This is a genomic window from Pseudomonas graminis (assembly GCF_900111735.1).
In the GTDB taxonomy this organism is placed as follows: domain Bacteria; phylum Pseudomonadota; class Gammaproteobacteria; order Pseudomonadales; family Pseudomonadaceae; genus Aquipseudomonas; species Aquipseudomonas graminis.
This window is the reverse complement of sequence record NZ_FOHW01000009.1, coordinates 1-162286: the sequence shown is the minus strand read 5'-3', so window position 1 is coordinate 162286 and position 162286 is coordinate 1. Positions and strand designations below refer to the sequence as shown.

137 protein-coding genes, 1 tRNA gene and 3 pseudogenes are annotated in these 162286 nt (G+C 60.9%); 69 read left to right on the top strand and 72 right to left on the bottom strand.

Going from position 1 to position 162286, the window contains the following annotated elements; translation table 11 throughout:
• From BMY98_RS09615 to BMY98_RS09600, 4 genes are all read right to left on the bottom strand, one after another.
• The coding region (locus tag BMY98_RS09615) for a DUF6531 domain-containing protein (RefSeq protein WP_175514155.1) at positions 1 to 941 on the bottom strand (941 nt) is incomplete at its 3' end.
• 2 nt (positions 942 to 943) lie between these two features.
• Positions 944 to 1411, bottom strand: coding sequence for a DcrB-related protein (locus BMY98_RS09610; protein WP_074887915.1), 468 nt, complete (start codon positions 1409 to 1411; stop codon positions 944 to 946).
• A gap of 35 nt (positions 1412 to 1446) precedes the next feature.
• The gene (locus BMY98_RS09605) at positions 1447 to 2052 is read right to left on the bottom strand and encodes a hypothetical protein (protein WP_074887913.1); all 606 of its coding nucleotides are present in this window, start codon (positions 2050 to 2052) and stop codon (positions 1447 to 1449) included.
• Positions 2049 to 3902, bottom strand: coding sequence for a type VI secretion system Vgr family protein (locus BMY98_RS09600; RefSeq protein WP_074887910.1), 1854 nt, complete (start codon positions 3900 to 3902; stop codon positions 2049 to 2051). Before BMY98_RS09600 ends, BMY98_RS09605 begins: the two co-directional genes overlap by 4 nt.
• A 749-nt stretch (positions 3903 to 4651) precedes the next feature.
• On the opposite strand from BMY98_RS09600, the gene BMY98_RS09595 reads away from it, so the two are divergent.
• The 4 genes from BMY98_RS09595 (at position 4652) to BMY98_RS09580 (ending at position 8918) form a co-directional block, all read left to right on the top strand.
• Entirely contained in the window at positions 4652 to 5983 is a 1332-nt protein-coding gene (locus BMY98_RS09595; protein ID WP_074887907.1) for a DUF6861 domain-containing protein, read from the top strand.
• Positions 5980 to 6483 (top strand): SMI1/KNR4 family protein, encoded by a 504-nt coding sequence (locus BMY98_RS09590; RefSeq protein WP_074887904.1) that lies wholly within the window; start codon positions 5980 to 5982, stop codon positions 6481 to 6483. Before BMY98_RS09595 ends, BMY98_RS09590 begins: the two co-directional genes overlap by 4 nt.
• Before the next feature lie 1227 nt (positions 6484 to 7710).
• The gene (locus BMY98_RS09585; RefSeq protein ID WP_074887901.1) at positions 7711 to 8634 is read left to right on the top strand and encodes a hypothetical protein; all 924 of its coding nucleotides are present in this window, start codon (positions 7711 to 7713) and stop codon (positions 8632 to 8634) included.
• Positions 8631 to 8918: a hypothetical protein gene (locus BMY98_RS09580; protein ID WP_074887899.1), complete on the top strand. Its 288-nt coding sequence runs from the start codon at positions 8631 to 8633 to the stop codon at positions 8916 to 8918. The genes BMY98_RS09585 and BMY98_RS09580 overlap by 4 nt, the downstream gene beginning before the upstream one ends.
• A 2-nt stretch (positions 8919 to 8920) precedes the next feature.
• Here the strand turns inward: BMY98_RS09580 and BMY98_RS09575 are convergent, their stop codons facing one another.
• Both BMY98_RS09575 and BMY98_RS09570 read right to left on the bottom strand, forming a co-directional pair.
• Positions 8921 to 9391: a hypothetical protein gene (locus tag BMY98_RS09575; protein WP_074887896.1), complete on the bottom strand. Its 471-nt coding sequence runs from the start codon at positions 9389 to 9391 to the stop codon at positions 8921 to 8923.
• A gap of 18 nt (positions 9392 to 9409) precedes the next feature.
• Positions 9410 to 9952, bottom strand: a complete 543-nt coding sequence (locus tag BMY98_RS09570; RefSeq protein ID WP_074887892.1) for a CbrC family protein — start codon at positions 9950 to 9952, stop codon at positions 9410 to 9412.
• Between the two features lie 389 nt (positions 9953 to 10341).
• Between BMY98_RS09570 and BMY98_RS09565 the strand changes: the two genes are divergently transcribed.
• The 4 genes from BMY98_RS09565 to BMY98_RS09550 all read left to right on the top strand — a co-directional run bounded on the left by BMY98_RS09565 (position 10342) and on the right by BMY98_RS09550 (position 12203).
• Positions 10342 to 10875 (top strand): hypothetical protein, encoded by a 534-nt coding sequence (locus BMY98_RS09565; RefSeq protein ID WP_074887889.1) that lies wholly within the window; start codon positions 10342 to 10344, stop codon positions 10873 to 10875.
• 178 nt (positions 10876 to 11053) lie between these two features.
• Positions 11054 to 11317 (top strand): hypothetical protein, encoded by a 264-nt coding sequence (locus BMY98_RS09560; protein ID WP_074887886.1) that lies wholly within the window; start codon positions 11054 to 11056, stop codon positions 11315 to 11317.
• 141 nt (positions 11318 to 11458) lie between these two features.
• Entirely contained in the window at positions 11459 to 11758 is a 300-nt protein-coding gene (locus BMY98_RS09555) for a hypothetical protein (protein ID WP_074887883.1), read from the top strand.
• Positions 11759 to 11885: 127 nt separating this feature from the next.
• On the top strand, positions 11886 to 12203 hold the full coding sequence (locus BMY98_RS09550; RefSeq protein ID WP_074887880.1) for a hypothetical protein: 318 nt from the start codon (positions 11886 to 11888) through the stop codon (positions 12201 to 12203).
• Between the two features lie 279 nt (positions 12204 to 12482).
• Here BMY98_RS09550 and BMY98_RS09540 read toward each other — a convergent pair whose 3' ends face one another.
• Positions 12483 to 13223, bottom strand: a complete 741-nt coding sequence (locus BMY98_RS09540; RefSeq protein WP_074887873.1) for a hypothetical protein — start codon at positions 13221 to 13223, stop codon at positions 12483 to 12485.
• Positions 13224 to 13544: 321 nt separating this feature from the next.
• Here BMY98_RS09540 and BMY98_RS09535 point away from each other — a divergent pair, with 321 nt between their 5' ends.
• The 7 genes from BMY98_RS09535 to BMY98_RS09505 all read left to right on the top strand — a co-directional run bounded on the left by BMY98_RS09535 (position 13545) and on the right by BMY98_RS09505 (position 16790).
• Positions 13545 to 14078 (top strand): hypothetical protein, encoded by a 534-nt coding sequence (locus BMY98_RS09535; protein WP_074887870.1) that lies wholly within the window; start codon positions 13545 to 13547, stop codon positions 14076 to 14078.
• A 277-nt stretch (positions 14079 to 14355) separates the two neighbouring features.
• Positions 14356 to 14658 (top strand): hypothetical protein, encoded by a 303-nt coding sequence (locus tag BMY98_RS09530; protein ID WP_074887944.1) that lies wholly within the window; start codon positions 14356 to 14358, stop codon positions 14656 to 14658.
• A gap of 61 nt (positions 14659 to 14719) precedes the next feature.
• On the top strand, positions 14720 to 15028 hold the full coding sequence (locus tag BMY98_RS09525) for a hypothetical protein (RefSeq protein ID WP_074887867.1): 309 nt from the start codon (positions 14720 to 14722) through the stop codon (positions 15026 to 15028).
• Between the two features lie 22 nt (positions 15029 to 15050).
• Entirely contained in the window at positions 15051 to 15410 is a 360-nt protein-coding gene (locus tag BMY98_RS09520; RefSeq protein WP_139214461.1) for a hypothetical protein, read from the top strand.
• Between the two features lie 149 nt (positions 15411 to 15559).
• The gene (locus tag BMY98_RS09515; RefSeq protein ID WP_074887863.1) at positions 15560 to 16090 is read left to right on the top strand and encodes a hypothetical protein; all 531 of its coding nucleotides are present in this window, start codon (positions 15560 to 15562) and stop codon (positions 16088 to 16090) included.
• A 45-nt stretch (positions 16091 to 16135) separates the two neighbouring features.
• On the top strand, positions 16136 to 16321 hold the full coding sequence (locus BMY98_RS09510) for a hypothetical protein (protein WP_074887860.1): 186 nt from the start codon (positions 16136 to 16138) through the stop codon (positions 16319 to 16321).
• 205 nt (positions 16322 to 16526) lie between these two features.
• Positions 16527 to 16790: a hypothetical protein gene (locus BMY98_RS09505; RefSeq protein WP_074887859.1), complete on the top strand. Its 264-nt coding sequence runs from the start codon at positions 16527 to 16529 to the stop codon at positions 16788 to 16790.
• Positions 16791 to 17209: 419 nt separating this feature from the next.
• On the opposite strand, the gene BMY98_RS09500 is transcribed toward BMY98_RS09505, so the two are convergent.
• The 3 genes from BMY98_RS09500 to BMY98_RS09485 form a co-directional block, all read right to left on the bottom strand.
• Entirely contained in the window at positions 17210 to 17941 is a 732-nt protein-coding gene (locus BMY98_RS09500) for a hypothetical protein (protein ID WP_083398756.1), read from the bottom strand.
• A 307-nt stretch (positions 17942 to 18248) separates the two neighbouring features.
• Positions 18249 to 18917: a hypothetical protein gene (locus BMY98_RS09490; RefSeq protein ID WP_139214460.1), complete on the bottom strand. Its 669-nt coding sequence runs from the start codon at positions 18915 to 18917 to the stop codon at positions 18249 to 18251.
• Positions 18918 to 19536: 619 nt separating this feature from the next.
• Positions 19537 to 20265: a hypothetical protein gene (locus BMY98_RS09485; protein WP_074887851.1), complete on the bottom strand. Its 729-nt coding sequence runs from the start codon at positions 20263 to 20265 to the stop codon at positions 19537 to 19539.
• 199 nt (positions 20266 to 20464) lie between these two features.
• On the opposite strand from BMY98_RS09485, the gene BMY98_RS09480 reads away from it, so the two are divergent.
• The 3 genes from BMY98_RS09480 to BMY98_RS09470 are packed head-to-tail and all read left to right on the top strand — an operon-like array spanning position 20465 to position 21652.
• Positions 20465 to 20728 (top strand): hypothetical protein, encoded by a 264-nt coding sequence (locus tag BMY98_RS09480; protein WP_074887849.1) that lies wholly within the window; start codon positions 20465 to 20467, stop codon positions 20726 to 20728.
• A 13-nt stretch (positions 20729 to 20741) separates the two neighbouring features.
• Positions 20742 to 21098 (top strand): immunity protein Tsi6 family protein, encoded by a 357-nt coding sequence (locus BMY98_RS09475; protein WP_074887846.1) that lies wholly within the window; start codon positions 20742 to 20744, stop codon positions 21096 to 21098.
• Between the two features lie 5 nt (positions 21099 to 21103).
• Complete coding sequence (locus tag BMY98_RS09470; RefSeq protein ID WP_074887844.1) at positions 21104 to 21652, top strand: HD domain-containing protein; 549 nt, start codon at positions 21104 to 21106, stop codon at positions 21650 to 21652.
• A 561-nt stretch (positions 21653 to 22213) separates the two neighbouring features.
• Here BMY98_RS09470 and BMY98_RS09465 read toward each other — a convergent pair.
• Positions 22214 to 22726 (bottom strand): hypothetical protein, encoded by a 513-nt coding sequence (locus BMY98_RS09465; protein ID WP_139214459.1) that lies wholly within the window; start codon positions 22724 to 22726, stop codon positions 22214 to 22216.
• A gap of 668 nt (positions 22727 to 23394) precedes the next feature.
• On the opposite strand from BMY98_RS09465, the gene BMY98_RS09460 reads away from it, so the two are divergent.
• From BMY98_RS09460 to BMY98_RS09380, 17 genes are all read left to right on the top strand, one after another.
• Positions 23395 to 24144, top strand: a complete 750-nt coding sequence (locus tag BMY98_RS09460) for a hypothetical protein (protein ID WP_074887839.1) — start codon at positions 23395 to 23397, stop codon at positions 24142 to 24144.
• Between the two features lie 69 nt (positions 24145 to 24213).
• On the top strand, positions 24214 to 24747 hold the full coding sequence (tssB, locus tag BMY98_RS09455) for a type VI secretion system contractile sheath small subunit (protein WP_062387737.1): 534 nt from the start codon (positions 24214 to 24216) through the stop codon (positions 24745 to 24747).
• Between the two features lie 14 nt (positions 24748 to 24761).
• A complete protein-coding gene (gene tssC / locus BMY98_RS09450) occupies positions 24762 to 26264 on the top strand; it encodes a type VI secretion system contractile sheath large subunit (RefSeq protein ID WP_074887836.1) in 1503 nt (500 codons plus the stop codon).
• Positions 26265 to 26291: 27 nt separating this feature from the next.
• Complete coding sequence (gene tssE, locus BMY98_RS09445) at positions 26292 to 26774, top strand: type VI secretion system baseplate subunit TssE (protein WP_065988945.1); 483 nt, start codon at positions 26292 to 26294, stop codon at positions 26772 to 26774.
• Positions 26774 to 28606 carry a type VI secretion system baseplate subunit TssF gene (gene tssF, locus BMY98_RS09440; protein WP_074887833.1) on the top strand — a complete coding sequence of 611 codons (1833 nt, stop codon included), beginning with the start codon at positions 26774 to 26776 and terminating at the stop codon, positions 28604 to 28606. The genes tssE (BMY98_RS09445) and tssF (BMY98_RS09440) overlap by 1 nt, the downstream gene beginning before the upstream one ends.
• A complete protein-coding gene (gene tssG, locus BMY98_RS09435; RefSeq protein ID WP_074887831.1) occupies positions 28570 to 29640 on the top strand; it encodes a type VI secretion system baseplate subunit TssG in 1071 nt (356 codons plus the stop codon). The genes tssF (BMY98_RS09440) and tssG (BMY98_RS09435) overlap by 37 nt, the downstream gene beginning before the upstream one ends.
• Positions 29637 to 32234 carry a type VI secretion system ATPase TssH gene (gene tssH, locus BMY98_RS09430; protein WP_074887828.1) on the top strand — a complete coding sequence of 866 codons (2598 nt, stop codon included), beginning with the start codon at positions 29637 to 29639 and terminating at the stop codon, positions 32232 to 32234. Before tssG (BMY98_RS09435) ends, tssH (BMY98_RS09430) begins: the two co-directional genes overlap by 4 nt.
• 38 nt (positions 32235 to 32272) lie before the next feature.
• Positions 32273 to 33046 (top strand): type VI secretion system lipoprotein TssJ, encoded by a 774-nt coding sequence (tssJ, locus tag BMY98_RS09425; RefSeq protein ID WP_074887825.1) that lies wholly within the window; start codon positions 32273 to 32275, stop codon positions 33044 to 33046.
• Positions 33039 to 34382, top strand: coding sequence for a type VI secretion system baseplate subunit TssK (tssK, locus tag BMY98_RS09420; RefSeq protein ID WP_074887821.1), 1344 nt, complete (start codon positions 33039 to 33041; stop codon positions 34380 to 34382). The genes tssJ (BMY98_RS09425) and tssK (BMY98_RS09420) overlap by 8 nt, the downstream gene beginning before the upstream one ends.
• Complete coding sequence (gene icmH, locus BMY98_RS09415) at positions 34379 to 35176, top strand: type IVB secretion system protein IcmH/DotU (protein ID WP_074887818.1); 798 nt, start codon at positions 34379 to 34381, stop codon at positions 35174 to 35176. The genes tssK (BMY98_RS09420) and icmH (BMY98_RS09415) overlap by 4 nt, the downstream gene beginning before the upstream one ends.
• A 30-nt stretch (positions 35177 to 35206) precedes the next feature.
• Positions 35207 to 39145: a type VI secretion protein IcmF/TssM N-terminal domain-containing protein gene (locus tag BMY98_RS09410; protein WP_074887815.1), complete on the top strand. Its 3939-nt coding sequence runs from the start codon at positions 35207 to 35209 to the stop codon at positions 39143 to 39145.
• Between the two features lie 55 nt (positions 39146 to 39200).
• Positions 39201 to 40127: a type VI secretion system-associated protein TagF gene (gene tagF, locus BMY98_RS09405; protein WP_074887812.1), complete on the top strand. Its 927-nt coding sequence runs from the start codon at positions 39201 to 39203 to the stop codon at positions 40125 to 40127.
• Positions 40124 to 42619, top strand: a complete 2496-nt coding sequence (gene tssM / locus BMY98_RS09400) for a type VI secretion system membrane subunit TssM (protein ID WP_074887809.1) — start codon at positions 40124 to 40126, stop codon at positions 42617 to 42619. Before tagF ends, tssM (BMY98_RS09400) begins: the two co-directional genes overlap by 4 nt.
• Before the next feature lie 160 nt (positions 42620 to 42779).
• The gene (locus BMY98_RS09395; RefSeq protein WP_065988935.1) at positions 42780 to 43298 is read left to right on the top strand and encodes an Hcp family type VI secretion system effector; all 519 of its coding nucleotides are present in this window, start codon (positions 42780 to 42782) and stop codon (positions 43296 to 43298) included.
• Positions 43299 to 43399: 101 nt separating this feature from the next.
• Complete coding sequence (gene tssA / locus BMY98_RS09390) at positions 43400 to 44500, top strand: type VI secretion system protein TssA (protein WP_074887807.1); 1101 nt, start codon at positions 43400 to 43402, stop codon at positions 44498 to 44500.
• 667 nt (positions 44501 to 45167) lie between these two features.
• Entirely contained in the window at positions 45168 to 46826 is a 1659-nt protein-coding gene (locus tag BMY98_RS09385; protein WP_074887937.1) for a nitrite/sulfite reductase, read from the top strand.
• Positions 46810 to 47304, top strand: coding sequence for a DUF934 domain-containing protein (locus tag BMY98_RS09380; RefSeq protein ID WP_074887803.1), 495 nt, complete (start codon positions 46810 to 46812; stop codon positions 47302 to 47304). Before BMY98_RS09385 ends, BMY98_RS09380 begins: the two co-directional genes overlap by 17 nt.
• A gap of 250 nt (positions 47305 to 47554) precedes the next feature.
• Here the strand turns inward: BMY98_RS09380 and sohB are convergent, their stop codons facing one another.
• Positions 47555 to 48577, bottom strand: coding sequence for a protease SohB (gene sohB, locus BMY98_RS09375; RefSeq protein WP_074887800.1), 1023 nt, complete (start codon positions 48575 to 48577; stop codon positions 47555 to 47557).
• A 207-nt stretch (positions 48578 to 48784) separates the two neighbouring features.
• Here sohB and BMY98_RS09370 point away from each other — a divergent pair, with 207 nt between their 5' ends.
• The 6 genes from BMY98_RS09370 (at position 48785) to BMY98_RS09345 (ending at position 56294) form a co-directional block, all read left to right on the top strand.
• On the top strand, positions 48785 to 49495 hold the full coding sequence (locus BMY98_RS09370; RefSeq protein WP_074887798.1) for a histidine phosphatase family protein: 711 nt from the start codon (positions 48785 to 48787) through the stop codon (positions 49493 to 49495).
• Positions 49496 to 49552: 57 nt separating this feature from the next.
• Positions 49553 to 49867, top strand: coding sequence for an SCP2 sterol-binding domain-containing protein (locus BMY98_RS09365; RefSeq protein ID WP_074887795.1), 315 nt, complete (start codon positions 49553 to 49555; stop codon positions 49865 to 49867).
• Between the two features lie 300 nt (positions 49868 to 50167).
• The gene (locus BMY98_RS09360) at positions 50168 to 51235 is read left to right on the top strand and encodes a phosphotransferase family protein (protein WP_074887793.1); all 1068 of its coding nucleotides are present in this window, start codon (positions 50168 to 50170) and stop codon (positions 51233 to 51235) included.
• A gap of 24 nt (positions 51236 to 51259) precedes the next feature.
• Positions 51260 to 52027, top strand: coding sequence for an SDR family oxidoreductase (locus BMY98_RS09355; RefSeq protein WP_074887791.1), 768 nt, complete (start codon positions 51260 to 51262; stop codon positions 52025 to 52027).
• A gap of 126 nt (positions 52028 to 52153) precedes the next feature.
• Positions 52154 to 53293 (top strand): Gfo/Idh/MocA family protein, encoded by a 1140-nt coding sequence (locus tag BMY98_RS09350; protein ID WP_074887788.1) that lies wholly within the window; start codon positions 52154 to 52156, stop codon positions 53291 to 53293.
• A gap of 571 nt (positions 53294 to 53864) precedes the next feature.
• On the top strand, positions 53865 to 56294 hold the full coding sequence (locus BMY98_RS09345) for a DUF3772 domain-containing protein (protein ID WP_074887785.1): 2430 nt from the start codon (positions 53865 to 53867) through the stop codon (positions 56292 to 56294).
• Positions 56295 to 56377: 83 nt separating this feature from the next.
• On the opposite strand, the gene BMY98_RS09340 is transcribed toward BMY98_RS09345, so the two are convergent.
• The 17 genes from BMY98_RS09340 to tssA (BMY98_RS09260) all read right to left on the bottom strand — a co-directional run bounded on the left by BMY98_RS09340 (position 56378) and on the right by tssA (BMY98_RS09260) (position 78693).
• Positions 56378 to 57736 (bottom strand): MFS transporter, encoded by a 1359-nt coding sequence (locus tag BMY98_RS09340; RefSeq protein WP_108122404.1) that lies wholly within the window; start codon positions 57734 to 57736, stop codon positions 56378 to 56380.
• 462 nt (positions 57737 to 58198) lie between these two features.
• Positions 58199 to 59221: a serine/threonine-protein kinase gene (locus BMY98_RS09335; RefSeq protein ID WP_074887780.1), complete on the bottom strand. Its 1023-nt coding sequence runs from the start codon at positions 59219 to 59221 to the stop codon at positions 58199 to 58201.
• Positions 59218 to 59946 (bottom strand): PP2C family protein-serine/threonine phosphatase, encoded by a 729-nt coding sequence (locus tag BMY98_RS09330; protein ID WP_074887777.1) that lies wholly within the window; start codon positions 59944 to 59946, stop codon positions 59218 to 59220. The genes BMY98_RS09335 and BMY98_RS09330 overlap by 4 nt, the downstream gene beginning before the upstream one ends.
• Positions 59946 to 63473, bottom strand: a complete 3528-nt coding sequence (tssM, locus tag BMY98_RS09325) for a type VI secretion system membrane subunit TssM (RefSeq protein ID WP_074887935.1) — start codon at positions 63471 to 63473, stop codon at positions 59946 to 59948. Before tssM (BMY98_RS09325) ends, BMY98_RS09330 begins: the two co-directional genes overlap by 1 nt.
• A 13-nt stretch (positions 63474 to 63486) precedes the next feature.
• Positions 63487 to 64398: a type IVB secretion system protein IcmH/DotU gene (gene icmH, locus BMY98_RS09320; protein WP_074887774.1), complete on the bottom strand. Its 912-nt coding sequence runs from the start codon at positions 64396 to 64398 to the stop codon at positions 63487 to 63489.
• Positions 64399 to 64403: 5 nt separating this feature from the next.
• Positions 64404 to 65735 carry a type VI secretion system baseplate subunit TssK gene (tssK, locus tag BMY98_RS09315; RefSeq protein ID WP_074887771.1) on the bottom strand — a complete coding sequence of 444 codons (1332 nt, stop codon included), beginning with the start codon at positions 65733 to 65735 and terminating at the stop codon, positions 64404 to 64406.
• Positions 65732 to 66238, bottom strand: coding sequence for a type VI secretion system lipoprotein TssJ (tssJ, locus tag BMY98_RS09310; RefSeq protein ID WP_074887768.1), 507 nt, complete (start codon positions 66236 to 66238; stop codon positions 65732 to 65734). Before tssJ (BMY98_RS09310) ends, tssK (BMY98_RS09315) begins: the two co-directional genes overlap by 4 nt.
• A gap of 5 nt (positions 66239 to 66243) precedes the next feature.
• Positions 66244 to 67443 carry a type VI secretion system-associated FHA domain protein TagH gene (tagH, locus tag BMY98_RS09305; protein WP_074887765.1) on the bottom strand — a complete coding sequence of 400 codons (1200 nt, stop codon included), beginning with the start codon at positions 67441 to 67443 and terminating at the stop codon, positions 66244 to 66246.
• A gap of 17 nt (positions 67444 to 67460) precedes the next feature.
• Positions 67461 to 67601: a type VI secretion protein gene (locus tag BMY98_RS09300; RefSeq protein WP_074887762.1), complete on the bottom strand. Its 141-nt coding sequence runs from the start codon at positions 67599 to 67601 to the stop codon at positions 67461 to 67463.
• Positions 67602 to 67679: 78 nt separating this feature from the next.
• On the bottom strand, positions 67680 to 69197 hold the full coding sequence (locus BMY98_RS09295; protein WP_074887758.1) for a sigma-54 interaction domain-containing protein: 1518 nt from the start codon (positions 69195 to 69197) through the stop codon (positions 67680 to 67682).
• Between the two features lie 10 nt (positions 69198 to 69207).
• On the bottom strand, positions 69208 to 71787 hold the full coding sequence (tssH, locus tag BMY98_RS09290; RefSeq protein WP_074887755.1) for a type VI secretion system ATPase TssH: 2580 nt from the start codon (positions 71785 to 71787) through the stop codon (positions 69208 to 69210).
• Complete coding sequence (gene tssG, locus BMY98_RS09285; RefSeq protein ID WP_074887753.1) at positions 71784 to 72806, bottom strand: type VI secretion system baseplate subunit TssG; 1023 nt, start codon at positions 72804 to 72806, stop codon at positions 71784 to 71786. The genes tssH (BMY98_RS09290) and tssG (BMY98_RS09285) overlap by 4 nt, the downstream gene beginning before the upstream one ends.
• Positions 72770 to 74557, bottom strand: coding sequence for a type VI secretion system baseplate subunit TssF (gene tssF / locus BMY98_RS09280; RefSeq protein WP_074887750.1), 1788 nt, complete (start codon positions 74555 to 74557; stop codon positions 72770 to 72772). Before tssF (BMY98_RS09280) ends, tssG (BMY98_RS09285) begins: the two co-directional genes overlap by 37 nt.
• A gap of 109 nt (positions 74558 to 74666) precedes the next feature.
• Complete coding sequence (gene tssE / locus BMY98_RS09275) at positions 74667 to 75086, bottom strand: type VI secretion system baseplate subunit TssE (RefSeq protein ID WP_074887748.1); 420 nt, start codon at positions 75084 to 75086, stop codon at positions 74667 to 74669.
• 13 nt (positions 75087 to 75099) lie between these two features.
• On the bottom strand, positions 75100 to 76575 hold the full coding sequence (gene tssC, locus BMY98_RS09270) for a type VI secretion system contractile sheath large subunit (RefSeq protein ID WP_074887745.1): 1476 nt from the start codon (positions 76573 to 76575) through the stop codon (positions 75100 to 75102).
• Positions 76576 to 76600: 25 nt separating this feature from the next.
• The gene (tssB, locus tag BMY98_RS09265; protein ID WP_074887741.1) at positions 76601 to 77104 is read right to left on the bottom strand and encodes a type VI secretion system contractile sheath small subunit; all 504 of its coding nucleotides are present in this window, start codon (positions 77102 to 77104) and stop codon (positions 76601 to 76603) included.
• A 32-nt stretch (positions 77105 to 77136) separates the two neighbouring features.
• Entirely contained in the window at positions 77137 to 78693 is a 1557-nt protein-coding gene (gene tssA / locus BMY98_RS09260) for a type VI secretion system protein TssA (protein WP_074887738.1), read from the bottom strand.
• A gap of 671 nt (positions 78694 to 79364) precedes the next feature.
• On the opposite strand from tssA (BMY98_RS09260), the gene BMY98_RS09255 reads away from it, so the two are divergent.
• The 3 genes from BMY98_RS09255 (at position 79365) to BMY98_RS09240 (ending at position 82715) form a co-directional block, all read left to right on the top strand.
• A complete protein-coding gene (locus BMY98_RS09255) occupies positions 79365 to 79883 on the top strand; it encodes an Hcp family type VI secretion system effector (RefSeq protein ID WP_074887735.1) in 519 nt (172 codons plus the stop codon).
• A 329-nt stretch (positions 79884 to 80212) separates the two neighbouring features.
• On the top strand, positions 80213 to 82267 hold the full coding sequence (locus BMY98_RS09250; RefSeq protein WP_083398758.1) for a TonB-dependent siderophore receptor: 2055 nt from the start codon (positions 80213 to 80215) through the stop codon (positions 82265 to 82267).
• Positions 82268 to 82639: 372 nt separating this feature from the next.
• Positions 82640 to 82715: transfer RNA gene (locus tag BMY98_RS09240), tRNA-Asn, on the top strand.
• Between the two features lie 114 nt (positions 82716 to 82829).
• On the opposite strand, the gene BMY98_RS09235 is transcribed toward BMY98_RS09240, so the two are convergent.
• The 11 genes from BMY98_RS09235 to BMY98_RS09180 form a co-directional block, all read right to left on the bottom strand.
• Positions 82830 to 83516, bottom strand: coding sequence for a RibD family protein (locus BMY98_RS09235; protein WP_074887730.1), 687 nt, complete (start codon positions 83514 to 83516; stop codon positions 82830 to 82832).
• Positions 83517 to 83932: 416 nt separating this feature from the next.
• Positions 83933 to 84340, bottom strand: a complete 408-nt coding sequence (locus tag BMY98_RS09230; RefSeq protein ID WP_074887728.1) for an SRPBCC family protein — start codon at positions 84338 to 84340, stop codon at positions 83933 to 83935.
• Between the two features lie 159 nt (positions 84341 to 84499).
• A complete protein-coding gene (gene ycaC, locus BMY98_RS09225) occupies positions 84500 to 85123 on the bottom strand; it encodes an isochorismate family cysteine hydrolase YcaC (RefSeq protein WP_074887726.1) in 624 nt (207 codons plus the stop codon).
• A 126-nt stretch (positions 85124 to 85249) separates the two neighbouring features.
• Positions 85250 to 87088 carry an amidohydrolase gene (locus BMY98_RS09220; protein WP_074887930.1) on the bottom strand — a complete coding sequence of 613 codons (1839 nt, stop codon included), beginning with the start codon at positions 87086 to 87088 and terminating at the stop codon, positions 85250 to 85252.
• A gap of 145 nt (positions 87089 to 87233) precedes the next feature.
• Complete coding sequence (locus BMY98_RS09215) at positions 87234 to 87863, bottom strand: antibiotic biosynthesis monooxygenase (RefSeq protein ID WP_074887723.1); 630 nt, start codon at positions 87861 to 87863, stop codon at positions 87234 to 87236.
• The gene (locus BMY98_RS09210; RefSeq protein ID WP_074887721.1) at positions 87856 to 88272 is read right to left on the bottom strand and encodes a DoxX family protein; all 417 of its coding nucleotides are present in this window, start codon (positions 88270 to 88272) and stop codon (positions 87856 to 87858) included. Before BMY98_RS09210 ends, BMY98_RS09215 begins: the two co-directional genes overlap by 8 nt.
• Before the next feature lie 1030 nt (positions 88273 to 89302).
• Positions 89303 to 90223, bottom strand: coding sequence for a LysR family transcriptional regulator (locus BMY98_RS09200; protein ID WP_074887709.1), 921 nt, complete (start codon positions 90221 to 90223; stop codon positions 89303 to 89305).
• Positions 90224 to 90369: 146 nt separating this feature from the next.
• A complete protein-coding gene (locus tag BMY98_RS09195) occupies positions 90370 to 90792 on the bottom strand; it encodes a helix-turn-helix domain-containing protein (RefSeq protein WP_074887707.1) in 423 nt (140 codons plus the stop codon).
• Positions 90793 to 90972: 180 nt separating this feature from the next.
• A complete protein-coding gene (locus BMY98_RS09190; protein WP_074887704.1) occupies positions 90973 to 93258 on the bottom strand; it encodes an ATP-binding protein in 2286 nt (761 codons plus the stop codon).
• A 196-nt stretch (positions 93259 to 93454) separates the two neighbouring features.
• Entirely contained in the window at positions 93455 to 94072 is a 618-nt protein-coding gene (locus BMY98_RS09185) for a response regulator transcription factor (RefSeq protein WP_217648308.1), read from the bottom strand.
• A gap of 63 nt (positions 94073 to 94135) precedes the next feature.
• The gene (locus tag BMY98_RS09180) at positions 94136 to 95665 is read right to left on the bottom strand and encodes an ATP-binding protein (RefSeq protein WP_074887701.1); all 1530 of its coding nucleotides are present in this window, start codon (positions 95663 to 95665) and stop codon (positions 94136 to 94138) included.
• Positions 95666 to 96000: 335 nt separating this feature from the next.
• On the opposite strand from BMY98_RS09180, the gene BMY98_RS09175 reads away from it, so the two are divergent.
• Complete coding sequence (locus tag BMY98_RS09175) at positions 96001 to 97431, top strand: mechanosensitive ion channel family protein (protein ID WP_074887698.1); 1431 nt, start codon at positions 96001 to 96003, stop codon at positions 97429 to 97431.
• Between the two features lie 193 nt (positions 97432 to 97624).
• On the opposite strand, the gene BMY98_RS09170 is transcribed toward BMY98_RS09175, so the two are convergent.
• Positions 97625 to 98110 carry a Dps family protein gene (locus BMY98_RS09170; protein WP_074887695.1) on the bottom strand — a complete coding sequence of 162 codons (486 nt, stop codon included), beginning with the start codon at positions 98108 to 98110 and terminating at the stop codon, positions 97625 to 97627.
• 319 nt (positions 98111 to 98429) lie between these two features.
• Between BMY98_RS09170 and BMY98_RS09165 the strand changes: the two genes are divergently transcribed.
• The 5 genes from BMY98_RS09165 (at position 98430) to BMY98_RS09150 (ending at position 106857) form a co-directional block, all read left to right on the top strand.
• Positions 98430 to 99452: a hypothetical protein gene (locus BMY98_RS09165; protein ID WP_074887693.1), complete on the top strand. Its 1023-nt coding sequence runs from the start codon at positions 98430 to 98432 to the stop codon at positions 99450 to 99452.
• A gap of 46 nt (positions 99453 to 99498) precedes the next feature.
• Positions 99499 to 100347 carry a hypothetical protein gene (locus tag BMY98_RS09160; RefSeq protein WP_074887689.1) on the top strand — a complete coding sequence of 283 codons (849 nt, stop codon included), beginning with the start codon at positions 99499 to 99501 and terminating at the stop codon, positions 100345 to 100347.
• 58 nt (positions 100348 to 100405) lie between these two features.
• Entirely contained in the window at positions 100406 to 100591 is a 186-nt protein-coding gene (locus BMY98_RS26730) for a hypothetical protein (protein WP_139214456.1), read from the top strand.
• Between the two features lie 42 nt (positions 100592 to 100633).
• Positions 100634 to 105712, top strand: a complete 5079-nt coding sequence (locus tag BMY98_RS09155; protein WP_074887686.1) for an RHS repeat domain-containing protein — start codon at positions 100634 to 100636, stop codon at positions 105710 to 105712.
• 197 nt (positions 105713 to 105909) lie between these two features.
• Positions 105910 to 106857, top strand: a complete 948-nt coding sequence (locus tag BMY98_RS09150; protein ID WP_074887683.1) for a VTT domain-containing protein — start codon at positions 105910 to 105912, stop codon at positions 106855 to 106857.
• A 45-nt stretch (positions 106858 to 106902) separates the two neighbouring features.
• Here BMY98_RS09150 and hemB read toward each other — a convergent pair whose 3' ends face one another.
• Positions 106903 to 107877 (bottom strand): porphobilinogen synthase, encoded by a 975-nt coding sequence (hemB, locus tag BMY98_RS09145; protein WP_074887680.1) that lies wholly within the window; start codon positions 107875 to 107877, stop codon positions 106903 to 106905.
• Between the two features lie 247 nt (positions 107878 to 108124).
• On the opposite strand from hemB, the gene BMY98_RS09140 reads away from it, so the two are divergent.
• On the top strand, positions 108125 to 109369 hold the full coding sequence (locus BMY98_RS09140; protein ID WP_074887924.1) for an MFS transporter: 1245 nt from the start codon (positions 108125 to 108127) through the stop codon (positions 109367 to 109369).
• Positions 109370 to 109378: 9 nt separating this feature from the next.
• Here BMY98_RS09140 and BMY98_RS09135 read toward each other — a convergent pair whose 3' ends face one another.
• Entirely contained in the window at positions 109379 to 109912 is a 534-nt protein-coding gene (locus BMY98_RS09135; protein ID WP_074887677.1) for a GNAT family N-acetyltransferase, read from the bottom strand.
• Between the two features lie 183 nt (positions 109913 to 110095).
• Here BMY98_RS09135 and BMY98_RS09130 point away from each other — a divergent pair, with 183 nt between their 5' ends.
• Positions 110096 to 111034 carry a class I SAM-dependent methyltransferase gene (locus BMY98_RS09130; protein WP_074887674.1) on the top strand — a complete coding sequence of 313 codons (939 nt, stop codon included), beginning with the start codon at positions 110096 to 110098 and terminating at the stop codon, positions 111032 to 111034.
• 286 nt (positions 111035 to 111320) lie between these two features.
• On the opposite strand, the gene BMY98_RS09125 is transcribed toward BMY98_RS09130, so the two are convergent.
• Both BMY98_RS09125 and BMY98_RS09120 read right to left on the bottom strand, forming a co-directional pair.
• Positions 111321 to 112940 (bottom strand): methyl-accepting chemotaxis protein, encoded by a 1620-nt coding sequence (locus tag BMY98_RS09125; RefSeq protein ID WP_074887671.1) that lies wholly within the window; start codon positions 112938 to 112940, stop codon positions 111321 to 111323.
• 267 nt (positions 112941 to 113207) lie between these two features.
• Positions 113208 to 114044, bottom strand: coding sequence for an IclR family transcriptional regulator (locus tag BMY98_RS09120; RefSeq protein WP_074887669.1), 837 nt, complete (start codon positions 114042 to 114044; stop codon positions 113208 to 113210).
• A 246-nt stretch (positions 114045 to 114290) separates the two neighbouring features.
• Between BMY98_RS09120 and BMY98_RS09110 the strand changes: the two genes are divergently transcribed.
• From BMY98_RS09110 to moaA, 10 genes are all read left to right on the top strand, one after another.
• A complete protein-coding gene (locus BMY98_RS09110; RefSeq protein ID WP_074887663.1) occupies positions 114291 to 115319 on the top strand; it encodes an ABC transporter ATP-binding protein in 1029 nt (342 codons plus the stop codon).
• On the top strand, positions 115316 to 116179 hold the full coding sequence (locus BMY98_RS09105; RefSeq protein WP_074887661.1) for an ABC transporter permease: 864 nt from the start codon (positions 115316 to 115318) through the stop codon (positions 116177 to 116179). Before BMY98_RS09110 ends, BMY98_RS09105 begins: the two co-directional genes overlap by 4 nt.
• Positions 116180 to 116182: 3 nt before the next feature.
• Positions 116183 to 116977, top strand: coding sequence for an ABC transporter permease (locus BMY98_RS09100; protein ID WP_037010374.1), 795 nt, complete (start codon positions 116183 to 116185; stop codon positions 116975 to 116977).
• A 43-nt stretch (positions 116978 to 117020) separates the two neighbouring features.
• Positions 117021 to 117311, top strand: coding sequence for a (2Fe-2S)-binding protein (locus BMY98_RS09095; protein ID WP_074887659.1), 291 nt, complete (start codon positions 117021 to 117023; stop codon positions 117309 to 117311).
• On the top strand, positions 117308 to 118684 hold the full coding sequence (locus BMY98_RS09090) for an FAD/NAD(P)-dependent oxidoreductase (RefSeq protein ID WP_074887656.1): 1377 nt from the start codon (positions 117308 to 117310) through the stop codon (positions 118682 to 118684). Before BMY98_RS09095 ends, BMY98_RS09090 begins: the two co-directional genes overlap by 4 nt.
• The gene (locus BMY98_RS09085; protein ID WP_074887653.1) at positions 118681 to 119877 is read left to right on the top strand and encodes an NAD(P)/FAD-dependent oxidoreductase; all 1197 of its coding nucleotides are present in this window, start codon (positions 118681 to 118683) and stop codon (positions 119875 to 119877) included. Before BMY98_RS09090 ends, BMY98_RS09085 begins: the two co-directional genes overlap by 4 nt.
• Positions 119874 to 120926: an ABC transporter substrate-binding protein gene (locus BMY98_RS09080; protein WP_074887650.1), complete on the top strand. Its 1053-nt coding sequence runs from the start codon at positions 119874 to 119876 to the stop codon at positions 120924 to 120926. The genes BMY98_RS09085 and BMY98_RS09080 overlap by 4 nt, the downstream gene beginning before the upstream one ends.
• A 603-nt stretch (positions 120927 to 121529) precedes the next feature.
• Positions 121530 to 122873 (top strand): cation:proton antiporter, encoded by a 1344-nt coding sequence (locus BMY98_RS09070; protein WP_074887644.1) that lies wholly within the window; start codon positions 121530 to 121532, stop codon positions 122871 to 122873.
• Positions 122874 to 123220: 347 nt separating this feature from the next.
• Positions 123221 to 124048 carry a formate/nitrite transporter family protein gene (locus BMY98_RS09065; RefSeq protein ID WP_074887640.1) on the top strand — a complete coding sequence of 276 codons (828 nt, stop codon included), beginning with the start codon at positions 123221 to 123223 and terminating at the stop codon, positions 124046 to 124048.
• Between the two features lie 75 nt (positions 124049 to 124123).
• Positions 124124 to 125122 carry a GTP 3',8-cyclase MoaA gene (moaA, locus tag BMY98_RS09060; protein WP_074887637.1) on the top strand — a complete coding sequence of 333 codons (999 nt, stop codon included), beginning with the start codon at positions 124124 to 124126 and terminating at the stop codon, positions 125120 to 125122.
• Positions 125123 to 125212: 90 nt separating this feature from the next.
• Here moaA and BMY98_RS09055 read toward each other — a convergent pair whose 3' ends face one another.
• From BMY98_RS09055 to BMY98_RS08965, 20 genes and pseudogenes are all read right to left on the bottom strand, one after another.
• Complete coding sequence (locus BMY98_RS09055) at positions 125213 to 126034, bottom strand: alpha/beta fold hydrolase (RefSeq protein WP_074887634.1); 822 nt, start codon at positions 126032 to 126034, stop codon at positions 125213 to 125215.
• A gap of 711 nt (positions 126035 to 126745) precedes the next feature.
• Positions 126746 to 127348 (bottom strand): annotated as a pseudogene (locus BMY98_RS28055) (methyl-accepting chemotaxis protein); the annotation flags it as partial.
• Between the two features lie 522 nt (positions 127349 to 127870).
• Positions 127871 to 128494, bottom strand: a pseudogene (locus tag BMY98_RS28050) (PDC sensor domain-containing protein); the annotation flags it as partial.
• 396 nt (positions 128495 to 128890) lie between these two features.
• Positions 128891 to 129640 carry a phosphonate metabolism protein PhnP gene (gene phnP / locus BMY98_RS09045; RefSeq protein ID WP_074887628.1) on the bottom strand — a complete coding sequence of 250 codons (750 nt, stop codon included), beginning with the start codon at positions 129638 to 129640 and terminating at the stop codon, positions 128891 to 128893.
• Complete coding sequence (gene phnN, locus BMY98_RS09040; protein WP_074887625.1) at positions 129631 to 130197, bottom strand: phosphonate metabolism protein/1,5-bisphosphokinase (PRPP-forming) PhnN; 567 nt, start codon at positions 130195 to 130197, stop codon at positions 129631 to 129633. The genes phnP and phnN overlap by 10 nt, the downstream gene beginning before the upstream one ends.
• Positions 130197 to 131360 (bottom strand): alpha-D-ribose 1-methylphosphonate 5-triphosphate diphosphatase, encoded by a 1164-nt coding sequence (locus tag BMY98_RS09035; protein WP_074887622.1) that lies wholly within the window; start codon positions 131358 to 131360, stop codon positions 130197 to 130199. The genes phnN and BMY98_RS09035 overlap by 1 nt, the downstream gene beginning before the upstream one ends.
• Entirely contained in the window at positions 131354 to 132094 is a 741-nt protein-coding gene (gene phnL / locus BMY98_RS09030) for a phosphonate C-P lyase system protein PhnL (RefSeq protein WP_074887619.1), read from the bottom strand. Before phnL ends, BMY98_RS09035 begins: the two co-directional genes overlap by 7 nt.
• Positions 132095 to 132116: 22 nt before the next feature.
• A complete protein-coding gene (phnK, locus tag BMY98_RS09025; RefSeq protein ID WP_074887616.1) occupies positions 132117 to 132947 on the bottom strand; it encodes a phosphonate C-P lyase system protein PhnK in 831 nt (276 codons plus the stop codon).
• Positions 132944 to 133825 carry an alpha-D-ribose 1-methylphosphonate 5-phosphate C-P-lyase PhnJ gene (locus BMY98_RS09020; protein WP_074887613.1) on the bottom strand — a complete coding sequence of 294 codons (882 nt, stop codon included), beginning with the start codon at positions 133823 to 133825 and terminating at the stop codon, positions 132944 to 132946. Before BMY98_RS09020 ends, phnK begins: the two co-directional genes overlap by 4 nt.
• Positions 133822 to 134895 (bottom strand): carbon-phosphorus lyase complex subunit, encoded by a 1074-nt coding sequence (locus tag BMY98_RS09015; RefSeq protein ID WP_074887610.1) that lies wholly within the window; start codon positions 134893 to 134895, stop codon positions 133822 to 133824. The genes BMY98_RS09020 and BMY98_RS09015 overlap by 4 nt, the downstream gene beginning before the upstream one ends.
• On the bottom strand, positions 134895 to 135512 hold the full coding sequence (gene phnH, locus BMY98_RS09010) for a phosphonate C-P lyase system protein PhnH (protein WP_074887921.1): 618 nt from the start codon (positions 135510 to 135512) through the stop codon (positions 134895 to 134897). The genes BMY98_RS09015 and phnH overlap by 1 nt, the downstream gene beginning before the upstream one ends.
• A gap of 26 nt (positions 135513 to 135538) precedes the next feature.
• Complete coding sequence (gene phnG / locus BMY98_RS09005; protein WP_074887607.1) at positions 135539 to 136021, bottom strand: phosphonate C-P lyase system protein PhnG; 483 nt, start codon at positions 136019 to 136021, stop codon at positions 135539 to 135541.
• Between the two features lie 14 nt (positions 136022 to 136035).
• Positions 136036 to 136770: a phosphonate metabolism transcriptional regulator PhnF gene (gene phnF / locus BMY98_RS09000; RefSeq protein WP_074887604.1), complete on the bottom strand. Its 735-nt coding sequence runs from the start codon at positions 136768 to 136770 to the stop codon at positions 136036 to 136038.
• 39 nt (positions 136771 to 136809) lie between these two features.
• Positions 136810 to 137598, bottom strand: a complete 789-nt coding sequence (gene phnE / locus BMY98_RS08995) for a phosphonate ABC transporter, permease protein PhnE (RefSeq protein ID WP_074887601.1) — start codon at positions 137596 to 137598, stop codon at positions 136810 to 136812.
• Positions 137599 to 137688: 90 nt separating this feature from the next.
• Positions 137689 to 138693, bottom strand: coding sequence for a phosphonate ABC transporter substrate-binding protein (gene phnD, locus BMY98_RS08990; protein WP_074887600.1), 1005 nt, complete (start codon positions 138691 to 138693; stop codon positions 137689 to 137691).
• Positions 138694 to 138759: 66 nt separating this feature from the next.
• The gene (phnC, locus tag BMY98_RS08985) at positions 138760 to 139593 is read right to left on the bottom strand and encodes a phosphonate ABC transporter ATP-binding protein (RefSeq protein WP_074887597.1); all 834 of its coding nucleotides are present in this window, start codon (positions 139591 to 139593) and stop codon (positions 138760 to 138762) included.
• 1573 nt (positions 139594 to 141166) lie between these two features.
• The gene (locus BMY98_RS28045) at positions 141167 to 141931 is read right to left on the bottom strand and encodes a methyl-accepting chemotaxis protein (protein WP_420793071.1); all 765 of its coding nucleotides are present in this window, start codon (positions 141929 to 141931) and stop codon (positions 141167 to 141169) included.
• A 93-nt stretch (positions 141932 to 142024) separates the two neighbouring features.
• A pseudogene (locus BMY98_RS28040) lies at positions 142025 to 143059 on the bottom strand (HAMP domain-containing protein); the annotation flags it as partial.
• Between the two features lie 307 nt (positions 143060 to 143366).
• Complete coding sequence (locus BMY98_RS08970; RefSeq protein ID WP_074887586.1) at positions 143367 to 144038, bottom strand: response regulator; 672 nt, start codon at positions 144036 to 144038, stop codon at positions 143367 to 143369.
• Positions 144013 to 147414, bottom strand: a complete 3402-nt coding sequence (locus tag BMY98_RS08965) for an ATP-binding protein (RefSeq protein WP_074887584.1) — start codon at positions 147412 to 147414, stop codon at positions 144013 to 144015. The genes BMY98_RS08970 and BMY98_RS08965 overlap by 26 nt, the downstream gene beginning before the upstream one ends.
• A gap of 278 nt (positions 147415 to 147692) precedes the next feature.
• Here BMY98_RS08965 and urtA point away from each other — a divergent pair, with 278 nt between their 5' ends.
• The 7 genes from urtA (at position 147693) to BMY98_RS08930 (ending at position 154497) form a co-directional block, all read left to right on the top strand.
• Positions 147693 to 148937, top strand: coding sequence for an urea ABC transporter substrate-binding protein (gene urtA / locus BMY98_RS08960; RefSeq protein ID WP_074887581.1), 1245 nt, complete (start codon positions 147693 to 147695; stop codon positions 148935 to 148937).
• Between the two features lie 160 nt (positions 148938 to 149097).
• On the top strand, positions 149098 to 150015 hold the full coding sequence (urtB, locus tag BMY98_RS08955; RefSeq protein ID WP_074887578.1) for an urea ABC transporter permease subunit UrtB: 918 nt from the start codon (positions 149098 to 149100) through the stop codon (positions 150013 to 150015).
• A gap of 23 nt (positions 150016 to 150038) precedes the next feature.
• Positions 150039 to 151220 (top strand): urea ABC transporter permease subunit UrtC, encoded by a 1182-nt coding sequence (urtC, locus tag BMY98_RS08950; RefSeq protein ID WP_074887575.1) that lies wholly within the window; start codon positions 150039 to 150041, stop codon positions 151218 to 151220.
• Positions 151217 to 151978 (top strand): urea ABC transporter ATP-binding protein UrtD, encoded by a 762-nt coding sequence (urtD, locus tag BMY98_RS08945; protein ID WP_074887572.1) that lies wholly within the window; start codon positions 151217 to 151219, stop codon positions 151976 to 151978. The genes urtC and urtD overlap by 4 nt, the downstream gene beginning before the upstream one ends.
• Positions 151979 to 151988: 10 nt before the next feature.
• On the top strand, positions 151989 to 152678 hold the full coding sequence (urtE, locus tag BMY98_RS08940) for an urea ABC transporter ATP-binding subunit UrtE (RefSeq protein ID WP_074887569.1): 690 nt from the start codon (positions 151989 to 151991) through the stop codon (positions 152676 to 152678).
• Positions 152679 to 152842: 164 nt separating this feature from the next.
• A complete protein-coding gene (gene fmdA / locus BMY98_RS08935) occupies positions 152843 to 154072 on the top strand; it encodes a formamidase (RefSeq protein WP_074887566.1) in 1230 nt (409 codons plus the stop codon).
• 77 nt (positions 154073 to 154149) lie between these two features.
• A complete protein-coding gene (locus tag BMY98_RS08930) occupies positions 154150 to 154497 on the top strand; it encodes an FmdB family zinc ribbon protein (RefSeq protein ID WP_074887563.1) in 348 nt (115 codons plus the stop codon).
• A 192-nt stretch (positions 154498 to 154689) separates the two neighbouring features.
• Here the strand turns inward: BMY98_RS08930 and BMY98_RS08925 are convergent, their stop codons facing one another.
• The 7 genes from BMY98_RS08925 to BMY98_RS08895 all read right to left on the bottom strand — a co-directional run bounded on the left by BMY98_RS08925 (position 154690) and on the right by BMY98_RS08895 (position 162024).
• Entirely contained in the window at positions 154690 to 155667 is a 978-nt protein-coding gene (locus BMY98_RS08925; RefSeq protein WP_074887561.1) for an oligopeptide/dipeptide ABC transporter ATP-binding protein, read from the bottom strand.
• Positions 155664 to 156698 (bottom strand): ABC transporter ATP-binding protein, encoded by a 1035-nt coding sequence (locus tag BMY98_RS08920; RefSeq protein WP_425438856.1) that lies wholly within the window; start codon positions 156696 to 156698, stop codon positions 155664 to 155666. The genes BMY98_RS08925 and BMY98_RS08920 overlap by 4 nt, the downstream gene beginning before the upstream one ends.
• Positions 156699 to 156700: 2 nt before the next feature.
• Positions 156701 to 157600: a D,D-dipeptide ABC transporter permease gene (ddpC, locus tag BMY98_RS08915; RefSeq protein WP_074887557.1), complete on the bottom strand. Its 900-nt coding sequence runs from the start codon at positions 157598 to 157600 to the stop codon at positions 156701 to 156703.
• A gap of 1 nt (position 157601) precedes the next feature.
• Positions 157602 to 158618, bottom strand: coding sequence for an ABC transporter permease (locus BMY98_RS08910; RefSeq protein WP_074887554.1), 1017 nt, complete (start codon positions 158616 to 158618; stop codon positions 157602 to 157604).
• A 122-nt stretch (positions 158619 to 158740) separates the two neighbouring features.
• Entirely contained in the window at positions 158741 to 160297 is a 1557-nt protein-coding gene (locus BMY98_RS08905) for an ABC transporter substrate-binding protein (protein ID WP_074887551.1), read from the bottom strand.
• 195 nt (positions 160298 to 160492) lie between these two features.
• On the bottom strand, positions 160493 to 161047 hold the full coding sequence (ddpX, locus tag BMY98_RS08900) for a D-alanyl-D-alanine dipeptidase (protein ID WP_245760041.1): 555 nt from the start codon (positions 161045 to 161047) through the stop codon (positions 160493 to 160495).
• Positions 161048 to 161172: 125 nt separating this feature from the next.
• The gene (locus BMY98_RS08895; protein WP_074887546.1) at positions 161173 to 162024 is read right to left on the bottom strand and encodes a MurR/RpiR family transcriptional regulator; all 852 of its coding nucleotides are present in this window, start codon (positions 162022 to 162024) and stop codon (positions 161173 to 161175) included.
• Between the last annotated feature and the right edge of the window lie 262 nt (positions 162025 to 162286).

Genomic DNA, 162286 nt, shown 5'->3' with positions numbered 1-162286 from the left:
CCGGGCTCGATGTCGACAAAGGGCACGCTGCGGCCCTGGTTGTCGGTAAGGTAAACGAAGCTTCCGCTGCGGCGCAGGCTCTGCTCCCAGGGCAAGACCCAGCCCTGACCCAACACGCTGTCGACGGTCAGGTCGCTGGCATAGAAGCGGGACCATTCAATCGGCATCAGGCCCGGCAGCACGAAATCGGTTTCGCCTGAGTCCAGCAACAACTTGCGGCCAGTTGTGAGGTCGACGGGATTGCCAATCATCCCGCCCAAGACTTTCCCGACTGCCGGGCCAATGATGTAGGTGCCCGTGAGGTAGCTCGCGGCAACGGTAGCGCCGAAGCGCAGTGCGCACGGCCCTGCGGCCTTCAACCCTTGCGTCAGCCCCAGCTTGGCGACTGATACCAGCGCTTTACCCATCGACGCCACGATCATCAGCACGTCGACAACGACGCGAAGCCAACCCGGAATTTCGTCGTCGATGTGAAGGTATTGAACCGTGCCGCCCCCGATGAACACATCGTCCGAGCCGCCTGAAATCCTCGCACCACAGGTCAGCCTGTCATCCTTGCGCGCTGCAGCCACGCTGTTGATGAAGACGTTGGATGAACCCTCGGCGACCTGTACAGGCGCAGGATGCTTTTCGCACCGGCCGAGGCTGAGTTCCACGTGCGCGGCATTGCGGTTGTTGATGTACACATCGGTCGAGCAGCCGGGGAGCTGGATCTCCCCGGCCGGCGAGCTGAACATCTTGCCGAAATACTCCCCCAAAGCCGGCAGCGCGCTGGCGAGAAGCCCCAGAGCGATGGGCATCAGGAAAGCAGCGGTGCCTCCCGAGCACACCATGGTGGCGGCATAAGCGGCAATCGCCAAACCGACGACTGCGCCTGCCAGAAACCCGGCCAGTGCGCCGGTGTGTTCAATTTCGTCGTTCCATCGAGCGGCTTCGAACATGGTTATTCCTGCTCGGCGTTTTCAGCAGGGGAATCCTGGGTCTGGCGGGGTTGGAAACTGGCGAGCAGTTGCAGCCAGCTTTCAGTTTGTGCGGCGCTGAAGTCTGTCTGGCTCGTGGTGGAAAACACCAGAATGCGACCTGGCTGAATTTCAAATCCGGCCTGACGCTGGTAATAAGGTCGACCGGCATCCATGTAGTAGCCATCGATCTGGATACCGGCCAACGGCTGTTGTGCAGACAACGTGGCGGGCTTCTTTCCCAGAGAGGTGTAGCCGCGCAGTTTTGAAGCAATCAGTTTTATCTGACGATCGATGTAGGTATTCAGGTCTTCCGCAGGGAGCATGTTGTCACGGGAGACGGTGACGTTCAGCGGCGCGGGAATCGTAGTGCCAAGCACGAACATGTTGACCGTGCGGTCCTGAAAGCCTTCCGGCAGTACGATCGATCCTTCCTGAAGCTGATAGTCCATTGGAGGCGTGTTCCATAAGTAATAAGAAAAAGATTTCAGCAGGCGGCGATGCGGCCCAGCATTTCGTCGAACTCGATCAGCCAGTTGGCAAATGCGGGCTGGTCGGGATTGATCACCGTCGACACGCTGAACCACTGACGCTCGTTACCATTGGCCGGCGCAATGATTGCGCTGGTTGCTCGACCGTGCCGACGTTCCTGGCCTACCTTGAACGCGTAATCCAGTGACACTGCGGGGCTACCCGCCAACAGGCAATCATTCTGGCGGACGACAGTGACGTCGCTGTGGTGCTTACGCAGGTTGTCGACGTAGAGCTCGGTAGATCGCTCCAGCGTCAACCCTTCCGGCGCCGGGCGACGTTTCGCGCTGAACATGACCGGGTGGCCTTCCCGCTCAAGCGTCATGTCGAGATCCCGAAATGCCAGGAGTTGTGGCATCAACAGGGCCAGCCCGGCAATCTTCAGTTCATTGCGCGAGGGTTCCAGTGCCAAGACAGGCGCGGGCTCATGTGTGATCGCAATCGCCGCCACAGCGGCAGCCTGCTCGGCTTCCTCGCGAGCAAGCGCCTCTGCTGCGAGGCGCTTCTCCGAGATGCGGTCATACATACTGGTGCGGGTGCCTGGAATCGACGAGTTTCTCATTTGTTGATATCGACCCGTTTGCCGTGAACGAAGGTGTCGTTCTTTCCGAAAATATCGACCGAATCGCTGGTGATCTCGATACGTCCATCTGTGATCTTGATACTGCTGGATCCCACCTGAAGGATGATGTGCGTCTGCGCACTGATCTGAACGAATTGCTTATCGACCTGAATCGTCAACGAGCCTTCCTGAACGTTCAGTGCCGTGTCTTTCTTGATTACTTCTGTGTGAGTGCCAGTGACGGCGATCTGGCGATTGCCGCCCACCTTGTGCGTTTCATCCGCCTCGATCTCGGTGTCCATGTTGCGTTCGGCGTGCATGATGATCTGCTCGGCGCCGGACTTGTCCTCGAAACGGAAGAAGTTCGCCGTACCGCCGTGCCCCTTGGTCGAGCGCGTCAGAAAACCACTCTGCGTCTTATTCGCCGGCAACGACCACGGCGGGGTGTTCTTGCTGTTGTAGACACTGCCCATGATCAGCGGACGATCCGGATTGCCGTCCAGGAAAACCACGACAACCTCATCGCCCACGCGCGGAATCTGGATGCTGCCGAAACCGCCGCTGGCGCCCGACTGGGCGACGCGGACCCAGCAGGAACTGTGGTCGTTGTACTTACCGTTGCGGTCCCAGTGGAACTGGACTTTCACGCGGCCTAGTTCGTCGGTGAAGATTTCTTCGCCCGGCGGGCCGACGATGATGGCGGTCTGTGGCCCGGAGATCGTCGGGCGTGGCGTGGACAGTTGCGGGCGGAAGGGAATCTTTTTGCGCACGCAGGAGAAGGTGTTGTAGTAGCTCGCCTGATGGCCGTTCAAATAGTTGTTGTGGCCTTCGCTTTCGACGCCCATCAGCAGGAACTGACGATCGTCGGCGGAACCTTGATCGTGGTCGTAGTGCTGCACCAGCTCGAAGGTATAACCGGGCTTCATTGCGCGGCAGTTGCTCGCCCCTTCGAACTTTTTGCCGCGTATTTCCAAGGCTTCCATGCGCAGGCGCAACAGGGTTTCGCCCTCGTCGTAGGTGCCGTGGGTGTACTGGCCGGGGAAGTCGTAGATCTCGAACGTTTCGACGTCGCCCTGCTTGTTCAGGCTGTTCATGCCGACGGGCAGACGGTTGTTGGGCTGACGATAGTCGAAGGTCTGCACGGCCATCTTGCCCGCCTGCAACTGGCGGTTGCCGCTCCACTTGGTGATGGAGTCTGCGGTCTCGGTGACGGACGCGGTGTGGAAGCGGATCTGCGGTTGTTCTGGCAACGGCTGCAGCATGCTGGAGTCGTCGCAGATGATCATGGTGTGGCCTTCGGCGGTGTGCTCGAAGTAGTAAAACATCCCTTCTTCTTCAAGCAGACGCTGGACGAAGTTGAAGTCGGTTTCACGGTACTGGGTGATGTAGGTGTAGCGCTTTTGCGGCTTGGTGAGGCGAAATTCGTGGTGGGAGAACGCCGGGCACAGGGCGAACACTTGGGTCACCACTTCCTCGACGGTATTGCCCTGAAAGACCCGCGTGTCGAAGCGGTTTTTCAGCATCGAGAACCAGGGGTTGAGCGTCGCGGTGTAGCGGGCCATGCCGCCGTCGCTGCCGGTGCTGGCAAACCGCGTGAGGTAGCCGGCGATATAGCGCGGCGTGCTGTCGGCCAGTTCGATTTCGATAGTGACCAACTGCCCCATCATCGACTTGAGCTCGACGCCTGAGTCTTCGCAGATCAGCAGCAGCTCGAAGCTATACGCCTGGGACAGCGCTTCCCGACCTTTGAAGGATTCGAGCAGCAGTTGCTGGTCCGGACTGGCGAGGTTATTGAACTTGAACAGGCGCCGGTTCTGGGGCGAGAGCAACGCGGCAAGGTCCATCATCATGAAAATCTCCTGGATGGCACGGGGTAGAACGCTACCGCCATGCTCAGCAACAACAGGTTACGAGCCGACAAGGGGGCCGGAGCCCTTGTTGCATCGTCGCTTACGGGTAGATGACGCACCACGGGGCGGGTTCGCCATCGACCGTGGGCACATTCCTACAATCACGTAGGACCCGAGCTACAGACGCTTCTTTAAAACAACAGTCTCGGAATCGACGGTTAGGTCCGCGCGCATGTGCGCAATCGGCAGCACCGCCACCTGGTTCCGGGTAAAAATTCAATTGCTGGACACTGCGACCGCGCTGCAATGCGAAAGTGCCACCAGGCACTGGAATTCGCGAACGACATCACAGTCTCGAAATCGTTACAGATGTTTCACAGCGGCAAAGGAGACACTTATGCGCATCCCGCTGTCAACCCGGTGAATCGATTTTGCGGAGCGTCGCGCAACATGGTGGATCCCGTTTGAAATTTCTTAACCGGCGGGTGAATGTGTCGAAGTGCCCGTAATCACAGGCGCTTGCCGGGGGTTATAGGCATCAGTTGGTTGAGTGAAGGTGTTCTGCCATCATTGCCGAGTGTAAAAAACATGAGAAAAATGCACGGGGCTGGAAATTAAATCGTACTTTAGCGGTCGATAGCGGACTTGACGTCTCCTGCTGGCAACGTGCTAGCTATAACGCCCAGCCGCAACCGACACGCTCATTCAAAGCGCTCCATGGCGCCTCTCTCCAGGACTGTGATGTGTAAATGGACTTTTTAGCCAACATACCTAGCTGGGACGACATCGAGCGAAACCTCGACCATAAATTCGGCGCGCTTAATCAGAGCATCGATCAGGGTCTGCAGAGCGCCAACGACGGTTGGGACGGTATGAGCCGCCGAGTCAGCAATGGCGTGAGTCAGGCTTACGGCTACATCGGCGGAGCCCGTATCGATCACCTACAGCAGGCGATGGCCCTCTCCTACCCGATAGTGCTGGACGACCTCACGCGCAAGTTGGCGTCGATCAACATCACTGAAATCCTACCGGTGCTGCTCAAGCTGGTGCGGGAAGTGGTGATGATAATGGGTGGGAGCGTTGCAGTAGGCGCCGGGATTGGAGGCGCAGTCGGCTCCCTTGCTTTCGGCGCGGGCGCACTACCGGGAGCAGCGGTCGGCGGCAGTATTGGCTTGGAAGTGGGCAATATTATTCTCATGGCGCTGGGATTGGCGTCCATTGCCGAATACTTCTGCCAAGGCGCCGCTCCATGCGCGATGAATTTGTATCACGGAGTCGTCACCGCATGGCACGCCGAAGATGGTTTGAAACCCCCAGGTCTTGACCCAACCGGCGGTTCAGCCGCAATGATCCAAGAGCGGACCGAACGTGCCGCCCGACAACTCGCAAGCGGGCAAGAGCAGTTGGTCCTGTTGCTGCTAACCGCCATCGTGGCGTTTTTGATGGGCAGATACTCGTGGAACGCTGGGGAAAGCGTCGCGACTCGAAGTTTTAGGCTGCGATCCGAAATAACGAACAAGGAATTTGCGGAGTGGTTGGCGCGCAATGAGCAGGAGCTTCTTAAACTGCAGGAATTGCAGCCGAAGAAACCTGCTCAGTTGGTCCGGCCACCAGCCAGCCCGGAGCCGCAAGCTACTCAAAGTAGCGTTCAGGCGGAGGCGAAAAATCTCCCAAATGGCTCCCGAACCCGACTGCCTAGAACCAGAGGGAAATGGGGGCCAGACGGACAGGGGATCCCTGGCGAAAGCAATTGGTACTCCCAAATTCCTGCAGTAAACGAAATCACGGGGGGCAGACCAATTCCGTTTTCTAACGGCAGACCTGACTTTTCGGAATGGTCAAAGGGTGTAATCGAATTCGAACCTGGAGTGCTCGACGGATCTCAAGCCGACTTCAAAGCGGTGTATCTAAAGATCCAAGAAGCTAAAGGCTTAGACAGCCCGAACGCCGCAAAGCAGTTACTCCGGCAGCTCTCCCTGACGCCGCACCACCTTGATAGCGAAACAATTCAATTGATACCATCCAGTCTCCATGGCAATATTCCGCACATTGGATCAGCATCAGATTTGAGAATAAAATGAAAGAAATCAGCAAAGCCATTATTGAAAAGCTAGGTGCCCAACCCACACCATCAACTCCGCGCACAATTCAGAAATCCCTTCCAGCAGGCTGCACCCTCAACAAGACTTTAATTGACTTAGAAAGCGACTTCACTCAAGGAATCATATTCACTCGAGGCGCTAAGATACGAACAGGCGTAAATACTTATCATCTAGATATAATTTACGGTGAAGCCCCTGATGAAAACAACATATACTACCGCAACGAGATGTACGCAGACAGGATACCTAAAAACACTTATACATTCGGCGAATCACCAACAGGCGATCAATTTTGTCTAAACTGCTTAACGGGCGAGATCTATTATTGGGTGCATGATGCAGCCGACGGTGAAGTTGATACGTTCGTACTGGCCTCAAGCATTGATGTTTTTTTCAAGGAGCTAAATGCCGACGAGTCGACTGACATGGAAGCGTTGGCAAAAAGCAAAAAAATAACCAAAATTCAACTAGACTTTTAAGTCACTTAGGCTCATTTGGATATTGCAAACTAGAGGCAGCCGAGCTCGCTCATTCCTTTTAAGACTTCCAACGAAGAAGGATGCACCGCTAGCGAGGTAATGGTGAAGAAGAGCGTCATTGCTGTTTAAGCTTGAAATTAAAAGCAAAAATCCCGGTGTGCGACTTTTTAAGAGTAGCAAAATGGAAAAGGTTGGAAAAAGGTCGCCGACCCAGCTTCGTACCAGAGGGTTCCTCTTAGGTGTATACAAAGTAACTCACCAAACATACCAATGAGAGGTCATAAGATTGGCCGGCTCTATCACTAAGAAGAATCTGATACTGAAATCGCCAGGTAGATACGCAGGACGATGCCATGCGGTATTATCCGCGTCCATGTCGTGGGCAGTAGAACATTTGTCACGGATTAAACGAGCACACCAGTCTCCTAGACTAACGAGTTTGGCGCGCCATGCCCCCCGACTACGCGCGGAAAAGCGATAGCTCTCACGCTTGATCCCAGATGCGTTTTTCCGCACTCCGCCACCTCAAACGTGTTGTACAAATCACGCTATAAAGCCAAGAAAATTGTCAAGGTGAACCGGTGTGTTACAAGAGTTACCTAACTCAGCAGATCCAGAAGGTACTATGCGGCCAAGCCAATTAACGCAGCAACCTTCAGACCGGAGACTTTCAGAAATTAATGGGCGACCCATTGCAATCAAATGGAGTTCAACTGAAAGGATCAGGAACTCAGAGATGACGAACAGTAGCCCGATATGCGCAATCATGACCCGCATGTCCGCGTTGCTACGTGCCAGTAATAAAGACAGATGGGCGGAGCGTCTCGATCAGTATCGAGCAGATCTAGCCACGGCTACAACTTCGCCCTCTCACAGATGATCGGACTGTATGGAGGAATGGGGTCCCTGACTCACATCGTTTTGTACTGCGACGGACAGCTCTTGATCGACGAGAACAATGAGTTTGCCGAATTGCGGACCCGGTTATATGAGCTCTGCATGCAACACTAGCCATCCCTATACCCCATCGCTGTCATATCTGCCGCTGACCAACAGCGTTGGGGGATTGCTCAAACAAGCAGACCGGGCATAGGGAGCATTGATAGTAATCAAGCCGGATATGCGGTCAATCCAGCTACAACGCCCCACGCTTTAAAAAAAGCACCATCTACCCTGCCCCGCGCCTAAGGCCGCGCATTCATCCCAAAGACAAGGACGCAAACACTCATGCAACCAAACAACTTCCACACTTCTTCCGACACCGGCGAGCTGATCGCAACGTTCCGCCAGGGCAAGGCCTTTTTGATTTTCGGCCTGATATTGGCCGTAGTGTTTTTGGGCCTCGCCGCATTCGTGTTCTATCTGAGCACGATTGTGCCAATGGGCGATAACGGCCCGGTCACGCTTCACACGTCCCGCGGGATGACCATGAATTTCGCCAGCCAGGACGTCGTATTTAGTTTCACGACCGGCTTGTTGGCCCTTATCGGTCTATGCCTGTTGGGTACCACCGCTTGGCACAAGAAGCTGCGTAATACCGACTACGAAGTTTATGGAAACGGCATCGTGCGCATCACTAAAGACCAGCGCGACTACACGGCTTTTGCCGAGATAGAGGACTTGTACCTGTTCAGCTCCGGGCAAACTGTATTGACGGGCCTGATCACAAACCTGGCCTATCGTCGCAATGCCTCAGAGCCCTTCCATCGGGTTATCGATACGTTGAAAGACTTCCAGGCATTTCAGGAGCTGGTCCGAGACTTACACGTACGGGCGCGGCTGCCGGCCGTGGCGGAAGCGCTGGAGGCGGGCCAGTCGGTCACCTTCAACTGCATCAGTTCAAAGCAGGTCTGGGGCAAGCGAGTAACGGGCAGCTTCCTTAAAGTGACCACGGCGCCAATTCTTCTGAGCCGGGACTTCTTCGAGTACCAAGGCAACAGAGTGCCGGTGTCGTCACTGCGCACGGTAGACCTCAACGCCTGGACCGAAAACGTAGTGATCAAGGACGAGAACGGCAAGCCCGTATTGTCAACCATCGCCACCGGCATCCTGAGCCATGACCTGTTCCTCAGCACGCTCGATGTCGTATTGGCGGTTGAAGAGCAGGCACGCAAGCCAGCCGCTAATGTTTTTGAGATGAACGTCCGATGATGATCTATCGCGGCGCAGGCTGGATGACGTTGTTCACACCATTAGCGATGTTGATGTTAATGATGTGGTTATGGCCGGATTCCAGCGTTAAGCCCGGAAATACATCACTCATGCAACTCTTGATGGGGTTGGGTATTGGTTCAGCCATCAACGTTGTCCTGGGCTTTGTGTTGAATCGCGAGCTTCACCCCGATGGTGTTCGCCACCACTTCTTTTTCATACCGATGCAGTGGCCGGCGCTGTTGATCATGCTTGCCTGCGCAGTGATCGCCTTATTGAAATAAGCTCACCGACTGCTCGGCAAGGGCGGTCGGGTTTCGACTTGTTCAAGGCTTACACGGTAAGTGCTGTAAGTGTCCCCGTCTTTCAGGTAAAGGTCGCTGCTGTAATCCGAGATGGCTCCTTTCAGCTTGATATGCAGGCCGTTGGGGACACGCTGGATTTCCACGTCTTTCAAGTCGGTGTCCGAGACCAGGAAGGGCGGGGTCTTGCCCAAATACACCTTCATGGTTTCGTCAGTCGATTCACGATGATCCATGTAGAACTTTAGCCACTTGGGATCTGAACGGTCCCTCGCCTCCTCTACGATATAAAGCCACTCCCCTGGTATGAAGTTTTGCTTCAGGACTATTTGAGGAGGAAGCTCAGGTTTGTGGATGTAGCCATAGATAAGCGCCCCTACAAGGCAGATCAGGAAGAAAATCGCGAAGTACTTTTTAAGCCTGAGCTTGAGAGCTAGCCATTCTGCTTTATTCATAGACTTCAATGGTCGGCGTCAATGGTTGTCTTGATAAGCGCCCAGCGTGGCGCAGTGGCGACATCTGAACAGGTAGGCGGTCGGGCCATGATCCTTATCCAGGGCATTGAAAAACGCTTGCCACTGCGGCCCCTCCTCCAATCCCGTTGAGTCCTGAACGGCGGCGATGGCTGCCGGGCCCATTTCAATCAACTCTTTGTGGCCGGCCTTACCGATGAATTCGGCCGCGTCGTCGCAGTGAGTAAACCAGCATTCTTGCTGCCACCCGCTGAAACCAGGCGTGCGCTGACAGACTTCGGCGATCTGCGCCTCGCTCAGCGTGTCATAGCCATCCAGGCCGATACTTTCGTCATCCACAAACGTCGCGCCCAGACGCTGGTGCGCACTCCCGTCTGCAATGCACCAAGGGCAGATAGAGTTTTCGTAATCCTCAATGGCGTATACCGGCCCTATGTAGATGTAGCCGCGGGCCTGATTGCAACTCACGCACGTGACGGAAGAAGGTTGCACCGAACCGGTACCGACGGGATCGGGATGGTAGATAAAGCGGGGCAGTGTCATAAACGTATCCTTGGTGATTGCTTAATCGCATTCTTACACGCTAATTGAATCGAGCAAAAAAATGGCGGATTGCTCATCCAGGTGACCATAAATCGGCACATCTCCATGGCGATCAGCGAACACGCGCTTGGCTTGGAAACACAGCTGCGTGAGGAGCAAATTCACCATAGCTAATATCTAGCTTCAAGCTGAGGAGCTCATCCTACCCGGCCGGTACGCATCACCGGTATGCTAGCTGGAGTATGGTCACGTGCCCCGGGTAGGCCTTGGGCCCTGGAAACGAAAGGATTAATCATGCCAGATGCCACCCCCGCTATGAACCGCAGGGAAACCGCCAACAAAAAAGAGGTGGCCATCCGTGCAATTGACTGCGCAAGGACGTGAACCCAATGACAGATAACCTGGACAATGTGTTGCTGATCGCGCTAGCGGACGGCGCACTCGACAAATTTATCGTCGGCGAGCCTTTCTATTTTCAAGAAGCTAAGAGAGACACAGACGAACCGCAAAACGTGAGCGCGGCCTTCAACTTGCTGGTGCTCGACTATTGGACAAAGACTAAAGATAAAACGTTTCCGGGCGAATTAGTAACAGCAATGTTGATAGTTCTGAAAACCTATCCAGACAAAAATCGAGCGATCTATGCTGTATCTGACTGGATCTGGTTGTACCACGATTGTTTGGCCCAAAAGAGGCTAAATCCAAATGGCAAGTATCGTGAGCTTTTTGAAATGGACACAGACGTCGTCGCAGGTATGCTTAAGCAGGAGTTGGAGGTTAACAAAGCTGAATTGATTACCGATACTCGGTGGGGAGGCGCGTCGTGGAATAGTAAGCAAGGGCTCTGGGAGCCATTGATGCGCTTGGCATCATGGGTCCGAGATAAGCTTGAAGGTCCGAATTTCGTGCCTAACAATCTTTAGCGATGCCTTCGCCACATGGCACTTTCGCTTGAAGCTTTGACAGAGGCATGCCGGGCCCGTGAAAGCTGATTGTAATTTCAGGACCTGTGACCTTAGTTGAAAACTTTCACTCCATTATTGATCCCGGCAAATTATCCGCGGATCGATTTATGAACACTCTACTACCGAAAAGAACCTTATGAAATTTACAGACATTTACTTTAATCGCGAGGAGCGCTTTTCCCTAGGTATTGAGGAGTCCTCGGGGAAAATTTATGCTTCAATTCCGGTGACTAACGGCACGACTGACTATGAAGAGTATTACGAGATTAGTCATGCACAGCTCGAACTATTTAAAAAGGACCTTAACGCTGCATTAGCGTTTGTCACGAAATGTCGAAACAGACAACTGGACGAGTTGCTTATCCAAAAGCCTGGAGATGTGAGAGGTTCGCCTGACTGACACTCTCAAGCCAAACATAGTGATGGCAGCAGCTGCTGGAAATGGATAACCTCCGGTACCCAGCAGCACGGCGTTCTACTTTATTCCAAATCGCGGAGATTGGTCATCCGTCAACCCTATAGGTCCAATCAGGAATTAACCATGAACATTCCAAGACTCAAAGAACTAGCCATTGCCCTTGAATACCAGCTGTTGATACATTCCAAGATAGATCCAGAAGCCGTGGCTCTTCATGCTGACTTGAAGCCATTATTGATACAAGCAAAAGCTGGCACCCTCACGAACCCGCTTGAAGTGCGAGACGTGCCGGGACGTTATCGCTTTACAGAGAGAAACCTCCAGCAATATCGCGACCTGGAAAATGCATTCGCGGATTTTTCGATTGAGGCAAGAGGAGGAGAGACGCCAGCTTTGAAGTGGCTTCGAGAACAGATGAAGTGACAACCTGCATTCCACCGATACGTGCTAGCTTCAGCTGCACCCTTCGCTTGTCTCCCTTAAAACTACGCGCATGAACGTAAACGTGCTCTGCCCCCGGGCGGGCACCAGAGATCGCAGGAAATTAGCGATGAATATCACCAAACTAAGAAGCACTGCCTTAAAGCTACAACATCAGCTCGATGAATACTCAGAGATAGATCCCGAAGCTGCTGCCCTCTGTTCCGATTTAAAGCCGTTATTAGAGCTGGCAAAAGCGGGCAACCTATCCGAACCCATTCAGATAGGAGCAGTACTTGGCCACTATCGGTTTACCGAGAAAAATCTTCAGCGGTACGGCGAGCTTGAAGACACGTACGCGGATTTTTCGATCGAGGTGACGGGCGGCGAACCACTGTCGCTGAGCCTATGGATCGAATCCAGGAATAATGGGCAGAACGGTGAGTAAATGCTATCTCGACTGTTCTCGCCACTATGCGCGCGCGCGTGGTAACCACATCGATCAGCGCCACTAGGTCAATACATAGCCATAATCGAAGCCAGGGCCTTAAATGCCCTACCCGGTATCAACGGCTGCAGAGGGACAGTAAGGAAGGCAGGTTTGCTTCTGTTTCGCTTGGGCCAATGCGTGTACGCCTCAACGGCGCCCCTTTCTGCCTCCACGTTGTGCTGGGCTTTGTCTTGAGTCGAGAGCCTCACCCCGACGGCGTTCGCCGTATTCATGGATTCAGCTGTAATCGAAAGTAAACAAAACCAAGCGCTCAATTGGCTCGTAGAACATGACGATCAGGTCTGCGCCGGCCGTTCGGTAATGCCAGCCCGGAACGCTCGCCACGTGGAAAAACCGTTTGCCCGCAGGACTCAGCGGATAGACATTCGTGTCGCCGCGGTCTGCATCGATCTCAACGATCTGCATCGGAAACTCGACCGTTTCCACCCAGTTCGCGACCCCATCGACTTCACCGCCCAACTGCGAGACGAACTCGACCGGATAAAGCGGGTCGCCCTGCTCGCGCGCCAGCACCCCGCTGGTGTTAAAGCGCTCGACGGTACTGATAAACGCACTGTGCTGTTCAGCGTAGTGCTGCTCCAAATCTGCTCTCGCGCCTGGATGAGGGTCCGCCAGGTGCGCGTTACCCTCATGCAGAAAAAAATAGCGCGGGTCGCCGCACAAGCGGTAACGCCCGTGCTCGACCGCGAAGCCGATCCAGTTGGTTTTCAGCAAATCACCGTGGCACCCGTCCCACTCGGTCAGCTCGCCAACAAGGCTCTCGTAGGGCTCCAGCGGGCTGAGCATGTGCAGCACGCCCGACCACTCGGGATTTACGGTGCTGATATCAACGCTGAACAAAGGGTGCAGATGGTTGGCCAGCTCCAGTTGATCGGCGACAAACACGTTTTCAATCGGAGGGAACGGCGTCAGGCCGGCGGGGACTTTGGTGAAGTCGGGGGTGTGATCGTTGGTCATCAGAAGTTCTTCGTTGTGGGTCACATGGGTCGAGGGCTTTGACTTAGCGAACACGCGGCTGGCTTTTGCACCATAGCTACGTGCGCAGCAATTCCATATGAACAATACCGGGCTTCACGCTGTGGCGCTCATCCTACCCGGCCGGCGCGCATCGCCGGTATGCTAGCGGGAGTATGGTCACGTGCCCCGGGTAGGCCTTGGGCCCTGGAAACGAAAGGATTAATCATGCCAGATGCCACCCCCGCTATGAACCGCAGGGAAACCGCCAACAAAAAAAGAGGTGGCCATCCGTGCAATTGACTGCGCAAGGACGTGAACCCAATGACAGATAACCTGGACAATGTGCTACTTGTCGCGCTAGCAGACGACGCACTCGACAAATTTATAGTCGGTGAGCCTTTCTACTTTGTAGAGGCTAAGACAGATACAAAAGAACCACAAAATGTGAGAGATGCCTTCGACTTATTAGTGCTCGACTATTGGACAAAAACCAAGAATGAAACCTTTGCGGTCAAATTTGCAACAGCAATGTTGAAGGCTCTGGACACCTACCCAGACAAAAATCGAGCGATTTATGCTGTATCTTACTGGATCCAGTATTACCAATATTGCCTCATCCAAAAGAAGTCAAATCCAAACGGCAAGTATGGTGCCCTTTTTGAAATGGATACAGCTGGCATCGCAAGAGCGTTCAAGCACGAACTTGAGGTCAACAAAGCTGAATTGATTAATGATACGCGGTGGGCAGGCGAGTCGTGGAACAGTAAGCAAGGTCTCTGGGAGCCATTGATGCGCATGGCGTTAGGCGTTCGGGACAAGTTTGAAGGTCCCGACTTCGTGCCTGATAATCTCTAGCGGGACGTTCGTCTATTGGCATTTGCGCCGATTCGAAGCGTGTTTCCATGAATCCGCATCACCCTCAGATCACAGCCTGCGGACTGCGGCCCGAACGCCACGAAGGTGCGGTTACCCAACCATCAGCAGAGCCGTGGCGGCTCGCTTCAACACCACTTGAGCAGCGAGGGCTAGAGGATGACTGAAATCCCGTTTAGACCGGCAACTTGCCGCGGAGCGCTGACCAGCAGGGTCAGCTTTTGTAATGCGCAGGAAGGCAGTTTTGAAGAGGGCCGCGATGAATAAAAACAAACTCCAGGCATCGGCGCGTGAGCTGCAGCGCACGCTAGATAAATACGCAGTCGTTGACCCTGCCGCAGCGTTACTATCGGGTTCGCTTCAGGACCTTATCGAGCGGGCCGAGCGATGCAGCATTCTTCAGGAGGTGGAAATCGGAGATATCCCAGGCTACAAGCTGCTCTCGGAGACCCATCTCCAAGGCTACAGTGATTTGTCCGAAACATACGCTGCGTTCTACATTGAGCTTACCGGCGGCGAGTCCGCCGCTCTCAAAGCCTTCAAAGCGAGACGCGGCAAGTAACACGCCCGAACGCACTATCTACAAAGGATTTCATGCACAGCTGCATGCGAAGGAATTCACCATGAGTAACAACAAACTTCACGCTGCAGCGCTGAACCTGGAAACCGAGCTCGAGGCGCATGCCGATCTCGATGGTGAGGCAGCCGAGCTATACGCTGACCTGAAGCCTCTGCTAAAGCTCGTCATGGAAGGGGCGATTACGACTCCTTGGGAGTGGGGCCAGATTCCGGGGCGATACCGGTTTAGCGAACGAGGCCTCCAGGCGTACGAACCGCTTGAGCAGGCGTTTGCAACTTTCTGCATTGAGCTCACGGGAGGAGAAACGCCGGCCCTGAAATGGATGCGTGAATTCATGTCTCAAAACGACTAGGCGCTGATGGCGTTCGGTTGGCTTGAGCAACGCCCGCTCTCCTCAACCGGCGCCCGTCACCGGCATGCTGCCGGCAGTTTTGGTCACGTGGGCCGGGGAGCTTCTGAATCTTGAAAACGGAAGAAAAGTCATGCAGGACGCCACCACCATGAACAGCAGAGAAACTGCCAAACAAAAAATAGAAGCGGCCCTTCGTGCAATTGACTGCGCACTGACTGACCGGCCGCAGGCGATTTTTGAGATCACCACCGAGTATCAACTCATTCGCTTCAAAGCAGTACTACTGAAGGCTTTACACCTGATTTCCCGAGGCGAGATTCCGGAACTGATCAGCCATCGTAAGCTCGGGATGGCTAGAGTCATTACGGATCAGTGGCCTTAGAACCTGTCACTGGGTCTTATCATAATCGAAGCCGAACACGCTTTCGAAGCGACCTAACTGATGTAGTCTCCCTCCAATTAAGCAGCCCGCGCAGACCACGCCGTAAATCACCCTCGTTCACGCGCCACACGCTCACGATGGAGAACTGAATGGACAAGGAACCTGCCAACGTACTTGAGCTTGCATTGCATCACGATGAATTCGACAGATTCCTCGCAGGCGAGCCCTTTTATTTTCTCGAGACCAAAGACGACAACGCCGACCCTCAGAATGTTGTCGTAGCTTTCGATCGGCTGTTCATGCCGCAATTTAACGCCCGTAACGCTTCATTCTCAGCGAGTTTTGTTCAGGCTTTGCTGAAACTGCTCAACCATTATCCAGATCAAAATCGGGCGATCTATATGGCTCAAAGCTGGATCTGGTGCTACTGCTACTGCCTCGCGAATAAAGAAGCGCAGCCAGACGGGCCATATGCAGCGCTGCCCAAGATTGATTTGAGTGCCGTCTCAGATATCCTCAAACGACGCTTGGTCGAACGCAGGGCTGAGTTGACCGCCGACCAACGTTGGGCGGGCGCTGCGTGGAACAGCGAGGCAGGCTTGTGGGATCCCTTGGTGCGCACAGCACACCACGTCCGGGACAAGCTTAACGGCCCTGACTCCGTTCCTGATGGAGCATAATCATTTGAAGGATTGACACTGGGTCATCGGGTCAGGAGCGGCAACATGAGAGCAATCAGCAAAAGAATGTCTGAGGTACTCGGTGCTCATTGCGCAAACCCAACCTCTCGCCAGATTGACGAACCTCTGCAGGAGGGATGTGTCATTAACTGGTTAGCGCCAGACGGGGCAAGCGATAGCGAAGCGTTGGAAAAGAGCAAAAAGATCATCAGCATCGATTTGTCCTTCTGAGATATCACTCTTCAGGGCGGTTCGCCCAGGTGGCATGGTGAGCGCGAACGAACTGATTTTTCGCGGACCGGGAAAGTGACATCGGTGATCTGTCCATCGCGATGCCTGCCGCGCTTCTGCACAACGTGATGGAGGACACCTGCCGGCATAAATAAGAGGTATCCGCGCCTCGAATTTTAAAGACTGATCTATCGCAGAGGATCTTATGAAATTTACAGATATTTACTTCAATCGCGAAAAGCGCTTCTCACTAGGAATAGAGGAATCTTCAGGAAAGTTCTATGCTTCATTTCCGGTGAGAAATGACATGATTGAGTATGAAGAATATTACGAAATTGATCGCGCGCAACTTGATCTATTCCAAAGTGATCTGAATGCCGCACTGACGTTCGTTACCAAATGCCGCAACAGACAGCTGGACGAGTTGCTCATACAGAAGCCCGGAACTAGACGAGGGGTAGCTAATTAACTCGCCGAATCAATTCACGAATATGGCAGCGTCTTGAGGACTGGAAATTCTCAGCACTGAGGCTACTTTGTCCCAAGTTTTTTACGATGCCAACGACAAAGGTGGTCGAGGCTCATGTGTAAATCATCCCTAAAGGTGACATAGCCATGGCCACTCGTGAACTTGGCCCCACATCAGATACACATTTAGTGATCTACCCTACCGCGGCGGCGCCGCAGGTTCAGGGTCAAGGTCTTCATGAGGATTCACCAGATCCAGAGGGCACTACAGAGCCAGACGGCCTACTAGCTACGTCAAGTGGGGAACAAAATCACCTATAGTTACTCCAGCATTCTGGTAGAGCCGATTGCCGGAATCCCGTTTGTACCGGATACCTGCCGAAGGTATTGGGAAATACGGGCTACCATACCCCGAATGGCCTAGGCGTCCGTCGAGGCGCACCTAGAGGCAACCCAGGTGAAAAATCTACTGATCCACCACCGACCGCGCGCTTCGCGGATGCCGTCGATTTCCATAAACGTGTAGCGCACTGATGTGGTTTTTTCTTTTATGCTCAACGTGCGCAGGGCTCTAACTGAATGACGCAGGTGGTAAAGAATCACTAAAGCGCAGGTCGTCAGGACGACCGCACCAACAACTCCCGCTGCGGGTACCCCAAAGATTTTGACGAAGATAGTCGCGACTAATGTGGAGGCACCAGCCAACAATGCAGCCGGATACCTTGCTGACTTACTCTGACTAATTCTCGGCACTACCTTTACCTTGTTTCCACTGTATTCAAACGGATGAAACGACGGTTTTGTGCGCGCGATTATAAAATAAGTCAAAAATACTAAAGCCACGGGTAACAATCCTGCAATGAACGCCTCGGCACTTGCCAAGTCCCATACGTCGGCGGCGGAAGAAAACGCAACACTGCTTGCCAGCACGATCAGAAAACTCTGCACACTTGCTAAGACCGACCACAAATAAAATGTAAACCTCTCGCAAAAATAGATCAGGTAAAGAAACCAGCTAAGCTTCAAGATAAAAACAAATAAGTAGACACACCAGAAGAACGGTACAACAGAGAGCCCTAAAACCATAGCAAACACGAGCACACTGAAACAGACCCAAGCACCACGCTTAAGATAATCGGAGCCCAAAATCATCAGCCATCACCCTTTTCAACGCTTCAACGCATTCTTTATCTGTTTGCTTCAACCCTATGGATCAACAAATGTTCCAACCCAATCCATACCTCCCAAGCAACGACTGATTTGTTAGAGGTCCTGCGTCCGTCGCCAGCGCGCCATTGGGCAGTTTCGGATTGGCATAGCCTAGACTCGATCAGCCGTACGCTCTGCGGCACGAGAAACGCTGCGAGGTTCATGATCATGTAAATCTCCTTTACCCCTTAAGCGAACACGCGAAGAGACAATTCAGCGTGCGCAGAATCACCTAAAGTCACGCACCTGGTCACTGGTGCCTGGAACTAACCCACTTGAACAACCTACTGATCCACCAGCGGCTGCGCGCTTCACGGATCTCGTCGATTCGCTTGAAGGTGAATGGAGCTGCCATGGACTTCTCCCGAGAACGGAGGGTGCGCAGGCCGCTAATCGCATCCCGTTCATAAAGCATAAGGGCAACACAGCCAAAAAAGACGCCCAACACCGCGACGGCGCTAGACGTGAGCGATGACACAGAGTTAATCAAAAGAGCTGATACCACGGTGCCGATACCTGCAATAAGACCGGGACCGTAATCACTGCTTCGGATAGCGACACGTGAAACCTTGTTTCCATCGGTTTGAAAAGGAAAACTCTTTCGAGGAAAAAAATAGACAAATGCGTAAATCAAGGCCATCAATGCCACGAGCCCTATATTTGCAATGGCGGCTTGGGATCTCGAAGCGTGCAAATCTACGACAAGCGCGACATGGGCTAGACCCGCCGCAGCGACGCCAAATGAGAATACAAATGAGGAAAACATGCCGAGTGTGAAAGAGGTGAAACTTTCACACCAGTAAATCATATAGAGCGCATATAAAAACAATAAGGCCACGAAACCGAAATATAGCCAAGTACATTCAGGAAAGTTAGCAGGCCCAAACGCACCTGCGCCCACGACAAACAGAAAGGTCAATAGGGGGCCTCGTTTGATTGTACGCGGGTCTGGATCATACATCGTATTCATTGAACCAGATAACTCCAATCCGCACATTAATGATGAATCCCCGGTCGCTCTATCAACGCTTGTAGCGAACGATCGCTTTTCGAATAAAAAAATTGCAATCGGCGGCAACTGTCCCCGTAGTTGAATTCCAAGCCTTGCAACAGGCTGCGAAAAGTATTCAGGAAGTCGGACCTCTCATATCTTCGCAGCGCCTAAACTGCGAAGGAGGTCACAGTCTCAGAATCGTTACAGGCGTCACCGCGAGAAAGGAGACACTTTTGAGCATCTCCCTGTCAACCCGGTGAGTCGATTTTGCGCAGCGTTGAGTATCGTGCTTGGGAGTTCCAGCAGTCCGCCTCGTCGCAGGAAGACTGCGCAGCCAAACGGTCTCTGGTTTGTCGAAATGTGTTAGACGCGCACCCATCGGCGAATGGGCACTGGCTTCTGCCCTGCAACTGCCTTCCGGTTCCATCCCGCCGGACTATCGGATGACGTCAACCGACACCGCGCCGTTTCCGTCGCTATAACCGTTCACAAATCAGCGACGCGAGATACCCACCAAACCAAGTCGAGACGAATCATCGAGCAATCAGTCATCCTGCGACGCCCTCCAAGACGCGATCAACGCAAACAATCTGCCCAAATACCAACGCCTCCGCGCTTGGCGGATTTGGTCAATTTGCATGAACGTGTAGGGCGTAGGCATTGATTGTTCTTGAAGGCGGAGCGCGCGTAGCCCCCTGATGATGTGCCGAGCGTGAAACAACGCGGCGATGCAAAACGCCTGCAGTCCAACCATAGCGACCATTGCACCAGTTAAATGGCCGAGTGAATTTATAGTAATGCTTGCCGCCAAGGTTGTAGCTCCGGCAACTAACACGGGATTATACGAGGCAGGTGATCGCTGCCTATCCTGATACCTCGGCTGGACTTTTAGCCCGTTATATTCGAACGGATGAAAGGATGGTCTACCTCTGGCCAGTACATAGTAGGTCAGCAGCGTGATACCGACCGGGGCGCACCCTAGCAATAAGGGCAAAAGACCCACTTTGCCCCAGATGCTTCCTGCAGCGACATACGCGACCGAGCAGACTGGTAAACAAAACGCGCCTAAAAACGCCACCACCAGCGAGATCATATAAACGGTAAATCTCTCACAGAAATAAACCAGGTAGAGAGTCCACAAAATCGCCAGCAGCGCCACCACGAGGTACAGACGCCAGAAATATTCAAGATTGGATGGACCTAGGGCCATCTTGGATAAAAGGAATGTTAGCAATGTGCAACTGACCTTCTTGAGATTATGCGCATCAATCATTACCGTTCCCTAGCCCATAAGCACATACATTCATCGTCGATCACTGACGGTTGACCAGACAAAAACTCGACCTCATTCGCTCCGCCTTGCTCAACGACAACCAACCTGTGTAAAGCTTTGCGCAGCGAGCTTTACCAGATATTGCATAATGCGGCAGCGCTAAAGCTGCTTTAGCAAGCAAACTGGAGCCCTACGAACGATGACATTCAGCAACACTTACGTAAACCGCGAAGAAATGTTCTCCCTGGGAGTCGAAGAAACCTCAGGCCAGTTCTACGTATCCTTCCCCGTAAGCAGCGGCTTTGTGGACTACGCAGAATATTACGCAATAGACCAACAAATGTTCGAACGCTTCCAGCACGATCTCGCCTCAGCGGTTCAATTCGTCAACCGCTGCCGCCGGCGAGAGCTGGACGAATTATTAATGCAGAAGCCAGGTTCGAACCGAGGCAGCGCGATCTAGCAAACGCGGCCGCATGACAGGGAGCGACGAATTGAAAAAAGCCATCGACTCCATCGACGAAGCCATTGCGATCACCCGCCAGAGGGAGGCATCGTGTCCAGCGTTCCCCCTTTACGCAAGCTCGCTGATCCAACTCGACTTCATCAGAAACATTTTGTTGGGCACCGAAAAAGATAAGAGCCGCCTGCACAAATTGACCATTGGTGCGTGGGCCGGGAAGGAGTTCGAGGAGACGGATCCGGAGCTTGCCCATGCACTCGGCATCGCTTACTACATCGGCATCCAGATCGGTCGCGGTTTAAAAATCAAGCTCCCCGACGGCCAGCCCCTGGAAAGCCTTCACCGCCCATCTCCCCCATCTCAGGAGTGAATTGATTGACGTGCACCGACCTGCAGCATCTCTACAACAAAGCCTGGCTGTTCGCTTCTCACGCCCACGTCGGGCAGATGATGAAGGGGTCAGATCTGCCGTATACCACCCATGTCGCGATGGTCGCCAACGAGCTGATTTTCGCGGACCGGGAAAGTGACATCGGTGATCTCTCCATCGCGATGCCTGCCGCGCTTCTGCACGACGTGATCGAGGACACCGCGATCTCGGAGGAGGCATTGGCTGAAGTGTTCGGCGCCGCTGTCGCATCGACCGTCGCCTGCCTGAGCAAGAACCTGATCGTGCCCTTCTCGGATGAGCGCTATTTCCAGGCAATCGCCGCGCATTCCCGGGAAGCGGCGGCCATCAAATTGTGCGACCGGATCACCAATCTCCAGTCCGCGCCATCGACGTGGTCTCTGGAAAAGCGCGCGTCCTATCACGAGGAATCTGCGCAGATCCTGGCGGCGCTTGGGCATACCAATGAGTATCTGAATCGCCGGCTCACGGATGCCATGGCGCGGTACAAATCTTTGTACGTTGAAGGGCCGTGAGGGAGTCCGAGGTCCTCATCGCGAGCAACCTCTCACAGTTCTTGCGTCCAACGCGCATCTTCGGTGCCACCTGATCCCCTGCAGGAGCGCGCTTGCCCGCGAAATAGCGGTGTGTCAGGCAGGGCATCCGTCACAGGCAGATTGCTTTCGCGGGCAAGCGCGCTCCTACAATGGATCTTCGCAGCGCACACCATCGTCGGCGTTCACGCAATCCGTAGAAGCCGGCTTGCCTGCGAAAGCGGTGTGTCAGGCGAGGCATCCGTCACAGGCAGATTGCGTTCGCGGGCAAGCGCGCTCCTACAGGGGATTTTCGCAAAGCACACCACTGTCGGCGTTCACATGATCCGTAGGAGCCGGCTTGCTGGCGAACGCGGTGTGTCAGGCTAAACATTCGTCACAGGCAGATTGCCTTCGCGGGCAAGCGCGCTCCTACAGGGGATCTTGGTAACGCATGCAATCCTCGGCGTTCATGCAACCCGTAGTGGCTCTGAAACGAACATATCGACTGACACACTGCCTTCGTGAGCAAGCTCACTCCCACAGAAACCAGTCAGTCAGTCACTAAATATCCGGCCCGAGCGGTGCGCCAGACGCAATCACGGTCACATACTCATCAAACAACTGCACCTGACCACCGACCCTGCTCCATCCCCGATACGATTCCGCGTCCCTCCTGTAGCGGGCAAAGGCTTCCGATTCCGGCCCTTCCGCGAACAGTGAAGCGATGGCTGCGTTCTGGAAGTACCAATAAATTCCGTCACATTGCTCGGTGGCTTTAGCGCTGGAAAGGTCGATCGCCCTGGACCGCCATTGAGCTGCAAGCTCACGTCCCTCTTCCCGAGAAGCGTCTGGCATCGCTCGCCAGCCAATTTTCTCGGCGTCGTCCACATAGGCGTGATACCTGGCGAGTAATGCCTTATCTCTTTCCCAGACCGAAGGACAAGCGGGCGGCGGCGTCGCGAACGCACCAGGCGCCGGACAAACCGGCAACCCGCTCAGAAGTTGCTGCACCCGCGACAACGGCTCCTCCTGCCCCCGCTCCTTGCCGTCGGCAGAAGCTGACTCTGACTTCAACCCTGGCACAACCTCCTCCGCCCGCCCCGCGCGCCCCAGCCCCCCCCCCCTCAACCAACCTCGCACTTCCATAGCCCGCTTCCCTCAAAAACCCGTACACAAACACGAGGCTCAACCCAAGCCATCGACCCAAGCCACGCCCCGGCAAACTACACCACCCAGCCCCCGAGAGAATCCAGACGCCACACAAAAAACCACAGATTCGTCCCCCCTCCCGCAAGGCGTTTTTGCATCGGTTTTCCTTAGTTGCCCGCTTAGTTCACATCAGTCGGTGAACCGGTTCACCTTTCCGCCCTTTTCTCTAAAACTGTCAAAAGGATCCAATAAAACCCTGCAGCCCTTGAACCACAAGGCCTGGAGCCATTTTCAAGCCCACCGCAATGATCGTAATGGCCATAAAGCATCATTGCGGCCTGTATCAAATGTGAGAAAAACTTCGCGTCTGTAGGAACTTTCCCACACAATTAACTGCCTGAGCTGACACTGCTGGCTACTAGCTATCGGTGTTCGGCCACGTTTCACGCGCCTAATCTTCGCAGCGAGTTTTCGGGATGACGTTCATCCGGACTGCTTCTCGAGAAGGTGTGCCAGCCGGGCAACGCGTATCTCTTCACGCTGTCTCGTCGCATTCGCCGCATTGTTGAGAAAGGTTCAGGGACGATGTACCCATGACTCAAACGTTTGACGTAGAAGCACTCATAAAGCTGCGCAGCCAGACCCGGGCTATTTCCGACGTGCTTAAAGCACAGGCGTCCGATTACCTGGCCACGCTGGCGCTGTTGATTCGTCCCCAGAATCTGTTCGGTGAGTACCTTCAGGGTGCCCAGCGCAGCAGTGGCCGGGAGACCCAGCATCACTTCAAGGAACTCAAAGAGCTGTACGACAGGATTGGTTCGGCGTCTCCGTTCCAGTTGGTCAATGAGATGGAAGTGCCGCTGAACCTGATCAGCACCACGCCCGAGCTGTTTCCGCTGGAATACGACAAGGTCTTGGCCGACAGCGGTCAGACCATCCGCATCACCAGCCCGACGCGCTGGGTGATCGGCTTCAATTCCTTTGATCTGGCGCGCTTTCGCAGCGTCATCAAAGACCCTAACCGCAGCAGCGCCGAGTTGTACCGCTTCGTCGTGCACTACCTGGTGCTTTTTTATTGCGTGAGCAAGTCACCGGGCCTGAACCGTCTGTTCGACGGTCTGCGTTTTCCGGTGAGCTTCGAGCGACTGAAGGATTTTGGCGACTTGCCGTTCTGCGTGATCAGCTCCCCGGTGCGCTCGACGCTGCCGGACGACTCGGTCATTCGCAGCAGCACGCAGATTGCCGGCAACGCCAGTTTCGAAGAACTGGTGGGCCAGGACAGCATCATGGAAATGAAAGATGAGATTCGTCAGCGCCTGCTGATGACGATCGAAGGACTGTAAAGCACTCGGCTCAACGTCGAGCCGACACGCAAAATGACTTGCAGCGAGTTGCTCGCACAGGAGAACACGATGGCGAAGAAGGAAAGTACCCAGCACAAACTCGACCGCGTTCGCGCCCCTCGGGTCCACATCACCTACGACGTCGACATCGGCGATGCTCAGGAAAAGAAAGAGCTGCCCTTTGTCGTCGGCGTGCTGGGCGATTTTTCCGGCAACCCCCTTGAGCCGCTGCCCAAGCTCAAGGATCGCAAATTCATCTTCATTGACCGCGACAACTTCAATGGCGTGCTCAAAGGCATCAAGCCGCGCCTGGCCTATCGCGTCGACAACACCCTGGCCAAGAACGGCACGCAGCTGGGCGTCGAGCTCAACTTCAACGCGCTGGAAGACTTCGAACCGCAGAACGTGGTCAAGCAAGTCGAGCCGCTGCGCAAGCTGCTGGAAGTGCGCAACAAGCTCGCCGACCTGCGCAACAAAATGGGCGGCAACGACAAGCTCGAAGAGCTGTTGATGGACGTGTTGCAGAACACTGAAAAGCTGAAAACGCTGGGCAAGGAATTCGGTCGTGAAGCCGCCGTTCCCGCCACCGACGCCAAAGAGTAAGCAGGAGCACGACCATGAACGACAAACAAACCGTGGCCCAGCCGGACACTGATCTGGTTGAAGTGGAAAACTTCGCCCCGCAGTCTTCGCTGCTCGACAGCATCATTTCCGAAAGCCGTGTCGCCCGCTCCGAAACTGAACGCACCCGCACCCGTGATCTGATCGGCGAGCTGGTGGGTCAGGTGCTGGAAGGCGAAATGACGCCAAGCAAAGACCTGATCGCCGTGCTCGATGCGCGCATCGCCGAGATCGATTCGATGCTCTCCGAGCAGATGAACGAGATCATGCACGCCCGTGAATTCCAGCAGCTTGAAGCGTCCTGGCGTGGCCTGAAATACCAGGTCGATCAGACCGAGACCAGCACCACGCTGAAGATTCACCTGCTCAACGCCTCGAAGAAAGACCTGGTCCGCGACCTCAAGGCCTCGTCGGAATTCGACCAGAGCGCGCTGTTCAAGAAGATCTACGAAGAAGAGTACGGCACCTTCGGTGGCGCTCCGTTCGGCATGCTGCTGGGTGACTACGAGTTCAACCGTAACCCGGAAGACATGTACCTGCTCGAAGAGATCTCCCACGTTGCGGCCGCCGCCCACGCGCCATTCATTTCGGCTGCGTCGCCCGAGCTGTTCGGCTGGGACTCGTTCACCGACATGTCCGGCCCGCGCGATCTGGCGAAGATCTTCGACACCGTCGAATACGCCAAGTGGAAGTCCTTCCGTAACTCCGAAGACTCCCGTTATGTCGGCCTGACCCTGCCCCACGTGCTGGGTCGCCTGCCGTATGGCCCGGATACCACCCCGGTCGAAGAATTCAACTTCGTCGAAAGTGTCGATGGCCGTGACCACAACAAATACCTGTGGATGAACGCTGCCTACGCTCTGGGCACTCGGGTCACCGACGCGTTCTCGCGCTACGGCTGGTGCGTGGCAATTCGTGGTGTCGAAGGCGGCGGTCTGGTGGAAGGTCTGCCGACTCACACGTTCAAGACCGATGACGGCGAAATCGCCCTCAAGTGCCCGACCGAAATCGCGATCACCGACCGCCGCGAGAAAGAACTCTCCGACCTCGGTTTCATCCCGCTGGTGCACTGCAAGGGCACCGACTACGCGGCGTTCTTCGGCACCCAGTCGACCCAGAAGCAAAAGCAGTACAACACCGACATCGCCAACGCAAACGCCCGTCTTTCGGCGCAGTTGCAGTACATCTTCGCCACCTCGCGTATCGCTCACTACATGAAGGCGATCATGCGCGACAAGGTCGGCAGCTTCGCTTCGCGCAAAGACGTCGAGATGTTCCTCAACAAGTGGCTGTCCAGCTACGTGCTGCTGGACGATACCGCCAGCCAGGAAGCCAAGGCCAAGTTCCCGCTGCGTGAAGCCCGCGCCGAAGTCTTCGAAGTACCTGGCAAGCCTGGCGTGTACAAGGCCGTGACGTACCTGCGTCCGCATTACCAACTGGATGAGCTGACGGCGTCGCTGCGACTGGTCGCCGAATTGCCGCAATCCACACGCGGTTAACCGGTCCGGATCTGCCAGGGAGGCAACATGAGTAGCCAACACAAGCTGTTGCCGTCACTGCTGGACCGGTTGCTGGACGACCGTCCGCACCAGTCCGTTGAAGCCTCGGCGCAACGCTTGTGTTCGCTGGCCGATTACAAGGCCAGCATCGTGCGTGACCTGGAGATCCTTGTGAACACCCGTCAGTCACTGGTGGCTGGCGAGCTCGCCGGTTTCCCGCAACTGCCCGGGACGATCCTCGATTACGGCATGCCCGATTTCACCAGCAAAAGCGTGCTCGACCCCCAGGACCGCTATCTGATTCAGCAGCAGCTGGAGAAGGCGATTTCCGACGGCGACCGGCGCTTTCGCAGCGTCAAGGTACAACTGCTCGCACAACAAACCGGCCAACGCATGCTGACCTTTCGCGTTGACGCCGTACTGCGCCTGCAAGACATCTCCCGTCAGGTTTCTTTTGACGCGGTGTTGCAGGTCAATACCCAGGAATACACAGTACAGAACCTCAACTGATGCTCGACGACCTGCTCCCCTATTACGAAAAGGAACTGTCGCACCTGCGCTTTCTGGGCCAGGAGTTCGCGAGCCAGTACCCGAAAATCGCCTCCCGGTTGCTCATCGAGGGCGATAACTGCGAGGACCCTCACACCGAGCGGTTGATCGAGGCGTTTTCGTTTCTCGCGGCACGGGTGCACAAGAAGCTCGATGACGAGTTTCCGGAAATCGTCGAGTCGTTCCTTGAGGTGCTGTACCCGCACTACCTGCGCCCAACCCCGTCGATGTCCATCGTCGAGTTCACCCTGGGCAAGAACGAGAAAGTCACCGACGCCTATCGCGTGGCGCGTCACACCGAGATCCACGCCACGCCCATCGACAGCGTGGTGTGCAAGTTCCGCACCTGCTACCCGGTCGACCTGTGGCCGATCAGTGTCCAGCAGGCTTCGTTCGTCGAGATGGAACGCTCGGCGTTCAACGGCCACAGCGCTGACCTGGTGGCGCGTTTGCGCATCGGCCTGACGGCGACCTCCGACGTATTGTTCGGCCAGATGGAACTGGACTCTCTCCGCTTCTTCCTCGACGGCGAAAGCACGCTGATGCTGCAGCTCTACGAGTTGCTCTTCAACAACCTGGCCAAAGCCACGCTCACGTTCGAAGACGAAGGCCGTATGCGCGAAGTGGCGCTGCCGGCCAACGCGTTGAAGGCTGTCGGCTATGGCCTGGATGAAGGGCTGGTGGATTACTCGGAGCGTTCATTTCTGGGCTACCGGCTGCTGCACGAATACTTCACCTTCCCGGACAAGTTCATGTTCTTCGACCTGTCCGGTTTCGGTCGGATACTGGCGGGCAAGGCCCTGGGCAAAGTCGAGATCAATTTCTACTTCTCCGACTACGACCTGCACGACCGGCTGGCGCGCCTGACCCAGAACATCGGCCGCGCCAACTTCAAGCTCAACTGCACGCCGATCATCAACCTGTTCCGTCAGCAGGCCGAGCCGATCACCCTGACCCATGCGCAGCATGAATACGCCATCATTCCGGACGTGCGCATGCAAAACACGGCCGAGGTGGTGTCCATTGACCAGGTGCGCCGGGTCAAGAAAGTCGGCGGGCTGGAGCAGGTCACCAGCTGTCATCCGTTCTTCGAGCCGCGCGCCGATCAGGGGCCGGGCAACAGCTTCTGGATCGCCCGCCGACGCCCCTCCCAGAGCCGGCAACGGGACGGCACCGACATGTTCATTCGGGTGGTCGACCGGGATCTGGAGCTGATCAACTCGGCCAGCGATACCTTGAGTATCCGCCTGACCTGCAGCAACCGCGACCTGCCTTCACTGCTGCCCTTCGGCGGCGCGCGCGGGGATTTCAGTGTCCCGGCAGGCTCGGTCATCGACGACATCCGCTGCCTGCGCAAGCCCACCGCCTCGGTGCGCGTGCCACTGGGCAACGGCGTGATCTGGCGCCTGGTCTCGCACCTGTCGTTGAACCACATGTCGCTGGTCAGCAAAGGCCGCGACGTGCTGTTGGAATTGCTGTCGCTTTACAACTACCGCAACACCTCGGCGATCCGCAAGCAGATCAACGGCATCGTCTCGGTGAGCAGCGAGCCGGTGGTCGCGCGGATCGGCCACCCGCGTCCTAACTTCGTGCGCGGCGTGGGCATCACCCTCAAGTTCGATGAAAGCCAGTACACCGGCAGTGGCGTGTTTCTGTTCGGCATGGTGCTCGACCATTTCTTCGGCCAGTACTGCTCGATCAACAGCTTTACCCAATTAACCCTGCGCACCTTGCAGCGCGAAAAGAGAGTGGTCCAATGGCCCCCGCGAACCGGCGATCAACCCCTGGTCTGATCGACCAGGCACGGGCTGAGCCGCACCGATTCGAATTCTTTCAGTTGGTGCGTTTGCTCCGCCTGCATTACAGCAGGAACGGGCGAATGGATCTGCAGACGCGGCCCCATGAAGACCCGTTGCGCTTTCGTTCGCAGCTGTCGCTGAATTTCCCGGCGAGCGAAGTCAGCGACCTCAAGTTCGAGCGCGAGGGCAAGGTGTCTGCGGCCGGGCTGCCGCTGACCGAAGTGCAGGTGACGTTCATGGGGCTGGTCGGGCCGTCCGGCGTGTTGCCGCGCCCGTACACCGAGCTGTTGCTGGAACGCCACATTCAGTACCGCGACGACGCCGCCCACGCGTTTCTTGACGTGTTTTCCCATCGCATGACCACGCTGTTCTACGAAGCCTGGCAGAAATACAAGTTCTACATCGAGTACGAGCGCAATGGCACGTCGGACTTCGATCGCTACCTGCTGCACCTGGTGGGTTTGGGCCCGCAGGCGCAGAAGCAAAAGTTCGGCCCTGAAGGTTCGCCCTTGCGTCGTGAGCTATTCAGCTATTTCTCGGGGATGTTTGCGCAGAAGCCGCGCAACGCGCTGAACCTGCAAGTGATGCTGAGCTTTTACTTCTCGCTGCCGTTCAAGGTGCGTCAGTTCGCCGGGCGCTGGCTGAAACTCGACGTGAGCCAGTGCACCCAGTTGGGCCGCAAGAACGCCGCCCTCGGGCAGAGCGCCGTGGTCGGCAACCGGGTCTGGGATTACCAGTCCAGCGTGCGCATCGACATCGGCCCGTTGGCGCTGGGCGACTACCAGCGTTTTCAGCCCGGCACCGAGGACTACCAGAAGCTGGTGGAACTGGTGCGTTTTTACGTCGGTGCGCACCTGGATTTCCAGATCGCGCCGACCCTCATGCGTGAAGCGGTGCCGCTGGCAAAAATCGGCCGTCAGGGCAACGTCGCGCTGGGCTGGCTGGGCTGGTTGAAACGTCCGGGCGCCGATGTCGAACCGGCCCGTTGTGCTCTTTTCCATATTCCTTTTGATGGGGTCTCACTGTGAACCTGAAGTCGCTGTTCGCCAAACTGAACGAAACCAGTCGCACAGCCACAGAAGGCGCTGCCGCCCTGTGCTTGTCAGAAAACCATTACGACGTTGAAGTCGAGCACCTGCTGCTGCAGCTGCTGGAAAACAACGACAACGATTTGCCGGCTATCCTGCGTCATTACGACGTGGTTCCCGAGCGCTTGCAGGCGCAGTTGGTCACGGCCCTGGGCACCTTCAAAAAAGGCAACACGCGCACGCCGGCCCTGTCGCCGCACATCACCCGGATGATCGAACAGGCCTGGGTGCTGGCTTCCATCGAATTCGGCCAGAGCCAGATCCGCACCGGTTACCTGATTCAGGCGTTGCTGGACGATGACGAGCTGCACCGCGTGGTCGTCGCCTCGGCGCCGGAGCTGGAAAAAATCAACGCCGACGACCTGCGCGTCAACCTCGCCGCGCTGGTGGAAGGCAGCCCGGAATCCGGTCTGGCCAGCCCGCTGGAAAGCCCGAAAGCCGCGAGCGGCCGCACCGTTCAGGGCAACGGCAAGACTCCGGGGCTGGATCAGTACACCATCAATCTGACCCAGAGCGCTCGCGACGGCCGCATCGATCCGGTGCTGGGCCGCGAGTTCGAAGTGCGGCAGATGGTCGATATCCTGACCCGTCGCCGGCAGAACAACCCGATCCTCACCGGTGAAGCCGGCGTGGGTAAAACCGCGGTCGTCGAAGGCCTGGCGTTGCGCATCGTGCAGGGCGACGTGCCGTCGGTGCTCAAGGACGTGGCGATTCACACCCTCGATCTGGGGCTGCTGCAAGCCGGCGCCGGGGTCAAGGGCGAGTTTGAGAACCGCCTGAAGTCAGTCATCGAAGAAACCAAGCGCAGCCTGCACCCGATCATCCTGTTCATCGACGAAGCCCACACGCTGATCGGTTCCGGCGGTCAGGCCGGGCAGAACGATGCCGCCAACCTGCTGAAGCCGGCACTGGCCCGGGGCGAGTTGCGCACCATCGCCGCGACCACCTGGGCGGAGTACAAAAAGTACTTCGAGAAAGACGCCGCCCTCGCCCGCCGCTTCCAGGTGGTCAAGGTCGAGGAGCCGGACGAAGACAAAGCCATTTACATGCTCCGTGGCCTGCTCGGCAAAATGCAGGAACACCACAAAGTCACGGTGATGGACGAAGCGCTAGTGCAGGCCGTGCGCCTGTCCAACCGCTACATCACCGGGCGTCAGTTGCCGGACAAAGCCGTCAGCGTGCTCGACACCGCCTGCGCCCGTGTGGCCCTGGCGCAGTCGGCACAGCCCGGCCCGCTGGAAGACCGCAAGCGCCAGATCGACAACGTCCAGGCTGAGATCGCGGTGCTGGAGCAGGAAGCCGCCAAAGGCAGCGACCACTCCCGCCGTCTCGCTGCACTGAACGAGGAGTTGCAGAGCGTTCAAAAGACTCGCGAGACGCTGGAGCAGCAATGGCAGCGCGAGCTGGATCTGGTCAAGAAACTGGCTGAACTGGGCAGCGTCGAGACACCCGATGTCAGCGAAATTTCCGCCGTGCGCGCCGAGCTGTCAGCCGTTCAGGGCGAGCAGCCGCTGGTCCACGCACTGGTCGACGGCGGCACCATCGGCGAGGTGATTTCCGGCTGGACTGGCATCCCGCTGGGCAAGATGCTGCGCAACGAAATCGACACCGTTCAGCGCCTGCCGGCACTGCTGGGCGAACGTGTGTTGGGTCAGGATCACGCCCTGGCGGAAATCGGCAAACGCATCAAGATCTCCCGCGCACGCATGGAAGACCCGAACAAGCCCATCGGCGTATTCCTGCTGCTGGGCCCGAGCGGCGTCGGCAAGACCGAAACCGCCCTGGCGCTGGCCGACACCCTGTACGGCGGTGAACGTAACGTCATCACCATCAACATGTCCGAGTACCAGGAAGCCCACACCGTTTCCAGCCTCAAAGGCTCGCCGCCGGGTTATGTCGGTTATGGCGAAGGCGGCGTGCTGACCGAAGCGGTGCGGCGCAAACCCTACAGCGTGGTGCTGCTGGACGAAGTTGAAAAAGCCCACCCTGACGTGCTTGAGCTGTTCTTCCAGGTCTTCGACAAGGGCGTGCTGGACGACGGCGAAGGTCGCGAGATCAACTTCCGCAACACGGTGATCATCCTCACTTCCAACACCGGCACCGATCGCATCATGCAGCGCTGCCTGAACACCACCGAGCAGCCGACCCCGGACGAGATCGTCGAGGACCTGCGCGACGAGCTGAACCAGGTGTTCAAGCCGGCCTTTCTGGGCCGTCTGACCATCGTGCCGTACTACCCGGTTCAGGACGAGATTCTGGAGCGCATTGTTGCCCTGAAGCTGGAGCGCATTCGCAAGCGTTTCGAGCGCAATCACCAGGCCGTGCTCGGTTACGACGAGGCGCTGGTCAAGGCCATCGCGGCGCGCTGCACCGAGGTCGACAGTGGCGCACGCAACATCGACAACATTCTGTCCAAGACCCTCATGCCGGAACTGTCCCAGCACGTGCTGGAACGCATGGCCCAGGACAAACCGATTCAGAGCCTGAACATCGAGCTGGGCAGCGATGGCGGTTTCGCCTACCGACTGGTTTGAGCTGGCTGGATCGATCGAGCATTCATAGGTATGCAGTCATGAATATGCGAAACAGGGAACGTCTTTGCGCCGGGGCTGGCTGGGCCACCCGCGTGGCCCTTCTGACGGTCGTGATGGCGCTCACCGCCTGCGGCATCACCGACCGCGCCAGCAAGCGCGTCGATGACACGTGGGCCGGCGACATGCTGTTCGGCGACAAGGAAAAAGTCATCCTCACCGCCGACGGCGGCAACCAGCTCAACCCCGATGAAAGCGGCCGGCCGCTGTCGGTTGTGCTGCGGGTCTATCAGCTCACGGCGCTTGAGCGCTTTGCGTCCATCGACGCCGATTCGCTGTGGGACAACCCGCAGCAGGCCCTCGGCAACACGCTCATCGACAGCCAGGAAATCACCCTGCTGCCAGGCATGGGCCAGATCGACCAGTGGCCGCTGAATACGGCTACTGGTTATGTCGGCATCGCTGCGTTTTTCCGCTCCGACGAGAAGAGCCACTGGAAAGTCGCCTTCGACGCCAACTCCCTGCGCAAGGACGGCATCTGGTTTTCCTCCGACGGCCTGCGCGTGCTGGTCGACAACAACCACGTGCTGGCGGTGCGCGGTCAGGATGTGCTGAACAAGCCGCAGACCGAGGCGCAGTTCGCCAAAAGCAATGTCATGCCCTCGCCCTCGCCCGCCGCCAATGCAGGCAATCCGTCACTGACTCAACAGGTGCAGGACGCAGCGGTGCAGAAGGCCCAGGACACAGCGGTCGACTCCGCTCAAAAAGGCGCGCAGTCAAAGTTCGATTCATTAGTGGAAGGCGTTCATGAGTAAGCAAAGCCGCGTGATGTGGTCCGAAGGCATGTTTCTTCTGCCACAGCACTTCCAGTACCAGGATGAATTCCATCAGCACCAGCTGAGCGAATCGACGCTGCGCGCCACGCCCTTCCATTGGGGCGTGCAGGCCATGCAGATCGACGAAGAAGCGCTGGCCGGCGGGTCCCTGCAATTCAAGCGGCTGAAACTGGTGTTTCCCGATGGCAGCCTGTTCGACGCGCCGTCACATGATCCGCTGCCGGCTGCGCGGGATTTGCGCGAGTTGCTCAAGGGCAATGACTTCAAGGTCTACGCCGCCTTGAAGCTGCCTGAGCCGTTCGGCCTCAATTACGTCGAAGACGGTCAGGAGCAGAAAAACGCACGGCGATTCCGCAAGCAGTTCGACACCCTGCCCGACCTCAACGAAGGCGATCTGGAAAACGAAATCACCAGCCTGCGCCTGAACGTGGTCATGCTGATCGACGGCGACACCCTGGACGGCTACAGCTACTGCCCGATCGCGCGGCTGTCGCGCAACAACATCGGCGGCTTTAGCCTCGACACCCATTTCGTCCACCCCACCTTGCACCTGGGCACCCACGAAACCCTGATCGGCCTGGGCAAGCGTCTGCTCGGCGCCCTGCACTCCAAGAGCAAGGCGCTCTCCGGCCGCCGCCGCGAACGTGCCGACCAGATTGCCGAATTCGGCTCCAGCGACGTCACGCTGTTCTGGTTGCTCAACACGGTCAACCGCGCGTACCCGAATCTGGCCCACTTGCTGGCTCACCCGCGTCTGCACCCGGAGCGTCTGTACCTGTTCCTGGCGGAGCTGGCCGGCGGCTTGCTGACCTTTTCGCTGGACGTCGAGCTCAACGACATCCCCGAGTACAACCACCACGACCCGGCGGCGTCGCTGGTCACCCTGGACCAGATGATCCGTACGCTGCTGGACAACGTCATCCCGAACCAGTGCATCGTCATCAACCTGACCCAGACCAAGCCCTCGTACTGGCAGGGCCAGTTGCACGATCCGCGTCTGGTCGATGCCGACTTCTACATTTCCGTGCACGCCGACATGCCCGGCTCCAGCCTGCTGGAACTGGTACCGCGGGCGGTCAAGGTCGGCTCGCCGGAAGACATCGAAGTGGTGGTCAACAGCGCCATGCCCGGCGCCACGCTCAACCATTCGACGCGATTGCCCAACGCCATTCCGGTGCGTCTGGACAACCACTACTTCTCGATCGAACCCCATGGCCGGGTCTACGAACGCATGATGAGCGCCCAGGCGATCTCGTTCTACGCACCCAGCGCTTTCACCAACCTCAAGCTTGAACTGATGGCAGTACTCAAATGAGCGAAGCCGTAATGCAAGGCGCCATGGCCGCCGACCAGCCAAAACCGACCCTCAAAGACCTGGTGCAGGAATTCATCAGCATGGCGCTGATACTGCGTCGTGGCCGTCAAGTGACTTCGGTCAGCGCCTTCGAGGAGAGCGTGGACAGCTTCTTCGCGACCCTGGAGCGGGAAGCCCGCGCCTCGGATTACAGCGTCGAGCAGGTCAAGGACACGCAATACGCGTTGTGCGCGTTTCTCGACGAAAGCGTGCTGCGGGCCAAAATGCCCGAGGCGCCGGTCGTGGTTAAAGCCGACGGTGCTCCCCCTTCAGCCAACGCCGCACTGGCGGCGCCGGCCGAGAAGGTCAACGAGCTGCGCCGGCACATCGAAGTGTCGCCGCTGCAATTCCGCCACTTCGGCGTGCACCTGGCGGGCGAAGGTTTCTTCGACAAGATCGAGACCCTGCGCGCCGACGTCAAACGCAACCTCGACGTGCTGGAGGTTTATCACCTGTGCCTGGCACTGGGTTTCGAAGGCAAATTCAGCGTCGGTGAAGGCAAGGATCAATTGCGCTATCTGGCCAACACCCTCGGCCAGGATATCGCTCGCTATCGCAAGACCCCCAAGGCGCTGTCCCCGGACTGGGCGCTGCCGGATCAGGTCTCGCAGATGCTGCGCCACGAGGTGCCGGTGTGGGTGTACCTGGCGTTGATCGCACTGGTCTGTCTGGCGGTTTACCTGACGCTGGACTGGCTGCTGGGCAAGGACGTTGCCTTATTGTCCGAACACATCAGCCAATTGTTCAGTGCCTGAGCACTACTCGGGTAAGCGGGTCAGGAAGACATGAAAACACTACTTCGCGCTCTAAAAAGTTTCTGGTTCATCCTCATCGCGCTGTGGCTGGCGAGCCTCGTCGCGTGCGTGGTCGTGGCGACGCGCAGCCAATGGTCGCGGGAATACCTGCTTCAGGTCATGCTGGTGGTCAGCGCGTTCTATGTCTTCGTCGGAATATTGCGCCAGCTGCGACGCATGTCCGCGGAGCGAAATCTAGAGCGTCTGGTGCACCATGAAGTCGACCGCTCATTGCCGGCCGACGGCGATTTCCGCGACCAGCAAGTGCTGCGTGATCGCCTCAAGCACGCGATCACCATGCTCCGCGCCGATCGCTCGGCAGGCGGCGGCGGTTCGTCGGCACTGTATGAGCTGCCGTGGTACCTGGTGATTGGCCAGTCAGCGGCGGGCAAGACTTCGCTGCTGACCCGCTCGGGGCTGTCGGCCACCACCGCCGGAGGCCAGAGCAGTGGCGAAAGCGGCACCCGCCACTGCGACTGGTACTTCAGCCCTGAAGCGGTATTGATCGACACGGCCGGCCGTTACCTCAATGACGACCAGTCGGCGAGCGAATTCACCGCCTTCCTGCAACTGCTGAAAAAGCAGCGCAAGAAAACCGCGATCAATGGTCTGGTGCTGGTAGTCAGTCTGCCGGAACTGCTGGCGGCCACCGCCCAGGAACGTGCGGAGATGGCGATCCAGCTGGTCGCGCGCATCGAAGAATACAGCCGCAGCCTCGACGCCCATCCGCCCATCTACCTGATGCTGAGCAAGACCGACCAGTTGCCGGGTTTCAATCAGGCCTTCGACGGTCTGGACCTGAACGAGCGTCAGCAGCCGCTGGGCATGACATTCGCCCTGTCGGAAATCCGCACCCAGGGCTTGAAGACGGTCCTCGACAGCAAACTGAGGAACTTGCACAACGGCGTGCAGCGTCACGTCGATGCGCAGATGATCAGGCTCGGTTCCGACGCCAACAGCGCGCTGCTCAACTTCCCCAATTACTTCGCCGAGCTGTCCAGCGTGCTGGTGCCGTTCCTTGAGCACTTCACTCAACCGGCCAGCCACGGCAGCCCCTTGCTGCTGCGCGGCCTGTACTTCACCAGCGCGCTGCAGACCGCCGAGCAACTGAGCCAGGTGTTCGACGACGATCTCGCCGAATCCTTCGCTCTGCAGCCAGCCAGCGACGGCGCCCAAACCGCCCAGGCCAATGGCCGGAAAACCGGCGACCGCAGCTACTTCATCACCGACACCTTCCGCCGGGTGATCTTCCCCGATCGCGAGCTGACCTCGTATCAATCCCGCGACGGCCGCGACAGGTCCATGACCCCGGTGGTCATCGCCGCCGCACTGCTCGCAGGTTTCGGTTTCATCGGCTGGCAGGCGCTGTCGTTCCAGCACAACCGTGAGTGGATCGCCGCCCTGCAAGACAAACTGACCGAGCTGAGCGACGCCCCCGACCGTGCCCAGCGCATGGCCGCCGGTGAGGGCCTGGAGCTGCTGCGCCATGAACTGGCGCAAATCGAAAAACACCGCGCCAAGGGCGTGCCGCTGCAATTGAGTGCCGGCCTGTATCGCGGTGACGAAATCTTTGCTGCCGCGCAAACGGCCTATCTCCAGCAACTGCGCAGCCAGGCCCTTGAGCCGGTGGCGCTGAAGCTGCAAATGCAGATGCGCGCGTTCAACGAGTTCACCAAATCCGTGGACCCTCAGAACGAACTCGGTGCCACTGCTGGTAAGTCAAGTGACAAGCCCGGCAGCAAGACCGGCAAAGGCCAAAAGCTGGTGGATCGCGGCGTGCGCAGTTTGACTGCCACCACCGGCAAGCCGAGCCTGAGCAGCATCCCGCGCAGCGTCGGTGATGTCGGCAGTCGTCTCAAAGGCGCCGTGCGCAGCAACGTGACCAAGACCCGCGAAGCCGCCCTTGCCGATCTGCGTAATCCGGCCACGGCCAGTGACGCAGCGGAACTGTCGGCCACCACCGGCGGGCTGTCGTTGTCCGAAGAAATGCTAGGGCGCCTGGATGAGCAACAAGTGGCCTCGATCATCGAGTCCTACAACTCGCTCAAGCTGTACCTGATGCTGACCCAACCGAGTGCGCACTCGGACCCGGAATTCGTCAGCGCTGCTCTGCCCGTCGCCTGGAGCAACACCGCTTCGGCGGACAGCCCGGTGAGCGATGAAGTGATCGCCGACAACGTGCCGATGTACGTGCAGTTGCTCAAGACCGGACAGGCCCCTGCCCTGCCCCGCAATGATCAACTGGTCGAAGAAACCCGCAGGAGCCTCAAGTCGTTCATGATTTCCAGTTCGCTGGTGGACCGTGAATACCTGCGCCTGCAACTGGAAGCCAGTCGCCAGTTCCCCGCCGTGGGCCTCAACGAGCTGGTGCCGTTGCCCGGCCGTCAGTTGCTCTATGGCAGCGAGGCGGTGCCGGCAATCTTCACCCGCCAGGGCTGGGACGGTTTCGTCAAACCCGAGCTGATCAAGCTGATGTCGAGCAACCTGCGCAACGAGTCCGACTGGGTCCTGGACGGCGACGGCGGCGACAGCATCATCCAGAAAGCCAACTTCATGCGCGAGTTCATGGCGCGCTACAAGCGTGACTACGCCCAATCCTGGTACACCCTGCTGAGCAGCATCGGCGTGCGTCACTTCACCGACATGGCCAACGCCACCCAGCAGTTGTCGCTGCTGAGTGACGTGCAGAACTCGCCAGTGAAAATCCTGCTGTCCGGGGTCAACGACAACACCCAGTGGGACGTGCCCGCGCCCCAGGTCAATCAACAGGCCGGCACGCCGAAGCCCGATGATTTCTGGAGCAAGGTCACCGGGCTGGTCAGCGGCCCGCAAGCGCCGACCGCTGCCATGCTCTCGCCGCTGCCTGCGGTGGATGACGGCAGCCTGGCCCAGCGCTTCGAGCCGGTGTCGCGGGTCTTCGCGACGCAGAACGCTGAAGGCGCCGACAGCACGATCATGGATCGTTACCTGGCGGCACTGCGCAAACTGAAAGTGCGGATGAACAACATCCAGCGCTCCCAGGACGTCGGCAAGAGCAGCAAGCAGCTGATCAGCGAAACCCTGGAAGGTCAGCCGAGCGAAGTCACCAACGTGCGCAACTACGTCGAGACCACGGTAGACAGTAGCCGGGGCAGCTTGTCGGAATCGCTGCAGGGCCTGTTCAGCCTGCCGATCCAGTTCGCCTGGGAAACCCTGCGCGACCCGGCCGGCCAGCAGATCGCCAAGGCTTGGGCGCAGCAGATTGCCAAGCCGTGGGAACAGGTCATGGCGCACCGTTACCCGATTGCCGCCGGCAGCCGCAACGAAGCCTCGGTGAAGGACCTGCAGCGTTTCGTCGACCCCGAGTCCGGCCTGCTGCCGAACTTCAAGCGCAACGAAATCGGCAACCTCTCCGGCGGTGAAGGCTTGGGCATGAGCAGCGGCGCGAAGGCTGCGCCGCTGGTCAACCCGAACATGGTCACCAGCATCGACAAGGCCAGCTCCCTCGGCCAGGTCATCGCCAGCCTGTCGGACAAGGAAAACGGCTTCGAAATCATGCTGGAGCCGTCGGCGTTTTTCACCGACATCATCTTCACCCTCGACGGTCAGGTGCAGCATTACCGCAACGGCAAAACCAGCTGGAGCCGCTTCTCCTGGCCGGGCACCACCACCGCACCGGGCGCACGTCTGGACGTCGTCACCCTGACCGGCGAACGCATCACCGTGTTCGACTACCCCGGTCGCTGGGGCCTGCTGCGCATGAACGACAGCGCGCGGGTTGATGACCTCGACGGCATCCAGCAGCGCTTCAGCTGGAACACGGCCAACGGTCAGGTCAGCCTCGCAGTGAGAAACTACGGTGGGGTCAAGCTGACCGACCTGGCCAACGTCAAATCCCTGAGCGCGCTGAACACGCCGTCCAAGGACGTGGCGCAAGGATCGGCGAAGTGATGTGCGCGGTGCTGGAAGTTCAAAGCGGCGTTGTGAGCGGTCAGGAGCGCCGTCGATGATCGGCTGCTTCGGGAAAATACCGTCTAGCGCAGACTTCGTCAGCCTCCATGGCGCAGGCGAGGACGTCTGCGAGTTCGACGGCTGGCTGCAGGCGTCGCTTGCGGCGATTCATTCGCAGGAAGACTGGCAGGCGCGATTCGATCGCCTGCCGCTGTGCTTCTTCTCGTACCGCGCGCGCTCGGGCAACTGGTTGCTGGGCGGGCTGGTCAGCTCGATGGATTCCAGCCAGCGCCGCTACCCGCTGTTCATCTTCCAGACCGTGAAGGCAGTCGATGGCGAGCCGCTGGTCAACCCGTTCACCCTGAGCGAGCTGTTCTGCGCGCAGATCAAGCCGCTGCTGCACCTCGGCGCCCAGGGCGAACAGTCGGCGGTGCTGTTCGAGCGGATCAAGGCGCTGCGCCCGTTGCAGGGTCAGGACTTCGCGTTGTTCCGCCAGGTGCACGAGAAATTCCTGCGCAACTTCAGCCTGCGGGACATTGCCACGGCGCTGGGTCACTCCTGGCCGGAATTCGTCACCAATGCCGTGCTGACCCGGTTGAATGCGCTGCGCCGCCCGCTGAACCTGGCCCAGGCGCCGTGCATCAGCCTGCCGCTGCCGGCTGAACGCGGTTTGAAAAACCCGACAGCGGACCTCTGGGTGGACTGGCTGACGCGGATGAAAACCGGCCGTGTGTCGCCCCAGGTCAGCGTGCTGGCCGACGACTTCATGCGGCCCAGGCTGTTGTGCTTCCCGTCGCGCAGCAACACCGGCCTGTACGCGGCGCTGACCGATCCGGCCGGGCGCAGTGAGCATTACGACGTGCTGGCGGACTTCGCGGCGTTCGATGAACACCACCGGCCGCCCCAGTTTCCCGACACCGACCGCCCCCTTTTTGACGTCATCGACCGTTTTGTCGACGCGCTGGATGTGAAGTCTGTATGAACAAGCTCAAGTATTACCTGCTGCGCTACCAACCCTACATTCTGGGAGTGTGCTTCTTCCTGACGATCTTCATCGTCTGGGGGCTGGGCCGTGCGCTGGACTTCAGTTCCCTGGGCAGCCTGCTGACCGGCATCGCGGTCTTTCTGCTGCTCTCGATCGGCTACGTGCTGTTTCTCTACCGGAGCAACTCGCGGCAGCACAACCTCGAAGGGCTGCTGCGCGACGACGCCGATCAGGCGGTACTGAACGCAAGCCCCGCGGACCGGGAAGAAGTCAGCCTGCTGCGCGAGCGCCTGCTGCAAAGCATCGATCGCCTGCGCAGCAACACGCCCCGCGGCACTCGCGCCAAAGACGCGCTGTACGCCCTGCCGTGGTATCTGGTAGTCGGTCAGCCAGCCGCCGGCAAGAGCACCATGCTGTATCAATCCGGCCTGAACTTCCCCTACGCCGAACGCGAAGGCGTTCGCGTCGCCGGGCTGGGCGGCACGCGCAATTGCGACTGGTTCTTCAGCTCCGAAGCGGTGCTGCTGGACACCGCTGGACGCTACATGACCGATCAGGAAGAAGCCGGCAAATGGCGCGGCTTCCTGCAGCTGCTGCGTCAGCACCGCCAGCGTCGTCCGCTCAACGGGCTGATCGTGACAGTAAGCATCCACGACATTCTGCAGGCCTCGCTGGAAGATCAGGAACGTCTGGCCAAGCGCCTGCGTGAACGCATTCAGGAGACCTATTCGCTGCTGGAAGTGCGCCTGCCGATTTACCTGGTGTTCACCAAGTGCGACCTGGTGCCGGGCTTTGCGCCGTTTTATCGCCAGCTGGACGAAGTGGCCCGTGGCGAAGTCATGGGCAAGACCTTCACCCACAAGGACTATGAAAAAGCCGACTGGGCCCAGCGCTTCGGCGTGGCCATGGACGAACTGGTCAACTACTGGAAGGAAGTCGCCAGCCAGCAATTGGTGTTGCAGGACATTCAGATCACCCGTCGGGATTCGGCGGTGTACCGGTTCCCCCTGGAACTCGCCGCGCTCAAGCCTCGGCTGCAACTGTTCGTCGACGCCCTGCTGCGCGCCAATCCTTACCAGAACGCCGAGCTGCTGCGCGGTTTCTACTTTACCAGCGCGCTGGATGCCGACGCGCCGGAGCTGGGTGGCCATACCCGTCAGGTCAGCGAGCGCTTCTCCCTCGAAGCCGAACAAGCCGCCGCCATCGGTCACGCCCAGCCGCAGCCGCTGTTCATCAACAGCCTGTTCCGCAAGGTGATCATCCCCGATCAGCATCTGGTGGCGCTGTACACCAGCAATGTCCGCGAACGCCGTCGCAAGGCCGCCTGGATTGGCGGCGCCAGCCTGATTGCGCTGCTGCTGTGCGGCGTATGGGGCTGGTCGTTCTGGAACAACAAGACCGAGATCCAGACGCTGTCGTCTGAACTGACCGCCGCTGCGGCCCGGGACGATGGCACGCCGGGGCAGTACACCGACTGGCAAACCCTTGACCGTCTGCGCATCGGGACCGCCGACTACTACGCGCGACACCATGATCAGGGTGTGCCGCTGCGCCTCCGTCTGGGCCTCTATCAGGGTTATAACGTCGAGCCGCTGGTGCGTGCGCGTTATTTCAACCGACTGGAAACGGTCATGCTCAAGCCGACCGCCGACAACCTCACCCGCTCGCTGTACCTGCTGACCACGATCAAGGTCTACCAGCGCAACGCCAAAGACCTGATGCCGGTGACCGGCGTTGACAGTGTCGAGCCGCGCGCGCTGCCCAACGACAACCGCGCGCAGTCCATTGCCGACTTCGGCAAGGCGACGCTGGAGACTTACGTTCAGCTCTCGCGCTCCCAACGGGAAAAAGCCGATCCGGCCTTCCTCAAGGCGAAGATCCCTGACTATTGGTACCCGGCCATCGCCAAGCAGACCGGCAAAACCATCGGCGCTGCCGGCGCTGCGACGAATTCGGGCACGGACTACGAGCTCGCCAGCCGCCAGGTCAATTTCTACAGCGACCAGATCCACGAACCCGACGTGCCGAGGATTCTCGACAACGCGTTCCTGACGTCGAGTTCGCGCAATTACATCAACAGCCTGCTCTCGCAATCGCTGCGCTCCATCGAGACCATCACCCTGGAATCGGACACCCTGTTTGCTTTCGGCCGTGCCGATTTCCAGAGCCTGAAAACCGAGGGTCAGGGTCAGCTGAGCGCCATCGCCGGCAAGCTGCTGAGCACGCCGAACATCGGCAAGATCATCATCGCCGGTCACGCCGACCAGCTTGGCGATCGCCAGGGCAACCTGCAGGTGTCCAGGCAGCGGGCGCAAACCATCAAGACCTATCTGGTCGGCAAGGGCGTGCCCGCCGAGCTGGTGGAAGCCGTGGGCGAAGGCAGCGAGAAGCCGCTGGTCAAGTGCGACATGCAGCAGCCGCGTGCGCAGCTGATCCAGTGCCTTGAACCTAACCGGCGCGTAGAAATCGAGGTGCGTGCGCTTAACTGATTGCGCGCAGGCACCTGAAGAACCCGGCGCCCGGGCCCTGTTGTACGAAGGCCCGGGCAGCGGCAACCGATCCCTTTGAATGTTCAGAGGGGTCAAATCAAGGGGCGTGACCTGGCCGCTGGACGGCTAGCCCCAACATGTAAGTAAGGAGAATCAAGAAATGGCATTTGACGCATATATTCAGATCGACGGCATTCCAGGCGAAGTTCTGGATGACAAGCACAAGGACTGGATTGAAGTACTCGGCTACGAGTACGGCGCCACCCAAGCGACGTCGGCGACTGCCAGCTCTTCAGGCGGTGCGTCCTCCGAGCGCGTTGCACTGAGCGATTTCAGCATCCGCAAAGCGGTCGACAAGGCCTCGGCGAAGCTGTTCGAAGCGTGCTGCAAAGGCACTCACATCGCCAAGATCCAGCTGAACGTCAACCGTGCCGGCGGCGACAAGCTGACCTACCTGACTATCAACCTGGAAGAGGTTGTGGTGTCGTCGGTCAAGGCCGTTGCCGGTGGCAGTCAGGATGGCGAAGACAAAGCCGTCAGCGACCTGCCGATCGAAGAAATCAGCTTCAACTTCGCTCGCATCAAGACCACTTACACCCAGCAGAGCCGTGCCGATGGCCAGGGTGGCGGTAACGTCACCGGTGGTTGGGACCGCACGGCCAACAAGGTTTTCGCTTGATCGAGTAGTCACAACGGCCCGCTGCCTGGTGCAGCGGGCCGTATTCAACACCGTGCCGGCTGGATGGGCGCGGTGTTCTTTTTTCTTATCCCGAGTTGACCATGTCTGAATTTCTCAACGACCTTTCACTGACCGAGCTGACAGCACCGATCAATGGAGGAAGCGGCGAAGACCTGAGCTTTTCCACGCTGTTCGACAACGTCAAGGAAGCTCGTCGAGCGGACCCTGATTACTTGACCCAGGGTGACTGGCAAACCGATCTGAAGTCTTCGGATTGGGACCTGACGATCACCCTGGCTGCACAAGGCCTTGCTCAGCAGAGCAAGGATCTGATGCTGGTCGCCTGGCTCAGTGAAGCGCTGGCGCACAAATACCACTTCGTCGGCATCACCTTCGGCCTGACCCTGGCCGAACGGATTCTTGAGCGCTTCTGGGATGATCTGTATCCGGCGCTGGACGAAGGCCTGGAAGAACGCGCCGCACGCCTGGCCTGGCTGAAGACTACCCTGGCCGACGTGGTGGGCGGGCTGCCGATCACCCAGGGCGATCAGTTCGGCCTGCTGCGCTACGACGAGTCCCGGCACATCGAGAACCTCGCCCTGCAAAACCCCCAGGCCATGCGCATCGCCCTGGACGAAGGCAAGATCAACGCGGAAGTCTTCCAGCGTTCCGTGGTACTGACCGACACCGAGCACTTCCTGCGCAAGGCCTCGGAAATCACCGACAGCCTGCAGGCTTGCCGGCAGTTGCAAGCCACGGCGGATCGTCTGTTTGGTGTTGAGGCGCCAAGCTTCGCCGGCCTGAGCGAGATCCTTTCCCGCGCCGCGCAACTGGCGGAAAAACTGCTCAAGGACCGTGGCGTGGAAATCAATCCGGCGCCTGCCCAACCGACCGTCGAGCCTGTCGCCGAAACAGCCGATCAACCCGCTGCGGGGCCTGCCATGACCATCACCGTGAAAGACACCGCGTCGGCCCCCCTGCGCACCACCCCGCTGACCCGCGACGAAGCCTTCACCATGCTCGCCGGCGTCGCCCAGTTCTTCAAACAGACCGAGCCGCAAAGCCCGGTGCCCTACCTGATCGAACGCGCGATCAAATGGGGCAACATGCCCCTGGAAGGCTGGCTTAACGACGTCATCAAAGACAGCAATGTCGTCGACAGCATTCGCGACGTGCTGGGCACCAAAGAGCCGAAGGGCTGACGACACCCCCCGCCATGGATGGCGGATCTCAGCGTGCCCACGGAGCGAGACCGGAGTGAACGGACCCCGAGGAACGAGCGGCCAAACCAGGAGCAGGCACTTTTGCTTACTTTTGGAGGGTGCGACTTTCGACTTTTCAAAAGCAAGTCGCCGAAGGCGAAGCAGTCTGCCCTAAGACAGACGCCCTTGATCTCAAGGATCTTGATCTTCGACCCAAACCCAACAGCCCTACTGGTGAGTCACCCAAAACACCACCGCCCCCACCACTAATACAACAATGAACAAAATGGCCCATGCATCCACATGGCTATCGGATTTGGCAACTTTCGGGTGATTACGCATTGCATCGCCTTTTGTCTGTTTTATGGGTGATCGCAAAACTCACGGACCAACGACAGGCGCCGTCAGCCATCACCAGAGTAAAGTCGAACCATCCCCTTATCACAAGTGAGGTTATGCCAGGCCGACGTACTGCTTAGTACTTTTGGTTCTGTGCATATACTCAAACATCACTTTTGCGCATATCTGCAAACTGGTAACCTCCCCCGGCTCCGCAAGGAGTGCGCGGCCGTGCGCGCAGATTTGTTCGGTAGCCCGAAAGCAGACGACAATGCATCGCCTTTCCGGCTGGCCCAGCAGCAGTGAACCGCCTGAGAACAGGACCACCATGTACGTATACGACGAGTACGATCAGCGGATCGTCGAGGACCGCGTCAAGCAGTTCCGCGACCAGACCCGCCGCTATCTGGCCGGCGAGCTCAGCGAAGAAGAGTTCCGCCCGCTTCGCCTGCAAAACGGCCTCTACATCCAACGCTTCGCCCCGATGCTGCGCGTCGCTGTGCCCTACGGCCAGCTGACTTCGCGCCAGGCCCGCATGCTGGCGAAGATCGCCCGCGATTACGACAAGGGCTACGCGCACATCAGTACCCGCCAGAACGTGCAGTTCAACTGGCCGGCACTCGAAGACATCCCCGACATTCTCGCCGAGCTGGCCACCGTGCAGATGCACGCGATCCAGACCAGCGGCAACTGCCTGCGCAACGTCACCACGGACCAGTTCGCCGGCGTCGCTGCCGATGAACTGGTAGACCCGCGCCCCTGGTGTGAAATCGTCCGCCAGTGGACGACGTTCCACCCGGAATTCGCCTACCTGCCGCGCAAGTTCAAGATCGCGATCAATGGCTCGACGTCCGACCGCGCCGCCATCGAAGTCCACGACATCGGCCTGGAGCCGGTGAAGAATGCAGCTGGTGAGCTGGGCTTCCGCGTGCTGGTCGGCGGTGGTCTTGGCCGCACGCCGGTAGTTGGCGCGTTCATCAATGAGTTTCTGCCGTGGCAGGACCTGTTGAGCTACCTCGACGCGATCCTGCGGGTGTACAACCGCTACGGCCGTCGCGACAACAAGTACAAGGCGCGCATCAAGATTCTGGTCAAGGCGCTGACGCCTGAAGTGTTCGCCGAGAAGGTCGAGGCCGAAATGGCGCACCTGCGCGGCGGCCAGACCACGCTGACCGAGGCCGAAGTGCATCGCGTCGCCAAGCACTTCGTCGACCCGGACTACAAGGCGCTGACCGATTACAGCGCCGAACTGGCTCAGCTGGATCAACAGCATCCGGGTTTCGCCCGCTGGCGCTCGCGCAACGTCCTGGCCCACAAAAAGCCGGGCTACGCCGCGGTAACGCTGTCGCTGAAACCCACCGGCGTTGCGCCCGGGGATCTCACCGACAAGCAACTGGACGGCATCGCCGACCTCGCCGACACATACAGCTTCGGTCAGCTGCGCACCTCCCACGAGCAGAACGTGATTCTGGCCGACGTCGAGCAGAGCCAACTGTTCGCGATGTGGGGCGAACTGCGCGAGCAAGGCTTCGCGACGCCGAACATTGGCCTGCTGACGGACATCATCTGCTGCCCGGGTGGCGACTTCTGCTCGCTGGCCAACGCCAAGTCGATCCCGATTGCCGAATCGATCCAGCGCCGTTTCGACGATCTCGATTACCTGTTCGACATCGGCGAGCTGGACCTGAACATCTCCGGTTGCATGAACGCCTGCGGCCACCACCACGTTGGCCACATCGGCATTCTCGGCGTGGACAAGAAAGGGGAAGAGTTCTACCAGGTGTCCCTGGGTGGCAGCGCCAGCCGTGACGCCAGCCTGGGCAAGATCCTTGGTCCGTCGTTCGCACAGGACGTCATGCCGGACGTGATCGAGAAGCTGATCAACGTCTACGTTGAGAAACGCAACGAAGACGAGCGCTTCATCGACACCTACCAGCGTATTGGCATCGACCCTTTCAAGGAGCGCGTCTATGCAGCGAATCATTAAGAACAACGCGGTCATCGACGAGACCTGGCACCTGCTGCCCAAGGACACGACGTTCGACAGCCTGTCCAACTGCGACGACCTGATCGTGCCGCTGAACCTGTGGCGCGAGCATGCCCATGCATTGAAGGCACGCGACGGCGGCCTGGGCGTCTGGCTGGACAGCGACGAAGAAGCCGAGGAAATCGGTGACGACGCGGATCAGTTCCAGGTCATCGCCCTGAACTTCCCGGCGTTCACCGACGGCCGCAGCTACTCCAACGCGCGTCTGCTGCGTGACCGTTACGGTTACAAGGGCGAGCTGCGGGCGATTGGCGACGTGTTGCGCGATCAGCTGTTCTACCTGCACCGCTGCGGATTCGATGCGTTCGCGATTCGTGCCGACAAGGACCCGTACGAGGCGCTGGAAGGTCTGAGAGACTTCTCGGTAACCTATCAGGCGGCCACCGACGAGCCGCTGCCGCTGTTTCGTCGCCGTTGAGTCGCTGCTGCTGACTCCATGTTAAAAGATGCTGAACAAAAAGCCCCGGCTTCGTGAGAAGCCGGGGCTTTTTAATTGAGAGGGTGAACGGTTCATGTAGGAGCGTGGCTTGTCCCGCGATCTGCCGCGAAGCGGCAGTAGATCAGGTCAACGGTGTGTCAGTTTTGCAAAAAACTGCGGCCATTGCGGCTGCTGCGCAACCGATCGCGGGACAAGCCACGCTCCTACAGACTCATGCACATCAGCTCACCTACCAAAACCGCTGCTGCGTCAGCTTGCCCCACCACCCGGTCACCAAGTGGTCTACCGACGTGCTCGCGGCGATACCGACGCGCTGCTGCAGGCTTTTGCGTTCGGCGTAATGCAGATGGAACACCTCGGCGGTCTTGGCTTTCTCCGACAGGTATTCATCGCTGGTCTTCAGCTCATCCACCAGTTGCTTGTCCTTGGCCGCGATGCCCAGCCAGATCTCGCCGGTGGCGACTTCGTCGATCTGCAGCTGCGGTCGGTAGCTGGCGACGAAGTTCTTGAACAGCTCGTGGGTGATGTCCAGATCCTCCTGGAATTTCTCACGGCCCTTCTCGGTGTTCTCGCCAAACACCGTCAGCGTGCGCTTGTACTCGCCGGCGGTCAGCACTTCGAAGTCAATGTCGTGCTTCTTCAGCAGGCGATTGACGTTGGGCAGCTGGGCCACCACGCCGATGGATCCCAGGATTGCGAACGGTGCACTGATGATCCGGGTACCGATGCACGCCATCATGTAGCCGCCGCTGGCCGCGACCTTGTCGATGCAGATGGTCAGCGGAATGCCCGCCTGCCGAATCCGCGCCAGTTGCGAGGACGCCAGACCGTAGCTGTGCACCATGCCGCCGCCGCTTTCGAGGCGCAGCACCACTTCATCCTTGGGGGTAGCGAGGGTCAGCAGCGCGGTGATCTCATTGCGCATGTTCTCGGTGGCCGATGCCTTGATGTCGCCGTCGAAGTCCAGCACGTAGACACGCGGCTTGACCTCGGTGGACTTCTTGTCCTTCTTCAGTTCCTTGGCCTGGGATTTGCGCAGCGCCTTGAGCCGGGCCTTGTCCAGCAGCGAGCCTTCGAGGCGATCACGCAGCCCTTTGTAGAAGTCATTGAGCTTGGTGACGTGCAACTGACCGCCTGCGCCGCGGCGCCCACGACCGCGCATCGAGCCAACGACCACCAGCACCACAATGATCGCGATCACGATGGTGACGGTTTTTGCCAGGAAGCTGGCGTAATCGAAAATGAACTCCACAGAAACTCCTTACCTGTACAGCAGACCCTCGGCAGAGGATCGCGAATGGGGCCAAGCATACCGGCGCGCCGGTTGCCGGGCCAGCGACGAGACGGGTGATCACGGGACAGATCGGCCAATTCAAACGAGCGTATGTTTTTTCATTGACAGACCGCGGGCCGTCCTCATAACCTCCCAGCACTTTCAACGAGCCAGGGTGAAGCGGTCGTGGGCAGCATCTATCTCATACGACATGGCCAGGCCTCGTTTGGTGCGGACGATTACGACGTCTTGTCGCCCACCGGTTTTCGTCAGTCGGAAATCCTCGGCGCGCACCTCGCACAGCAGGGTCTTACCTTCGACCGCTGCATCAGCGGCGCACTGTTTCGCCAGCGCCACACGGCCGAAACCGTGATCGCCCAGCTCAATGCCGCTGGCCTCGCCACACCCGAACTGGAAACCGACATCGCCTTCAACGAATTCAATGCAGAAGGCGTGATCCGCGCGCTGCTCCCCGCGATGCTGGATGAAGAGCCCCAGGCCTTCGAGGTCATGCGTGATGCCGCCAACAACCGCGCCGAGTTCCAGCGCCTGTTTGCCGCGATCATCCGTCGCTGGCTGGCGGGCGATCACGACGCCGCCGCGCTGCAGAGCTGGCAGGCCTTCGTCGAGCAGGTAGAGGCCGGCCTGAGCGGGATACTCGACAGCGCCGGGCCAAGCGATCGCATCGCCGTGTTCACCTCCGGCGGCACTATCACCGCCCTGCTCCACCTGATCACGCAAATGCCGGCCACCCAGGCCTTCGAACTCAACTGGCACATCGTCAACACCTCGCTCAACCACTTGAAGTTCCGTGAGCGCGAGGTGTCCCTGGCTTCCTTCAACAGTTACGCGCACCTGCAACTGCTGAAGGCGCCGGAGCTCATCACCTACCGCTGAGCCCGGCCAATCGCACCCGCAAAGTGCTCGTCATCACTCATATAAAAGGATCACACCATGAGCTCCGTAGAAAACGCTGTCCAAGCCATGAAAGCCAAGTTCAACCCGGCCGCCGCTGCAGGCCTGGACCTGGTGTTCGGTTTCCGCATCGACGAAACCAAGAACTTCTCCCTGATCGTCAAGGACAGTACCTGCGAATTGCAGGAAGGCGAAAACCCGGACGCCCAAGTCACGCTGGTGATGGACGGCGAGACCCTGGAAGGCATCGTCAGCGGCGAGACCGACGGCATGCAGGCGTTCATGGGCGGCAAACTGCGCGCCGAAGGCGACATGATGCTGGCGATGAAACTGAGCGAGCTGTTTCCTTCCTGAGGACGCTCGTGCAGGCATTGGCCCGGTCTGCGGGGTTTGTCGGTGGCAGCTTGTGTCGCTGATGGACCGCAATCGCGGGCAAGCGCGCTCCTACGCAGGAAAGCGCCCATGCCGAAAAACCGAAGCTGCCCGGCTTCGGTTTTTTTTCGTCCGGGCGATGTGAGGGCAGCGGCCGCAGCCGTGAATCAGGGATGCTGATTGCCCCGTAACACCCACGCCAATAGCCCTTGTTCGTAGCGGTCGGGGCGCATTAGATTAGCCAATGATCCTGTCCTACCAAAATAATCTGCAGGGATACCCATGGTGCTCACTGACCAGTCCACCCAGGTTCGATCCGGCGAAGAACTCGACGCTGCGTTGATCGACCCCTACCTGAAAGCCCATATCCCCGGCCTGAGCGGCAGCGCACAGATCAGCCAGTTTCCCGGTGGCGCGTCGAACCTGACCTACCTGCTGAAATACCCCGAACAGGAATTCGTTCTGCGCCGCCCGCCGTTTGGTCACAAGGCGAAAAGCGCTCACGACATGGGCCGCGAATTCCGCATTCTCAATCAGCTGCGCGATGCCTTTCCTTACTGCCCCAAGGCGTACCTGCACTGCACTGACGAAGAAGTGATCGGCGCCGAGTTTTATGTCATGGAGCGGGTCAAGGGCATTATCCTGCGTTCGGAATTGCCCGCCGAGCTGAACCTCAATGCGGCGCAGACCGAAACCCTGTGCAAGAGCTTTATCGATCGGCTGGTGGAACTGCATCAGGTGGATTACACCGCCTGTGGCCTCGGCGATCTGGGCAAGCCCCAGGGTTACGTTGAACGGCAGATTCGCGGCTGGACCGAGCGTTACGAGAAAGCGCGCACCGCCGATGCCCCAAGCTGGGAAAAGGTCGCGCGCTGGCTGGACGAGAAAAAGCCCGCGGACCACCCCGTCTCAAGCCTGGTGCACAACGATTACCGCTTCGACAACGTGATCCTCGACGCGGACAACCCGATGCAGATCATCGGCGTGCTGGACTGGGAGCTCACCACCCTGGGGGATCCGCTGATGGACCTGGGCAACAGCCTGGCGTACTGGATTCAGGCGGACGACCCGGCGCCTGTGCAGCTGATGCGGCGCCAGCCCAGCCATGCACCGGGCATGCTCACCCGCAAAGAGTTCGTGGCGTACTACGCCGAGCGCTCGGGCATTCCCATCGACAACTTCGACTTTTATTACACCTACGGTCTGTTCCGGCTGGCCGGTATCGTCCAGCAAATCTACTACCGCTTCTTCCACGGACAGACCCAGGACAAGCGCTTCGCTCAGTTCATTCACATGAACGCCCTGCTGGAGCGCATGGCCCTGCAAGTGGTTGAGCGTTCCAGCCTCTGAATGCGACACGACAAGGAAAACAACATGTCCAAGACCCAACTGTTCGACCTCGATGGCAAGATCGCTTTCGTCTCGGGCGCCAGCCGCGGCATCGGCGAGGCGATCGCAAAATTGCTGGCCCAGCAAGGCGCCCATGTGATCGTCTCGAGCCGCCGGATCGACGGCTGCAAGCAGGTGGCCGACGCGATCATCGCCGAGGGCGGCCAAGCCACCGCCATCGCCTGCCACATTGGTGAAATGGAACAGATCACGGCGGTCTTCGCGCAGATCCGCGAGCAGTTCGGTCGGTTGGACATTCTGGTGAACAACGCGGCGACCAACCCGCAGTTCTGCAACGTGCTGGACACCGACCTCGGCGCGTTCCAGAAGACCGTCGACGTCAACATTCGCGGCTACTTCTTCATGTCGGTGGAAGCCGGCAAGCTGATGCGCGAACACGGCGGCGGCAGCATCATCAACGTCGCGTCGATCAATGGCGTCTCGCCGGGCGTCTATCAGGGCATCTATTCGGTGACCAAAGCGGCGGTGATCAACATGACCAAGGTCTTCGCCAAGGAGTGCGCGCAGTTCGGCATCCGCTGCAACGCCCTGCTCCCCGGTCTGACCGACACCAAATTCGCCTCGGCGCTGGTAAGCAACGAGAAGATCCTGAACACCGCCCTGGCGCAGATTCCCCTGAAGCGGGTGGCGGCGCCGAGCGAAATGGCGGGGGCGGTGCTGTACCTGGCCAGCGAAGCGTCCAGCTACACGACCGGCGTGGCCTTGAATGTGGACGGCGGGTTCCTGTCCTGAGTCGTGGAGGTAAACCCACGCCGCTGAGGTGAAACTGAGGTGTTCCTGATGGAATAAAGATTCCATCAGGCGCCCCCAACCGCCTACATTTTCCGCACAACAACACGTCTTAAAGGACACGCTGTCATGCGCGGAAAATCTCTTCCAGGACTGGGCGTCGGCCTGATTGGCACGGGCTTCATGGGCCGGGCTCATGCCCTGGCGTTCCACAACGCACGGACGACGTTCGACCTTCCCTTCAACCTCACGCTTGTCGCGCTGGCCGATGCGGACGCTGCGCGCGCGGAACAGTGCGCCGCCAGTTGGGGGTTCGAGCGCAGCCATGGCGACTGGCAACGGTTGATCAGCGATCCGGCAGTCAGTCTGGTGGCGATCACCACGCCGAACCAGCTGCATTTCCCCATGGCCATGGCCGCCCTTGAGGCGGGCAAGGCGGTGTATTGCGAGAAGCCACTGGCGGTGAGTCTTGGACAGGCGCGGGAGATGCAGGCGGCAGCGCGCAAGGCCGGCGTGGTGACAAGGGTGGGCTACAACTACCAGCACAACCCGATCATCGGGTTGGTCAAGCAGATGATCGAAAGCGGCGAGCTGGGTCGGATCGTCAGCTTTCAGGGAGAGTTCAGCGAGGACTTCATGGGCGATGGGCTGTCGCCGTGGTCCTGGCGCTGCGAGGAGTCCCATGCCGGCGGCGCCCTGGCGGACCTGGGCAGCCATTTGCTGGCGATGGCGCGGTACCTGCTCGGCGATATCGACGCGGTGTGCGCTGACTCGCAAACGGTGCACCCGCAGCGCCCGGCGACGCTCGGCAGTGAGGAGCATCGGCCGATCAGCATCGATGACCAGACTTACGCACTGCTGCGCTTCGCCAACGGCGCGCGGGGTACGTTCGGCAGCAGTTGGCTCAAGCACGGTTACAAGAATCATCTCAGCTTTGAGATTGGTGGCACCGAAGGCACCTTGTCGTTTGATCAGGAACGCTTGAACGAGCTGCGCCTGTACCGGGCCGGCGCGGCGGGTCGTGACGGGTTTCAGCGGATCCTGGCAGGGCCTGCGCAGCCTGGCTATGCGTCTTTCTGCTCGGCGCCGGGGCATCAGTTGGGGTACAACGAACTGAAGACCCTGGAAGTGTATGAGCTGATTCAGGCGCTGGGCGGGCACGGCTCGAACGGGACGGACTTTGCCGAAGCGATGGAAGTCGAGCGGCTCGCCACCGCGATTCGCATCGCGGCGAAAGAGATGCGCTGGGTGAGCGTTTCGGATATTTGAATCTGAGATCAGCCCGGAGGTTGAGGACACTCTCTCCGGCCTCTTCCCGGCTGAAGCCGGTCCCACTAAACCTGGTGGGTACATCCAGTGAGATTGGCGCTGGAACCTCATTGTGGGACCGGCTTTAGCCGGGAAGGCGTCAGGCGCTACGCCGCAAATCTGGGCGTCGATCGCCACACTGCACATTCGACGGTGCCCAGACTGGCCTCTTCCCGGCTGAAGCTGGTCCCACTAAATGCAGCGCATGCATCCAGTGAGATTGGCGCTGGAACCTCATTGTGGGACCGGCTTTAGCCGGGAAGGCGTCAGGCGCTACGCCGCAAATCTGGGCGTCGATCGCCACACTGCACATTCGATGGTGCCCAGACTGGCCCCTTCCCGGCTGAAGCCGGTCCCACTGAATGCAGCACGTGCATCCAGTGACCCGCTACATCCCTTGAGAGTTGTCCTGACCCAATACTTGCTATGATCCGCCCCCGCGCGCATGAATGGTCGAGCCCCCTGCCTGCCGTTCGACAACTGCGCCAGACGATCAGATCGCAAAACCGGTTAACGCCCCAAAGGACCCCCAATGCAACACGCTACGTTGAACCGTTTCTACGCTGGGCTGCTCGCGCTGTTGCTGTGCGTCGCCGTGCCCGCTTTCGCACAGGCCGCGGCGGCGCAGGTCGCGCCACCAGCAGCACAACAGCCCGCCAGTCAGGCTAATGCGACGCCCGAAGCCGAGGCGCCGAGCCTGGATGACCTGAGCGAGCAGCTCGACCAGATCCGACAAAAAGTCACCGTGAGCGCCAATGACGACTTGCTCTCCAGCCTGCGCCAGGCCGCGCTGCAGGTGCAGAAGCAAGCCGACGACCTGATCGCCAAACAGGCGGTCGACATCGAGCACCTGAACGACCAGCTGAACATCCTTGGCCCGGTGCAACCGGACGAAGCACCTACCCTGACCAGCCAGCGCAAGGCATTGACCGCCCAGAAAAACGCGCTGGTCAGCGACGAGCGGCAGACCAATACCTTGAGTCAGTCGGCGCGAGACCTGGCGACTCAGATCTTCAGCCTCCGCCGCAGCCTTTTCGACTCACAGATCAGCACCCGCACGGCAAGCCCCCTCAGTTCGGCGTTCTGGTCGTCCCTGATCCGCCCGACCGATGACGACCTGAGGCGCATGAACGGTTTGCTGGACGACGTCCGCAGCGTATTCACCAGCGCCCTGGCGCCCGGCAATCGCCTGCTGTTTGCCAGCGTCGTGATTGGCGCGCTGCTGATCTGGGTGGTGGTGCGCCGCCTGCTGGAAAGCCTGCTGATCCGCCTGATGGTCCGCTGGTTGCCCGAAGGCCGCCTGCGTCGCAGCGCCCTGGCACTGGCCGTCGGACTGTCGACGGTGGTCACCATCACCGCCGCCACCTCCCTGCTGCGTTGGGGCATTGTCAGCAATGCGGTACTCAGCAACGACGTGGTCAACCTGCTCGACCAGTTGCAAACGCTGATCACTTTCTGCGCCTTCATTGTCGGCCTGGGGCGGGCGCTGTTGATGCTGCCGCATCCGTCGTGGCGCCTGCCCAATATTCCAGACGAAATCGCCACGGCCATGGGCCGCTTCCCGGCGGTGCTGGCCCTGGCGCTGATGATCATCGGCACCCAGGAGCGCATTAACAGCGTGATCGCCAGCAGCCTGGCGCTGACCGTAGCGGTCAACGGCCTGACGGCGCTGGCTGTATCGCTGGTGTTTTTCTTCGGCCTGGTGCGCTACCGCCGGACTCGCCGCCGCTGTGCAATCGAACGTCCGGGCGGCCTCGCCGGGTTGATTCCCTTTGTCGTCGCGGTCTGGGTCGGGCTGAGCCTGCTGGCGTTAGTGAGCGGCTACCTGACCCTCGCGTACTTCCTCGCGGTCAAGCTGCTATGGATGAGCGTGGTAGCGTCGACTGCCTACCTGCTGGTGGCGTTCTTCGGCGACGTCTGCGAAACCCTTCTGTCGCCCAAACAACCTGGTGGCATGGCGCTGGGTTCGGCACTCGGCCTGTCCCCGCGCCATCAAGCCCAGGCAAGCACCATTCTGGCGGGCGTTGGCCGCAGCCTGCTGCTGCTGGCCGCGGTCCTGCTGGCCTTCCTGCCATCGGGCTCAAGCCCGGGTGAGTTGCTCGAAAGCTTCACCCGCATGGAAGTCACCGACAAATCCCTGGGCGCCCTGAACATTGTCCCGAGTGACATCCTCATGGCACTGGGCTGCCTGGTCGCCGGGCTGTTTGGCGTGCGCGTGCTCAAGGACTGGTTCGGCGAACGCCTGCTGCCGGAAACCAACATGGACGCCGGCATGCAGGCCTCCCTGGTGACGCTGATCGGCTACATCGGGTTTGTGCTGGTGATTGCGGTGGTGATGTCCACCCTGCATATCAGCCTGACGAACCTGACCTGGGTGGTGAGTGCCCTGTCGGTGGGGATCGGTTTTGGTCTGCAAGCGATCGTGCAGAACTTCATCTCGGGCCTGATTCTGCTGACCGAGCGCCCCGTCAAGGTGGGAGACTGGGTGAGCCTGGCGGGGGTCGAGGGCGATATCCGCCGGATCAACGTGCGCGCCACCGAAATCCAGATGTCCGACCGCTCCACGGTGATCGTGCCGAACTCACAGTTCATTACCCAGAACGTGCGCAACGTGACCATGGGCAACGCACTTGGCGTTGTGGGGATTTCCCTCACGCTGCCGCTGGAAACGGATGTCTTGCAGATCCGCGAGCTGCTGTTGCAGGCCTTCACCGAGCATGAAGCCATACTCGATACACCGGCCCCGTCGGTGACCTTCAAAGACCTGACCAACACGGGTCTGATCATCAGCGCCAGCGGTTACGTGAACAGCCCGCGCTCGGTGGGCGGTGCGCGCAGCGACCTGTTGTTCACCGTGCTCGGGCGCCTGCGTGAAATGGGCATCGCGCTGTCTGCACCGCAGAGCATGGTGTTAATCAATGACGGGCCGGGCAAGGAACAGCCGCCGGCAGTCGTCGATTGATCATTCAATCAGGCGTGTCCGGGTGAATGGGTGCGCGGCGCGACAGTCGATTTCATGACTGACACGCCGCAGACCCACCGCAATCAGCTCGCCTCTTTGTTCGGGTCCTCGGCATGGGCCCACCGATAATCCAGACGCGGCGCGAACACTTTGATTCGACGCTTGATCTTGATCAGGATCGGGTCATGCACGGGCTCCGGATCTTTCAGGAATGCGGTCATCACGGCGCTCAGCGCGTATAAGCCGCAGAATGCCCAGACCACGCCTTCAATGCCGTAACTCTCATTGAAAATCGCGACCACCGCCGGGCCTACCCATGTCGACGCACCTGCACCCAGGCTCAGCACCGACAACGCAGCGGCCTTGTTATTAGGCGCCAACGCAGGTGCAAGCGCCGACAGCGGCACAAAACACGCCAGCGTCAGACCATAGAACGCACCGAAGATCGAAGCGATCAGGAAGTCGTGGGGAAACGCTTGTGGCATGAAGAAGAACAACGGGGTGCTGATCGTGCTGCCCACTGCGCCAAACCACAGGATCGTATTGCGGTAGCCGATCTTTGTGCTGATCACGCTGGAGCTGAGATTGCCGATGATGTTGAACACAAAGACGATGGTCAGCAGGCGTAGCCACTCTTCCAGGGTGAAGCCCACGGTGTGCATGAAGAACCCGGGCATGACCACCAGAAAACCGAACATCGACGAGGTGTTGATCACCCGGACAAGGGCGGCCAGTGACACTTTCGGACGCGTCCACATGATGGTGATGTTCTTGGCCATCGACACCATCGGCCGCTCACCCTCGGGGGCGAGTCGACGCATGCCGTGGGCTTCGCGCATCCCGATCAAGCCAATCGCACCGCCGATGACCACCAGCGCAAAGGACAACCAGAAGGTCTGCAGCGCCCCAATCAGCGGGATCGCGGCGCTCGCCACCAGAGAGCCGAGCATCGGCAGGCCTGCAGCGTAAGCCACCCAGAACCAGCCCACGGCCATGCCCATTTTGCGGGACGGGGTAGAAGCGGCGATCCAGACCAGGAAGCCGTAGGCGAACAGCGGATAACCGAATCCGCGCAGACCATAGGTCAGCAGAATCATCGAGTAGCTCAATTCCTGCAGACCGTAGATCAGGAAGAGCACTTCAAAGACGCTCCAGATGATCAGTCCCAGGAACATCACCCGTTTCGGGCCCCAGAGGTTGGAAAGCGCACCGGCGAGCCACGATGAAATACCGACCGTGATGCCGTAGGTGGTGAAGATCATGGCGATTTCGTCATCGGGCATGCCGCGATCACTGAGGAAGGGCGAGAGGTAACCGAGTTCTACGCCATCGCCGATCATGAAGATCAACAGGCCGACAAAGCCCCAGAACATGGGATAGGGAATACCCACTTTGTCGCAGAATCGTGAGAGTGGAGTGTTCGGAGTGGATTGATCGCTCAATTTTCCGGTCCTTTTTGATGCACGGCGTTTGGTCGCGCCGAATGAATGGCCTCGATGAGGTTGAAAGGCAGAGGGGTGGCACAGATTTCCGCTTCGGGCAGCGAGCAAAACTGGCTTGATGGGTAGCGCGCGGGGGTCGGACGTGAAAGCAGCTATCGTCGACCCATTAATCTATGTTTTTTCTAGATTTTCGAGCCCGTAGCCAGCCTTTTATGACAGATGAAACGATTAAGCTCAACCGCACGACGTTGGCTCGGGTGCGACAACGTGCCCGGTTGTATCGCCTGAGGGGCACCGGGGCCGGGGGATCAGCCGGTGCCAATTGCAGATGAAAATAAATACATCTTTTTTGCGGGAATGGCTCTGTTTCGGCATTCTTGGCGATGTTTCGTCAGAACACTGTCATCGTTATCGACTTTAACCGCGAAGGCGTTGGATCTCGCACCGCGCCCGTGATGGCCGTCACCAGGACGGGCGGTTCCTCCTGCCCCACGGCCAGGACGAAGGAAGGGTGAAAGCATCACGCACTTGCCCGGCCGTTATCGCGCGTGCGCTGGCGTCAAATGCAAGAGCGGTTCGCAAGGCAGGCCAGCAACGTTTCGGTAGACGGGCTGGCGCCTGCAAGCCGACGTCGAGATGTTCATCCCGGGCCTGGATCGAAGGCAGGTGGCGAAAGGGATGTTTGCCGCTCGCAAGCTCGTAGATCACACACGCCACGGCGTAGATGTCAGTGCGTGCGGAGAGCGAGTGATGTTCAAGCAGTTCAGGTGCGGCGTAACCCGGTGTCCAGGCATTGAAACGCTCGCGGCTCAGGTGCGGCAGGCCGGGCAGCACGCCCTCCTCGGCCCTGCCAAGGCCGAAGTCGAACAGGCGCACGCCTTTCTCACTGAGCATGACGTTGCTCGGTTTCATATCCCCGTGGACAACGCCGCAGGCATGGGCGTAAGCCAAGGCGTCCAGCAGCGGCAGCACGATGTGTCGCAGTTCTTTCCACGGCAGACCCAAGGGCCGCTCGCAAAGCAGTTTGTCCAGCGTCAGACCTCGCATCAGCTCCATGGTGATGAAAGCGCGCGCGCAAGCGGTGTCGACGTGAAATCCGTGCACGCGCAGCACGTTGTCATGCCGCAGGTAACGGGTCAGGCAGAACTCGCTGTAGAGCACGGCGCTGGCGTCCGGCGATTCGGCGAAGTCTTGGTTGAGGACTTTGAGCGCGACATACGGATCGGGATCGCCGTACTGCTCAGCCAGCAAATCGCGGGCGCGGTAGACGGCTCCCATGCCGCCGGCGCCAAGCAGTCGCTCAATGCAGTAACGGCCTGCCAGAACGTCGGGCATTGTGCTGAGGGCCGATCGGGCCGCCAGGCGAGCGGGTTCACGATTTTTCGACTGAGCGAAGGCGTAACAGGTGAGATCGCCGGGCGGGTCATCGCCGGGGGGAGCAACGAGCGCCTGTCCGTCGGCATCTGTTTGCAGAGGATCGGTCATCGGCGAATCACCACAGCCGTCAGGTTGTCTCGGGCGGGACCACGCAGCGCGTCATCGAACAGGCGCTTGAGTGCCATTGCCGGCAGACCGAGACTCAATGCGCGGCTCAATGCATCGCTGCTCAAGCCCTGATACAAACCGTCGCTGCACAGCAAGAGCGCATCGCCCGGAAACACCTCGAACTCCAGCACCTCCAGCGTCAGTTGCTCGGCAGCGCCCACCGCTCGGGTCAGGGCATGCCCGCCAGGGTGGGCCCGGGCTTGTCGAGCATTCATCTGTCGTTCGTCGATCATCTGCTGTTGCAGCGAGTGGTCCCGGGACAGCTGGTACAGCCGCTGGCCGCGCCACAAATAGCAGCGGCTGTCCCCCGCCCATACACAGGCTGCCCGGTCTTCCTCCACGAGAAGCGCGACCACGGTGCTGCCGATGATGTTGTCCTGCCGGCCTGCATTCACGGTCAGCTCCTGACCCAGCCGCCGGTTCAGCCAGTGCAGGCACTGTCGTATGCCGATAAGCCTGTCATCGAAGTGTTCCTGCACCGGCAGCTCTGCCAGACTGGCGACGATCATCTGGCTGGCGATATCGCCTCCCTGGTGGCCGCCCATGCCATCGGCGACCACCCACAGCCCCTGCTCCGGACACTCCAGATACGCATCTTCGTTACGCTCTCGAACCTTGCCGGCATGGGTTCGCGCAGCGCTGCGCCAATGGCCGGCGAGCGGCATCACAGTTGCGCCGGCATGCGGAAGCTGCGCAGCACGGTCATGTCGAACGGGTTCGGCGAGCGCTGGCTCGTCAACAGGTAGCTGGCACGAAGTCCACCCACGTCGGCCTTAAGCACCAGCACGTCGCGACCACTCAAGTCATCGCGCTGCATCGAATCCAGCAAACGGAACAGCGACCACGGCCCCGAGCTTTCTTCGATACCCAATGGGCGGCCAACCATTCTGTCGAGCACCAGACTGGTTCGACCGGCCTGATCGTCGGTCGGCCAACGGAATGACACCGGGACGATCGGGCCGTGGCGATACTCGAGGCTCTTGTCACCCAGCTTGAATTCGGAACGGCTGACAGACGAATCGAGGGTATGGGGCTCAAGCTTGAACTGCACCTGAGGCTCGGCCGGGTTGTCCGCGAAGAAGCCCTGTCGGATGACCCTGGCAGCGTTCATCTGATCGAGATACGCCCGGGAGATCGGCAGACTTTGCCCATCGATACTGCGCAGACGGTAACTGCCCTTCTCGGCACTCACGAACGGCCGCAGAAATCCGTCGAAGAAGCGGTCTGCAACGCCCTGAACCTTGAAGAACTCGCGAAAATCACCGAGTGCAACATCGCTGGCACTGTCAGCGTTGAATGGATATCGCTTGCTGATCGCCTTCGCGTAGAAGCTGTACACCTCGCTCTGGTAGTGCTGGTTCACGTGTTGATAGGCGTCGCGAAGCACCAGCCGCCAGGAGTCCTCGGCCAGGGTGTTGAACCACGTGCCCACCGGACGCGGCAGGCGACTGGATGCCCCACGCAAACCGGCCAGCGCATCGCGCTGACCGCCCATGCGTGATTTGGCCATGTCGAACGCAGCCTGCTCCGGCGAGCTGGCCCTGCCCAAACTGGCCATTTGCATCTGCAGTTCGTTGAGCGCTGTCAGAACGGGCAGCAGATCGGCAGCCGGGCCGTCCTTGTCGTCGAGCATCCGGTGCAGCGGATCAAACCGGGTTTGCAGTGACTTGCGCGCCGTATCCGGGACGGATGCACTCAACGCCTCAGAGGCTTTACTGGACGCGGCGATCGCCAGTTTGCCGGCTTTGCCACCCTTGTCCGCCAACTGCGCAGCGGCATCGACGGCGTTTGTCAGTGCCTCGGCAACCGGCGTGAAGCGTGTGTTCTCGCGAACTTCCCTGAGCAGGTTGATCACCGGCGAATGGGCCGAGGTCAGGCCAGCCAGTTGCTCGGCACTGTCGGCGAAATCGTAGGGCCCGGGAAGCTCGACCGCGCTGACCGCTTCGCCCCAGTAATCGGCGTAATCGCGAAAATACAGCTGTTCCAGTTCCACCATCAGACGCCGCATGTCCATGTCGCTGAGGCCGGCGCCCTCGCCCAGCACCCAATTGTCCCGCAGGATGTCGGTTACCACCCGGGAGCCGTGAACCGAGAAGTACTGCTCGTATCCCTGTCGGGTATAGAACCCCGGAATCACATAATCGGCGCCGACGAACAGCACCGCCTGCGGCCCGAGGTGCTGGTCGAAACTGTAATCCGGCAAGTTCTCCGCCTGCTCGCGCAGCATCCGGTAAACGACGTTCGCCAGGGACTCACCGCGCAGCACCTGTCGTGCCTGCGCCACGCGCTGATCATTGAGCGCATGGACGAAGGGCAGCTGCAGCAACCGTTCGAAGTGACTGTTCAGCCCGTCTTGCGCGGCGGCATTGCCGGGGTACAGCTCGGACCAGGCAGCAGCGACCTGCTCCTTGAGCCACGCCGCATCACGCCGGTCTTTCAGGCCCAGCATCAAATAGGCCCTCAGGCTTTTGAGCAGGCCCTCGCGACTCTCAAGATTGGCGGCAATTTGCCCTTCCAGCATCAGTGCCACCTGGGGCAGGAGCAGCCGTTCCAGCTCACGCTCGTAAGCGCTCTCGACGACCGGGTTGACCGCTTCGCCTTGATAAAGCCCGCCACGCGCCTGGTAACCGGCCTCCCCTTTGTCCGGGAAAACCCGGGTCGCCGCATAGCGGGTGTCTAACACGTTCAGCGCTGCGACAAGGTCATCCTGTACCGTTTTCGCCGACCGCTGCCCGGCCCAGGTTCGAGCAAGGGCACTCACACTGTCGAGGCGCTCATAATTGCCGGAAAAGCTCACTGCCCAGAGGCTGCCGAACAGCGCGAGTGACGCCAGCGCGCCTGCATAGAGCGCGCGCTGGGCCCAATGAATACGGCTGCGCTCGCGCATGTCCAGACCGGCAAGGTCCGCTTCCGGGAAAATAACCCTGCCGAGCAGGTGATTGATGAAACGCGATCGGCTGCCGCCCGATGTCGGCAGCATGCCCGTGCTCATTCCCGGACTCATTGCCCGGCCGACAGCGGCCCCGTGGATGTCCTGTTCAAAACCTGGCGCGCTGGTGAGGTAGAAGCCCCGCAATTGACTGGCGGACTGATAGCGATTGCCAGTGAACGCCAGCTCCACAAACACGCAAACACGCTCGCCGATTCGACTGAGCTGGTGGGGAAAATCGAGAATGCCGCCACGGCGCGAGGTATCACGCTCTTGGTGCATGCGGGTGATCACCTGGCTGTTGAGCCGAACCAGCAGCTCGCCGAATTCGGCTCGCAGCACGTCGCCGTCGATGCCGCTCTGCCCGTCCCGGAAGGTGGTACCGAGGACCTGATCACTTTCCTCACGGGTCAGTTGCTCGAAAAATGCGTCGAAGCCCGGAAGGCTGTCGGCTTTGCTCAACACGAGGTAGACCGGCACCTCGACGTGCAGCGTCTGATGCACCTCCTGCATACGGGTACGCACCTGTCGGGCGAGGATTTCGAGCTCAAGGTCGCTGCCGTGGAGCAGAGTGTCGACAGGGAGTGTGACGAGTACACCATTCAGAGGCCGGTTGCGGCGATACCTGCGCAGCAGGTCAAGCAACGTGCACCAGGCGCTTTGGTCGATGTCGGCGCTCGGCTGGGTCAGGTAACGACCAGCGGTGTCGACGAGCACGGCGTTATTGGCAAAATACCAGTCACAGTGGCGCGTGCCTCGAGGGTCACGGGTGAGTGTGCGCCCGGCCTTGTTGAGCGGAAACTCGAGACCTGAAAAGTCCAGCAGGCTGGTCTTGCCGCTGCCTTCGGGGCCGATCAGCAGGTACCACGGCAGCTCGGTGCGCCAGTGCTCGCTGCGACCGCGATACAGACTCGATGTCTTCAGTGTTTTCATCGCGTCCTTGAAACGCGCCGTCAGCTCAGCTTTCTCCTCGTCCATCTGATCGTCGCGCAGGATGCGCGCCTGACCGTCCTCGCTGTCCTCGACCGCCTTCTTGCGCTCTCCGGCACGCCAGCTGACATAGACCATGGCAAGGCCCCAAAGCAGGAACAGCGAACTGATGGTCAACAGCCGAGAGCTTGAGCCCTCCCAGAACTTTCGGTCGTCAACCGCCAAGGCCGGCCCGACGAACCAGACCATCAGCGCCACGAGCAATACCAGCAGCAGCGTCCACACCCACGTCTGACGCAAAAACGCGCCGGTTTTCTTGAAAAGGTTTTTCATCACACGTCTCTGTTTACGGCTGCGGCTGCGGCTGCGGCTGCGATTGCGCTTGCGGCTGCGATTGCGAGTGAACGGCAGGCTGATCAAACGGCTGGTAAGGTTGCAGGACGGCGTTCCGGTGTTCGCCCAGCACCCAGGCGAAGCCCGAATACATCACAATCAGGCAGACCAGGGTGAAGCTCACCACCATCCAGGTGGGCACGATGCGCACCAGGCTGCGGCGCCGGTTGTTCAGGCCTTCCCAGTGGGGTGACAGCTCGCGAGGCGCATCACCACGCAGCTGACGAATTTGTCGGTAGACCGCGTCGCGAATGTTCTCGAGTTCCTGCACGCCGCGTGTCTGCACCCGGTAGCGGCCCTCGAAACCCAGCGACAGGCACAGGTACATCAGCTCCAGCATCGACAGATGCTTCACCGGGTTTTTCGAGAGTCGATCCAGCAGCTGGAAAAACTTTTCGCCGCCGAACGTTTCCTGGTGAAACCTGCTCAGCAGGCTCATCTGCGACCATTCGCTTTCATTGCCCCAGCCGCTTGTGACCACGGCCTCATCCAGCGCCGTGCAGAGCACATAGCGGGCGCCCGCGACCTGACTGCTCTCGGCGCCGTTGTGTAGTGCGCGCGCCTCAAAGGATTTCATCACGCGGGTCAGATGCTCATGGAGCGCGTTCATGTCTTGCGGGAGGTCACCGCTCTTGAGCCGTACAACCTCGGACAATAGCTCCGATGCAGCGGCCACAAGCGGGTTCATGCCGACATTGAAGGTCTGCGCCGGGCGCAGGTGCGCGGCGTAGATCATGCGTTCTTCCAGTTGCTCGAAGCGCGGCGGCGGCGTGGAGTCCGTGATCGGCGTCGATGCGGGGCCATGACCCTGGCGGCTGACCAGCACGGTTTTGTGGTCCTGGCGGTAATCGTTATCCTTGATCATGGCGGTCAGTTCCTGATGGCCCAGAACTTGAGCTCAAGCTCGGCGAACTCGCCGGACACGTGGAACGCGAAACCACCGGAGCGCTCCAGCTGCGCCAGGTCTTCGGAGCTGAGTTCGAGGACGAAGTAGGTTTTGTTCGAATGAAACGCAATTTGTCGCGGCGCCACCGGCAACGGGGTCAGCTTGATGCCGGGCAGGTGCAGGTTCACCAACTGGCGAATACGCTCCACCGGTGCAACCTTGAAATGCGCGGGCAGACGATGGCGCAGTTCCTCGGAGTCGCAATTGGCACTCGCCGCCAATACAAACGAGGCCGAACCCAGCAGCGTGCGATCGTGCAGCGGCGAGACGGTGATGCCGTATTGACGCGGCTGGAGCACCAGCTCGATAGCGTGCTGCTCCAGCACCATCGACAGCATCTGCCGAAGCGCTTCCATCAGCGTACGAAAGCTTTCCCCTTGATCATTGTGCCGATAGCGGCTGTCCAGACGCGGCCGCTTGCTGTCGCTGGAGAAGGTCGCCAGATCGCCCAGCAGGGTCAGCAACACGCGGTAGAGTGCCTCCGGATGCACGTGTTCCAGACCCAGGTAGTGACGCAGCAGCAGTTCGGCACGATTGATCAGCTGAAGCATCATGAAATCGCCCACTTCCGCGCCAGCGACCGTGCCGCTGGAGCGGATGCGCTCGGCAATGCTGTCGCCCCGGTGACTGAGCATGCTGATGACTTCCTTCAGGCACGACAGCAGATAGCTGGAGGTATGGGACTGGAGGTAGGTCGGCACGAAATCCGGGGCTAGGCTGATCACTCCGTCAGGTGAGGTGTCGAGCACATCGCAGATCTTCATCTTGACGTACGCGTGGTCGCTCTGCTGTTCGCCCAGCAGCAATCTGAAGTCGGGACGACCGCAGCTGACCTGACACGCCGCGTCATCACCTGCATTTGAGTCGGCAACTTGGGCTTCATAGGCGGTGTAACGCGCCAGCACATCGGACTGCTCCGGTCGCCGGGCCTCCACGTGATTGCCGGTGACCAACGGCAGGGCCAGATAAACAGGCGTGCTGGTCGTATTGGGTGGTATGTCGAGGGCCAGCGACGCCGTGGTGCCACCCAGCTCGAACACGCTGCCGTCAGGGAGGATGCCCGACGCCTGGCTGATCACCAGTTTGCCCATATTGAGAAACTGCAGGTCGATCTCCAGCGTGAGGAATCCCCAACAATAGCCGCCCATTAACCGAGTGCGGATTTTCAGCTGGTGGTCGTAATAGCGGTCGTTGTGCTGGAAGTGCTGCGGACGCAGCAGCATGCCCTCCTGCCAGATGACTTTGTGAGTATTCATGGGCGGTCAACCGCCTCGGCCAGCACTTCATGGGAAGGCCGAATGCCGCTCTCGTCAAGGATCAGATCGATCTCGGTAACGGCTTGAGGCGCGAGATTGAGCGTGGAGCGCCACGAGGCTCGGGACAGGTCGCGGTACGCCGCCACAACGCCGACATAGCGACTGCCCTTCTGCACGCTGAGCTTGAGGTCGACCGTCTCGCCAGGGCGCAGCTCAAGCTCTTCGGTGGCGACCATATCCGGTGCCAGAGACTCTTTGGCCCGCTCATACAGGCTGAAAAAATCAGCGTTCTCGAAGGCCACCGCGTGTTTGAGCTCGTACAGCCGGACCACGATCGGTGACGGCCGGCCGTTCAGATCGGGATTCAGCTGATCACTGGCCGTGAGCCTGAGGTTGAGTTTGGTCAAGTGGGAAAACGGCGACAGCGTCGAGCAACCTGCAAGCATGAGCACGGCAATCAATGCAGTCAGCGTGTGTGGAAAGACTATTGAACGGCGAAACATGCGCTTCATCCCTGATGATATGTATGGAGGGTGGAAATCAGACGAATTTGCTCTTCGTAGGCCTGGGCGAAGTCTCGCGCCAGCAACCGCTCGCTCCAGTCGTTGTCCTGGCGCAACGCCTGGTGATAGCGGCCATAGGCTCTCCAGCGACTGCCGGAAGTTGCGAGCAGTGGCGGGTTGTCGCGCTCGAATCGCAGGGTGAGTTGCTCTGGTGAAAAATGCTCAAGCGTGGCGCGGATTGCTGCGCGACTGGCCGCCAGCAAGGCCACCTGATGCGCCTGCACGTCATGAAAGGCTCGGTTTACCGCCAGATCAGCGGATAGTTGCCCGGGTTTGCCCGGTCGCAACAACGCCGACAGTGCCTCACCAGCATCGACCGCCGACTTCAGCGGATTGCGCTGAGCCCCCTGCACGGTTGTCTGGGACAGGCGCAACTCGTTTTTCAGCTCGCTGCGCGAATGCAGGTTTCGCTGGAGACCGCCGACGCACTGCCTGAGCAACCGAGCGGCATTGAGCGCCAGCGCCTCACGGGCATCCTGATCAGGCTCGTCCAGTTCGATGCCCAGCGCCTCGGCAAACCGGTGCCAGAAATCATCGGGCTGGCGCTCCACTTCACTGGCCGCAGGCTCGGGTGCTGGCTGTGCCGAGGGATCGTCGACCAGCTCGGGCACGCGCAGGCTATCCATATCCACCCGGGCATAGTCCGTACGCGGTTGGCCGGTCTTGATGGCGGCGCCTGGCGAAATCAGTTCGTCGATGTCTGAATGGATGCGTTCCTGCTGGTCGAGGGCATTCAGTGGGTCGAGGTCCAGAAACGAGTCGTCCGGGATGATGCTGCCGGCCGCATAAGTACGACCCACGTCAGCGTCAAAGGAGGCCGGGTCACGTGTGAGCCGGGCACGCAGCTCGAAATCGCCCAGCACATACAGACTGCCATGCTCGATGGGAACGGCCTGCCCCTTGGGCAGGCGCGCCCTGCTCTCCCCACTCAGCACGCCATTGCTGCTGGTGTCAGTGAGATAAAAGCCGCCATCGCGGTAGCTGATCGTGATGTGGTGGTGGGACACATGCCGATTGCGGTCGGGAATAACCCAGTCGCAGTCCGCGCCCCGTCCGATCACGCCGCCCGCCTGCCTGAAGGTCTTTTGGCACTGCTCCGCAGGCACAAACTGCCGGGCGCTCAGCATTTCGAAAACCAGTTCCACCGTGATGCTCCTTGGGGTCAGTTACCGCGGTTGGCCGCCTGGGGATCACCCAGCGGGCGATAGGTTTTGTCGTTGAACGTGTAATTGCCGCTGCAACCCGACAGGCCACAGAGAAGAGCGAGGGTCAGCAGAATGGCTTGCCGGTGACGAGCAAACATCAGAGTGTCTCCAGAGGTGAGCAAAAGGCGCCGACGGTTGGCGCGATGGAAAGCGAGTGGGGAAACAGTGATTCGTGCCTAGGCATTGACTTCACCCAGATTGATATTGAGGCGGCCAAGGCGGTACAGCAGCGTGCGCCTGGGCAGGCCAAGCTCACGCGCGGACAGGCTCTGATTGCCTTCGTTTTTACGCAGGCAATCGAGCAGCAAGCCGCGTTCGACCTGTTCAAGGCGTTCGCGCAGGTTCAGGCGGACATCATCGGGGGCAGCCTCCGCGCGAAGGGTGAAATGCTCGGCAAGCAATTGGCCCCCTTCGCACAGCAGAACCGCACGTTCGACCAGCCCCTTGAGCTCGCGAACGTTGCCGGGGAAGGCATAGCCGCACAGATGGTCGAGCGCCGCGTCCGACCAGCACAGTGCATCCCGTTGCAGAAATGCGCAGGCCTTGTCGGCGAAATGCCGGGCGAGATCGACGATGTCATCGCCGCGCTGGCGCAGGGCGGGCAGCTCGATGGGGAATTGCGAAAGGCGGTAGTAGAGGTCCTCGCGAAACGTGCCTTCGCTGACCATGACCGACAAATCCCTATGGGTCGCGGCAAGGATGCGCACGTCTATCTTGTGGGTGTCGTTGGAGCCCAACGGGCGTATCTCGCCCTCCTGCAGCACGCGCAGCAGCTTGGCCTGCAGCGGCAGCGGCAGGTCGCCGACTTCATCAAGCAACAGGGTGCCGCCGTTTGCAGCGTCGAAGAGCCCGGGGCGGTTACGCGAAGCGCCGGTGAACGCCCCCTTGCTATAGCCGAACAACTCGCTTTCCAACAGGCTTTCAGGCAGTGCCGCGCAGTTCTGCACGATAAAGGCCTGCGAGCGACGCGGACCATAGTCGTGGATGGCACGTGCCACCACTTCCTTGCCGGTGCCCGTCTCTCCGCGCAGTAACACGGTATACGGACTGTGCAGGACTTTACTGATCATCGAACAGGTCTGGCGCATGGGCGCGCTTTTGCCGATCAATCCGTAGGCGCTGATGCTTGGCACGCTGACGCGCATGGGTTGTGAATCATCGACACGTCGTCTCAACCGCTGAAGCAGGTGCAATTGACGCAGCACGAACGTGCCCAGCCGGCCAAGGGAGTCGGCAAAAGCCTGCAGCTCGATAGACCGACTGCTCACGCAGACGAGCAGGCCCTCCACCCTCTCTTGATCGTTGAGGATGGGCACGCACAGCAGCGACTGCCAAGGCACCGCCCCGGTCGGCAGGAAGCTGGTTTCGTGCAGGCTGCCGGGCAAATCGGTGAGGCACACGACGCGGTTTTGACACAGCGCAAACTGCAGCAGTTGCTCACCCTTGTAATCGGCGGGCAGGCTTCGTGCCTCACGGGGTTGCAAGCGCCCCTCAAGGCACTCGGCGGTCATCCCCAGACGCGTATGGTCTGCGTCCAGAAGATAAAGCTGTGTCAGCTCGCACCCGCTCAACTCGGCAAGTCCAAGCACGAGACCGCCCAGCAGCGCAGCATCGTCGGCGGCGCACGCGAGCCGGGCGAATTGCTCCAGCAACGCTTCTGCGTAGGCCAGCGGCTGCGGCACTTGAATGAACATCGCGCCCACCTCAGGCAAACTCGCAAATCACGGTAGCTTCGTGATCCAGGGTTGCGTGCACGGACGTGAGACGTTGACCTGCCGCCATCGCGTCGAGCACCCGGTCAGCCACCCGGGGAAAGACATGCAGCTCCAGCAAGTGGTCGATCAGACGTGCGCCGCTGTCACCCTGGCTGCAGCGCTCAGCCAGATGGTCGACCAGCGCCTCGGAAAAGGTAAACGCCAGTTGGCGGCGGTTCAGACGCTCGCCCAGACGTCCCAGTTTGATCTCGATCAGCTCACGCAGAACCGACCCGCTCACCGGGTAGTACGGGACGACGCGCATGCGTGCGAGCAGTGCCGGTTTGAAATGACTCGCGAGGACCGGACGAATATTTTCCTCCAGCACCTGCGCAGCGGGACGTGCGCCCTCTGCGCAGAGATCATTGATGAGGTCGCTTCCAAGGTTCGAGGTCATCAGGATCAGCGTGTTGCGGAAGTTTATCTCCCGCCCTTCCCCATCACTGGCCACGCCCTTGTCAAAGATCTGATAGAACAGATTCAGCACGTCCGGATCAGCTTTTTCGACTTCATCGAGCAGGACGACGGAATACGGTTTCTGCCGCACCGCTTCGGTGAGCATGCCGCCTTCGCCGTAACCCACGTAGCCCGGCGGTGCGCCAATCAGACGCGAGACGGTGTGCTTCTCCTGAAACTCGGACATGTTGATGGTGGTGATGAACCGCTCGCCGCCGTACAGCAAGTCGGCAAGCGCCAGCGCTGTTTCAGTCTTGCCGACACCGCTCGGCCCGACCAGCAGGAACACGCCCACGGGTGCATCAGGTTTGTTCAGACCGGCTGCAGTAGCACGCATCGAACGATCAAGGGCGTGCACCGCTTGCTCCTGACCGCGGATGCGAGCGCGCAGGTCAGTCGCGAAGGTGGCGACCTTCGCGTTGTGCTCTCGCGCCAACTGCGCCAGGGGCACGCCGGTCCAGGCACTGATCACTTCGGCGACAAGCCGCGGGCAGACCTCAAAGCTCACCAGCCGCTCCTGGGCCTGGGCCTGAGTCAAAGCGTGGTGAGTCTCATCACGGGCGGCTTGCAGCTCTTCGACAGTTTGCGCTTCATCGACATCACGGGCCTGCGCCAGTTGCTGCCGCAAGCCCAGCAGGCGCTCGGCCAGTTCTTTCTGTTCCAGCCAGAGAGATTCGAGAGCGAGGCTTTCTTCATCCGCAACCCGCAGACGGTCTTCCAATGCATCCAGTGCCGGATGATCGATGGACAAACCGGCGTCGGCGTCACGAAGCAGTGCGTGGCGCTGGCGACTGCCTTCTGCCAGTTCGTTGCGCAGACGCTCAAGACGTTGGGGCGCGGCGGCGAGGCTGATGCGAACGCGCGCGCACGCCGTGTCGAGCACATCGACGGCCTTGTCCGGCAATTGGCGACCGGCGAGATAGCGGGCAGACAACTCAGCGGCGGCCACCACCGCATCGTCCCGCAAATAGATGCCGTGACTCCGTTCGTAGACCTGAGCAAGGCCACGCAAAATGGTCACTGCCTCATCGACGGTCGGTTCGTGCAGCCGCACCGGCTGAAAGCGACGGGCCAGTGCCGGGTCTTTCTCGACGTATTTTTTGTACTCGGTCCAGGTGGTCGCCGCGATGGTGCGCAGTTCGCCACGCGCCAGGGCCGGCTTGAGCAGATTGGCTGCATCGGACCCGCCCGCGTCCCCACCGGCCCCGATCAGGGTGTGGGCCTCATCGATGAACACTATGATCGGCCTGGGTGACGCCTTGACCTCGTCGATAACGCCCTTGAGCCGACGTTCGAACTCCCCTTTGACACTGGCGCCGGCCTGCAACAGCCCCACATCCAGCGCCAGCAGCTCAACACCCTTTATTGCGTGCGGCACTTCCCCGGCGACGATACGCAACGCCAGCCCTTCAACAATCGCCGTCTTGCCGACACCGGCGTCGCCCACGACGATCGGATTGTTTTTCCGCCGGCGAGCGAGAATATCCACCATTTGCCGAATGGCGTCGTCACGGCACAGCACCGGGTCGAGTTTGCCGTCCCGGGCCTGCTGGGTGAGGTTGTGGGTGAAGCGCGTCAGCAATGAATCGACGGCCGCACCGTGTTTGCCCGCGCCGGAATGCGCCTTCTGCGACAAGGCGAATGCTTTCAATCGCTCGATATTCAGTCGGGCGAGCAATGCCTGATAACGACTGCCTGCGTAACGCGCGGGGTTGAGCAATAGCGCAAGGATCAGCGCTCCCTGCTCAACCTGGGTCTGGCCCAATTCAAGGCTGGCCACCAGCAACGCATCCTGCAGCCACTGCACCAGTTCCGGCGCAAATACCGGGTTTCGGGAGGCGCTGTTTTCAATCCGCATCTGCAGCACGGCGCCGAGTTCACCCGCCTCCACACCGGCATCCTGCAGTGCACGGGACAGCAGGCCCTGTGGGCGTTCCAGCAAGCACAGCAACAGGTCCTCGACAAGGACCTTGCTGCCGCCGCGTCCCACGCAGCGTTCGGCGGCGTGCTCCAGGTCGCGACGGCTTTCGGCGTCGAGGGCCTGAATAAGTTGTTGCAGGTTGACGTTACTCATCGTTCGGCTGTCCTTAATGATTGGCTGCCCAGGGTCACCATGCCGTCCGCGCGTTCGCGGCCCAGCCAACTGGTCCATCCCAGGCGACACGCGTTCTGTCCGGCCAGGCGCAGTTCGCGAATTTCTTCCTGACGCAACGCCAGGCGGACGTCGTAGTCCAGCGGGTCACGCAACGTGAATCGCACCAATGCGCACAGCGGTTGGTAACCGGTGCCGATTGGCAGGAACTCGTGGAAACGCTGCCAGCCAAGCTCTCGAACATGGATGCGGAACTTGCCACTGCGGTCGCGAACGTGTTTGCCCAGCACCAGGTCCTCACCTAGCTGGCTGTTGGCTCGGCCAAGGCTGTTGCGCTGCTCTTCGAGAATTTCCACGCGACGCTCCATGCATTGTTCGATCGTGAGTTCTGCGTGTTTGAAGTAGTACCGCAGCACCGACTCGATCAGCGCTGCCGAATGCGCGCGCAGGCTGAGCAAACCCAGGTACGGCAGCAGACGCTTCCAGTTCAGCTCACGCGCCTGTCGAATCTCTTCGCTGCCCAGTCCGATGAGTGCGAACAACTGCGACGAAAACGGATCGATCGCGCCGCTTTCAAAACAGGCGCGGTACCGGTATTTCTTCCAGATCGGCAACATCAGCCGATGCAGGCGATGGTGAAACAGATCGAGGAACTGACGGGTCGGATTCCCCTCCTCGTTGTCCCCCAGTGCCTGCTCGCTATAAAACGCAGGCAAGGGTGATCCGGACCCGACAAGGCCCGGCAGGTTGAAGCGCAGGCGTGCACGCATCAGCCCGGACTCTTCAAAAAACTCCACGCGGTCCACATCACTTCCCGGAAAGCCCAGGCTCGGGTTGGCCTGGAATTCCAGCAAGTCATACAAGTCGTCATCGTTCAGACGCGGGTGCTCAGTTCGCAGCCGGTCGATGACCAGCAAGACGGCCTGAAACAGCGAGTATTCGCGTATGCCTTGGGTCAGCCCGCTCAAAGCAGGGGCTGCAGGCCCATGCGGGGTGTCCATTGGTACACCTCTCCCTGTGTGCTTCTTACCCGCAGCTCGTGATACGAATTGAGGCTGGCGTAGAGCGCAAAAAACTCATTGAGAACAGAAGCGAACACGAACACGTCGCCCTCACCGATATAGCCCTGTGGGTCGATGGTCAGCTCGGTGCGCAGGCCGCGGACCGGCAAGCCTTTGTGCAGGCGGTCGACATGCTGATGGCTGATCGACGTGAGCCCACCCAGCAGGCGCTTGCTGACCTTTTCCGCGTGCGGGTCGTAATAGCGCGGCAGGTCGTATGTTTCGAGGACCACCTTCAAGGCGTTGACGTCCGCCAGGGACAGGTAGTTGAGCGACATGTTGCTGATCAGCTTCCACAGGAAGTCGCGGTTCAGCGGCGGCGCATAACTGGGCGTGGCCGGGGTGATATTGCGGAAGGTCAGAAATTCCGGTGTCTGTTCGCAGGCGATGCAAATGTCACCCAGCTTGAGCGTGCGCGGCAGGTTCTGATTGGTGCACATCATTTCGATCGACAGTGTTTCAGAGGCTTCGGTGTGACGGATGCCGAAGCTCAGGTAGGTGTCGAGGCCATCGTGCAGCGATGATGAACGCTGGCGAATGCTGTAATGCGGACGGCGATTCGGCACATCGAAACTGGGGTCATGCTCGAAGGACTCGAATGGCACGTACGCCTCGTACCCCAAGCCACCGGGTTTCCAGCCGATCACGGATTCGACTGAAAACACGCCGCAATTTTCCGGGCTGTAGAGCGCCGGCGCCAACAGGTACTCGTCCTGCTTGCCCTCAAGGCGTATCGGCGAGGCATCATGCTTGAACAGGTTCACGACCGGCGTGCAATGGAGCTTCACGTTGTCCAGCGTCGGGCGCAGACGCTGCACGCTGCTCTTGCGAATGTCGAAACGCAATTCAAACCCGCGGGCCTGTTTCAGCGTGTCTTCCGGCAACGCAGCGAGCAGCTCCAGGCCATTCACCTCCACGAACAGAAACTTGTCCTGGAAGGCGAAGTATTCCTGCAGATAGCGATAGCCGCGAAAGGTATTCAGCGGATACGGGATCAGCGCTTCGTCTTCGGCAAACCCCACGGGCTGGATACGATCAACAGGGACGTTGAATGCCATGGGTATGCCGTTGACGCCCTTTACAGGCTTGCCGTCGCCGTCCAGCGGGACCAGCTCAATCTTCTCCAGATTGCGCAGAAGACTCAGGTAGAGCATCTGACTGATGTAGCGCTCGCCAGCAAAATGCAGGCGCAAACGGCTTAATTCCAACTCACCGAGATGGCCTTCGCCGCTCACCTCCAGACGCAGGCTCAGCAGCGAGCCTTCGCCCTTGACCGAGTACGCCAGTGCCACCAGATCAAGCGCCTGAACGTCGGTTGGGTAGCAGGTACGGAAGCGGCACTGCACGCCATCGATCGGCACGCTGTCCACCGGTGTATCGCGCTCCACCCTCAACGCAGGCCCTGCCAGTTTCAACGGGTCGAACTGGAGAATGCTGAAGGCCGGCAGCGGCTGCATGTAGTTGGGCCACAGCAGCCGCATCAGCGAATGGCTGAGCTCAGGCAGCTCGTCATCGAGCTTCTGCCGCAGGCGTCCGGTCAGGAACGCGAAGCCTTCCAGCAACCGCTCTACGTCAGGGTCCCGGCCGGCCTGCTCCAGAAAAGGCGCCAACGCCGGACTGCGCTCGGCGAATAGACGACCTAGCTGGCGCAGCGCGGTGAGCTCGCTTTGGTAGTAGTGGTTAAAGGACATGGTATTACCTTCGGGCGCAGCTGTTTGGTTCAAGGGTGGGCGGCGCGGCAAGACTTCCTGCTAGCGCCTTGTGTGATCCGGTGCAGCCATGTGCAGCGGGTTACTGACATCAGGTTTTCCTGTGATTGACCTGTACCTGACCGCCGCCCTCCAGACGTGCGGCGAAAGTGACCTGACGCTTGAAGCCCTCAACCTCCAGCAACCCTTCTATACGGAAGGCGAGACGAAGCTGATCGTTGTCGTGGGGCAGCGCGATGACCTGGACGCTACTCAGGCGAGGCTCGTAGGTTTCGATGAAGACTTCGATAGCGAGCCGCGCCTTGGTCAAAGCGTCATGAAGGCTCAAGCGCATGTCATTGAGATCGGGCAGCCCGTAGTCGGTAAGCGTCTGAACGCTGCCCGCCCGGGTGCTGAGCATCTTGGCCAGATGGGCAGCCACTGACGCCCTCGCAGAATCTTCGCGGCTCCAGCCGACGCGCTTGTCTGCGTCGCCACCCAGGCGTTCGAAAAGACTGCCGTACCCAGTCATGCATCGAATCCCTTCACTCTTTGTCCAGCTTGCCCACCAGCGACAGGGTGAAATCGGCGCCCATGTACTTGAAATGCGGGCGCACGTTCAGGCTGACGCGATACCAGCCGGGCTCGCCTTCCACGTCACTGACGATGATCTGCGCGGCACGCAGGGGACGACGACCACGCACTTCAGCGCTCGGATTTTCCTGGTCGGCAACGTACTGGCGAATCCACTTGTTAAGTTCCAGTTCGAGGTCAGTGCGTTCTTTCCACGAACCGAGCTGCTCGCGTTGCAGGACTTTCAGATAGTGAGCGAGACGGTTGACGATCATCATGTACGGCAACTGGGTGCCGAGTTTGTAGTTCAGCTCCGCCGCCTTGCCTTCCACACTGGTACCGAAAAACTTCGGCTTTTGTACCGAACTGGCGGAGAAGAAGGCCGCGTTATCCGAGCCCTTGCGCATGGTCAGGGAGATGAAGCCCTCCTCCGCCAGTTCGTATTCACGACGATCGCTTACCAGTACTTCGGTAGGGATCTTGGTTTCGATTTCACCCATGCTTTCGAAGTGGTGCAGTGGTAAATCCTCGACGGCGCCACCGCTCTGCGGGCCAATGATGTTCGGGCACCAGCGGAATTTGGCGAAGCTGTCGGTCAGCTTCGTACCGAAGGCGTACGCCGTGTTACCCCACAGGTAGTGCTCATGGCTGTTGGCAACGGTTTCCTTGTAGACGAACGACTTGACCGGGTTCTCTTGCGGGTCGTACGGGTTGCGCAGCAGGAAGCGCGGCACCGTCAGGCCGACGTAGCGGGCGTCTTCCGACTGACGGAAGCTCTGCCATTTGGCGAACTGCGGCCCCTCGAAGTGATCTTTCAGATCTTTCAGGTCCGGCAGGCCGGTGAAGCTTTCCAGGCCAAAGAACCTGGGGCCGGCGGCGGCGATGAACGGCGCGTGGGACATGCAGGCGACGCTGGAAACGTACTGCATCAGCTTGACGTCCGGTGAGCTTGGGGACATGAAGTAGTTGGCGATGATCGCCCCCACGGGCTGCCCACCAAACTGGCCGTACTCCGCGGTGTAGATGTGTTTGTAGAGCCCCGCCTGCATGACTTCGGGTGAGTCCTCGAAATCTTCCAGCAAGTCCTCTTTGGACACGTTGAGGATTTCAATCTTGATGTTCTCGCGGAAGTCGGTCCGCTCGACCAGCAATTGCAGTCCACGCCAGGACGACTCAAGCGACTGGAAGTCCGGGTGATGCAGAATCTCGTCCATCTGGCGGCCGAGCTTGGCATCGATCTCGGCAATCATGCGGTCAACCATCGCCTTCTTGACCGGCTCACCCGCGTTTTGCGGTTTGAGCAGCTCTTCGATAAAGGCCGATACGCCGCGCCTGGCGATGCCATATGCGTCTTCATCTCGAGGCAGACGGGTTTCGGCGATGATGCTGTCGAGAATGCTGAACTCGCCGGATGCTTTGCTCTGCTGCTGCGCTGGTGTAGTAGTCATGATGTTGGTTCCTTGGCGGATGGACTCAGGTGTCCTGGGCGGCGGCGTTCAAACCCAGCTCGCCGAGGACGCGATCACGGGACTCGCCGTCGGCAAGGACGCCTTCGATGGCTTTGCGAAAGGCGGGCGCGTTACCCAGCGGTCCTTTTAGCGCCACCAGAGCGTCGCGCAGCTCCATGAGCTTTTTCAGTTCGGGTACCTGGTCAACCAGCGAAGCCGGATTGAAGTCTTTCATCGACTTGACGTGCAGCTGCACCGCCAAGTCTTCGTTGCTTTCACCTTCCTGCAGACGATTGGGCACGCTCAGCGTCAGGCTCAACGCCTGCTTGGCCAGCACCTCGTCAAACGTCATCTTGTCGATGCTGATCGGTTTGCGCTCTTCGACTTTTCGCTCGTCTTTACGCAGGGTGTAATCACCGATTGCGAGAAGCTTCAGCGGCAGCTCGATCTCTTCCTGAGCACCACCGGTGGCGGGTTTGAACGTGACATTGATACGTTCTTTAGGGGCTACCGATCCTTCTTTGGCCATGGCCGTTCTCCTGGTAATTGGGGCCCTGAGGCCTATTCAAGTACGACTTCAAGGTCGAGATGGCACAGCCTGCGATACACCTCTTCCTTGCGCTCCCGGACCCCATGGCCCTGGGGCAGTAATTCAAAACAGCTGTGCAAGAGATGCAGCACATCGAGCGCAAGATCAGGCTCCCAGGCATCGATACCTGAGTCCCGCAGGGTTTGATCCAGGGTGTCGAGTTGGGTCTTGGCGAGTTCGTACTTCCTGGCGGTGAAGCACAATCGAGCAAGGGCGAACTGCCAGAAAAATCGTGCGCGCCCGCCTTGGGCGCTGTGCAGGCCTTGCTTGAGGAGCTGCACTGCCGCTCTGAGGCCGTCCTTGCGCAACACCGACGCTGCGCATTCCAGGGCGGACTCCCAGGCGGGTTGCGCATCAGCAACTTCTACTTTGCGGGACGCACTGGCCGCTTGCAGGCGAGGCATGACACTGGCGGTAATCCAGGCGCGGGTTGCCGAGTCCGCGAAAGGCACTCCGTCGTGAAAACGCAGTTCGATGACACCCGGCAGTCGCTGAATCAACTGCGCAAAATGGAGCTCTACCTCGCGCATTGCTGACTGTGCGTTCAACCCTTGCAGGCACTCCCAGACCATTCGCTGGCCATCGAACCAGAACGGCGCCTTTGCCAGGCTCGCCTCCAGTTCAAGAAGGAGATCGGCATGGCTGCCTTGATCGTATTTGTCCTGATAGCCTTTGAGCTTGTCTGCCGGGAGCCCACGAAGGGCGGTGATCTGTTCTGCATTACGTTCCGGGACCGCCTCGATCGGCAGCCACAGCAACGTGCGATTGAGGCGCAAGGCGCGCAGATCGCTGGCTTTCTGCCTGAGCCACCAATCACATAGCGACCGCGCGCTGTCCTGCTGATGACGCAGCGACTTGTGCGCCTCTTTCTCATCGTTGATCACAGCGGTTGGGGCGAATGACTGAGTAGCAGCCTGCATGACCTGCACCACAGCCACGCCAGTTGTACCGGCGTCCGGCGGACTGTCGGGCGTGCCCCGGGCCAGATGTTTCAGACGTCGAGAAATCGGCAGCAGCAAAGGCGCTTCAACACCCAGGTGCTGTGTAAACGCCGTATCGAGGCCTTCGAGGACTTCAACCAGACGACTGAACAACGGCAGTCGCCCTTTGATGGGAACGTTATCGTTGAGCACCTGTTCAAGACGGGGGACCAGCCAACCAATAGCGGCGGAGCGCGTGCGGGCCTTCAGGGGATAAATTTCGGCCCAATGCTGCACGCAAAGATGGTGAAGAACCTCAAGCCCTGCCAACAGCCCCTGGAAAGACTCCCGCTGGCACAGCGCCCATGTCAGCCATACCGCGACGCGCAGATCTTTGGATTGAGTACGGAGCAGATTTTCGCTCTGTTGTTGCACCTTCAGCCAGTCGATCTGACCGTTTTCGTGAATGGACTGAGCCTTACCCAGTTCACATTCCAAGGCCTCGTATTCATTTGAAAAACGCACGTCTTCACCCGCGAAGCTCTCTACCGAAACAGGGGCTCGAGCGGCGTCAAGGTAATACACAGAAAGTTGACTTGAATAAGACATGCTAAATCTTCGATATAAAATCACGTCAAATACAGCTGATTAATCTGCTGAATTAACGGAATTATTTAGTGACTGCCTGAACGGTTGATATGTAACAAAACGTCTTCCCTTCCGAGGCCGCAGATAATACTCAGCGCCCCTAGCGCTATCAAGCCATCTATAAACGAGATAATTCAATTTGCACTGTAGGAATTTTCCACAACTTATAACTGCGGGATGGCTCTCCTTCGATACGCTGTAGAACACGTGCATCTTTGGCGGAGTTCGTGACGAATGGACGACGCGCCGCGGCTTCCCGATTACGAAGAACAAGGAGTCGATCAAGCAGTCCGTGGACGGTTTGAGGTGTCCAGCAAGCAGCAGTGGCGCTGAGCCGCCATGCGCAAAAAATTGCGCACTCTTTTAGAAAAACACAGCTCCCGAGACCTTCCAGCCCAGGCGCAGCGGGCCTTACACCCGAGTGCGCAAGAAGTTGCGCAACACTGCGCAACTTCTTGCGCACATTCTCACGAGCAAGCCCGACAACCTAACGTACCAATGACAACGCATCAATATAACCAATTGATTTACATGAATAATTCAAAGCCTGGCACAGAGATTGATATATCTCCTGCACCCAGAACGCTAACTGGCTTTCGGGGAATTTTATTTATGAGGCAAGGAGCATCTTCATGGCTACACCAGCATATATGTCCATCACAGGCACCAAGCAGGGCCTAATCACCGCAGGTGCCTTTACCGCAGATTCAGTTGGCAACACATACCAGGAAGGTCACGAAGATCAAGTCATGGTGCAAGGCTTTCAACATGAAATGATCATCCCGCGCGATCCGCAGTCGGGCCAGCCAACCGGCCAGCGTGTGCACAAGCCAGTCAAGATTACCAAAGTGTTTGATAAGTCCTCGCCACTGTTACTGGCAGCTTTGACATCGGGCGAGCGCCTGACCGAGATCACTATCCAGTGGTATCGCACGTCCGCAGCGGGTACACAGGAGCACTACTACACCACCAAACTGGAAGACGCGATTATCGTCGACATTAAAGACTACATGCATAACTGCCAGGATCCGTCGAACGCCCACTTCACTCATCTGGAGGACGTAGAGTTCACCTACCGCAAAATTACCTGGACCCATGAAGTTTGTGGCACTTCGGGCTCTGATGACTGGCGTTCGCCGGTTGCTGGTTAACGTCGGCTGACAGCCTCAAGACCTCGGCCGGGGATGCCGGCCGAGGTCTTTAAACAATCAACGGCAACTGAATTCTCTGACGTTCGGTCTCAGCGCCAGAAATTCCATCACATAGGGCAAAGGGATGCTGATGGATGCAGCGGACAATTATGCTGAAGGCGCACTCCAGAGCCCCCAAAAGTGAAAAAGATGTGAAAAATCATCTTAGTCATATCTGGTAATGATTCGCATCTTGATTCAGAATCGCGCTCCCCACCGTGCTTTCAGGAACGTCCATTGTGATCCCTCGCCTCCCCGCCTCCTTTATTCTGGCCGGTGTTGTCACCGCTATGTCCGCCGCCAACGCAGCCGACGACGTCACGTTGCCGGCGATGCAGATTCAGGACACCGCCGCACCGGACGACGGGCAAAGCGTGGGCTATCAGGGCAGGCCTTCTTCGAGTACCACCAAGCTGGGGCTGACCAACAAGCAGACCCCCCAGGCGATCACCACCATCACCCGCGCGCAGATGAACGATTTCAAAATGAACGGGGTCAAGGACGCCCTGCGCTCGGCGCCGTCGGTAACCGTCGAGCAAAGCGAAAGCGATCGCACGGAGTTCACCTCCCGCGGGTTCGACATCGGCAGTTTCGAGTACGACGGCATGGGCATGCCCTTCGCCCAGACGATCATGATCGGTGATCTGGACATGGCCGAGTTCGAGCAGATCGACGTGCTCCACGGCGCCAACGGTTTGATGAGCGGCACCGGCAATCCGTCGGCCACGGTCAACTTCATTCGCAAACGACCCACCCGGGATTTCCAGGCGCAGATCGACACCAGCGTGGGTTCGTGGGACAACCGGCGCATCGACGTCGATGTAGCGGGGCCGTTGACCGATACCGGCAACGTGCGCGGCCGCTTCATCTACGCCCACGACAAGGGCAACTCGTGGATGGACCGCTACAGCCACGAGAAGAACGTCGCCGCCGGTCTGCTGGCGTTCGACCTGTCCGACGCCGACACCCTGACCGTGGGTTTCACTCAGCACAACAGCGATTCCAACGGCAGCACCTGGGGCAACCTGCCGCTGGTCGACATCAATAACAACCCGATCCATTACAGCAGCCGCTCGTCCAACGTCGGCCAGCCGTGGACCTACTGGAACATGCACACCCAGCGGGCGTTTGCAGAATGGAAGCATGACTTCGGCAACGGCTGGAACGCCACGCTCACCGGCACCGGTATTACGGAATACCAGGACACCAACATGCTGTACGTCTCGAGTGTCACCGATGACGACGCCTCGGTGTTCGCCGCCCACACCACCAGCAAGGCGCATCAGTTGCTGGGCGAAGCGAAAGTCTCCGGACCGTTCAGCCTGTTCGGCCGCGACCATGAGCTGACTTTCGGCGCCGCCTACGGCCGCACGCACCAGAAAGCCCGGGAATACGATGCGGCTGAAACCGGCTACTTCAACACCTCGTTCGCGGGCATTCTTGGCGGCATCACGCCGACGCCGCAGTTTGACTACACCCGTGATACCAACACTCAGAACTTTGAGGACCGGCAGAAAAGCCTGTTCGCCGGCGCGCGCTTCAGCCTGGCGGACGATCTGCACTGGATCGCCGGTGCGCGCATGCTCAGCGCCGACGGCACGGGCGAGAGTTACGGCACCGATCACTCCCAGCGCGAACACGGCAAGGTCACGCCGTACACCGGCCTGGTCTACGACCTGACCCCGCAGTGGAGCGTGTACACCAGTTGGACGCAGATCTTCAATCCGCAGTACGGCACGGTCGGCGTCGACGGCAAAGTGCTCGCGCCGCTGGAAGGCAAGAGCCTGGAGGCCGGCGTCAAAGGCAGCGTGATGGATGATCGCCTGAACCTCACCGCCGCGGTGTTCAAGACCAAACAGAGCAACGTCCAGTCGGCGGACTTCATCGAGGTGGGCTCGCAGTTCCGCTACTTCACCGACGATTACAAGAGCCACGGCATTGAGCTGGAAGCGTCGGGCGAGGCACTGCCCGGACTCGACCTGCTGGCGGGCTACACCTATGTGCACATCGAAAACGACGATGGCGACAAGTCCCGCCGTTATGTGCCGACCCACGCCTTTCGCGGCATGGCCAGCTACCGACTGCCTAGTCTGCCCCAAGCCAGAATCGGCACCCGGGTCAGCTGGCAGAGCGGGATTCAGAACGACAACTACAGCGTTATCCGCCAGAACGCCTACGCGCTGGTCGACCTGATGACCAGCTACGACATCGACAGCAACTGGAGCACGGCGCTGAACTTCAACAACGTCACCGACCGCAAATACCTGACCTCGCTGTACAGCGGCACGGCCAGCAACTACGGCGCCCCGCGCAACCTGACCGCTTCGCTGACCTGGCGCTATTGAGCCGGGCCGGTGTCCGTGCTGGCCGCATGAGAAATAGTGCGGCCAGCACCGTCCCCTGTAGGAGCGCGCTTGCCCGCGACGGCTTCGTCATATTCAACATCGCCGCCGACTGACACACCGCGAAGGCGTCGGCAGGTTCGACATCTTTGCCAACTGTTACACCGCCTTCGCGGGCAAGCGCGCTCCTACACTGATTTGCGTCGGCCGCGACAGTGTCGTCTGCCCAAGGCCTTGGCCGACGGCGCACTGACCGGCGTCGGGCGCGAACCTGTCGCCTGCCGCGGGTGCGTAGCGGCGAAGCCAGGTCGTCACGACAACTTTTTTAACACGCTCGCTTGACTTCCCTTTTCCAATCAGTAAGATAGCGCGCATTCCGCGATAGCTCAGTTGGTAGAGCAAGTGACTGTTAATCACTGGGTCCCTGGTTCGAGTCCAGGTCGTGGAGCCAGATAGAAGTAAACGAAAAGGCCAGCGCTTAGCTGGCCTTTTTCGTTTCCGATCGATTTCACCGGGTGCTCCCTGTCTGAAGCGGGACTGCATCAGCCCCGCTCCACCCCCAGCGTCAGGCCTTGGTGTAACGCAGCCAGACAGCACCGCCGTCCTGAACCTCTGCCGACGTCAACTTCAAATGAGCCGGTTGTTTCCACGCCTCGGTCGACACCTCGAACGACGCCGGATGCTCGCCCCGCCCGTCGATAAGCGGCAGGATCAGCACACTGACCTCATCGACCAACCCGGCGTTAACGAACGAACCGCTGACATGGGGGCCACCCTCGACGATCAGGCGCTTGCAGCCCAGCTCGCTCGAAAGGATCTGCACCACCTGCTGCAAATCGATTTCGCTCTTCCCGGCGAAAATATAAGACACCTGGATCGACTGCAGGTACGCCAGATAGTCATCCGACACGCCTTCGGTCAGCACTTCGACGACATGGGAATCCAGCGCCTGATTCTTCTTCCAGCCGACCTTGCCCTGGGGGTCAATGGATACGGCGTAGGCCTTGGCGTTGCGATCGGCGAAATAATGGCTGCGCTCGATCGGCCCCGAGGCGAGGCCTTTTGGATAGCCCTCGTCATGGGCAATTTCCTGCATCGTTACGCGCCCGCAGATCCAGGCATCGAACTCGAACGTCTGGGCGAGCTTTTCGTACAGGTCACCGGCGTCTTTCTTGAACGCACGATCCCAGCCGTCGGTGAGGGCATGACCGTCGAGGGAGGACATCATGTGGCAAATGACATAAGGCTGCATGGCAGGCTCCAGGCTGATAAGTGTGTAGAGCCGACCAGAATCCTGCCGCAATAGTTCATCCGTTTAGCCGCTTTCGCCGTTCCCGACCGCTTCCCATCATTGCCGGTGATGTAGACCATGAAGCCTATTGTCTTCAGCTTCGGCAGGGCTCGCGTAACATCGCGTCATCCCAGACCCGACACGGACTTAGCCCCATGACCCTGCACATCATCAACGCCCTCGCCCTCACCGCCGTGACCGTTTTCCTGGTCAACCGCGCGTTCGCCCTGTACGACCTGATCAATGCAGCGACGGTGTCCGAACATCACTGAGGCGCTGGAGGCCTGACGCGACAACAATTTAAGCAAGGCACCGAAATGCCAGGCCGCAATGGCCTGGCGGTCCCGCGATTATCGGCGGCTTAACGTTTCACCGATTTAGAAATTCGCCTTCAGCGCCTCAAGCCCCCCCTCGTAAACCCCCTTGAACAATTCCTCGACTTCCCCATCGGAAACACCGTCCGGCGTAAAGACGCCTGACCATTCCACCCAGGTGCTGTCGGCGCCATCCTCTTTGACTTTGAACGTCGCCAGATAGTCCTTGATAGGAAACGGTCCCTTGTCGATGGAATAGCTGTAAGTGCGCGCCGAATTGTCGTAGGTCTGCAGGCGCTCGATGATTTCAGCGCCGTCGTCGGTGGTCAGGTGACGAACGCGCCCGCCTTCCAGTGACTCGCTGCTCTTGATGAACGGCAGCCACGCGTGCAGCGAATGGAAGCCGCCGGTGAGTGCCCAGACCTTGTCGGCCGAGACCGGGATGTGCACGGATGCAGATGCTTGAGCCATGTTGTTTTCTCCAGAAGTGGGGGCAGCGGCCGATCAGCCAGCGCTGGATGGCGTGGCGGGGCCGCGCCCTCTCTAAATAAGGGGTAACCGCGCGCAATCTTGTCACGGTTACCGCTGCTTCGGGAGGGTGCGCGCCGCAAAAAGGCGGCGCGCAGCGTGTTACTTGGCGGTGAACGCCGAGTAGCTGTTCATCAGGTTGCGGTAGTTCGGAATGCGCTGGGACAGCAGATTGGCCAGGCCTTCCATGTCGTTGCGCCAGTCGCCCTGCAGCTCGCACGCTACCGAGAACCAGTTCATCAGTTGAGCGCCTGCGGCACTCATACGTGCCCACGCGGCTTTTTGCACCACGTCGTTGAACGTGCCCGACGCATCGGTGACCACGAACACGTCGAAACCTTCTTCCAGCGCGCACAGGGTCGGGAACGCCACGCAAACGTCAGTCACGACGCCAGCGATGATGATCTGCTTGCGGCCGGTGGCTTTGATCGCTTTAACGAAGTCTTCGTTGTCCCAGGCGTTAATCTGGCCAGGACGGGCGATGTACGGCGCGTCCGGGAACATCGCCTTGAGCTCGGGCACCAGCGGGCCGTTGGGGCCGGTTTCGAAGCTGGTGGTGAGGATGGTCGGCAGCTTGAAGAACTTGGCGCAATCGGCCAGGGCCAGCACGTTGTTCTTGAACTCGTTCGGCGTGAAGTCCTGGACCAGCGAGATCAGGCCAGTCTGGTGATCGACCAGCAGAACGACGGCATCATCTTTGTTCAGACGCTTGTAGGGAACGGTCATGATTGACTCCATTGAGTGGGTGACAGATGAGTACAAGGGCCAGCGCATCACGCTGACGGAGAGCCCCGCCGATCAGCGCCGACGAGGCCTTTCATGCTCTTTTCAATTGCCCTTTTGAGGCGCTGATCAGAAGGCGAAGCACGAACAGCCAAACGCGCCCCAGAAACCCTGAAAGTCGCTGACCGGCACTTTCGACTGACGCGCTTTGTCGTGGCTGTGGGCATGGACGCCGCAGGGACCGCTGCACTGGTGAACCGCCGCTGCCATCGGTGCGCCTTGACGCCAGTGGCCCGGCACCTTGGAGACTGGCGACCAGTCCGGCAGCACCGGCACGCTCGGCGGTGCCAGATCGTCGAACTCGCCGGCGCCGTACACCACCTTGCCGTCAACGATGGTCAGCACCGATTCGATCCACTTGATCGACTCTTCCGGCACGCTGAAGAAGTCTTGGGACAACGCCACCACGTCCGCCAGTTGGCCGACCTTGATCTGGCCTTTCTTGCCCTGCTCGGAGGAAAACCAGGCGCTGCCACGGGTGAACAGCTCCAGCGCGGTTTCCCGGGACAGGCCTTCCGGGTACAGCTCAAGGCCGCCGACGGTGCGACCGCTGACCATCCAGTACAGCGAAGTCCACGGGTTGTAGCTCGACACGCGGGTGGCGTCGGTCCCGGCGCCTACCGGCACGCCTTCGGCCAGCATGCGTTTGATCGGTGGCGTGTGTTCACCGGCCTTGGCCCCGTAGCGCTCGACGAAATATTCGCCCTGGAACGCCATGCGGTCCTGAATCGCAATGCCGCCGCCGAGCGCCTTGACCCGCTCGATGTTCTTCGGCGTGATGGTTTCGCAGTGGTCGAAGAACCACGGAAGGCCGTTGAACGGAATGTCGCGGTTGACCTTCTCGAACACGTCGAGCATGCGCGAAATCGATTCGTCGTAGGTGGCGTGGAGGCGGAACGGCCAGCGGTGCTCAACGAGGTGGCGCACCACCGGTTCGAGATCCTGTTCCATGCCCGCTGGTAAATCCGGGCGCGGCTCGAGGAAGTCTTCGAAATCCGCAGCCGAGAAGGTCAGCATCTCGCCGGCGCCGTTGTGGCGCAGGAAGTCATCGCCCTGGTGCAGCGTCACGGTGTTGGTCCAGTGCTTGAAGTCTTCCAGCTCTTCCTTGGGCTTCTGGGTGAACAGGTTGTAGGCGATGCGCACGGTCAGCTGCTTGGCCTCGGCCAGTTGCGTGATGACGGCGTAATCGTCCGGGTAATTCTGGTAGCCGCCGCCGGCGTCGATGGCGCTGGTCAGGCCCAGTCGGTTAAGTTCGCGCATGAACTGGCGCGTCGAGTTGATCTGGTACTCCAGCGGCAGCTTCGGCCCTTTGGCCAGGGTCGAGTAGAGGATCATCGCGTTGGGCTTGGCCACCAGCATGCCGGTCGGGTCGCCGTCGCTGTCACGGACGATCTCGCCACCCGGCGGGTTCGGCGTGTCGCGGGTGTAGCCGGCCACCCGCAACGCCGCGCGGTTGAGCAGCGCGCGGTCATACAAATGCAGGACGAACACCGGAGTGTCGGGCGCGGCCTGGTTGAGTTCTTCGAGGGTCGGCATGCGTTTTTCGGCGAACTGGAATTCGTTCCAGCCGCCGACCACACGCACCCACTGCGGCGTTGGCGTGCGGTCGGCCTGGGCCTTGAGCATGCGCAACGCGTCGGCCAGGGACGGCACGCCTTCCCAGCGCAGTTCGAGGTTGTAGTTGAGGCCGCCACGGATCAGGTGCAAGTGCGAGTCGTTGAGGCCGGGGATCACCGTGCGCTTGTGCATGTCGATGACCTGGGTGGCCGGGCCACGCTGAGCCATGATCTCGGCGTCGGAGCCCACGGCGACGAATTTCCCGCCGCTGATGGCCACTGCACTGGCCTTGGGTTTTTCCTGGTCCACCGTGTGGAAATTACCGTTGAAGAGAATCAGATCGACGTTCATCGCGCCTCCGTTGGCAGAAGAGTGGGACGCCCCGACGGCAAGGCCGGTGGCAGGCAGTGAAGAAAACAGTGCGGCGGCCGCGCCGAGCAACGAGCCCTTGGCGACGAAGCGGCGGCGATCGCTGGAGGACGGTTGATCGGCCTCGTCATCCTTCATGATCGGCTCCGGCCACCGCCGCCGGCCGGGCATTCAGCCACGGCGCAAACAGCCGCGTCGCCCGCGGCATCAGCACATACACCACCAGCAAAACGATGGTGACGGTGACCAGTGCGGTGCTGATGACGTAATGGGCCAGCAGCGGGTACAGGCGAAACACCGGCCCCCAGACCAGCGGAATCAGCAGGGTCAGCGGGCAGATCACCAGAAAGGTCACGCAGGCCTGTTTCCAGCGCGGCGGCGGGTTTTCAGCGGCGGGGACGAACCAGAACTCGTTGTGCGGGTTGACCTCGGTGAGATCGCCGTCGGCCAGCATGGGCGACGCCTCCGCCACCAGCTCGCGACGATGGGACGAGTCGAGCCAGCTGTGCATGGCGTCGGTCGAACAGAAGCGCAGCACGCAGGTGAACATGTGCAGGCCGTCGGACTTGCCGCGTATGACGTCCACGCCCAGATGCCCGGGGTAGCTGGCGGCCATGGCAACGATGCGGCGCAGCCAGGCTTCGTAGTGCGCTTCGAGGCCGGCCTTGATGCGGTGCTTGACCACCAGGGTGACGATCTCGTCGGCGGACAGTTTCGACGTCGGGACGATGTCGGCGGTCGTGGCGTAATCAGGCATAGCGAAGCGCTCCAGGCAAACCATGGTTGAGGGCAAGACGACCGGGGCCGGCGATCAGCACGCTGGTGAAGATGATCAGTAATAACCAGCCGAACTGGCCCTGTTCCACGCTCCACTCGCTGTGCACCACGACGAGCGCGACAAGCAGAAGAATGAGAATAGGCAGGCACGCCAGACGCGCCAGTACGCCGGTCAGAATCAGCAGCGGGCAGAGGACTTCGGCGAAGATGGCCATGCTGAGGGTCAGGGTGGCGCCGAGGTGAAACGGGTCTTCGATGAGGGTCAGTTGGGTGTTGAAGTCGAGCAGTTTGGGCAGGCCGTGGACGAAGAGCAGGAATAGCGCGCCGGCGGATCTGAGGAAGAGCAGCCCGAGGTCTTGTGTGCGGTCATTGCAGGTTGAATAGGTCATTGCCCACCCTTGATTTCTTGGGCCACGTTTTTGCGGGGTATGTGGCAGATGAATTCAGTGTGGCGGGGCGAAGGAGATGGGTATTGAACAGACGTGCTTTTGAGGATCCAGATCAAGATCAAGATCCTTAAGATCACAAGCGTCTGCCTGGGGGCAGACTGTTTCGCCTTCGGCGAGTTACTTGGAAAAGCACCCCAAGTAACCAAGGGTGCTTGCTCCTGGTTGGGCCCTTCGTTCCTCAGGGTTCCTTCACTCCGGTCTCGCTCCGTGGGCCCGCCGCCATCCGCCATCCATGGCGGGGGGCGGCTCTCGCGGCATCCATGCCGCTCGGCCCACTCCACGAGACCTCCGTTCAGCCTGCACCCAAGTCGCGTTTTGTGTCGTCTGGGAGTTTTGTGTTTAAAGATCAAAAGCAGATCAAGGGCTTCCCGGCTAAAGCCGGTCCTACGATTGGGCGGCGTGCTAGCGTGCTGATCGTGCCCACGCTCCGCGTGGGCATGCATCCTGTGACGCTCCGCGTCACGCCCCCGGCTTGATGCGCATCCTTTGCAGGACGCGGAGCGTCCGAGGCGGCGTTACCACGCGGAGCGTGGGATCGATCGAAAATGTCGGCGCCTGAGCTGGCCTCTTCCCGGCTGAAGCCGGTCCCACTCAAAGCACCGCGTACACCCTGTGGAATCGCCTCCGACTGGAGGACCGGCTCCAGCCGGGAAGCCTTTGCTCTGCTGTTGCTCTGCTGTTGATCTTCTTACACAAAAGGCCCAGTCACCGCCAATCGCGACTTGGGTGCAGGCTGAACGCAGGTCTCGCGGAGTGGGCCGAGCCGCATGGATGTGGCGAGAGCGCCGTCAGGACATGGATGTCCGTTCGGCGCGGGCCCACGGAGCGAGACCGGAGTGAGGGTACTCCGACGAAGGAGGAGCCAAACCAGGAGCACAAGCCCTTGGTTACTTGGGGCTTTATCAAGTAACTCGCCGAAGGCGAAACAGTCTGCCCCCAGGCAGACGCCCTTGATCTTAAAGATCTCGCCTCACGGCAAAGGCCGCGTCTCCTGAGACATAAACTCGGTGATCCGCGAGCGCAGCCACCGCTCCGCCGGATCGTTATCGTGAACCCCCGCCCACACCATCGACAACTCCGCAGGCGCGATCGGGAACGGCGGATCTTCGGCCCGCAACGCGCAGCCCTCAATCAACGCGCAGGCAGCGTAATCGGGCACAGTTGCGATCAGCTCGGTGCCGGCCAGCAACGCCCGCAACCCACTGAACTGCGGCACCGCCACCACCACCCTCCTCGCCCGCCCGACTTTCGCCAGGTCGATATCGATATTGCCGGTCAAATCACCGGAGAACGACACCATCGTGTGCGGCCGCTGACAGAATTCGTCCAGCGTCAACGGCTCGGGGCGGTTGTCGCCGCGCAATACTTTCACGCCGATGTCCCGCAGCTTCTTGCGCTTGGCGTTGGCCGGCAGCTCGGTGGTGTAACTGATGCCCACGGAAATCTCCCCGGACGCCAGCAGCGCCGGCATCAGCAGGAAATTGGCGCGACGCACAACGACAATAATGCCCGGCGCTTCTTCACGCAGACGGTTGAGCAAGGGCGGGAACAGGCCGAATTCGGCGTCGTCCGACAAACCGATGCGAAAGATGTCGCAACTGGTCGCCGGATCAAATTCCTTGGCCCGACTCACCGCCCCGGAAATGGTGTCCAGCGCCGGTTGCAGCTCCTTGAGGATGGCCAGCGCCCGGGCGGTCGGCTCCATGGCACGACCGTTGCGCAGCAGCAAAGGGTCGTCGAACAGGTCGCGCAATCTGGCCAGTGCCGCACTGATCGCCGGCTGGCCCATGAACAGCTTCTCCGCCACCCGCGTCAGGTTGCGCTCGAACATCAACGCTTCAAAGATAACCAGCAGGTTCATGTCGACGCGGCGCAGGTCGTTGCGGTTCATTCAGCGATTCCGATTGGGCGATGTCAGTTTGACGTTTTCGGGAGGCCTGACGATGCCAGACCGGCGCAGCTATACACCGGCGCCGAGGGGAGGTCTTGAACATCGGTGCTGTCGTCCGTCAAACGCAGTTGCAAGGATAGCCGTCTTCAGCAGGCATGCGCGCCCTGCGCCACACACCCTTTAGCGGACAACAGAGTCATGGTCCGACGCCAGCTGAACGGGGTCAGCCCCACCACGCGGGAGAACACCCGGGTGAAATGGGACTGATCGGCAAAGCCGCAATCCAGGCTGATCTGCGAGATGGTGAGCACCGAGTCGCCGAGCAAGGCCCGGGCCTTGTCCAGGCGCATCTGCAAGAACCAGTCGCGGGGCGACAGGCCGGTGTTCTTCTTGAAGGCGCGCGAGAAGTGACTGCGCGACAGCGAACATTCGGCGGCAATCCGGGCGATGGACAGGCCCTTGTCCATCTGACTGGACATCAGGTCCTTGGCCCGGCGCTCCTGCCACGGCGACAGGGCGACGCGCTCGAGAACGGATTCAGGGTTCAGGGAGGGATTGAATGCAGTCATGCCAGGCGCTCCAGCTTCACAGTCAGCGGTGCGTGAAGTCTGGTCGGCACGGTGCTTAAAGTCCTTTTCAGGGTATTAAACGTTCTGAAAAGTCGTACGACGACGTGCCTCTCTGCGGTGCGTCGAGCCGGTCTTCAATTGGACGTACTGAACAGCGCGCACGTTGATGAGCCGTTGGCGTTACTCGAGGATGGGCAAAGTGAACACCAGGGTTGCACCGCCATAGCGCGCCGGCATGGCGTAGAGATGGCCGCCGTGGGCGCTGATGATCGACTGACAGATCGCCAGGCCCATGCCCATGCCTTTGTCCTTGGTGGTGAAGAAGGCATTGAACAGCTGATTGATGTTCTCCGGCTCGATGCCGCGCCCGCTGTCTTCAACGCTGACCACCACATAGTCGCGCCCCACCACTTCGCTGGTGATCGACAGCCTCCGCAGCACGTGATCCCCTGCGCTCATGGCGTCCAGCGCGTTGAGGATCAGGTTCAGCACCACCTGCTGCAATTGCACGCTGGAGGCGCAGACCCGCAACGGTGAACAGGTCAGGTGGGTCGTCATCAGGACCCGCTGCTGTTCGACCTCGACACCGGTGAGCGCCACCACATGGCGAATCACGTCATTGACCAGCAGCCGGCGCCGGTGATGCGGGCCCTGCCGCGCCAGGCTGTGCAGCGCATTGACGATTTCCCCGGCGCGCCGGCCCTCGGCAACGATGTCGCGAAGCGCGGACAAGGCTTCATCCACCTCCGGGTTGTCGCGATTGAGCCAGCGAATCCCGGCGGCCGCGTTGGACACCATCGACGCCAGCGGTTGGTTGATTTCGTGGGCAATGGACGCTGCCAGCTCACCCATCACCGTGGATTGAGCCACCTCGGCGAGCCTGGCCCGGGCGCCGCGCAGGGCGATCTCCACATCCCGGCGTCGCGCGTTCTCCTGCTCCAACTCCTGTTGCAGGCGCGCGGTCTCGAGGGCAATCGCTGCCTGACTGGCAAGCAGTTCCAGCACCTCGGTGCGACAAACCGTGAACACGCCCGGCGCGAGGTTGTTTTCCAGGTACAGCACGCCGAGCACCCTGCCCTGTTTGACCAGTGGCACGCACAGCGCCGAGCGCACCGGATGCTGGCGCACGTATTCATCGGCGCCAAAGTAGGCATCGGTGCAGACATCGTCCAGCACCAGACGCTGGCGGGTGCGCATCACCCGGTACAGGATCGACAGCGGCAGGTGCTGTTTGTCGGGAACCCTGTCCGTCAGTTCGATGCCCAAGCCGTCCACGCCACCCTGGCCAATTGCGCAGATTACCGGGGCTTCATCTTTAACGAGCAACAGCAAGGCTCGTTGCGCACCGGCATGGATGATGGTGTTACGCAGCAGGGTTTCGATCAGCCGGTCCTGCTCGCTTTCGTCGCGCATGGCGTGAGCCGATTTCATGACCGAGGACAAGTCCAGAGCGTCGCGCCCGGCCAGGGTGGTGGATGTGCTCGCAGATGACAGGCTCTCCAGCCCTGCCACAGGCTTCGGATCGGGACTGGGCGAGACGGCGGATGCGTCGTGCCGCCCGTCAGGCAGGTCGGGCTGCAGATCAGGAATGTCCCGGAATTGCTGCCACTGCTGGTGCATCTCGGACAGATCCCGATGCAACGCGGCAGCGCTCTGATAACGGTCCTCCGGGTTTTTTGCGATCAGCCGATGCACGAGACCGGCCAGCGGCGCGGGGATATCCCCTCGACGCTGGCTCAACGGCGGCGGGATGCGCGCCACGTGGCAGTACACCCACTCCACCGCATCGGCGGCCTCGAACGGCAGTCGGCCGGCCAGCCATTCATAAAAAGTCATGCCCAGCGCATAGAGGTCGCTGCGTTGATCAGTCCGACGCTGCAGCTGCTGCGACTGCTCGGGCGCCATGTAGCCGAGGGAGCCACAGGTGACGTCGGACACCGGCAGCTGCGGCGCCAACTGCTCATCAACACTCAAGCCGAAGCCGCTGAGCCGCACCCCACCGTTTGCGTCTTCGATCAGGTTGCACGGCTTGATATCGCGGTGCAGCAGGCCCGCCTCGTGAGCGCCTGTTACGGCGGCAGCGGCAGCGATGGCCCGCTGCAAAAAGGCCTTGATGGATAGCGGCGCGTCGGGTTGATCATGCAAGAGCATGCCGCTGGCATCCTCCAGGACCAACAACGTACCTTCTGACCCAGACAGCAGCGCCACTGGCGGTACGGCCCATTGCGGCATCAGCCGGGGGGCCAGTGAAAATTCATGTTCCAGACGGCGGACCGCAGCGATCGGGGTGTCGGGAGCAGGACGAACGATGCGCCAGTGGCGATCTTCCGACGTCAGCGTGACCCGGTAATGAGCAAGTTCTCCGTCGACAAACAGCAACTGCCAGACGAGCTGCTCCAGCCACTGGGGCCCGAATGCCCCGGCGCTGGAGATAGCCGTGTAAGGCCCGTTGAAAATGCTGCTCATGAAAACCCTTTACTGGAATTCTGTGCGGCGTGCGATTTCCCGGCTAAAGCCAGTCCTACAAAAACAACGCAGGTCCCAGTAGGACCGGCTTCAGCCGGGAAAGTGTCGGACGTCACACCGCACATCTGAGGTTGCCCATGCCGGCGTATTCCCGGCTAAAGCCGGTCCCACTAAAAGCGCTGCATACCCCCGGGGGTCATTTCGCCAGACAACCCAGCCGGTCGCTCAGCTTCAGCAGCTCAATGACATTGCGCGCATCCATCTTCGTCAGGACGTGCCTTTTATGCACCTTGGCAGTCACCTCGCTGGTGCCCAGTTCCGCGGCAATCTGTTTATTCATCTTGCCGGTAATCAGCAGTGCCATGGCTTGCCGCTCCCTCGGTGTGAGGCTGTCGAAACGTGCTTTGACGCAGGCGGTCAGGCGGCGCTCGTCCATGCGCGTCGCGTCGCTGACCAGTGCTTCGCGCACCAGATCCAGCAACTGCTCCGGCTCGAAGGGTTTGGTCAGAAACTCGCGGGCGCCGGCTTTGATGGCGCGCACGGACATGGCGATGGTGCCGTAGCCGGTCATGAAAATGATCGGGAAGGTCTGGCCGCGATCCGTCAGGGTCTGCTGCAGATCGAAGCCGGTGCCCTGGGCAAGATTGACGTCCAGCAAGAGGCAGATGGGCCCTTGGCTCAGCGGTTGGTCAAGAAACGCCTGGGCGCTGTCGAACACATCGCAGACGATGTCCGCCGAATGCAACAGGCGCTGCAAAGAAGTGCGGATGGCAGCGTCGTCGTCCACCACATAGACCTTGGGATTCACGCTCATAACAGGCTCATGACGGGTTGGCTCGCCGTAACGGGCGCATCAACTGCTGCAGCAACGGGCTGATCAACGGCTAATGGCCAGTGCTCTCTGATGCCGCGCATGATACCCGTCGGGCCCGGGCGGCACAGCCCTGATGCCTTGCAGCGTCGCCAGTGCCGACGGTACGTCGCAATCCTGCGCACGGGGCGCGCTGACCTCCGTTGTCGCCAAAGTATCGTGGGCGCTGGCCGTCAACAGGCAGGCGCGGGTGGTGCCGAGCATCCGGTAGAAACGGAAAGGCCCCTGTGCGCTGACCATCAGCAGCGACTTGGTTGCCAGCCGCACGATGGAGTCCATGATGCAGGCGCGCGGCAAACGGGTGCATTGCAAGGCATCACACGCACGTTCCAGGGTGAAGCGACCGTCCAGCTCGGCCAGCCGCCGCAGCACTGTGCGCTCTTCGCGACCAAGCAAACGCAGGCTCCACGCCAGCGAAGCCTGCAGCGTTTGCTGACGCGGTGGCGCGGTACGCAGTGAAGCCGAGAGCATGTGCAGGCTGTCGTCGAGGCTCGCCACCAATTGATAAAGCCCCAAAGCGCAGGCCCGGGCGGCGGCCATTTCCAGCGCCAGCGGCATGCCATCAAGCCGACGGCAGATTTCACCCACCAGCTCGACGCTGTAATCGTCCAGCTCGGCATTGCCGTCGGCCGCCAGATGGCTGTCCAGTGCACGCCACTGACGCAGGAACAATTGCGCCGACGCACTGCGCAGAACAATTTCTCGGGAGGCGTTTAGTTCAGGAATCTCAAGGGGCGGTACTTGCAGGCTGCGCTCGCCGGCAATGCGCAACGGCTCGCGACTGGTCGCCACCGCGCGCACCGCCGGCGCGCCACGCAGGATCACCTCCAGCAGGCTGGCGACGCTTTCGACCAGGTGCTCGCAGTTGTCCAGAATGATCAGCCCCGGTTGCTGCTGCAGGTAACGGATCAGCCCTTGCAGATCAGGATCACCGCCGCTGCAGTCGAGGCCGATCGCGCTGGAAAACGCCTCCAGCAGCAGCTCGGCGCATTGCAGCTGCGCCAGGGGCACGAAATACACGGGGGTGCTGCCGGCGTCCAGCAGCGTCTGCCCCAGCTCCGCGGCCAGCGCGGTTTTACCGACACCGCCCGGGCCGATCAGCGTGACCAGCGCGCAGCCCTCCGCCAGGGTGCTGCTCACCTCGTCCAGCAACGCCTGGCGCCCGAGCAAGGCGACACGGGCCGGCAGTCGGTGATTGCAACTGACGCCATGCAGCGTGGCTGGCGGGCGGGTTTCGTGTCCGAGGCTCTCCCCGCCCAGCAGCACATAGCCACGGCCGGGCACAGTGCGGATCTGCTCGCGGTCCGCCCCCAACGCCTTGCGCAGCGCGGAGATGTGCACTTGAAGGTTGTTCTCTTCAACCACGGTGTCCGGCCAGACACTCTGAAGGATCAGCTCCTTGCTCACCAGCTGACCTTGATGACGGAGCAGCACGTCGAGAATATCGAAGGCGCGGGTGCCAATGCGCATGGCAACGCCGTCCTTGAACACGTCTCTGTGCTCGCGGGAGATCATCGTCTGACCGAGACTTATCATTTCATGCAGTCCTTGGAAGTGGAGTCGCAGCCCCTGGTTCGCCGACCATCGTCCGGGCGTGGTTTCATCCCGGATGACGTTCTGCGCAGCTATCCATTGTTAACAGGCGCTCATCTAACCAGTTAAAACCAGACACCGATATTAGCTGTAGGGATAGTGACCTTGAGGGTGTGCCGTGAGCGGCAAGCGCTAAAGGCTGATACCCGGATCGTCCCCAGCCAAGCTCCATCGGTTATAGACATCGATCATGGCCGTGCCTACATTGTTCGCGCGCCTTCGCGCGGGCAAGCCAGCCTCAGCACTTAGCCCCTGCACTTTTCCTGCGGATATCTCCCATGTCGACCGTCGTCCCCCATTATTCGCTGGCGTGGAGCCTACTCCTGCTGCTCGCCGACCTGCTGGCCTGGCACTTATTGGCCGACCGCAACCGGCTGGTGCGCATCGCCACGCGGCTGGCGGCATTCGTCGCCTACAGTCTGGTGATCATCAACGCCGGCGTGAGTCCGCTGGAGGCGCCGGCCTGGCCCGATGACAGCGCGCTGCAATTCGGCGCCACGGTGCTGGCGATCATCTGGTGGATCTACGCCGCGCGCACTCTCACCGTGGTGCTCGGGCTGGCGCTGACCAGCCGCGTCGGCCACAGCGGTCGGCTGCTGCAAGAAGTGATTGGCGCGGTGATCTTCCTCATCGCCATCGTCGCGGCGGCGGGCTATGTCCTGCAGCTGCCGGTGAAGGGTTTGCTGGCGACATCAGGGGCGATGGCGATCATCGTCGGTCTGGCCTTGCAGAGCACGCTGAGCGACGTGTTCTCCGGGATCATCCTCAACACCACCAAGCCGTATCAGGTCGATGACTCGATCTCCATCGACGGCATGGAAGGCAAGGTCATGGACATCGACTGGCGCGCCACGCACCTGCTGACGAGCGTCGGCACCATGGTGGTCATCCCCAATTCGGTGGCGGCGAAGGCGAAGATCGTCAATTTGAGCCGACCGGTCCATATTCACGGGGTGTCGATCAACATCATGATGTCGCCGCACATTCGCCCGCGCCGGGTGCTCGATGCGCTGGAGCGTGCGCTGCAGGGTTGCAGCGCCCTGTTGCAAACGCCCAAACCCCGCGCGGTGGTCAAGGAAACCAGCCCGACCACCATCGAATATGCGGTCACCGGCTTCATCAGCGACCTGAACAATAAAAGCGACGTGCGCAATCTGCTGTTCGATCTGGCGTATCGACACCTCGAAGCCGCGGGCATCGCCTGGCAATCGGAAACCACCGCTGAAGCCGTGTCCCGGCCCCGGGCGCTGCTCGATGGGGTCAAGGTGTTCCGCACCAGCACTGCCGAGGAGAAGAATCAGCTGGCCCAGAGCATGGTGGCGCAGGAATACACGGCCGGACAGACAATTATCGAAGTCGATGAGATCACCGACGGTTTGCTGGTGATCGCCACCGGCGTGGTGTCGGCGAGCGTCAAGGACGGGAACGAGATGGTGGAAGCCGGACGCATGGGCCCCGGCGAGGTGATGGGTGAGCAGAGCGTGCTGGCCGACACGCCGTCGCATGCGCGCTTCACCGCCCTCACCTCGTGCGTCGTTTACCGCATCGACAAAGCCGCCACGCGACAGGCCATGGAACAGCGTGTCGAAATCGTGACGGCATTGAACAAATTGCAAGCGGTGCGCCAGCAAGGCTCCCAGCACGTGCTGATGCGTAAGCCGGTGGTGATCAAGAAGAACAATTTTCTGGGGTGGTTGCAGAAGCGCTGATGATTGGGGCGCTTCTGTGGGACTGGCTTTAGCCGGGAAGAGGCCGGTGAGACCACTGCAAATCTTGCGGTGTGACCTCTGGCGCCTTCCCGGCTAAAGCCGGTCCCACAATGATCGCAGTCACACAATTGATCGCGCTGTGTCAGTGGCACCGGCTTCAGCCGGGAATCAGCCTTCAACCGCGACGCATCTTTCACCCAACGAACCCGTCACCTTCCAGCAGCGAGCGCAGCATCCACGCCGCTTTTTCGTGGACTTGCATGCGCTGGGTCAGCAGGTCTGCGGTGGGCTCGTCGCTGACTTTCTCCAGCAGCGGGAACAGTTCGCGGGCAGTTCGTACCACCGCTTCCTGCCCTTCGACCAGTTGCTGGATCATGTCAGTGGCAGCCGGCACGCCCGGCTCTTCCTTGATCGACGACAAACGCGCGTAAGTGGAATAGGTGCCGGGCGCCGGGAAGCCCAGAGCGCGGATGCGTTCGGCGATGGAGTCCACTGCGGTCGCCAGTTCGGTGTACTGCTCTTCGAACAGCAGGTGCAGCGTGCGGAACATCGGGCCGGTGACGTTCCAGTGGAAGTTGTGGGTTTTCAGGTACAGCACGTAGGTGTCCGAAAGCAGCCGCGACAGTCCTTCAACGATCTCCGCACGGTCCTGCTCGTTGATTCCGATTTCAATAGCCATGAGTTGCTCCCTAAGGTGTGTTGATTGCTGAGACCTGCAATTCTAAAGAGCGCGGTTCGACGACGGAAATCAACCTTGGTAATCACTGCCATCGACGTTGGCTATGACGCACCAAGCGTCAAATAACGTTTTGCTCTAATCATTATTGCGCCCCGCGATAAACACGATGATTAGCGATAAGTAAGCTGCCTTCGCGCACGATTAAAGTCTATAAACCCGCTTGAAGAAAGTCGCCCGGGGACTAGCCTTTAACTAAGTTAACACCAGGCAATCATTGTTCCGCGTGAGCGCTCGATGAGACATGACAAGGATCGCAAACATGAACTCCGCCGCTCCGAACCCCTCGAGTTGGCTCGCCGTTTTTTCAATTGAACCAGGCTCGGCCACCACGCAACTGTATTCCAATGGCCGGCAGCAGGTTGAATTTGAACTGAAGGTACAGGCCAGCTCTCAGAACAACCAACAAATATCCGCCACCGAACTGGCAAGCCTGCGTATTGTCGAGCGCGATAACAACGGTACGTTCGTGCCGCTACCAGGGGTTCAAGTGCCGCGTGGCTGGTGGTTTTCCGATGTGCGCAATGAATACGATTTCTACACACCCGGAGGGGCTTCCGTTCCCACCCCCCCGAAGCGATTGATCGCCAAAGCGGGACGGGGGCAACAATTGCTCAAATGGTTCGAAAGGCTGTGGACTGCCGAACCGTCACCCCCTTTACTTACCAAACCGCTGTACGTCATGACCGAAGCGCCGGGTGGCAGCATAAAAGAAATGTTCGCGCAAATAACCAGGGACACAGGCGATGTTTACACCACTGACTACATCTTCGTTTCATCTGTCGTAGTGACGGCGGTGCGCCCCGAGGTTTTTTCAGCCGAGGACGATTACTTGCTCGACAAAACCCTGACGTCGGGCACCGAGAACTCAGGGATCTTTGTCTACGAATTTCTGCTCCATCCCAGAGGCCTTAGTTTCCTGTCCGGCAGTATGAACCCTGGCGGCATGATTCAATGGGATGACCGAGCGAACACCCAACAACATGCTTCTCATGTCGGTCATGCAGGGCCTGGCGAGAGCCATTTTAAATATGATGATGAGATAGCTGCCGGGTCGCAGTTCGTCAGGGTCAGTTCGGTCAGTAGAGTGAGTCCTGGAAAGATTACGCTGGTTCTCCAGAGCGATATTAATATCCCCTACAACCACAACAGCGCCGTGTCTCACAATGGTCCGTGCCAGATCGACGCCATCGACGCCAACGGCAATGCTCACGCCTTGCAAATTATGTTTATGGGACCGACCGGCTTCAATAACCGTGTAAACCTTACGCTCATGGACAGGTAACGCGTTTCTTAAGGGAATGACCGCCATTCATCAGGGAGTCACCATCATGGAATCAAACGCGCGTGAAACAGGTAACACTGATGTTAATCAATCCAGCTGGACGTCCTTGAGCTGGTTTCAAGTGCAGTACCTCCAGCGACCGGAAGACAATACGGTCGCGACGGTCTACCGCAATGGCCGCCAGCAAGTCCCGATTACGATTTTGGTCGAGGCGCGCAACAGTGATAATGAAGTGGTACCGCTGCCGAACCAGGATTTGTTGAATATCAAACTGGTTAATTACAATACCGGACTGCCTTGGTCGAACGGGGTGACGGTGAGCAACACACGGAACCCGAATTACGACTATTTCCCGGAGGGCTCGGTGCTGCCTGAGTCCTATCAAGCGCGCCATGGCGACATTGCAAGCGATGACAAGGGTCTGGCTAACCTCCCTGCTGTCGTGCACACCAAAACCATACCGTTTAAAACCAGAGAAGTAATATCGCCTGACGGGGTCGCCATTCAGTTACAGGAGTTCGAGCTTTGGCTGTCGGTGACCACTGCTGAAGCGCTGAAAGTCGCAGCGGCGCTGGAATCATCCGGGCGGGTTTTTCACACCCACAGCTCTGAGGTGGCTGCGGGGGGAGCGGTTCATGATGGGGGCTTGTTCAACAGTTCGATCAGGATCACGCCGGTAGCACCCAGATCATTTACCTCTCAGTACTTTACGATGACGGACCATGAAGGCGCATCAACCTCCGGAATCAGCGTGCGTATGTTTGATCTGTGGCTGACTGATACAAACTTCAAGATTCGTGAAGCTTTCGCTTATCACCAGACGTGGCAAGGGGGGTGGTACTTCGCCAGAGACAGGGGGGGGCGATTCACCTTATCACTATGCAGCACCGAGTGACTGGGCTTGGCTCTACCATTATGCAGCGCCGCCGTCGGCAGGTTGGGTGCATGTTGGAGTGAATGAGCGCTTGAAAACCGAGGGCAAAGCCAACCTGATTAGAATTCTGGAACTCGACGCCTTGTTGCATTCCGAAAGTCCTCAGGTCGGAAAGATGGGCTACATCGATAACTACGGAAATGAATCGATTATCTATCTCCGCGAAATCGAGACAGGCAACCGTATCAAACTCGCCGACAGCTAATCCGGCCGGGTGGCAGTCCAATGGGCCTAAAAGGAATCAGTCATGGACACATTCCCCGACTCGGCGCTGTCGCGTCTGCAAAATGGTACCGGCCTCTATTCTCAAGCGGGCAACTTCTTCAGCCATGTCAGTACGGGTGTTGATCCTCGTACGGGCCAGTTCACATTGGCCCTGGCCCTGCCCATAGGCGCGGCGAATAACCTCGCCGGGCCGTCGATCTCGGCAACCTTGGCCTTCAGTCCGATGGGGTCGGCCATCAATCATGGGTTTGGACGCGGCTGGAGCCTGACGCTGTCGGAATTGAACCTGGCCAGCGCTTCCTTACGGCTTTCCACCGGAGAACAGTTCAGCGTCGATACGGCCGAATCGGACTTTACCGACGGCGGCGAACTGGCCTTCTTTGATCGCAAGCTTCAGAGCTTCCGGGTCATCACCCAAGGTGCCGAAGGCAACGAGTTTCGCATCGAGTATAAGTCCGGAGACGTCGAGATTCTCCGGATCCATGAGCGCACAAGCATTGCAGTGCCGGTGCAGGTGCGCTCCCCGGAGGGGCGCTGCCTGTTCCTGCAATGGCTGTCGTCCGGCAGCGGCGACGGCCCCGCGCTCTATGAGATATCCGATGAGAGCAGGGTTTTACTCCGGATCACGCCCGAACCCGGCTTAATCGTCGTTGAGACCAATCCTGACTCGTCCGTCGCGTCGAACATCACTTTAATCCTTGCTGGGGACCGTCTGGCGCTGGTGGTGCTGCCCGATCCGGAGCAGAGCCAGTGGCAAGTGAATTACGATGAAATCGACGGGTTACTGTTTCCCTCCGAGATCAAAGGGCCGCTTGGTAGCGTCGACAGCATTTTGTACGCGAGCGGCCAGCAAGGACACCAATTGCCGCCGGGGGCCCCGCTCGCCTCGATACCACGGGCCGTCTCGTGGGTACACAGCGCTGGTGCAGGTACGCAAGCCTTATACAGAAGCTACGAATGGATCGGAGAGCAGAATTTTCTGGGCTACGGTGCTGACTTACCGGCCGGATGGGAGGACGGCAAGGACAATCTCTACCAGCTCAACCAGACGTACGACTACGGCGTGATCGAACGTCTGTCCGACGAATACGGCACCGACCTTGGGGTCGTGACCCGCTGGTGGAACCGTTTCCACCTGCAGACCGAGGAGACCACTGCCTGCCGAGGCACAGTCGTCCGGGTGCTGACCGAGTATGGAGACATCCCAGATCTGTACTGGGACGCTCAACCCGCGTGGTGTCAATTGCCGGTGAAGGTCACCACCGAATACGAAGACACCACCCGGCCGACCATCAGCGCCAGACAGGAGGTGACCGAGACACGCTACGACGAACACGGCAACATTCTGTACTTCCGCGATGCCAACGGCGTTATTGAAACCCGTGAATATTATCCGGTCGGCGGCGCAGAGGGCTGCCCACCCGACCCGCTGGGTTTCGTGCGTTGGACCTGTGAGTACACCGTCACCCCGGCACACATGGAAGACGGCACGTCCGGTGGCGCGCCCACCCTCGCCACCACCTACCGCTATGCCCTGATCCCGTCGTTACTGACCGACGCACCCGACCACGTGGCCGTGCACGAAGAACACATCGCGCAGGTCATGCCCGAAGGCCTTGCAGAAGCCGGCTCCACGATCCAGACCTTCATCACCGATTACGGCGTCGACCACGGTCGTCCATTGAGCTCTGTTTCGACACTCAACGGTTTCAGCACGGTAACCGACTACGCCTACGAACTCAGCGAAGACCGGCTGACCATTCAGACAATCGTAACCGGGCATGAGGGCAATGCGGAAAACCGCGTTACTGAATACAGCGCGCGATCGATATTCACCGGTCTGACCCTCATGGAAACGGATCAGGACGGCGTCGTCGAGACGTTTGATTACGACCTGCTGGGCCGTGTTGTTCGCAAGGTGGTAGCGCCATGTTCAGAGAATGAGGTCACGTTGACCTGCAACTATCAGTTGATTGGCCTGGAACGCGCGCTGGGGGTCGAGGTTGAAGAAACCGACGCTGCCGGCGTCCGCAGCCGCCTGTCGCTGGACGGGGACGGTCGGGTCCTGCGTACCGAGATCGAGGATGTGGACTGCGCGCCGGGGACTTTCCGGGAGGTGTCGAGCACCCGGTACGATGCCTTGGGCCGAGCGGTCAAGGAAACCCTCAGCGACTGGATGCCGGGAGATAAAGATCCGCACAGCCTCGTCACCACCTATGAGTACGACGGTTGGGGCACGCGCACGTCCACATCCCGACCCGATGGCACCGTCGAGCACGTCCTTTATGACCCGGTTTGCCTAATGACCAAGCAGTGGCTGTGCGGCGCGGACGGATGGCAAACCGCGCCTACACACACATGGTCGAATGTCTCCGGCAGCGTGACGAAGACCGAGCAATACGACCTGGGCGGCCGCCTGGTGTCGTGCCGCGAGCTGTCACGCGACGGGCTTGACCGGATCATTAAACAGTGCGACATCGTACCGGCGCAGGCGCCGATCATTGCCCTCACCCGGTACGACCTGCATGGCCGCATCATCAGCCGGACGCTGCCCGACGAGACCGTCGTGAGCTGGTCCTATGCGGCACACAGCGACGATGCCCACCCCGTATCTGTCGAAGTGGCCGCCGTAGGCGCCGCGCCGGTGGCCGTCGGCACGCAGACCTTCGACGGTCTGGGCCGTCAGCGCAGCATCGAAAGCGGCGGGCGAATGCGGACCTTGCAGTATGTTCCCGAGCTTCTCCCGCCAGCGTCGCAAATCACTGCGCGCGGCGACCTGATCGAATACACCTACGAATCGACCCTGAACAATCTTCTGTCAACCGTCACCCAAGGCTCCGATCGTTCGACCTTCACCTACAACCCTCACCACGCGCAGTTGTGCACAGCCTCCGGCGACATGGGCGAAATGGAGACTTTGTACACGCCTTCCGGCAAGCCGCAGACCCAGACATGGAAAGTAAACGGAGAAAACCACATCAACCGGTGGCGGTATTCCCTGCGCGGCCGGCTGCTGGGCGTCTCCGATGTGTCCGGCGCGGAAGAAACGCTCAGGTACGACGACAAAGGGCGTCTGATCCGGCAGAAAACCGATGCGGTGAGTACGATGTTCGAGTACGACAGTTTCTCGCGCTTGCACCGTGTGACGACACGGGACCTGGCCCAGGAGCGCTCCCTCACCTGCACCCTGACGTACGACGAATTTGGTCGCGAGCAAGAGCGCGAAATCGCGGTGACCTCTGCGCTGTCCCCTACGCAGCGTCGCCGCCAAACGCTGTCTTACACCCCACTGAATAAGGTGCAGAGCCGCATCTGGCGGGACGAAGACACGGTCCTCAGCGACGAAGCTTACGTCTACGACAACCTTGGCCGACTGGTCGAGTACACCGTGCAAGGGCCGGATGCTCCAACCGATCCGTTCGGCAACGTCCTGCGCCACCAGTCGTTCACACTCAACGCGCTTGATGGTTATGCGCAGGTCGTGAGTGATTACGCGGACGGATCACGTGATGTAGCGGATTTCACCTATGCGGACAAAGACCCGACGCAGATACAGGAAGTGACGCATACCCACCGAAGCTGGCCTCAACGTTTCGCACCGACGTATGACGCCCATGGCAACGTGACGCTCGATGGTCGGGGTCGGGGTCGGGCACTGACCTGGGACACGCAAAACCGCCTGGTTTCTGTCACTGACGGTCCGCGCACCTGCGAATACCGCTACAACCCATTGGGTCAAGTGGCAGAGATCGTGCTGGACGGCCAACCGGTTCAGCGTTTCTACCGGGCCGACAGGGTGGCTAACGAGCGGGACGCGCGCGGGTGGATTGGCTATATGGGCAGCGGCAGCATGGTTTTCGCGCAAACGCGGATCAGCCAGGCGGTCAGCGCCGCATCAGCCTGCAGCGCCGACAAGGTCCTGGCCGAAGACAGCGTCCTGTTACTGGGCAGCGATGCCCAGGGCTCCGTTCGTCTGGAGCTGGGGAGCACGCTGCGCGCGGCCGGCTACACCCCTCACGGCGTGCGCAGTGGTGCGGACCTCGACAGTCAGCCCGGGTTCGCCGGCGAGTGGGTCGACAGACTCACAGGCTGGTACATGCCGGGCAGTTACCGACCGTACGATCCGGTGCTGATGAGTTTCTTGAGCCCGGACAGCGATAGCCCGTTCGGCAGCGGTGGTCTGAACCCTTATGCGTATTGCGGGGGCGATCCTGTCAACAACATCGACCCTGACGGCCATGCATGGTGGCAATGGCTGATCGCAGGGGTCGGGACCGCGCTCGGGGTCGTCGCGCTCATCGCCTCGTTTGGCACAGCAGCACCCGCAATCGCCGCTTTGTGGGCAGGTGGTATGAGCGCGCTGACCGTGAGCGGCGGTCTGGCTATCGCATCGGCGGGTCTGGCGGCGGTTTCGCTCGCCACAGGCGTTGCCTCCATGACGCTGGAGGCAACGGGCGGGGATCAGAAAGCGGCGGGTATTCTGGGATGGATTTCGCTGGGCACGGGCGTCGCCTCTGCCGTCACCAGCCTTGCGCCTGCCGCTGCCAAAGCAGCCGCCCGGGCGTCACGGTCAGCGGGACGGTGGTCAAAAAGCATACAGGGTCCGCAACGAACGAAAGGGAAACTCATCTTTGAAGAGACCCGCGGCGACCATGATGTCTATATGCATGACAACCTATACGGCAGAGGAATATTGGCGTACGAAACCCATGGCGACGAGCTTGGGCGGCTAATGGATTCGTCGGGGAAAATGAGTTCGGCAGCTCGTGTCGCAACGAAAGATATCCTTCCGCAAATAAATTCGCTTGCACCGGACTATCCGGCGGACAAACCGATCCTGCTCATCGCCTGCTGGGGAGGGAGGTATGGCGCGGCGCAAAAGGTCGCCAATGTGCTGAAAAGGCCGGTCGTCAGCTTCCAGCACACCGTCGAGGTCACTACCCCGAAATTTATGGAATTTCTACGGGTAGATACCACCGACGTGCTTAGCAACAATCTCATCAAACAAGTCAGGACCAACCCATTCGTTCAATTAAAGCTGCGCCTACAGGGTGTCCCAAACAGAGCGATCGCGGGGTGGACGACTTTTTTTCCCACCTGAATCAGTCTGGTCGTTATCGGTAATCCGAGGTAGGGGGCATCGACCGCAGCGAACCGTTATCAGATCTCGGTCAATGGGCAGCATGCGGCGACTGGACGCCGTTGACCAAAGACATTCAGCGTTGACACTCAAGAACTGTTGGGCGACGGTACGGGCACCTCTTTTTTGCTCCCTGAACCTCCCGAACAGGCACCGCCATGAACGAACTGCAGCAGCTGAATGAAAGCCACGGGCTGTTGCTGGTGTTCGTCAACGTGCTGCTGGAACAGATCGGCTTGCCAGTGCCGGCGTACCCGACGCTGATCGTCACCGGGGCGCTGGCCATGCAGAGCAAGCCGCTGCTGGGCGCCGGGGTGCTGGTGGCGATGGTCGCCTGCCTGATCGCCGATGGGCTGTGGTACTGGGCGGGCAAGCGTTATGGCGGCGTGCTGCTCAAGACCATCTGCAAAATTTCCCTGTCGCAAGACACCTGCATCCGTCAGGGGCTCACCGTTTATGAACGCGTGGGGCCCAGGGCGATGCTGCTGTCGAAGTTCCTGCCCGGCTCGGGTGCGCTGGTCACCACCGTGGCCGGCATGAACGCCACGCCGATCTGGGTGTTCGTGCGTTACTCCCTGGCGGGTTCGTTTATCTGGGCGGGCTCGGCGCTGCTGTTGGGCATGCTGTTCAGTGATGCGCTGATTCCCACGCTCGACTGGTTGAGCGGCTATATACCGGTCGCCATCGTCAGCGTGCTGGCGGTGCTGGGGCTGTTCATCGGCTGGAAGTACGCCAGGCGGCGTCGCCTCAAGGCGCGCACGGCTCGAGTGCCGCGCATCACCGTTGCCGAACTGCTGGCCCTGCGCGACACCAAGGATGCGCCGGTGGTCATCGACGTGCGACCGAGTTTTCACACGGCCATCGTTGAGGGCATTCCGGGTGCGGTGTCGATCAGTCTTGAGGAACCGATTGCGCCGTGGGTCGAGCGCCTGGGGGATGTCGACATGGTCTTTTATTGCGCCTGCCCGAATGAGCTGTCGGCGGCATTGCTGGCGGAAAAGCTCCACGCCCACGGCCTGATCCGGGGCAAGGCGCTCATCGGCGGGCTGGATGCCTGGCAGGCGGCACATGCGCAGCCTGAGGCACCGGACAGATCGGCAGCGTGACGCCGGGAGCACGCGGCCCCCAGCGTCATCTTCTGCGCATGGAAATCAGATCCCGCTCAGCGCCAGGTCCATCGCAAAGTAAGTGAAGATCAGATCCGCACCCGCGCGCTTGATCGCGCCGAGGGTTTCGCGCACGACGCGGTGTTCGTCGATGGCACCGGCCTGGGCGCCGAACTTGATCATCGCGTACTCGCCGCTGACCTGGTACGCCGCCAGCGGCAGGTTCGAGGCTTCGCGGATGTCGCGGATGATGTCCAGGTAAGCACCGGCCGGTTTGACCATCAGCGCATCGGCGCCTTCGGCCTCGTCCAGCAGCGACTCGCGCAGGGCTTCACGGCGGTTCATCGGGTTCATCTGGTAGGTTTTGCGGTCGCCCTTGAGTGCCGAGCCGCCGGCTTCGCGGAACGGGCCGTACAGCGCCGAGGCGAACTTGGTTGAGTACGCCATAATCGGCGTCTGGGTGAAACCGGCGGCGTCGAGGGCGGCGCGAATCGCTTTCACCTGGCCGTCCATCGCCGCCGACGGGGCAATCACGTCAGCGCCGGCACGGGCTGCCATGACGGCCTGCTTGCCGAGGTTCTCGATAGTCGCGTCATTGTCGACATGGCCACCGTGCATCACGCCGCAATGGCCGTGGTCGGTGTATTCGCAAAAGCAGGTGTCGGACATCACGATCATTTCCGGCACGGCGGACTTGATGGTCCGCGAGATCCGCGAGACCAGGCCGTTTTCCTGCCAGGTGTCGCTGCCGGTGGCATCCAGGTGGTGGGAAACGCCGAAGGTCATTACCGACTTGATGCCGGCACGGGCGTAACGCTCGACTTCTTGGGCCAGCTTCGACTCGGGAATGCGCTGCACACCGGGCATGCTGTTGATCGGCACGAAGTCGTCGATTTCTTCTTCGACGAAGATCGGCAGCACCAGATCGTTCAGGGTGAATTCGCTCTCCTGAAACAGCGAGCGGAAGTGTTCGTTGCTGCGCAGACGGCGTGGACGGGCAGCGGGAAACAAACTGGACATGGCGGTTCCTGAGTCAAGAATATCCGGAAGATCGCCGGGCCCGGCAGGTCCGGCAATATCGATGGCGCGAAGCTTATGCCTGCGCCGCCCTTGATTCAAACGCCGCGACAAGAAAGTCCCTTACCCCGGTCGCAATAATGTGCGCAAGCCGTTTGCAGAATCCGCGTGGAGAACCAAAACAACGGCGCCGGGTCATTTAGCAATGCCGCAGCCGTTTCGCTTGCGCATCGCCAGAGTGAGGCCAACCTTGAGTAAACCATCCGATCAGCGCAACAACCGTTCTCTTGACGGTCTTAACTTCTTTCTGGCGGATGTGCGTGACGGCCTTGGGCCCTATCTCGCGATCTATTTACTGGCCGTTCATAAGTGGGATCCAGCGAGTATCGGACTGGTCATGACCCTCGCCGGCATCGCCGCGCTGATCACGCAAACGCCTGCGGGTGCGCTGATTGACCGCACCCGCAGCAAGCGATTGGTGGTGATAGTTGCAGCGTTGCTGGTCACTGCCGGTTGCCTGGTGCTGCCGTTCATCCACTCGTTCACCTGGGTGGCGATCACCCAGAGCATCAGCGCCATCGCAGGCTCGGTGTTCGCCCCGGCCATCGCCGCCATCTCCCTGGGCATCACCGGGCCCAAGGCGTTTACCCGCCGGACCGGACGCAACGAAACCTGGAATCACGCCGGCAACGCCTGCGCAGCCCTGCTGGCCGGCATCTTTTCCTGGATGTTCGGACCTATTGCAGTGTTTTACCTGATGGCGTTCATGGCGCTGGCGAGCATCGTCGCGGTCGCATTTGTCGACGCTTCGGCGATTGACCACGATGTCGCGCGCGGCTTCGACCCCGACCATGATCATGGCGATGACCAGCCCAGTGGCTGGGCGGTGTTGCTGCACAACCGACCGTTGCTGGTGTTCGCCATCTGCTGCGGGCTGTTCCACCTGGCCAACGCGGCGATGCTGCCGCTGGTGAGTCAGAAGCTGTCGCAGATCGACGTCAACCTCGCCACGCCGCTGACCTCCGCCTGCATCGTCGCCGCGCAGTTGGTGATGGTGCCGGTGGCCTGGCTGGTGGGCGCCAAAGCCGACGTCTGGGGGCGCAAGCCCTTGTTGCTGGCGGGTTTCATTTTTCTGCCGCTGCGGGGCGTGTTGTATGTCATGTCCGACAACCCTTACTGGCTGGTCGGTGTGCAATTGCTGGACGGTATTGGCGCCGGTGCGTTTGGCGCGCTGCTGCCACTGGTGGTCAAGGACCTGACGCGCGGCACCGGGCGCTTCAATATAAGCCTGGGGGCCATCTCGACGGTGTTCGGCCTGGGCGCGGCGCTGAGCAATGGCCTGGCCGGGCTGGTCGTCCGCGAGGCGGGCTACAGCGCGGCGTTTCTGACGTTGGCGGCGATTGCTGCAGTGGCCTTTGTGCTGCTGTGGCTGGCGGTGCCGGAAACCGGCGAAACCGTAGCCCATCATCAACCCGAGGGCGCGCCGGCCACCTGATCGGCAGGGCTAACGGTCGGGGGTCGTGCCAGCACCCTCGCCCAGTTCGCGCTGCATGATCACCGTGTCCAGCCAGCGGCCGTGTTTGAAGCCGACGGACTCGAAGATGCCGACCTGGCGAAAGCCCAGCCGCGCATGGAGCCGGATCGATGCAATGTTCTCACTGTTGCCGATGATCGCTACCATCTGCCGGCGGCCGCCCTCGGTGCAGTGCTGGATGACCGCCTCCAGCAACGCGTGGCCGATGCCGAAGCCGGCCATGCCCTCGCGCACGTAAACCGAATCCTCCACCGTGAAGCGATAGGCCGGGCGCGGCCGGTAGAGGGTCGCATAACCGTAGCCGAGCACTTCACCGCCGCGCTCGGCGACGAGGTAGGGCAAGCCGTTAGCGCAGATGTCGGCGCGACGCTGCAGCATTTGCTCAACGGTCGGCGGTTCCAGCTCGAAGCTGGCGGTGCCGTGAATCACGTGATGGGCGTAGATCGCCTGCACGGCGGGCATATCGGACTCGCGGGCGTCACGCAGGATCAGTTCGTCGGCCATGGCACTTCCTTTTCCGGATCAGAGTCTGGGGCACGCAGAGCTTGCCCGTGAAACAAGCGGCCTGTCCAATCCGGTATGTGGCCTTTGCCCAGGGGCTGCGCGGCACATCCAGGCTGGACGAACGTTGGCGCCGCGATTGGTCTAGAATGCCGCCCCTTCCCACTGCCGACCTGCCGCCCACCGATGAATGCCGACGCCCTCGACCTGCTCGACACCCACCTTCAGACCGCTCTCGCCGATCCGCCCGCCGAGACCCGCCGGCTGTTTCACGGTCGTGGTCGACGGTGGCCGGGGCTCGAACAACTGACCGTCGACTGGATGCAAGGCGTGGTGCTGGTGTCGTTGTTCAAAGAGCCGGCCGCCGATGAGCTGGAAGCACTGAAGCAGCGATTGTTCAGGCTGATCGAGTCACCGGCATGGCAGCAATCCCGCGCCCATACGCTGTTATTGCAGCACCGCTATCTGCCGGACAGCCACACCGAGGCGCTGCTGGGCGAGGTGCTGGAGGAATGGACGCTGACCGAGGGCGGCCTGCGCTATCTCGTGGATTTCGGCAAAAAACAGAACACCGGGCTGTTCCTCGACATGCGCTACGGCCGCGACTGGGTACGGGCCAATACGGCGGGCAAACGGGTGCTGAATCTGTTCGCCTACACCTGCGGGTTTTCGGTGGCAGCGATCAAAGGTGGCGCGGATTTTGTGGTCAATCTGGACATGTCCCGGGCGGCGCTCAGTCGCGGTCGTGACAACCATCGCTTGAATGGCCATGACCTGAGCAAGGTCACTTTTCTCGGCCATGAGCTGTTCAAGTCCTGGGGCAAGGTGAAAAGCACCGGGCCGTATGACCTGGTGATCATCGACCCGCCGTCGTTTCAGAAAGGCAGTTTTTTGCTGACCAAGGATTATCAGCGCGTGCTGCGCAAGTTGCCGGAGCTGTTGACCCCAGACGGCACGGTGCTGGCGTGCATGAACGACCCGCTGCTGGGCGCGGACTTCCTCATCGAAGGCGTGACCCGCGAAGCGCCGGGGTTGCGCTTTGAACAGCGCCTGGAAAACCCGCCCGAATTTGCCGATGCCGTGGAAGGGGGTGGGTTGAAGGCGTTGGTGTTTCGCCAAGGCTGACCGCACGGCGCGGTGGTTGAGTGGGGACTGGCTCCAGCCGGGAGTGCCGATCGTTCCCACGCTCCGCGTGGGAATGCCAAACCGGACGCTCCGCGTCCTGCATCCGCCCTCAAACAAAGCGACGCGGAGCGTCTAGGGCTGCATGCCCACGCGGAGCGTGGGAACGATCATCTTCTGCGGTATGACATCCGACGCCTTCCCGGCTAAAGCCGGTCCCACCAGGTGATCGCAGTGCATCAGTGGGACCGGCTTCAGCCGGGAATGGGCCCGTATGCGCACCCGGGTTTTACGCACTCAACCGCGAAATCACATCATTCAACCCCACCGACAACACATGCAGATCCTGGCTCGCGGTCTGGGTGCGCTGGACGTTGTCCTGGTTGGTGGTGGCGATGGCGGTGATTTCGGTCAGGTTGCGGGAGATGTCTTCGGCCACTGACGTCTGCTCTTCGGCAGCGGTAGCAATCTGGCGGTTCATGTCGCGGATGGCTTCTACGGCGCTGGTAATGCGTTCCAGCGAGGAGCCTGCCAGCGCAACCTGATCAACGCTTTCCTGGCTGCGTGCCTGACCGCTTTCGATGGCCTGGGCCGCATCCACGGCGCCGGTCTGCACCGAGCTGATAATCTGGTTGATTTCCGCCGTCGAGGCCGCGGTGCGCTGGGCCAGCGTGCGCACTTCGTCGGCAACCACCGCAAAGCCGCGTCCGGCATCGCCGGCACGGGCCGCTTCGATCGCCGCGTTCAGCGCCAGCAGGTTGGTCTGCTCGGCAATGCCGCGAATCACTTCCAGCACCTTGCCGATCCGCCCGCTGTCGGTTTCCAGACGACGAATGACGCTGGCGGTGTTGCTGATTTCGGTGCGCATCAGGGTGATCGCCGTAATCGTCGCGTCCATCACCTTGCTGCCTTCCTGAGAGCTGCGATCCGCTTCGTCAGCGGCCTGGGCTGCCTGAGCCGCATGGCGGGCGACTTCCTGGGCGGTGGCGGACATTTCGGTCATTGCCGTCGCCACCTGATCGGTGCGCTCGAACTGCTCGTGAGTGCCCTGGGCCATCAGCGCGGCAATCGCCTTCAGCTCGCTGCCGGCACTGTCCAGATCGGTGGTGCTGCGCTTGAGGCGCGTAAAGGTGTCGGCGAGGAAATCCCGCAGTGTGTTTGCGGCCACGGCCAGACGCCCCAACTCATCCTGGCGGGTGATGCTGACGCGGTCGCTGAACTTGCCCTGACTCAGTTGCGCGACGTATTCGATCAACATGCGGATCGGGCCAACGATGTTGCGGTTGACCATCCACAGCGTCAGCACGCCCACCAGTAACGCCGACGCGAGCATGACCAGCGTGCCGATGAGAATGGTCCGGTCAGCCGTGCTGCTGAGGATTTTCGATTGCTCGTCACTCTGTTTGCGCAGGCCAACCACCAGACCGGTCATCTGCTCGCTGGCGGCACGGTCAACGCCTTTCACGGCCATGTCCCCGGCCACCGGATCACCGCCGGAGGCGATGTAGGCGTCACGCCCCTTGCGGTACGCCACGCCAAGGGTGCGGTGCTCGTTGCGCAGCGCATCGACCTGGGTTTTGGTGGTCGGGTCCAGTCCGTCCATTGCACTCAGGCTGCCGAGGGTGTCCTGCACCTGACGCTCCTGATCTTCAAACTGCGCCCAGAACTTGTCCCGATCGGCCGGCTGCTTGCCGCGCAACAGCACGTTCTTCCACTCCTGCACCTGAACCTTGAATTGCAGGTTGGCCTGATCGACCAGTTGCGAAGCGTGCAAGGGCCCTTCAAGCAGACCGCGATAGGCGTGTACGTTGCTGGAAAGGAACTGGAAACACGCGAGGGCAATCAGCACGACCAGCACGAGGCTGCCGCTGAGCAGCGCGAGGATCTGCAATCTCAGGGATTTCGACATACGGGGATCTCAAAAGGGAGGACAACCTGCTCCGAGGATCACCCGGAGTTTTTTTGCGGCTTGCCACATCCCTGTGCCATCGCGTCGGAGCGGTCCGAAAACGAGGCGCCTGTACAGAGTGATTCGACCCCGCGCAGGGGTTCTTGAAGGCCGGCCCGGCAGATCCGACGAACGGCTGAGAAGCCCCAACCACAAGGCCTGCAGCCCAATCAAACGGTTGTCAAACCGTGCTGAACGTCATTCAGATGAATGTGCAGGCGGCGGCAATCATTCCCGCTGGCCGAACACCTGTGAGGGTCGGCGCAGCACCGGATCGAAGGGGTTGATCTTCTGGCTGATCGCCGTTGCCTCGCGCTTGAGCATGTCCACCACCGTGGGCATGCGGTCTGCACTGAGGCGGTCGCTGATGGTCGCCACGCTCAACGCCGCCACCGCCCGGCCATCCCGATCGAGAATCGGCACCGCCAGCCCCGCCATGCCTTCCAGCACGCCGGTATTGCGCGCGGCGTAGCCGGTCCGTCGCACCGTATCGATTTCCGAGCGCAGCATGACTTCGTCGTACAGGTGGAAATCCCGCAGGCGCGGCAGGTTGTAGCGGATCACGGTCTCGCGTTCTTCCTCCGGCAGAAACGCCAGGATGGCCAGACTGCCCTGCCCCACGCCCAGCGCCACGCGGCCGCCGATATCGCCGGTGAAGGTGCGGATCGGGTACGGCCCTTCGCTGCGGTCCAGGCACACCGCGTCGAAACCACTGCGGGCGAGCAGAAACAACGAGTCACCCAACGAGGCCGACAGGCGCAGCAAGCTCGGCCGCACCACATCACGCAGGTTGCCGGACTGCCCGGCGCGCGCCGCGAGAGCGAAAAATTCCAGGCTCAGGCGGTAACGCTTGCTGCGCAGGTCCTGCTCGACCATGCCTTCGTCCATCAGGCTGCGCAGCAAGCGGTGGGTGGTCGGTTGCGACAGCCCGATCTGCTGCGCCAGTTGCGTGACCCGCTCGCCGCCGTCCGGACAATTGCCCAGGGCACGCAACACGGCAAACAGCCGCGAGACCGCGCCAACGCCTGTTTCTTTCTCGACACCGTTCCGCTCAGTGGAATCCATTTCGCATCAGTCCTCATTTCTTTTCGCTGAATGAATGAATCTGAAAAAACTACTCACTCAGTGAAATTGATCGTTGAGCCCATCCTAGTCTTGGGCCTAGGATCGGTCCACAGGGCGATTTGAATAACAGCGGCAGCCGACATTGATCGAGCGCCAGCGTCCACAGCCACACGCAGCACTTCTCTTCGCATCTGCCCATAAAAAACGCATGCCTTCGGTGTGCACAAAAAAAGGTGGAACGCAGCCATGGCTTTTCTTCAACTCCAGGCACTCTGCAAACGCTACGGCCCCATCGATGCCGTCGTGGCCACTGACCTTTCCGTGGAGCAAGGCGAATTCGTCTCGCTGCTCGGCCCCTCCGGCTGCGGCAAAACCACCACCCTGCAAATGATCGCCGGCTTCGTTGATGTCAGCGCCGGCCGCATCCTGCTCGACGGCCGCGACATCACCCACGCCAAACCGGCCAGTCGCGGCCTCGGCGTGGTGTTTCAGTCCTACGCGCTGTTCCCGCACATGACCGTGCGCGACAACGTGGCTTTCGGCCTGAAGATGCGCAAAGTATCCGCCGCCGACATCGAGCGCCGCGTCTCCCGGGTGCTGGAGCTGGTGCGCCTCACGCCCCATGCCGAGCGTTACCCCCGCGAGCTGTCCGGCGGCCAGCGTCAGCGCGTGGCCCTGGCCCGGGCGCTGGTAATCGAGCCGCCGGTATTACTGCTGGACGAGCCGCTGTCCAACCTCGATGCGAATCTGCGTGAAGAGATGCAGTTCGAAATCCGCCGCATCCAGCGCGAAGTCGGCATCACCACCCTGATGGTCACCCACGACCAGGCCGAAGCGCTGTCCATCAGCGACCGCGTCGTGGTCATGCAGGCCGGGCGTATCACCCAGATCGACGAGCCCTACCACCTCTACGAACACCCCCGTACGCGTTTCATCTCCGGCTTCGTCGGCAAGGCCAATCTGCTGCGCGGCGATCGCGATGCCAGCGGCGCAGCCCAGGTGCGTCATCAGCCCGGCGACGGCGAACTGGTACTGAGCCTGCGCCCCGAAAAAATCGACCTGGTGCCTGCGGGGACTGGCCGATTGCAAGGGCGCGTGGTCATGCGCTACTTCCTCGGCAGCCAGTGGCTGTACCGCATCGAGACGCCCATCGGCGAAATCACCGTGGTACGCCGCAACGACGGCGACGCACCGATGAACGAAGGCTTCGCGGTGGGGCTGGACTGGCCGTCGGATCTGCTACGCGTGTTGAGCGTCGACGAGGTGCCGGCATGAGTGTGCTGCGCGACACCGGACGCGGCTACCTGCTATCGGCCCCGGCCCTGGCGCTGTTCTTCGGCCTGCTGGTGCTGCCATTGGCCTTGACGCTGGTGCTGTCGTTCAACGTGTTCGACTACGAAATCGGGGTCAAGGGCGGCGAATGGACCCTGGCGCAGTACGCCAATCTGCTCACCGATTCGTACTTCTACGAGATCTTCCTGCGTACTTTCTGGATCAGCGCGCTGGTGACCCTGCTGTGCGTGGTGATCGGCGTGCCCGAGGCCTACATCCTCAGCCGTATGGGTACGCCGTGGCGCTCGATTTTCCTGATCCTGATCCTCACGCCGCTGCTGATTTCGGTGGTGGTGCGGGCGTTCGGCTGGAGCCTGTTGCTGGGAGCCGACGGTCTGATCAATCAGGCGATCCAGGCCCTCGGCGGGCGTCCGATCAAAATGCTTTACACGCCATTCGCGGTGATTCTGGCGCTGGTCCACGTGATGCTGCCGTTCATGATCATCCCGGTGTGGACCTCGCTGCAGAAACTCGACGCCTCCGCCGACCAGGCGGCGCTGTCCCTCGGCGCGACCCAGGCGCAAGTGATGCGCATGGTGGTGCTTCCCCAGGTGATGCCCGGCGTGCTGTCGGGGACGTTGATCGTCTTCGGCCTGTCCGCCAGTTCGTTTGCCATCCCCGGATTGCTCGGCGGGAGGCGCCTGAAGATGGTTGCCACTGTCGTCTACGACCAATACCTCTCGGAACTCAACTGGCCCATGGGCGCGGCGATTGCCGTGGCGCTGCTGCTGATCAACCTGTTGGTCATGCTGTCGTGGAACCGGCTGGTCGAAGGCCGCTATAAAAAATCCCTGGGGGAATGAGCGATGTCCAAGAACGGTCCTCTGGCCCTGTCGTTTCATGCCCTGGTGGTGGTGTTCATGCTGGCGCCGCTGGTGGTGGTTTGCCTGGTGGCGTTCACCCCGGAAAACACCCTAAGCCTGCCGTGGCACGGGTTTTCCCTGCGCTGGTTCAGGGCAGTGTTCGAGCGGGCCGACTTCATTCAGTCCTTCTACAACAGCCTGATTCTGGCGGTGGTCGCGGCCACCCTGGCGACGTTGATTGCGGTGCCGGCGGCGTTGGCAATTACCCGCTACCGTTTTCCCGGCCGCGACTTTCTCAACGGCCTGTTCCTCTCGCCGATCATCATTCCCCACCTGGTGCTGGGCGTGGCGATGTTGCGCCTGTTCGCGCTGATGGGGGTGAACGGCAGTTTCGTCTGGCTGATGTTCGCCCACGTGGTGGTGATCACGCCGTACGTGCTGCGCCTGGTGATCGCCGCCTCCATCGGCATGGACCGCAGCGCCGAGCAAGCGGCCGAGTCCCTCGGTGCCAGCCGCTTCACGCTGTTTCGTCTGATCACCCTGCCGATGATCCTGCCCGGCGTGGCCGGTGGCTGGTTGCTGGCGTTCATCAACAGCTTCGACGAGGTCACGCTGTCGATTTTCGTTACCTCGCCGTCGACCCAGACCCTGCCGGTGAGGATGTACGTATACGCCACCGAATCCATCGACCCGATGATGGCGGCGGTTTCCGCGCTGGTCATTGCGCTGACGGCGGCGACCATGATCATTCTCGACCGGGTGTACGGGCTGGATCGTGTATTGGTGGGGAGGCATTGATGACTGTTCGGTTTACCCAACTTTGCCCGATGGAGCGCACGCCATGGCCTTGCTGAGACGACTGGCCGAACACGACCGCGCCGTGCTGCCCTTCACCCTCGACGGCCAGCCGGCCAGCGGTCTGCAGGGCGATACCTTGCTCACCGCGGTGTTGACGGCAGGGGACTCGTTGCGCGGCAGCGATTTCAGCGGCGAACCCCGCGCCGGTTTCTGCCTGATGGGCGCGTGCCAGGACTGCTGGGTGAAACTGGGCGACGGCCGACGGGTGCGGGCCTGCTCCACGCTGCTGGAAGCCGATGTGTGCGTGAGTCGCGAGCCGGGGCGCAGCTTATGAGTACGCCGACCCTTCAAGCCATCAACACCGTTATCGTCGGCGCCGGCCCGGCGGGAATTCGCGCGGCGCAGACGCTGCTCGCCCATGGCCTGCGCCCTTGTCTGCTGGATGAAAGCCTGCGCGGCGGCGGTCAGGTCTATCGTCGCCAGCCGGAGAACTTCAAGCGGTCGGCCAAGGCACTTTACGGTTTCGAAGCGGGCAAAGCCGAGTCGGTTCATGCCACCCTCGATCAGTTGCAGCGCGAGATCGACTACCGCCCCGAGACGCTGGTGTGGAACGCCGAAGCACGCACCCTCGACACCCTGCACGACGGCCGAGCCGCGCAGGTGCCGTTCAAGCACCTGGTCGTTGCCACCGGCGCCACCGACCGGATCTTGCCGGTGCCGGGCTGGACGTTGCCGGGCGTGTACAGCCTCGGCGCGGCACAGATCGCGCTGAAGTTTCAGGGCTGCGCCATCGGTCAGCGCGTGGTCTTCGCCGGCAGCGGGCCGCTGTTGTATCTGGTGGCGTACCAGTACGCCAAAGCCGGCGCGACGGTGGCGGCGGTGCTCGACAGCTCGCCGTTTTCCGCCCAGACCCGCGCCCTGCCCGCGCTGCTCGGGCAACCGTCGACGCTGGCGAAAGGGCTTTATTACCGCGCCTGGCTGACGGCCCACGGCATCCCGGTGCATCAGGGCGTTCATCTGCATGACATTCAGGGCGAGCGACGGGTCAGCGGGGTCAGCTGGCATCAGGGCAATCAGCGCAAAAACCTCGCCTGTGACGCCGTCGCCTTCGCCCACGCCCTGCGCAGCGAGACCCAATTGGCCGATCTGCTCGGCTGCGAATTCGCCTGGAGCGCGCTGAACCGCGCCTGGCTGCCAACCCGCGACGCTGGCGGCCGCAGCAGTGTCGAGGGGGTTTACCTGGCCGGTGACGGCGCCGGCATCATGGGCGCAGACGCCGCAGAGATGGCCGGCGAGCTGGCGGCGCTGACCTTGTTGGGCGACATCGGCTACCGCATCGACCGCGCCCGCAGCGTCGAATTGCAGCGCCAACTGGAGACCATCCAGTGCTTTCGCCAAGGACTGGAAACCGCGTTCCCGTTTCCTGAAGACTGGGCGGCCAAGGCGCCGGACAGCCTGATGGTGTGCCGCTGCGAAGAAGTCAGCGCCGGCGACATCCGTCAGACCGTGGCCGAGGGTCACTGGGAGATCAACCGGGTCAAGGCCATGTGCCGGGTCGGCATGGGCCGCTGTCAGGGGCGCATGTGTGGGCTGGCTGCGACGGAAATCGTCGCTCACGCTTCGGGACGGGACATCGCCAGCGTCGGTCGTCTGCGCGGGCAGGCGCCGATCAAGCCGCTGCCGTTTGGCGTGGAGGCAGAACAATGAGCCAGTCCGTCGAAGTGGATGCGGTGATCATTGGCGGCGGGATCGTCGGCGCCTCGGCGGCGCTGTTTCTCGCCCTGAGCGGCAAACGGGTGGCGTTGCTGGAGCGGGATTTTTTTGGTTCCCACTCAAGCGGTGTGAACTATGGCGGCGTGCGCCGTCAGGGCCGGCCATTGTCGCAACTGCCGCTGTCCCGCCGCGCCCATGAAATCTGGGGTGACCTGCGCGCGTTCATCGGCACCGACGGCGAATACGTGCGCTCCGGGCATCTCAAACTGGCCCGCAGCGACAAGGACATGGCCGCGCTGGTCGCCTATGAGGAGGCCTCGCGCGGGTTCGGAATGGAGCTGCAGTTGCTCGATCACACCCAGTTGCGCGCCCGTTTCCCCTGGGCTGGCGACGTGGCGGTGGGCGCTTCGCTGTGCGCCGAGGACGGCCATGCCAACCCACGCCTCGTCTCCCCGGCGTTCGCCTCTGCTGCACGCCGGGCCGGAGCCATGACGTTCGAGCAGGCCCACGTCAGTGCGGTCAGCCATGACGGCCAGGCGTTTGTGGTGCGAACCGCCGATGAGCAGATTTTCCGCGCGCCCTGGCTGCTCAATTGCGCCGGTGCCTGGGCGGCTCAACTCGCCCAGCAGTTCGGTGAACCGGTGCCGATGCGCGCGGGTCACCCGGCGATGCTGGTGACCGAACCGCTGCCGATGTTCATGGACGTCAGCACCGGCGTCGAGGGCGGCGGAATCTATGCCCGTCAGGTGGCGCGGGGCAATTGCGTGCTGGGCGGCGGTCAGGGTTTCCCGCTGGACCCGGCCACCGCGCGCCCCGGTCAGGCGGCGATTCTGGAGATCCTGCGCAACGCCGTTGAACTGTACCCGCCGCTGGCCGGTGCCCAGGCCATTCGCACCTGGAGCGGCACCGAAGGTTATCTGCCCGACCGCGAGCCCGTCCTGGGGAGCAGTTCGACGCAACCCGGTTTGCTGCACGGCTTCGGCTTTGCCGGCTCGGGCTTTCAGATTGGCCCGGCGGCGGGCGAGGCGCTGGCACAGATGGTCTGTGCCGGGGCGCCGAACATCGACCTGGGTCCGTTCTCGATCACCCGCTTTCAATCGCAACCGCACACTTCATCGCCCGCCATCGTCGTGCCGTCCGGCACCGATAACGTCATTCCATTGCTCAGAGGAAGGTCGAACCCATGACTCATATGAAACGTGTTGCCCTGACTGGCTTGTCTTGCCTGCCGCTTGCCGTGTTTGTTGCTTCGATGCCCGTACAGGCCGAACCGACGCTGTACCTGGGCATGAACGGCGGCACCATGGAGCGCTTGTACGCCGACAACGTGCTGCCAGCGTTCGAGAAAGCCAACAACGTCAAGGTGGTGATCGTGCCGGGCACCTCCTCGGACATCCTCGCCAAGGTTCAGGCCAGCAAGGACAACCCGCAGATGCACGTGATGTTTCTCGACGACGGCATCATGTACCGCGCCATTTCCATGGGCCTGTGCGGCAAGCTGAATCCGAGCGCGAGCCTGGCGGACATTCCGGCCAAGGGCAAGATCAAGGAAGAAGCGGTGGCCGTGAGCCTTGGCGTCACCGGGCTTGCCTACAACACCAAGATGTTCAAGGACAACGGCTGGAGCGCGCCGACGTCCTGGGCCGACATGGCGGACCCTAAGTACAAGGAGAAGCTGGTGTTCCAGTCGCTGGCCTCTTCTACCTTCGGGCTGCACGGTTTTCTGATGTTCAACCGGTTGCAGGGCGGCAATGAAACCAACGTCGAGCCGGGTTTCAAGGCATGGCCGAAGACAGTGGGGCCAAACGTGCTTGAGTACATCGCCAGTTCGGCGAAGATCTCGGAAATGGTGCAGACCGGCGAAGCGGCGCTGTTCCCGCTGACGCCGACCCAGGTGACCGCGCTCAAGCTCAAGGGCGTGCCGGTGGAATACGCGCCACCCAAGGAAGGCGGTGTGGTCTTGAACGTGGCCGAATGCACCATCGCCAACAACGACCAGCCGGAACTGGCGCAGAAGCTTGCGGCCTTCCTGCTGACCCCGGAAGCCCAGGCGCCGGCGCTGGAGATGGGTGACCAGATCCCGTCCAATCCGAAAACCCCGACCACCGACAAGACCCGCGTCCAGGTGGAAGCGATGAACAAGTACCTGGAAACCGCGGTGACCATCGATTGGGACCAGGTCAACCAGATCCGCCCGGAATGGAACGCCCGCTGGAGCCGTACGATCGAGCGGTAGAACAAACGGTGTGCGTTTGATTTCAGTGGGACCTGCCGAGCGTATAAATGTGGGACCGGCTTTAGCCGGGAAGGCGTCGGATGCCACACCACAGATGAATGGCGTACACACGACCCATCGCTGACGCCGGATAGTGTAGGAGCGCGCTTGCCCGCGAAGGCGGTATTCCAGACGCTAGAGATGTAGCGGATGTACCGGCCTCTTCGCGGGCAAGCGCGCTCCTACAGGTGTCCGCGTAGGGTCAGGCGGACCGCACGCAGTGAGTATGATCGTCCCCACGCTCCGCGTGGGGATGCCGCCCGGGACGCTCCGCGTCCATCGTTCTGACGCAGAGCGTCAGGAGAGGCATTCCCACGCGGAGCGTGGGAACGATCAAACGCAGAGCGAGGGAACGATCAAAAGAAAAATGGATGGCGTATGCGCTGGCCCCTTCCCGGCTAAAGCCGGTCCCACAAGGGGAGCGCGTGCAGCCAGTGGCCCCGGCGATGCCCCACACATTGCGCTGGCGCGCCGGTCGTGGGATCCATCCGACATTTGTTTCAACTATCCCACCCTCTCACAGTCACACAGTCATTCCCGCCCTTTGACTGATGACCAACCCGCATGAGTTTCATTCTTTGCATGACCGTCTTCGGTGTCCTGCTGATGCTGCTGGCACTGACTTCTTCTTACCTGCGCTGGCTGCCGGTCACGACGTCGGCGGTGTGCCTGGCGTTTGGCGCCGCGATCGGGCCCTGGGGCCTGGACATTGCCCAGCTGGACATTCGCGACGCGCGCCACTGGCTTGAACGGCTGACTGAAATCGCCGTACTGTTCTCACTGTTCAATACCGGCATCAAGCTGCGCCTGCCGCTGCACCGCGGCGCCTGGTATTCGGCGTACCTGCTGGCCGGGCCGGTGATGCTGGCGACCATTGCTGGTGTCAGCCTGACCGCCCATTACCTGTTCGGCCTGTCATGGCCCATCGCGTTGCTGCTCGGCGCGATGCTCTCGCCCACCGACCCGGTGCTGGCAGGTCTGGTGCAGGTCAACAGCGCCCAGGACCTGGATCGGGTGCGCTTCGGCCTGTCCGGTGAGGCAGGGCTCAACGACGGCACCGCGTTCCCCTTCGTGATTTTCGCCCTGATGTTCATCACCCACGGTTTTTCGGATTTCGACTGGACCCAGGGCTGGCTACTCAAAAACATCATCTGGGGCGTGCCAGTCGGGCTGATGCTCGGTTACGGCCTGGGCCGTGGCGTCGGTCATCTGATGATCTACCTGCGCATCAAGAATGCCGACAGCACGCAATCCCCCAACGATTTCCTGGCCCTGGCGCTGATCGCCATTGCTTACGTCGGCGCTGAAACCCTCGGGGCTTATGGCTTTCTCGCGGTGTTTGCCGCCGGCATCGGCTTGCGTCACGCCGAGGTCAAGACCACGCAGTCCGACGTCCCGGCCGAGCACGTCGCAATTCCGGTGCTCGGGCACACCCACAGCGACCCGGCGTCGGCGATCATGGGCGACCGTGATGCGCTGTCCGACAGCCAACTCGCTGCCGGCGTGATGATGGGCGACATGATGGTCTTCGGCAGCCTGGTGGAGCGCGCCATGGAGGTACTGTTGATCACCCTCCTCGGCGCGGCCCTCGCCAGCTATTGGGACTGGCGCGCCGTGGGGCTGGGCCTGGCGTTGTTCTGCGTGATCCGACCGCTGAGTGTCTGGCTGCTGATCAGTAGCAAATTGCTGACCCGGCCGCAAAAAGCGCTGGTGGGCTGGTTCGGCATTCGCGGCATCGGCACGCTGTATTACCTGTGCTACGCCCTGACCCACGGGCTGCCGGCCGAGGCGGTAGACACCACCATCAGCCTGACCTTGTCGGTGGTGGCGCTGAGCATTCTTCTGCACGGCATCAGCATTCAGCCACTGCTGGAGCGCTATGAACGCAGCATCAGCCGGGCCGGTTAAAGCTTGCGCCGTGGAAGCGGGGGATCGGTGTCTTGAGGGGAAGTGCCTTCCGGTTTCCGCGGCGCTCGCTTGGCCGAAAACCTCATGATAGACAGCGTCGATGACCCTATCGGAACAAGCGATTGGACGCTCAAGAGACTGATCGGTAGCGTGCTCACGAATTGATCAGGTCTTTTGAGCGTCCTCTGCAATGCGGTCTAACGTCGCAGCAGTGTTCCATCAGAGATCGGCGCCGTGTCACTGACACCTCCGCGCACCAAGCCTGGATGCTTGAACCCCTCCCTCGTTTTCGCCCCGCCGGCTGGTCCGGTCGCGGTGCGGTCAATTGCTTGCGAGCTTGAAAGCCTATGTCCGTCAATACACCACAGCAGATTGCCGAGATCACCATCGAAGCCGGCGTGAAAAAGTCCCACATGCCGACCCCGGCGATTCTGGTGCTGGGCTTTCTGGCCGGGGCATTCATTGCCCTGGGCTTCCTGCTGGACATCCATGTCAGCACGATGATCCCGGCCCCTTGGGCGTCACTGGGTAACCTGATGGGCGCGGCGGTCTTTCCGCTGGGCCTGATTCTGGTGATCCTGGCCGGCGGTGAGTTGTTGACCGGCAACATGATGAGCCTGCCGACGGCGATGTTCGCGGGTCGGGTGCCGCTGTCGGCAGTGGCGCGCAACTGGGCGCTGGTGACCCTGGCGAATCTGCTGGGCGCGCTATTCGTCGCTTACTTCTTCGGTCACGTGCTGGGTCTGACCGAAGGCGCGTATCTGGCGAAAACCCTGGCCATTGCCAAGGCCAAGGCCAGCGCGGACTTTTCCCAGGCGTTTATTTCAGGCATTGGCTGCAACTGGCTGGTGTGTCTGGCGGTCTGGTTGTCGTATGCGAGCAAGGATGTGACCGGCAAGATCCTCGGCATGTGGTTCCCGATCATGGCCTTCGTCGCCATCGGCTTCCAGCACGTGGTCGCCAATATGTTCGTGATCCCCGCAGCGATCTTTGCCGACGCCCTGAGCTGGACCGATTTCATTGAAAACTTCGTCGCGGTGTTCCTGGGCAACGCCGTGGGGGGTGCAATTTTCGTCGGGCTCGCGTATTACGTGTCCTATTCGAAAGCCATTCAGGCTTCGGCCACCGGCGTCACTGCTGCAAGCATCGAGCAGCAGACCGGAAGCCAGATTTAACGCTGCAGCCGCGCGCCTCATTTCCCGGGGCGCGCACCCTGTTTCTGCCACGCGTCACGTTGTCGAGAGTAATCAATGTCAGATCGAGTCCTGATGGACAGCTATTCACGCAAAGTCGATTACGTCCGCATGTCGGTAACGGATCGCTGCGATTTCCGCTGCGTGTATTGCATGGCCGAGGACATGACGTTCCTCCCCCGTCAGCAGATTCTCTCCCTCGAAGAAATCCATCAACTGGCCGAGCGTTTCGTGGCGCTGGGCACCAAGAAGATTCGTCTGACCGGCGGTGAGCCACTGGTGCGCTCCGGCATCGTCGGGCTGGTTCGCAGCATCGCCGCCCTCCCCGGCCTGCGCGAGCTGTGCATGACCACCAACGGCTCGCAGCTGGACAAACTCGCCGTGCCGCTATTCGAAGCCGGCCTCAAGCGCCTCAACATCAGCCTCGACAGCCTCGACCCCGAACGCTTCAAGGAACTGACCCGCACCGGTGATCTGAGCAAGGTGATTGCCGGGATCGATGCCGCCAACGCGGCCGGTTTCGAGCGCACCAAGCTCAACTGCGTGGTGATGCAGGGTCGCAACGACCACGAGATCAATGATCTGGTGGCCTTCGCCATCGATCGTGGTGTCGACATCACCTTCATCGAAGAGATGCCTTTGGGCACGATCAGCGAGCACAGCCGCGCCGAGTCGTTCTATTCCAGCGAGCAGGTGCGCGAACGCATCGCCGAGCGCTACACCCTGGTGCATTCGACTGAGACGACGTCCGGGCCTTCGCGCTACTGGCGGGTGGCTGAGGCACCGCACATCCGCATCGGCTTCATCTCGCCCCACAGCCACAACTTCTGCGCGACCTGCAACCGGGTTCGGGTCACGGTGGAAGGCCGTTTGCTGCTGTGCCTGGGTAACGAGCACTCCGCCGATCTGAAGGCCGTGCTTCGGGCCAATCCGGGGCAGCCGGACAAGCTGGAGAAAGCCATCGTCAACGCCATGCAGTTGAAGCCGTGGAAGCACAACTTCGAGCTCAACGATGATGTGCAGGTGGTGCGCTTCATGAACATGACCGGCGGCTGAATCCCCACAAGGTTCCGAGCTGACCGGGCGTTTATGAAAAGCCTGGCAGCCTCACACCCCGAGACCGCCAGTGCGTGCGGAACAGGCTGATCAGCCCTTGATGAAGCCCAGCAGAATCGCGTTGATCTCTTCCGGTTGCACGTTGCACATACCATGGGCGCCGCCCTTGACGACGTGCAGCGTCGAGCCTTTCACCAGCTCATGACTCTTGTAGCCTGACGCGACAATCGGGACGATCTGGTCGTCATCGCCGTGCAGGATCAGGGTTGGCACGTCGATCTTTTTCAGGTCTTCGGTGAAGTCGGTTTCCGAGAACGCCTTGATGCAATCGAACTCGCCTTTGACGCTGCCGAGCATGCCGATGGACCAGAACGAGTCGATGGCGCCCTGGGAGGTTTTCACGCCGTCGCGGTTGAAGCCGAAGAACGGCACGGCCAGGTCCTTGAAGAATTGCGAGCGGTCGGCGGTGAAGCCGGCGCGGATGCCATCGAAGACCTCCATGGGCAGGCCTTCTGGATTAGCGTCGGTTTTGAGCATGATGGGCGGCACGGCGCCAATCAGTACAGCTTTGGCGACGCGGGCGGTGCCATGGCGGCCGATGTAGCGGGCCACTTCGCCACCGCCGGTGGAGTGGCCGATCATGATGGCGTCTTTGAGGTCGAGGGCTTCGAACAGTTGGGCGAGGTCGTCGGCGTAGGTGTCCATGTCGTTGCCTTCCCAGGTCTGCCCGGAGCGGCCGTGGCCACGGCGGTCGTGGGCGATGACGCGGTAGCCGTGCTGGCCGAGGAAGAGCATTTGTGCGTCCCAGGCGTCGCCGTCGAGAGGCCAGCCATGGGAGAAGACGATCGGCTGGCCGGTGCCCCAGTCTTTGTAGAAGAGTTCGGTGCCGTCTTTCAGGGTCAGGGTTGTCATGGGAAGCAATCCTCCGGAAGTGTGCTGGGAAGATTGAGCGTAGACGTTCGCAGCGCGGCTGGATTGCAGATACGTGCTTGTTTGCGCTTCGCGAGATCAGGATCGAGATCTGAAGCCAGATCAAGATCAAGGGCGTCGGCCTAACGGCCTCGATTTCGCCTTCGGCGAGTTACTTGGAAAAGCACCCCAAGTAACCAAGGGTGCCTGCTCCTGGCTAGGTTCCTCCTTCGTCGGAATACCCTCACTCCGACGAAGCTCCGTGGGCCCGCGCCGAACGGACATCCATGTCCTGACGGCGCTCTCGCCGCATCCATGCGGCTCGACCCACTGCGCGTCGTCTGCGTTCGGCCTGCACCCAAGTCGCGTTTTTGCGGTGACTGAGCTTTTTGTGTACGAAGATCAAAAGCAAGGCAGAAGCGAAGCAGATCAAAAGCTTCCCGGCTAAAGCCGGTCCCACAGGGTGCACGCGGTGCCTTTAGTGGGACCGGCTTTAGCCGGGAAGAGGCCGTTGTGACCACCACCATTTCCACTGAATCCACGCGCACTTTGATCGTGCCCACGCTCCGCGTGGGTATGTATCCCGGGACGCTCCGCGTCCATCCCAGGCTTGAGCCGGTACTACTGACCGCACGCGGTCTTTTAGTGGGACCGGCTTTAGCCGGGAAGAGGCCGATGTGGCCACCCGCGATTTCGTGGTCTGGCAAGGGCGCCTCAGGCCTGATTGCCACCGCGGCTCAGTGCACCCAGGCGACCGGAGATCGACTGCATGCCTTTGCCCAGCTCGCGCAAGGTGCCGGCGTCTCGCGCGCCTTGTTCGCTAGAGGCGTGGATGCGCACTGCCAGTTCGTTGATTTCGTGGGTGACATGGCTCTGCTCCTGGGCGGCCACCGCGATCTGATGGGCGCGCTGGACGATGTCGTCGAAGCTGAAGACTGTGGTGCCCAGTGTGGCGGCGACACTGACCGCCTGCTGCACCGACTCACGGGTGCGCGCGGCGCCGTTCTGCATCGTCGAAACCGCCGCACTCGAGGCCTGCCGCAGTTGCGAGATCATCTCCTGAATCTCGTTCGCCGAGGCCTGGGTTCGCCCGGCGAGGGTGCGCACCTCATCGGCCACGACCGCAAAGCCACGCCCCTGCTCGCCTGCCCGTGCCGCTTCGATGGCCGCGTTCAGGGCCAGCAGGTTGGTCTGTTGCGAGATCGACTTGATCACTTCCAGCACGCTGCCCACGCGCTCGATGTCGTCACCCAACTGGGTGATGGCGCCCGCCGCCCCGGCAATGTCCGTCGCCAGTACTTCGATGGACTGGCTGTTGTTGTTGACCTGATCCTGGCTTTTCTGCGCATCGCCCAGGGAACGGCGGGCGGTGTCGGAGCAGTCCGTGGTGTTCTGGGCGACTTCGTTGGCACTGGCCGACATCTCGGTGATCGCGGTCGCCAGCAAGGTATTGTCCTGACGCTGGGACTCGGCCCGCTCGGCCACACCTTGGGACAGCTGCGCCAGTTCGTTGGCCTGACGCTCCAGGGACACCGATTCCTCGGCGATGCGGCGCAGCATGTCACGCAGCGAACCCGCATACCGGTTGACCGCCTCACGCAGCGCACCGATCTCGTCGGCGCGCAAAATCGCCAACTGCGTATCGGTCTGACCGCCCTGGCCCAGACTTGAGATCTGTGCAGTGGTTTCCTCCAGTTGCGCCAGCAGACCCTTGCCTGCCAGCCAGGCCAGACCCAGCAGTACGCCAAGCAGCGGCAAGAGGAATAACAGAATCTGTCCGGTGAGTCGGTTGGCCAGGCCCACGACCCGGGCTTCCGGGGTCACCAGGCCAATGCGCCAGCCGGTGCCGGCCATGGTCGCCAGGGTGACGTAGGCCGGGCCGTTGAGCCGACCGTCATGCTCAAGCCTCTGGGTCGAGAGCGCCGAGGTGTTGCTCGCAAGCTGATCAGCCACCGGCTTGAACCAGGGTTGTTCCTGGCTCAATCCGGTAATGGTCAACAGGCCCTTGGTGCCCTTCGCATCAGGGAAATACAGCACGTTCCCTGATGGGTCGACCGCGAAGGCGTAGCCGTCGGTGACGCCGCCTTTCTCTTTGAGGAAAGCCGCCAGACCGTCAAGCTTGAGGTCGATGGTCGCGACGCCAGCGAACGCGCCCTGGGCCCGATAAGGCACGCTGCAGGTGGTCATGGCCACGCCGCTGACCGGGTCCTGATAAGCATCGGACCAGACGCAACGCCCTGCCGGTGAAGACTTGGCCCCGGTGTACCAGGTTTCAGCCTGATAAGGCGGCGTCTTGGCCTGGTTGTATTCGTCGGAAAAGTCCAGTCGATTGCCTGCGTCCCGTGCCCAGAAAAAACTGCGACGCTCGGTGCCCGCCGCAAAGGCGTTGGGCTCCGGCCACACGCCGCCACCGGCGATGGCCGAATCCCCCTGGCTGTCGATCAAGCCGGGAAAACTGCTCATGTACAGGGTTTCTTCATGGGGCAGCGTCTCCGCCAGCAACGCCATGGCAGCCGCGGTGCCCTCGATGCGGCTCAACGGCAGCGCCAACTGACGGGTGATGGCGCTGGCTGACTGCTCCGCCGACTCGGTGCCGGCGGCCACCAGCTGGGGTTTGCCGCCCAGGGTCATGACCGCGAAAATCGCCACGGCCGTCAGAATCAGCAATGTCAGGATCCCCAAGGTCATTCGTCCAGCGATGCGGCGAGGAATCAACGACATGGTCAAGCTCCGAAGAAAATGTAGGGCTACATTTGCAACGGCCGTGACAGGCAAAAGTTGAAGCCGGGCAGGCGTTTATGCGACCTGGGCGACAGGAGGTCATAGGATGACTCGCCAACCGTCAACCCCGCGCCCTGCTCAGACCTCCATGGCGTCCCGCGCCACCCGAACATGGTCGGGCAGTTGCGCGGCATGCTCCATCAGCCACGCATCCAGCGTATGCCCGACATGGGTCAGCACCGCTTGCGCGGGCTTGAGCGCTTCAATGATCTGCAGCGCCACATTCACATCATTGTGGTTGCGCGGCGTTTGCGCCTGGGGCGGCATGGAGCAGTCGAGGATCAGCACGTCGAGCGCCTCGCGCTGCAAAAAGGCCTGGGTGTCATGGGGCAAGCCGACGGTGTCGGTGAGGTAGGCGATGCGCCTTCCCCCGCCTTCCAGCAGATAACCCAGTGTGGGTTTGGAGTGCAGCAGCGGCAGCGCGGTGACTTGCAGTTCGCCCAGGGCACGGCTTTCGAAGGGCATGAAGGGCTGGCTGAAATCGAGAATGCCGGGGTGCTTGTACAGGTCCGAAAGCCCTTCCGGGTCCACCGGGCCGTGCACCGGGATCACCAGGCCCTGCCCCCAGCGCAGGTGCAGCAGACCTTGAGCGTGGTCGGCGTGGTAGTGGGTTTGCAGGATGCCGCTGAGGCTGCGCGGCGGGAAGCGCTCGGTGAGGTCGGGCAAGCCACTGTCGATCAGCCAGCGTTGCTCGCCTAATTCCACCAGCGCGCAACACGGACGGCGGCGCAGGCGTTGGTCGGCGTGGGCGGCGCGACAGGCTGCGCATTCGCAGCCGTAGACCGGCACTTGCCGCGCATCCCCCGTGCCCAGCAGGGTCAGGCGCATGCGGGAGTGCGCTCCAGTCGCTGCAACAGTCGGGCAACCGTTTGCTCCAGCGCGCCGGAGTTGTCGAGCACGATCAACGATGGGTCGCTCGCCTGCACGTCGTCAGCAAATTGCGCGTTGCGCGCCAGCCGGGTTTCAATGTCATCAGCCGATTCCCGCGCCCGACTGAGCAAGCGCTCCCGCAATACCGATTGATCCACTGTCAGCAGCACCACCCACAGCGACGGATAACGCAACCGCGCCTGGGGCAGGTGCCCGCGCGAACCGTTGACCAGCACATCGTGCCCCTCGGCGAGCCATTGATCGATCTCTTTCGGAATGCCGTAATGCAGGCCGTTGGCGAACCAGTCGAGTGCAAACGCACCCTCGGCCTGCAGCGCCACGAAGCGCTCGACGCTGACGGCCTGGGCTGCCTCGCCCCTGGCTTCCGCCGACCGGGTGATGACCCGCCGCACGATCCGGCAGTCCCGCGCGGCCAATGCCTCGCGGGCCGCGTCCAGCAGGCTGTCCTTGCCCGAACCCGACGGCCCGATGAGATAGATCAACCTGCCTGCCATCAGAACACCCTCTTCGCTTGTCGCCAGACTTGTTGAATGATTGGCAGTGTGCCCAAAGCCCGGGCGTGGATCAGGTCGGCACGCAGGCCGACGCGGATTTCGCCGCGATCCTGCAAGCCCGCCGAACGGGCCGGCGCCAAGCTGACCGTGGTCACCGCCCGTGCCAGTCCCGCACCTGTCGACTCATCCGCTGCATCCAGCTGGGCGCCCAGGGTGAACGCCGCCTGCAACAGGCTGGCCGGATAGTAATCGCTGGAGAGAATATCCAGTAGCCCTTCTTCGGCCAATGTCGCCGCCGCGATGTTGCCCGAGTGCGAACCGCCGCGAACGATGTTCGGCGCACCCATCAACACGCTCATGCCCAGACGCCGGCAGCCCTGTGCGGCCTCAAGGGTGGTCGGGAACTCGGCGATGCTCATGCCGTAGGCCGCCGACTCCTCGACATGGGCCAGGGTGGCGTCGTCGTGACTGGCCACCGACAGGCCCCGTGCCAGGCAGATGTCGACGATGGCCCGGCGATAACGGTCGCTGTAGGTCTTCGAGTTGGCAACCTGCTCGACGATGAACGCGTCCATCTGCTCGCTGCTCAGGTGGTATTTGCCCATGTAGTACTCACGGTACTTGGATTCCAGGGCGAACTGGCGCTGGCCCGGCGAATGGTCCATGACCGAGACCAACTGCACCAGCGGCTGCTCGACCAGGTCGCGGAACACGCTCAGGGTGTCGGGGTGGCAGACTTCGCAGCGCAGGTGCAGGCGGTGCTCGGCGCGGGTCATGTCGGCAGCGTTTGCCGCGGCGATCGCCTCAATCATGCACGGCAGTTGCTGCATGCGCTTGCCCTTGGGATTGACGTCGCCGATGGACAGCGCGTCGAACACCGTGGTGATGCCCGCCGCGATGATTTGCGCATCGTGGCTCATCACCGCCGAGGCCGACGGCCAGTCCACACCGGGGCGCGGGCTGAGGTGCTTTTCCAGGTTGTCGGTGTGCAGCTCGACCAGCCCGGGCAGCAGGTAATCGCCATTGAGGTTCTGTGCCTGGGGCAACTGGCTGCTGCTGTCATCGACTTCGCTGATCAACCCGTCACGCAGCACCACGGTGCCGGTGAAGACGCGCTCGGCGGTGACGATCTTGGCGTTGGTCAGGATCTGTTCGTTCAGCATTCTTCGGTCTCCTTCACGCTCGACGCCATCGGCGCCTGCGGGTCAAGGTCGGGCGGGGTCATGTCCAGATGACGGTCGGACACCGCTTCCCGGGCCAGTCGGTCGTGGAAGATGCCGATCACCGCAGCGCCGGCGCCCTTCGCTTCATTGATCAGTTCGAGGACCACCTGGCGATTGCCGTCGTCCAGCGACGCGGTCGGCTCGTCCAGCAGCATCACCGGCCACGGCACCATGAAGCCGCGGGCGATGTTGACGCGTTGTTGTTCGCCGCCGGAAAACGTTCCCGGTGCCAATTGCCACAGCCGCTGGGAAATGTTCAGCCGGGCCAGCAGATGCTCGGCGCGGGCCTGGGCGTCTTCGCGTTTCCAGCCCCGGGCCAGCGCCGGTTCCATGACCACATCGACGGTGGCGACGCGTGGGATGACCCGCAGAAACTGGCTGACGTAGCCGAGGGTTTGCTGGCGCACTTGCAGCACCTCCCGGGGCGCAGCGCCCACCAGTTCCAGCCATTCGCCCTGATGCTGCACGCGAATGCTCCCGCCGGCTGGCAGGTAGTTGCCGTACAAAGTGCGCAGCAAGGTGCTTTTGCCCGCGCCGGAATGGCCGTGGAGCACCAGGCATTCTCCGCCGCCGACGGAGAAATTCAGGCCGCGCAGCACGTTGAGTACGACGCCGTTCTGCTGGTGCAGGGTGAAGGTTTTCGAGAGGTCACGGACCTCGATCAGCGTGTTCATTAAAGGCATCCCGAAAGTCGGATCATGGCTGCAGCACCGAAGACACCAGCAGCTGAGAATACGGATGTTGCGGGTCATCGAGGATCTGGTCGGTCAGGCCGGTTTCCACCACGTGGGAACGGCGCATGACCATCAGTCGATCGGCGAGCAGGCGGGCGACGGCGAGGTCGTGGGTGACGATGACCACCGCCAGGTCCAGCTCACGCACCAGCCCGCGCATCAAGTCGAGCAGACGCGCCTGCACCGACACGTCGAGGCCGCCGGTGGGCTCATCCATGAACACCAGCCGCGGGCCGGACACCAGATTTCGGGCGATCTGCAAACGTTGCTGCATGCCGCCGGAAAAGGTTCGCGGCAGGTCGTCGATGCGCGCCGGGTCGATCTCCACCTGATTGAGCCAGTCCAGCCCCGCCGCCCGCAGCGCCTGATAATTGCGCACGCCCTGGGCCATCAGCCGCTCGCCGATATTGGCCCCGGCCGACACCGCCATGCGCAGGCCGTCGCGGGGGTTCTGCTCAACGAAGCCCCACTCGGTGCGCAGCAAAGTGCGCCGCTCGGCCTCGCTGGCGCTGTACAGGTCCAGCCATTGGCCCGCATTTTTATGGGTGTCGGCGAGGCGGTAATCGATGACCCCTCTGTCGGGCGGGCAGCGGCCGCTGAGCAACGACAGCAGCGTTGACTTGCCCGAGCCGGACTCGCCGACGATGCCCAGCACCTCACCCGGATAAAGCTCGAAACTGACGTCCTGGCAGCCTTTCTCCGGGCCATACAACTTGGTCAGGCCGCGCACTTTCAGCAGCGGCTGGGTGCGATCGCTGACGGCATCACGGTCGATCTGTTGAGCGGCATTCATTGCACGGCCCTCCCCTGACTGACCCGCTGCGCGCAGTAGTCGGTGTCCGAGCAGACGAAACTCTGGGTGCCCTGATCGTCGAGGATCAGCTCGTCGAGGAACGACTCGTGGCTGCCGCAGATCGCACAGTTGTGTTCCCACTTCTGCACGTCAAAAGGGTGATCTTCAAAATCGAGGCTGGTAACGCGAGTGAACGGTGGCACCGCGTACAGACGCTTCTCGCGACCGGCGCCGAACAGCATCAGCGCCGGGCTCATGTCGAGTTTCGGGTTGTCGAATTTGGGGATCGGCGACGGGTCCATCACGTAGCGCTCGTCGACGGTCACCGGGTAGGCGTAGGCCGTGGCGATGTGGCCGAAGGTGGCGATGTCTTCGTAGAGCTTGACGTGCATGACGCCGTAATCATTCAGCGCGTGCATGGTGCGGGTCTCGGTTTCCGACGGTTCGATGAAACGCAGCGGCTCCGGAATCGGCACCTGATAGACCATGATCTGGTCGGCGTGCAGCGGCGTTTCCGGGATGCGGTGGCGGGTCTGGATGATCGTCGCTTCGGGGGTGCGTTCAGTGGTGGCGACCCCGGCGGTGCGGGCAAAGAACCGGCGAATCGACACCGCGTTGGTGGTGTCGTCGGCGCCCTGATCGATGACTTTGAGCACGTCCTCGGCGCCGAGGATCGCGGCGGTCAGTTGCATGCCGCCGGTGCCCCAGCCATAGGGCAACGGCATTTCACGGCCGCCGAACGGCACCTGGTAACCGGGAATCGCCACGGCCTTGAGCAGGCCGCGACGGATCATGCGTTTGGTCTGTTCATCCAGATAGGCAAAGTTGTATGCCTCGTCTCGCGGGGCCTGTGGACGGGGCTGCGTGGCGGCGTTCATTGAGCCGACTCCTTGGAGGGCGTGCGCAGTTTGCGGATCAGCTCCAGTTCGGACTGGAAGTCCACGTAGTGCGGCAGTTTCAGGTGCGAGACGAAACCGGCGGCCTCGACGTTGTCGCAGTGGGCGAGCACGAACTCTTCCTGCTGGGCCGGCGAGACGATTTCCTCGCTGTATTCCCCGGCGCGCAACGAGCGGTCCACCAGCGCCATGCCCATGGCTTTGCGCTCGGCATGCCCGAAGGCCAGGCCATAGCCGCGCGTGAATTGCGGCAGCTCGGTGGCGGAACCGACGAACTGGTTGACCATTTCGCACTCGGTCACCTCAATGGCGCCAATGGAAATCGGAAAGCCCAGCTCTTCCGGCTCGATCCACACCTCCACTTCACCGACGCGAATCTCGCCGGCAAACGGGTGATTGCGGCCGTAGCCCCGCTGGGTCGAATAGCCCAGCGCCAAGAGAAAGCCTTCATCGCCCCGGGCCAGCGCTTGCAGGCGCTCGGCGCGACTGGCCGGGTACTCCAGCGGCTCGCGGGTGATGTCGGCGACCGGTGCGCCGGTGTCCTGTTCTTCCTTGATCAGGCCTTCTTTGGCCAGCAACCCCAGCACTCGCGGACAGTCCTGGACGGCGGCGTCGGCCTGGGCCTCAGGGCCGGGAAATTCGCCTTCGGCCAGCAAGGTGAAATCCAGCAAACGGTGGGTGTAATCGAAGGTCGGGCCCAACAGCTGACCGCCCGGCACGTCCTTGAACGTGGCCGACAGTCGCCGGTTGAGCTGCATGGCCGAGGTGTCGATGGGCAGGCTGGCGCTGAAGCGGGTCAGCGTGGTGCGGTAGGCGCGCAGCAGGAAGATCGCTTCCACCAGATCGCCGGCCGACTGCTTGATCGCCAGCGCCGCCAGTTCGGCGTCGTACAGCGATCCCTCGGTCATCACCCGGGCGACGGCCAGGGGCAATTGCTGACGGATCTGTTCCACGCCCAGCTCGGCGACAGAGGTGTCGCCCCGGCGCTGTTTCGCCAGCAGTTTGTGGGCATTGTCGATGGCCTGCTCGCCACCCTTGACGGCGACGTACATCAGGCGGCTCCTTTTGACGTTTGGGGTTTGAACGCCACTTGGGTGCTGCGCGGCAGGCCGAGCAATTCGCTGCCGGCGACGAAGAACACGTCGATGCCGCGGGGGAAGTCATTGCGCGATTCCCGCTCCTGCCAGAACGCTTCCTGCAACGGCAGACTGACGTGGTTTTTGCTTTCGATGCCCGGCCCGCGCCACGCCAGTTGTGTGCCGCCCTGTAGGCTGGGCAACTGGACCAGCAGCGTGCAGGACTGATCGGGGTAGCGATCGTTGCCCAGGTCGAAACCGCTGAGGTCGTGCAACTGGCTGTCGTCGAGCAGCGCGAAGCGGGCGTTCTGCCGGTCGCTGACGATCGGGCAGCCGCAATGAAACGTCAGGTTGGCGCGAATGGCCTGGGTGTCGAACTTCGGCGCGAGCCACAGCGGCGTGTCGATATCCAACAGCGCCAGGCACAGCGCGTGACTGGCCGCGGCGAGGCCTTCCAGATGCGGCGGGGTTTGCGTGGCGAGCAGGCTTTGTGCGACACCCGGCCCGGCCAGCGCCTTGAGGGCGGCGCGAAAGCTGCGCTGGGCATCGAGCACCGGATCGGCGAATGCCGGCTGCAACAGCGAGGCGGGCAAGGATTCAGTTGCGAGAGAGGTGCTCATCAGTTTTCTCCTCTGACCAGGGTGAAGAAGTCCACTTTGGTCGCGGCGGTTTCGGCTTGTTGTTGGGCCCGGCGCACGTCTTGAGCGCGGGCCAGCGGGTCGATCAGGTCGCTGATCCAGTGCGCCTGTTGGGCACCCTGCAAATGCGCGTCGGCCAGGGCAGCGAGTTCGGCGTGGGCCTTGTCACGCCCGGCCAGGTAGCTGAAGCCGGTGCGGCCGTCGGCCAGGCGCACCACGCAACGAGTCACGGTCATCTCGCCGACGTTGAAGGGCGCACCGCTGCCGCCCATGCGGCCCCGCACCAGGGTCATGCCGATTTCCGGCGCGCGGATCAGTTGGTAGTCGGCGTCACGCAACGCGGCTTCGTGGGCCAGCAGTTCGGCGCGGCGGCTGCGCGAGAGCACGCCGATCCAGTGCTGGCGAGCGGCGTGGTCCGGTATTTGGGCGTCGGATGCGGTGGAGGAAGCGGGTGTGGCAGTCATCGAGGGCATCTCCGTCAGGTGACGATCTGATACTGGAAGCGGTCGGAGCGGCTGGTGGAATGGGCAATCTCCACCGGGTTTCCGTGCGCATCGTGGGAAAGGGTCAGCACTGTCAGCGCCGGCAAGTGGCGCGGCATCAGCAGCACTGCGGCCTCTTCGCGACTGGGCAGGCGCGCGCCGATCAGGCTGAAGGTCCGGCTCAACGGCAACTGCCGTTCGGTGAGGAACTGGCGCACCGAGCCGCTGACGTAGTCGGCGATCAACGAAGCGCGGGTGGCGCAGTAACGGTGGCGAATCAGGCACACCGGCTGGCCGTCGAGGCGGCGCAGGGTTTGCAGTTCGATCAGCGGCGCGTGGGGTTCGAGCCCCAGATGCCCGGCCTCTTCCACCGTCGCCGTGCAGTGCCGGCGTTGCAGCAGCACCGCTTCGACGCCATGGCCCAGCGCCGCGAGGGATTCGCTGTAGGCACTGTCGGCGGCAACCGGATATACCAGCGGACGCCCCAGCACCTGGGTACCTTTGCCCTGGCGGCGCAGCAGGCTGCCTTCGCGCACCAGTTCGTCGATGGCCCGGCGCACGGTGTGCCGGTTGACCTCGAAGCGCGCCGCCAGTTGGACTTCGGCAGGCAGGTATTCGCCGGCGGTGTAGCGGTCGAGTTCACTGCGCAGGGTCTGCGCGAGTTCGCGGTACATAGGCTCGCGATGCATGGGCTCGCGATGAAGCGGTTCGGTTTGTCTAGACAACTGCATGGCTAAAAAAAGGGTTCGCACCCTCTCCTGTCGTGGTCGTTAGATGAACTGCTTGCGCAGGCGCTGGGAGAAAATGTCGATAACGCTCACCACCACGATGATCACCAGCAGCACCGAGCAGGTCTGGGTGAACTGGAAGGCGCGGATGTTTTCCCACAGGATCACGCCGATCCCGCCGGCACCGACCATCCCCACCACCGTCGCCGAGCGCACGTTGGATTCGAAGCGGTACAGCGCGTAGGAAATCCACAGCGGCATGACTTGGGGGATGACCCCGAAGATCACTTCCTGCAAGGCACTGGCGCCGGTGGCACGCACGCCCTCGACCGGGCCGGGATCGATCGCCTCAACGGCTTCGGCGAACAGCTTGGCGAGCACGCCGGTGGTGCTGATCCACAACGCCAGGACACCGGCAAACGGGCCCAGGCCGACAGCCACCACGAAGAGCATGGCGAAGACCATTTCGTTGATCGAGCGGAAGGCATCCATGACCCGACGCAACGGCTGGTGTATCCACCACGGCGTGATGTTGTCGGCGCAGAGAATGCCCAGGGGCACCGAGCAGACGATCGCCAGCAGCGTGCCCCAGAGGGCGATCTGCACCGTGACAATCATTTCCTTGAGGTAGGCGCGCCATTCGTGAAAGTCGGGCGGGAAGAAGTCGGCGGCGAAGGTCGCCATGTTGCCGGAGTCGCGGTACAGCGCCAGCGGGTTCATTTCCGCGCCGTGCCAGGCCCAGGCCATCATCGCCAGGAACAGGCCCCAGCCCAGGTATTGCGGCCAGCTGCGCTTGCCGGCGGCTTCGATGTAAGCAGCATGAGTTGTCATAAAAAGTCCGGTTGCGAACGGGTGAAGCGTCATGACTGGCGCGCCGTGCCTGCACGGGTTTAAGCCATACAGGCAGGCGCGCCCCGTGCATCAACCCGCCTTGGCGGTGCCTTGTTTTTCCAGCTCGGAAATGCGGTCCTGCAGCTTCGCCAAACCCGCGTCGATGTCTTTCAGACGGGTGGCTTTTTCGTCGGCGCTGAGGGTGGTGCTGGCCGTGGTTTCAGTCTTCTGCTTGAACAGCTCGAGCTGGCGGATGGTCAGCAACTGGTCGTCCGAGGATTTGAGGAACTTGCCCATTTGCATGTTCTTCAGCACGGCCTTTTCTTCGTCGGTGTCGCCGTAGTTGGCGAAGAAGTCGCGGATCTTGTTTTTGTCTGCGTCGGACAGGCCCTTGCGCCAGACCATCGGGTCGGCCGGGATCAGCGGCGACTTCCAGATCACCTTGAGCAGCGCGGCCTTGTCCGGCTGGGTGACTTCCAGGCGGTCCCAGCTTTCGGTGTTGAAGGTGGCGACGTCCAGTTGCCCTTTGGCCACGCTGAGGGCGTTGACTTCATGACTGGAGTTCAGCGTGCGCTTGAAGGCGGTGGCGGCGTCGACGTGGTTCTGCGCGAACACGTAGTAGCCCGGCACCAGATAGCCCGAGGTGGAGTTCGGGTCACCGTTGCCGAAGGTCAGTTCCTTGGCGTGCTTGAGCATGTCCTCGACCGAATTGATCGGGCTGTCCTTGCGCGCAATGATCACGCTCCAGTAGCCGGGCGCACCGTTGGCGGCGGCGGTCTGGGCGAAGATTTCACCGCCGGAACGGTCCACCGCTTCCATGGCCGCCTTGTTGCCCAGCCAGGCCACATCGACCTTGTTAAAGCGCATGCCCTGGATCAGGCCGGCGTAGTCGGAGGCGAAGGTGGCGTTGACTTTCAGCCCGGTCTTTTTCGACATGTCGTCGATGAACGGCTGCCAGACGCTCTTCAGGTTCTGCGACGACTCGGTGGACATGATGCCGAAGTTGATGACGTTGTCGTCGGCCTGCGCAGTGCCCATCAGGCAACCGGCGACGACAGCGGCAGACGCGAAGACGCGCCCGATACGGTTCAACATGGGGAACTCCCGGAGCTGGTTTTGGTGTGGGGTTGGGTGTTGTCTGTTACCGGTGCCGTCACCGGGTCAGGCGCGGACCATCAGCAGTTGGGGCGTTCGCTGGGTGTCCCGCGCGCTGCCGTCGAACATCAGGCTGGTGTCGGCGTCGGCGCCGTACAGGTCGTTGAGGAACTGGCTGTTGAGCTCGGTGCCGTTGCCGTCGAAATGAATACGCCCGCCCTTGAGTGCCACGGCACGCGGGCAATAGCGCACGGCGTAATCCACCTGATGCAGAGTGACGACGACGGTCTTGCCGTCCCGGCGATTGATGTCGGCGAGGATTTCCATGACCTTGCGCGCTGACTCGGGGTCGAGGGAGGCAATGGGTTCATCGGCGAGAATGACTTCGGCCTGCTGGGTCAGCGCGCGGGCGATGGCCACCCGCTGCTGCTGGCCACCGGACAGGGTTGAGGCCCGCTGCGGCGCCAGGTCGGCAAGGCCAACGCGATCAAGGTTGGCCATGGCGCGGGCTTTCTCCTCGGCGTTGAACAGCCCCAGGCTGCCACGCCAGCGCGGCATGCGACCGAGGCAGCCGAGCAGGACGTTGTCCAGCACGCTGAGGCGATTGACGAGGTTGAATTGCTGAAAGATGTAGCCGATGTCGGCACGCAGACGGCGCACCTTGCCGTTGAGCCTGCCCGAGGCCTGGACTTCGCGACCCAGCACCTGGACGCTGCCGCCGTTGCTGCGATCGCAGCAGGCCAGACCGGCCAAGTGACGCAACAGCGTGGATTTACCGGAACCGGAAGCGCCGATCAGCGCGACCATCTCCCCGTGTTGTATAGACAATGCAAGGTCAACCAACGCGGTCTTTCGGGCGAATGTCTTGTTCAGGCGGTCGACGTGGATGGCTGCGGTCATAGGCTTCTCTGGTCTTGTGATTCCAGCGTCCTGCCGGGGTGAATGATCAGCCGCACGACCGTCCATGGCCGCGTTCGGTGCGAGTGACATTAGGGGCAGCCTGTGGCAGTTCCATGAATCGACGATGACTGTGGGGTTGCACTTCAGAGACGGTTTGCTACGGGACTTTTCGGGGGATTTCTGGACAGGTTGGCGCCCAAGGGCGATCTAGCCGCTGTGCGGGCTAGACAAGTTGCGCGGATGTTGAAGGCGGAATGGCGGAGTGATGGACGGGGCGGAAACAAATAATTCGTGCCGTTGGTCCGTTGGCAGAATGCGATGCCGCTAGTGGGACCGGCTTAAGCCGGGAAAGCGTCGGATGTCACGCCGTTGAATTGAGGGTGTTCACCCTGGCCTCTTCCCGGCTGAAGCCAGTCCCACTAAAAGCAGCGCGTACATTCAATGGAAATGACATCCGCCGGAACATTGCACGATGGGGCTGGCGGAACGCGATGCACTTAGTGGGACCGGCTTTAGCCGGGAAGACGTCGGCTGTCACGCCTCAAGATCCAGGGTGTGCAGACTGGCCCCCTCCCGGCTGAAGCCGGTCCCACTATGGGAAATGCATTTCGACCGTAGGAAGGGCTTTAGCCGGGAAGACGTCGGATGGCGCGCTGCGGGATTGAGGGTGTGCAGGCTGGCCTCTTCCCGGCTGAAGCCGGTCCCACTATGGAAATGCATGTCGACCGTAGGACTGGTTTTAGCCTGGAAGGCGTCGGATGGCGCGCTGCAGAATTGAGAATGTGCAGGCTGGCCTCTTCCCGGCTGAAGCCGGTCCCACTGTTGAAATGCATTTCGACCGTAGGACTGGCTTTAGCCGGGAAGACGTCGGGGGTCACGCCGCAAGATCCAGGGTGTGCAAACTGGCCTCTTCCCGGCTGAAGCCGGTCCCACTATGGAAATGCATGTCGACCGTAGGACTGGCTTTAGCCGTGAAGACGTCGGATGGCGCGCTGCGGGATTGAGGGTGTGCAGACTGGCCTCTTCCCGGCTGAAGCCGGTCCCACTATGGGAAATGCATTTCGACCGTAGGAAGGGCTTTAGCCGGGAAGACGTCGGATGGCGCGCTGCGGGATTGAGGGTGTGCAGACTGGCCTCTTCCCGGCTGAAGCCGGTCCCACTATGGAAATGCATGTCGACCGTAGGACTGGCTTTAGCCGGGAAGACGTCGGATGGCGCGCTGCGGGATTGAGGGTGTGCAGACTAACCTCTTCCCGGCTGAAGCCGGTCCCACTACGCGTGCTTTGATCTGCTTTTGATCTTCGTACACAAAAGGCTCAGTCACCGCCAATCGCGACTTGGGTGCAGGCTGAACGCAGGTCTTGCGGAGTGGGCCGAGCCGCAGGGATGCGGCGAGAGCGCCGTCAGGACATGGATGTCCGTTCGGCGCGGGCCCACGGAGCGGGACCGGAGTGAAGGGACCCCGAGGAACGAGGGGCCCAACCAGGAGCAGGCACTTTTGCTTACTTTTGGTGCTTTTCAAAAGTAAGTCGCCGAAGGCGAAACAGTCTGCCTCCAGGCAGACGCCCTTGATCTAGATCCTGAAGGTCCCAACCAAATGCTGCAGCCGCGCCGTCTGATGTTCCAGATGCGCACAAGCATCAAGCGTCGACTTAAGGTTATCGACCCCCTCCTGATTCAGCGTGTTGATCTCCGTAATATCGACATTGATCGACTCCACCACCGCCGTCTGCTCCTCGGTCGCCGTCGCCACCGACTGGTTCATCCCGTCGATCTCACTGATCCGGCGGGTCACACTGTTCAGGCGTTCACCGGCCTGATTGGCGATGGTCACGCTGTTCTCGCTCTGGCGCTGGCTCTCGGTCATGTTGATCACCGCATCGCGCGCGCCAACCTGCAACTCCTCGATCATGCCCTGCACCTGCTGCGCCGAATCCTGGGTGCGGTGGGCCAGGTTCCTCACCTCGTCCGCCACCACCGCAAAACCACGGCCCGCTTCCCCTGCCCGCGCGGCTTCGATAGCGGCGTTGAGCGCCAGCAAGTTGGTCTGCTGAGAGATGCCGGTGATCACTTCCAGAATCTGACCGATGTTCGCGGTCTTGTTGTTCAGGGTCTCGATGTTGGCGCACGACTCGCTGATCTTCTCGGACAGCTGATTCATCGCCTTGATGGTCTGGCTGACAACGCCCTGACCTTCGCTGGCCAGTTGCGTGGCCTCGCTGGAGTGCTGAGACGCCAGCGCAGCGTTCTGAGCGATTTCCTGGGCGGCGGCACCGAGCTGGTTGATCGCTGCGGCCACGCTGCTGGTACGGCTGGTCTGCTGATCGGAATTGCCCATCGACGAGTTCGAGGCACCGACCACGCGGGCCGCGACCTCACCCAGTTGCCCGGCGGTCGACGCCACTTCACGGATCGAGCTGTGAATACGCTCGACGAAACGGTTGAACGACTGCGCCAACGCGCCAAATTCATCCTGGGACACAATCACCAGACGCTTGGTGAGGTCGCCTTCCCCATCGGCCATGTCCTGCATCGCCCGGCCCATCTGGTGGAGCGGTTGCATCAGCACGCGGATAAGCAAGCCCAGCAGCAGCATGATGATCGCCACAGCAATGACCATGGCGAGAATCGCCGAAGAGCGGAATTCGCTGAGCATCGAATAGGCCGCGTCGCGGTCGAGGACCAGCGCCACGTACCAGTTCGCCGATGACAGGCCTTCCACCTTGGTGAACGAGATGATCTGCCCCTTGCCGCCGGACTCGATTTCCGTCACACCCGGCGCAATGCTCGGCGCGCCGTTCGGGTAGGCCTCGCTGACGTTCTTGAGGATCAGCTTGCTGTCGGGGTGGATCAGAATCTTGCCGTCGGCGCTGACGATGTACGCATAACCGTGGCCGCCGAAGTTCAGCGAGTTGATGGTCTTGCTGATGGCGTCCAGGGAAATGTCTGCGCCCGCGACGCCAATCATCTGCCCCTGCTGGCGCACCGGTGTCGCCAGTGTCACCACCAGCTTGCCCGACGACGCGGCGATGTACGGCTCGGTCACGATGATGCCCTGCGCCGCGTCGGCCGCCTTGTACCAGCCACGGGCACGGGGGTCGTAGTCGGCCGGGCGATTGCCCGTCGGCACGGAGAACATCACGCCGTCCTTGCTGCCGAAATAACTCAGCTGGAAATTGTCCGGGTACACCGGCAGACCGATCACCCGCTGCAGGCTGCTCACCGCCGGACCGTCAACCGCGATCTGCTGAGCCATCGAGTTGAGCAACTGCGTGCGGCTGTCGAGCCAGGTTTGAATGTTTTGCGTGGTCAAACTGCCCAACTGTTGGAGTTCGGAGGTGACGCGGCTCTTCAGGGTTTCACGTTGGCGATAGTCGTTCACCAGAATGAAACACGAGAAAGCAACTACCACTATCAGTGCAGCGGCCAGCAGGATCTTTCTGCTGAAACCCAGACGTTTGATCATATGCGTGTGTCCATAACCAGAGATGACAGCGACGAGAGTGCGATGCCGATAGGTGCGCTGCGCTTTGCACGGGGACTGCAGGAAAGAGAAGGCACGGCCTGAACCTGTTTCGGCTGCAAAGGCGGGGAATTTAGGGCCGGTCATCAATGAAGATTGGGCGTGTTTATTTGAGGGGGTAAGCGGTTGATCTTCTATCCAAATGCGGGGCATTTACGGGGTGGCTGGATCCAAAGATTGAGGGTGTGCAGCCTGGCCCCTTCCCGGCTGAAGCCGGTCCCACTATGGGCCGAGCCGCTTGGTACCGGGATCACACCCGATCGGTCATCGCCGCCATGGCCACGGAGGTGGCGGCGGTGCGGGTTTCTACGCCGAGTTTGATGTAGATGTGTTCCAGGTGTTTGTTCACCGTGCGCGGGCTCAGTTGCAGGATGTCGGCGATGTCTTTGTTGGTTTTGCCGCAGGACACCCAGCGCAACACGTCGATTTCCCGGTCGGTGAGCTGGAAGCGGCGGGACAGTTTGCCGTAGGCGGATTTGTCTTCGAACGTCACCGGCTGCGACGCCGTGCGGGCGGTTTGCAGGATGCGCGCGGTGCGCAAATGCGAAGCGACCCGGGCGAGCACTTCGGCGCACTCGATCGGCTTGGTGACGTAGTCGATAGCGCCGGCCTCGAAACCCTGCACCACGTGCTCGCTGTCGGTCAGCGCGGTCATGAACAGCACGGGGATGTTGGCGGTGTCCGGTTGCGCCTTGATCTGGCGGCAGGTGTCGAAGCCGTTCAGGCCGGGCATCATCGCGTCCAGCAGAATCAGGTCCGGACGCCGCCGCTGGATGCGGGTCAACGCGCTGTGCCCGTCCAGCGCCACCAGCACCATGTACCCCGCCTCGTCCAGCGCATCGGACAGCAGCGCCAGGTTATCGGGTACGTCATCGACGATCAGGATGACGCCTTTTTCAGCGGCTTGGGTCATGGCGTCCATTTAGGGCCTCCTTCAATTGAAGACTGAGTTCATCCAGGCGAAAACCTGACGCCAGGGTTCGCAGGCCGCTGACAAAACCGGCGCTGTGCGTACTCTCGCGCTCGATGGCGTCGAGTTTTTGTTGAATGCCACGGATATAGCCCAGGCCGGACAGTTCATACAGCTCTTCCAGATCCTCCCGCGACGGCAACACTACCGGCGTTTGCACCAGCACCGGGGCACTGCGCAAACGCCGCTGCCAGGTCAGTTGCAGATGGTGCTGAATCCGGTCCAGCAGTTGCGGCAAATGCAGGGGTTTGGCCAGGTAGTCATTGCACACTTGCAGGCTGCGTTCCTTGTCATCGGCGAAGGCATTGGCGTTGGCCGACAGCACGATGATCGGCGCCAGGGACAGCGCATTGCGGCGGATCATGCGACTGGTCGCCCAACCGTCCATGTCCGGCATGGACAGGTCCATCAGGATCAGGTCCGGGTGCAGCAGCGACACCTGCCTGACCGCCTCTTGCCCGTTGGCCGCCTGCGCTACGTCAAAACCCAGCGGCAAGAGCATGCCGCTGATGACCTTGCGGTGCTCGATGTGATCGTCCACCACCAGAATCAGCCGCCGCTGACCGTCGTAACCGATGACGTCGTGGTTGACGTCGATGATCGCCTTGGGCACCCGCACTTCGGACAAGAACAGCCGCACCTGAAACCGCGTGCCCTCCTCGGGCTGGCTGCTGACGGACAGGGCGCCGCCCATCAACGCCGTGAGCATCCGCGTGATGGTCAATCCCAGGCCCACGCCGTTGTCCTGGCGTACCAGCCCGCCCCGCTCGAATGGCTGGAAAATGCGTTCGATCTGCTCCGGCGCGATGCCGATACCGGTGTCGATGATGTCGAAGGTCGCGGTTTCGCGCCGGTAACTGACCCGCAGGCAGACTTCCCCGCTGTCAGTGAAGTTGATCGCGTTGCCCAGCAGGTTGATCAGGATCTGCCGGACCCGCTTCTCGTCGCCGCGCACCACTTCCGGCATGCGCCCGATCAGCTCCAGACGAAAGTGCAGGCCTTTCTCCCGGGCCGTGCTGGCGAACATTTTCTCCAGGTCGTCGAGAAACTCCTGGAACAGGATTTCCGTCGGCTCCAGCCGCAGTTTGCCGGCTTCGATCTTGGCCACGTCCAGCAGGCCGTCGATCAGCGACAACAAATGCGAACTGCTGCGCATGATGGTCGCCAGGGAATCCAGATGTTTGCTCGGGGTGGCGACGTCCCGTTGCAGGATCTGGGTGAAACCAAGAATGCTGTTGAGCGGCGTGCGCAGCTCGTGGGAAAGCCCGGTGACATAGCGGCTCTTGGCGGCGTTGGCGGCCTCCGAGGCTTCCTTGGCTTCCTGCAACGCCTGATCGGTTTTGTGGTGCGCCTCGATTTCCTGCATCAGCAGCGCCGTCTGCCGCTCGGATTCTTCCAGGGCCACGCGCCGGCTCTCCCGGGTCAGCACCACCCACCAGGCCAGTACGCCCGCGAACACGCAAAAGGTCAGGAACGCCTTGAGAAACGCAAGCATCAGGGTGTGATGCACCTGAGGCGACTGATCGATCAGCCCGTGTGAGACCTGGCTGTAAATCATCGTCAGCGCCCCGGTCAGGGTCAGCACCAACACGGTGAGCAGGCCCAGGTATTGCGCCAGCCGGGTGTGCAGGTACTGGCGTGGCAAGCGGGGCAGCAGGCGGCCGATCAGGTCCTCGAACTGCATCGACAGCCGCGAGCGGGTTTTGCATTGATCGCCGCAGCGGGCGTCCAGCGAACAGCACAACGAGCAGATCGGCGAACCGTAGGCCGGGCACCAGGCCATGTCCGGGGTTTCGAAACGGTTGCTGCACACGCCACAGCGCAGGCTGGTCTGGCGGCCGAGGGGGAACAGCAAACCGGGGTCGCTTTCCCGGGCAATGTAATAGCGGCCTTTGGTCAGCCAGGCGATCAACGGCGACGCGATCAGCGCCGTGGTCAGGGAAATCAGCGGCGGCGCGGCGCGGGCCACCTCCCCCAACGCACCGAAATGGGCACACATCGACAGCAATGAGGCAATAAACATCGCGCCGACGCCCACCGGGTTGATGTCGTACAGGTGCGCGCGCTTGAACTCAATGTGTTTGGGCGAGAGGCCGAGGGGCTTGTTGATCACCAGATCGGCCACCAGCGCGCCGATCCAGGCGATGGCGACGTTGGCGTAAAGGCCGAGCACTTCCTCAATGGCGTCGAAGACGCCCAGTTCCATGAGGATCAAGGCGATGGCGACGTTGAACACCAGCCAGACCACTCGGCCCGGATGGCTGTGGGTGACCCGGGCGAAGAAGTTCGACCAGGCCAGGGACCCGGCGTAGGCGTTGGTCATGTTGATCTTGATCTGGGAAATGATCACGAACAGCACCATGGCCGCCAGCGCCCATTCCGGGGAGGCAAATACGTAGTTGAACGCCACCAGGTACATCTGCGTCGGCTCAGCCGCGCGTTCAATCGGCACTTGATGTTGCAGGGCGAGGAAAGCAAGAAAGGCACCGGCCATGATTTTCAGGCCGCCGGGGATGACCCAGCCGGGCCCTGCCATCAGCAGCGCGGCCCACCAGCGCTTGCGATTGCGGCGGGTTTTTTCCGGCAGAAAGCGCAGGTAGTCCACCTGTTCGCCGATCTGTGTCACCAGGGACAACGCCACGCTGAACGCGGCGCCGAACAGCAGCAGATTGAAGGTGCCGCCCTCGCCTTCGCGCCCGGCAAAGCTGGTGAGGTCGGACAGCGCGTCGGGGTTTTTCCAGATCACGAACACGTACGGCACGATCAGCAACGTCAGCCACAGCGGTTGCGACCACATCTGCAGGCGACTGATCAGGGTGATGCCGTAGGCCACCAGCGGGATGACGATGATCGAGCAGATCACGTACGCCAGCGCCAGCGGAATGTGGGTGTACAGCTGCAGCGCCAGGGCCATGATTGCCGCTTCCAGGGCGAAGAACAGGAAGGTGAAACTGGCGTAGATCAACGAGGTGATGGTCGAGCCGATGTAGCCGAAGCCGGCGCCACGGGTCAGCAGGTCCATGTCCACGCCATAGCGCGCGGCGTAGTAGCTGATGGGCAGTCCGGTGAGAAAGATCACCCCCGTCATGGCGATGATGGCCCATAAGGTGTTGGTGAAGCCGTAGCTCATCACCAGTGCGCCGCCAATGGCTTCCAGTGCCAGGAACGACACGGCCCCGACAGCCGTGTTGGCGATGCGGAATTCCGACCATTTGCGAAAGGACTTGGGCGTGAAACGCAACGCGTAGTCTTCCATGGTCTCGTCGGCGACCAGACGGTTGTAATCGCGGCGCACCTTGATGATGCGTTGAGAGCCGGAAGGTCGCACGGAGTAGTTCCTGATGAGAGAGAGCGAATTCGCCACTCACCTTCCTTGCTGGCGCGAAACTGAGACCTCGAATATTCAAGCAGCAACTTCTGTGCCGCGGGTTCGGTGCCGCGGGCGCAATCATGCCCGGGTCCGACGCTCCCGGCCCTACGTCAAATGACGTACGCGCATACGTCACGCTGCGTATACCTCGATTCCCGCGCCCGCCTCATGCTTGCTCGCAGCTCGCGACGGACCCTCACCCGGACGCCGCGAATCACCAGCACAGGAGCGGGAACATGGATTCACGACTGACAGGCCCCACGCGCTTTTTCCCCCGACGGCTGGCATTGGGGACGGCAGCCCTTTCGCTGATCGCCGCCAGCGTGTTCAGCCAGATGACCCTGGCCGATGACGCCAACACCACCGGCCTCGCCGTCACGCCGACCGAAGTGACCGTCGGCCAGCTGCACTCGGCCACCGGCACCATGGCGATCTCCGAAACCGGTTCGATCCAGGCCGAACGCCTGGCGATCGACCAGATCAACGCGTCCGGGGGCATCCTCGGTCGCCAGATCAAAATCGTTCAGGAAGACGGCGCGTCCGACTGGCCGACCTTCGCCGAGAAAGCCCGCAAGCTGCTGGTCAACGACAAGGTGGCCACGGTGTTCGGCTGCTGGACCTCGGCCTCGCGTAAAGCGGTGCTGCCGGTGTTCGAGAAAGAAAACGGCCTGTTGTACTACCCGACCTTCTACGAAGGGCTGGAACAGTCGAAAAACGTGATCTACACCGGGCAGGAAGCCACCCAGCAGATCCTTGCCAGCCTGGACTGGATCGCCAAGACCAAGGGCGCCAAGACCTTTTATCTGATCGGTTCGGATTACATCTGGCCGCGCACCTCGATGAAGATCGCCCGCAAGCACATCGAAAACGTGCTCCACGGCACCGTGGTCGGCGAAGACTACTACCCGCTGGGCAACACCCAGTTCGGCTCGCTGATCAACAAAGTCAAATTGAAGAAACCTGACGTGGTCTTCGCCGCGGTCGTGGGCGGTTCCAACGTGGCGTTCTACAAGCAGCTCAAAGCCGCCGGCGTCGATTCCACCAAGCAGACGCTGTTGACCCTGTCGGTCACCGAAGACGAACTGCTGGGCATTGGCGGCGAAAACATGAAGGGCTTCTATGCCTCCATGAAGTACTTCCAGAGCCTGGATAACCCCAACAACAAAGCCTTCGTTGAGGCGTTCAAGGCCAAGTACGGCAAGGATTCGGTGATGGGCGACGTGACCCAGGCCGCCTACCTCGGTCCGTGGTTGTGGAAAGCGGCGGTCGAGAAAGCCGGCAGCTTCGACGTCGACAAAGTGGTCGCTGCGTCCCCAGGCATCGAGCTGAAAACCGCGCCTGAAGGCTACGTGAAGATCCACGAAAACCATCACCTGTGGAGCAAGACCCGCATCGGTGAAGTCCAGGCCGACGGCCAGTTCAAAGTGGTTTACGAGTCGGAGCTGATCGAGCCGAATCCGTTTCCGAAGGGCTATCAGTAGGCCGCTGCGCGGTAGCTGTAAGCGGTTAGCTGCAAGCGGCAAGTGGAAGCGGTGTGCGTTGCAGTTGCTCTCGCTTTTACTTGCCGCTTGAAGCTTACAGCTTGCAGCTGGTCCCGACCCCCAATCCTAAACCCACACAGCTTCCCGAGGAGGGACCACCATGGAATGGCTATCGGAATTTGGTGCCATCGCGGCCATGCAGGGGTTCAACGGGCTTTCCGTGTTCTGCGTGCTGTTGTTGATGGCCCTGGGGCTGGCGATCATCTTTGGTCAGATGGGCGTGATCAACATGGCCCACGGTGAATTCCTCACCATCGGCGCCTACACCACGTACATGCTGTCGACCCTGGTGCAGACCTGGTGCCCGTGGATGCAGCCGTACTATTTCTTCTTCGCCATCGCGCTGTCGTTCGTGGTGGCCGGTGCGATTGGCTGGGTGGTGGAGTGGGTGATGATCAGTCGCCTCTACCATCGGCCGCTCGACACCCTGCTGGCGACATGGGGCCTGTCCCTGGTCATGCAGCAAGCCTTCCGTTCCATCTTCGGCGCCCGTGAAGTCAGCGCCAACCCGCCCGAATGGCTGATGGGCGCGGTCAACCTCACCGACGCCATCGAAATCCCGCGCAACGGCCTGTTCGTTATGGGCCTGACCGTGCTGATGACCGGCGGCATTTTCCTGATGCTGTACCGCACCCGCTGGGGCTTGCACGTCCGCGCCACGGTGCAGAACCGGATCATGAGCCGGGCGGTGGGGATCAATACCCGCAAGGTCGACCGCATGACCTTCGCCCTGGGCTGCGGTGTGGCCGGGGTGGCGGGCGCGGCGTTCACCACCATCGGTTCCACCGGCCCCACCGCCGGGTCGCTGTACATCGTCGACACCTTCCTGGTGGTGGTGTTCGGCGGCGCGGCCAGCCTGTTCGGCACCATTGCCTCGGCGTTTGCCATTGCCCAGACCCAGTCGCTGTCGGAATTTTTCATGAGTGGCTCGATGGCCAAGGTGCTGACCCTGTCCATCGTGATCCTGATCCTGTTGATGCGCCCCCAGGGGTTGTTTGCCAGCAAGGTTCGTAAATAAGTGTGCGCCAGAGAGGTAGCCCCATGAACGCGCTTAACAAAATGCTCGGCGGACGCCAGGGCGTGGTCGGCCTGCTGATCCTTGCGACCCTGATTCTGGTGGTCTTCCCCCTGACCCTCGACGCCTTTCGCCTGAACATGGTCGGCAAATACCTGACCTACGCGTTCGTCGCCGTAGGTCTGGTGTTGTGCTGGGGGTACGGCGGCATTCTCAGCCTGGGGCAAGGCGTGTTCTTCGGCCTGGGCGGCTACTGCATGGCGATGTTTCTGAAGCTGGAAGCGTCTGATCCCGAGAGCACCAAGATCCAGTCGACCCCGGGCATTCCGGACTTCATGGACTGGAACCAGATCACCGAACTGCCGTGGCTGTGGGTCCCGTTTCACAGCTTCACGTTCACGGTGATGGCGGTCATCGTGTTGCCGGTGCTGCTGGCGTTGATCATTGGCGTCGCGCTGTTCAGACGCCGGGTGGGCGATGTGTATTTTTCCATCGTAACCCAGGCCATCGCGTTGATCCTCACGGTGCTGATCATCGGCCAGCAAGGCTTGACCGGCGGGATCAACGGCATCACCGATCTGAAGACGCTGCTGGGCTGGGACATCCGCAGCGACAGCGCCAGGCTGCTGTTGTACTTCATCAACGCCGGCCTGCTGTTTGGCTGCATCCTGTTCGGCAAATTCATCCTCAACTCCAAGCTCGGCCGGCTGCTGATGGCCATGCGCGACAAGGAAGAGCGGGTGCGCTTTTCCGGTTACGACGTGGCGGCGTTCAAGGTCTTCGTGTACTGCGTCGCGGCGTGTTTCTCGGCCATCGGCGGGGCCATGTTCGCCTTGCAGGTGGGGTTCATGTCGCCCTCGTTCGTGGGCATCGTGCCGTCCATCGAGATGGTGATTTTCGCCGCCGTCGGTGGGCGCATGTCGCTGTTGGGCGCGGTGTACGGCTCGCTGCTGGTGAACTACGGCAAAACCTATTTCTCCGAGTCGTTCCCCGAATTGTGGCTGTACCTTATGGGCGGGCTGTTCATCGCCGTGGTCATGTACTTCCCCAACGGCCTGGCCGGTTTGTGGGAAAGCCACGGGCGCAAATGGTTGTCGGGCGTTACGCGCAAGCCGGCAACGGTGATTGCCTCCCCTGCCCCGGGCATCACGCCAACCCCCGCCCTCGCGGACAAGAAAGCCGCCAGCCCGTTGGAGATTCAGCCATGACCAGTCCCACAGGCTTTCAGATGAACAAACCGGTCCTGGCCATCGAAGGGCTGACCGTTTCGTTCGACGGCTTCAAGGCGGTGGACGACCTCAACCTGTACATCGACCGCAACGAAGTGCGGGTGGTCATCGGCCCCAACGGCGCGGGCAAGACCACGGTGCTGGATTTGATCTGCGGCAAGACCCGGGCCACGGGCGGCAGCATCCAGTTCAAGGACCGCGAGCTGACCAAAATGAACGAGTACGACATCGTCCGCGCCGGGGTCGGGCGCAAGTTCCAGACGCCGTCGATCTACGACAACCTGAGCGTGTTCGAGAACCTGGAGATGTCGTTTCCGGCGGGCCGGTCGGTGTTCGGCGCGCTGTTTTTCAAACGCACCCAAGCGGTGCTGGAGCGGGTCAATCAGGTGGCCGCCGACATCTTCCTCGGTGACTTGCTGCAGCAACAGGCGGGCCTGTTATCCCACGGCCAGAAGCAGTGGCTGGAGATCGGCATGTTGCTGATGCAGGACCCGGAACTGCTGATGCTCGACGAGCCCGTGGCGGGCATGAGTGTCAGCGAGCGTGCGCAAACTGCCGACCTGTTGAATCGCATCAGCCAGGGCCGCTCGGTGCTGGTGATCGAGCACGACATGGAGTTTGTGAAGAGCATCGCCCACAAGGTCACGGTGCTGCATCAGGGCAAGGTGTTGGCCGAAGGCAGCATGGAGTCGGTGCAGAACAACCCGAAAGTCATCGAAGTCTATCTGGGCCATTAAGGAGCGCAGCATGTTCAACATTCAGCAGCTGGCGTGTGGTTATGGCCAGAGTCAGGTCCTCCACGACCTGAACCTCTCGGTGCAGAAACAGGAAATCGTCGCGGTGATGGGCCGCAACGGCATGGGCAAGACCACCCTGTTCAAAAGCCTGATGGGCATCCTGCCGCAATGGGGCGGCCAGGTTCAGCTGGACGGCGTGGACGTGTCCGCCATGGAAACCCACAACCGTGTCGCCCACGGCATGGCCTACGTGCCCCAGGGCCGGATGATTTTCCCGTCGATGAGCGTGCTGGAAAACATCCAGACCGGCCTCCCCGCCTCAGCGGGCGGCAAGGTGCCGGAAGATCTGTACGCGCTGTTTCCGGTGCTGTTCGACATGCGCGGCCGACGCGGTGGCAACCTGTCCGGCGGCCAGCAACAGCAACTGGCCATCGCCCGTGCCCTGGCGACCAATCCAAAGGTGTTGTTGCTCGACGAGCCCACCGAAGGCATCCAGCCGTCGATCATCAAGGACATCGCCCGCACCCTCAAAGAAATCCGCACCCTGCGCAACCTGACGATCATCGTCTCGGAGCAGGTGCTGTCCTTCACCCTGGAAATCGCCGACCGGTTGCTGGTGATCGAGAAAGGCCGCTTCGTCATCGAAGAGACCCGGGCCAATGTCGATGAAGCGACGATCAGTCGGTATTTGTCGGTGTAAGCAACAGCCAGAGATGTGCAGCGCCTGTAACGGCCTCTCGCGGGACAAGCCACGCTCCTACAGAGGAATGCGGCCACCTGTAGGAGCGTGGCTTGTCCCGCGATGGCGCCCGCCCGGACTTTCACGACGTATTTGATTGACCCGAAACCCAAGGAGAACCCCCCATGACCGATACCTTGATCAAAGTCGACCTCAACCAGCCCGTCACCGAAAACGAGCAGATCCACAACCGCTGGCACCCGGACATCCCGATGGCCTGCTGGGTCAAGCCGGGGGATGATTTCATCCTCGAAACCTACGACTGGACCGCTGGCGCGATCAAGAACAACGACGATGCCAGCGACGTGCGCGACGTCGACCTGACCACCGTGCATTACCTGTCCGGGCCGGTGGGTGTGCATGGCGCCCAGCCAGGCGACCTGCTGGTGGTGGAGCTGCTGGACATCGGCGCCCGAGCCGACTCGCAATGGGGCTTCAACGGCTTCTTTTCCAAGCAGAACGGCGGCGGCTTCCTCACCGAGCATTTCCCCCTGGCACAGAAATCCATCTGGGATTTCAAAGGCATGATGACCAGCTCCCGGCACATTCCCGGCGTCGAGTTTGCAGGCTTGATTCACCCCGGCCTGATCGGCTGTCTGCCGGACCACAAGATGCTCGCCGAGTGGAACCGCCGCGAGCAGGAACTGATCGACACCGACCCGGACCGCGTGCCGGCACTGGCCTGTCCGCCCTGCGCCAGCACGGCGCACCTGGGCAAACTCAAAGGCCCGGCCCGCGACCTGGCCGCCGCCACTGGCGCACGCACCGTGCCGCCCCGTGAGCACGGCGGCAACTGCGACATCAAGGACCTGTCCAGGGGCTCGAAAGTGTTCTTCCCGGTCTACGTCGACGGCGCGGGTCTGTCGGTGGGCGACTTGCACTTCAGCCAGGGCGACGGCGAAATAACCTTCTGCGGCGCCATCGAAATGGCCGGCTGGGTGCACATGCGCGTCGAGCTGATCAAGGACGGCATGGCCAAGTACGGGATCAAGAACCCGGTGTTCAAGCCAAGCCCTATCGTGCCGAACTACAACAACTACCTGATCTTCGAAGGCATCTCGGTCGACGAAGCCGGGCAGCAGCACTACCTGGACGTCAATGTCGCCTACCGCCAGGCGTGCCTGAACGCGATCAACTACATGACCAAGTTCGGTTACTCCCCGGCCCAGGGTTATTCGCTGTTGGGCTCGGCACCGGTGCAGGGTCACATCAGCGGCGTGGTCGACATCCCCAACGCGTGCGCGACGCTTTGGCTGCCGACTGAGATATTTAAATTCGACATCAACCCCAACGCCAACGGCCCGACGAAATTCATCGACGGCACCGTGGACTTGCCGATCGCGCAGGATAAGTAACGCCGGGCTGACTCCCGACCTGCAGGCGCGAATGAATTCGCGCCTGCAGAACGCACGCCGACTAAAGGATTTGAGCCATGCCCATGTACGAATACGACTGCCCTGACTGCGGGGATTTCACTTCGCTGCGGCCCATGGCCGAGAGCGCGCTGCCGTGCGAGTGCCCGGCATGCGGCGCATCGAGCCTGCGGGTGATTCTGTCAGCGCCGGGGCTGAGCACGATGGCCGGCAATACCCGCACCGCCATCGCCCGCAACGAGCAAAGCGCCCACGCGCCAAAAACCATGGACCAGTACAAGGAAAGCCGGGGCCACCCCAGCGGTTGCAGTTGCTGCGGTCCGACGAAAAGACTCGAACCCACCAAAGCCAATCCCCACGCCCTGAAAGGTAAGCCTGCGGGCCGACCGTGGATGATCAGCCATTGATCTTTAATGTTTATAGGAATGTCTATAGGGGACTTGTTTATAGGGGACTGATTTATTTATCGCGCTTCTTTGATAAATCAATCTGTCCCCGATGGCATATAAGCTAGCCGGGAGACAGATTAATTTACGGTGAAGCGCTGTAAATAAATCAGTCCCCTTCCCAATCGGTCCCCTTCCCAGTCCCCTCCCCACTTACGACTCGAGATGACAGCGCACGGATGCCCCTCCGTCTTTGGCCGGTAATAACGCTTGCGGCTTTTCGCAGCCTTGGGTGGCTTTCGGGCAGCGGTCGCGAAAGTAACAGCCGGTGGGCAACGTCCGATTGCCCGGCAGTTCAGTCGGCGCCGACACCTGCCCCTCGTCCACCGACACCCCCAGACGCGGCACAGCCTCGAGCAACAGCTGCGTATACGGATGACGCGGCCGCTCCAGCACTTCCGTCGCCGTACCCAACTCAACAATCTGCCCCAGGTACATCACCGCCACCCGGTCGGCCATGTGCCGCACCACCGAGACATTGTGAGAAATCAATATGTACGTCAGGTCCCGACTGCGCTGCAGCTCGGCGAGCAGGTTGAGGATCTGCGCCTGCACCGAAATATCCAGCGCCGACGTCGGCTCGTCGAGCACGATAATGTCCGGGTTGGACGACAGCGCCCGGGCGATCGCAATGCGCTGACGCTGTCCCCCGGAGAACTGATGGGGAAACCGGTCCAGGTATTCCGTACGAATCCCCACCTGGGCCGCCACCTTCGCCGCAATGCCACGCATCTCGTGGTGCGGCGCTGATCGCTGGACGAACAACGGCTCGGTAATGATCTTCCACACCGGCAGCCGCGGGTCGAGGGACGACTGCGGGTCCTGAAACACAATCTGCACGTTGCTGCTGCGTTCCTTGTCGCTGTTGTAGACCCAGTCGAGTCGGCCGGATGTTGGCTTGATCAAGCCCATCAGCAACTGCGCAAGGGTGCTTTTGCCGCAGCCGGACTCACCGACCACGCCGAGGGTTTCACCGGCACGGACCTGCAGATCGATGCCATTGAGGGCATGGGCCGGGGCCTTGGGTCGGCCGAGCCAGTCCTTGCCCATCGGGTAATGCACGCGCACGTCTTGCAGGCCGAGAATGGTCGGGCTTTCGCCGGGCAAGGTCTGGAGGGCTGAGCGGGTCATGGCCGCGACTCCTGTGCGGTGGCATGTGAGGGCGCGCTCAACCAGCAGGCGCTTTTGCGGTCTGCGGCGGCATCGATGGTCTGCATCGGCGGTCGCTGCAGGCATTGGGCCGTGGCGAAGGCGCAGCGATCAAGGAAGGTGCAGCCCTCCGGCAACGCTGAAAGATTGGGCACCTGACCGGGAATGGTCATCAGGTCCTGCCCCGGTTCGACCTGCTCCGGCAATCCGCTGAGCAGGCCCTGGGTGTACGGATGTCGGGGGTCGGCCATCACCTGCGCGGTCACGCCCTGCTCCACCACGGCGCCGGTGTACATCACGTACACCCGGTCGCAGAACTGCGACACCAGCGCCATGTCGTGGGTGATCAGCAGAATCGCCGTGCCCCGCGCGCGGGCCTTTTCACGCAGCAGCAACAGCACCTGCCGCTGCACCGTGACGTCCAGCGCGGTAGTCGGTTCGTCGGCGATGAGCAATTGCGGATCGCACGAGAACGCCAACGCGATCATCACCCGCTGACGCATGCCGCCGGAGAGCTCGAAGGGGTAGCTGTTCATCACCTGCTCGGGGTCGGCGATGTGCATGTCCCGTAGCAAGGCGATGGCCTTGGCCTTCGCTTCAGCCTTGCTCAGACGCTGGTGATGAATGATCACGTCGAGCATCTGCCGACCGATGCGGCGGGTCGGATTGAGCGCGGTCATGGGCTCCTGGAAGATCATCGCGGCGTCACGGCCACGCACACTCAGCAGGTCCTTCTCTTTGGCGGTGAGCATGTCGCGGCCCAGAATGCTCAGGCTGCCACTCTTCACTTGGTACGAGCGCTCCGGGAGCAAACGCAGGCTGAGCATCGCGGTGACGGATTTGCCCGAGCCGGACTCGCCGATGACCCCGACGATCTCCCCCGGATTGACGTGCAGCGACACGCCATTGAGCGCCTTGACCGTGCTTTTGTACGCCGGGAATTCGATGCGCAGGTCGTCGATGACCAGCACCGGCGCCTGTTCGGCCAGAGGTTGTTGAACGCAAGCCTGCATGGTCATTTCCCCTGCTGCCGTGGGTCGAGCAAGTCACGCACGCCGTCGCCCAAAAGGTTGAAACCGGTGGCGGTGATCAGAATCGCCACGCCGGGAAAGGTCGAGTACCACCATTGATCGAGGATGTAGTTGCGCCCGGTCGCGACCATGGCGCCCCACTCCGCCGTCGGCTGTTGCGCGCCGAGGCCGATGAAACCCAGCGCCGAGGCCATGAGGATGGCGCTGCCGATGTCCAGGCTCAGTTGCAACAGCAACGGCGGCATGGCGTTGCGCGCCACGTGCCAGATGACCATGTGCCAGCGCCCGGCGCCGAAGGTTTCGGCGGCCTTGACGTAACCCATCTGCCGGATGCTCAGGGCTTGGCCCCGGGCCAGCCGCACGTAGAAGGGAATCCGCACCAGCGTGATCGCCAGCATCGCGTTGAACAGGCTCGGGCCCAGCGCGGCGGCCAGGGCCATGATCAGCACCAGCGACGGCACCGAGAGCATGATGTCCATCAGGCGCATGATCAGGCCGTCAAACCGCCCGCCAATGATCCCGGACATGCAGCCCAGCAAGCCGCCGGCAAAGCACGAAGCGAAGGCCACGAACAGCCCGACGCCGACGGATTGCCGGCTGCCGTAAAGCACGCGGCTGAACAGATCCCGGCCCACTTCGTCGGTGCCGAACCAATGGGCGGCGGACGGAGCGGCCAGGCGCTGGGTGAGGTTCAGGGCATTGGGATCATGGGACGCGAGCCAGGGCGCAAACGCCATCACCAGCAGCACCATCAGGGTGATCAGCAGCCCGGCCATGGTCAGAGGACTGCGGCGAATCTGATGGGCCAGGTAGGCCCATTTGTCCTGCCAGCGCGAGGCGGCCGGCAGTGGCGCCACGGCGGGCGCGGTGATCGGGGTAGTCATATCAGTTGACCTCGCCAATGCGCGGATCGATCAGGCGGTACAGCAGATCGATCGCCATGTTCAGCAGCACGTAAATGAAAGAGACCATGATCGCGAAGCCCATGACCGCCGGGAAATCCAGCGACTGGATCGACTTGACCACGTAGGCGCCCATGCCCGGCCAGGCGAACACGGTTTCGGTCAGCACTGCGCCATAGAGCAGATCGCCCAGGGTCAGGCCCAGTACGGTCACCGAGGGAATCAGCGCATTGGGCAAGGCGTGGCGCAGAATCACTGCCCACTTCGACAGGCCGTAGGCGCGCGCGGTACGGATGTAGTCTTCGCCAAGCTGGTCGAGCATCGCCGAGCGAATCTGCCGGGCGACCACGCCGAGGTTGACGAAGCCCAGAGTAATGGCCGGCAGAATCAGATGCTGCAGCGCGTTGAAGAACAGCCCGGTGTCGCCCGCCAGCAGCGTGTCGATCAGGTAAAACCCGGTGATGGTGCGCGGCGGGTCGAGCCCTTCGTCAAGACGCCCGCTGCCGGGCAGCCAGTTCAAATGGCCGTAGAACAACACGATCAGGCCCAGGCCGAGCCAGAACGCCGGGGTTGAAATTCCGGTCACCGCCAGGGTACGCGCGACCTGGTCGATGAAGCGGTTGTGATACACCGCCGAGAGCACGCCCAGCGGCACGCCTACCAGAATCGACAAGGTCAGCGCCGCCAACGCCAGCTCCAGCGTGGCCGGGAAGAACGCCTGCAAGTCTTCGAGCACCGGACGATGGGTGCGGATCGAGGTGCCCAGGTCACCGTGCAGCAGGTCGAGCATGTAGCGGCCGTATTGTTGATACAGCGGCAGATCCAGCCCCAACTGGTGGCGGATGTTTTCGACGATGGCGTCGGTGGCACGGTCCCCGGCGATCAGTCGCGCGGGGTCGCCCGGAATCAGGTGCGAGATGGAAAAGGTAATCAGGGAAACGCCGAACACCACCAGCAGCAGGCCGCCCAGGCGTTTGCGCAGCATATTCAGGAAGGCCATGGGGCACCTCGGTCATGCAGTCGATCAATAACGCGAAACAGCTCGCGGACACAGCGCTGCTCCACAGGACCCCGCCTCCCTTGCAGGGCCCTGTGAATGACAGCGAATTACGGGGGCAGCGGTTACTTGGTGATCGTGCCGACGTTGAACACCTGCTCCAGCATCGGATTGAACACGTAGCCCTTGACCTTCTCGCTCATCGGCAAGGTGTAGGCCTTCTGGTAGAGGTAGGCATAGACGCTGTCGTTGAGCACGATCTTCTGCGCCTGCTGATACAGCTCGGTGCGTTTGGCCATGTCATTGGTGGTCGCCGATTCCCGGATCAGTTTGTCCACCGCCGGGTTGTCGTAGAACGAACGGTTGCCGGCCAGGCCTTTCAGCTTCGAGTCGAAGAAGAAGTTCATGAACATGTAGGGGTCGGCGAAGTCCGGGCTCCACGACCCGATGGCGATGTCGAAGTCACCGCTGCCCAGGCGCTCACGCATGCTGGCGTTGGCGAGTTTCTCCAGCTTGAGGTTCACACCCAGGGGTTGCAGGCCGGCTTGCAGGGTCAGGCCGATGGGTTCCCAGTTCGGGTCCTTGTCGGAGTACATGAACGTCAGGTTGCTGACCTTCGGCGAGACTTTGGCGAGATCGGCCTTGGCCTTGTCCATGTCCTGCCTGAACGCCGGCAGCTTCTCGTCGTAGGCCCACATGCCCTGAGGAATCGGACCGTTGAGCGGCTTGGCCTTACCTTTCAGGATGCCGTTGATGATGCCGTCGTAGTCCAGGGATTCAACAATGGCACGCCGCGCATCGGGGTTGTTCATCGGCGCTTTCTGGGTGTTGAGGTACAGCAGGGTCACCCGCAGCGACGGGTAGTCGCCAATGACGATGCCGGATTTCTTCGCCAGCGCTTCGAGCTGGTCTTCGGGCATGTCTTCGATGATGTCCAGGTCGCCGTGTTCAAGCTGGAGACGGCGCACGGAGGCCTCGCCGATGATCTTCACCACGACCTTTTTCAAGGTGGGTTTGGGGCCGGCGTAGTAGCTGTTCTGCTCCATGGTCAGGGTCTGGCCTTTCTGCCAGTTGACCAGCTTGAACGCCCCGGAACCTGCGGTGTGATTGGACAGGTACGCGTCGGCGCCTTCGGCTTTCTTCGCCACGTCCGGGTTGATGATCGCCGCGCCGTTGTGGGCCAGGGTCGAGAGGAACGGCGCGTACGGCGCTTTCAGGGTGAAGCGCACGGTCAGCGGGTCGACCACCGAGACGGCCATGTCTTCGGGGAAGGCGCCGGACGGACCCTGCTTGAGCTTCATCACCCGGTCGAAGGAGAACTTCACCGCCTCGGCATTGACCTCGGCGCCATCATCGAACTTGTTGCCGGGCTTGAGCTTGAATTCCCAGGTCAGGTTGTCTGCCGAGGTGGTCCAGCTGCTGGCCAGCTCCCCCGCCACTTCGGTGCTGCCCTTGCCGTTTTCGACCTTGTAGGTGACCAGCCGCTGGTACGCCGGGTAGGTCACGGTCCAGTCGTTGTTGTCGATGGTCACGGCCGGGTCGAGGGTCTGCGGGTCGGACGGTTTGCCGATCATCAGGGTGTCCTGGGGCACGGCTGCGCTGGCCGATTGCCAGGCGCCAAGGCCCATGGCGGTGCAGAGGACTGCCATCGCCAGGTTGCGAGGGGTGAAGATTGATTTCATGCCGGTTCCTTGATCGTCGATGTAGGGAAGTTCGTCAGGTTTGTTATTGAAGCTATACCGGGCAGTTAAAGCTCCAGGCCTGGGGCCCGGGAAATGGCGCTCCCTGCCCTTGCGAGGTCGGGTAAGCGCCAGATTCAGCCGGGATTCGTGGTCGTCCCGGTCGTGTGTCGCGTGTTCTTGTTGTGTGTTGGGTATTCAGTCAACGGGCTTGATCGAGCCCTCGTCGATCAGCGGGTAGTCCTCGGCGTCGGGCAGTTCGTAATGCCACCACTCGCTGTCGATGTAGGTAAATCCCGCGGCCAGCATGATCCCCAGCAACAGCAGGCGATTGCGTTGTATGTCGGCGGGCAGGTCGGCGAAAAACTGATGGGACTGCTCGCGCATGTCATCGAAACCGGTGCCCATGTCGAGGGCCTCCCCGCTGGCGTCGATCAGGGTCAGATCCACCGCCACGCCCCGGGTGTGATGGGAACCCAGGCTGGGGTCGCGCACGTATTCAGGGTTGGGCAGCGCTTGCCACAGCAGGTACTGCGCGTAAGCCGGGCGATAGGCGTCAAATATTTTCAGGCTGAACCCTGCCTGGCGTGCCAGACGACTGGCCTTGCGCAGACAACGCTCGGCGTCGCGGTGCAGCAGGCAACGCGGGTCCTGATAAATCTGCTTGCCGGCGAGGTTGTCGACGCCGGCGTAGATCAGGTCGATCTCGACCTGCAACGCATCGGCATCGACTTCGACGAGGGGGCTATTCACGTTACGACACTCCAGATCAGCTTGTTCGTTCATCATGCGTTGAGGGTGAAGCTTCCCCCCGTAGGACCGGCTTTAGCCGGGAAGCTGTTGCCTTTGTAAAGCCGGTTTCAACCGGACAATCCGGTTTATTCAAACTGGCCAAACAGTTGTTGCAGCTCGCGGTTCTTCGCCAGCCTCTGGTCGAGGCGGTCGCCGTATTTATCGGCCACTGCCGACACCATCAAGTTGAACAGGCAGGTGAGCGGCGCCAGGGAATCCCAGAACTGGCCCACATCGGAATTGAGTTGCAGCAAGTCGCTCGGGTAATCCCGCGCCCATGGGCAGTGAAAGTCGGTGATGAAGGCCAGTCCCACGTTCTGCTGATGGGCCACTTCGCAGAAGGTCCGGGTGACGGCGGAATAGGTGCGAAAGTCGGCAATCACCGCGTAGGGATTTTCGAATTGGGAATTCAGCGATTCGGCGTAGGTGCCGGACAAGCCGTCGACGTAATAGACCTTGGGCCGGATGTACTCCAGGTGACTGAAAAACGCGTTGAGGATGCCGCGGGTGGTCTGGATGCCGACGATGAACACGGCATCGGCGCTGTGCAGCCTCTCTACGATGCGGGCGAAGGTTTCGCTGCGTGCCAGCGCGTAAACCCGCTGGATGGCTTCCAGTTCGCGGTTCATCGAGCGTTCCAGTGCATCGCCTTGGGTGTTTTCTTCGCGGAAAGCGCCGAGCCGATCGGTGATCACCCAAGGGCTGGCACTGTCACCGCGCAGGCTCTGCTTGACGTCGTCGATGTTGCGATAGCCAAGAGAGCGCAGAAACCGCCCCACCGAAATGCCGGTGGTACCGGTCTGCTGGGCGATGCTGTCAGCGGTCTCGAACGGCAGCTTCTGCGGATTGGCCAGCAGGTACCCGGCGATGCGCTTGCCGGTCGGCGTCAGGTCGCTGAACCGCTGCTCCAGAGCATCGAGAAACGGGCTTTTTTCCATGGGAATTCCGCTGGTGGAGAAGCGTCGCGTGACGCCGACCAATGTTATTCGGCGGTCATTTTGCAACAGGATGTTAGCAACATAACATCGTGTTTCGGACGCTTACAATGCTTTTTTCAAGAGATTTCAAGAGGGTGATTTTTGTGATTCAGGGTGGTGCGAGGGTGCGAAGAAATGCGCGATTGAGGGGCAAAAATAATGAGTAGGACCGGCTTTAGCCGGGAAGAGGCCCGTGTGAACACCCTCGTTTTTGAGGTGTATC

Excerpts from the sequence above, each read along its gene's own strand:
- BMY98_RS09610 (WP_074887915.1), bottom strand. The coding sequence starts at position 1,411 with ATGGACTATCAGCTTCAGGAAGGATCGATCGTACTGCCGGAAGGCTTT.
- BMY98_RS09605 (WP_074887913.1), bottom strand. The coding sequence starts at position 2,052 with ATGAGAAACTCGTCGATTCCAGGCACCCGCACCAGTATGTATGACCGC.
- BMY98_RS09600 (WP_074887910.1), bottom strand. The coding sequence starts at position 3,902 with ATGATGATGGACCTTGCCGCGTTGCTCTCGCCCCAGAACCGGCGCCTG.
- BMY98_RS09595 (WP_074887907.1), top strand. The coding sequence starts at position 4,652 with ATGGACTTTTTAGCCAACATACCTAGCTGGGACGACATCGAGCGAAAC.
- BMY98_RS09590 (WP_074887904.1), top strand. The coding sequence starts at position 5,980 with ATGAAAGAAATCAGCAAAGCCATTATTGAAAAGCTAGGTGCCCAACCC.
- BMY98_RS09585 (WP_074887901.1), top strand. The coding sequence starts at position 7,711 with ATGCAACCAAACAACTTCCACACTTCTTCCGACACCGGCGAGCTGATC.
- BMY98_RS09580 (WP_074887899.1), top strand. The coding sequence starts at position 8,631 with ATGATGATCTATCGCGGCGCAGGCTGGATGACGTTGTTCACACCATTA.
- BMY98_RS09575 (WP_074887896.1), bottom strand. The coding sequence starts at position 9,391 with ATGAATAAAGCAGAATGGCTAGCTCTCAAGCTCAGGCTTAAAAAGTAC.
- BMY98_RS09570 (WP_074887892.1), bottom strand. The coding sequence starts at position 9,952 with ATGACACTGCCCCGCTTTATCTACCATCCCGATCCCGTCGGTACCGGT.
- BMY98_RS09565 (WP_074887889.1), top strand. The coding sequence starts at position 10,342 with ATGACAGATAACCTGGACAATGTGTTGCTGATCGCGCTAGCGGACGGC.
- BMY98_RS09560 (WP_074887886.1), top strand. The coding sequence starts at position 11,054 with ATGAAATTTACAGACATTTACTTTAATCGCGAGGAGCGCTTTTCCCTA.
- BMY98_RS09555 (WP_074887883.1), top strand. The coding sequence starts at position 11,459 with ATGAACATTCCAAGACTCAAAGAACTAGCCATTGCCCTTGAATACCAG.
- BMY98_RS09550 (WP_074887880.1), top strand. The coding sequence starts at position 11,886 with ATGAATATCACCAAACTAAGAAGCACTGCCTTAAAGCTACAACATCAG.
- BMY98_RS09540 (WP_074887873.1), bottom strand. The coding sequence starts at position 13,223 with ATGACCAACGATCACACCCCCGACTTCACCAAAGTCCCCGCCGGCCTG.
- BMY98_RS09535 (WP_074887870.1), top strand. The coding sequence starts at position 13,545 with ATGACAGATAACCTGGACAATGTGCTACTTGTCGCGCTAGCAGACGAC.
- BMY98_RS09530 (WP_074887944.1), top strand. The coding sequence starts at position 14,356 with ATGAATAAAAACAAACTCCAGGCATCGGCGCGTGAGCTGCAGCGCACG.
- BMY98_RS09525 (WP_074887867.1), top strand. The coding sequence starts at position 14,720 with ATGAGTAACAACAAACTTCACGCTGCAGCGCTGAACCTGGAAACCGAG.
- BMY98_RS09515 (WP_074887863.1), top strand. The coding sequence starts at position 15,560 with ATGGACAAGGAACCTGCCAACGTACTTGAGCTTGCATTGCATCACGAT.
- BMY98_RS09510 (WP_074887860.1), top strand. The coding sequence starts at position 16,136 with ATGAGAGCAATCAGCAAAAGAATGTCTGAGGTACTCGGTGCTCATTGC.
- BMY98_RS09505 (WP_074887859.1), top strand. The coding sequence starts at position 16,527 with ATGAAATTTACAGATATTTACTTCAATCGCGAAAAGCGCTTCTCACTA.
- BMY98_RS09500 (WP_083398756.1), bottom strand. The coding sequence starts at position 17,941 with ATGATTTTGGGCTCCGATTATCTTAAGCGTGGTGCTTGGGTCTGTTTC.
- BMY98_RS09485 (WP_074887851.1), bottom strand. The coding sequence starts at position 20,265 with ATGATTGATGCGCATAATCTCAAGAAGGTCAGTTGCACATTGCTAACA.
- BMY98_RS09480 (WP_074887849.1), top strand. The coding sequence starts at position 20,465 with ATGACATTCAGCAACACTTACGTAAACCGCGAAGAAATGTTCTCCCTG.
- BMY98_RS09475 (WP_074887846.1), top strand. The coding sequence starts at position 20,742 with ATGACAGGGAGCGACGAATTGAAAAAAGCCATCGACTCCATCGACGAA.
- BMY98_RS09460 (WP_074887839.1), top strand. The coding sequence starts at position 23,395 with ATGACTCAAACGTTTGACGTAGAAGCACTCATAAAGCTGCGCAGCCAG.
- tssB (WP_062387737.1), top strand. The coding sequence starts at position 24,214 with ATGGCGAAGAAGGAAAGTACCCAGCACAAACTCGACCGCGTTCGCGCC.
- tssC (WP_074887836.1), top strand. The coding sequence starts at position 24,762 with ATGAACGACAAACAAACCGTGGCCCAGCCGGACACTGATCTGGTTGAA.
- tssE (WP_065988945.1), top strand. The coding sequence starts at position 26,292 with ATGAGTAGCCAACACAAGCTGTTGCCGTCACTGCTGGACCGGTTGCTG.
- tssF (WP_074887833.1), top strand. The coding sequence starts at position 26,774 with ATGCTCGACGACCTGCTCCCCTATTACGAAAAGGAACTGTCGCACCTG.
- tssG (WP_074887831.1), top strand. The coding sequence starts at position 28,570 with ATGGCCCCCGCGAACCGGCGATCAACCCCTGGTCTGATCGACCAGGCA.
- tssJ (WP_074887825.1), top strand. The coding sequence starts at position 32,273 with ATGAATATGCGAAACAGGGAACGTCTTTGCGCCGGGGCTGGCTGGGCC.
- tssK (WP_074887821.1), top strand. The coding sequence starts at position 33,039 with ATGAGTAAGCAAAGCCGCGTGATGTGGTCCGAAGGCATGTTTCTTCTG.
- icmH (WP_074887818.1), top strand. The coding sequence starts at position 34,379 with ATGAGCGAAGCCGTAATGCAAGGCGCCATGGCCGCCGACCAGCCAAAA.
- BMY98_RS09410 (WP_074887815.1), top strand. The coding sequence starts at position 35,207 with ATGAAAACACTACTTCGCGCTCTAAAAAGTTTCTGGTTCATCCTCATC.
- tagF (WP_074887812.1), top strand. The coding sequence starts at position 39,201 with ATGATCGGCTGCTTCGGGAAAATACCGTCTAGCGCAGACTTCGTCAGC.
- tssM (WP_074887809.1), top strand. The coding sequence starts at position 40,124 with ATGAACAAGCTCAAGTATTACCTGCTGCGCTACCAACCCTACATTCTG.
- BMY98_RS09395 (WP_065988935.1), top strand. The coding sequence starts at position 42,780 with ATGGCATTTGACGCATATATTCAGATCGACGGCATTCCAGGCGAAGTT.
- tssA (WP_074887807.1), top strand. The coding sequence starts at position 43,400 with ATGTCTGAATTTCTCAACGACCTTTCACTGACCGAGCTGACAGCACCG.
- BMY98_RS09385 (WP_074887937.1), top strand. The coding sequence starts at position 45,168 with ATGTACGTATACGACGAGTACGATCAGCGGATCGTCGAGGACCGCGTC.
- BMY98_RS09380 (WP_074887803.1), top strand. The coding sequence starts at position 46,810 with ATGCAGCGAATCATTAAGAACAACGCGGTCATCGACGAGACCTGGCAC.
- BMY98_RS09365 (WP_074887795.1), top strand. The coding sequence starts at position 49,553 with ATGAGCTCCGTAGAAAACGCTGTCCAAGCCATGAAAGCCAAGTTCAAC.
- BMY98_RS09360 (WP_074887793.1), top strand. The coding sequence starts at position 50,168 with ATGGTGCTCACTGACCAGTCCACCCAGGTTCGATCCGGCGAAGAACTC.
- BMY98_RS09355 (WP_074887791.1), top strand. The coding sequence starts at position 51,260 with ATGTCCAAGACCCAACTGTTCGACCTCGATGGCAAGATCGCTTTCGTC.
- BMY98_RS09350 (WP_074887788.1), top strand. The coding sequence starts at position 52,154 with ATGCGCGGAAAATCTCTTCCAGGACTGGGCGTCGGCCTGATTGGCACG.
- BMY98_RS09345 (WP_074887785.1), top strand. The coding sequence starts at position 53,865 with ATGCAACACGCTACGTTGAACCGTTTCTACGCTGGGCTGCTCGCGCTG.
- BMY98_RS09335 (WP_074887780.1), bottom strand. The coding sequence starts at position 59,221 with ATGACCGATCCTCTGCAAACAGATGCCGACGGACAGGCGCTCGTTGCT.
- BMY98_RS09330 (WP_074887777.1), bottom strand. The coding sequence starts at position 59,946 with ATGCCGCTCGCCGGCCATTGGCGCAGCGCTGCGCGAACCCATGCCGGC.
- tssM (WP_074887935.1), bottom strand. The coding sequence starts at position 63,473 with ATGAAAAACCTTTTCAAGAAAACCGGCGCGTTTTTGCGTCAGACGTGG.
- icmH (WP_074887774.1), bottom strand. The coding sequence starts at position 64,398 with ATGATCAAGGATAACGATTACCGCCAGGACCACAAAACCGTGCTGGTC.
- tssK (WP_074887771.1), bottom strand. The coding sequence starts at position 65,735 with ATGAATACTCACAAAGTCATCTGGCAGGAGGGCATGCTGCTGCGTCCG.
- tssJ (WP_074887768.1), bottom strand. The coding sequence starts at position 66,238 with ATGTTTCGCCGTTCAATAGTCTTTCCACACACGCTGACTGCATTGATT.
- BMY98_RS09300 (WP_074887762.1), bottom strand. The coding sequence starts at position 67,601 with ATGTTTGCTCGTCACCGGCAAGCCATTCTGCTGACCCTCGCTCTTCTC.
- BMY98_RS09295 (WP_074887758.1), bottom strand. The coding sequence starts at position 69,197 with ATGTTCATTCAAGTGCCGCAGCCGCTGGCCTACGCAGAAGCGTTGCTG.
- tssH (WP_074887755.1), bottom strand. The coding sequence starts at position 71,787 with ATGAGTAACGTCAACCTGCAACAACTTATTCAGGCCCTCGACGCCGAA.
- tssG (WP_074887753.1), bottom strand. The coding sequence starts at position 72,806 with ATGGACACCCCGCATGGGCCTGCAGCCCCTGCTTTGAGCGGGCTGACC.
- tssF (WP_074887750.1), bottom strand. The coding sequence starts at position 74,557 with ATGTCCTTTAACCACTACTACCAAAGCGAGCTCACCGCGCTGCGCCAG.
- tssE (WP_074887748.1), bottom strand. The coding sequence starts at position 75,086 with ATGACTGGGTACGGCAGTCTTTTCGAACGCCTGGGTGGCGACGCAGAC.
- tssC (WP_074887745.1), bottom strand. The coding sequence starts at position 76,575 with ATGACTACTACACCAGCGCAGCAGCAGAGCAAAGCATCCGGCGAGTTC.
- tssB (WP_074887741.1), bottom strand. The coding sequence starts at position 77,104 with ATGGCCAAAGAAGGATCGGTAGCCCCTAAAGAACGTATCAATGTCACG.
- tssA (WP_074887738.1), bottom strand. The coding sequence starts at position 78,693 with ATGTCTTATTCAAGTCAACTTTCTGTGTATTACCTTGACGCCGCTCGA.
- BMY98_RS09255 (WP_074887735.1), top strand. The coding sequence starts at position 79,365 with ATGGCTACACCAGCATATATGTCCATCACAGGCACCAAGCAGGGCCTA.
- BMY98_RS09250 (WP_083398758.1), top strand. The coding sequence starts at position 80,213 with ATGTCCGCCGCCAACGCAGCCGACGACGTCACGTTGCCGGCGATGCAG.
- BMY98_RS09235 (WP_074887730.1), bottom strand. The coding sequence starts at position 83,516 with ATGCAGCCTTATGTCATTTGCCACATGATGTCCTCCCTCGACGGTCAT.
- BMY98_RS09230 (WP_074887728.1), bottom strand. The coding sequence starts at position 84,340 with ATGGCTCAAGCATCTGCATCCGTGCACATCCCGGTCTCGGCCGACAAG.
- ycaC (WP_074887726.1), bottom strand. The coding sequence starts at position 85,123 with ATGACCGTTCCCTACAAGCGTCTGAACAAAGATGATGCCGTCGTTCTG.
- BMY98_RS09220 (WP_074887930.1), bottom strand. The coding sequence starts at position 87,088 with ATGAACGTCGATCTGATTCTCTTCAACGGTAATTTCCACACGGTGGAC.
- BMY98_RS09215 (WP_074887723.1), bottom strand. The coding sequence starts at position 87,863 with ATGCCTGATTACGCCACGACCGCCGACATCGTCCCGACGTCGAAACTG.
- BMY98_RS09210 (WP_074887721.1), bottom strand. The coding sequence starts at position 88,272 with ATGACCTATTCAACCTGCAATGACCGCACACAAGACCTCGGGCTGCTC.
- BMY98_RS09200 (WP_074887709.1), bottom strand. The coding sequence starts at position 90,223 with ATGAACCGCAACGACCTGCGCCGCGTCGACATGAACCTGCTGGTTATC.
- BMY98_RS09195 (WP_074887707.1), bottom strand. The coding sequence starts at position 90,792 with ATGACTGCATTCAATCCCTCCCTGAACCCTGAATCCGTTCTCGAGCGC.
- BMY98_RS09190 (WP_074887704.1), bottom strand. The coding sequence starts at position 93,258 with ATGAGCAGCATTTTCAACGGGCCTTACACGGCTATCTCCAGCGCCGGG.
- BMY98_RS09185 (WP_217648308.1), bottom strand. The coding sequence starts at position 94,072 with ATGAGCGTGAATCCCAAGGTCTATGTGGTGGACGACGACGCTGCCATC.
- BMY98_RS09180 (WP_074887701.1), bottom strand. The coding sequence starts at position 95,665 with ATGATAAGTCTCGGTCAGACGATGATCTCCCGCGAGCACAGAGACGTG.
- BMY98_RS09175 (WP_074887698.1), top strand. The coding sequence starts at position 96,001 with ATGTCGACCGTCGTCCCCCATTATTCGCTGGCGTGGAGCCTACTCCTG.
- BMY98_RS09170 (WP_074887695.1), bottom strand. The coding sequence starts at position 98,110 with ATGGCTATTGAAATCGGAATCAACGAGCAGGACCGTGCGGAGATCGTT.
- BMY98_RS09165 (WP_074887693.1), top strand. The coding sequence starts at position 98,430 with ATGAACTCCGCCGCTCCGAACCCCTCGAGTTGGCTCGCCGTTTTTTCA.
- BMY98_RS09160 (WP_074887689.1), top strand. The coding sequence starts at position 99,499 with ATGGAATCAAACGCGCGTGAAACAGGTAACACTGATGTTAATCAATCC.
- BMY98_RS09155 (WP_074887686.1), top strand. The coding sequence starts at position 100,634 with ATGGACACATTCCCCGACTCGGCGCTGTCGCGTCTGCAAAATGGTACC.
- BMY98_RS09150 (WP_074887683.1), top strand. The coding sequence starts at position 105,910 with ATGAACGAACTGCAGCAGCTGAATGAAAGCCACGGGCTGTTGCTGGTG.
- hemB (WP_074887680.1), bottom strand. The coding sequence starts at position 107,877 with ATGTCCAGTTTGTTTCCCGCTGCCCGTCCACGCCGTCTGCGCAGCAAC.
- BMY98_RS09135 (WP_074887677.1), bottom strand. The coding sequence starts at position 109,912 with ATGGCCGACGAACTGATCCTGCGTGACGCCCGCGAGTCCGATATGCCC.
- BMY98_RS09130 (WP_074887674.1), top strand. The coding sequence starts at position 110,096 with ATGAATGCCGACGCCCTCGACCTGCTCGACACCCACCTTCAGACCGCT.
- BMY98_RS09125 (WP_074887671.1), bottom strand. The coding sequence starts at position 112,940 with ATGTCGAAATCCCTGAGATTGCAGATCCTCGCGCTGCTCAGCGGCAGC.
- BMY98_RS09120 (WP_074887669.1), bottom strand. The coding sequence starts at position 114,044 with ATGGATTCCACTGAGCGGAACGGTGTCGAGAAAGAAACAGGCGTTGGC.
- BMY98_RS09110 (WP_074887663.1), top strand. The coding sequence starts at position 114,291 with ATGGCTTTTCTTCAACTCCAGGCACTCTGCAAACGCTACGGCCCCATC.
- BMY98_RS09105 (WP_074887661.1), top strand. The coding sequence starts at position 115,316 with ATGAGTGTGCTGCGCGACACCGGACGCGGCTACCTGCTATCGGCCCCG.
- BMY98_RS09100 (WP_037010374.1), top strand. The coding sequence starts at position 116,183 with ATGTCCAAGAACGGTCCTCTGGCCCTGTCGTTTCATGCCCTGGTGGTG.
- BMY98_RS09095 (WP_074887659.1), top strand. The coding sequence starts at position 117,021 with ATGGCCTTGCTGAGACGACTGGCCGAACACGACCGCGCCGTGCTGCCC.
- BMY98_RS09090 (WP_074887656.1), top strand. The coding sequence starts at position 117,308 with ATGAGTACGCCGACCCTTCAAGCCATCAACACCGTTATCGTCGGCGCC.
- BMY98_RS09085 (WP_074887653.1), top strand. The coding sequence starts at position 118,681 with ATGAGCCAGTCCGTCGAAGTGGATGCGGTGATCATTGGCGGCGGGATC.
- BMY98_RS09080 (WP_074887650.1), top strand. The coding sequence starts at position 119,874 with ATGACTCATATGAAACGTGTTGCCCTGACTGGCTTGTCTTGCCTGCCG.
- BMY98_RS09070 (WP_074887644.1), top strand. The coding sequence starts at position 121,530 with ATGAGTTTCATTCTTTGCATGACCGTCTTCGGTGTCCTGCTGATGCTG.
- BMY98_RS09065 (WP_074887640.1), top strand. The coding sequence starts at position 123,221 with ATGTCCGTCAATACACCACAGCAGATTGCCGAGATCACCATCGAAGCC.
- moaA (WP_074887637.1), top strand. The coding sequence starts at position 124,124 with ATGTCAGATCGAGTCCTGATGGACAGCTATTCACGCAAAGTCGATTAC.
- BMY98_RS09055 (WP_074887634.1), bottom strand. The coding sequence starts at position 126,034 with ATGACAACCCTGACCCTGAAAGACGGCACCGAACTCTTCTACAAAGAC.
- phnP (WP_074887628.1), bottom strand. The coding sequence starts at position 129,640 with ATGCGCCTGACCCTGCTGGGCACGGGGGATGCGCGGCAAGTGCCGGTC.
- phnN (WP_074887625.1), bottom strand. The coding sequence starts at position 130,197 with ATGGCAGGCAGGTTGATCTATCTCATCGGGCCGTCGGGTTCGGGCAAG.
- BMY98_RS09035 (WP_074887622.1), bottom strand. The coding sequence starts at position 131,360 with ATGCTGAACGAACAGATCCTGACCAACGCCAAGATCGTCACCGCCGAG.
- phnL (WP_074887619.1), bottom strand. The coding sequence starts at position 132,094 with ATGAACACGCTGATCGAGGTCCGTGACCTCTCGAAAACCTTCACCCTG.
- phnK (WP_074887616.1), bottom strand. The coding sequence starts at position 132,947 with ATGAATGCCGCTCAACAGATCGACCGTGATGCCGTCAGCGATCGCACC.
- BMY98_RS09020 (WP_074887613.1), bottom strand. The coding sequence starts at position 133,825 with ATGAACGCCGCCACGCAGCCCCGTCCACAGGCCCCGCGAGACGAGGCA.
- BMY98_RS09015 (WP_074887610.1), bottom strand. The coding sequence starts at position 134,895 with ATGTACGTCGCCGTCAAGGGTGGCGAGCAGGCCATCGACAATGCCCAC.
- phnG (WP_074887607.1), bottom strand. The coding sequence starts at position 136,021 with ATGACTGCCACACCCGCTTCCTCCACCGCATCCGACGCCCAAATACCG.
- phnF (WP_074887604.1), bottom strand. The coding sequence starts at position 136,770 with ATGCAGTTGTCTAGACAAACCGAACCGCTTCATCGCGAGCCCATGCAT.
- phnE (WP_074887601.1), bottom strand. The coding sequence starts at position 137,598 with ATGACAACTCATGCTGCTTACATCGAAGCCGCCGGCAAGCGCAGCTGG.
- phnD (WP_074887600.1), bottom strand. The coding sequence starts at position 138,693 with ATGTTGAACCGTATCGGGCGCGTCTTCGCGTCTGCCGCTGTCGTCGCC.
- phnC (WP_074887597.1), bottom strand. The coding sequence starts at position 139,593 with ATGACCGCAGCCATCCACGTCGACCGCCTGAACAAGACATTCGCCCGA.
- BMY98_RS28045 (WP_420793071.1), bottom strand. The coding sequence starts at position 141,931 with ATGGGCAATTCCGATCAGCAGACCAGCCGTACCAGCAGCGTGGCCGCA.
- BMY98_RS08970 (WP_074887586.1), bottom strand. The coding sequence starts at position 144,038 with ATGGACGCCATGACCCAAGCCGCTGAAAAAGGCGTCATCCTGATCGTC.
- urtA (WP_074887581.1), top strand. The coding sequence starts at position 147,693 with ATGGATTCACGACTGACAGGCCCCACGCGCTTTTTCCCCCGACGGCTG.
- urtB (WP_074887578.1), top strand. The coding sequence starts at position 149,098 with ATGGAATGGCTATCGGAATTTGGTGCCATCGCGGCCATGCAGGGGTTC.
- urtC (WP_074887575.1), top strand. The coding sequence starts at position 150,039 with ATGAACGCGCTTAACAAAATGCTCGGCGGACGCCAGGGCGTGGTCGGC.
- urtD (WP_074887572.1), top strand. The coding sequence starts at position 151,217 with ATGACCAGTCCCACAGGCTTTCAGATGAACAAACCGGTCCTGGCCATC.
- urtE (WP_074887569.1), top strand. The coding sequence starts at position 151,989 with ATGTTCAACATTCAGCAGCTGGCGTGTGGTTATGGCCAGAGTCAGGTC.
- fmdA (WP_074887566.1), top strand. The coding sequence starts at position 152,843 with ATGACCGATACCTTGATCAAAGTCGACCTCAACCAGCCCGTCACCGAA.
- BMY98_RS08930 (WP_074887563.1), top strand. The coding sequence starts at position 154,150 with ATGCCCATGTACGAATACGACTGCCCTGACTGCGGGGATTTCACTTCG.
- BMY98_RS08925 (WP_074887561.1), bottom strand. The coding sequence starts at position 155,667 with ATGACCCGCTCAGCCCTCCAGACCTTGCCCGGCGAAAGCCCGACCATT.
- BMY98_RS08920 (WP_425438856.1), bottom strand. The coding sequence starts at position 156,698 with ATGCAGGCTTGCGTTCAACAACCTCTGGCCGAACAGGCGCCGGTGCTG.
- ddpC (WP_074887557.1), bottom strand. The coding sequence starts at position 157,600 with ATGACTACCCCGATCACCGCGCCCGCCGTGGCGCCACTGCCGGCCGCC.
- BMY98_RS08910 (WP_074887554.1), bottom strand. The coding sequence starts at position 158,618 with ATGGCCTTCCTGAATATGCTGCGCAAACGCCTGGGCGGCCTGCTGCTG.
- BMY98_RS08905 (WP_074887551.1), bottom strand. The coding sequence starts at position 160,297 with ATGAAATCAATCTTCACCCCTCGCAACCTGGCGATGGCAGTCCTCTGC.
- BMY98_RS08895 (WP_074887546.1), bottom strand. The coding sequence starts at position 162,024 with ATGGAAAAAAGCCCGTTTCTCGATGCTCTGGAGCAGCGGTTCAGCGAC.